The sequence below is a fragment of the Pedobacter miscanthi genome (genome assembly GCF_032678605.1).
Lineage (GTDB): Bacteria > Bacteroidota > Bacteroidia > Sphingobacteriales > Sphingobacteriaceae > Pedobacter > Pedobacter miscanthi_A.
The window spans coordinates 288,357-519,042 of record NZ_JAVTSU010000002.1; the positions used below are offsets into that span (position 1 = coordinate 288,357).

General features: G+C 38.6%; 201 protein-coding genes and 1 tRNA gene (2 of these 202 only partly in view). 137 read left to right on the plus strand and 65 right to left on the minus strand.

The genetic code is table 11. The annotated features are described in order from the left end of the window. The 8 genes from R2R28_RS04080 to R2R28_RS04115 all read left to right on the plus strand — a co-directional run. Window positions 1-85, plus strand: the 3' portion of a protein-coding gene (locus R2R28_RS04080) for a hypothetical protein (RefSeq protein WP_316824432.1). 74 nt of this gene lie to the left of the window's left edge; only the last 85 of its 159 coding nucleotides appear in the window; its start codon lies beyond the left edge, outside the window; it ends in the stop codon at window positions 83-85. A 349-nt stretch (window positions 86-434) separates the two neighbouring features. Continuing rightward, window positions 435-3,686, plus strand: coding sequence for a TonB-dependent receptor (locus R2R28_RS04085; protein ID WP_316824433.1), 3,252 nt, complete (start codon window positions 435-437; stop codon window positions 3,684-3,686). Window positions 3,687-4,020: 334 nt separating this feature from the next. Beyond that, the gene (locus tag R2R28_RS04090) at window positions 4,021-4,179 is read left to right on the plus strand and encodes a hypothetical protein (RefSeq protein ID WP_316824434.1); all 159 of its coding nucleotides are present in this window, start codon (window positions 4,021-4,023) and stop codon (window positions 4,177-4,179) included. 274 nt (window positions 4,180-4,453) lie between these two features. After that, window positions 4,454-5,023 (plus strand): XRE family transcriptional regulator, encoded by a 570-nt coding sequence (locus R2R28_RS04095; RefSeq protein ID WP_316824435.1) that lies wholly within the window; start codon window positions 4,454-4,456, stop codon window positions 5,021-5,023. A gap of 91 nt (window positions 5,024-5,114) precedes the next feature. Beyond that, complete coding sequence (locus tag R2R28_RS04100) at window positions 5,115-6,005, plus strand: alkaline phosphatase (RefSeq protein ID WP_316824436.1); 891 nt, start codon at window positions 5,115-5,117, stop codon at window positions 6,003-6,005. A gap of 179 nt (window positions 6,006-6,184) precedes the next feature. Continuing rightward, window positions 6,185-7,504, plus strand: coding sequence for a DUF5690 family protein (locus R2R28_RS04105; RefSeq protein ID WP_316824437.1), 1,320 nt, complete (start codon window positions 6,185-6,187; stop codon window positions 7,502-7,504). 335 nt (window positions 7,505-7,839) lie between these two features. Continuing rightward, a complete protein-coding gene (locus tag R2R28_RS04110; RefSeq protein WP_316824438.1) occupies window positions 7,840-9,000 on the plus strand; it encodes a TIGR03364 family FAD-dependent oxidoreductase in 1,161 nt (386 codons plus the stop codon). A 491-nt stretch (window positions 9,001-9,491) separates the two neighbouring features. Then, window positions 9,492-9,568 (plus strand) — tRNA-Asn (locus R2R28_RS04115). Between the two features lie 133 nt (window positions 9,569-9,701). Here R2R28_RS04115 and R2R28_RS04120 read toward each other — a convergent pair. The 4 genes from R2R28_RS04120 to R2R28_RS04135 all read right to left on the minus strand — a co-directional run bounded on the left by R2R28_RS04120 (window position 9,702) and on the right by R2R28_RS04135 (window position 13,073). After that, window positions 9,702-9,956, minus strand: a complete 255-nt coding sequence (locus R2R28_RS04120; RefSeq protein WP_316824439.1) for a hypothetical protein — start codon at window positions 9,954-9,956, stop codon at window positions 9,702-9,704. 135 nt (window positions 9,957-10,091) lie between these two features. Then, window positions 10,092-10,733, minus strand: a complete 642-nt coding sequence (locus R2R28_RS04125; RefSeq protein WP_316824440.1) for a DUF2971 domain-containing protein — start codon at window positions 10,731-10,733, stop codon at window positions 10,092-10,094. A gap of 35 nt (window positions 10,734-10,768) precedes the next feature. After that, entirely contained in the window at window positions 10,769-11,098 is a 330-nt protein-coding gene (locus tag R2R28_RS04130) for a hypothetical protein (RefSeq protein WP_316824441.1), read from the minus strand. After that, window positions 11,058-13,073: a PHP domain-containing protein gene (locus R2R28_RS04135; protein WP_316824442.1), complete on the minus strand. Its 2,016-nt coding sequence runs from the start codon at window positions 13,071-13,073 to the stop codon at window positions 11,058-11,060. Before R2R28_RS04135 ends, R2R28_RS04130 begins: the two co-directional genes overlap by 41 nt. Before the next feature lie 274 nt (window positions 13,074-13,347). Here R2R28_RS04135 and R2R28_RS04140 point away from each other — a divergent pair, with 274 nt between their 5' ends. The 4 genes from R2R28_RS04140 (at window position 13,348) to R2R28_RS04155 (ending at window position 17,009) form a co-directional block, all read left to right on the plus strand. Then, window positions 13,348-13,938 carry a hypothetical protein gene (locus R2R28_RS04140; RefSeq protein ID WP_316824443.1) on the plus strand — a complete coding sequence of 197 codons (591 nt, stop codon included), beginning with the start codon at window positions 13,348-13,350 and terminating at the stop codon, window positions 13,936-13,938. A 484-nt stretch (window positions 13,939-14,422) separates the two neighbouring features. Beyond that, complete coding sequence (locus R2R28_RS04145) at window positions 14,423-14,866, plus strand: DUF6932 family protein (protein WP_316824444.1); 444 nt, start codon at window positions 14,423-14,425, stop codon at window positions 14,864-14,866. After that, window positions 14,863-15,393, plus strand: coding sequence for a hypothetical protein (locus R2R28_RS04150; protein ID WP_316824445.1), 531 nt, complete (start codon window positions 14,863-14,865; stop codon window positions 15,391-15,393). Before R2R28_RS04145 ends, R2R28_RS04150 begins: the two co-directional genes overlap by 4 nt. Further along, entirely contained in the window at window positions 15,393-17,009 is a 1,617-nt protein-coding gene (locus tag R2R28_RS04155) for a KGGVGR-motif variant AAA ATPase (protein WP_316824446.1), read from the plus strand. The genes R2R28_RS04150 and R2R28_RS04155 overlap by 1 nt, the downstream gene beginning before the upstream one ends. Before the next feature lie 17 nt (window positions 17,010-17,026). On the opposite strand, the gene R2R28_RS04160 is transcribed toward R2R28_RS04155, so the two are convergent. Together R2R28_RS04160 and R2R28_RS04165 are read right to left on the minus strand one after the other, a co-directional pair. Further along, window positions 17,027-17,797, minus strand: coding sequence for a metallophosphoesterase (locus R2R28_RS04160; protein ID WP_316824447.1), 771 nt, complete (start codon window positions 17,795-17,797; stop codon window positions 17,027-17,029). A gap of 737 nt (window positions 17,798-18,534) precedes the next feature. Further along, window positions 18,535-19,782: a hypothetical protein gene (locus tag R2R28_RS04165; RefSeq protein ID WP_316824448.1), complete on the minus strand. Its 1,248-nt coding sequence runs from the start codon at window positions 19,780-19,782 to the stop codon at window positions 18,535-18,537. Between the two features lie 148 nt (window positions 19,783-19,930). Here R2R28_RS04165 and R2R28_RS04170 point away from each other — a divergent pair, with 148 nt between their 5' ends. The 3 genes from R2R28_RS04170 (at window position 19,931) to R2R28_RS04180 (ending at window position 21,343) form a co-directional block, all read left to right on the plus strand. Further along, window positions 19,931-20,800, plus strand: a complete 870-nt coding sequence (locus R2R28_RS04170; protein ID WP_316824449.1) for a carboxypeptidase-like regulatory domain-containing protein — start codon at window positions 19,931-19,933, stop codon at window positions 20,798-20,800. A 90-nt stretch (window positions 20,801-20,890) separates the two neighbouring features. Continuing rightward, entirely contained in the window at window positions 20,891-21,058 is a 168-nt protein-coding gene (locus tag R2R28_RS04175) for a hypothetical protein (protein ID WP_316824450.1), read from the plus strand. Window positions 21,059-21,136: 78 nt separating this feature from the next. Further along, the gene (locus R2R28_RS04180) at window positions 21,137-21,343 is read left to right on the plus strand and encodes a DUF2059 domain-containing protein (protein WP_410479156.1); all 207 of its coding nucleotides are present in this window, start codon (window positions 21,137-21,139) and stop codon (window positions 21,341-21,343) included. A gap of 101 nt (window positions 21,344-21,444) precedes the next feature. On the opposite strand, the gene R2R28_RS04185 is transcribed toward R2R28_RS04180, so the two are convergent. Then, window positions 21,445-21,858: a VOC family protein gene (locus tag R2R28_RS04185; RefSeq protein WP_316824451.1), complete on the minus strand. Its 414-nt coding sequence runs from the start codon at window positions 21,856-21,858 to the stop codon at window positions 21,445-21,447. 395 nt (window positions 21,859-22,253) lie between these two features. On the opposite strand from R2R28_RS04185, the gene R2R28_RS04190 reads away from it, so the two are divergent. The 6 genes from R2R28_RS04190 to R2R28_RS04215 all read left to right on the plus strand — a co-directional run bounded on the left by R2R28_RS04190 (window position 22,254) and on the right by R2R28_RS04215 (window position 30,208). After that, complete coding sequence (locus R2R28_RS04190) at window positions 22,254-23,372, plus strand: sensor histidine kinase (RefSeq protein WP_316824452.1); 1,119 nt, start codon at window positions 22,254-22,256, stop codon at window positions 23,370-23,372. 15 nt (window positions 23,373-23,387) lie between these two features. After that, complete coding sequence (locus R2R28_RS04195; RefSeq protein ID WP_316824453.1) at window positions 23,388-23,828, plus strand: response regulator; 441 nt, start codon at window positions 23,388-23,390, stop codon at window positions 23,826-23,828. Continuing rightward, complete coding sequence (locus R2R28_RS04200; RefSeq protein WP_316824454.1) at window positions 23,829-25,568, plus strand: ATP-binding protein; 1,740 nt, start codon at window positions 23,829-23,831, stop codon at window positions 25,566-25,568. A gap of 448 nt (window positions 25,569-26,016) precedes the next feature. Next, window positions 26,017-27,768, plus strand: a complete 1,752-nt coding sequence (locus R2R28_RS04205; RefSeq protein WP_316824455.1) for an RICIN domain-containing protein — start codon at window positions 26,017-26,019, stop codon at window positions 27,766-27,768. A 655-nt stretch (window positions 27,769-28,423) separates the two neighbouring features. Further along, window positions 28,424-29,242, plus strand: a complete 819-nt coding sequence (locus tag R2R28_RS04210; protein ID WP_316824456.1) for an SDR family NAD(P)-dependent oxidoreductase — start codon at window positions 28,424-28,426, stop codon at window positions 29,240-29,242. 75 nt (window positions 29,243-29,317) lie between these two features. Beyond that, entirely contained in the window at window positions 29,318-30,208 is an 891-nt protein-coding gene (locus tag R2R28_RS04215) for a helix-turn-helix domain-containing protein (protein ID WP_316824457.1), read from the plus strand. Window positions 30,209-30,275: 67 nt separating this feature from the next. Here R2R28_RS04215 and R2R28_RS04220 read toward each other — a convergent pair whose 3' ends face one another. Then, the gene (locus R2R28_RS04220; protein ID WP_316824458.1) at window positions 30,276-30,839 is read right to left on the minus strand and encodes a Crp/Fnr family transcriptional regulator; all 564 of its coding nucleotides are present in this window, start codon (window positions 30,837-30,839) and stop codon (window positions 30,276-30,278) included. 462 nt (window positions 30,840-31,301) lie between these two features. Here R2R28_RS04220 and R2R28_RS04225 point away from each other — a divergent pair, with 462 nt between their 5' ends. From R2R28_RS04225 to R2R28_RS04285, 13 genes are all read left to right on the plus strand, one after another. Next, the gene (locus R2R28_RS04225) at window positions 31,302-32,837 is read left to right on the plus strand and encodes a SulP family inorganic anion transporter (protein ID WP_316824459.1); all 1,536 of its coding nucleotides are present in this window, start codon (window positions 31,302-31,304) and stop codon (window positions 32,835-32,837) included. Between the two features lie 652 nt (window positions 32,838-33,489). Beyond that, entirely contained in the window at window positions 33,490-36,396 is a 2,907-nt protein-coding gene (locus R2R28_RS04230; protein WP_316824460.1) for a SusC/RagA family TonB-linked outer membrane protein, read from the plus strand. Window position 36,397: 1 nt separating this feature from the next. Next, window positions 36,398-37,942, plus strand: a complete 1,545-nt coding sequence (locus R2R28_RS04235) for a RagB/SusD family nutrient uptake outer membrane protein (protein WP_316824461.1) — start codon at window positions 36,398-36,400, stop codon at window positions 37,940-37,942. 97 nt (window positions 37,943-38,039) lie between these two features. Next, entirely contained in the window at window positions 38,040-39,149 is a 1,110-nt protein-coding gene (locus tag R2R28_RS04240) for a fasciclin domain-containing protein (protein ID WP_316824462.1), read from the plus strand. 3 nt (window positions 39,150-39,152) lie between these two features. Next, window positions 39,153-40,283: a DUF5007 domain-containing protein gene (locus R2R28_RS04245; protein WP_316824463.1), complete on the plus strand. Its 1,131-nt coding sequence runs from the start codon at window positions 39,153-39,155 to the stop codon at window positions 40,281-40,283. A gap of 22 nt (window positions 40,284-40,305) precedes the next feature. After that, window positions 40,306-43,455 (plus strand): SusC/RagA family TonB-linked outer membrane protein, encoded by a 3,150-nt coding sequence (locus R2R28_RS04250; protein WP_316824464.1) that lies wholly within the window; start codon window positions 40,306-40,308, stop codon window positions 43,453-43,455. Between the two features lie 11 nt (window positions 43,456-43,466). Next, entirely contained in the window at window positions 43,467-44,987 is a 1,521-nt protein-coding gene (locus R2R28_RS04255; RefSeq protein ID WP_316824465.1) for a RagB/SusD family nutrient uptake outer membrane protein, read from the plus strand. 25 nt (window positions 44,988-45,012) lie between these two features. Continuing rightward, entirely contained in the window at window positions 45,013-45,762 is a 750-nt protein-coding gene (locus R2R28_RS04260; protein ID WP_316824466.1) for a hypothetical protein, read from the plus strand. A 29-nt stretch (window positions 45,763-45,791) separates the two neighbouring features. Continuing rightward, window positions 45,792-47,414, plus strand: coding sequence for a DUF5008 domain-containing protein (locus R2R28_RS04265; RefSeq protein ID WP_316824467.1), 1,623 nt, complete (start codon window positions 45,792-45,794; stop codon window positions 47,412-47,414). 31 nt (window positions 47,415-47,445) lie between these two features. Further along, entirely contained in the window at window positions 47,446-49,143 is a 1,698-nt protein-coding gene (locus R2R28_RS04270; RefSeq protein WP_316824468.1) for a DUF4983 domain-containing protein, read from the plus strand. A 31-nt stretch (window positions 49,144-49,174) separates the two neighbouring features. Beyond that, window positions 49,175-50,620: a PA14 domain-containing protein gene (locus R2R28_RS04275; RefSeq protein WP_316824469.1), complete on the plus strand. Its 1,446-nt coding sequence runs from the start codon at window positions 49,175-49,177 to the stop codon at window positions 50,618-50,620. A gap of 12 nt (window positions 50,621-50,632) precedes the next feature. Further along, window positions 50,633-51,478 carry a PKD domain-containing protein gene (locus R2R28_RS04280; RefSeq protein WP_316824470.1) on the plus strand — a complete coding sequence of 282 codons (846 nt, stop codon included), beginning with the start codon at window positions 50,633-50,635 and terminating at the stop codon, window positions 51,476-51,478. 205 nt (window positions 51,479-51,683) lie between these two features. Next, entirely contained in the window at window positions 51,684-54,158 is a 2,475-nt protein-coding gene (locus R2R28_RS04285) for a glutaminase family protein (RefSeq protein WP_316824471.1), read from the plus strand. 853 nt (window positions 54,159-55,011) lie between these two features. Here R2R28_RS04285 and dinB read toward each other — a convergent pair. Continuing rightward, window positions 55,012-56,112 carry a DNA polymerase IV gene (dinB, locus tag R2R28_RS04290; RefSeq protein ID WP_316824472.1) on the minus strand — a complete coding sequence of 367 codons (1,101 nt, stop codon included), beginning with the start codon at window positions 56,110-56,112 and terminating at the stop codon, window positions 55,012-55,014. A 66-nt stretch (window positions 56,113-56,178) separates the two neighbouring features. Here dinB and R2R28_RS04295 point away from each other — a divergent pair, with 66 nt between their 5' ends. Then, the gene (locus tag R2R28_RS04295; protein WP_316824473.1) at window positions 56,179-56,532 is read left to right on the plus strand and encodes a DUF6717 family protein; all 354 of its coding nucleotides are present in this window, start codon (window positions 56,179-56,181) and stop codon (window positions 56,530-56,532) included. 254 nt (window positions 56,533-56,786) lie between these two features. Here the strand turns inward: R2R28_RS04295 and R2R28_RS04300 are convergent, their stop codons facing one another. Continuing rightward, on the minus strand, window positions 56,787-57,146 hold the full coding sequence (locus R2R28_RS04300) for a response regulator transcription factor (protein ID WP_316824474.1): 360 nt from the start codon (window positions 57,144-57,146) through the stop codon (window positions 56,787-56,789). Between the two features lie 286 nt (window positions 57,147-57,432). Here R2R28_RS04300 and R2R28_RS04305 point away from each other — a divergent pair, with 286 nt between their 5' ends. From R2R28_RS04305 to R2R28_RS04350, 10 genes are all read left to right on the plus strand, one after another. Then, on the plus strand, window positions 57,433-58,446 hold the full coding sequence (locus R2R28_RS04305) for a LacI family DNA-binding transcriptional regulator (protein WP_316824475.1): 1,014 nt from the start codon (window positions 57,433-57,435) through the stop codon (window positions 58,444-58,446). Window positions 58,447-58,880: 434 nt separating this feature from the next. Beyond that, window positions 58,881-61,841 (plus strand): TonB-dependent receptor, encoded by a 2,961-nt coding sequence (locus tag R2R28_RS04310; protein WP_316824476.1) that lies wholly within the window; start codon window positions 58,881-58,883, stop codon window positions 61,839-61,841. A gap of 86 nt (window positions 61,842-61,927) precedes the next feature. Next, window positions 61,928-63,517, plus strand: a complete 1,590-nt coding sequence (locus R2R28_RS04315) for a RagB/SusD family nutrient uptake outer membrane protein (RefSeq protein ID WP_316824477.1) — start codon at window positions 61,928-61,930, stop codon at window positions 63,515-63,517. An 18-nt stretch (window positions 63,518-63,535) separates the two neighbouring features. Beyond that, window positions 63,536-64,552, plus strand: coding sequence for a SusF/SusE family outer membrane protein (locus R2R28_RS04320; RefSeq protein ID WP_316824478.1), 1,017 nt, complete (start codon window positions 63,536-63,538; stop codon window positions 64,550-64,552). A 140-nt stretch (window positions 64,553-64,692) separates the two neighbouring features. Then, on the plus strand, window positions 64,693-66,606 hold the full coding sequence (locus tag R2R28_RS04325) for a glycoside hydrolase family 13 protein (RefSeq protein WP_316824479.1): 1,914 nt from the start codon (window positions 64,693-64,695) through the stop codon (window positions 66,604-66,606). Between the two features lie 107 nt (window positions 66,607-66,713). Then, a complete protein-coding gene (gene pgmB / locus R2R28_RS04330) occupies window positions 66,714-67,412 on the plus strand; it encodes a beta-phosphoglucomutase (RefSeq protein ID WP_316824480.1) in 699 nt (232 codons plus the stop codon). A gap of 94 nt (window positions 67,413-67,506) precedes the next feature. After that, window positions 67,507-69,825 (plus strand): glycoside hydrolase family 65 protein, encoded by a 2,319-nt coding sequence (locus R2R28_RS04335; RefSeq protein ID WP_316824481.1) that lies wholly within the window; start codon window positions 67,507-67,509, stop codon window positions 69,823-69,825. Window positions 69,826-70,007: 182 nt separating this feature from the next. Further along, on the plus strand, window positions 70,008-71,687 hold the full coding sequence (locus R2R28_RS04340) for an alpha-amylase family protein (protein ID WP_316824482.1): 1,680 nt from the start codon (window positions 70,008-70,010) through the stop codon (window positions 71,685-71,687). 182 nt (window positions 71,688-71,869) lie between these two features. Next, window positions 71,870-73,246: an MFS transporter gene (locus tag R2R28_RS04345; RefSeq protein WP_316824483.1), complete on the plus strand. Its 1,377-nt coding sequence runs from the start codon at window positions 71,870-71,872 to the stop codon at window positions 73,244-73,246. 170 nt (window positions 73,247-73,416) lie between these two features. Further along, the gene (locus tag R2R28_RS04350) at window positions 73,417-75,348 is read left to right on the plus strand and encodes an alpha-amylase family glycosyl hydrolase (RefSeq protein WP_316824484.1); all 1,932 of its coding nucleotides are present in this window, start codon (window positions 73,417-73,419) and stop codon (window positions 75,346-75,348) included. A 136-nt stretch (window positions 75,349-75,484) separates the two neighbouring features. On the opposite strand, the gene R2R28_RS04355 is transcribed toward R2R28_RS04350, so the two are convergent. Next, window positions 75,485-76,090, minus strand: coding sequence for a hypothetical protein (locus tag R2R28_RS04355; protein WP_316824485.1), 606 nt, complete (start codon window positions 76,088-76,090; stop codon window positions 75,485-75,487). A 1-nt stretch (window position 76,091) separates the two neighbouring features. Next, entirely contained in the window at window positions 76,092-76,592 is a 501-nt protein-coding gene (locus R2R28_RS04360; RefSeq protein ID WP_316824486.1) for a sigma-70 family RNA polymerase sigma factor, read from the minus strand. 156 nt (window positions 76,593-76,748) lie between these two features. Here R2R28_RS04360 and R2R28_RS04365 point away from each other — a divergent pair, with 156 nt between their 5' ends. From R2R28_RS04365 to R2R28_RS04400, 8 genes are all read left to right on the plus strand, one after another. After that, window positions 76,749-77,303 (plus strand): RNA polymerase sigma factor, encoded by a 555-nt coding sequence (locus R2R28_RS04365; RefSeq protein WP_316824487.1) that lies wholly within the window; start codon window positions 76,749-76,751, stop codon window positions 77,301-77,303. 1,009 nt (window positions 77,304-78,312) lie between these two features. Next, window positions 78,313-79,392, plus strand: a complete 1,080-nt coding sequence (locus R2R28_RS04370) for a FecR family protein (RefSeq protein WP_316824488.1) — start codon at window positions 78,313-78,315, stop codon at window positions 79,390-79,392. Between the two features lie 181 nt (window positions 79,393-79,573). Further along, window positions 79,574-82,870 (plus strand): SusC/RagA family TonB-linked outer membrane protein, encoded by a 3,297-nt coding sequence (locus R2R28_RS04375; protein WP_316824489.1) that lies wholly within the window; start codon window positions 79,574-79,576, stop codon window positions 82,868-82,870. A 17-nt stretch (window positions 82,871-82,887) separates the two neighbouring features. Continuing rightward, window positions 82,888-84,483, plus strand: coding sequence for a SusD/RagB family nutrient-binding outer membrane lipoprotein (locus tag R2R28_RS04380; protein WP_316824490.1), 1,596 nt, complete (start codon window positions 82,888-82,890; stop codon window positions 84,481-84,483). Window positions 84,484-84,765: 282 nt separating this feature from the next. After that, window positions 84,766-87,105 (plus strand): family 20 glycosylhydrolase, encoded by a 2,340-nt coding sequence (locus tag R2R28_RS04385; protein ID WP_316824491.1) that lies wholly within the window; start codon window positions 84,766-84,768, stop codon window positions 87,103-87,105. A 247-nt stretch (window positions 87,106-87,352) separates the two neighbouring features. Next, window positions 87,353-87,754, plus strand: coding sequence for a hypothetical protein (locus R2R28_RS04390; protein ID WP_316824492.1), 402 nt, complete (start codon window positions 87,353-87,355; stop codon window positions 87,752-87,754). A 159-nt stretch (window positions 87,755-87,913) separates the two neighbouring features. Then, the gene (locus R2R28_RS04395) at window positions 87,914-89,473 is read left to right on the plus strand and encodes a S10 family serine carboxypeptidase-like protein (RefSeq protein WP_316824493.1); all 1,560 of its coding nucleotides are present in this window, start codon (window positions 87,914-87,916) and stop codon (window positions 89,471-89,473) included. 1,141 nt (window positions 89,474-90,614) lie between these two features. After that, window positions 90,615-91,577 (plus strand): acetyl-CoA carboxylase carboxyltransferase subunit alpha, encoded by a 963-nt coding sequence (locus tag R2R28_RS04400; RefSeq protein WP_316824494.1) that lies wholly within the window; start codon window positions 90,615-90,617, stop codon window positions 91,575-91,577. A 288-nt stretch (window positions 91,578-91,865) separates the two neighbouring features. Here the strand turns inward: R2R28_RS04400 and R2R28_RS04405 are convergent, their stop codons facing one another. The 3 genes from R2R28_RS04405 to R2R28_RS04415 form a co-directional block, all read right to left on the minus strand. Next, on the minus strand, window positions 91,866-92,420 hold the full coding sequence (locus R2R28_RS04405) for an REP-associated tyrosine transposase (protein ID WP_316824495.1): 555 nt from the start codon (window positions 92,418-92,420) through the stop codon (window positions 91,866-91,868). A gap of 522 nt (window positions 92,421-92,942) precedes the next feature. Continuing rightward, the gene (locus R2R28_RS04410; RefSeq protein WP_316824496.1) at window positions 92,943-95,987 is read right to left on the minus strand and encodes a DUF2723 domain-containing protein; all 3,045 of its coding nucleotides are present in this window, start codon (window positions 95,985-95,987) and stop codon (window positions 92,943-92,945) included. Between the two features lie 216 nt (window positions 95,988-96,203). Next, entirely contained in the window at window positions 96,204-99,230 is a 3,027-nt protein-coding gene (locus R2R28_RS04415) for a DUF2723 domain-containing protein (RefSeq protein ID WP_316824497.1), read from the minus strand. 369 nt (window positions 99,231-99,599) lie between these two features. On the opposite strand from R2R28_RS04415, the gene R2R28_RS04420 reads away from it, so the two are divergent. From R2R28_RS04420 to pth, 3 genes are all read left to right on the plus strand, one after another. Beyond that, window positions 99,600-100,541 carry a ribose-phosphate pyrophosphokinase gene (locus tag R2R28_RS04420; RefSeq protein WP_316824498.1) on the plus strand — a complete coding sequence of 314 codons (942 nt, stop codon included), beginning with the start codon at window positions 99,600-99,602 and terminating at the stop codon, window positions 100,539-100,541. Between the two features lie 87 nt (window positions 100,542-100,628). Beyond that, window positions 100,629-101,213, plus strand: coding sequence for a 50S ribosomal protein L25/general stress protein Ctc (locus R2R28_RS04425; RefSeq protein WP_316824499.1), 585 nt, complete (start codon window positions 100,629-100,631; stop codon window positions 101,211-101,213). A 208-nt stretch (window positions 101,214-101,421) separates the two neighbouring features. Then, entirely contained in the window at window positions 101,422-101,982 is a 561-nt protein-coding gene (gene pth, locus R2R28_RS04430) for an aminoacyl-tRNA hydrolase (RefSeq protein WP_316824500.1), read from the plus strand. Between the two features lie 678 nt (window positions 101,983-102,660). On the opposite strand, the gene R2R28_RS04435 is transcribed toward pth, so the two are convergent. Together R2R28_RS04435 and R2R28_RS04440 are read right to left on the minus strand one after the other, a co-directional pair. Continuing rightward, a complete protein-coding gene (locus R2R28_RS04435) occupies window positions 102,661-103,326 on the minus strand; it encodes a tetratricopeptide repeat protein (protein ID WP_316824501.1) in 666 nt (221 codons plus the stop codon). 123 nt (window positions 103,327-103,449) lie between these two features. Then, a complete protein-coding gene (locus tag R2R28_RS04440; protein WP_316824502.1) occupies window positions 103,450-103,857 on the minus strand; it encodes a hypothetical protein in 408 nt (135 codons plus the stop codon). 108 nt (window positions 103,858-103,965) lie between these two features. On the opposite strand from R2R28_RS04440, the gene recF reads away from it, so the two are divergent. After that, window positions 103,966-105,069, plus strand: a complete 1,104-nt coding sequence (recF, locus tag R2R28_RS04445; RefSeq protein ID WP_316824503.1) for a DNA replication/repair protein RecF — start codon at window positions 103,966-103,968, stop codon at window positions 105,067-105,069. Then, window positions 105,062-105,352 (plus strand): DUF721 domain-containing protein, encoded by a 291-nt coding sequence (locus R2R28_RS04450; protein ID WP_316824504.1) that lies wholly within the window; start codon window positions 105,062-105,064, stop codon window positions 105,350-105,352. The genes recF and R2R28_RS04450 overlap by 8 nt, the downstream gene beginning before the upstream one ends. A gap of 116 nt (window positions 105,353-105,468) precedes the next feature. Here R2R28_RS04450 and R2R28_RS04455 read toward each other — a convergent pair whose 3' ends face one another. From R2R28_RS04455 to R2R28_RS04465, 3 genes are all read right to left on the minus strand, one after another. Continuing rightward, the gene (locus R2R28_RS04455; RefSeq protein WP_315424920.1) at window positions 105,469-105,645 is read right to left on the minus strand and encodes a hypothetical protein; all 177 of its coding nucleotides are present in this window, start codon (window positions 105,643-105,645) and stop codon (window positions 105,469-105,471) included. 292 nt (window positions 105,646-105,937) lie between these two features. Then, window positions 105,938-106,711, minus strand: coding sequence for an FKBP-type peptidyl-prolyl cis-trans isomerase (locus tag R2R28_RS04460; protein WP_316824505.1), 774 nt, complete (start codon window positions 106,709-106,711; stop codon window positions 105,938-105,940). A 108-nt stretch (window positions 106,712-106,819) separates the two neighbouring features. Beyond that, a complete protein-coding gene (locus R2R28_RS04465) occupies window positions 106,820-107,239 on the minus strand; it encodes a nucleoside-diphosphate kinase (RefSeq protein ID WP_010601951.1) in 420 nt (139 codons plus the stop codon). Between the two features lie 331 nt (window positions 107,240-107,570). Between R2R28_RS04465 and R2R28_RS04470 the strand changes: the two genes are divergently transcribed. The 3 genes from R2R28_RS04470 (at window position 107,571) to R2R28_RS04480 (ending at window position 110,789) form a co-directional block, all read left to right on the plus strand. Next, window positions 107,571-108,581 (plus strand): DHH family phosphoesterase, encoded by a 1,011-nt coding sequence (locus R2R28_RS04470; RefSeq protein WP_316824506.1) that lies wholly within the window; start codon window positions 107,571-107,573, stop codon window positions 108,579-108,581. A gap of 43 nt (window positions 108,582-108,624) precedes the next feature. Then, window positions 108,625-109,626 carry an FKBP-type peptidyl-prolyl cis-trans isomerase gene (locus tag R2R28_RS04475; RefSeq protein ID WP_316824507.1) on the plus strand — a complete coding sequence of 334 codons (1,002 nt, stop codon included), beginning with the start codon at window positions 108,625-108,627 and terminating at the stop codon, window positions 109,624-109,626. Window positions 109,627-109,820: 194 nt separating this feature from the next. Beyond that, window positions 109,821-110,789 (plus strand): FKBP-type peptidyl-prolyl cis-trans isomerase, encoded by a 969-nt coding sequence (locus tag R2R28_RS04480; RefSeq protein ID WP_316824508.1) that lies wholly within the window; start codon window positions 109,821-109,823, stop codon window positions 110,787-110,789. Window positions 110,790-110,860: 71 nt separating this feature from the next. Here the strand turns inward: R2R28_RS04480 and R2R28_RS04485 are convergent, their stop codons facing one another. The 8 genes from R2R28_RS04485 to yiaA all read right to left on the minus strand — a co-directional run bounded on the left by R2R28_RS04485 (window position 110,861) and on the right by yiaA (window position 116,894). Beyond that, window positions 110,861-111,283, minus strand: a complete 423-nt coding sequence (locus tag R2R28_RS04485) for an SH3 domain-containing protein (protein ID WP_316824509.1) — start codon at window positions 111,281-111,283, stop codon at window positions 110,861-110,863. 8 nt (window positions 111,284-111,291) lie between these two features. Next, window positions 111,292-111,756 carry a BON domain-containing protein gene (locus tag R2R28_RS04490; protein ID WP_316824510.1) on the minus strand — a complete coding sequence of 155 codons (465 nt, stop codon included), beginning with the start codon at window positions 111,754-111,756 and terminating at the stop codon, window positions 111,292-111,294. A gap of 367 nt (window positions 111,757-112,123) precedes the next feature. Beyond that, a complete protein-coding gene (locus R2R28_RS04495) occupies window positions 112,124-112,594 on the minus strand; it encodes a CYTH domain-containing protein (RefSeq protein WP_316824511.1) in 471 nt (156 codons plus the stop codon). Continuing rightward, window positions 112,594-112,986, minus strand: a complete 393-nt coding sequence (locus tag R2R28_RS04500; RefSeq protein WP_316824512.1) for an ACT domain-containing protein — start codon at window positions 112,984-112,986, stop codon at window positions 112,594-112,596. Before R2R28_RS04500 ends, R2R28_RS04495 begins: the two co-directional genes overlap by 1 nt. Before the next feature lies 1 nt (window position 112,987). Then, a complete protein-coding gene (locus tag R2R28_RS04505) occupies window positions 112,988-114,937 on the minus strand; it encodes a beta-N-acetylhexosaminidase (RefSeq protein ID WP_316824513.1) in 1,950 nt (649 codons plus the stop codon). 269 nt (window positions 114,938-115,206) lie between these two features. Next, window positions 115,207-115,596: an STAS/SEC14 domain-containing protein gene (locus R2R28_RS04510; protein ID WP_316824514.1), complete on the minus strand. Its 390-nt coding sequence runs from the start codon at window positions 115,594-115,596 to the stop codon at window positions 115,207-115,209. Between the two features lie 3 nt (window positions 115,597-115,599). Further along, window positions 115,600-116,313: a gamma-glutamyl-gamma-aminobutyrate hydrolase family protein gene (locus tag R2R28_RS04515; protein WP_316824515.1), complete on the minus strand. Its 714-nt coding sequence runs from the start codon at window positions 116,311-116,313 to the stop codon at window positions 115,600-115,602. 173 nt (window positions 116,314-116,486) lie between these two features. Next, window positions 116,487-116,894, minus strand: a complete 408-nt coding sequence (yiaA, locus tag R2R28_RS04520; protein ID WP_316824516.1) for an inner membrane protein YiaA — start codon at window positions 116,892-116,894, stop codon at window positions 116,487-116,489. Between the two features lie 167 nt (window positions 116,895-117,061). Here yiaA and R2R28_RS04525 point away from each other — a divergent pair, with 167 nt between their 5' ends. After that, a complete protein-coding gene (locus R2R28_RS04525) occupies window positions 117,062-118,558 on the plus strand; it encodes an NAD(P)H-hydrate dehydratase (protein ID WP_316824517.1) in 1,497 nt (498 codons plus the stop codon). 117 nt (window positions 118,559-118,675) lie between these two features. Next, window positions 118,676-119,377, plus strand: a complete 702-nt coding sequence (locus R2R28_RS04530; protein WP_316824518.1) for an AIM24 family protein — start codon at window positions 118,676-118,678, stop codon at window positions 119,375-119,377. Window positions 119,378-119,928: 551 nt separating this feature from the next. Here the strand turns inward: R2R28_RS04530 and R2R28_RS04535 are convergent. Further along, window positions 119,929-120,786 carry an anti-sigma factor gene (locus R2R28_RS04535; protein ID WP_316824519.1) on the minus strand — a complete coding sequence of 286 codons (858 nt, stop codon included), beginning with the start codon at window positions 120,784-120,786 and terminating at the stop codon, window positions 119,929-119,931. A 2-nt stretch (window positions 120,787-120,788) separates the two neighbouring features. Beyond that, window positions 120,789-121,340 carry an RNA polymerase sigma factor gene (locus R2R28_RS04540; protein WP_138819933.1) on the minus strand — a complete coding sequence of 184 codons (552 nt, stop codon included), beginning with the start codon at window positions 121,338-121,340 and terminating at the stop codon, window positions 120,789-120,791. 230 nt (window positions 121,341-121,570) lie between these two features. Between R2R28_RS04540 and R2R28_RS04545 the strand changes: the two genes are divergently transcribed. Next, window positions 121,571-123,130, plus strand: a complete 1,560-nt coding sequence (locus R2R28_RS04545; RefSeq protein ID WP_316824520.1) for a TlpA disulfide reductase family protein — start codon at window positions 121,571-121,573, stop codon at window positions 123,128-123,130. A gap of 50 nt (window positions 123,131-123,180) precedes the next feature. Here R2R28_RS04545 and lipA read toward each other — a convergent pair whose 3' ends face one another. Beyond that, window positions 123,181-124,074: a lipoyl synthase gene (gene lipA / locus R2R28_RS04550; RefSeq protein ID WP_316824521.1), complete on the minus strand. Its 894-nt coding sequence runs from the start codon at window positions 124,072-124,074 to the stop codon at window positions 123,181-123,183. Window positions 124,075-124,279: 205 nt separating this feature from the next. Next, on the minus strand, window positions 124,280-124,711 hold the full coding sequence (locus R2R28_RS04555) for a GNAT family N-acetyltransferase (RefSeq protein ID WP_316824522.1): 432 nt from the start codon (window positions 124,709-124,711) through the stop codon (window positions 124,280-124,282). Between the two features lie 510 nt (window positions 124,712-125,221). On the opposite strand from R2R28_RS04555, the gene cysS reads away from it, so the two are divergent. From cysS to R2R28_RS04570, 3 genes are all read left to right on the plus strand, one after another. Further along, window positions 125,222-126,682 carry a cysteine--tRNA ligase gene (gene cysS / locus R2R28_RS04560; protein WP_316824523.1) on the plus strand — a complete coding sequence of 487 codons (1,461 nt, stop codon included), beginning with the start codon at window positions 125,222-125,224 and terminating at the stop codon, window positions 126,680-126,682. Window positions 126,683-126,704: 22 nt separating this feature from the next. Continuing rightward, window positions 126,705-127,385 (plus strand): aspartate/glutamate racemase family protein, encoded by a 681-nt coding sequence (locus R2R28_RS04565; RefSeq protein WP_316824524.1) that lies wholly within the window; start codon window positions 126,705-126,707, stop codon window positions 127,383-127,385. A gap of 530 nt (window positions 127,386-127,915) precedes the next feature. After that, window positions 127,916-128,104 carry a hypothetical protein gene (locus R2R28_RS04570; RefSeq protein WP_316824525.1) on the plus strand — a complete coding sequence of 63 codons (189 nt, stop codon included), beginning with the start codon at window positions 127,916-127,918 and terminating at the stop codon, window positions 128,102-128,104. Window positions 128,105-128,160: 56 nt separating this feature from the next. Here R2R28_RS04570 and R2R28_RS04575 read toward each other — a convergent pair whose 3' ends face one another. The 4 genes from R2R28_RS04575 to tilS form a co-directional block, all read right to left on the minus strand. Then, on the minus strand, window positions 128,161-128,607 hold the full coding sequence (locus tag R2R28_RS04575) for a KTSC domain-containing protein (RefSeq protein WP_025144180.1): 447 nt from the start codon (window positions 128,605-128,607) through the stop codon (window positions 128,161-128,163). A 221-nt stretch (window positions 128,608-128,828) separates the two neighbouring features. Beyond that, window positions 128,829-129,971 (minus strand): N-acetyl-alpha-D-glucosaminyl L-malate synthase BshA, encoded by a 1,143-nt coding sequence (gene bshA / locus R2R28_RS04580; RefSeq protein WP_316824526.1) that lies wholly within the window; start codon window positions 129,969-129,971, stop codon window positions 128,829-128,831. 118 nt (window positions 129,972-130,089) lie between these two features. Further along, window positions 130,090-130,578: a hypothetical protein gene (locus tag R2R28_RS04585; RefSeq protein WP_316824527.1), complete on the minus strand. Its 489-nt coding sequence runs from the start codon at window positions 130,576-130,578 to the stop codon at window positions 130,090-130,092. Continuing rightward, window positions 130,579-131,910 (minus strand): tRNA lysidine(34) synthetase TilS, encoded by a 1,332-nt coding sequence (gene tilS / locus R2R28_RS04590; protein ID WP_316824528.1) that lies wholly within the window; start codon window positions 131,908-131,910, stop codon window positions 130,579-130,581. 65 nt (window positions 131,911-131,975) lie between these two features. Here tilS and R2R28_RS04595 point away from each other — a divergent pair, with 65 nt between their 5' ends. After that, complete coding sequence (locus R2R28_RS04595) at window positions 131,976-134,417, plus strand: OstA-like protein (protein ID WP_316824529.1); 2,442 nt, start codon at window positions 131,976-131,978, stop codon at window positions 134,415-134,417. Window positions 134,418-134,541: 124 nt separating this feature from the next. Here the strand turns inward: R2R28_RS04595 and R2R28_RS04600 are convergent, their stop codons facing one another. Both R2R28_RS04600 and R2R28_RS04605 read right to left on the minus strand, forming a co-directional pair. Next, window positions 134,542-135,123, minus strand: a complete 582-nt coding sequence (locus R2R28_RS04600) for a non-canonical purine NTP diphosphatase (protein ID WP_316824530.1) — start codon at window positions 135,121-135,123, stop codon at window positions 134,542-134,544. A 96-nt stretch (window positions 135,124-135,219) separates the two neighbouring features. After that, window positions 135,220-135,873 (minus strand): hypothetical protein, encoded by a 654-nt coding sequence (locus tag R2R28_RS04605; protein ID WP_316824531.1) that lies wholly within the window; start codon window positions 135,871-135,873, stop codon window positions 135,220-135,222. 104 nt (window positions 135,874-135,977) lie between these two features. Between R2R28_RS04605 and R2R28_RS04610 the strand changes: the two genes are divergently transcribed. The 6 genes from R2R28_RS04610 to R2R28_RS04635 all read left to right on the plus strand — a co-directional run bounded on the left by R2R28_RS04610 (window position 135,978) and on the right by R2R28_RS04635 (window position 140,684). Further along, window positions 135,978-136,565, plus strand: a complete 588-nt coding sequence (locus R2R28_RS04610; RefSeq protein WP_316824532.1) for a hypothetical protein — start codon at window positions 135,978-135,980, stop codon at window positions 136,563-136,565. A gap of 54 nt (window positions 136,566-136,619) precedes the next feature. After that, window positions 136,620-137,978 (plus strand): peptidylprolyl isomerase, encoded by a 1,359-nt coding sequence (locus R2R28_RS04615; protein WP_316824533.1) that lies wholly within the window; start codon window positions 136,620-136,622, stop codon window positions 137,976-137,978. 5 nt (window positions 137,979-137,983) lie between these two features. Next, the gene (locus R2R28_RS04620) at window positions 137,984-138,946 is read left to right on the plus strand and encodes an AAA family ATPase (RefSeq protein ID WP_316824534.1); all 963 of its coding nucleotides are present in this window, start codon (window positions 137,984-137,986) and stop codon (window positions 138,944-138,946) included. A gap of 154 nt (window positions 138,947-139,100) precedes the next feature. Beyond that, window positions 139,101-139,586: a DinB family protein gene (locus tag R2R28_RS04625; protein WP_316824535.1), complete on the plus strand. Its 486-nt coding sequence runs from the start codon at window positions 139,101-139,103 to the stop codon at window positions 139,584-139,586. 256 nt (window positions 139,587-139,842) lie between these two features. After that, entirely contained in the window at window positions 139,843-140,364 is a 522-nt protein-coding gene (locus tag R2R28_RS04630) for a tetratricopeptide repeat protein (protein ID WP_316824536.1), read from the plus strand. A 125-nt stretch (window positions 140,365-140,489) separates the two neighbouring features. Then, window positions 140,490-140,684, plus strand: coding sequence for a hypothetical protein (locus R2R28_RS04635; protein WP_316824537.1), 195 nt, complete (start codon window positions 140,490-140,492; stop codon window positions 140,682-140,684). A 201-nt stretch (window positions 140,685-140,885) separates the two neighbouring features. On the opposite strand, the gene R2R28_RS04640 is transcribed toward R2R28_RS04635, so the two are convergent. The 7 genes from R2R28_RS04640 to R2R28_RS04670 all read right to left on the minus strand — a co-directional run bounded on the left by R2R28_RS04640 (window position 140,886) and on the right by R2R28_RS04670 (window position 148,144). Further along, complete coding sequence (locus R2R28_RS04640) at window positions 140,886-141,773, minus strand: glycerophosphodiester phosphodiesterase family protein (protein ID WP_316824538.1); 888 nt, start codon at window positions 141,771-141,773, stop codon at window positions 140,886-140,888. A gap of 193 nt (window positions 141,774-141,966) precedes the next feature. Further along, a complete protein-coding gene (locus R2R28_RS04645; protein ID WP_316824539.1) occupies window positions 141,967-142,824 on the minus strand; it encodes a nuclear transport factor 2 family protein in 858 nt (285 codons plus the stop codon). 90 nt (window positions 142,825-142,914) lie between these two features. After that, a complete protein-coding gene (locus R2R28_RS04650) occupies window positions 142,915-143,898 on the minus strand; it encodes a M28 family peptidase (RefSeq protein WP_316824540.1) in 984 nt (327 codons plus the stop codon). Window positions 143,899-143,944: 46 nt separating this feature from the next. Further along, window positions 143,945-144,682, minus strand: coding sequence for a phytanoyl-CoA dioxygenase family protein (locus tag R2R28_RS04655; protein ID WP_316824541.1), 738 nt, complete (start codon window positions 144,680-144,682; stop codon window positions 143,945-143,947). A gap of 2 nt (window positions 144,683-144,684) precedes the next feature. Beyond that, window positions 144,685-145,179 (minus strand): SRPBCC domain-containing protein, encoded by a 495-nt coding sequence (locus R2R28_RS04660; RefSeq protein ID WP_316824542.1) that lies wholly within the window; start codon window positions 145,177-145,179, stop codon window positions 144,685-144,687. 10 nt (window positions 145,180-145,189) lie between these two features. Then, the gene (locus R2R28_RS04665; RefSeq protein WP_316824543.1) at window positions 145,190-146,299 is read right to left on the minus strand and encodes a lactonase family protein; all 1,110 of its coding nucleotides are present in this window, start codon (window positions 146,297-146,299) and stop codon (window positions 145,190-145,192) included. 261 nt (window positions 146,300-146,560) lie between these two features. Further along, entirely contained in the window at window positions 146,561-148,144 is a 1,584-nt protein-coding gene (locus R2R28_RS04670; RefSeq protein ID WP_316824544.1) for a pseudouridine synthase, read from the minus strand. A gap of 263 nt (window positions 148,145-148,407) precedes the next feature. Here R2R28_RS04670 and R2R28_RS04675 point away from each other — a divergent pair, with 263 nt between their 5' ends. From R2R28_RS04675 to R2R28_RS04710, 8 genes are all read left to right on the plus strand, one after another. Then, window positions 148,408-149,190 (plus strand): lytic transglycosylase domain-containing protein, encoded by a 783-nt coding sequence (locus tag R2R28_RS04675; protein ID WP_316824545.1) that lies wholly within the window; start codon window positions 148,408-148,410, stop codon window positions 149,188-149,190. Between the two features lie 352 nt (window positions 149,191-149,542). Further along, window positions 149,543-150,586, plus strand: a complete 1,044-nt coding sequence (locus R2R28_RS04680) for an iron-sulfur cluster-binding domain-containing protein (protein ID WP_316824546.1) — start codon at window positions 149,543-149,545, stop codon at window positions 150,584-150,586. Between the two features lie 292 nt (window positions 150,587-150,878). After that, window positions 150,879-151,838 (plus strand): hypothetical protein, encoded by a 960-nt coding sequence (locus R2R28_RS04685; RefSeq protein WP_316824547.1) that lies wholly within the window; start codon window positions 150,879-150,881, stop codon window positions 151,836-151,838. 112 nt (window positions 151,839-151,950) lie between these two features. Then, window positions 151,951-154,869 carry an excinuclease ABC subunit UvrA gene (uvrA, locus tag R2R28_RS04690; RefSeq protein WP_316824548.1) on the plus strand — a complete coding sequence of 973 codons (2,919 nt, stop codon included), beginning with the start codon at window positions 151,951-151,953 and terminating at the stop codon, window positions 154,867-154,869. 250 nt (window positions 154,870-155,119) lie between these two features. Beyond that, window positions 155,120-155,887, plus strand: a complete 768-nt coding sequence (locus R2R28_RS04695; RefSeq protein ID WP_316824549.1) for a TatD family hydrolase — start codon at window positions 155,120-155,122, stop codon at window positions 155,885-155,887. A gap of 305 nt (window positions 155,888-156,192) precedes the next feature. Further along, window positions 156,193-157,212 (plus strand): type I asparaginase, encoded by a 1,020-nt coding sequence (locus R2R28_RS04700; RefSeq protein ID WP_316824550.1) that lies wholly within the window; start codon window positions 156,193-156,195, stop codon window positions 157,210-157,212. 385 nt (window positions 157,213-157,597) lie between these two features. Then, on the plus strand, window positions 157,598-159,013 hold the full coding sequence (locus R2R28_RS04705) for an MBL fold metallo-hydrolase (RefSeq protein WP_316824551.1): 1,416 nt from the start codon (window positions 157,598-157,600) through the stop codon (window positions 159,011-159,013). A gap of 57 nt (window positions 159,014-159,070) precedes the next feature. Beyond that, window positions 159,071-160,039 carry a YpdA family putative bacillithiol disulfide reductase gene (locus tag R2R28_RS04710; protein WP_316824552.1) on the plus strand — a complete coding sequence of 323 codons (969 nt, stop codon included), beginning with the start codon at window positions 159,071-159,073 and terminating at the stop codon, window positions 160,037-160,039. A gap of 446 nt (window positions 160,040-160,485) precedes the next feature. Here R2R28_RS04710 and R2R28_RS04715 read toward each other — a convergent pair whose 3' ends face one another. Next, window positions 160,486-161,001 (minus strand): hypothetical protein, encoded by a 516-nt coding sequence (locus tag R2R28_RS04715; RefSeq protein WP_316824553.1) that lies wholly within the window; start codon window positions 160,999-161,001, stop codon window positions 160,486-160,488. Between the two features lie 275 nt (window positions 161,002-161,276). After that, window positions 161,277-162,269 carry an alpha/beta hydrolase gene (locus R2R28_RS04720; protein ID WP_316824554.1) on the minus strand — a complete coding sequence of 331 codons (993 nt, stop codon included), beginning with the start codon at window positions 162,267-162,269 and terminating at the stop codon, window positions 161,277-161,279. A gap of 291 nt (window positions 162,270-162,560) precedes the next feature. Between R2R28_RS04720 and R2R28_RS04725 the strand changes: the two genes are divergently transcribed. From R2R28_RS04725 to R2R28_RS04745, 5 genes are all read left to right on the plus strand, one after another. Continuing rightward, the gene (locus tag R2R28_RS04725; RefSeq protein WP_316824633.1) at window positions 162,561-163,532 is read left to right on the plus strand and encodes a polyprenyl synthetase family protein; all 972 of its coding nucleotides are present in this window, start codon (window positions 162,561-162,563) and stop codon (window positions 163,530-163,532) included. After that, complete coding sequence (locus R2R28_RS04730) at window positions 163,532-164,587, plus strand: TerC family protein (protein WP_316824555.1); 1,056 nt, start codon at window positions 163,532-163,534, stop codon at window positions 164,585-164,587. Before R2R28_RS04725 ends, R2R28_RS04730 begins: the two co-directional genes overlap by 1 nt. A gap of 165 nt (window positions 164,588-164,752) precedes the next feature. After that, the gene (locus tag R2R28_RS04735; protein WP_316824556.1) at window positions 164,753-166,201 is read left to right on the plus strand and encodes a M20/M25/M40 family metallo-hydrolase; all 1,449 of its coding nucleotides are present in this window, start codon (window positions 164,753-164,755) and stop codon (window positions 166,199-166,201) included. A gap of 271 nt (window positions 166,202-166,472) precedes the next feature. Continuing rightward, on the plus strand, window positions 166,473-167,309 hold the full coding sequence (locus R2R28_RS04740; RefSeq protein WP_316824557.1) for a M23 family metallopeptidase: 837 nt from the start codon (window positions 166,473-166,475) through the stop codon (window positions 167,307-167,309). Window positions 167,310-167,313: 4 nt separating this feature from the next. Continuing rightward, on the plus strand, window positions 167,314-167,703 hold the full coding sequence (locus R2R28_RS04745; protein ID WP_316824558.1) for a polymer-forming cytoskeletal protein: 390 nt from the start codon (window positions 167,314-167,316) through the stop codon (window positions 167,701-167,703). Window positions 167,704-167,734: 31 nt separating this feature from the next. On the opposite strand, the gene R2R28_RS04750 is transcribed toward R2R28_RS04745, so the two are convergent. Together R2R28_RS04750 and R2R28_RS04755 are read right to left on the minus strand one after the other, a co-directional pair. Beyond that, window positions 167,735-168,163, minus strand: a complete 429-nt coding sequence (locus R2R28_RS04750) for a CBS domain-containing protein (protein WP_316824559.1) — start codon at window positions 168,161-168,163, stop codon at window positions 167,735-167,737. 227 nt (window positions 168,164-168,390) lie between these two features. Beyond that, window positions 168,391-169,068, minus strand: a complete 678-nt coding sequence (locus tag R2R28_RS04755; RefSeq protein WP_316824560.1) for a hypothetical protein — start codon at window positions 169,066-169,068, stop codon at window positions 168,391-168,393. 60 nt (window positions 169,069-169,128) lie between these two features. Between R2R28_RS04755 and R2R28_RS04760 the strand changes: the two genes are divergently transcribed. The 3 genes from R2R28_RS04760 (at window position 169,129) to R2R28_RS04770 (ending at window position 171,287) form a co-directional block, all read left to right on the plus strand. Beyond that, window positions 169,129-169,263 carry a hypothetical protein gene (locus R2R28_RS04760; RefSeq protein ID WP_316824561.1) on the plus strand — a complete coding sequence of 45 codons (135 nt, stop codon included), beginning with the start codon at window positions 169,129-169,131 and terminating at the stop codon, window positions 169,261-169,263. Between the two features lie 12 nt (window positions 169,264-169,275). Further along, a complete protein-coding gene (gene ahcY / locus R2R28_RS04765) occupies window positions 169,276-170,592 on the plus strand; it encodes an adenosylhomocysteinase (protein WP_316824562.1) in 1,317 nt (438 codons plus the stop codon). A gap of 353 nt (window positions 170,593-170,945) precedes the next feature. Next, on the plus strand, window positions 170,946-171,287 hold the full coding sequence (locus tag R2R28_RS04770) for a DUF6370 family protein (RefSeq protein WP_316824563.1): 342 nt from the start codon (window positions 170,946-170,948) through the stop codon (window positions 171,285-171,287). A gap of 149 nt (window positions 171,288-171,436) precedes the next feature. Here R2R28_RS04770 and R2R28_RS04775 read toward each other — a convergent pair whose 3' ends face one another. Beyond that, window positions 171,437-172,468 (minus strand): polysaccharide deacetylase, encoded by a 1,032-nt coding sequence (locus R2R28_RS04775; protein WP_316824564.1) that lies wholly within the window; start codon window positions 172,466-172,468, stop codon window positions 171,437-171,439. Window positions 172,469-172,529: 61 nt separating this feature from the next. Here R2R28_RS04775 and R2R28_RS04780 point away from each other — a divergent pair, with 61 nt between their 5' ends. Further along, window positions 172,530-172,652, plus strand: coding sequence for a hypothetical protein (locus R2R28_RS04780; protein WP_316824565.1), 123 nt, complete (start codon window positions 172,530-172,532; stop codon window positions 172,650-172,652). Between the two features lie 99 nt (window positions 172,653-172,751). Here the strand turns inward: R2R28_RS04780 and R2R28_RS04785 are convergent, their stop codons facing one another. After that, window positions 172,752-173,132, minus strand: a complete 381-nt coding sequence (locus R2R28_RS04785) for a GtrA family protein (protein WP_316824566.1) — start codon at window positions 173,130-173,132, stop codon at window positions 172,752-172,754. A 1-nt stretch (window position 173,133) separates the two neighbouring features. Further along, entirely contained in the window at window positions 173,134-174,768 is a 1,635-nt protein-coding gene (locus R2R28_RS04790; protein ID WP_316824567.1) for an ArnT family glycosyltransferase, read from the minus strand. Between the two features lie 83 nt (window positions 174,769-174,851). On the opposite strand from R2R28_RS04790, the gene R2R28_RS04795 reads away from it, so the two are divergent. From R2R28_RS04795 to gcvP, 6 genes are all read left to right on the plus strand, one after another. Next, on the plus strand, window positions 174,852-175,568 hold the full coding sequence (locus R2R28_RS04795; protein WP_316824568.1) for a pyridoxine 5'-phosphate synthase: 717 nt from the start codon (window positions 174,852-174,854) through the stop codon (window positions 175,566-175,568). Window positions 175,569-175,661: 93 nt separating this feature from the next. Beyond that, window positions 175,662-176,567, plus strand: coding sequence for a DMT family transporter (locus R2R28_RS04800; protein WP_316824569.1), 906 nt, complete (start codon window positions 175,662-175,664; stop codon window positions 176,565-176,567). Window positions 176,568-176,673: 106 nt separating this feature from the next. Continuing rightward, complete coding sequence (locus tag R2R28_RS04805) at window positions 176,674-177,237, plus strand: hypothetical protein (RefSeq protein ID WP_316824570.1); 564 nt, start codon at window positions 176,674-176,676, stop codon at window positions 177,235-177,237. 168 nt (window positions 177,238-177,405) lie between these two features. After that, on the plus strand, window positions 177,406-178,317 hold the full coding sequence (locus tag R2R28_RS04810; RefSeq protein ID WP_316824571.1) for a hypothetical protein: 912 nt from the start codon (window positions 177,406-177,408) through the stop codon (window positions 178,315-178,317). Window positions 178,318-178,518: 201 nt separating this feature from the next. Further along, window positions 178,519-181,071, plus strand: coding sequence for a TlpA disulfide reductase family protein (locus tag R2R28_RS04815; protein WP_316824572.1), 2,553 nt, complete (start codon window positions 178,519-178,521; stop codon window positions 181,069-181,071). Between the two features lie 425 nt (window positions 181,072-181,496). Further along, on the plus strand, window positions 181,497-184,373 hold the full coding sequence (gene gcvP, locus R2R28_RS04820; protein ID WP_316824573.1) for an aminomethyl-transferring glycine dehydrogenase: 2,877 nt from the start codon (window positions 181,497-181,499) through the stop codon (window positions 184,371-184,373). Window positions 184,374-184,798: 425 nt separating this feature from the next. Here the strand turns inward: gcvP and R2R28_RS04825 are convergent, their stop codons facing one another. The 3 genes from R2R28_RS04825 to R2R28_RS04835 form a co-directional block, all read right to left on the minus strand. Next, a complete protein-coding gene (locus R2R28_RS04825) occupies window positions 184,799-185,119 on the minus strand; it encodes a DUF4157 domain-containing protein (protein WP_316824574.1) in 321 nt (106 codons plus the stop codon). A gap of 78 nt (window positions 185,120-185,197) precedes the next feature. Further along, on the minus strand, window positions 185,198-185,659 hold the full coding sequence (locus R2R28_RS04830) for a hypothetical protein (RefSeq protein WP_316824575.1): 462 nt from the start codon (window positions 185,657-185,659) through the stop codon (window positions 185,198-185,200). A gap of 32 nt (window positions 185,660-185,691) precedes the next feature. Then, entirely contained in the window at window positions 185,692-186,261 is a 570-nt protein-coding gene (locus R2R28_RS04835; RefSeq protein WP_316824576.1) for a hypothetical protein, read from the minus strand. 256 nt (window positions 186,262-186,517) lie between these two features. On the opposite strand from R2R28_RS04835, the gene R2R28_RS04840 reads away from it, so the two are divergent. After that, on the plus strand, window positions 186,518-187,105 hold the full coding sequence (locus R2R28_RS04840) for a YceI family protein (RefSeq protein ID WP_316824577.1): 588 nt from the start codon (window positions 186,518-186,520) through the stop codon (window positions 187,103-187,105). A 19-nt stretch (window positions 187,106-187,124) separates the two neighbouring features. Beyond that, window positions 187,125-187,295, plus strand: coding sequence for a hypothetical protein (locus R2R28_RS04845; protein ID WP_316824578.1), 171 nt, complete (start codon window positions 187,125-187,127; stop codon window positions 187,293-187,295). Window positions 187,296-187,594: 299 nt separating this feature from the next. Here the strand turns inward: R2R28_RS04845 and R2R28_RS04850 are convergent, their stop codons facing one another. Beyond that, on the minus strand, window positions 187,595-188,362 hold the full coding sequence (locus tag R2R28_RS04850) for an MBL fold metallo-hydrolase (RefSeq protein WP_316824579.1): 768 nt from the start codon (window positions 188,360-188,362) through the stop codon (window positions 187,595-187,597). Between the two features lie 112 nt (window positions 188,363-188,474). Here R2R28_RS04850 and R2R28_RS04855 point away from each other — a divergent pair, with 112 nt between their 5' ends. From R2R28_RS04855 to R2R28_RS04905, 11 genes are all read left to right on the plus strand, one after another. After that, a complete protein-coding gene (locus tag R2R28_RS04855) occupies window positions 188,475-189,800 on the plus strand; it encodes a sulfatase-like hydrolase/transferase (protein WP_316824580.1) in 1,326 nt (441 codons plus the stop codon). A 102-nt stretch (window positions 189,801-189,902) separates the two neighbouring features. Beyond that, window positions 189,903-191,603, plus strand: a complete 1,701-nt coding sequence (gene recJ, locus R2R28_RS04860) for a single-stranded-DNA-specific exonuclease RecJ (protein WP_316824581.1) — start codon at window positions 189,903-189,905, stop codon at window positions 191,601-191,603. Window positions 191,604-191,686: 83 nt separating this feature from the next. Then, window positions 191,687-192,427 carry an LPS export ABC transporter ATP-binding protein gene (gene lptB / locus R2R28_RS04865; protein ID WP_316824582.1) on the plus strand — a complete coding sequence of 247 codons (741 nt, stop codon included), beginning with the start codon at window positions 191,687-191,689 and terminating at the stop codon, window positions 192,425-192,427. 152 nt (window positions 192,428-192,579) lie between these two features. Beyond that, on the plus strand, window positions 192,580-194,097 hold the full coding sequence (locus R2R28_RS04870) for a GH3 auxin-responsive promoter family protein (protein WP_316824583.1): 1,518 nt from the start codon (window positions 192,580-192,582) through the stop codon (window positions 194,095-194,097). A 105-nt stretch (window positions 194,098-194,202) separates the two neighbouring features. Beyond that, window positions 194,203-194,610 carry a hypothetical protein gene (locus R2R28_RS04875; protein WP_316824584.1) on the plus strand — a complete coding sequence of 136 codons (408 nt, stop codon included), beginning with the start codon at window positions 194,203-194,205 and terminating at the stop codon, window positions 194,608-194,610. Further along, on the plus strand, window positions 194,611-195,237 hold the full coding sequence (locus R2R28_RS04880) for a DUF2306 domain-containing protein (RefSeq protein WP_316824585.1): 627 nt from the start codon (window positions 194,611-194,613) through the stop codon (window positions 195,235-195,237). 21 nt (window positions 195,238-195,258) lie between these two features. Further along, the gene (locus R2R28_RS04885; RefSeq protein WP_316824586.1) at window positions 195,259-196,143 is read left to right on the plus strand and encodes a YARHG domain-containing protein; all 885 of its coding nucleotides are present in this window, start codon (window positions 195,259-195,261) and stop codon (window positions 196,141-196,143) included. A gap of 20 nt (window positions 196,144-196,163) precedes the next feature. Beyond that, window positions 196,164-196,598: a YkvA family protein gene (locus tag R2R28_RS04890; RefSeq protein WP_316824587.1), complete on the plus strand. Its 435-nt coding sequence runs from the start codon at window positions 196,164-196,166 to the stop codon at window positions 196,596-196,598. Further along, window positions 196,579-196,899 carry a DUF2752 domain-containing protein gene (locus tag R2R28_RS04895; protein WP_316824588.1) on the plus strand — a complete coding sequence of 107 codons (321 nt, stop codon included), beginning with the start codon at window positions 196,579-196,581 and terminating at the stop codon, window positions 196,897-196,899. Before R2R28_RS04890 ends, R2R28_RS04895 begins: the two co-directional genes overlap by 20 nt. A 7-nt stretch (window positions 196,900-196,906) precedes the next feature. Next, window positions 196,907-197,398 carry a CCC motif membrane protein gene (locus tag R2R28_RS04900; RefSeq protein WP_316824589.1) on the plus strand — a complete coding sequence of 164 codons (492 nt, stop codon included), beginning with the start codon at window positions 196,907-196,909 and terminating at the stop codon, window positions 197,396-197,398. Between the two features lie 106 nt (window positions 197,399-197,504). Then, the gene (locus R2R28_RS04905; RefSeq protein WP_025145566.1) at window positions 197,505-197,915 is read left to right on the plus strand and encodes a BrxA/BrxB family bacilliredoxin; all 411 of its coding nucleotides are present in this window, start codon (window positions 197,505-197,507) and stop codon (window positions 197,913-197,915) included. Between the two features lie 378 nt (window positions 197,916-198,293). Here the strand turns inward: R2R28_RS04905 and cdaA are convergent, their stop codons facing one another. Together cdaA and folP are read right to left on the minus strand one after the other, a co-directional pair. Next, on the minus strand, window positions 198,294-199,085 hold the full coding sequence (gene cdaA, locus R2R28_RS04910) for a diadenylate cyclase CdaA (RefSeq protein WP_025145565.1): 792 nt from the start codon (window positions 199,083-199,085) through the stop codon (window positions 198,294-198,296). A gap of 280 nt (window positions 199,086-199,365) precedes the next feature. After that, window positions 199,366-200,217 carry a dihydropteroate synthase gene (gene folP / locus R2R28_RS04915; RefSeq protein ID WP_316824590.1) on the minus strand — a complete coding sequence of 284 codons (852 nt, stop codon included), beginning with the start codon at window positions 200,215-200,217 and terminating at the stop codon, window positions 199,366-199,368. Window positions 200,218-200,317: 100 nt separating this feature from the next. Between folP and R2R28_RS04920 the strand changes: the two genes are divergently transcribed. Genes R2R28_RS04920 through R2R28_RS04940 form a run of 5 tightly spaced genes read left to right on the plus strand, consistent with a single transcriptional unit; the run spans window position 200,318 to window position 204,084 of the window. Beyond that, the gene (locus tag R2R28_RS04920) at window positions 200,318-200,863 is read left to right on the plus strand and encodes a DUF1599 domain-containing protein (protein WP_316824591.1); all 546 of its coding nucleotides are present in this window, start codon (window positions 200,318-200,320) and stop codon (window positions 200,861-200,863) included. A 37-nt stretch (window positions 200,864-200,900) separates the two neighbouring features. After that, entirely contained in the window at window positions 200,901-202,052 is a 1,152-nt protein-coding gene (locus R2R28_RS04925; RefSeq protein WP_316824592.1) for a BT_3928 family protein, read from the plus strand. A gap of 2 nt (window positions 202,053-202,054) precedes the next feature. After that, window positions 202,055-203,110, plus strand: coding sequence for an ABC transporter permease (locus tag R2R28_RS04930; RefSeq protein ID WP_316824593.1), 1,056 nt, complete (start codon window positions 202,055-202,057; stop codon window positions 203,108-203,110). A 3-nt stretch (window positions 203,111-203,113) separates the two neighbouring features. Beyond that, the gene (locus tag R2R28_RS04935) at window positions 203,114-203,560 is read left to right on the plus strand and encodes a DinB family protein (RefSeq protein WP_316824594.1); all 447 of its coding nucleotides are present in this window, start codon (window positions 203,114-203,116) and stop codon (window positions 203,558-203,560) included. A 20-nt stretch (window positions 203,561-203,580) separates the two neighbouring features. Continuing rightward, complete coding sequence (locus R2R28_RS04940) at window positions 203,581-204,084, plus strand: shikimate kinase (RefSeq protein WP_316824595.1); 504 nt, start codon at window positions 203,581-203,583, stop codon at window positions 204,082-204,084. 325 nt (window positions 204,085-204,409) lie between these two features. Here R2R28_RS04940 and crtD read toward each other — a convergent pair whose 3' ends face one another. Then, window positions 204,410-205,897 carry a 1-hydroxycarotenoid 3,4-desaturase CrtD gene (crtD, locus tag R2R28_RS04945; protein ID WP_316824596.1) on the minus strand — a complete coding sequence of 496 codons (1,488 nt, stop codon included), beginning with the start codon at window positions 205,895-205,897 and terminating at the stop codon, window positions 204,410-204,412. Between the two features lie 39 nt (window positions 205,898-205,936). On the opposite strand from crtD, the gene R2R28_RS04950 reads away from it, so the two are divergent. Then, a complete protein-coding gene (locus R2R28_RS04950; RefSeq protein ID WP_316824597.1) occupies window positions 205,937-206,926 on the plus strand; it encodes a virulence protein RhuM/Fic/DOC family protein in 990 nt (329 codons plus the stop codon). 1 nt (window position 206,927) lies between these two features. Here R2R28_RS04950 and R2R28_RS04955 read toward each other — a convergent pair whose 3' ends face one another. Together R2R28_RS04955 and R2R28_RS04960 are read right to left on the minus strand one after the other, a co-directional pair. After that, on the minus strand, window positions 206,928-208,631 hold the full coding sequence (locus R2R28_RS04955) for a M28 family peptidase (protein WP_316824598.1): 1,704 nt from the start codon (window positions 208,629-208,631) through the stop codon (window positions 206,928-206,930). 45 nt (window positions 208,632-208,676) lie between these two features. Then, window positions 208,677-209,135: a DoxX family protein gene (locus tag R2R28_RS04960; protein WP_316824599.1), complete on the minus strand. Its 459-nt coding sequence runs from the start codon at window positions 209,133-209,135 to the stop codon at window positions 208,677-208,679. Window positions 209,136-209,349: 214 nt separating this feature from the next. On the opposite strand from R2R28_RS04960, the gene R2R28_RS04965 reads away from it, so the two are divergent. The 3 genes from R2R28_RS04965 (at window position 209,350) to R2R28_RS04975 (ending at window position 211,605) form a co-directional block, all read left to right on the plus strand. Then, on the plus strand, window positions 209,350-209,460 hold the full coding sequence (locus R2R28_RS04965) for a hypothetical protein (protein ID WP_039843133.1): 111 nt from the start codon (window positions 209,350-209,352) through the stop codon (window positions 209,458-209,460). Window positions 209,461-209,682: 222 nt separating this feature from the next. Continuing rightward, entirely contained in the window at window positions 209,683-211,092 is a 1,410-nt protein-coding gene (rlmD, locus tag R2R28_RS04970; protein ID WP_316824600.1) for a 23S rRNA (uracil(1939)-C(5))-methyltransferase RlmD, read from the plus strand. Window positions 211,093-211,191: 99 nt separating this feature from the next. After that, entirely contained in the window at window positions 211,192-211,605 is a 414-nt protein-coding gene (locus R2R28_RS04975) for a hypothetical protein (protein ID WP_316824601.1), read from the plus strand. 154 nt (window positions 211,606-211,759) lie between these two features. Here R2R28_RS04975 and R2R28_RS04980 read toward each other — a convergent pair whose 3' ends face one another. Further along, a complete protein-coding gene (locus tag R2R28_RS04980; protein WP_316824602.1) occupies window positions 211,760-212,464 on the minus strand; it encodes a head GIN domain-containing protein in 705 nt (234 codons plus the stop codon). Window positions 212,465-212,658: 194 nt separating this feature from the next. On the opposite strand from R2R28_RS04980, the gene R2R28_RS04985 reads away from it, so the two are divergent. From R2R28_RS04985 to R2R28_RS05030, 10 genes are all read left to right on the plus strand, one after another. Beyond that, window positions 212,659-213,165: a phosphoribosyltransferase family protein gene (locus R2R28_RS04985; protein ID WP_090502125.1), complete on the plus strand. Its 507-nt coding sequence runs from the start codon at window positions 212,659-212,661 to the stop codon at window positions 213,163-213,165. A 222-nt stretch (window positions 213,166-213,387) separates the two neighbouring features. Next, window positions 213,388-213,987: a 1-acyl-sn-glycerol-3-phosphate acyltransferase gene (locus tag R2R28_RS04990; protein WP_316824603.1), complete on the plus strand. Its 600-nt coding sequence runs from the start codon at window positions 213,388-213,390 to the stop codon at window positions 213,985-213,987. Continuing rightward, entirely contained in the window at window positions 213,984-215,081 is a 1,098-nt protein-coding gene (locus R2R28_RS04995; RefSeq protein ID WP_316824604.1) for a glycosyltransferase family 2 protein, read from the plus strand. The genes R2R28_RS04990 and R2R28_RS04995 overlap by 4 nt, the downstream gene beginning before the upstream one ends. Next, window positions 215,051-215,725: a carotenoid biosynthesis protein gene (locus R2R28_RS05000; RefSeq protein WP_316824605.1), complete on the plus strand. Its 675-nt coding sequence runs from the start codon at window positions 215,051-215,053 to the stop codon at window positions 215,723-215,725. The genes R2R28_RS04995 and R2R28_RS05000 overlap by 31 nt, the downstream gene beginning before the upstream one ends. A gap of 32 nt (window positions 215,726-215,757) precedes the next feature. Continuing rightward, window positions 215,758-215,964, plus strand: a complete 207-nt coding sequence (locus R2R28_RS05005; RefSeq protein WP_316824606.1) for a DUF2683 family protein — start codon at window positions 215,758-215,760, stop codon at window positions 215,962-215,964. After that, window positions 215,946-216,227, plus strand: a complete 282-nt coding sequence (locus R2R28_RS05010; RefSeq protein ID WP_316824607.1) for a Txe/YoeB family addiction module toxin — start codon at window positions 215,946-215,948, stop codon at window positions 216,225-216,227. Before R2R28_RS05005 ends, R2R28_RS05010 begins: the two co-directional genes overlap by 19 nt. A gap of 17 nt (window positions 216,228-216,244) precedes the next feature. Continuing rightward, window positions 216,245-217,096 (plus strand): 4-hydroxy-3-methylbut-2-enyl diphosphate reductase, encoded by an 852-nt coding sequence (locus tag R2R28_RS05015; RefSeq protein ID WP_316824608.1) that lies wholly within the window; start codon window positions 216,245-216,247, stop codon window positions 217,094-217,096. A gap of 158 nt (window positions 217,097-217,254) precedes the next feature. Continuing rightward, entirely contained in the window at window positions 217,255-217,929 is a 675-nt protein-coding gene (locus tag R2R28_RS05020) for a fatty acid desaturase (protein WP_316824609.1), read from the plus strand. A gap of 215 nt (window positions 217,930-218,144) precedes the next feature. Beyond that, a complete protein-coding gene (hemH, locus tag R2R28_RS05025; RefSeq protein WP_316824610.1) occupies window positions 218,145-219,155 on the plus strand; it encodes a ferrochelatase in 1,011 nt (336 codons plus the stop codon). Between the two features lie 14 nt (window positions 219,156-219,169). Continuing rightward, window positions 219,170-219,676 (plus strand): gluconokinase, encoded by a 507-nt coding sequence (locus R2R28_RS05030; RefSeq protein ID WP_316824611.1) that lies wholly within the window; start codon window positions 219,170-219,172, stop codon window positions 219,674-219,676. On the opposite strand, the gene R2R28_RS05035 is transcribed toward R2R28_RS05030, so the two are convergent. Then, on the minus strand, window positions 219,654-220,880 hold the full coding sequence (locus R2R28_RS05035) for a 3-deoxy-D-manno-octulosonic acid transferase (protein WP_316824612.1): 1,227 nt from the start codon (window positions 220,878-220,880) through the stop codon (window positions 219,654-219,656). The genes R2R28_RS05030 and R2R28_RS05035 overlap by 23 nt on opposite strands. A gap of 136 nt (window positions 220,881-221,016) precedes the next feature. On the opposite strand from R2R28_RS05035, the gene R2R28_RS05040 reads away from it, so the two are divergent. The 5 genes from R2R28_RS05040 to R2R28_RS05060 are packed head-to-tail and all read left to right on the plus strand — an operon-like array spanning window position 221,017 to window position 225,655. After that, window positions 221,017-222,327, plus strand: coding sequence for a UDP-glucose/GDP-mannose dehydrogenase family protein (locus R2R28_RS05040; RefSeq protein WP_316824613.1), 1,311 nt, complete (start codon window positions 221,017-221,019; stop codon window positions 222,325-222,327). Window position 222,328: 1 nt separating this feature from the next. Beyond that, window positions 222,329-223,318, plus strand: coding sequence for a UDP-glucuronic acid decarboxylase family protein (locus tag R2R28_RS05045; RefSeq protein WP_316824614.1), 990 nt, complete (start codon window positions 222,329-222,331; stop codon window positions 223,316-223,318). Window position 223,319: 1 nt separating this feature from the next. After that, a complete protein-coding gene (gene galE, locus R2R28_RS05050) occupies window positions 223,320-224,342 on the plus strand; it encodes a UDP-glucose 4-epimerase GalE (protein WP_316824615.1) in 1,023 nt (340 codons plus the stop codon). Further along, window positions 224,343-224,900, plus strand: coding sequence for a hypothetical protein (locus R2R28_RS05055; RefSeq protein WP_316824616.1), 558 nt, complete (start codon window positions 224,343-224,345; stop codon window positions 224,898-224,900). It abuts the gene before it with no gap. 17 nt (window positions 224,901-224,917) lie between these two features. After that, window positions 224,918-225,655, plus strand: a complete 738-nt coding sequence (locus tag R2R28_RS05060; RefSeq protein ID WP_316824617.1) for a tyrosine-protein phosphatase — start codon at window positions 224,918-224,920, stop codon at window positions 225,653-225,655. A 237-nt stretch (window positions 225,656-225,892) separates the two neighbouring features. Here the strand turns inward: R2R28_RS05060 and R2R28_RS05065 are convergent, their stop codons facing one another. Together R2R28_RS05065 and R2R28_RS05070 are read right to left on the minus strand one after the other, a co-directional pair. Next, the gene (locus R2R28_RS05065) at window positions 225,893-227,122 is read right to left on the minus strand and encodes an ABC transporter permease (RefSeq protein ID WP_316824618.1); all 1,230 of its coding nucleotides are present in this window, start codon (window positions 227,120-227,122) and stop codon (window positions 225,893-225,895) included. 153 nt (window positions 227,123-227,275) lie between these two features. Further along, window positions 227,276-227,629 carry a HesB/IscA family protein gene (locus R2R28_RS05070; protein ID WP_025145533.1) on the minus strand — a complete coding sequence of 118 codons (354 nt, stop codon included), beginning with the start codon at window positions 227,627-227,629 and terminating at the stop codon, window positions 227,276-227,278. A 92-nt stretch (window positions 227,630-227,721) separates the two neighbouring features. Between R2R28_RS05070 and R2R28_RS05075 the strand changes: the two genes are divergently transcribed. The 3 genes from R2R28_RS05075 to dnaA all read left to right on the plus strand — a co-directional run. Beyond that, entirely contained in the window at window positions 227,722-228,252 is a 531-nt protein-coding gene (locus R2R28_RS05075) for a hypothetical protein (protein ID WP_316824619.1), read from the plus strand. Window positions 228,253-228,426: 174 nt separating this feature from the next. Beyond that, entirely contained in the window at window positions 228,427-229,965 is a 1,539-nt protein-coding gene (locus tag R2R28_RS05080; RefSeq protein ID WP_316824620.1) for a methylmalonyl-CoA mutase, read from the plus strand. Between the two features lie 528 nt (window positions 229,966-230,493). Then, window positions 230,494-230,686 carry the start of a chromosomal replication initiator protein DnaA gene (gene dnaA / locus R2R28_RS05085; RefSeq protein WP_025145530.1) on the plus strand. It continues 1,238 nt past the right edge of the window, so only the first 193 of its 1,431 coding nucleotides appear in the window; the start codon lies at window positions 230,494-230,496; its stop codon lies off the right edge, out of view.

The following is a 230,686-nucleotide window of genomic DNA, read 5'->3' on the forward strand; positions in this document are numbered from 1 at the left end:
CGCTGGTCTTTTTGGCAGCAAAAAGAAAGAGCCCATCGGCGGCGGCGAGCCGGGGAAAAACTGTGCGGATGGACAACGTCACTAGTATTCATTTTTATACAATAAATTATCCCTCAGGGTGACATTTCGCGTGTAAAATCGGTTAACTTATTAATCGTGTAACCGAATCCCAACTCTAAACCCCCAACTAGTCTAAGTACTTCCGGCTAAATACTCCGGACTATCTAAATCTTCATCAAATCTTCATCTTTCAGTTTGATATTTGAGCATATCGCTCTTCATCTTGTTCCGGCTTAAAAAAGGCTGTTAAGGAATTGTTTTGCCATTATTTAATTCGCATTTTCATACTGTTAATTCAAGGTTAAACTTAATCTGTTGTTAATATTGAATTAACATTAAGGCTGTTGTTTTGTACCAAAATAAAATAACAGAAAATGAAATCACGTATACTATCCCTAGTAAGTATTCTTGTGCTCCTGGTCACACTTGCACAGGCACAGGTTACAACATCTAGTATTAATGGAAAGATTAAGGATAACAAGGGTATCATCCCGGGTGCAACCGTTGTTATGGTGCATGTTCCTACAGGTACAGTATCTAAAGGTTCATCAAATGAAAACGGCCTTTACCGCATCGGTAACTTAAACCCAGGCGGACCGTACAAAATCACGGTAACCTTTGTTGGTTATAGTCCGGTGGTAAAAGAAAACATTTATTTAACCCTGGGTTCTGATGTAAAACTAGACATCGATCTTCAGGAACAAGGCAACCAATTGGCCGAAGTAAGTGTTAAAGGTCAAAAAGGCGGAACAAAATCTGGTGCAGGTACAAGCATTGGCGAAGGTCAGATTAAAACCTTACCAACCATGAACCGCAGTTTGCAGGATGTTACCCGTGTAACGCCTCAGGGCAGTAAAGATAATACCTTTGGTGGTACCAACTTCAGGTACAATAACGTAACCATTGATGGTGCGATTAATAACGATGCCATTGGTTTCAGTCCTTCATTAGGTGGCCAGAGCGGAAGTTCGGGTATGCCGGGAAGCAGTACACGTACCAACCCGGTTTCGCTTGATGCTATCCAGGATGTTACCGTGTTACTTTCTCCTTACGATGTTAAAGTGGGTAACTTTTTAGGTGGTAGTATTAACGCGGTTACACGTGGTGGTACCAACGAAGTAGTAGGATCGGTTTATGGTTATGGCCGTAACGCTTCGTTAATAGGCAAAAACAAAATTGGCGATAACAGTAAAGAGCCTTCAGCTTTTCACGATTATCAAACTGGTTTTCGTGTAGGTTTCCCGATTATTAAAGATAAATTATTCTTCTTTACCAATGAAGAGATTACCCGCCGTCAGGATCCGGTAATTTTAGGTGCAGGATCATCTGATATGAAATTGCTTACATTAGCAGAAGCACAACAAATTTCTGACCGCATGAAAACCGCTTATGGTGTAGATGCAGGTTCGTTTGGTGATTATAACATTTATTCGCAATCTAATAAATTCTTTAACCGTTTAGATTGGAATATCAACGAAAACAACCAGTTAACGATCAGGAATAACACCATTATTTCTAAAGCAACAAACTTAGAAAGAGATCAGTCTAACTTCAGGTTTGGCGGTATCGATTTTAAACAAAACAACAACCAAACTTCAACCGTTGCCGATCTGAAAACCCGTTTTGGAAATTCGGCTACCAATAACTTAATTGTAGGTTACTCTACCGTTCACGATTTCCGTGATCCGCTTTCTAATCCGGCTCTGCCGCAGATTGAAATTGCTTCAAACGGTGGAACATTGTTTTTAGGTACCGACCGTGAGGCCAGTATCTTCAACATGAAACAGAACACTTTCGAATTTACCGATAACTTTACTTACAGCACCGGTAACCATACTTTTACCGTTGGTACACACAACGAATTTTATAAAATCAACTACGGTTTTGTAAACTCATGGAATGGCCGTGTGGCTTATAGTAGCGTTGCCGATTTCCTGGCTAACCAGCCAAACAGGGTACGTACCAGTTATAACTATGATGATAACAGCCGCGATAACATTATTGCCAACCCAACTGCAGAATTTAATGTGAACATGTACAGTGTTTACGGTCAGGACGAAATCCGTATTGGCGACCGTTTTAAATTAACACCGGGTTTACGTTTTGATATGGCAAACTTGCCAGATATGCCATCATTGAGTTCAAAAACAACCAACTCTCCTGTTGATCCCAACTACGGTACAACTTATACCTACACGCAGCCATCATCAATTACCGGAAAATTCCTGAACAAAATACAGATTTCTCCTCGTGTTGGTTTTAACTTCGATGTATTGGGTAACCAAAGTTTGGTTATGCGTGGTGGTACCGGTTTATTTACCAGTCGTGTTCCTTTTGCATGGATCGGTTATGCTTATTACAACAACGGTGTAAACTACGGTGCTTTTGATAAATCGTATGTTTATACAAGTACAGATCCGACTAAAATCGTGAAACCGGCTGCGGGTTCCGATCCGATTAAAGATGCTTTAACCGGTAATGGCGAAGCAGGTTATGTAACTAACCAGGGCGTAAATGTTAAAGATGCCAATGGCGCTACACAGGTAGATTTAGTTGATAATAACTTTAAAATGCCAAAAGCATGGAGAAGTAATTTAGCTTTCGATTATAAAACAGATGATCAGTGGAAATTTACAGTTGAGGGAATTTTTAGCCAGGTGATCAAAGATGTGCAGTTTCAACAGATCAACTATGTAGATAATCCAAAATACATGGTTTATGATACACAGAAACAGATGCCGATTTATTCAGGTACCAAAATTAATCCTTTATATACCAATGCCTACCTTTTATCAAATACAGATAAAGGATACAAATACAGTTTAACAGCACAGGTAAGTAAATCACTTCCTATGGGCTTAGATATGATGGTGGCTTATACCTACGGAAGGTCGAAAGATATTGCCAATGGTATCCGCAACTCGATGGAGTCTAACTGGCAGTTAAACCAGGCGCTTAATCCAAATAATCCAGGTTTGGCTTATTCTAACTTCGATATCCGTAACAGGATTATCTCTACCATCAATTACAGGTTAGATTGGTTTAGAAACAATAAATATGTATCTAACTTCTCATTGTTCTTCAGCGGTCAGTCGGGTTCACCATACTCATTGGGCTTAGTGAACACAAGGATCAATGGAACGGGACAAACCGTAAGTTTAATGTATGTGCCGGCTGTAGGCGAAACACAGAAATTCTTTGCCAATACACCGGATGGAATTGCACAGGCTGCAGCGTTTGATAATTACATTAATGGTGATAAATACCTAAGTACCCGTCGTGGCGATTTTACTGAGCGTAACGGTGCACGTACCCCTTGGAATGTTCAGGCCGATTTCCGTTTCTCGCAGGATATTCAGGTGGCAAAAGGAAAACACCCACATGTGCTAACTTTAACTTACGATATTGTTAACCTAACCAACCTGGTAAATAAAGATTGGGGGATTCAGTATTTTTCTCCTAATACTTATAACTCTATGGCAAGTGTGGGTGTTAAAGTACAAACAGCAGGTACACCAACCGCATATCCGGTTTATACCTTTGCTCAAAAAGATGTAACCTCTTATTCAAAAGATTTCTTTGCCTCACGTTACCAGATGCAATTGGGATTGAGATATAGCTTCTAATCTTTTTTAATAAATATATATAACGGTCTGACCTCAAAAAGGTCAGGCCGTTTTTTGTTTAACGCACGACGGATTTATATAGAAAGGTCGTCATTTCGACCGTAGTGGAGAAATCTATCCAGATAGATTTTTCATTTCACAAACTGTTATCCTGAGCGGATTCGAAGGATATTTCGCCGAACCATTAAGCCACGGATGCACGGAAACGCGGAGATGTTTTAATTGAAATAATTATTGCAGGCAATTAAACAATTAAACTTTCTTAATCCCCACCTGTCCAAATTAAACACACAGCGTAAAGCTTGATTTATTTTTTTACTTAAAAGGTTAGGTTATGAAAAAGATTGTAAATGCGTTGCTCTTATTGGTTTTGGCGTTAAATTTTAGTGCATGCGTAGTAAGTGCACGTGCGCCACGTGCCCACTGGGTACCCGGTTATTATGTTGTTGGTCCACACGGTGGCCGCCACTGGGTGCCTGGTCATTACCGTTAAAATTTCTATCGGCCGGTGTTTCACCGGTCGATTTTATGATTGTTATTTCTCTTCGTATATCTTCTTGAATCTGCGGGAGGATTTTCCGCTTTGGTTCCTGCCGATCAAGCAGATCACCGCAGAATTTTGATCTCTGTGTACTCCATGGTTTCTCTTTGTTTTCTCTGTGGTTAAAACCATTGTTTGTTATCACAATTGGGTGTAACTAATGTGATGTTTCATTTATATTACAGGAATAAATTATACATTAGCGTTATTAATATCTATTTTAACAATGCAGGAAGAAATCCTTTTACAGATAAGCGGAAAAATTAAAGAAAGACGTAAAGAACTTGGCATTACCGTTCAGGAACTTGCAGATAAAGCAGAAGTAAGCAAAGGCTTAATTTCACAGATCGAAAACAGCAGAACCATTCCATCCCTTATGGTGCTGATGGATATTATTAAAAGCCTGGAGATTGATTTAAACAGCTTTTTTAAAGACATTAACTTTCATAAAAAGGATGCCCCGGTACTGGTAAAACGAAAGGATAATTACCAGAAATTTGAAAAAGAACAGGCTGTTGGTTTTAACTATTCCCGTATTTTAACCAAAAATATTAAGTTTTCTACTGCCGATTTTGTGCTGCTCGAGCTCGAAGTAAATGCACACCGGCCGATGGTAAAAACCGAAGCGTTCGAATTTAAATACATGATAGAAGGTAAGGTAGAATACCAGTTTGCGAAAAAGAAAGTTACGCTCGAAAAAGGCGATTCGATGCTTTTTGACGGCAGGCTTTCGCATACCCCTGTTAACATTGGTAATACCAAGGCATTAATGCTGGTTGTTTATTTTTTCGAGTAACAATTTAGTAAACAAAGTTTATTAATACTTAACGAATATTTATCTTCATCTTCATAAATCGATCCTAGTTTTGGGTGATAAAATTATGAATATGAAAAAATTTCTAAAAAGCACTGTTTTGTTGCTTTGCATAACGGTGCTGGCGCAGGCACAACCAAAAAAAGTTAAACATGTGGTCCTCATCGGTTGCGATGGCTTTGGTGGATATGCTTTGCAGGAGGCCAATATGCCAAACCTTAAAGCTTTAATGGCTAAGGGCTCGTGGACTGATAAAGCGCGTTGTGTGCTGCCCTCGTCAAGTGCCGTTAACTGGGCTTCTTTATTGATGGGCGCTGGCCCAACCGAGCATGGTTATACCGAATGGAATAGTAAAGTGCCCGAAATCCCTTCAGTAACTAAAACTTCTTACGGTATATTCCCCACCATCTTCAGTGTAATCAGAGATCAGAAAAAAACCGCCAAAACCGCTATTGTTTACAGCTGGAATGGTATCGGTTACCTCTTCGAAAAAGAAGCGATAAATATTATCGTTGATGGGAAAGAAAAAGATGATTTCTGTACCGATACGGCAGCTGCAATTATCAGGAAAGAAAAACCTTATTTCACTTTTCTGCATTTAGATGAACCTGATGGTACCGGCCATTCAATCGGTCACCGTACACCAGAATATTATAAACAGCTCGAACTGGTAGATCAGCGCATCGGAAAAATTGTAAAAGCAATACAGGATGCTGGCATTGCGGATGAAACCATTATCCTCGTTACTGCCGATCATGGCGGAACCGGTAAAGGCCACGGCGGTAAATCGCTTGATGAAGTGCAGATTCCCTGGATTATTTCCGGTCCGGGCGTACATAAAAACCACGAATTAAAAGAGGTGATCATTACTTATGATACCGCAGCTACCCTTGCCTGGTTAATGGGTTTGCAACAACCGCAAAGCTGGAGGGGAAAGCCGGTGTTAGAGGCTTTTAGTAAATAATTTTTAACTGTTATGCAGATTTAACAATTTGATAACTTACCATTTGTTTACAAATAATAAACATTGTTTACTATTGTGTTTTAATGTGATTATGATGGAAATTAAGTTAATCTTGTTGGATAAAGGGGTAGCCAAAGCAAAAATAACCTGGGTATTAAAGTATATCAATCAATAACGTGATGAGCCTGCTTCATATTGCCCGTAAAAAAGCGCACCAATGGCCTTATTGGCTGGTTACTGTTATTGGTGGTGTGGCCGCCTTTGGTTGTTATACCAGTATGTATGCCTTTAGGAAAGCCTTTGCCTCGGCTACTTTTGAGCATCAGGAATTTCTGCACATTGATTATAAGGTTTGGCTGGTTATTGCCCAGATGTTGGGTTATACCCTGAGTAAGTTTTACGGGATCCGTTTTATTTCCGAATCGGGGAAAAGCAACCGTGCCAGGAGCATTATTTTCCTGATCCTTTTTTCGTGGCTGGCCCTGCTTGGTTTTGCGCTGATACCTGCACCCTACAATATTGTATGTCTCTTTCTCAACGGCTTTCCGCTGGGTATGATCTGGGGTTTGGTGTTCAGTTACCTCGAAGGAAGAAAAACAACCGAATTTATGGGCGCATTAATGTCTATCAGTTTAATTTTTGCTTCTGGTTTTGTTAAAACAGTGGCCCGTACGCTCATGTCATTTGCTTCAGTAAGCGATTATTGGATGCCTTTTCTTACCGGTTTGGTTTTTTTACCTGCCTTGTTCCTGTTTGTTTTTTGTTTGGAAGTAATTCCGCCACCTTCAAACGAGGATCAGGAACTACGTACCAAACGGGTACCTATGGATGCAAAACAGCGACGAAAGTTTATCGCTACATTTTTGCCGGGCATTATCCTTACCATTATCATATATGTATTGCTAACCTGTATGCGCGATATGCGCGATAATTTTGAGGTAGAAATCTGGAATGGTTTAGGGATTCATAACAACCATATTTACACGCAGGTTGATACGCTGATTTCGGTGGTGGTACTGGTTATGATGGGGCTTTTAATCCTGATTAAAGATAATTTAAAAGCTTTTACTGTTATCCATATCATGATTATTGCCGGTTGTTTATTGATCGGCGTAAGCACTTTCTTTTTCGACCGGGGATTTATGGGGCCAGTTACCTGGATGGCTTTGTTGGGGATGGGCTTGTATATGGCCTATATCCCTTATAATGCCATTTTCTTTGAACGAATGATTGCCAATTTCCATTATAAAAGCAATATTGGCTTTATTATGTATGTGGCCGATTCTATTGGTTATGTAGGGAGTTTTTCGGTGCTGATGGTGCACGAATTTGGCGAAACCAATATCAGCTGGATGCATTTTTTTAAACAATGTTTGTTTGCTGTTCCGATGATTGGTGGGCTATGCAGCGTACTTTCGCTGATTTATTTCAGAAGGAAAACACTGGCAGTTAATAAAAAGATGAAGATAACAGAGCAGATGGTTTTAACAGGGAAATAAGTGAGGATTTATAATTGGTGCAATTTTTTACCATTTATCGTCATTATAAGAAGGCTTTTTCAGCTGACGAAGCAATCTTAATAGTGGCCGTAAAGCATGAAAGATTGCTTCGTCGTTCCTCCTCGCAATGACGACTTTTCTATTTGGAATTTGTTAATGGTAACGGAGCGCAGCGAAGTCGAGGCGGCTTTTATAAACAGTATCGTCATTCCTAACCCGATAGCTATCGGATCGAGATGACGACCCTTCTTCTCATTGGAATGACGGAAACGTGATTAAAAATAATATTAATGCAGATGCCTTTTAAACGCATCTCACACAAAAAATAAATAAACATGAATAAACATTTCGATCTTATTGTAATTGGTGGAGGCATATTGGGTACTTTCCACGCCTACCATGCCTTACTTTTAGGTAAATCGGTATTGCAGCTCGAAAAAGATAATTTTCCTGTAGGCGCTACCGTACGCAACTTCGGCCAGGTGGTGCCATCGGGTATGGAGGCGGAGTGGTTTGAGTATGGTGTGGCCGGTTTAGAAATTTATAAATCCATCCAGCGCGAATTTGATATTTCCGTACAACAGAACGGTAGTGTGTACATTGCATCAGACGATGACGAGCAAACCTTGATTCATGAGCTGAAAGCACATTATGATACCATTGGTTACGAAACAGCATTGCTTAACCAGGCTGCGATTTTAAAAAAATACCCGGCCATTAAATCATCCTACGCCAAAGAGGCTATATTTTTTCCACAGGAAATCAGTGTGGCGCCAGATCAGATGATTCATCGCTTGCATCAGTTTATGCAAACGAAATTCGAAAAGTATACCCTGACATATAATAGTCCGGTTACTGCCTGCGAAAGTAAAGGTACTGGCGTAGAAGTAGGGCTGAAAAACAATGCTGAACTTTTTACGGCCGAAAAAGCGATCATCTGCAACGGTTATGAATTTAAATTACTCTATCCCGAACTGTTTAGCGAGAGTGGCATTGTGGTAAGTAAATTACAAATGATGCGCAGTATCCCCATGCCTGATGTAGCTTTGGAAGGTAATATTTTAACCGGTTTAACCACCAGACGTTACGAAAGTTTTGAGCATTATTGCCCTTCGTTTAAAAGTATTAAAACGCCAGCGCATTATGATGAATTAAAGAAGTGGGGCATCCATATCCTGTTTAAAAAAGCGGCAGATAATACCATCATTATTGGTGATTCGCATGTGTATGCTGATGTAAATCATTTCGACGACCTGGGTTTCGATTTAAGTCACCACATTAACGAACTGATGCTGGAAGAAGCAGCCCGCATTGTCGATTTTGATGTGCGTAAGCTGCAGACTACCTGGGCAGGATTTTATCCGCAGCATCCAACCAAACACATTGTAACCTACGATTTAGACGACCGTATCCACATCCGTACAGCTATTGGCGGCAAAGGAATGACGGCAAGCGCAGGTTATGCCGCAGAAAGCATTAAGAAAATATTAGGTTAGTCATGCTGAATAATTAAGTGTTTTGTTGGCTAAGAACTGGTAGGAGACTAAACAGGGTTTCTAAGAGTTTTCAGTACGGCCCTTTGAAAGAACAATTAACGGTAGTAACCTTAATTGGCAGGGCAGCATTAGATATAACAGTGTTGATGATGTTAATCTGTTGCTTAAGCTTGTTAAGTAAAAAATGCTAACAGGCTGAATTTCAGTTTAAAAAAGAAGGAATGTTCCTTCGTTGCAAACGAAGGAACATTTTCTTAAATAATAATTGATTTATTTTTTGCATAAATAATTTAAAAGCGCTAATATTGCACTCCCAAAACGAACAAGTGTAAAGGTACTTCAAGTATCACAAGCCTCGTTTTAGGGAACAACCAGCACTCTTTCTTAGCTCAGCTGGTTGAGTCCCGCAGGTGCGGGATTAATCAGAGGTAAGAAACGATCAAAGGATTTTGATCAGTATTAATGAAAACACAACCAGAATAAATAAATATTCCTTCTTAGCTCAGCTGGTTAGAGCATCTGACTGTTAATCAGAGGGTCGCTGGTTCGAGCCCAGCAGAGGGAGCCAATGCCCTTCACGATATCGTGAAGGGCATTTCTGTTTTTAGCTGATTTTCAAATCATTGCATAGTGCAAATAGAGGGCGATTTTTGGTTCGAGCCCAGTGTCCGCACCCATACTGTGCAAAGCTTATAAAAAACTCAAACTTGCTTCACTAATACCTTCTTAGCGAATAGATTATAATTTATATTCTCTGGTTTTTTTGGTTCGATGCTGCTAAATTCTATAGGATTGCAGGTTTTGTTAGCATTATATAGTTTAAACGCCTGTTCTGAGAAAAAATAAACGAGGTCAATATATTTTTCTGCTTCTTCTTCTGAAAGAATTTTGCCTTTGGCTTTAAAGTCTTCGATTACCTTTTTAGTGGTAAGAGATCTTGTTAGTTGATTTTCCATTATGGTTGGTTTTGATGAACAATGCCATAATAGTTTGTTGGGCTTTAATTAAGTTAGTGAAATACTATGATTTTTTAGTTAAAAATTATTACATGCGGTACAAGTTTATTGTTGGAAGAATTAAATATAATTTGGCTATTTGTTAAATCGATTTATCCACCGTTTGTTTTCGTAAAGGGTCGATCTATTTATCCTGCTTTCCGGATTACCTCGTAAACCTGTCAAATATTTCTTTATGGTATTATAAATGGGCTCAGGCATCCTTTGGCTGATTGTAATTTTACGAATCGATTCAAGAGGTATATCAATATCAAAAAATGTAATATCATCATTTGATTCTACTAGTATTCTATATTCTTCCTCACAACGATAAGGCCAGCGTTTCGTGAATGGCATTTTGCTTATTTCTATTTCAATGTCTTTTTTCTCAACCTCCGCAAGTTTCTTATAAGTTACTTTTCCATGTTTTAAGCCAGGTGTATTCTTAATTGAATTTAACAGTTTTTCTGCATCAAACTCAATTAAACAACCACTAGTGCCATCTGCAAAAGTTTTCCAGTGATGAACAGTCTCATCGCCATGTGAGAAACAAACCGCAAATAAGTTTTTAATTTTCATTTTAGCCTTATAGGCTAAGATTACCTCAGTGTCATTTTTGTCATCCCATAATTTAGGATCTAGAAGTGTTATTTTTCTTCTTTCTAAAAGATCTAACAAAACAGGTAATGACGTAAATCGATTAAGTTTTTTAATACTTGAGTTTGATTTTGGTGCCATATTTTTAAAAAAGATTTATGTAGACCATCATTAACTTATTCTGTCGATTTATATTTTTCCAATGCACCTTTGTATAAGCTCTCACTTTCATCCTTAAATCTTGTCTTATTTAAAAGCAAATCTGAAAATTTTTCGTGCAAATTTTTATAAATAATCTGGTGAGCTTTGTTTGATAATATATCTTCCTTAAATTCTTCTATTTCAAAGTCTTCGGAAACAGCTTTGCTAAGAAGGAAGAAAAGGTCATCTTTTGTAATCAGATCAATTTGAATCCAATCCGTTGTACCCTGTTCATTTTCCTTAATAAAAAAGCCTTTGTTATCTTCAATTTTTAAGTATTTCATAGCTTGTTGTTCTCCTATCATCGTATGCTTGTTTACCTGCTTCTAAGCAGCTTAATAAAATATCATAGTTATCAATAGACTCACCATCAGCACTTTTTAGTTGTTTATCTGAAGGATAGCCGTAGAATAATTGGTACTTAACCTCATCGCCAGCGATTTTTTTCTTGGTATAAACAATAAAATCTGGCCTTATGGATGCACCAACGGTACTGTTATGCGTCACAATCACTACTGGTATTTCCTTTGAAATTTCTTTTAGCAACTCATTCACATCATTTTTAAGGAATAAATTATCAAAAGATGATTCGGGCTCATCAATCAACAATAGGTCATATTGAAGTGCATCCCCAATTTCATGAAGCAAATTAAACTCTGAACGCTCTCCACCTGAAACACTAAAGCCGTGTTTATTTAGCGTCTTATATTCTATATCAACAAAAAACTTATGGTATTCCGTTTCCTCAAGTCCAATTTCTTTCAAGGAGTTTAAAAATGAATATGGGTTGCCATATTTAGTGAATGGTATGGTAAAGGCGATCTGCTTTCCACTTTTAGTCTTCATTTGTTGTGCACCAGTATATTTTTTAGTCCTTGCAACAACCTTAAATCCCCTAATTTCTTTCTTGTCAATTTCCCGTTCATTTTGAATAGCAGCTATGACTTGATTGAATTTTTTAACTTTTTCATTCTCAAGGACAATGCGATAAAAATCGATTTCAGCTGGAGGAGTTGTTGCAGTTCTAGATTTAAGCTCATCCTTGGTTTTGGTGATTAAATCGTTAAGCCAACGCCTTTTTAGGTTCGTTTCGTTTAGCTCAATATGTTTAGTTATTAAATCAATAGCTAAATTTTTAAGTGATTCTTGACTTAAATGCTTGTTAATCAAATCTTGGTATTCGGCGTTTTCAATTAGCAATTCTGTGGCGTCAATTAACTTTTCCAGACTTTTAAGATCAAATTCAGGAAATAAAGTCTCACTGAACAATTTTGCTTTGGAATAACTATCTAATTTCTCACTTTCCGAAGCAAACTTGATAAGAGTGCTAAGATATTTTTCCGCATCAATTTTATTGGCTTTTAGATCAATATTCACAGTATCACTAACAACTTCTTTCAATTCCTTTAAAAACTGCTCGTTAACTGTGCTGTGTCTAGTGGACAATAAGGATTTAAATTTTTCCTCGTCATTTTGTAAAAGCGCAAATTGCTTTATGTATTTGACATTTTCAAAAGATTTTGTTATTCTCTCTAATGTATGAGTTTTACCTGTTGATCTTTCACCGAGCATAACATTTAGCCCTGTCGAAAGAAACAAACCATCATCCGTAACCTGAAAGTATTTATTACCATCGCTACTAGAAAGGCAAACCTTGGCTTTATCGGCAAGGCAAGATTTTATGCCTCGAAGTGTAACCTCGGCTAAATCAATGAAGGTTTGTCTTGTTGGGAAAGACTGAATTCCGTTTACAATTCTTACGTCACTAAAAATTACTGGCGTTAATTTGCTGCTATCTTTTGAACATGCCTTAAATTTTCGAGTACTAGTAACCTCTCCAGCCAAAATGTTGGGACTTAGCTTAAGAATTGTGTCTGCTGAAATATTTGGTTTCTTTTCATAATGGGGAATCAATAAATATCGACTTAAGTCAGGAAAAATTGCATTTAATGTTTCAACAGTTATACTGTCACCCTTGGAAACTATATGCATAGTAACCTGCTTGCACTTTGTATCAAAGTCAACCAGTTCAGTATTTTCAGATATTAAAAGCAAGTGTCCTTCTTCTAAATTAATTTCAATTCCAGGAAGTACTTTGATATTTAGCTCCTCTACAATTAAATTGAATTGCTCCAAGTTGAATAAATTGTGATTTGTAATTGCAATACAATCTATATTTAATTTACTTACATATTCTTTTAATGTGTCGAGACAAAATTCAAATTGTGAATCACTTAATGGTGATGGACAGGTATGAACATGTAGGTCTATTTTTTTCAATTTATTGAGCGTTAGTTATTTTTGATTAAATAAAGTTAATCATTTGTAAACCAGACTGGCTTAATAAATTACAATAACCAAAGTGTTAATATGGCAGAGGTATGAGTTTTAAAATTAAAACTCGATTATAACTAATCTATCGAATTTTCTTTATCTTTTATCGATCTAAGTTTAGCTCATCAAAGAATCAATTTCAGTAAAAACGCCACAATGTCATAGAAAAAAATATGGATACAAAGTTGATAGCCTTATAGCTTAACATAAAGAAATTTACATGAAAATATTTAGACAAAAAGGATCGATATTAAATTTGTTCCAAATTAACGACAAAAAAATCGTTGCGGAAATCAATGATTTAACGGAGCAAAGTCTACTTAATACTGAGTTGGAAACATTAACAAATAGAGTGTATGATAAATTTGAAATTAGCTCTGATTTACTGTTCTCTACAGCCGATGCTAAATCTGAGGTGAAGATGATCCCAATACCTCAAAGGCGTGGATTATATTCTGCTTCAGTTGATTATACTTTTAATATAAAAGGCAATGTTGAATTGCTCAATTACCAACCAGTAAAACAAAGCAGAATTGCCTACATAGAAGGTGGTCTAACGAATAGCAACCTTGTTGTTACTGTTTTTACCCAGTGGTCAACTCCCGATCTAAGTGACAAAATAAAAAATGAGGTTAAGAAGACCATTGTTTTGTATGTTGAAGACATAGAAAGTAATATTTTACGTCTTAAAGAAGAGGTGGAAGATTATAATAGCAGTAGAAAAATCGAAATTCTAAATCTCATTACCAAGCGTAAAACAGCCGTAGAGGATAAAAAGAAACTAAATGATAGTCTTAATCCATTTAAATAACTTTTTATCACAATCAAGTCTTGTACATTGACACAAATGATACCCTTACGATATCGTGAAGGGTATTTTTGTTTTTAGCTGATTTCCAAATCGTCGCGTAGTGCAAATAGCGGCCGATTTTTGGTTCAAGCTTTACCGTACCCCATACCGTGCAAAGCCTCTAAAAATTTAAAATTGCTTCACTAAATCTTCTTAGCGAATAGACAATAATTTATATTTTCTTTTTTTGGTTCGATGCTGTCAATTCGATAGGATTCCAAGTTTTGCTACCATTATAGAGTTTAAAAGCCTGTTCTGAGAAGAAATAAGGTAAGTAAATATATTTTTCTGGATAAAGATAATTTTCGCTGATTGAGCGTCGACATTTGAAGGCTTTTTATAGTCGAGAACAGATAGTTGTTAAAAAATGAGAAATCTTAAGATTATTTAAATAAAGACAACAAATTTGTTGTCTAATTGTTATATTTGACGAAATCCAATAATCTTGATACCCAATTTCGATAACACAGGCTACCTGCCAGAAGGCATCTATGATGCAACAATCGCTGAATATGAGCAGCGGTTCGTTTACAATGTTGTTAGAAAAGAAATCCATGCTGGGCTGTTAAGACTGCTTAAAGAACTTAAAACAATTGGCTGCAAATCTGTCTTTATAGATGGGAGCTTTGTTACTTTGAAGGAACATCCCAAGGATGTTGACGTCTGTTGGGATAACAGAGGCGTTGATCTGGCCGAGGCTGAAAAAAAGTTACCAATTCTTTGGGATATGACCCATCCACGGCTAGCGCAACAAACCCTTTTTAGGGCAGATGTTTTTCCCGCATTTGCTCTCGAAGTTGGTTCAAAAAAGATGTTCCTAGATTTCTTTCAGCAAATCAAACATGAGGAACACATAAAAAAAGGAATCATTAAAATTGATATATTATGATTAAGAACGCAAAACAAGCAAAGACCACTCAAAATAAACTTAATCAATTGATTCGTGAACGGGATGAAATGTTGGCTATGCAAGGTCAACCAGATTCTCCAGGTTCAAGGCTAGTGCTGAACGGATTTAATGGACTAATTTCAGATTTACAACACCAGTTAGATGAATATCAAAACCTAACCAGTGGTAAATTTAGTTGTGTTGACCCTAAGGATATCAGCGGACTACCAAGAGCATTGATAGCCGCTAGGATAGCCCAGCGCATTACACAAGGCCAGCTTGCTGCGCTGTTGAATATACATACTCAACAAGTACAGCGAGATGAGGCGACTGAGTATGAAGGTGCTTCTCATACAAGAATCGTGGAGGTGGCACGCATACTCAAAGTGGACTGCAGAATTGGAAAGACCTATTTAATGGATGTCACCCAACCGATGCACTTCGTACTGCCCCAGGGGGTGAGCCAGCAGACCGTTGAAGATATGATAAGCGCTGTTCGCCAAAATGGTTCAATTCTGATTGACTAATGAAAACGATAACTTTCTATTCGTATAAGGGCGGCGTTGGCCGTTCTCTCGCATTGAGCAGGATTGCCATCAGGCTTTCTGAGCTTGGTAAAAAAGTATGTGTACTAGATTTTGACCTTGATGCGCCCGGGCTTAGGTTCAAGTTTGTTAACTATGTTCCATCCAGGGATATTACAAGGGGCATTGTCGACCATATCTATGACTTTTCCAAAAAGGGGAAAATTGGACTTGAGATTCAGGATTTGGTTGTCGAACTCAATCCTTCTAATGCTACTCATGCCCCGATCAGTTTCATATCGGCAGGGGACATCAACAGCAGTGATTATTGGAAAAAGTTGTCGATGATAAACTGGGCGGAAATGTTCTATGGAGAGCATCCGCATGGGGTCGAGTTTTTTTTAGACCTGAAATCAAAGATAGAAACAGATATTTCACCCGATTATTTCCTGATTGATTCAAGGACAGGCATTACCGATATCTCCGGCATTACCCTCAGGCTACTTGCCGATCAAGTGGTGGTGATGGCAGTGCACAATACCGAGAATTTGTTCGGTTCCAAGAAGATCATAAAGAACCTGCTTTCAAGGTCATTCCCGGGAATGCCACCTAAGATTAATTTTGTGCTTTCAAGGCTGCCCTATACCCCAGCGGAGATAGATATGGAAAACAAGGTCATCGAGGATGTTAGGGAGGAGTTTGAAGAACTCTTTGAACTGGCCGATTTTCCGATTTCGGTGATTCATTCCGATGAGCAAATTCAGATCGACGAGGCTGCAGTTGGAAGCAGAGAATCTGATAAAAAAAAACCTTCCTCAACGACCAAGGACTATCTAGATCTTTTTGATAGCATCACAAAAGACAGCCTGAATTCAAATGAATTTATTGAGAAGGCCCGCGAGGCCGAAAGCGATCATTCAAGGTATATGATGGAGAAAGATCCGGCCGCTAGGATGAGATATATCTCCAGGGCCATTTCCCTTAATCCAAATAAATATGAGTACTGGGCTTATCGTGGAATAGAATATTTCAAGCTAAAGGAATTTGATAAGGCCATTACCGACTACTTAAGAGCGATTGAACTGAACCCAAACGATCCGGTGTTGAGGTTGAACTTGGGTGTTTTCTATCAGTGGATAAAGGATTATGACCGTGCACTATATTTTCTCGACCAGGCCGATCCCGATAATGAACGTACTCATATTGCCAAGAGCAAGGTTTATGAGGCTATGGGAGAACTGGACAAAGCGATAAGCTCCCTTCATACAGCGATTGAGCTGGACCCTATGAATGACCAAGCGCTGAACTCAAGGGCGCACCAGTTGCGTTTAAGGGGGGATTATGAAGAAGCATTTGTCGATGTATCAAGGGCGATCGAGATTAATTCAGGGGTGGCGCATTACTTTGCAACCCTAGCTGAGATCTATGCCATGCAGGGGAAGCTCAGCGAGTTCTATCTGAATATTTCTATCGCACTTTCGAAGGGGGTCACTGCAGCAGGACTGAAAAGTGCTAGCGATGTATATGAAAAATTTAGAGGCGATCCACGTTTTGAAGAACTGTTGAGGAAGAATAATCTTTTTATAGAAGATATCTTTGAGGGGGAGACCGAAGAATAACGCTTTATAGCAAAATGTTAATGAGCCATAGGCAGTTCGATGCATTGTGATGTATTGAACTGTCCATGCTCGTTGTGGGAAACGTAGCCGAGCTGATTGGTAATCAGGGTCGTTTCCCCTATCTTAAAACCTGATACCTTTTGGTGGTGATGGCCATAGATCCAGTAATCCGCACGAGAAGTCTTGACCAATTCGTCAAGATCTGTGGCAAAGGCCTCATTTAGGGCGCTCCCCAGATACTGGGGTGGATAATGCCGGAAGGTAGGCAAATGGTGACTGATGACAACAGTATTTCCAACATATTCCTGCTCAATTATATTTTCGATATAGGATACGCTCTGACTGTGGAGGGCATTGTATTTTTTTACACTTAGGCTGTTCCCATCATCCTGGATTAGGTGGAAGTCGCTCATCCCGCGACGAATGTATTTTTCCTTCCCCTGGCTGATATTCGACCAGAGTGTAGAGAAGATCAATCTTGTATTACCGATTTCTACGGTCGAATTGTTGAGCAGGGTTACGTTGCGCTGTATGCTTTCGATAAATTTGCCTGATCGGTGGCTGATGTTAGAACAATAATATTCATGGTTTCCCGGCACCCAGTAACTTGCCGAAAAATGATCGCTGATGTAATTGAAAAAGTCTTTGTGCTTTTCGATCTGGTCAAACTGCACGATGTCCCCTGCAAGCAGTAGTATATCTCCCTTCGGAATGATTGGGTTGGATTTTAGGAATTTTGCATTTTGAGAAAACTCAAGGTGCAAATCGGAACAGTACTGAAATTTCATAAGCTATTATATTGAACAATATAGTTAAAAGAATTGCTGGAGGCAAGGGACGCTTACCTTTAAGTTGCAATGGTTGAGAAGCATTTTGCTTTTAATCATTCTATGCCAATTGTTACTTGACTATTTCCAAGTATTTTTTTGATTTTGTTAAAATATCAAAAACATCATTGTATTATTCTAAATCATTTTCATCAATTTTTGAAATTCTAGTCAAGTCGTCTAACAAATTTCTTGAAAAGTACACAGTCTCGGGAGCAAAAGCCCGCAGCGAAAGTTGTGGGCTTTTTTTGTATTATTGAGTGATGTACTATTTTTATGTTCTCTATTCAACCACTTCTGTCAATATTATGTTGGATATAGTCATGATCCTGTAGACGCTTGCAAGAACATAATTTTTCTGAAAGGATTACCTAATACTTCAAAACATCGTCCATGGGCATTAAAGGCGGTATTTTCCTGTAGAGAAGTAGAAACAGATGCTATGCAGATTGAAAATTTTGTCAAAAAACAAAAAAGCAGAAAACTGATTGAGAGGCTTATCGCGGGAAATATATTTACAGTTGTGCTTGCTCAGCTGGTTAGCGTCGCGCACGTGCGGGATTAATCTTTGGTTCTTTTCCAGATACGATTGTCAAACTGTGAGTATTTTTACCCTTTAAGCAATATAAGGCCATTTAAGCTGATATGCTAATACACTTTTATGGTTAAGTATAAATATCTAAACGCTATTTCTAAAACTATTTCTCTCCAGTTATAAAGTCGATGAGGTAAGGCTTGATTCCTACACCATTTAAATCCCTGAAACTTTCTCCAAGCACTAGCTGATATTGTTTGTTGGGTTTTAACTGAACTTCAAATTCTGCAGTAATGCCATCTGCCGAAAATCCAATAAAATTTTTAATAAACATGGCGTTCTCCTTACCCAAAGGCCCAAAATCAAAGTTCCTGTAACGTTTATTCATGGGTTTTGAAAAGACAACTTTAAATTTGTAGTTCAAAGTATCGCCTGAATCTGCTAATCTTTCGGGTATCGCACTCAGCACAACAGGGCGGTTCTTTTCATATTCATCCTTTAACTGCCTAACCTTTTGATCGAAATAACCCGATTGATCTACATAGGTTGATAAGGCTTCCATATTGTTGTAATCGAGCTGAATCATCTTAGCAATTGCTCCGGCTTTATCTGTTGCTTGTGTATAGTATAGTTCGGCAATGGCATAACCCACATAATATCCCAGGTCTCTCACGCCAAATTGATTTTCCACATTGCTGTATAACCAAAAGCCGTTTCCGGAATTAAACATATGTAAGGAAAATGCCTTTTTAATACTTTCGGTATGCGTTTTGCCATAGGCCAGCGCAGGAGTTGTGGAAGGACTGGCCATCACCTTTTCAGAAATAAACTCAGCAACCCCTTCCATTACACATTGTGCCAGTAAATTGTCGCCCATGTTTGTTTTTTGTTGGGTATGTACATATTCATGAAGATTGGTGAAGACCAGATTATTCAAGTGTTCACCGGTCATGGCAATCTCACTCCCAATCAATACCATCTTCCCCGTGGTGGTTCCTCCACTTCTAAAGGCACCTACCGTAAAGTAGATTTCTGCAGGTTCTAAAGCCGGGTAAAGTTGTTTAAACTTGTCAATCTTAACGGCAATGGCTTTTGCATAATCTTTCGCTTTTAGCGTATTGGAACGGATGGAATTAAAATAAGTTTGTTTTTGGGTAATCATATCCAGGTATTCTTTCGGGGTATAATTCCTTGCCCGTATCATCGCTTTTTGACCGGGTGTTGCTTTCTCCAGAAATAATTGGTTGAGATACATATATTGTGCAGTCGTATCTTTTGTAGCATTGATTTTATCGTAAGCCTGCCAGAAATGATCCAGGTCCGTGGTTATCAGGTTTACGGTTTGTTGCGCCCAAAGACTTTGAGTAATGGAAGCGCATAAAAGGGTTGCAAAAAGTATGGCTTTATTCATATTAATAAAAGACACAGAAAAAAACTTTGTGTGACAGTTGGGATGTTTTTAGCATAAAAAGGGGTTAATTAATCTTTAAGGTTTGTTATATGAAGTGTTTCTATTATGGAATAACATTCTTTAGTGCATCATTTCTAAAACCTAAAGCATGAAAAGTCTACAATTGGTATTAACCAACCCTTGTACGCAGCAGTGGAGCGACATTGAACGCGCAGATGGAAACCACCATTGTAGCCGTTGCGAAAAAAATATTCTGGATCTTACAACCAAATCAGACAAGGAATTAATTCTTTTCTTTCAAAATAAAAGTGATAATGTGTGCGGACGGGTATTGGCCAGTCAGTTAAACCGGGATCTTGTTTTGCCTTCATCAAAGCTGAACTGGCATTGGTTGGTGCCTTTCGCTTTAGGCGCATTTATAGTGAGTCCGGTGCAGGCACAAAATTTAAAACCTGTTGTAGTGCCCAGCGAGCAACATCCTAAATCTTCCTTAACACCTGTTGAATTGTCACATAACCTGCCGCCTTTAAATACCAAGATCGCCGGAAAAGTCGTGGATAATTTAAAAGGTAATCCCTTAAGTGGTGTGCAGGTCAGGAAAAAAGGAGATGAAAAGGTGCTGGCCATAACAGACTCAAATGGCAGGTTCGAACTTAATATAACCGATAAGGATAGACTAAGTAGGTTCACTTTTAGTTTAGTAGGTTTTTCGAAGATGGAAACCGACATCAATGACAAAATTATTGTGAAGTTAATTGTTGAAAAGAGCACTATGTTGGGAGGCATCTCAACAATTTCGCTGGATCAAAAACCACTTTACTATGTTTATGCTGGCAAAAAAGGCTGTATACTTAATGCTTCAGGGATGAATGAACTATCGCCTGATTGGATCGAGAAAATAGAAGTGTTAAAAGATGCAAAAGCAACAGCAATATATGGCGCTAGAGGCGCCAATGGTGTGATACTGATTGAAATTAAAAAAGCCTACATAAAGAAATTTAAATTCTCGCAAAAATAGGATTAATCAGAATTGTTGGAGGGAATCAGCGTATTAAAGATAAATCTTCTATAATTTAGGTGAAAACCTTTAACTTTACCTAAAAAAAACATGAAAATATCTATTTTAACGTTGCTGCTCGCGTTTGTTACAACGGTTTCTTTTAGTCAGGAGAATAGTAGTTACAAATCATCATTAACAAAACTAATAAAAGTATCAGGTTCAGAAGCTGCTTACAAAGGTGCTTTAAATCAAATGGTTTCTATGTTTAAGCAATAGCAATCAAATGTTCCTAAGGAGTTTTGGGATGAGTTTACCATTGAAATTAATAAAAATGGAATAAATCAGCTTGTTAATCTGATTTTGCCAATATATCAGAAGCATTTAACAGAGGCAGACCTTCTAGGTGTAATTGCTTTTTATGAGACACCTGCCGGTAAAAAATTCGCTGAAAAAACCCCTCTGATTACTCAAGAATCCATGCTTGCAGGTCAGGAGTGGGGTAAGCAAATAGGTCAAAGGATTGTAGATAAGCTTAAGGAAAAGGGGTATGTGAAAGAATAAATGCTACCCATACCTGGCATATATCGAATAATCCCAAACATAAAAGGGCAAGCACGAAAAATCGTCGCTTGCCCTTTTATTTTAGCAGAGTATGGTAGTAATTACCCCTGATGCTCTGGCATGCCATTCGGGTCCATCCATACATATTCCCAGTGGTGGCCATCAAGGTCATCAAAACTGTGCTGATACATAAAACCATAATCAGTAGCAGGATTAGGTATCGTAGCACCTGCAGCCACGGCTTTATCTACCATTTCGTTCACGGCCTCTTTACTGTCTGCCGATAGGGCAATAGAAGTTTCAATTGCTTTGTGCGCATCAATAATTTCTTTTGATGTAAAAGTCTGGAAAAAGGTTCTGGTGAGCAGCATGACATAAATGGTATCGCTAATGATCATGCAGGTTGCTTTTTCGTCGGTAAATTTAGGGTTAAAAGTATAGCCAAGTTTAGTGAAAAACTCAACTGACTTGTTGAGGTCGCTAACGGATAGGTTTACAAAAATTTGAGTTGCCATATTGTTTTTTTTGATTTGGTATATCCAAAGATACAGCCAATAATTATAGGTGTTAACGTGCAAAAACGACAAGTTAAGGGGTTAAACGCGACTGAGATGCAGATGGCGTAGAATTTTCGTGTATCAATGGCAACTTTAATTTTAACCACAAAGAACATATTGAGCAAGGCGCAGCGTGCATAGAGCTGGGTGCTTATTCCATCATCCAGCTTACATTTTCAACCATCCATTCTCCTGACCTCCGTTCCCCAACTTTCGGCCTCCTTTCGATTTATTAAAGAATTAACCGGTTTCTACAATAGTTATGTTAGCTTTATAAACTTTACAGAAAAGGTGATTCGCAAACCTTAACCATCCTGTACTTATTTACATCTAACAGATTAAAGGTTTAGGATATGAAAAAAACAGATGCGGATGAACTATCAATCGCTAACAAAGAAATCGCATTTCAACACCAGCAGAAAGAAGACCGCGCAGCTGAACTGATTATCGCCAATAAAGAGCTTGCTTTTCAGAATACGGAAAAAGAAAAACGTGCAGCCGAACTGATTGTTGCCAATAAAGAGCTTGTTTTCCAAAATGAAGAGAAAGAAAATCGCGCAGCTGAACTGATTATCGCCAATAAAGAGCTTGCTTTTCAGAATACGGAAAAAGAACACCGAGCGGCAGAATTGATCATTGCGAATAAGGAATTGGCCTTCCAGAATGAAGAAAAGGAAAAAAGGGCACAGGAATTAATCATCGCTAACAGGGAGTTAAAAAATGCCGAGGATGATATCCGTAAGTTAAATGAAGAGTTAGAACGGAAAGTAATTGAACGTACTGCCGAATTAGAAACCGCTAACAAGGAGCTCGAGTCATTTTCGTATTCTGTATCTCATGATCTCCGTGCGCCCATCAGGGCCATTAATGGCTACACACGTATTATGGCCGAAGATTACGGCAGCAAATTAGATGAGGATGGTAACAAAATCCTTCAGTCGATTATTAACAATTCGAAAAAGATGGGTGTGCTGATTGATGATCTTTTGGCTTTCTCCAAACTGGGTAGAAAGCAGGTAACACTTTCCGAAGTATCGATGAGCGATTTGGTGAGCTCGGTAAATAACGAACTGATGTTTGAAGAAGGTGAAAATATCCCTGTTTTCGACATTGAGCATCTTCCTCCCGCCAAAGGCGATAAGTCGCTTATCAGGCAGGTTTGGATCAATCTGATCGCTAACGCCATTAAATATTCGAGAAATAAGCCCACTACTACCATCGGAATCGGTTCTTTTGAGCAGGGAAACCTGATGGTTTATTTTGTGAAAGATAAAGGGGCAGGGTTTGATATGCAATATTACGATAAGCTTTTCGGCGTTTTTCAACGCTTACATTCTCAGGAAGAATTTGAGGGTACCGGAATAGGCCTTGCCATTGTACAGAAAATTGTAGACAGGCATAAGGGCAGTGTTTGGGCCGAATCGGTTTTAAATCAAGGCGCAAGCTTTTACTTCAGTTTACCAAAAATTTAGCCATTAAACAGAGATATGAATTACGATAACGTTGAAATATTATTTGTAGAAGATAGTGCAGATGATGCTTTATTTACTATAAGGGCACTTACCAAAAGTGGCTTTGCAAATAAACTCCATCATGTGGTGGACGGTGCGGCAGCCCTTGATTTTTTATATTGCAGAGGTATATATACCGGGAGAGATGCCACACAACGACCTAAACTGGTTTTGCTTGACCTTAAAATGCCAAAAGTTTCTGGCCTGCAGGTATTGGAAACGATAAAATCAGACACCAGTCTCAAAAGCATTCCGGTAGTGATGCTTACCTCATCCAACGAAGGACCGGATATTGAAAAATGCTTTCAACTGGGTGCCAACAGTTATATTGTAAAACCTGTAGATAGCGACAATTTTTTTCACGCCATAAAAGAAATTGGGATGTACTGGATGGTATTAAGTCAGGCCGTAAATTAAATGTTTAGTGCTTTGCATTTGCCAGCTGAGGATGGAAAAACAACATGCAAATTAAGCCGGGCGCCGGCATTACAAAAACCAGACATGATCGTCAATCCAAAAGTTCTTATTCTTGAAGACAATGAGCATGATGCTGATCTGCTTTGCCGTGAACTAAAAAAATCGGGATTAAATTTCGTTTCAAAAATTGCCCAGAATCGCCCCGAGTATGAGTATGCACTCGAAAATTTTCGTCCTGATATTATTCTTTCCGATTATTCTCTTCCATCTTTCGATGCAGTAAGTGCCTTTCATATTAAACAAAGTCTGTATCCATTAATTCCCTTCATCATTGTTTCGGGTATTATCGGAGAAGAAAATGCAGTGGCGTTAATTAATAGCGGCGTTACCGATTACGCTTCAAAGGATAAGCTTTTTACGGTTCCTGCCAAAATAAACAGGGCATTAAAGGATACCGAAATCAGGCGGGAAAAATTAATCGCCGATGAAACCTTAAAAATCCAGGCCGCCGAACTGATGATTGCCAACCATGGTTTGCTCATTCAAAACAGAGAGAAAGAGCAACATGCACAAGAATTGCGTTTGGCCAATGAGCTGCTTACCGAACAAAAGGAAAAAGTTAAATCCATTAACCAGGAGTTGTCTCAATTAAACGCAGAACTCGAAAACCGTGTAACCAAACGAACGAAAGCTTTGGCAGAAAGTGAAAACCGTTTCCGTAACATGATGGAAACCATTCCGCAAATTGCCTGGACCAATACCGTTAAAGGTAAGGTAGATTATTATAACCAGAGGTGGTACGATTATACAGGATTAAGCCAGGACCAAACACAAATAGGTGATTTAGTTAGCGTAGTGCATCCAGACGACCTGAAAGAAATTCAATACCGCTTTAGTTTCCTTCGCAAACGCATTGATGGCGGCGAATTTCAGGTTCGGGCTAAACGCGCAGATGGTCTTTTCAGGTGGCACCTTATCCGGTTAATGCCCATTAAAAATGTTGATGGCATGCTGCAGCAATGGGTGGGCACCGCTACTGATATTCATGAACTTAGAATACTGCAACAGCATAAAGATGATTTTATCAGTATTGCCAGTCATGAGCTAAAAACTCCTATTACCAGTTTAAAAGGATCGTTACAATTGCTGGATCGGATGAAAGATAATCCTTCGCCTGCGGTGTTGCCTAAACTCATCACACAGGCAAATAAGAGCCTCGAAAAAGTTTACCTGCTAATCGAAGATCTTTTAAATACAAGTAAGGCCAATGAAGATCAGCTTCAGATTAAGACTGAAAAATTCAATTTATTAAAAGTAATCAGCGAGTGTTGCGATAACCTGCCAGCACACAATCCTTTCAATATTAATGTTAAAGGCGACGAAACGCTTGAGGTTGATGCCGATATTTCGCGTACCGAACAAGTTGTGATCAATTTTGTAAACAATGCCATGAAATATGCCCCGGATTCTAAAAATGTAGAAGTACTGGTAGAGAAATTGGGCAGAATGGCCAAAGTATCGGTAATTGATAAAGGTGCAGGCATTCCCCAGCAAAATCTCCGTTTTCTTTTCGATCGTTATTACAGAATTAACCACGGAGGGAGCGAATACACGGGCCTGGGCCTTGGCCTTTATATTTGCGCCGAAATTATTAAAAAACATCATGGTACCATTGGTGCCGATAGTGAGGTAGGGCTAGGTAGTACCTTCTGGTTTACGCTGCCTGTATCTTCACCCTAACAATTAGGAGGTGTTGTAGCGCCTTCAGGTTTAATATCCGCTCTTTTTAACCGCAAAGAATGCAGAGAAAAAGTCACGGATGGCACAGCGCTGGGTGGCTATCTTGATTTATTCCTGTCATCCATTTTCCATCCGCTCTTTTTAACCGCAGATAACGCAGAGAAAAAGGCACGGAGGGCACAGAGCTGAGCGGCTATCTTGATTTATTCCTGTCATCCATTTTCCATCCGCTCTTTTTAACCGCAAAGAGCTCAGAGAAAAAGGCACGGAGGGCACAGGGTTGGGTGGCTATCTTGATTTATTCCTGTCATCCATTTTCCATTTCACCTCTTCCATCATACGATCTTCCAACCCCGGTCCTTGCACTATTTCGCATTTACTCATTAATGATGATTTCTGCCAAAAATTAATTAAATACATTTAAGCAAATTTTAAAACCTCCTATCCCATGTCGTTTAAACCCATAGCCAATCAGAGCTACTACCTGATTGCGAAGCATAGTGCAAAAGCACTTGGCTTTGCCAATACTAATCTCGGAACCTCACTAATCCAGATGAAATTCGATCCTGATAATAAACAACAGCAATTTCGGTTTGATTTTGGAAATAATTTTCATTGGATTTTAATGGCGCCTTATAAAGAGCGTTTTTTAGCCATACATAATAGTTCAAAAGATGACGGGACACGTCCTATTTCCTGGCATTGGGAACCCAACAAGGCCAACCTACATTTCAGATTTATACCCGCCGGGGATGGATACTACCGCATTATGAACCTCAACAGTGGGAAATACCTCGATGTGTATGGCTTAAGTAAAGCTGATCATGCCGAGGTGGTGCAACATCGTTTAACCACTACCGATAACCAGTTGTTTAAGCCCGTACCCGTATACGATCAGCCGGCTAACGACAATCCGGCATCCTTTGTAGAGATTAACGAAACTGCCCGCGCAGCGGCATTGGGACTTATTGGCCTGGCGCCCGAAATTGGTGGCGGACTTAAATTCATTGTTGGACATTTTTGGAGTGAGCGGAACAAAATGGCCGATCTTTGGGAACAGATGAAGGTTTATGTGGATGTTCGTATCAGAGAGCTGATTAAAGAAGCACAGCTGAAACAACTCCGGGAAGTGTTGGAAGGACAGTTAAAAAAATTAGCAGATATTAAAAAAACAGCTGGTTTTAAAGGACCTTCTATTGATGCTGTAATTTTAGGTATTGTTGGCGAAGAGCCCCATTTCCTGAGGCAATCTAAAGAGGTATTGCCATACCTGGTAGGTTTAGGTAATATTATGATTATTTTGAGGCACACGATGGTGGTACAGTATAAAGAACTTTTTGGTGTTGATGCGACTCCCGAAGTGATGGCCAGCAACCTGCAGAAATTAAAAGACAGCATAAAAGAATATACCGATGAGGTAGAGAAAAGTAGAAAGGCCGTAATGGATTTCAGGATGGAACAGGTAAAAGACAGGCACGATTACACCATTGAAGGAAAAGGAACATTTCCGAGGGACACCCATATTTCTGAAGCGGTTGATACCTATGATGGCTGGAGAATGGCCTGGCAGCTTACTTCTGATAACAAGGGACACAAAAATTATAAAGAACTTGCCGGAAATGCTGCAGAGCAACGTAAAAAACAAGTAAGAGCTCAATATGCCACAGAACTTGATGAATTTTTACTTCCGGCTACACTCTGGAAGTATTTTGATCCGGAACATGAAGCATATAAGGAAACCATTAACAGTAAAACAACAGGATCGTTCGGCGGGCCCCATAAATCAACAGAATTTAAGGGTAGGGAAGACAGCACAATTAGTAAAGTAAAAATATATGCTGAAGGTGGTGTATTGTGCGGCCTCGAAGTATTTTACGCTGGAAGTGAAACTTCTGATGGGTTAAAGGGTAAAGCCGGCAGTTCAGTCGAAACCTTAACCCTTAGCACCGGAGAATATATTAACCACGTAATCGGTTATGCTAACCATCATGTAGATGGCCTTTGGTTAAGTACTCAAAAAGCCAGTACGGCCGGTGGTGGCAGCGCAGGCAGTACTTATTTCTCGGCTGACCTTAGCGATGGATTTAACCCTAAGCTGGTAAATATTTCGGGATACCACAGTGCACAAATGATAGAGCAGTTAAATTTCCACTGGCAGTATAAAGATTTTCCATTGGCAATATATCCGCCCAAAGCATAAATGATTTATAAAGCACTTTGAATCAGGTCGCTATGATTTAATATCATAGCGGCCTTTTTTTATGAATATAAAATGTTGGGCTTCCTTAGCTATCCTTACTACATTACAAATGTGGACCTCACGAATCCGCATTGGAAACGCGGACGATAATAGTGAGACTTTCTATTTGAATTTGTCAATCCTGAGGGGGGTATTTATTGTATGAAAACCTATATAAGTGACAGAGGAACTCTATGATGGCAATCTCTCGATAAATCGTCATTGCTTCGTCGTTCCTCCTCCCAATGATGACCATTATTTATGCCTTATCAATGGTAGGGCAACGAAGGATCTACAAGGCTAACGATCAGTTAAGTTTATATTTCACTTTGTAAAATAGCCCTGATGGAAGTGAAATCCCTTTTGGTAAAAAGACGATTTTTTCTCCTGAGCAAGCTTCCCAAAAGGATTGAACGAACAGCAGGACAGAACCCAGCCTGCAAGAACAAGAATTGCCGCTCCAAAAAAAAGTCTAATGCTTTTAAACCTGGAGCTGATAATTGAATAATACCTTTATTATTACCTCCCTTAAAATGTGCTAATACTTCCGTGTTTTGTATAAATTGCTTTCAGGCGTGGCCAATACCTTTGTTATCAGTATTTAAACAAAGAAAAAATGTCGAAAATAATTTTAATTACCGGTGCCTCACGTGGCTTTGGTAAAATCTGGGCTAAAGCTCTTTTAGAACGTGGCGATAAAGTTGCTGCAACCGCTAGAAATACAAATGATTTAAAAGAACTGGTTGAAACTTATGGTGATGCCGTACTTCCACTCCAATTGGATGTGAATAACAGGGATGCTGTTTTTGCAACCGTTAATAAAGTTAAGCAACACTTTGGCCGTATCGATGTACTAATCAATAATGCTGGTTTTGGCTTATTTGGTGCGATAGAAGAAACCACCGAACAACAGGCCCGTGCACAAATGGAAACTAACTTTTTCGGATTGCTTTGGGTAACACAGGCCGTAGTTCCGGTAATGCGTGAGCAAAAATCCGGTCACATTATTCAGGTATCGAGCTTTTTAGGTTTGGTAACATTACCTGTTTTAGGTTTGTACAATGCTTCTAAATATGCAGTAAATGGCTTAAGCGAAACGCTTGCCACCGAAGTAAAAGGCTTTGGCATTAAGGTGAGTTTAATAGAACCTAATGGTTTTTCTACCGATTGGTCGGGCGCTTCGGCTTTCCAGACAGAACCTTTAGAAGTTTATGCACCCATTAAACAGGCCTTTTTTGAATCTGCCACACCAGATAGCTGGGGTAAACCAGAAGCCACAGTACCAGCGGTATTGGCTTTAATTGACAGTGAAAACCCACCTTTACATTTTCTGTTGGGTAAAGTTGCCTATCCAGGGGTGAAAAAAGTTTATGATGAACGATTGGCCGAATTTGAAGAATGGGCAACCATATCTGCTGATGCGCACGGTCATTAATCCATCATATTAAAGTGTTAAACTACAAGCTATGCAGGTAATTGTGTAGCTTGTTTTTACTATTATGTTAAAGTTATGAAACATTATAAAAGTTTAGTTGAATTGCATCGGGAAAATGCGCTTCCAGCACCAGAAAACCCTTTGTTTAGCGTTTACCATTGTGACCGGATGTGCTCCATGGGGGATCGTGAATTTACCAGCGACTTCTATATGATAGGCTTTAAAAAGATTATTGCCGGGCAGATCCTTTATGGGCGTACAAAATACGATCATGAGAGTGGCTCGATGATGTTTTTTAGGCCAAACCAGGTAATAGAAATGAAAAACCTTGAATTTGAAGAGGATGGTTTTTTAATTTTTATCCATGAAGACTTTCTGAACGGGCATAATTTACACGATGCCATTAAAAAATACCATTACTTCGATTACGAAACCAACGAAGCATTGCACCTCTCGCCAAGCGAAGAAACAACAGTGTGGGAGCTTTTTCACAAAATTGAAACCGAATACCGCAATAACCAGGACGAATATAGCCGCGAACTAATTTTAGCCAATGTAGATACCATGTTGAAATACAGTCAGCGGTTTTACAAAAGGCAGTTCCTTAACCGCACAGAAGTTTCGGGCAAAACCGTAACCAGATTTAACGAAGAAATTAACAGGTATATCAACAACGGATTGTTAACTGCTAAAGGTTTGCCTTCTGTACAATATATGGCCGAACGTTTAAATATTTCTGCCGGTTATTTATCTGATGTGTTAAAACAGGAAAGTGGAAAAACGGCACTCGAGCATATTCATATTTACTTAATATCCGAAGCCAAAAACCGGCTGATAGGAGAGGATAGATCGGTTTCGGAGATTGCTTATGCTTTAGGATTCGAGAATCTCTCTTATTTTTCGCGTTTGTTTAAAAAAGAGGTGGGGATTAGCCCGAATGTGTTTAAAAAGCAATTGTTGAATTAATTGGATACGTTTCCTAAGCGTTTCGTCATATTGAACTTGTTTAGGTAGGCGTTACGGTGTGGTTATTTTAAACCGAAAACCTGCTTAAAGTTTCCCGCGAAACCCCCAGATAGGAGGCCAGTAGCGATTTTGGCACCCTTTGGAATAAAGCAGGATATTGTTTAAGCAATTGTTCGTAGCGTTGTTGTGCATTAGAGGTGAGTAAAGATAAAATTCGGCGCTGCGATCCGATATGGCCAAAATTGGCTTTTTGCAGAAAAAAGTGCTCCATTTTTTGAAGACCTTTACATAACTTCTGGTAATCATCTAATGTAAAGCAACACACTTCGGTATCTTCCAGGCATTCTAAACTCATGGTTGCTTTACTTTGCGTAAAATAAGCCAGGTAATCGCTTTCCCACCAATCTTCCATAGCAAAAGAAACAATGTGCTGTTTTCCCGAGTCTTCAATATGTACTAACTTTAAAAGTCCCGAAACCACAAAATATGAATACTTTACACTTTCTCCCTCCTGGATAAGGAATTGATGCTTTTTGAATTTTTTAGTGATAAAATGTTCCTCTACGAATGCAAATTCATCATCTGTTAATGGAACTATTTTTTCTATATGTGTTCTTAATTCGTGCTGCATGGTTGTATTGGTAAAGGTAAGGGCTATTGTTGGGTGGTACAAGTGGGTAAAGCGCAGACTTTTTAACTATTTCTTAACCTATTAACCACAAAGACACGAAGGCACAAAGGGATTTTGCTTTTAGGGGGATAGACTGAAGACTATAGACTCAGGACTGTGGGCTTCGGACTCCCGACCTCCGACCCCAGACTATTTTAACCACAAAGACACGAAGGCACAAAGAAATTTGCTTTTTGGGGGTTAGACTGAAGACTATAAATTCAGGACTTAAGACTGTGGGCTTCGGACTCCCGACTCCCGACCCCGGACTATTTTAACCACGAAGGCACGATGGAGGTTTGTTTTGACTCTGGACTCAAGACTCTGGACTTAAGACTCTGGACTCAAGACTGCGGACTCCCAACTATTCCACCTATATATTATTATAAAATCGGATATTTGCACGTTAACATTCTATTGTACATGAAACCCTACCTGCAGCTTTTCGATTTTTCGAAGAAAATAAATTATAGAACAGAAATTCTTGCGGGCCTAACGGTTGCGATGACGATGATTCCTGAATCGTTATCATTTGCTATTCTGGCTGGTTTCCCACCGCTAACAGGTTTATACGCAGCTTTTATTATGGGTTTGGTTACCGCTGTTTTAGGCGGCCGGCCGGGTCTTGTATCCGGAGGGGCAGGTGCAACGGTAATTGTGCTTATTGCCTTAATGAAAACACAGGGCTTAGAATATGTTTTCGCTGCGGTGGCATTGGCTGGTTTAATCCAGATATTGGTTGGCCTGTTTAAACTGGGTAAATTTGTGAGGCTTGTTCCGCAGCCGGTTATGTTTGGTTTTGTTAATGGTTTGGCGGTTATTATTTTTATGTCGCAGTTAGAACAGTTCAAAACCCTCATTAATGGCAGGGTAGAATGGTTGAGCGGTACACCTTTATATATTATGCTGGCGCTGGTGCTGCTCACAGTGGCAATAGTAATTATTCTCCCTAAAATAACCAAGGCCATTCCCGCTTCATTGGTGGCCATTATTGTGGTTTTTCTGGTGGTATTGTGTTTTGGAATTGATACCAAACTCGTGCGCAACATTGCTTCAGTAAGTGGTGGATTTCCTCCCTTTCATATTCCGAAAGTGCCCTTTAATCTCGATATGCTCAAAATCATTTTGCCTTACTCTCTTATTATGGCAGGTGTAGGTTTAACGGAAGGACTATTGACTTTAAACCTGGTTGATGAAATTACTGAAACCAGGGGGAACCGCAACCGGGAGAGTATTGCACAAGGAATTGCCAATTTATTAAACGGTTTTTTTACCGGTATGGGCGGTTGCCCAATGATTGCGCAAACGCTGGTTAACCTTTCTGCAGGTGCAAGGGCCAGGCTATCCGGAATAATTGCGGCATTAACCATATTGGTTATTATTTTGGTTGGTGCTCCTGTAATCGATCGTGTGCCTATGGCTGCATTGGTTGGCGTGATGATGATGGTTGCCATTGGTACCTTCGAATGGATGAGTTTTAAGGTCATTAACAAAATGCCGAAGCAGGATATTATGATAGGTATTTCGGTAGCTGTAATTACGGTTTGGCTGCATAACCTTGCCCTTGCGGTATTAATTGGTGTTATTATTTCGGCATTGGTTTTTGCATGGCAGAGCTCGAAACGAATAAGGGCCAGCGAACATATTGATACAGACGGCATAAAACATTATGAAATATTTGGTCCTTTGTTTTTCGGGTCGGTAGCCAATTTTAACGAACTGTTTGATGTAGCCGGAGATCCTTCCATGGTTACTGTTGATTTTAAACACAGCAGGGTTTTCGATATGTCGGGTATTGATGCGCTGAACAAACTCACCGAAAGATACCGGTCGGTTAATAAAAAGCTCATGTTAAAACACCTTAGCCATGATTGCAGGCACCTGCTTAAAAATGCAGATGAAATTATCCAGGTAAATATTATCGAAGATCCAACCTACCGTATTGCTACAGAAAGATAGTGATAATTAAATAGTTAATAATTAGTGTTTTAAAATTAGGGGATATGTGCTAAAAGTATATCTGTAATATTAATTACATGTTAACTGCAATTTACGAAGATTGTTTTCTGTCTTTTAAAATTACGTGTTTAAAACCTGCGTCTAATGATTTAGGTAAAACGTTTAACTAGATTTATTTTTCACAACATAAAATGCCCTGATTTATTGTATTCGGAGTGCAAAAACATTGCTATACGCTGTTTTATAGCATGTTAAAATTTTAAATTTTTTTAATAATATTTGATTTTTTTATATGTCTGATTGACAATTATTATAAATAATCGAATATTATTATCTGTTTTAATAAAAATTTCATAAAAATGACAATTTGTTGTTAAAACGATTTAGTATATATATATTTGATTTAACCAAATGCTAAATTTTATGAGAATCCCTAACTATTACTCCAAAAGTACCTATATCCCTAATCAAGGACATTTCTTGCCGTTTCCGAAAAAATAACTTTTAGAAATCATTTTTTTTACCAATTAAAGATCCATTAACTATGCGATACTTATGGGCATGCCTTGTCTTTTTTGCAGCGTTTACATTAAACGTTTTACCGACTTTTGCAGCGGGCAGAAAACTTCATAAAGGCCTAACAATTAATTACTTGCTCTTTCAGGATACGACTAAAATTAAGTTCGTACCACTAAAAGATTCATTACGGAAAGATAGTTTAAACCAGATCAGGCAAAAAACAATCTACAACAGGCTGTCTGGTGGTGTTCAGAAAGATACCAAAGAATTATCTCTTTTTCCGGCCATCTCCTTACAGCAAAACCTGAAAGGTAATTTTGCTGGTTTGTATGTTCAGGAGCCATCAGGCGAACCTGGTACCATACAGAATATGTTTTTAAGGGGGGCACCAATGCCTTTGCTTTCTAAAAAAGATGTTTATGCCTCTCAGCCACTGGTGGTGCTGGATGGTGTTCCTTTAATAGGAGAGCATCCCTTTGCCTTTGATATTCAGCAATATGATTTTAACAGGATAGGGCCAGCCACCAATTTATTAACCACCATTGATATCAATAACATTGCATCTGTAGAGGTACTCAGCGATTTAGCTTCCACAGCGGTTTATGGTCCGAGAGGGGTTAACGGGGTGATTTTAATCAAAACAAAAGCACCTGATGGTGTTTCAAGAGGCATCAGTTTTAATTCTTATATCGGTATGGTACAAAAACCTACCGTAAATACCATTAATGGTAAATATGAGAACGAATTCAGACAGCGTTTTTACGATATCTATACCACAAACGGCAGGTACTCGGATGATGAGGCCTATCCGGTATATTTAAGCGATTCGCTTAATAATGTATATAGCGGTAAATCCAACTGGACAGATTTATATTACAAGAATGCGCTTATTTATGGTATTAACCTGGGTTTAACAGGCGGCTCAGACCGGGCGAGTTTCAGGTTCTCTTTAGGGAACACAAAAAGTCAGGGTGTTGCCGATGAAACTGGTTTAGACCGTTACAGCGCCATGTTTAACATTAATATGAAGCCTGTAAAATGGTTGTTGTTCTCTGCCATGATTAACGGTAACCGTTTAAATCGTGATCGAAACAAAACCTTAAGAGACAGATTTGCACAGATTAATTACTTCCCTGATTTGAGTGCTCCGCTGGCGCCAAATAAAGATTATTATGCCAGTTATTTAAATTCATACAGCAAAGGTTTTGATGATAATAAAACCAATAGCATACAGGGATTTGCCAGGTTGGTGGCCACTTTGGGTAAAATTAAATTAAGCTCTTCATTTAATGTTGATTATAATGAGGGCTACCGCGATATTTTTTATGCCAAAACCTTATTGCAGGGCAATAGTTATGCCTCTAATTATTATGGTTTTAACCAGCGTTTAATGCTGGATAATAAAGCCAGTTACGATTTAAAGCTAAAAGATGTTCACGATTTCCATTTCGAACTTGGCCAATCGATGATGTGGGATATTTATAAGTATAGCAATGCTTATGCTTATAAAGGTGCCAATGATTATATTAAAATCAATTTACTGGATTCGAAACCCAAACTAGATAATGGGGAAGACAATCCAAACTACCTGGTGCCAACGGCCTTCCCAAGAGAGTTAACCTATCGTTTCCTGGATAAAACTGCTGATAACCTTTTATCGGTATATGGTAAGGTAAATTATTCGTACAGCGATAAATATTTTTTATCAGGAATTTTAAGGCTTGATGGTTCATCGAATGCACAACCCACTAAGCGCTGGTTTTATTCACCAACACTTTCAGCTGCATGGAATATTAAAAACGAATTGTTAAAAGATGAAAAATTTATCGACGATCTGGTATTACGTGCCAGTGCAGGTAGAATGGGCCGGGCTTTTACTTTCGACAATTATGCACAAGGACCACAATATACCGCATCCGTTGGTTATACCGGAAATTTAACCGTTCCGGGTTACAATGCCATTGGTGTATTAACCAGGCCATATTCTTTCGGTTGGGTAGGTTATAATGTGCCATGGTCTTATTCCGATCAGTTAAATATCGGTGCGGATGTGGCCATGCTTAAAAACCGCTTACATATATCGGTTGATTTTTATAGCAAAGCAGAGAAAAACCAATTACTGGGGATCCCTTCATATGCCGAATATGGTTATAAACAATCTATCGAAAGTGGATTGAATATGAACAATACCGGAGTAGATTTAAGCATTAGTGCTTTGGTTATTGCCCGCAGCAAATTCTCGTGGAATTCTTCATTAAACCTTAACCACAACAGCAATAAATTAAAAGCTTTACCAAGAGGGTTAAACCAGATTATTATCGGTGACCGCTTTTTAAAAGTGGGTGAGCCTGTAGATCAATACTGGTTGCTCGAAAATGAAGGAATTTATACTTCAAACAGTCAGGTGCCTGTGGTAAACGGACAACCTTTAAAATATAATGGTACGCCGTTAAAAGCAGGCGATCCGAAATGGAAAGACCAAAATGGCGATAACATTATCGATGAAAAAGATAAAGTATTAAAAGGCCATTCTTTACCGGTTTTGGCCGGAGGTTTTGATAACTCCTTTAAATATGGCAACTGGACTTTAAATACCAACCTGTATTTTAACCTGGGCAGAAAAATTATTAATGAAGAAATGGCCGCCCGTTTTGATTTTGTAAACCACGAAGGTAATACAGATGTATCATCGGTTAAAGAAATCACTTTCTGGGAAAAAAGAGGCGATTATAGCAAATATCCTTTATACAATCCATGGAGTACTGTAATTCCTTACCGTACCGATCAGGATCTATTCCTTGAAAACGGATCCTTCTTAAAGCTGAGATCGGTTTCTGTTGGTTACGATTTCGGTAGCTTCTTAAAGCGCAAAAACATCAAGATCAATAAAATCTTTTTATACGGTTCGGTAAACAATGTGTTCGTCATTACCAAATACACTGGTCAGGATCCTGAGTTGGTGGGCTATGATGGTATTGATACAGGTTATGGTCAACCGATCCCAAGAACATATACGTTGGGTGTTAAAATGGAATTATAATATGGAAAGAAATACGAACAAAACATCAACAATGATGAGGAATATATTATACTCATTTCTGCTTTCAGTAATGGTGTTATCGGGCTGTAATAAGGCTTTAGAAACCGATTCTACCCGCGTGGTGGGCGAAAAAAACATGTGGAATACCGTAGAGGATGCACGTGCCGGTATTATGGGGGTTTACGCCTTAACACGTGCTGCACTCTCTGATAACAACAGCCACTGGATTTACGGCGATGTAAGAACAGGTGAATTTACCAGCCCGAAACGCCAGGATTTAAAAGCCATTATCAGCAATAACTTAAATGCATCGTACCCGGTGGTAGAATCGCTTTCTGATTGGACCAGGTTTTATGCCATTGTTAACGGAGCCAATGTTTTTCTGGAAAATGTTGCCCATGTTAAAGCTACTGATAAACGTTACTCGGATAACAACATGACCGTTGATATTGCACAGGCCAGATTTTTAAGGGCTTTTGCATACTTCTACATGGTGCGCATCTGGGGCGATGTTCCTTTCATTATCTCTTCTAACGAAGGTGTGTTTGAGAACAAACCAAGAGAAAGACAGGCAAAAATATTAGCCTGGGTAGAAAGCGAAATGTTAAGGGCGGCTGCCGATTTGCCATACATTTATAGTGCAGGTGATATACAACAGCCAAGTAATTATTATAATGAAGATAGGACCCGTTGGGGAGGTGCATTGGCAACCAAGGTTACGGTTTATGCAGTTTTGGCTCATGTTGCAGCCTGGAACGCCGATTATTCTAATGTAGCTAAATATGCCAAATTTGTAGAAGATAATTATGGCCGAAGTGGTGGTGGTTATACATCAACAACCGATCTTACCAATTCAAACGGCTTTTTCTATAATAAGAATTTCAGGCAGATGTTTGGCTTTAATTCCGATTACGGCCACATTGATGGTTCGGCAACCGGCCATATTGAAGAACTGACCCTGGCAGAACCTATTATAACCAAAGCCATACCGGATATTTATTTGCCAAAAGATTCGATCCTAAAGTTTTTTAATTTACCAAAAGACGATAGATTTTCGGTTGATACCCTGGGTCAGTCTAAGTTCGACAGGTATTTCACCAATTTAAATGGTAAATACCCAATCTTTAGCAAAATCAAGGTGATCCAGGCTGGCGGTAACGATCCAAACTTCAGGTACTTTACCAGCGCATTGATTTTTACCCGTTTAGAAGATGTGGTACTCTTACGTGCTGAAGCATTATCGGTACTGGGCGATCAGTTTGGTGCCATAAATGAATTGGTACAGGTAATGAGCAGGCGGGTAAGTTCTACCGAACTCAGTTTTGACCTCAGCAAGGATGATATTCTTAAAATGATTTTCGAAGAAAGGCACCGCGAACTGATGGGCGAAGGGCAGAGGTGGTACGATATGATCCGTTTTAATAAGATCAGGCAAAACGATCCTAAGTTTATGAACCTGATTAATTCGGGCGGTATTTATTGGCCGATTTCACGTAAACTTTTATCGCAGAATAGCTTACTGGTTCAAAATCCTTACTGGCGCTAAATCATAAATATATGAAACCCTTATGGCCTTTAAAACGGGCAATCAATGTGGTTAAACCATAATCGTTTCATTACCATTAAAATATAATTATAAGCAGATGAAAAATTTTGTAAAATATATAGGGGCTGTAGCTATGCTTTTATTGCTAACCCTGGTGTATTCGGCCTGTAGCAAAAACGGAGGCTATTATGATGCTCCCGATGGAACTGCCCCGTTTGCCGGAAATACATACGAATATTTAAAAAGTAAACCAGGTGTTTACGATTCGCTGATTGTTGCCATTGACAGGATGGGTTTGAAAAAAACACTTACAGATAGCAGTGTAACCTTGTTTGCCGTAAGTAACCCCAGTTTTCAACTGGCCCTGCGGAACCTGAACACCTTGCGGAAACAATCGGATAAAGATCCTTTGTTCTTATCAAACATTGATGGCGTGCAGTTAGATACAATGGTATCGTACTACATTATTAGGGGGATAAAACCAACAGATTCGTTAAAACTTCAGGATGGTTTAGACTTAACCAGTGTAAAAGTGGGCTACCCGATGCACGCAAAATCGGTTAAAGGTTCTGCTTCTGGCGAGGTGGGTGCTGGTCCGGAAGTAATCGAATTCAGCAATACCAAAAAAAGTAAGTTTATCAGAAACTGGTCTACCAGTGTTACCGGATCTAATAACATTAAAACAAAAAATGGAATTGTTCACGTCATCAGTCCTGATCATATTTTCGGTTTTGATGGTTTTGTTACCCGATTAACCTTTGTACCACCTCCACCAAATTTAATGGTTACAGTAGGCGGCACTTTCTCTACCAACCGCGAAAATGGGGGCGGTCCAACCAGTGGCGAAAACTCGAAAAAAGTAATTGATGGTGATGACCATACCAAGTTTTTATGCGATCTGCAAGGATTTTTAATCATGCAGTTTAAGCTTAAAACACCAGAAGTTTCGTCGGTTTATACTTTAATATCGGCAAATGATGAGTCGGGAAGAGACCCGAAAGCCTGGACCTATGAAGGCTCGCAGGATGGGCTTAACTGGACGGAATTACACAGGGTTTCGAACTTCTTTTTCGAGGAGCGGTATCAACAGAAAGTTTTCAGGTGCACCAACACGGTTGCCTACCAGTATTACCGGATTAATATTACAGAATTAAGGAGTGGTGGTACATTCCAGTTAGCAGAATGGACAATTAACAAATCGAAATAGGTGATGGATTACGGAAAAAATAAATTAGAAAAACTTATAAAATCAGTAATAAAAAAGGATTTCCTTTTAATATTGCTTGTGCCGGTTGTTTTAAGCGGATGTAAAAAGCTGTACAATTTGCCCGATGAAAAGGATTATTTAAGTAATAATATAAACTATAGCAATAAAATTCTCGAACCAACATTAGGAAGAAATAACCTTTTTGGCGGTTTCAATGCTGATAATTCTACCGCACCCTTCACTTTCGAAGTTGTAAATGCACGTTTTGGTGATGGAAGGCCGGTGACAGATATTTTTCAAACCGCGCCAACTTATGTTTGGATTGCACCTTATACCGGTTTAGAGAAAAGTTTGGCAGAGATAGAAGCCAAAAGAAAAATAGAAAACCATAAGCTTTTCGAAATGCGTTCGTCGGGCGAGTTTATTTTCTGGGCCTCTACTAACAACCAATTAATTACACCAAGGCCAACTGACAGTACCAATTTTGCCCAGGATACCCGTTTTTTTGATTTGAAGGTGAAAAATACAGGAGGAGAGCGATTGATTAAGGATTTTCAGATCAGGCCATGGCGTGAGCGCCCTTACGAGCCTTCTGACGATGTGAACCTGTATTCTGGTTTGCCTGCACCAGATCCGAACTTTCCGTTTGATAAACGTTACAAAAACTACATCAGGCCATTTTTAACCGATGTAATTGGAGCTACAACCAACGAAGACATTAATAAAGAAAATAAAAATGCAAAGGTAAATAATGCGGTAATCTATATCAGGCCATTTACCGGTGGTAATGGACATTCGTTAAGGATTAAAGTTTTAAATAAAGATTCTGTAGAAATAAATCCTGCTGCATTTAACGAAACGGTTTGGGAAAAAATGATCCATGGTTTTAACATGCAAAAAACCGATAAGTATGTACAGTATGATGTTGCTTATCCGATTCCTTTGGTAGAAATCCCAACGTCTTATGCACCAGGTGCAACCAGGGCGAGAATAAACCTCAGCTATTCGAGAGGGGCATTTGGAGGTGGAAGAACTTTTGCCAGTTTTGGTGTTGAGTTTGCCATTTACAGGGCCGGCGATTGGGAAATCGTTTTTCATTTCAGAAATGAGAATCCAAAATTCGCGAGCGAGTAGGTAACCATTTAAAGCTATTATAATGAGAAGAAATATACTTTTTTATGCATTACTTATTGTATGTGTAATTTGTGGCACGAGTGCTTATTCGCAAGAGAAATACATCATTGTGAATGGTACCGTTGTTGATAAAGAAACAAAACAGGGTGTTCCGGGCGTATCCGTAGTTCTGGAGCAAACCAATAAAGGTTTAACCCAAACCAATGGTAAAGGCCAGTTTACTGTAAATGTGCCCGTTGGCGGAACATTACTATTTAAATTTTTAGGTTTTAACACCCAAAAAACAAAAATTACCGGAGCAACCAATATTACCGTAACCATCACTGAAGACAAAAAAGAATTAGATGATGTAATTATTGTAGCTTACCAAAAAAGAAGTAAAGAAACCACAACAGGTTCTGCCGTTTTAATACAGGCAAAAGAAGTTCAGGATATTCCGGTATCCAACGTAGAGCAGCTTTTACAAGGTAAAGTACCGGGCTTAAATATCCAGAACAATACCGGTGCCCCGGGTTTTAGGGGTTCGGTACAGGTGCGTGGCCTTTCTAGCTTAAGCATTTCGGGTAGTGGTAACGAATCGTTTTTACAGCCAACATCACCCTTATATATTATAGATGGGGTGCCTTTAGATGCAGATAAGGCTGCCGAGTTTGGTTTTCAAACTCAAGGCCCGGGTGTAAGTCCGCTTTCCCTAATCCCGCAGGAAGATGTTGAAAATATCCAGATCCTTAAAGATGCACAGGCTACATCCATGTACGGCTCAAGGGGAGCTTATGGTGTAATTATTATCACCACAAAAAGGGGAAATTCAAAAGTGCCCAGAATCAGGTATGTAACCAATGCCTTTGTTAACGCACCCCCTAAACTGCGCGAAACATTGGGCGGAAACTCCGAACGTTCATTAAAAATACAACAGATTATCCTTAACGCACAAAATGTTAACGATATACGGGCCATTTCCCGTACGCCTTTTCTGGCCGATAGTTTAAATGCCTATTGGAACAACTCTACCGATTGGCAAAGTGTGTTTTACCAAACCACGTATAACCAGAGTCATAATTTGGCTTTAGATGGTGGTGATCCAAAGTTTAACTATAAAGCCAACGTGGGCTATTTTACAGAAAAAGGAGTAATTAAAAACACAGGTTATGATCGTTACAACCTCAACATGAATATGGAGTTTAAGCCAAATGATAAATTCAGGTTTTTTGGTTTCATTAATGGTTCGGTAGGTAAGCAAAATAAAGGTAATGGTGTTGGTTTGCTACAATCAGGTGTGGCAGAAAACGGACAGGCCTCAACCTTATTACCGCCGCCATCTTTTTACCAGGCATCAGGTGGTGTTTTGTCGGCTTTGCAAACCACCAATGATAATAATTCCAGAAACTTACGTACCAATGTAGAAGCACGGTACGAATTTATTCCGGGTTTGGCAGTATCATCAACCTTAAGTTATGATTACACTTCCGATACCGAATCAACTTTTACACCAGCTGCGGCAAACGCTCAGTTTGCCAAACTTTACGATTATGTAGGCCGCAATTTTCAGTTGTACAACCGTAACGGTATTACTTACGCTAAATCTTTTGGCGAAAAGCACAATATTTTTATAAATACCTTTAACGAAATCTATAAACAAGGTGCCCAGGCAGGAATTACCCGCCAGGAAAGGTTACCGAACGATCAGTTACAGGGGCCGATAGGTTATGATGATTATAACTCGAGGGGTGGTGGTGTGTTGAGCAATTACCGCAATGCAACCATTGCTTCGTTTGCAGGTTCACTATCTTACGATTATGATAAAAAGTATGTTGCTGAATTTTCTTACCGTTTGGATGGAACTTCATCAAGTGGTTTAGAAAATCCATACTCTAAAAACCCGTCAATAGGTTTAAGGTGGAATTTTAATAAAGAAAACTGGCTGGTTGATAAAAAATGGCTGTCGTACGGTAGTTTAAGGTTAACCTGGGGGCAGAACATTGTTCCAACCGGAAATCTGCAGAGTATTTACGGTTATTATAACCTGAATGGTAATTTCAATAACAATCCAACCATTGGTATCGATTATGATCTGATTCCAAATCCGAATTTAAAACCAACCACCACCTCGCAGTACAACCTCGGTTTGGATTTGGGCTTATTTAACGATCGGATATCCTTAAACTTCGATACTTATTTCAAAAAAGTTGATAACCTGCTTTTCGATAGAAATTTGTCAAATACCACGGGCTTTAACAAGCTGGCCAGTAACGATCTGGGTATTGCCAATTACGGTACCGAGTTAATGATAACATTCAGGCCGGTGGTAAGCAAAGATTTAGATATATCAGTATCCCTTAACGGTGCCATTAACCGCGATATATTGTTAAAACTTCCGGCCGAATACAATGGCCAGTTTATTAAGTTTGATGATTCCCGCTATTTACAGCACATTGTTTACCGTGTAGGCAGAAATACATTATCCAATTATTTAAGAATTAACCAGGGGGTTTATAAAAACGATGCCGATGTGCCTGTCGATCCGGTTACCGGAAAAAGATACCAGAGTGGTGGTCAGTTTTTCTTAGGAGGCGATCCGATTCTGAAAGACGTAAACGGCGATTATATCTTAGATGGCAGGGATTACGAAGTTACCGGTAATTCGCAACCATTGGCAACAGGTGGTATATCAACCAATATCAGGTATAAAAACTGGGGATTGAATATTTATGCCGTTTATACTGCAGACAGAACCATTTTGAATAACGCCCTTGCCGATAGGATTGCCATCATGCGTGACCCTTTTTCACTCGCATCAGTAGTTCCTTTAAACGACCTCGACATTTGGAGGGCACCCGGTGATGTGGCCAAATATCCATACCCGTACGATTATGCCCGTTACGGAAGCATACAGCCTTTAAGGCCCGATCAAACGTTGTGGCAGGAAAGCGGAAGTTATTTAAAAATTAACAATGTAACCCTTTCTTACATGTTCAATAAAAAGATGATCAGCAGATATGGATTGAGCAATTTAAGGATTTACGCCTCAACAAATAACCTGGTTACTTTTTCTAAATACAGCGGACCAAATCCAGAAAACGTAACCTCATTAGGTCGCGATATTTCAACCGGATATCCGGTTCCGCGTACTTTTAACATTGGTTTAAACTTAGAACTTAATACAGGCAACTAATTGATATTGTGATGAAAAAAGTAATTATTTATACGCTAATTCTGGCAGCAACTTTCTGTTTGCCTGCCTGCAAAAAGTTTTTGGATATTCAGCCTTTGGATAAATTAACGGGAAATAACTTCTTCAAATCCAAAGAAGATGTGGTGGCCAATATCTATAATTTATCCAGGATGGTTTTCGGTAAGTATAACGAAACACATTTTATCGGTGCAACCGGCGAATACCGCTCAGGAGAAGTGTTATACGAAAGCCAGTCAGACAACGCACCTTCACGCGAGTTTGTAGAGTACCTGGGCAAAAATAACCTCCTGTATTTAATTTCGAGGGGAAGACCATGGGATTATTATAATTTCGACAGGATTACCGATTGGACCGCATACTACCAAACCATACAGGGAGCCAATATTTTAATTGCCAAACTTGATGAAGGTATCCCCGGTATATCCGAAGCAGAAAAAAACTCCTTCAAAGCTGAAGCTGCATTTATCCGTGCTTTTAGCTATTTCACCATGGTTCGTTTATACGGTAACGTGGTATATTATACCGATCCTTTTCATTCGGCCGCACTGCCGAGAGAAAACTTTGTTTCTGTACTGAACAAATGTATAGCTGATCTTAAAACCTATAAAAACTCCATCGCCTGGACCTATACCGACCCCTCTTTAAGAGGTGTGCGTGCAGGCAGGGGCAGTATTGTGGCCTTAATGATGGAAATGAACATGTGGAATGCCGGTTTTGATCAGGGCAACGCCAAAAAGTATTATCAGGAAACTGCCGATTTAGGCCGCGAAATGATTGCAAGTAATGCCTTCAGGTTGTTGCCGATTAACGAGTGGGCAACGGTAGTAAAAGGACGTTCGGAAGAAAGTTTGTTTGAATTTTATCGCAGTATCAATTATGGTGATGCGAACTTAAATGTTGCGCCAATTGCCGATATGTTTTTGCATTACCCGTATAAACGCCCCGAATATACCCACCGCGTAAGTTTTGCTTATTACCGAGGGGAGTATATGCAGAAACTTTTTCAGGATGGAGGTGATAAACGCATCACCACCTGGTTTAATGAAGATATTTTTGCCGATAACGGAAAGTTTATGATGCTGAAGTTTGCACAAAACTCATTTTCTACCGGCGAAGAAGATGCCAACCCTGATAATACCTTTATGATTTTCAGATATGGAGGCGAAATTCTTTTGGCAGCAGAAGCGCTTGCCAATATAGATGAAGATACCGAAGCCATAAAACTGTTAAATATGGTCAGAAATCGTGCCGGTGCATCTCCTTATACGCCTTCAAACGGAAACCTTAAAGATTTTATTTTTTATGAGCGTTCAAGGGAGCTGATCGGCGAAGGGCATCATTATTTCGATCTGGTACGTACCAAAAGAATTTTAAGCAGCCAGTGGTCGTATAACCCGCTCACATCCGATAAGTTTAACCGGGGCGGATGGACCTGGCCATTAAATTCAAATGCACTAAATAACAATCCATACATGGTATTGAACGAATACTGGGTTAATGGTGGTAATTAATTTTATTAAGCGATCAAAGAAAGATATGAAAAAGCTAATGATGATATGCGCAGCCTGTTTACTCGTATTTAGTGCGTGTAAGCGTGATGAGTATTATATAGATGGTGGCAAAGCAAATCCCGATTACCCGGGTAATATGTACCAGTATTTACAGGCAAAAAAAGTTCCATTTGATAGTGTGGCCTTAATTATAAAACTGGCCGGTATGGACGAACAGTTTAGTAAAGAGGATTTTACCTTTTTTGCCTTTGATGATGAAGTAATTAAAAAAACCATCGGGGATATCCATACCAATGATTTTGGCCGGCAGCCAAGGGTTAATTCTTTAAACCAGATGCTTTATAGCGCAGGCAGGGATACCATTAAAACACTCGATCAGGTTAACCCGGCAATATGGCGGAAATATATCCAGCGTTATATGTTTAAGGGTATAAACAGGTTAAAAGATTATCCACAGATTGATTTAGGCCTGAAAAGTATTTACCCTGGTTCGCTGCATTACGATTACAATAATGACGTATCCAATATAGGGGTGATATTTAATGATGCGAATGGCGTAAAATACATCGGATACAGGCAATTGGTGCTTACTTATATTCCTGACATTTCTAAACCTAACGACAATTTGAATCCCAGCCTCATAGCATCATCAGATGTGAAGCCTGCCAACGGGCTTGTACATACCCTGCGTTACGATAGCAACTATCTGGGCTTCAGTATTTATGAAATTTTTAGTGATGTGTACAGCACCGGGTTATTACCAGGCAGTAAGTAATAAGAGGGAATTAATTGTAAAAAAACTGAATGATGAAAAGAATCATATACATGTTAAGCATATTTTTCTTATTTGCCTTGGTAATTCAGGGCTGTAAGAAAGAAGAAGAATTAGGCGAAGAGCCTTATGGAGTGGGAAAAGAACCACTTGGCGTCGGAATTAGTCAAACGTTATTGCCCGTTCCTTCAGAAGGTATTGTGGGCACAACAGTTGTGGTAAAAGCCACAGGCCTGATGCCTTATAAAGACCAGTTGACCTTTATGTTCAATGGGGAGAAAGCACAGGTGGTAAGTGTAACCGAAAGCGATATTACCGTAAAAGTGCCGGAGGCCGGAAGTACAGGTATTACCTCCATTGCCATTGGCGATCAGCTCATTTTGGGGCCTTCGTTTACCGTTACCGGAATTATCAAAAACGACATTACCTGGAAAGCAATTGCAGGCACAAATGGTTACGTAAACCAGTTTTACCAATTGGCCGATGGAAGGGCCCTGGTACTCGGTACTTTTAATAATTACGATAACAAAGGACTGATTGTACCGATTAACAGGATTGCCAGGACATCGCTGGACGGCGATTACGACCGTACTTTCAGAACAGGCAGGGGTGCAAATGGCGCACTTTCTACAGCGATTGAAGTTGGTGGCAGGTTAATTATATCTGGTGGTTTTAGCGGTTACAACCAACGTACTGAAAACATCAGTAACATTACCAGTTTATACCCGAACGGAGCCATCGATACCGTTAAAATACAAACCAAAAAGAGGCCTACCCTGACCGATACGGTTACCCAGAAATGGTTTCCTAAATTTAATGGAGGAACAAACGATTATATCAGGCGCATTTACCCGCAACAGGGCAAAATTTTGGCTACAGGTAATTTTAGGTACTATGTAAAACGCACTTACGATAAAGATAACTACGATTTTACCCGCGATACCGTTATTTTAGACAGTACCGATATCCGTCAGATTCTGAGGTTTAACCTCGATGGTTCTCTGGATAAAACCTATCGTTTTAATACTGCAACGAATAAAGGTAATGTGAGTGCCAATGGCCCTATTGATACCTACATGCATACCGATGCCCCAAATATGGAAAAACTGATGGTTTTCGGGAACTTTATCACTTTCGATGGTCAGCCGGCTGTACGTATTTTAAGATTAGCGGTTAATGGCACCGTAGATCCGGGTTTTAATCCCGGCAGTGGGGCAGATAACGGCATCAATTCTTTAACCTATAACGCCACCACCAGAAAATACCTGATTACCGGAATTTTTACCAAATATAATGGCAAACCTGCAAATGGTATAGCCTTAATTAACGAAGATGGAAGTTTAGACGAATCGTTCACTGCCAGATCTTTCGAAGGTGGTTACCCTACTTTTGCCCGTCAGCTTTCAGGAGGTCTGGTTGTAGTAAGCGGTTATTTCAGAAAATACAATAGTGTAACCAGAAATGGCTTTATGGTGCTTACTCCTGCCGGTTTACTGGCTCCGGGTTACAATGCCACAGGTCCTTTCTCAGGAGATTTAACCGATATAGTAGAAACAAAATCTGCAGATGGTAAAAAAGCCTTACTGCTGATCGGTGGTTTTTACCGTTTCGACAACCTGCCGGTAAACAACATTATTAGAGTAACCATTGAATAAGAAGCCCAACCAAAGATAAATTAAGATGAGCATGATGAAAAAATATAAGTTATTGATTGGCCTGATGGCCACAATAATTACAACGGCCATATTTTCTTGTAACAAGGATTTCGATAGAAAACTTACCGATAAAGATGGTACCGATACCACAAAAGTAAGGTACGGTAGCCGTAAGGTGTTATACCTTATTGTTGATGGCGCAAGAGGCCAATCAGTAGCTGCGGCTAATATTCCGAATATTAACGGCTTACTGCCACATGCTATTTACAGCTGGGTAGCCTTAAACGAACCCGATGCTACACAAAACCCAAATAACTGGGCCAACATGTTAACGGGGGTAAAAAAGGAGAAACATTTGGTAATGGATGATAACCTGAGCAATAACAACCTGCAAAATTACCCGATTATTTTTAAGCGGATAAAAGAAACCAGGCCACAAACCAAAATTGCCGCATACACCTCATCTGCCGTATTTAAATCATTAACCACTGGTGCTGATATCAGCGATCTGGTAGCTGGCGATGACCAGGTTAAAGCAGCGGTAATTAACCAGCTCAATACCGATACCGCATCAGTAGTGGTAGGCCATTTTACCGATGTGGATAAAGCAGGCATTACTTCTGGTTATGATAATTCATTCCCTGCCTATAAAGCCGCGATAGAAAAATTCGATGCCAGTGTTGGCGATATTTTAGCGGCATTAAAAAAGCGAAGTAACTTCATTAACGAAGATTGGTTGGTAATCATAGCTTCAAGCGATGGTGGTGCATTTACACTTCCGCCAAATGCCGATGATCAAACCATTTTTAGCAAACCCGCCCATAATGCTTTTATCGTATATTATAGCCCAACATATACCAAAAGAATTCTGGTAAAACCCTTTACCGGAAACAGGTACCTGGGTAAAACCGTAAAAATGCAGGGTACAGAAGTGCGGGCCGAAATTGCCGGCGAAGATGCAAACGCCTATAATATAGACGATACCACCAAAATGACCATTGAATTAAAGGTAAAAAAGAATACAGAACAGATTTTTTACCCAAGTGTTTTAGGTAAACGTAACGAATGGTCGAGTGGCCACCCGAGTGTAGGGTGGGTAATTTATTTAGAAGACCGTTACTGGTATTTTGAGTGGAGAGGTACCAAAGATGGCGATTACCGCCAATGCAGGGGTGCCGATTTAGTGAAGGGCAGATGGGAAACTCTTTCGGTAAAATTAGAAAAACGTGGCGATCAGCGGTTTATCCGCACCTATACCAATGGTAATTTTAACAACGAACTCGAAATTACGGGTTCAGGCTCTTTAGCCAATTCAAATGCACTAAAACTGGGCTTTTTAAACGGGCAGGGCCATGGCGAACCCGATTACTATGTTTCCGACATCAGGTTCTTTAAACTTCCGGTACCCGATGGCGTTATCGGCCAATATGCCTGCGAAACCTCTATCGATCAAAATCACCCTTCTTATAACTTCTTGGTGGGCTATTGGCCTGCAACTGATGGAAATGGCGATAAAATGGTAGATCTTTCTTCTCAGGCACACGATTTTAATCTTAAGGGGCCGTATACATGGGAAAATTTTAACGATTTAATTTGCCCGCCACCTACCGAGTTATTGGCCATGTTGGTTCCTCAAACAACTGATATACCCAGCCAAATGCTCAACTGGTTAAAAGTAGCAAATAAACAAATCTGGTCGCTTGATGGCAGGGTTTGGTTAGATCAATAATAAAAGTTTCGGATCATTTAAAATATCGAAAATGAAAAAAATTATATATTCAGTACTAATGGGGTTGGCCATTTTGGTTGGTGCCTATTCTTGTAAAGAATCGAAAGTTGAGGATCTCAAACTACCAGATGCTCCAACAACGAGTATTACCGGCGAAGGGATTGTGGTGGGCAATGTAACCATCGATAACCAGTTTGTAAGGGTACCTTTTAAAATTTCACTTAATGGTATGGCCGCAGAGGCTTTTCAGGTGGGCTTAACCTTAAATAACGATACGGTAACCCAGTTAATCACCAATGGCTCTTTAACCAATGCCGTACTGATGCCATCAGATGCAGTAGAATACCCAACGGTGATTAATGTAGCTTATGGAACCGATAATGCCGAAGGTATTGCCATTGTACGCAGGGCTACATTAGAGCGTTATCTTGGTAAAAAGGTCGTTTTCGCCCTCAAGCTGGCTTCTCCGGGTAAAGGCAATAAAATTGCCAATGGTAAATCGAACATTTTAGTGGTAATCAATACCGACGAATTGCTTAAACCTGCCGATGTTCATTACCTGAGCTGGCAGGCTGGTGGTACCTATAATGTAGTTTATCAGGGTAATTACATTATTGGTCCGGCTGGTATTACCATTCCATTGATTATTAGCTTGGCTAATACACCCACAACTGCATTTAACGTAAAAATTAAAGATAATATCGATACCATTGCTACTTTGGTTGCCAACGGGGGATTACCGGCCAATGCCATTCACCTGGGAGCCAAAGATTTTACCATTGATACATTGGTCAGGTTTAATACAGGTGCAAGCAGTGCCACGGTTCGTTTATCTATTCCATGGCCCGTATTCGATGCGAATATTATTGCAAATAAAAAGTTCGCTTTTGCATTGAGCCTAAAAGATAATACCAATCATGTCATCCATCCTACAAATGGAAAAATAATCGTAATTATCGATCCCAATATAAACCTGGATAACAATTCGCCAATTATCGGTAACGGAACCGGCTTGTTTGCCAGATATTATACCAATACCCAATTGGCGCCTGATGACGGACGTGCTCCTTTTTTTACCCGGGTTGACGAAACCATTGAATTTTCTGGTGATGGCTGGCCTGATGGAGTTAAAACTCCCGCTGGAGAAACATTAAGCAGGGATAACTTTGCCACAAGATGGACTGGTGAGTTTCTGGCACCGGTAAGGGGTGATTATATTTTCTATCAAACCAGTTGGGATGACGGAGCCAGATTATTTATCAACGGAAAAGCGATTATCGACGATTATACCACCCAATGGGATAAGCCGGAAAGAAATGCTACCATACATTTAGAACGGGGTATCAGGTATAAAATTGAGGTTCATCACCGCGAAAATGTGGGTGGTCAGCAGGCATATCTCCAGTACGAAGTTCCATCAGCTGGTATTACAGGTAAACGTGCAGTACCAAGAACACAATTATTCCCAACTCCTTAAACATAAATAGATATGAAAAGTAATATGAAAAGGTTATTGAGCATTTGCTCGCTTTTACTGCTTATCGTTGTGTTAACGGTAAAATGTAAAAAAGATAAAACCGAAGAAGTTATTCCGGTGGTTGAAGAACCAAAACCATTGGTTGCATTTGATTACACCATTCCAAACCCGGTAAAATTCCAGGAGGTTCAGTTTACAGCTGCCTTACAGAATTATAAAAGTTTGTTATGGCAGTTTGGCGATGACAGCACTTCGGTTGAGGTATCTCCAAAACATGTATACCGGTTTCCTGGCACCTATAGGGTAGTGCTTACCATCAGGAATGGCCAGGGGTATTTTGCAACAAAAGAGATTAATTTAAAAGTAGTCGATCCTAATTTCGATCCCACCAAATATGGTGAAAATTATATGGTAACCGTTGGAGGTACCTTTTCGGTAAACCTCGAAGCCGGGGCCGGAGCTGATTCTGCCGAAGGATCTAAAAAACTGGTCGATCAGGATGTGAATACCAAATTCCTGCAGGCAGGTTTCGATGGGACACAAAAATGTACTTTCGAACTTAAAACCCCACAGATAGTAGGCGCATATACTTTAACTTCGGGTAATGATGCGGCAGACCGCGATCCGAGGTATTGGATTTTGCAGGGATCGCTGGATGGTATTCAGTATACCGATTTGCATACCGTTACCGCTTGTCCGTGGGAGAATACAAATGACGGCCCAAGTAGAAAACAAACCAAACTTTTCCATTTTGATAATTACATTGCGTATAAATTCTACCGTCTTTATATTAAATCGAACAGGGGAAGCCGTGTGTTTCAACTTGGCGAATGGACAATCAATAAAAAACAACCCTAAATTATAGGCTCCACACCACTTGAAGAATACATGAGGCTTAAAACTTCATGTATTTTTTTTGAGGCCTCATGTTTAAATGTCATTTAGACAATTAAAAACCAAATTCTCTTGTCATAAATAATTATATTTTATACTTTAGTAAAACGTTTAACCCGCGTTAAATCTAACCAGAATATACTATCAGATTTCAATACACACACAAATTATGAACAAAACCAACACTTTAAAATTTTTAGGCATACTTGGCTGCATGTTAGTGGGCGGGTTGGTAAAAGCACAGGAGCGAAAAGCACCGGCTTATCCCTTAATTACACACAATACTTATTTCAGCATCTGGTCTACCACTGATCAACTAAATGAATCTTCTACCCAGCACTGGACAGGAGCAGACCATTCGCTTTTAGGAATGATTAATGTTGATGGTGGCATTTATCGCTTTTTAGGTAAAGAAACCATTACCTACAAAACTGTGGTACCTGCTTCTGATGAAAAACCTTTCGAGGTAAAATATACCGAAAGCGAACCACGGGGCGATTGGAAAGCCGAAAATTATAACGCCAGCAACTGGCAAACCGGTGTTGCACCAATTGGTGATGATGCTAAAAATGTAAAAACCCTTTGGAAATCGCACGATATCTGGGTAAGAAGAACCATTAACGTAGCCAATCCTGCCTCGATAAATGAGCTCTTCCTGAAAATCAACCATGATGATAATATCGAGGTTTACCTAAATGGTAAAAAAATCTATACCAAAGAGGGCTGGACAAACAGTTTCCAATACATTGCCTTAAGCAACAGCGATAAAAGTGCTTTAAAAGCTGGTAACAACGTAATCGCGATTCACTTAATTAACACTGCCGGCGGCCGTTTCCTTGATTTTGGCTTGGTTGATAAACTAAAAGATAATGCCGAAAAAGTACAACTGGCAAAACAAAAAAGTGTTGATGTTAATGCGACACAAACTATTTATAATTTTACCTGTGGTAAGGTTGACCTGAAATTAACCTTTACTTCGCCATTGTTAATGAACGATTTGGGCTTGTTTGCACGTCCGGTTTCTTATGTTTCCTATCAGGTAAAAGCCAACGACGGTAAAACGCACCAGGTAAAAGTTTATTTAAGTGCTTCATCTAACATTGCGGTTTACAGGCCAACGCAAGAAGTTGTAGCAACTAAATACTCAACACCAAAATTATCGGTATTAAAAACAGGAACAGTAGAACAGCCGGTTTTGCAAAAGGCGAGTGATGACATGCGTATTGACTGGGGTTACTTTTATGTAGCGGCACCAAAAACCAGCAATGCCATCCAATTTGTAACAGCCGAAAAAGATGCTGCTGATGCCTTTAGAAAAGGTAGTTCAGCTTCAACCATCAAACAAGGCAAAATGCTTGCGCTTAACACCGTTATTCCATTTGGTGCGGTAGGTAAAGCTGCTGTAGAGAAATATGTAGAACTGGGGTATGATGAAATTTATTCCGTTCAATATTTCAATAAAAATTTAAGGCCATGGTGGAACACTTCTGGTAAAGAAACCATCGAAAATCAACTCACTGCTGCGGCTGATGAGTACAAAACTGTAATTCAAAAATGTGAGACTTTTAATAAAAGCTTATATGCCGATGCCTTAAAATCAGGTGGTAAAGAATATGCAGATCTTTGCGTTTTAGGTTACCGCCAGAGTATTGCGGCGCACACTTTAGTTAAAAGTCAGCAAGGTGAAATTTTATGGTTATCAAAAGAGAACAATAGCGGTGGTTTCATTAATACCGTTGATGTAACTTATCCATCGGCACCACTTTACCTGATTTATAAGCCTGAATTACTACAGGGCATGTTAAATGGTATTTTCTATTTCAGTGAAAGTGGAAAATATCCACACCCATGGGCTGCACACGATTTAGGTACTTACCCACTGGCCAACGGACAAACCTATGGTGAGCCAATGCCTGTTGAAGAATCGGGTAATATGATTATTTTAACAGCGGCTATCGCAAAAGCACAAGGCAATGCCGAATATGCAAAAGCACATTGGAAAACATTAACCACCTGGGTAGATTATTTAACAAAAGAAGGTTTAGATCCGAAAACGCAGTTATGTACCGATGATTTTGCCGGTCACCTGGCCCGTAATGCCAATTTATCGGTAAAAGCCATTGTTGGTATTGCCTGTTATGCCCAAATGGCGAAAACATTGGGTTATGATGATGTAGCTAAAAAATACAGGGATATTGCGGAGAGCATGGTTCCAAAATGGATAGAAATGGCTGATGCCGGCGATCATTACGCCTTAACTTTTGATAATAAAGATACCTGGAGTCAGAAATATAATCTGGTTTGGGATAAAGTTTTAACCTTAAACCTGTTCCCTCAAAAAATATACGATACCGAAACCAAATATTACCTGACCAAACAAAACAGGTACGGTATTCCGTTAGACAGCAGAAAAGCCTATACCAAAAACGACTGGATTTTGTGGACGGCTACTTTTGCACCAACCCAAAAAGATTTTGAGGCTTTGGTTCATCCGGTATACAAACATGCCATCGAAACTGAATCGAGAGTACCTTTGAATGATTTTTATGATTCAAATACCGGTATCCGCGATAACTTTAAAGCCCGTAGTGTTGTTGGTGGTTTTTATATGAAAATGCTTGCCGATAAATTAAACAACAAATAAGATTTACCCCTTTAAATTAACAATCAAAGGTTCTGCATTAATTTGTAGGACCTTTTTTTATTCCCCTGGTTCCTCTCATTCCCCTCTTTCAGAGAGCCTGCTCCGGTTCAGTCCTATCTTGTGGACACATCTTTTTTAAATTTTTGTGGCGTTATGCTAGCTTGCTTTGAAATAACCCAGCCCAAACCGAAGAACTCCGTCAATCCCAAGTGGCGGAAGGATCAAAAAAAACAGTTTCACAATAAGACAACTTGCACTACCAAACCTGAAACGCAGTGGTTTTGTGAAAATATCACTCAAACTTTCATTGAGCAGAAACGAGCAAAACAATTGCCGCTGTTTTTTTGATGAGCGTGGGATGGTGAGAAGCCACATTGCCGGATTGACAAAGCGCTTTGGGTAATTGGCGTCCCAAAATGCGCAGCATTCTTGAACACCATTAAAAACAACATTAACTGTGAAAAACTACCTTGCCCCCGCGGCATAGCGCGGGAAAAGAATCTTTATAATTAATTGTGTCCACACGATAGGGTTCAGTCGGAGGGTATCCGCAGGACGGGGTGTTTTGTTCCTGCCATGGTGCGTATCTTCATGCACCATCAGCCAGGTCCAGCGAATTTTAAACAAATTATTTTTCGAAAATGCCTTATAGGGTTAAAGAGCTACAATAGTTATTACTTACGATAAAACGTCCTTTTGACTGCAGTGGAGAAATCTATGAAAGTGATTTAAATAAAATTCATGGATTTCTCCACTACGCTGCCGAAGAAAAATCGGCACACTCCAGTCGAAATGACGATATTTCTAGTCTTCAATCTATAGCCATAATACCTGTTTCCACGTACCATTAACACTAAAACTCAAATTCCAATTGATTATTTTCTGTTTTTTCGATTTCAACATCCTCGTAAAACCGCGATAACGTAATGCCTAAAAGCCTTACCTGGCTTAATCCAATCGCAGCTTCTTCCAAAAGTTTTATCGCTTCCGCATAAATTACCTCAGCTTTATTAATGGAAGTAGCAAAAGAGCGGCTCCGGGTAATGATCTTAAAATCGGCAAATTTGATTTTTAAAGTCACGGTTTTTCCGAGCAATTGATGTTTTTCTAACCGGTTCGCCACAATTTCACTAATCTGTTTCAGCAGGTCGTGCATCACCGAATCCTCATTGGTATCTTCTGCAAAAGTATCTTCTGCGCCAACCGATTTCGCTTCGCGGTTCGCCCTCACTGGCCGGTCATCAATACCCCGTACAATTTTATAATAAAACAATCCCGATTTCCCGAACTGTGCAACAAGTTGTGCTTCCGTTAATTTTTTCAGATCAGCCCCTGTATTAATCTGCATGGCCTTCATTTTGGCTGCTGTAACCTTGCCCACACCAAAAAACTTCTCCACCGGAAGTTTTTCCATAAAGGCCTTAATTTTAGACGGACCAATAAATGTTAAACCATCAGGTTTGTTCATATCCGAAGCAACTTTGGCTACAAATTTATTGGTAGATACCCCAGCCGATGCCGTTAAATTCAGCTCGTTTTTGATCGCATCTTTAATCGATTGAGCAATATCAATAGCCGAACCTATCCCCAGTTTGTCTTCTGTTACATCAAGATAGGCTTCATCCAACGATAATGGCTCGATAAGATCAGTATAGCGGCTAAAAATCTCCCTAATCGCTTTAGATGCTGTTGTGTAAGCGTCGAAACGCGGATACACAAAAATGGCCGATGGACAAAGCTGGTAGGCCTTACTCGAGGGCATCGCCGAACGGATTCCGTATTGACGGGCTTCATAACTTGCTGTTGATACCACTCCACGGCTATCAGGCTTACCACCAACCACAAGTGGCTTTCCACGATATTCCGGAAAATCGCGTTGCTCAACCGACGCATAAAAAGCATCCATATCAATATGGATAATCTTTCTTAAAGCTATTGTGTTTTCGTGAGACATTGGGAATAGCTAAATTTCGCTATTTTTTTTAGTAATATTGAACAAGAATTTTTTTCTTTACAAAATATGGAAAGAGCAATCCGCTTTTATAAAAATGCAAAACACGAATGGTACGCCGATATCCCCGAATGGGGTGGTGCTATTGAAGACCTGCAAATGGTAGAGGGTGCCGACGATTTACTGAATTGGATTGCCACAAACGATAGTGAATGTAAACTGTTAATGGCTGATGAACAGATGCAAAATGCCGAAATTTTAGACCTGGTTTATGTACGTGAAGAAAATTTAGGTGGGGGCGGCGATTATGTCTTAGAAAAATTTAGGGGCAAACTGATCAACCATAAACTTTGGCTTTGTAACGTAACCGAGTTTGTTTTTAAACAATTGCCCGAGCGGATTTATTTTAGAGAAGTTGAGTAATTTCTCTCGCGCTCATCATTTCGAGCGGAGTGTAACGCAGTCGGGATGACGATTTTTCTCGGTGATTGGTAAAAACAGCGCATGGCTGTACCATTAAGTTATGACCATTAAGGCTAATCAAACTTAATGGTCTCAAGTTTCTCAGGGGATTAAAAAACTGTAATGGACTTTGCCATTAAAAAGGGAATAACATTAAGTTTTTTGTAGTGGTGCTGAAACCTTCAACCTTATACCCTACACCTTTAACCCTACTTTTAATTCAACAAAACTTCTACCTTATTCAGCAACGAATCCATCTCAAATGGTTTTTCCATAAAATCATTTGCGCCTGCATCCAATGCCGATTGTCTGATATCCCTGCTTGCAGAAATCATTAAAATGGGAATTTCCTTAAATTCGGGATCATTTTTAAGCTGTTTGCAAATATCGCGCCCGTCATGGCCGCTCATCCAGATATCCAGTAGAATCAAATCTGGCCTGTTTTTAACCGCATCTATTACCGCCCCGCCGTCATACGTATAATCAACATCATAACCCATTACTTCCAAAATCATCGTTACAGCGTCAACAATGCCCTCGTCGTCATCTGCAATGAGTATTTTTTTATTTCCCATTTTGTAATTTTATTTCCATATAGTTTTGTTTCGCAATAGGTAAATGAGAAGATGATTAATAGCGTATAATAATTAATGTTGTAAAGATGCTTTTTGTTTTAAAAAAAATGAATATTTATTTCAAGAATTTTATGTGTGTTTTGAGAGAAGATATTGAGCAAAATCAACTTATTTAGTTTCATTGTGGGAAATTAAATGATAATTTATCAGGCATATCCAATATTCGTTCATTAATATTTTATATTTACAGCGTTAATTCAAATGGAATTAGGTTTAATGGCCAAAAATGGATAGTATTAATATTAAGAAGTTAGCAGAAGCTTTAAATCTATCTACTTCTACAATTTCGAGGGCCTTTAGGGATAATAGCGACATTAGTGGGGCTACTAAAGCACTCATATTGGCTAAGGCAAAAGAATTAAACTACCAGCCCAACCACTACGCCAGCAATTTAAGAGAACAAAAGAGTAAAACCATTGCCGTAATTGTGCCTGAGCTGGCCAATAATTATTTTTCGCAGGCCATTCATGGCATTGAACGGGTAGCAAGAGAAAATGGTTACCATATTTTGATCTATGTAACCGATGATGATTATCAAAAAGAGGTAACTTTTATCCGCCACTTACATAATGGCAGGGCCGATGGCATTATCATGTCGGTTTCGGGCGAGGCCAACGATCATAATTACCTCAATAAATTTGGCGCAAAAAGATTGCCACTGGTGTTTTTCGATAGGATTTACGAAGACATTGAAACGCCAAGGGTAATTACCAACGATTACAACAGCAGTTTCCTGGCGACAGAACATTTAATAGAGCAGGGCTGTAAAAGAATTGCGTACCTGGTGGTAAACAAAAGTTTATCAATTGGTAAAACCCGCATGCAGGGGTATATTGATGCACTTGCCAAACACCAGCTGCCCTTTGAAGAAAACCTCATTGTAGATTGCAGCAACAGTTACGAAGAAAACAACATCATTATCAAAGAAGCTTTAACCCAGTTAAAACCCGATGGTGTTTTTACCTCGGTAGAACGTTTGGCTTTTGCTACTTACTATGCCTGTTACGACCTCAGGATTAACATCCCTGAAGATTTAAAAGTGATCAGTTTTTCCAGTCTTGAAATTGCTCCATTGTTAAACCCTTCACTTACCACCATCACCCAGCCAGCCACCGAAATAGGAGAGCAGGCCGCAAAATTATTGTTTACCATTTTAGACGATCATGCCGATAAAAACAGATCAAATGAGGTGGTTTTGGAATCAATAATTATTAAGCGGAATTCGACCGCAAAAGGGTAGAAAAAAGCCTTAAAAAAAACCCTTTTTCTGAGCTGTATTTTTTCAATAAATTTCTTCACTTAGTGTAAAATAAGCAGAATTTTGACCAATTATCGGGAACGTTCCCGAAAGATGACTAAATTTTGATCTATATTTTTCGGGAACGTTCCCGAAAAATACACCAAAAATGACTTAGTGTAAAAAATACACATTAAATTAAAATTTAACATTTATAATTATCTTATAATCAATATATTAACTAATTAATAATTATTTAATGTGATTTTTTAGGCTCGTCTAAAAGGTGGTTTTTTAGTTAGATTTTATCCGTCGGTTTTACCCTGAAATATATTTTTTAAATAAATTTTGAAATCTCATTAACAGCTGTAAATTAGGCCTATGTGTAAATCACTATAATATTTAACCAAATTTTTATACTTAAACGAGCTTCAAATATGAGAGTATTTTACCTGTTAAAACAGGGGCTTTTGGTGCTGTTGGTTTTTTCAGCATTAATGGTAAAAGCACAAACCGGATCAGTATCTGGTAAAGTGCTTGACGAAACCGGTTTGCCATTGCCCGGTGCTTCTGTTATTGTAAAAGGTACCACAAGAAGTACATCTACGGATGGCAGTGGTAACTTTAAACTGGCTGGCTTGCCAGATGGTTCAGTTACCCTATCTGCAAGTTTTATTGGTTATCAAACCCTTGATAAAACTGTTAGCGTTTCAGCAAATGCTAGTGCAAATTTTCAACTGGTGCCTGATGCCCAAAAACTAAACGAAGTGGTGGTAATTGGATATGGTACCGCAGAAAAGAAAAACTTAACGGGATCTATCACTACAGTTAATGCCAAAGATTTTCAGAAAGGTACCATTACCACACCTGAGCAATTAATCCAGGGTAAGGTAGCGGGTGTTAATATTATATCAGGAGGTGGTTCTCCAGGCGGTGGTAGTACCATCCGTATTCGCGGAGGCGCTTCTTTAAATGCAAGTAACGATCCTTTAATTGTTGTGGATGGTGTGCCGTTTAGCGGAAACAGTATTGGTAATGCACCAAGTCCGCTTTCGTTAATCAATCCTAACGATATAGAAACCTTTACCGTATTAAAAGATGCAAACGCGACAGCTATTTATGGTTCGAGAGCATCAAACGGGGTAATTTTAATTACCACAAAAAAAGGCGGAACGGGTGCACCTCAAATTAATTTCAGTACCAATTACTCAATCGGAACGGTTGCAAAAAAAGTTGAGGTGCTTTCTGCAGATCAGGTTCGTGCTTTTGTTAACGCAAATGGCAACGCTACGCAAAAGGCCTTATTGGGTACAGCAAGTACCGACTGGCAGGATGAGATTTATCAAAATGCTTATTCTAGTGATAATAATTTAAGCATTTCCGGCTCATTTAAAGGTGTGCCATATCGTGTTTCGGCAGGTTACTTAGATCAGGATGGGGTTGTAATTACCAGTAAGTTGAAAAGAGCAACCGGTGCTTTTTCCATTTCTCCTAAATTATTCCAGGATCATTTAAAAATCGAATTAAATTTAAAAGGATCATTAACCGATTCGCAGTATCCAAATGATGGAGCAATTGGTGCTGCTATTCAGTTTGATCCAACTCAACCTGTATATGCCACAAATAAATTCGGAAATTATTTCGAATGGATTACTTCAGCTGGTGTTCCAAACCCTAATGCGCCGCGGAACCCACTTGCACTCATTAAACAGCAAGATAATCATGGCAATGCAGCAAGAAGTTTTGGTAACGTAAAACTGGATTATTCTTTCCATTTCTTACCAGAGTTACATGCAGTGGTTAATGTTGGTTACGATTATTCAAAAGGATATGGACGTACGGCTGTTCCGGCTTATGCGGCACAAAGTTATTCTACTGATGGTTCATTCTCAAGAAGATTAAACACAGAAATGAATAAGTTCTCTGAAGCTTATTTAACCTACGCAAAAACAATAGGTAAAAGCAGATTTGATGTAACTGGTGGTTACGGATATTATGATGATGCGGTTACCAATTACAATTTTGCTACTTACAGGGCTACCGGCGTATTACAAACCACACCAGTGTTCCCTTTCGCGATTGATCAAAATAAATTGCTTTCGTATTATGGCCGGTTCAATTATACTTTAGCTGATAAATATATCTTATCGGGAACGATGAGAGCTGATGCTTCTTCAAAGTTTGCTGAAAATAATCGTTGGGGTTATTTCCCATCAGTTGGTTTTACCTGGAGGGTAATTGGCGAAGATTTCTTAAAGGATAGTAAAGTGCTTTCTGATTTGAAATTGAGGTTAACATATGGCGAAACCGGAAATAAAGATGGTATTGGTAACTACGATTACTTATCTAAATACTATGCTAATACCAATCAGGGTCAATACCAGATAGGCGATACCTTCTATAACTATTACAGCCCGGCAGGTTACGATCCTGATTTGAGATGGGAAACCACAACAACTTATAACGCTGGTTTAGATTACGGATTTTTGAAAGGCAGGTTATACGGAAGTATCGACGTTTATTACAAAAAAACCAAAGATTTATTAAGTAAGGTTACCATTCCTGTGGGTACAAACTTTAGTAACGAGTTAACCACCAACGTAGGTAACATGGAAGTTAAAGGTGCAGAGGTTAGTTTAAACTATGTTGCCATAAAAACTGAAAATACAACCTGGGATATTGGCGTTAATGCGGCTTATAACAAAAGAAAAGTAACTAACTTAACGTTAAATCCAAACTCTGGTTTCAAAATTGATGCAGGTGATATTACCGGCGGTACAGGTATTCACTTAAAATACAATGCAGTTAATGAGTTACCAAATGCATTTTATGTGTATAAACAAGTTTACAACGCAGATGGAAAACCATTGGAAGGTGTTTACCAGGATTTAAATGGTGATGGCTCGATTAGTGCTGCCGATCAATATTTTTATAAATCTCCAGACCCAGTTGTTACTTTAGGTTTTAATACATCTTTCACTTATAAAAGATGGACAGCCAGTACTGTTTTAAGAGCAAATATTGGCAACTACATTTACGATAATATTTCTTCAAACTTTGGCATCAGAAACAATGTTTTAAGTACACAGGGAATTTTGAATAACTCAACAACCGATTTATATAACACCAATTTTTCAGGATCATCAGGTGTTCAATATTTAAGTGATTATTACATTAGAAATGCATCATTCTTAAAAATGGATAATGTTGGTCTGTCATATAATGTTGGTAAGCTATCGAAAAATGGTACCGCATCAATGCGTATCTCCGCAAACTGCCAAAATGTATTCGTTGTATCCAAGTATAAAGGAATAGATCCTGAGTCAGTAAGTGGTATCGATTATAACTTATACCCTCGTCCGAGAACATATACTTTGGGTTTAAATGTTGGATTTTAATTAGTAATAGCGATGATTACCGGCAAGCTGCGCAAGCAAATTCATGCAAGCTGGTCATCAGAACCTATAAAATAAGATATAAGAAAATGAAAAATTCATTTAAAACGATATTGGCATCAGGTATGTTACTGCTGTCATTAAATTCATGCAAAAAAGAGGCATTTAATTTAACACCAACAAATGATGTAACCGCTGCTTCAGTTTATGCTACACCTGCAGGTTACAAAAATAGCCTGGTAAAACTGTATGCTACTTTTGGATTAACAAGTCCGCAGGGTGCCGATGGAAGTGATGTTGGTGGTTTAAACTCAGGTTTCGCAGATTTTTTAAGGTTATTCTGGATGACTCAGGAATTAACCACTGATGAGGCCATTTGTGCATGGGGAGATGTTGGAGTTCCGGAGTTAGATTATGGTACACCAACACCAGACAATCAATTTTTACGTGGTTTATACTCAAGAAGCATTCTTCAAATTACTTTCTGTAATGAGTTTCTTCGCGAAAGCACAGCAGATAAACTGGCAAGCAGGAACATTACAGGTGCAGATGCAACTGCAATTACCCGTTACCGTGCCGAAGCCCGTTTTTTACGTGCTTATCAATACTGGGTATTGTTAGATGCCTTTGGTAATCCTCCGTTTGTTACCGAAGACGATGCTATTGGTAAAGTAAATCCAAAACAAATTCAAAGGGCTGCTTTATTCGGTTATGTAGAATCGGAGTTGAAAGCTATTGAAGGTGATTTAGCTGACCCTCGTACAAACGATTACGGTCGTGCTGATAAAGGTGCAGATTGGGCATTGTTAGCCAGGTTATATTTAAATGCGCAAGTATATACCGGCACTGCAAAATATACTGAAGCCATTACCTATTCAAGTAAAGTAATTGCAGCAAGTTATTCGTTAAAAAATAAATACATGGATTTGTTTAGGTCAGATAATGATGTAAACAACACCGAAAACATTTTAACCATTAATTATGATGGCATCAATGGAACCAATAACGGTGGAACAACCTATTTAATTAATGCAGGCATTAATGCCGATATGAACCCTACATCTTACGGTGTACCAGGTGGTGGTTGGGGCGGTAATAGAACCCGTCAAAACTTGCCGGCTTTATTCCCTGATGCTAATGGAACACTTGATAAACGCGGAGTTTTCTTTGGAACAAAAAGTGCTGTAGATGCTGTTGGCGAATTTACCGATGGTCTTCGTGTAACTAAATTCAAAAACATTACTTCAAATGATTTGCCAGGCAGGTCGTTAAACGGAACATTTAGCTCGCTCGATTTTGCTATATTCCGTTTAGCCGAACAATACCTGATTTATGGAGAAGCGGTTGCCCGCGGTGGAGCAGGTGGCAGTGCCGGACAAGCTTTAACTTATGTAAACTTATTGCGTAGGCGTGCTTATGGCAATACATCAGGTGATGTAAGCCCCGTTGCACTAACCACTGATTTTTATTTAGATGAGCGTGGTCGCGAGTTATATTGGGAAGGACACCGCCGTACGGATTTAATCCGTTTTGGAAAATTCACAGGTTCAACATACCTGTGGGCATTTAAAGGAGGTGTACAAGCTGGTGCCAGTTTACCAACTTTCCGTAATCTTTATCCGCTTCCATTAGCAGATTTAATTGCCAATCCGAATTTGGTTCAAAATACAGGTTACTAATCTTAACGTTTTATAAAGATGAAATCAATATTTTTAAAATCCCTGGCAATCTGCTTTATAGCACTGTCGCTTTGGTCATGTAAAAAAGACGAAACCCAAACGGTTTCTAACATTACACCAGCAGGAACACTTACGGCATCAACAACTGCATTAAGTTTAGTGCAATCAAATGGAGCGCTTCCTGCATTAACGCTAAGTTATCCCTTAGCAACTTCTTCTGGTTATGTTGTTCCGGTTACCAGTACATTACAGTTTGGTTTAAGAGGAACTAATTTCTCGCCGGTTAGAGAGATTGTTGTAAGCAGTAAAACTTATGCACCAACTATAACAGAGATGAATAATATGATTCTTGCTTTAGGTGGGGCAGTTGATAAACCTGCGCAATTAGAAGTTCGTTTAAAATCAGGTGCCGCCGTTAACGATTTAACTTATTCAAATACCATTACACTATCGGCAACTCCTTACCTGGCTTCGGCCTGGATTTATGCTCCCGGAGCTTATCAGGGATGGGATCCGGCAACAGCTGATAGTTTAATTTCGGCATCAAGTAATGGTGTTTATACTGGTATGATTGCTTTTACAGCCGGAAACCTGGAGTTTAAAATTACGCCTGCAAAAAAATGGGATGTAGCTTATGGCGATGCAGGTGCTGGCAAAATCAGTTCTTCAGCCGGAGATAACTTAAAATCTCCTGATGCAATGGTTAAACAAGTTACCGTTGATTTGAATCAAAATACCATTACTTATGGTACACCAATGGAGTGGTCGATTATTGGCGATGCAACACTTGGTGGATGGGGAACAGATACCGATATGAAAGGTGTAAACGATGGCAAATCAAATAACTACTCCATTAAAACTACCTTAACAGCCGGTGCCCTTAAGTTCCGTTTCCAACATAAATGGGATGTTAACTTAGGTGGAAGTTTGGCGGCGCTAACCAACAATGGCGATAACATTACCATAACCACTGCCGGAACGTATACCATCACTTTAGATGTTGCAGCTAAAAAAGCTACACTGGTTAAAAACTAATTATTATTGTTTAAGGCTGTATCATAATATAAAATTGTCATAAAATAGAATTGTTATCCTGAGCCTGTAGAAGGAATTGATAGCTAAGTGATCTTTACAATTTATGATACAGCCTCTTTTTAAATCTTTAAAGTTTTAGCATGAACAGATTTCATACCCATCCAAACTATCCGTTACCATTTAATGCTCATCCTAACGCTTATTTTTTTAAAAAAGCAATTTTTACTGTCCTGATTATCTTTTTATCAGGCATCAATGTGTTTGCCCAAAAATTAGAGCGCATTGAGCCGATGTTCTGGTTTACAAACATGCACAACCCAAAATTGCAATTACTGGTGCATGGCGAAAACATCGCTTTAAGTGCGGTTTCATTAACTTACCCGGGGGTAAAACTGGTAAAGGTTAACAAAGTTGAAAATCCAAATTACCTCTTTCTCGATTTAACAATTGCCCCGGCAGCCAAAGCCGGAAAATTCCCGATTAACTTCGCCGTTAACGGAAAAAAGATATTCACGTACACGTACGAACTGAAAAACCGCGATAAAAAGGCGGACAGAATTCAAGGCGTAACCAACAAAGATTTTATTTACCTTTTAATGCCCGATCGTTTTTCAAACGGCGATAAAAGCAATGATGTGGTAAAGGGTTTAACCGAAACCGAATTAAACCGCGACAGCATGTATTACCGTCATGGTGGCGATATTCAGGGCGTGATTAATCACCTTGATTATTTAAAAGATTTAGGTGTTACCACTGTTTGGATGACACCAGAGATAGAAAATGACATGCCACATGCCTCTTACCATGGTTATGCCGTAACAGATCACTATAAAATAGACCCACGTTATGGTAGTAACGAACTTTATAAACAATATGTAGACGCTTGTCATGCAAAAGGTTTAAAAGTAATTAAAGATATTGTACACAATCACATTGGTACCCAACATTGGTTTTATAAAGATTTGCCAATGAAAAGCTGGTTAAACCAATGGCCAAAATATACACAAACCAGCTACCGCGATCAACCGGTAATGGACCCACATGCAGCTGCTGCTGATAAGAAACAAATGCTGGATGGTTGGTTTGTACCTTCAATGCCCGATTTAAATCAAACCAATCCTTATGTTCAAAATTATTTAACCCAAAACCATATTTGGTGGATCGAATATGCAGGTATTGACGGATTACGTTTAGATACTTATCCATATAATGATGCGGCTTACATGGCCGACTGGGCTATAAAAATCCATGCAGAGTTTCCAAACTTATCTGTTTTTGGCGAAACTTTGGTTTCATCAGTTGCTAGTCAGGCTTTTTTTACTGGCGGCAATACTGTAAACAGGGGTTTTGATACTCACCTGCAAGGTATAACAGATGCTGTTTTAAAAGATGCTATTTATGAAGGTTTAAATGGTAAATCGGGCTGGACAGATGGCATTAATCGTTTGTATGCAACTTTGGCACAAGATTTTCTTTACAAAAACCCAAATACCAACTGTATTTTTCTGGATAACCACGATATGAGCCGTTTTTACTCCATGGTTGGAGAAGATTTTGATAAATACAAGGAAGGAATGGCAGTTTTGTTAACTATGCGTGGCATTCCGCAAATGTACTATGGAACAGAAATCCTGATGAAAAATTTCTCCAATCCTGATGGTTTGATCCGTTCTGATTTTCCAGGGGGATGGGAAGGTGATAAAAAAGATAAATTCATTGCTGATGGGCGTACAAGTAAAGAAAACGAAGCTTTTAATTTTGTGAAAACCCTGGCTAATTTCCGAAAAAACAGTCCGGTTTTACAAACAGGCAAACTGATGCAGTTTGTGCCACAGGATGATATATATGTTTATTTCCGCTACAATGCAGAACCAAAAGGTACTGTAATGGTTATTGTAAACAGCACAGAAAAAGAGAAAACATTAAATACCGATCGTTTCGCCGAAAGAACAAGAGGCATTACAACTGCAAAAAATGTAATTACGGGCGGAAACATGGCTTTTGATAATATTAAAATACCAGCTAAGACCACATTAGTGCTTGAGCTAAGATAAAAAGTAAAAGGATTTAAGATACACAACATATATCTCGATACTTGATACTCACTACTTGATACTAAAAACGTGATACTCACTACTCGATACTAAAAAATACAAGAAAGATGCAAGATAATACTCATTCCGAGCCTTCCGCCTTCAACCTTCAACCTTCAACCTCAATAAAGGCCTGTCTTTTCGACCTTGACGGTGTATTGGTAGATACTGCGGTTTATCACTATAAAGCCTGGAAACGTTTGGCCAATACCATGGGTTTCGATTTTACCGAAGAGCAGAACGAACAATTAAAAGGTGTTAGCAGGGTAGAAAGTTTGAATAAGATTTTGGCCTGGGGCGGAGTTGATAAAACCGATACTGAAAAAGAGGACCTGGCTACCTTAAAAAATAGCTGGTATGTAGAGATGATTACTAAAATGACGCCTGCAGAGGTTTTGCCGGGAACGGTAGATTTCTTAACCGAAATACACAAGGCCGGTTACAAACTGGCTTTAGGTTCGGCAAGTAAAAATTCGGGTATCATTTTAGAAAAAACAAACCTAACCCATTTTTTCGATGAAATTGTAGATGGAAATATGGTAACCAAATCAAAACCAGACCCCGAGGTATTTTTAAAAGGAGCCGAACTTTTGGGGTTCAAACCCGATGAATGTGTGGTGTTCGAAGATGCCGTTGCCGGAGTAGAAGCTGCAAAAAGAGGCGGAATGAAAGCCATTGGTATAGGCGAAAAAAGTGTGCTTACGCAGGCAGATGTGGTAGTAAGCGGATTAGACAAATTAACAGTTAAAGATTTAGAAGAGTTGTAAAGGATTAGCAAGTATTAAGTAGCAAGTATCAAGTTGTGGATTTATCTTGATACCTAATACTAATTACTTGATACTAACTACCTGATACTAGAATATGAAAAATTACATTAAAGCAGATGAGTGGAATATTATCGAAGAAGGCTTTGATCCACATTTAAATAAAATTTCAGAAAGTATTTTTAGTCTGGGCAACGGCCGAATGGGGCAGCGTGCCAATTTTGAAGAAACCTATAGCGGAGAAACCTTACCGGGGAATTATGTTGCCGGTGTTTATTATCCTGATAAAACCCGTGTAGGCTGGTGGAAAAACGGCTATCCCGAATATTTTGCAAAAGTTTTAAATGCGGCCAACTGGGTTGGTATCGAAGTAAAAATTGATGACGAGATCCTGGATCTGGCAACTGCCGAAGTGAGCGATTTTAAACGTGTATTGAATATGCATGCCGGATACCTGGAGCGTACCTTTACAGCAAAATTAAAAAGCGGTAAAACTTTAAAAGTAAAATCTACCCGTTTTTGCAGCATTGCCGATGATGAGGTTGGAGCCATCCGTTACAGCATTAGTCCGCTGGATTTTGATGGAAAATTAACTTTAATGCCATTTATTGATGGTGATGTAAAAAATCAGGACAGTAACTACGATGAAAAATTCTGGGATAAAGTATCTGATGAAATTACTGGCACTGAAGCTTATATCAAGCTAAGGACCAAGAAAACCGAATTTGAGGTTTGCACCGGCAGTAACACCGGATTATATAAAAACGGACAGAAATTAAACATCAATCATGAAGCGGTACGCAAAGAGAAATTTGTAGGACAAACCTTTACTGTAGATGTTAAAGCAAACGAAGAAATTACGTTGGTTAAAATCGCTGCCAATTTATCTTCCGAAAATTATGCTAAAGAATCACTTTTAAAAGAAACCAAATCGGTAATTACCAAAGCATCTGCCAAAGGTTTCGATACTTTATTGGCAGAACAGGCCGAAGCCTGGGCAACCAAATGGGAAGAAAGTGATATCATGATTGAAGGTGATGTTTCTGCCCAGCAGGCAATCCGTTTCAATATTTTTCAGCTTTTTCAAACCTACACCGGTAAAGATGACCGTCTGAATATCGGGCCGAAAGGTTTTACCGGCGAAAAATACGGTGGTTCTACCTATTGGGATACCGAGGCTTATTGTGTGCCTTTTTACCTGGCCACTGCTCCACAGGAAGTAAGTAAAAACTTGTTGATATATCGCCATAAACAATTAGGTAAAGCGATAGAAAATGCTGCTAAACTTGGTTTTAAAGATGGTGCGGCACTTTATCCGATGGTAACCATGAATGGTGAAGAATGCCACAACGAGTGGGAAATTACTTTTGAAGAAATCCACCGTAACGGAGCCATTGCTTTTGCCATTTTTAACTACATCCGTTATACAGGAGACGAAAGTTACCTTTCTGATTTCGGTTTAGAAGTTTTAATCGGTATTGCCCGTTTCTGGAAACAACGTGTTAACTGGAGCAGCGATAAACAGCAATATGTAATGCTTGGTGTTACCGGGCCAAACGAATACGAAAATAACGTAAATAACAACTGGTACACCAATATTTTGGCTACCTGGTGTTTAAAATATGCAACTCAAGCCGCTAAAATTGTTGAAACACAACAACCGGAAAAATATAAAAGTTTATTAAAAAGCTTAAATTTCGATCAAAAGGAATTTGCCGATTGGGCCGGTATCATCGAAAAAATGTACTACCCACAAGATGAAAAACTTGGCATTTTCTTACAACAGGATGGTTATTTAGATAAAGAACAGGTTCTAGTTAAAGATTTACCTGCCAGTGAAAGACCGATTAATCAGAAATGGAGCTGGGACAGGATTTTACGTTCGAACTTTATTAAACAGGCAGATGTTTTACAGGGATTATATTTTTTCGAAGAAGATTACGATCTGGATACTCTAAAACGTAACTTCGATTTTTACGAACCTCGTACCGTACACGAAAGCTCTTTATCGCCCTGTGTACACAGTATTTTAGCTGCTAAATTAAATGATGAGGCCCGTGCTTACGAATTTTACTTACGTACCGCCCGCCTGGATCTCGATGATTATAACAACGATACAGAAGACGGCTTACACATAACCTCAATGGCGGGTACGTGGATGAGCGTAGTAGAGGGTTTTGCAGGGATGCGTGTACGCGATGGTAAACTGCAGTTTAATCCGTTTTTACCGGACAAATGGAGGTCATTTTCATTCACCATTGGTTTTAGGGGCGCTACTTTAAAAATCAACATCACCGAAAACGGCATCAGCATTAAAAACCATGCAGCCATTGATTTAGAGATCGGGATTAGAAATCAGCTTTATAAATTGGCCGGAAATACCGAAATTGAAGTAAATAATGCCGAGTTGGTATGAGAAAGATAAAGGGTGTAAAGGTTGAAGGTAGAGGGTTAAAATCTAAAACTTTATCTGATAGAGGATGTTATTCTGCTCAAAGCTTATCTATTATTGGAAGCAACAAGGGATGGCTACTTGCACTTTTTTTTACTTTTACAATGCTCTCTATTTCATCCTTTGCACAAAAAAAGCGTACAAAAATGAACGATAAACAAATCGTTATTTACCAGTTGTTACCCCGTTTGTTCGGGAATAAAAATACCGCTAATATTCCTTATGGTACCATTGAGCAAAATGGTTCGGGCAAGTTTAACGATATTACCGATAAGGCCCTTGATGGCATAAAAGAGCTCCATGTAAACTATGTTTGGTATACCGGCGCCATTGCCCATGCCAGCTTAACCGATTATTCGGCATACGGAATTAAAGTTGATGATGCTGACGTGGTAAAAGGCAGGGCTGGTTCGCCCTATGCCATCCGCGATTATTACGATGTGGATCCCGATTTAGCTGTTGATGTTAAAAACAGGATGAAAGAGTTTGAGTCTTTGGTGAAAAGAACACATGCCAAAAACTTAAAGGTTTTGATCGATTTTGTACCCAACCATGTCGCCAGAAGTTACCATTCTTTTGCAAAACCAAATGGGGTAATCGATTTTGGGGCACAAGATGATATAAACAAAGCTTTTAGCCCTAAAAATGATTTTTACTATATTCCAGGCCAGGCTTTAATAGTTCCTACAAATGGACAAAAAACGCCACTTTCTGCTTTACAGAATAGTAAGTTTGAAGAAAACCCTGCAAAAGCCACCGGAAATAATGTGTTTTCAGCCCAGCCCAAATACGACGACTGGTACGAAACCATCAAGTTAAATTACGGGGTAGATTATCAAAACGGTGAAAAACCTTATTTCGATCCTATTCCACCGGTTTGGCTTAAAATGCGGGATATTTTAACCTATTGGACAAAAAAGGGAATAGACGGTTTTAGGTGCGATATGGCCGAAATGGTGCCTATTGCTTTCTGGAACTGGGTAATTCCACAGGTTAAAAAAGTAAATCCTGACCTGATTTTTCTTGGAGAAGCCTATAATCCACAGGTTTACAAACAATATTTAGATGAAGGTAAATTTGATTACCTCTACGATAAAGTGGGCTTATATGATGGCCTTAAAAAATTAATCAGAAATGAACCAACTGCAGATGTAGCAGCGATTAAACACGTATGGCAGGTAGAAAGTGCTGGTTTTGGCAAACAGATGTTGCGCTTTTTAGAAAACCACGATGAAGAACGTATTGCATCGGCAGGATTTGCAGGTAAAGCTGAACTGGCTTTACCTGCAATGGTTGTTTCGGCAACACTGGGCGCTGGTCCGATAATGCTTTATTTCGGACAGGAAGTTGGCGAACCCGGCAAAGGTCAGGAAGGTTTTGGCGGTGACGATAACCGCACCACTATTTTTGATTATTGGGGTGTTCCGAACCACCAGAAATGGATGAACGGCGGATTGTTTGATGGCCATAAATTAAATGCTTCACAACAACATTTAAGGGCTTACTATAAACAGTTATTAAAAGTAACTTCAACAAGTGATGCTGTTGTTAATGGTGGAATTTACGAAGTGCCTGTTACCGGCAATATGAATAACCGCATGTATGCTTTTATCCGTTACACTGGCAAACAGCGTTTATTGGTAGTGGCCAATTTCGACAGAACGCAAACCTTAACCGCTAATATCGAAATCCCTGATCAGATTTTAAAAGTTAAAAATTCATCGCCTGTTACAGATTTGTTGACCGATAAAAAATTAAACATCCCTGCCGGAACAAGCATACCGGTAAACGTGGCGCCGGTGAGTGCACAGGTGATAGAGTTTTAAAACAATTAACCACAGCGCACACAAGGTAAAGGCACAGAGAAACACAAAGAATATTTTACCTCAGCACACTCTGTGTACAACTCGGTGCCCTCTGTGGTATAAAGAATAGAGCGGGGTTGGCGCAGAATTTATTAAAGCAAAAGAAATATAACGCCATGCGCTAAGCGCTTAAACTAAACAAAATGACCTTAAAAACAATATTCGAGAACCCCAAGTTAACACTCGCACAGATCATTAACATGAGTGTGGGGTTTTTCGGGATCCAGTTCGGTTGGGATTTACAACGGGCCAATATGGGGCGTATTTACGAAAACCTGGGTGCCAATCCCGATCAGGTTCCATTATTGTTTTTAGCAGCACCTTTAACCGGATTGCTGGTTCAGCCGATAATCGGTTATCTGAGCGATCGTACCTGGCACCCAAAATGGGGCAGAAGAAGACCTTATTTTATGATCGGTGCCATTGTGAGCAGTATCGCACTGATTTTTATGCCACACAGCAGTGTATTATGGATGGCCGCCGGTTTACTCTGGGTTTTAGATGTTTTCGGCAATATTGCCATGGAGCCTTTCCGTGCTTTTGTGACCGATAAATTACCCGATAGCCAGGTTAACCGGGGTTTTATTATGCAGAGCATGATGATTGGTTTAGGTGGCAGCGTAGCTTCGGCATTGCCATGGATTATGAATAATGTTTTCCATTTAACCAATACAGCAACGCAGGGCAATATTCCCGAAAATGTAAAGTTCTCTTTTTATATCGGTGCATTTTTCTTTTTCGCTGCTGTACTGTGGACGGTTTTTACCACAAAAGAATATCCGCCACAAGATGTAGATTTTAAAGAAAAGGTGAAAGAAAGCAATAAAGGTGTTGGAGGCGGTGCCCGCGAAATTTTTCATGCTTTAAGCAACATGCCCAAAAGAATGCAGGTAGTTTCTTTAGTGCAGTTTTTTACCTGGCCGGGTCTGTTTTTAATGTGGTTTTACTACACCACAGCTGTTGCAGTAAATGTTTTTGGTGGCAAAGATGCTGCCGATCCGGTTTATGCGCATGGAGCCGATTTTGGAAGTTTAACCCTTGCTTATTATAGTGTAATCACCTTTCTGTTTGCGCTGGTTTTACCAAAAATTGCCGATGCATTGGGTCGTAAAACCACACATGCACTGTGTTTAATCTGTGGTGCAATTGGCTTAATCAGTGTGGCCTGGGTGCACGATAAAAATATGTTGTATTTATGTATGACGGGGGTTGGTATTGCCTGGGCCAGTATTCTTTCTATGCCCTATGCCATGTTGAGCGGATCGTTACCTAAAGATAAAATCGGGATTTACATGGGGATTTTCAACTTCTTTATTGTATTGCCAGAAATTATTGCTTCGCTGGGGTTTGGTTGGTTAATGCGCAATGTGCTTAATAACGACAGGCTTTTAGCGGTACAATTAGGTGGTGGATTGATGGTTTTGGCCTCGATAATCTGTTATGTATTGATCCGCGAACCAAAGAAAACTGATGAAGTTTTAGCATCAAAACTCGAAGTAGAAGAAAATAGATCTGTATAGAATTTAAGTTTCCAGATCTGTGGGGATACAGACCTGGGAAATGGCAAGAAAAAATTAACCACAGCGTACATAGAGAAAATGCACATAGAACACAGAGTTGATATGTGGTATTATTTTCTCTGTGAAAAACTCGGCGACCTCTGTGGTAAAACCAATAATCATCTAACCAAATGAAAAAAAATATTAACCGCCCTGGTTCATGTCTGCACGAAACAAAAAGAGCCAAAACGATCATTTACCTGTTGTTATTGTTAGTAGCATGCAGTACTGCCTGTAAAAAAGCATCAGATGCTGGTATCGGGCCTACACCAACCAACCAAAAAACTGATCTTCCGGCTGGAGCAAAAGATGGTGTGGTGTTTATCAATAACGGAACATCGGCCATTGTATCCTTATATGCGCCGAACAAAAAATCGGTTTCGCTGATCGGCGAATTTAACAATTGGTCTGCAACTGCCACCCCGATGAAAAATACAACCGATGGCAATTACTGGTGGGTGCAGATCGATAATTTAAATCCTGGTACAGAATATGCCTATCAGTTTTATGTGGATGGAAACTTAAAAGTTGCCGATCCTTATTGCGAAAAAGTGCTCGATCCCGATAACGACCAATATATTACTGCTGCAACTTATCCGAATTTAAAAACTTATCCAACAGGTAAAACCACTGGTATAGTAAGTATAATGCAGGCCAATCAGCCCGTTTATGGCTGGAAAAATAGCAATTTTACCCGTCCGGATAGAAATAACCTGGTGATTTACGAATTGCTGATCCGTGATTTTACCAGCGATCATAATTACGCTTCAACATTGGCCAAACTTGATTATTTAACTGGTTTGGGGATCAACGCCATCGAATTAATGCCTGTAAACGAGTTTGAAGGGAATTTAAGCTGGGGTTATAATCCATCATTTTATTTTGCCCCCGATAAGTATTACGGTACCAAAACCGCCTTACAAAATTTTATCGATGAATGCCATGGCCGCGGCATTGCTGTGATTATGGATATGGTTTTAAATCACTCTTTCGGACAATCGCCGATGGTACAATTGTATTTTGATGGTTCAAAACCCACTACAAATAGCCCATGGTTTAATGTTGATGCCAAACACCCTTTTAACGTAGGTTACGATTTTAACCACGAAAGTTTGGCTACCAAAAAGTTCTCAAAAGATGTAATGAAATTCTGGATGCAGCAATATAAAATTGACGGTTTCCGTTTCGATCTTTCGAAAGGATTTACACAGAAAGCTTCTACAGACGATTCGCAGTTCAGGTTATATGATGCCAGCCGTATTGCCATATGGAAAGATTATAATGCTTACATCAAAAGCCTGGATCCCAATTTTTATGTGATTTTAGAGCATTTTGCCGAAGAATCAGAAGAAAAAGTATTGGCCGATGATGGTATGATGCTTTGGAACAACCTGAATGTAAACATGAACGAAGCTACAATGGGCTGGCTGGGCAATTCTAATTTTCAATGGGGCTTTTATGCCAGCCACGGTTTTACCAGGCCGGATGGTTTGGTTACCTATGGCGAAAGTCACGATGAGGAACGCCTGAACTATAAGAACATCACCTATGGAAATGCTTCCGGTAGTTATACAATTATAGGAAACCTGGCTACTTCCTTAAAAAGAGAAGAACTTGCCGCGGCATTCTTATTCAGCATCCCCGGACCAAAAATGATTTGGCAATTTGGCGAACTGGGTTACGATATCAACATCGACTTTAATGGCAGAACAGGAGAAAAACCGATTAAATGGGATTATTATAGCGACCCGAACCGCAAGGCGCTGTACGATGCTTATGCCAAATTTATCAGGTTAAAAAAGAATAACAGTATTTTTAATTCAGGCACTTCTACCTATAACCTGGCAGGGGGTATCAAATACATTAAGTTAACCGAAGGAAGCAATACCGTTGTGGTGGTTGGTAATTTCGATGTGGTAAGCCAAACCGCTAATATTGATTTCGGAACAGCTGGCAGCTGGGTAGATGCGGTTGGAAACAATGTTAATCTTGCAACCAGCACTTACGCACAAACTTTAGCGCCTGGAGAATACCATATTTTTAGTAGAATAGCTTTAAAATAAATTAATTACAGACCTCGCAGGTTTAATTTATGGCTTATATTGGCCTCATTGAGGGCTATGCCGTTTAAAAACCTTCGAGGTCTAAACTAAACTCCCTGGCCTCGGTTCGTGTCACCACGAACCGAAACTTAGTTGATTATTCCATCTCCGCTAACAACCCTTTTAGCCGGTTTAGGTATTGGCCAAAATACAGGTTAAAAGTATACCTGCTTAATACATAATGTACGCCAATTACACCTGCATATATCAATAAACGTAAAGGCAACATCATCGATTTAATAGCCTCTATTCCGGGTATTAAACGCATCCTGTTATTTTGGATTAATAGTTCTGTTACAACAACAAGGATCAAAATCAGGCCCCTTATAACATTAAGGTAAAGGTTATTATTGCTAATTAACTGCTTTACTTTTCTTTGGATGTCATTTTTTACCGGGCCATTATTTTCTTCCAGATTATTGATCAGTTTGAGGTTTAAATAATAGTAAACAGAAGTTAGCGGCAACACCATAAATGCCATCCATATCAATAAACTATGTTTCATCTCCGGCGAAATGGTGGTCATCACTACCAGAAAAGCAAAAAGTATTGGTAAAATAACCACCTGTTTTCTGAATGCCTTTTTTAGTTCGGATAAAGGTGATTCCATTTCTTTTTTGGTGGCGGTTATAATATCAAACTTTTGGTGGTTTAAATCTACCGAAACACTGTTCCAGCTATCTTTTAAATTATCTAGTTCCATCTTATTTATTGTTGGTAAAGGTTCTTAATTTGTCTTTTATGCGGTTCATTTTTACCCGCAGGGTGGCATTACTGATACCTAAAATTTCTTCCATTTCATCGTACGATTTATCTTCCAGATAGAGCATTACGATTGATTTTTCTACATCGTTTAACTGCTGGATGGCAGTATATAATTGTTGATGCTGTTCCTCCTTCAACCCAATATCTTCCTCATAAGGAATCTGGATGTTCTGCAGTTCCACATCGCTGGTTTGGATGTTGCGCTTCTGCTTGCGGAAATTGGTAAGCGCAGTATTAATGGCAATGCGGTACAACCAGGTGCTAAATTTAGCTTCGCCCCTAAATTTGGGGTACGATTTCCAAAGCTGGATAATAATGTCCTGGTATAAATCCTGAATATCGTCATGGTTGTTTGCGTACATGCGGCAAACTTTATAAATCAAAAGTTTATAGTCTTTTAATTTTATTTCGAATTCTATTTCTAAGTCTGTCTTTTTCAAAATCTATTTTTTGCCTGATGAGTATATACTTTAGAAAAAAAGTTACAGCGATGAATTTTTTTTATACAAATAGGTGGAGAAATTTACACACATCAAAATCTGTAGGTAATAATCTTGTTGTTTTTAGTTAATATTGTGATAACAACTAACAACTTAATGGATAACAAATTAGCGCATCACTTATTATGGGAACGATTACGAACTGGCGATAAAGATGCGTTTTTTGATCTCTATTCAGCACTTTATTATCCTTTGGTTAATTTCGGGATCAGGGTTTGTGCCGATGCCGACACGGCCAGCGAAGCTACCGACCTGGTTTTTACCACCATTTGGGAGAAACATGAAAGTTTAACCCGGGTTGACAATGTAGAAGCTTACCTGCGTACTTTCTTAAAGCGAAAGTTACTCCGCATTCTTGAAAGGAAACGCAAAATTAACGATGCGCTTTTTAATGCCGGGGCCGATGGCGATTGGATGGAAATGAGTTACGAAGAGTTTATTGTTAAAGTACAGAGCGATGAACTGGTGCAGCACCAGCTTAAAAATGCACTCGAAAAATTAACCTTTCGTCAGAAACAGCTGATCCATTTAAAATTTTTTGAAGGTTTAAGTTACGAACAGATTGCCGAACAGAGCAATCAAACCATCAAAACAGCTTATAATACCATTTACGATGCACTTAAAATACTGAGAAAAGAATTTAATGCATAAATCTTTGCGTTTCGTCATTTCCACCGCAGTGGAGAAATCTAACAAACAGAACAAAATTTGTGAATCTTTCCTGCCAAAACGTAGTTTTCGCTCATATTAGGGATATCTTTGTTTTGAAAACGAATATTCTCTGTTACCGAAATGCTTCTGCAATTGCTTTCCAAAAATAAGTAGTTATCTAGATTATTCAGGCATGATCTGAAAACGAACAGATCCATCTCCGTGGCCCCTTTAGCCCCGTTATACACTCCAATCTTTTTATTGCAAATTCAACCCATCAGGCAATATGTTTAGTCGAATCTATTTTAGGCAATAAAAAGGATTTCCGTTGCTACCGGGTTTAGGAATAATGGGTTTGTGCTTCTTGGGGGCGCCCGTTTTCCATCCTGCACCCTCAATAACAAAACAGCCTGCGCCACCTAAACCTGATAGCAGCGGTACGAAGTATAGCGGATAGCAGGACTACCGTTACCAAAATGCTTCTGCAATTGCTTTCCAAAAAAAAATATGTAGTTATCTAGATTATTCAGGCATGATCTGAAACCTGCAATCTATTTTTCATTGGTGCTGTAGTCCTCGTTCCGCCTTGCTTCACTGTGGGGCTACCCGCTCTGTTTATTTAACAACAGTCTGTTCCTGCTAATAAAATTACTAAAACTTCCGAAATCTTCCCTGCGCTCAAACCCTTTTAAACTTTCGGAAGGTACGCCCAAGCTTCGCGTTAACAATAGTAGCGGCATCCTTTTGGTGTCATCCTGAGCGTAGTCGAAGGATAACCAAAAGATACAGCGGATAGCGTGTTAAAACGCCCAAATAAAAATTTACTTAAAACTTCCGAAGTTTTTCCCGTATTCAGCCCCCTTTAAACTTCGGAAATTGAGTTTACGCAAATTAAATTTCTTTATTTAAACCTATTACAGCGCACATATTCGGTAATGTTAAAAAAAAGTTAAAATTTCCTTAGGAAAAAGTAAAGCTTTTGGGCACTGATATATAAAAGGCAAAAAGAATGGTTGATAGAAGTAAGTTCAATGCAGAAGACTTTCTCGTCGATAGCACTTTCCAGCAATATTGCGCCGGAACAGATAAGCTATGCATTGGATATTGGGAGAAGTACATTAATGTACATCCTGAACAGGTTGAGGTAATTGCAGAAGCAAAAAAACTTTATGCAATATTAAGTGGGAACAAACGTCCGCTGGTTACACAGGTAGAAAATTTTAAGGAAAATATGTTTCCTGTTGAAGAAGAGAAGGTTGTTAAACTACAGCGCTATTTGTGGCTTAAAATTGCTGCAGCAGTAGTTTTGGTGCTGGGATCGGTACTGTTGTATAACCTGTACCACCATTATAACGGAACGAAAAATGTAGCACAAATGGTTTATACTTTTGCTACAAAAAGCGGCGAACGTAAAAAAATTATTTTGCCAGATGGTACTTCTGTTTTGTTAAATGCCAGAAGTATTTTAGCTATCGCTAAAAACTTTAACGATAAATGCAGGGAAGTTAGCCTAACTGGTGAAGCTTTTTTTGATGTTAAACACAATAAGGATAAACCTTTTAAAGTACATACTTCCGATTTTAACATCAACGTATTGGGTACTGCCTTTAATGTAAAAGCCTACCCGGATGAAATAAGCTCGGAAGCCACTTTAATCCGTGGTTTAATTACCATGGAGGGAGTAAACGGAAATGGCGGTGTAATTACCCTAAAACCAAGTCAGAAGGTTACGTTTTACAAAACTGTCATCCCTCAGCAAAAAAATAAACTGGTTAAGCCTACTAGCCCGCAACCCGAAATTACCATTAACCATTATACCAAGATTAAAGACAGCACGATTGTAGAAACGGCATGGACACAAAACCGCATCGAAATTTACGACCAGGATTTTGATGAAATAAAAAATGTACTCGAAAAATGGTACAACGTAGAGATCAGTTTCACCGATCCGGCATTGGAGAAATACCGTTTTACCGCAACCATTACTAATGAGAGTATAGAAGAAGTATTACACGCACTAAAAGCAACCGAAAATAATTTTAAATATGAGATAAAGGGAAAACGGGTGATTATCTCAAAACAGGAATAAAAAAAGGACGGTGTTGGAGCACCGCCCTCTGAAATTTCTCTTTTGATCAATTAATGGCAGTTTATGCGCAAACAGATTGCTGCCAAGAACTTATGCAACCAAAAAAAACAAAAATATGATTTATTATTACTTACTGCAAGGGCGCCCAAAATATAAAGCGCTCCTAAAATTCATTATGCTAATGAAACTAGCCTGTATTATGGTTTTCATTACCTGCCTTAATGTTTCCGCATCGGTTTTTTCTCAGGAAAAAATTTCATTAGATGTTAAGAAAACAAAACTGGCCAGGGTTTTACAGATTATTGAGCAGCAAAGCAGTTACCATTTTGTTTACAGCTCTTCTTACGTTCCTGTTAATAAGGATGTAAGCATTACTGTAACCAATACGTTGGTTACCGATGTTTTGGCAGCCATTTTAAACAGAACGAACCTGAAATATTCTGTTTCTGATGGAGGTTTAATCGTTATTAGCAAAAATAAAGAAGTGCTGATTACCGGCGTAGTGAAAGACGCGAAAGGTTATCCGTTACCAGGGGCAAGCCTGCGTATAAAGGGCAGTAATATTGGTACAGCTGCTGATAATAGTGGTAAGTTTAGTTTAAAAGTTCCGGAAAACAGTGTCCTTATTGTTTCTTACGCGGGTTTCGAAAATAAAGAAATAGCCATCGGTAGTGAAACCAATTTTGAAATTGTTTTATTAGAAGATAACAAACAACTAAATGAGGTAGTCGTTACCGCTTTGGGCATTAAACGTGAGCGCCGATCGCTGGGTTATGCGGTTAGTGAAGTAAAGGGCGAAGACTTAACTAAAGCCAGAGAAAATAATATCGCCAATAGTTTGGTGGGGAAAGTGCCCGGGTTAGATATCAGTTCTACTTCTGGTGGTGCAGGTGCTGCTACAAGTGTGGTTATTCGCGGCGCATCCAGTTTAAGTCAAACCAACCAGCCATTATATGTAATTAATGGCGTACCAATGGAAAATAAACCAACCGGACTTAATAACATCAACCCGAACGGAAATTCGGGCGGGCAATACGATAATGCTCCTGATTTGGGTGATGCTATCGGGAATCTAAATCCTGATGACATCGAAAGTATCTCTGTTTTAAAAGGTGCTGCAGCCTCGGCTTTGTATGGTTACCGTGCTAAGGCGGGCGTAATATTAATCACTACAAAAAGTGGTAAAGGTAATTCTGTTGAGTACAGCACCAACTATGTGGCCGAGCAAGTGATGGATAGAACGAATTGGCAATATGTTTATGGGCAAGGTGCACTTGGCCTTAAGCCTACAACAGCTACTGGTGCTGCGCAGGTTGGTGGCTCTAGCTGGGGCGCAAAGTTGGATGGATCGAATGTGGTTCAGTTTGACGGGGTAAGCAGACCTTATTCGGCCCAAAAGGATAATATCGAAAATTTTTATCGCACAGGCGGAACCTGGACCAATACTTTGGCTTTAAACAAAAGTTTTGAAGGGGGAAATGTTCGTTTATCTGCAAATAACGTAGCAAACAATTCGGTAGTACCTAATTCGGGTCTCGATCGTCAAAATTTTAATTTATCTGGTAATTTTTCGCCTGTTAAGCGGTTAACTATCGATGCGCGGATGAACTATATCCTGGAGCAGGTAAAAAACCGCCCGTTTGTTTCTGATGGAGCGGGTAATGCCAATTATAATGCTGCATTTTTACCTACCAGTATCAATATTGAAGATTTAAAGCCGTGGAAAGATGGCACTGGTAAGGAAATTCCTTATAACTCTGGAAATGTATTTGCTACAAATCCTTGGTTTGCCGCAAACGAATTTGTAAATGATACCAAAAGAAACCGCCTTTTAAGTTCAATTATTGCAAAATATACATTTGATAATGGCTTGTTTTTACAAGGCCGGGCAGGTAGAGATGCTTATGATGATTCGTATAAAAACGTAGTGCCTTCAGGTACAGCTTATTATGCAGCTGGTAAAATTGCGCAACAAGAAACCAAATTTGCTGATTTGAATGCAGATGTACTTTTGGGCAAAACGTTTTCTATAAGCGACTTTACTTTAACGCCAAATTTGGGCGCCAGTTACAGGCGTACAAGCATTGTTCAAACTACAAATAGTGGTTCCGATTTTGCAGTATTTGGTGTGTACAATATTTTAAATGCCAGAAATAAATCAGTAGCTTATTCAGAAAGTTTAGCCGAAACACAATCTGTTTACGGAACCCTCGAGTTTGCATATAAAGATTTATTTTATTTAACAGGAAGTTTACGTACCGATTGGTTTTCAACATTGGCCAATCCGCTTAAAGACAATAAATTATACGTAACCTATCCATCAATTAGTGGCTCTTTTGTTTTCTCCGAACTTTGGAAACCTTCATTCCTTGATTTTGGTAAAATAAGGGCTGGTTACGCCATGGTTGGGCAGTCAACAGACCCTTACCAAACCATATTAACCTATTCTTTTAGAAGCGAAACGTTAAATGGCTCACCTTTGGGCATCATCAGCAATAATAACATTCCAAATGGCTCTTTAAAAGCATCAACGGCCTCTGAGTTGGAATTTGGTACAGAGATGCGATTCCTTAAAAACCGCTTGAGCCTTGATTTTACCTGGTACAATAAAAAATCAAAAGACGAAATCTCTTTTGTTAATACAACAGGGGCCAGTGGCTATTTAGCAGCGGTATTAAATGCCGGCGAAATTAGAAATAGAGGAGTTGAAATGTTGGTATCAGGCGATGTTGTTAAAAATAAAGATTTTGTTTGGACCTCTTCTATTAATGCTTCATACAATGATAACAAGTTGGTTTCATTAGCCAATGGGGTTGATGAGCAATTGATAGCTACCTCGAGATCGGGAGTAGGCTTTCTTAAAAATATTGTAGGCAAGCCAATAGGTCAGGTGATGGCTTTCGATTATCAGTACGATAAAAATGGGAATGTAATGAATGATCCTTCAGGTACTCCATTAAAACAATTGAACGCCTACGGTTCGGCTTATAACAAATGGTTTGCAGGCTGGAATAATGAATTTAATTACAAAGGAGTAAGCTTATCCTTATTGATTGATGGTAAATGGGGCGGTAAAGTTTTTTCTGCTACAGATTATATGGGTTATATATTTGGTTTACATCAGGAAACTTTACCCAACAGGGAAGTTTATGATGCACCAAATGGCACAACACCCCCAATTACGGCAGCTAAATATTACGAAAATTTAGCCAACAACAACTCATTTAAGTTTGTGCAGGATGCGAGTTTTATCAAGTTAAGGCAAATTGTTTTGGGTTATAACTTTCCAGCCAAAATGTTCAATAATAAAATAGGCGGCTTAAATTTAAGTTTTGTTGCCCGTAACCTGGCCATTTTGATGAAGAAAACCGATAATATCGATCCTGAATCTAGTTATAATGCAACATTCCCTGGTTTAGAGCTAGGTGGAGTACCCCCTGTTAGAACTTTTGGTTTTAACCTAAATGTTAAGTTTTAATCTATAAACCAAAAACAATGAAAACGAACATATTTAAAACATATAGCTTTCTTTTAACCGTAGGCATTATTATGCTTGCAGGTTGCACCAAAGATTTTAAAGAAATTAATACCAATCCGGTGGCTTACGGGCCATCCAGTTTTGATCCTAATTATACCTTTACCACGGCACAGCTTACCTATACCGGCAGTACCGATTTTGCATATGATACCTGGCGTGGCAATCTTATCTATTCCTCAACAATGATGCAAGGCTTTTCTACGGTAATGAGCTATTGGGCAGGTGATAAATATTTGCTTAATGAGGGTTATACTTCCGCTTATTGGGGCACATCAACAGTAGGTGCTTACATAGAGCAGGTTAGGCCAATTGTAGATGTTGTAGAGTTTAGCAGGGGTAATGCAAAATATAACAACATTTATCAGGTTGCCCGCATTTGGAAAGCCTTAATTTTTGAAAGGATTACTGATTTGTATGGCGATGCACCTTACTCTGAAGCAGGCCAGGGTTATTATAAAGCTATCCTTACCCCAAAATACGATAAACAGCAAGCTATTTATGCCGATTTATTGAAAGAAGTAGATGAAGCTACAAACGCCATCAATTTATCAGGAGATAAAGTTACCGGTGATGTAATTTTTAAGGGCGATTTGCAGAAATGGCAACGTTTCGGTAACTCGTTAATGTTGCGTTTGGCGATGCGTTTGGTAAAAGTAGATGAAACCACAGCCAAAGCTTATGCTGCTAAGGCTATTGGTAAAACCATGCTCGATAATAGCGATAACGCAATTTTAACCCACGATGTTGTTGGAGGCCGCGTAACCCAAAATAGAAACAATCAGATATTACTGGGCGATGGCGGACCTGAAAATTATTACGTAAAATGGTCTAAAACATTTATAGATCAGTTAAAAGGAACAGCAGATCCGCGTTTGGCCAAAGTGGCAGTAACCAAACTTTATTTATCAGAAGGCTCGAAAGATCAAAACCCTGGTTTTGATGCCAATCCTGCAGTACAAAAAGGGATGCCAAATGGTAAAGATCTAAGTGGCGTAGCGGCAACCGACATCAGGCAAGATGCCACATTTACAACTTTTCCAGATTATTCATCACCCAACCCGGGTATGTTAAAAAGAAATGGAGCTACCTATATTTTAACCTATGGTCAAACAGAATTATTATTGGCCGAGGCAGCACAAAAATGGGGCATAGGAGGTACTGCAGCTTCACATTATAACAATGGCGTAAAGGCTGCTATAACCTGTTTAGATGCTTACGATGCAACTTTGTCAATTCCTGCTGCTAGTGCCGATGCCTATTTATTGGCTAATGCCTACAACCCGGCAATTGGTTTACAACAAATTAATACACAATATTGGGTGCTAAGCAATACCATGATGGATTTTTACGAAACATGGTGTAATTGGCGCAGAAGTGGTTTTCCGAACTTAACCCCGGTAGTTTTCTCAGGTAATGCTACAAATGGCACCATTCCACGCCGTTTTCCTTACCCGGTATCAGAAGCAGCTATTAACGGTGTTAATTATAAAGCAGCATCTGCGGCCGTAACCGGAGGCGATAACCTTACAGGTAGGGTTTGGTGGGATAAATAGAAATATAAATCATCCCGGTTTATAATCTGGCCGACAATACTTGATGTATTGTCGGTTTTTTTGTTTTAGTCTTTTGAATTATATTTTAGGCATTTAGCCATATTATAATCATCCAATAGTTCATGTTTTTATGCCTGTCAAACGTTTGCGCATAACTTGCTTAAGCGTATGGAAAAGTTTGGTTTATCTTTAACTTATATCAGTATGCTTTTCAACATGGAGGCTGTGCAATTTCTTCAAAATAAAATACTAAACATAATTTATACTAATTCAACGATTTACATGAGACGCATTCTATTTACTGTTGGTTTATTGATCATCACTCAGGGTTTTTTATTCGCTCAAACCGATAGTACAATTGTTCAATCAATACCCAATATTAAAGAAATAAAGACTGGCGATAAGAAAGTTATATTTCCTGAAAGCCCTAGGGGTTATTCATTGGTATTTAAAGGGAGTAATCGTACACCGGTTGTTAATTCATCTGGCGGTATTACGACTCCCCTGGTTGCCACAAAAGTAAACCTGTATTTCGAGCTGGTTAGCAAGCTAAGTGATTCGATAAAGTTTGATGTATCAAAAGAAATTCTTGTTCCGGGCAAATTTTCAGATGAAGGCACTAACCCCCAACCTTTTGTTATTCCCGCTTTACGCGAATGGCATGGCGGTAACGGCGATTTCTCTTTAACAACCTCCAGCAGGATCGTGTTGGATGCCGCAAATGAAAAACAATTAAAAAATGCGGCCAATATTTTAAAACAGGAGTTAAAAGATCAGTTAGGATTTAACTTATTAATTGCGAAAGGTAAAGCCAGGAAAGGAGATATTTTTTTAACGCTTAATGCAACAGACAAAAGCATAGGTGAAGAAGGTTATTACTTTAATACAGCGGATTATATTACCATTAGTGCCATAAAATATCAGGGCTTATTTTGGGGCACGCGGACTTTATTGCAATTACTGGAACAGAAAAATACCATTCCGCATGGGATAGCGAGAGATTATCCTGAATTTAAGGTTCGTGGCTTTGTGCTGGATGTAGGGCGTAAGTTTTTTAGCCTGCAGTTTTTAAGAGATTATGTGAAATTTATGTCTTACTATAAATTGAACGATTTTCAGATCCACTTAAATGACAATGGCTTTAAAAAATATTTCAATGATAATTGGGCTGATACCTACTCGGCTTTCCGTTTAGAAAATACAACCTACCCGGGGTTAACGGCGAAAGATGGTTCTTATACCAAAAAAGAATTTATCGCTTTGCAACAGTTGGCCAATGATTACGGAGTGCGCATTATTCCAGAAATTGATGCACCGGCACATGCGCTGGCCTTTACCAAAGTAGTTCCCGAAATTGGTAGTAAAGCCTATGGTATGGATCATCTTGATCTCCATAACCCACTTAGTTATACGGTTATGGAAAATGTATTTAAAGAATATATTTCTGGTAGTTCGCCTGTATTTATGGGCAAAGCGGTACATATTGGTACAGATGAATATGCCAAAAAAGATGCTGAAGTTTTCAGGGCTTTTACCGATCACATGATTAAATATGTAGAAGGTTATGGAAAAGATGTAAGGCTTTGGGGAGCCTTAACACACGCTAAAGGCACTACACTAGTAAAGGTAGAAAACGTAGTGATGAATACCTGGTATAACGGTTACGCCAATCCTGTTGAAATGAAGAAATTGGGCTATAAGCAAATCAGTACACCCGATGGCTGGCTATATATTGTACCTGCAGCGGGCTACTATTACGATTACCTGAATATTAAAAACCTGTATAATAAATGGACGCCTTCGATGATTGGCGACGTTCAGTTTCCTGCCGGCGATCCAACGATATTAGGTGGCTCCTTTGCCGTATGGAATGATATTGTTGGCAACGGCATTACAGAAAAAGATGTGCACGACAGGGTATTCCCGGCCATGCAGGTATTAGCACAAAAAATGTGGGGTGGAAGCAATACAGTTTTAACGTTCGACGATTTTAATGTTTTGAGCAAAAAGATAGGAGAGGGACCATCATTAAACATTGGCGGAAAGCTTTCCGAAAGTGATGCACCATTTACAGCCCAATTTAATTTTGATAAAAAAGACAATCGAATTAAAACCATAGGCGCCGTTTATACCCCGGGCTACTCAAAAAATGCTTTATCGTTTTCAGGAGAAAATAGTTACGCCAGCTTGCCTTACACTGAAATTGGATATAATTACACCGTTTCCTTTTGGGTAAACCCTGCGGGCAATAATGAAGATAATGCCATGTTATTCAAATCTCCCAACGCCGTTGTAAAATTAAAACAGCATGGTAATGGTAAACTGGGCTTTTCGAGAGAGGGTTACAATATTGATTTTGGCTATGCTTTACCTGAAAATAGCTGGACACATGTAGTAATAACGGGAACAAATAAAGGCACCAGTCTTTATATAAATGGCAAACTCGAAAAGAAATTGTACGATAACTGGATCGTATTTACAGACAAGGACAAAACAAAGATGCGTAAATCCGAAACCCTGTTTTTTCCACTTCAAACCGTAGGCGGATTCAAAGGTAAATTAGATGAATTACAAATTTGGAACAAGGTATTGTCTGAAGAAGAAATTTCAAGCTTAAAATAATAAAAAACACATTTCTAAAATTCGATTAATCAGGAGCCAGCATTGCAATAAGTAATTGTTGGCTTTTTTATGCGCTGAAATCAAGAACTCAATTTTATCAAACGTTTGCGCGGTTATTAATGGAAATATCTTATTATGAAAGCATTATCTTTAAATAACGGGCATTTTTTTAATCTGTAGTATCCCGTATAACTCATAAACGATTTTATTAAACATCCTAGTGCTAACCCTATTTAAACCTAAGAAAATGAAAAAATCAATTACTTTATTGGTGGCAACGCTTGCTTTTACCGTTTGCCTGTTTAGTAGCTTTACGCCAGCTAAAATTACCATTCCGTGTAAAAAAATGCTGCCTCCGGGCGTAATTACCGTTACAAAAAATTTTACCACAAGTAATGGCCTGCCTGCAGTGGCAACACTTCAGTATACTTCCGGCCAGGTGTATTCTAGCATTACCGTAACCATACAGGGAGAAGGAAATGTTCCGTTAACTTCGGTTTCTCACTCAACCGGTACCATTTATGCTGATCGTTTTAAAGGCTATAAAGCCGGATCTTATTACGAATATTTTGCAGATGTTTTGGTAACCGGAAATCCTACCATAGGCTGGCAAATTGCAGAGGCAAGCGCCGAAGCTGTTGTTATTTAAATAATCAATCAGGATAAAGACCTACTGCTTCATCGAAGCGGTTTTTTGCAGAGCCGGCATTGTTAAAAGCAATGCCGCTTTTTTTATGGTAACATTTCTACTGCGGGTTTTGAATAACGAAGCATTAGTTTGATATTTAAGCATCAAACCAAACTTTAAATGAAATCCAGCTTTATACTCACTGTATTTTTGTGTGCAGGTTTTTTTGTACAGGCACAACAAAATCCAAAAAAAAATCAATCAAAAGAGACAGTAACCACCACGCAGGTTACCGTTAAAGATGAACCTAAATCTTCGTTAAACGAAAGAACCATTAAAGTAGAGAGCTCGGTGGTAACCAACCATTCGGTAACTATTGATGGGAAAGCTGTTCCGTATAAAGCTACTACAGGTACACTTCCGGTTTGGGATGAAGACGGAAAAGCCATTGCAGGTTTGTTTTATACTTATTACGAACGCAGCGATGTGCAAAACCGTGATAAAAGGCCTTTGGTGATTTCTTTTAACGGTGGCCCAGGCTCCGCTTCAGTTTGGATGCACATTGCTTATACCGGTCCGGTTGTGCTTAATATCGATGATGAAGGTTATCCCGTTCAACCTTACGGCTATAAAGAAAACCCTTATTCTATTTTGGATGTTGCCGATGTAGTTTATATCGATCCGGTTAACACGGGCTATTCAAGAGCAGTAAGCAAAGATATCCCGACCAATAAGTTCTTCGGCGTACGTGCTGATATTAAATACCTGGCCGAGTGGATCAATACTTTTGTAACCCGTAATAACCGTTGGGCCTCGCCAAAGTTTTTAATCGGCGAAAGTTATGGCACCACGCGTGTTTCGGGTTTGGCTTTGGAACTGCAGAACAACCAGTGGATGTATTTAAATGGGGTAGTGCTGGTATCACCAACTGAATTGGGTATTGAGCGTAGTGGCCCCGTTGATGCAGCCTTGCGTTTACCTTATTTTGCGGCTACAGCGTGGTATCACAAGGCTTTAGCTGCTGATTTACAGGCTAAAGACTTAACAGCCATGTTACCCGAAGTAGAAAATTTCACCATTAATGAGCTCATTCCGGCCATTTCGCAGGGGGGAATGCTGAGTGCTGATAAAAAGAAAGCTGTTGCAGTAAAAATGGCCCGTTACTCAGGCCTTTCAGAAAAAGTGATTTTAGATTATAACCTCAATGTACCTGCCGATTTCTTTTGGAAAGAACTCCTGAGGGATAAAGGTTTTACTGTTGGCAGGTTAGATTCGCGTTACCGTGGTATCGATAAAATGGGTGCGGGTGATGGACCTGATTATAATGCAGAACTTACCTCCTGGCTGCATTCTTTTACGCCGGCCATTAATATGTATATCCGCAACGAGCTGAATTACAAAACTGATTTAAAATATAATATGTTTGGTTCTGTTTACCCTTGGGATAAAACCGGCGACCAAACCGGCGATAACCTCCGTCAGGCCATGGCACAAAACCCTTACCTGCATTTATTGGTACAGTCGGGTTATTACGATGGCGCCTGCGATTATTTTAACGCCAAATATAGCATGTGGCAGTTAGATGCTGCGGGTAAATTGCAAGACCGTATGCGCTGGGAAGGTTACCGTAGCGGACACATGATGTATCTCCGTAAAGATGACCTGAAAACAGCCAATAATCATATACGCGAGTTTATCAAAAAAGCATTGCCAAAAGCAGGTGAAGCCGCTAAATTTTAGTTTATCCGGTTGTCATTTCGACTGGAGTACAACGGAATGCAGAAATCTGATTGCAGGGGTTCGTGTATTCACGAACCTTTTTTGCAAACGTCATCTCCTGTAGCACAGCAAAACGAAGATCTCTGTTTCTTTATTTTTTTTGGAGCGTGGAGGCAGTGTAATGATTATGGTTAGTCCTGCTTTACACTCCGATCTTTTTTATTGTTCATGTCATGCTGAGGCACGAAGCATCTCGCCCCGATGAAACAGATGCTTCGTGCCTCAGCATGACAGCATATTTAAGTTGGTGCTATAAAAAAGGATCTCCGCTTCAATCAGGGCTAGGTAGGTTGGGGCAGTGGAAAAGAAACCCCTCATGGTTGCAGAGACTTATATCATAGCAACTTCTGGTCCCTCGCCGGGGTTCGTGTCTCCACGAACCTTTTTTAACGTAGTTGCCCTTAGGTGGTCAAAAACAAAAAACGTAAGGTGCTGAACCAATTGAAAAGATTAAATACTTGCATAGAAGGTGTTTCATAGTGGCGAGATGCTTCGTGCCTCAGCATGACAGCGTATTTGAGGGTGGTGCATAAAAAAGCTGGTAGGTTGGGCATTGGTACGGAAACCCCTCATAGTTGCAGAGATTTATATCATAGCAACTTCTGGTCCCTCGCCAGGGTTCGTGTCTCCACGAACCTTTTTAACTTAGTTGCCCTTAGGTGGCTCAGGTGGTCAAAAACAAAAAACGTAAGGTGCTGAACCAATTGAAAAGATTAAATACTTGCATAGAAGGTGTTTCATAGTGGCGAGATGCTTCGTGCCTCAGCATGACAGCATATTTAAGTTGGTGCTATAAAAAAGGATCTCCGCTTCAATCAGGGCTAGGTGGGTTGGGGCAGTGGAAAAGAAACCCCTCATAGTTGCACAAACAGGTGTAAAATAAAGCTGATCGGACGGATGCCGCCCTTCGTGGCAGGAGGGAGAGCAGGACGAAACCCCGTGCAAATACCATTGCAATTGCTTTTCAAATTATAAAGAATCATAAAAGGTTATTTGCGATACTAAATTTGACCCTGCGCTAAAGCGATTTCCGCCCAAAAAAACCAAACGAAAAACTGTTGGTTACAAACTAAAAATAATTACTTATTTTTGTGGTTCAATTATGCAGCAGATAAAAACATCATTCGATTTTGAAAAACCTATTGCCGATTTAGTTCAGCAGATAGAAAAGGTTAAGCAAGTTGCCGAAAAAACAAAGGTAGATATGTCTGCCACGTTAGACGAGCTTGATGGTAAATTAGATGAAACTACCAAGAACTTATATAAAAATTTAACTGGTTGGAACAAGGTTCAGATGAGCCGCCACCCTGATCGTCCACAAACCCTTGATTATATTAACATGATCTGCGATGATTTCATCGAGATGCACGGCGATAGAACGGTTAAAGATGATAAGGCAATTATTGGTGGTTTTGCGACCATTAACGGTCAAACTGTTATGGTTATCGGGCACCAAAAAGGTAAAAATACCAAAGAGCGTCAGTTCCGTAATTTTGGTATGGCTAACCCCGAAGGTTACCGTAAAGCTTTACGTTTAATGCGTTTGGCAGAGAAGTTTAACAAACCAGTGGTTTCTTTTATCGATACGATGGGAGCTTACCCGGGTTTAGAGGCTGAAGAACGTGGACAAGGTGAGGCAATTGCGAGAAACTTGTTAGAAATGTCGGTTCTGCGTGTACCTATTATCTGTATTGTTGTAGGTGAAGGTGCATCTGGAGGTGCTTTGGGCATCGGTATCGGCGATAAGGTTTATATGCTGGAGCATACCTGGTATTCGGTAATCTCTCCTGAATCTTGCTCATCTATTTTATGGAGAAGCTGGGATTTTAAAGAAAAAGCTGCTGAATGTTTGAAATTGACTTCTGACGATATGTTTGGTAACAAACTAATCGATGGAATTATCCCTGAGCCGCTTGGTGGTGCACACCAGGATCCGGAGTTGATGGGAAGAACTTTGAAAGATTACCTTATTAAGGATTTAGCCGCTTTGGGTAAATTAAAAACCGATAAACTGATTGAGCAAAGGATTGAGAAATTCTGTGCGATGGGCGTTGTAAACGAATAATCATTAACTTAAAATACATTTAAATCCTGTTTGGTAATGCTGAACAGGATTTTTTTTGCTCACGCTCGTTTCTAACGAGCGTGGAAATAGCTTATCGTTTCTAACGATGTCGAGATGTTTTATTACGATAAAATCGTAAAACTATCGCTGCACTCGTTAGAAACGAGCGCAAACATTTCTCATAGCTGCTCACGCTCGTTTCTAACGGGCGTGTAAATAATACATCGTAATATAAGATGTGCGAAATGCTTTAAAGTCATAAACAATTTAAATATTAAAGTATACCTATTAATCCACATCCAGCCACTCAACCTCTATCGGCCCTCCTAATCCATAATAATTAGATGCAGAACTATAAGTGTAATGCTCGGCGTCAGTTACAATTCCGGCCCTAACTGGATTTTGATGAATATAATTTAATTTTTGAAATGTAAACTCCGGACTGATCAATTCAACTGCATGATACCCATCTTGCCAAACTTTGTAGTTTTCAATACGGGTAATATATTTTGCGGCAAATTCGAACTTATTTAATAACCATTTTTTACGACTTTCATTACCTGAATTAATCTCTTCTATTATTGCCCTGTTTGTGAATTTTTTAAAATCTCTGACGATTTCAAAAAGCTTTACATTACCATTAGCAGATGCAATAAGATGTATATGATTGGTCATTAAGCAATAAGCATAAAGCATTAATCCTTTTTTGGATTGACAATGTTTTAGCGAATTGATAATGATTTCTTTATAGGATAAACGTGTGAATATATCAACCCAATCCACAATAGTGAAAGTTAGGAAATAAATTCCTTCTGGCTCCCCGGCTTGATATTGATCAGACATATATTAAATTTATATATTTATTCGGAAAGATTAATTCTTTTACGATAAAATCGTAAAGCTATCGCTGCACTCGTTAGAAACGAGCGCAAACATTTCTCATAGTTGCTTAGGCTCATTTGTAACGAGGATGTAAATAAGAAGCTGTATTTTACGGTGTTGGTCGCGTATTTTACTTGTTTTTACAATAAAATACTACGTTAGAAACGAGCGCAAACATTCCTCATAGTTGCTCAGGCTCATTTGTAACGAGGGTGTAAATAAGAAGCTGTATTTTACGGCGTTGGTCGGGTATATTTACTTGTTTTACGATAAAATCGTAAAGCTATCGCTGCACTCGTTAGAAACGAGGGCAAACATTTCTCACAGTTGCTCACGCTCGTTTCTAACGAGCGTGTAAATAGCATACCGTATTTTACGGTATTAGTTATATTACTAATCTTTATAAACCTGCGAGGTTTGAATGCAAAAAAAAGCAGCTACAAATTAATGCAGCTGCTTTGTATGCTATTTTTTAGCTTCCGCTTATTGTTGCGGAGCTTGTTGAGGGAAGAAGGCCGACAAGCGACTTTCTAAGCCATTAAATGTTTTCTGAAGTTTATCGCTCAACTTATCCTGACCAGCAGCTTTACTGGTTTTAATCATTCTGTCCAGATAGTATAAACCCGTTTGAATATTCTGTGATCCTGTTAAACCTTTTGATTGTGAAATATCGGCCAGGTAACTTAATTCCTTGTTGATATAATCTCCTGATTTATCCAGGATATCATTTGCCCTTGCGGTTTCACCTAATTTATACAGGTTTTCGGCAACGTAGAATTTTACTACAACCGTACGGATACCGAAGAATTTATCTGTTGGCATTACTGCGAAGTATTTATCTACTACTTTCTTCGCTTCATCTATCTTGCCATCTTTAATCAGACTGCCTGTTAAACTACTGAAGATATTAGTGAAAATAAACGTATCATCCGATGACTGTGGATCTAAATATTTAGCGGTTTTCATATTGCCCCATTTAAATTTAGTCATCACATTATTGTACATGGCAGGCGTATTTAATTGCTCTGGTTTATCATCAGATGCCGTAGTATCAGCTTTTAGCGGTAATAAACGTAAAGCCAATCCTTCGCTGTACAAATACTTGTCTAAGCCATTGTATTGTTCAGAAGGTACCGTAGAAGCGAAGTAAATAGGACGTTTCCAGTTGTTGTGTGCAAGGATATCGAACATGGCCAATGTACCTTTGGTTACATAACCTTTGTTAAATTTCCAGTCCATTTCTGTAGTAATTTTCGCCGCATCAGTAGCCAGAACAGTTCCGGTACTTACTACCTGTTGTGGATCTACCGTGATTTTAAGGTTTTTAGTAGGAAGGAAGTTAGATTTAGATCCATCCTGCATTGGTACTTTATCGCTCTCATCATTCGATAACAATAAATCAACCACGTTTTTAAGTTCTATACTGCCGGCGATTTTATAGTCGTCGTATGGCATTACATCTCTTTCACCCTGCACATATTGCTCAGGTTTCATAGTGATTGGCAATGGTGCCGATTCATTTTGTTTCTGTCTTAAACCGTTGATGTACCAATCCGTATCAAACAAGCTTAAGTTTACTATGCGTACATCCGGACGCACATTTTCCACCTCCTGGATATACCAAAGCGGATAAGTGTCGTTGTCGCCATAAGTAAATAAGATGGCGTTTGGCGCACACGATTGCAGGTAATCCAAAGCAATATCATGCGGAACCAACTTGGTAGAACGATCATGGTCATCCCATCCCTGCTCAGCCATAATTACCGGTGCAGCCAATAAACCAATTACCGTTGCCCCAATGGCACCGGTTGTTGGGGTTAGTTTTTTAAACAGCCATTCTTTAATCGCGAGCGCCCCGAGGCCTATCCATATCGCAAAGGCATAAAACGATCCTACATAAGCGTAATCCCTTTCACGTGGTTCTAATGGCTTTTGATTTAAATATAATACGATGGCGATACCTGTAAAGAAAAACAATAAAGCTACAACGCCGGCATCTTTCTGGTTGCGTTTAAAGTGCCAAAGCGCACCGATTATACCCATAATCAATGGCAAGAAGAAGAAACGGTTATACGCTTTATTATCAACGGTTGACGGCGGTAAATGACTTTGATTACCTCTCAACATAGCGTCAATTGGTTTAATACCACTAATCCATTCTCCTTCAAAACCGCTGCCCTGGCCTTGTTCATCATTCTGGCGACCAACAAAGTTCCAGAAGAAATAACGCATATACATATAACCAATCTGGTAACTGGCCAAAAAGCCAACATTATCAACCAGGTTGGGGTTTTTTGAATCATCCAGGTGCATCCACTCTTTGTAAAAAGCAGCATGTCTGGCATCATCGCTATACATACGTGGTAATAAGGTGTTGTTGTTATATTCGTAGTCGGTTTTTTTGCCTGCCACTTCATATTTATCTTTACCTTTTCTCCAGATCGTTTTTCCTTCAGTTACACCAGTTCTTTCAGAGTTATAATTAGGACCGTAACCTAATGGCCTGTCGCCATATTGCTCACGGTTTAGGTAGCTTAAGAATGAGAAAGCATCTTTAGGCGCACTGTTATTTAAATTTGGATCTGCCTTAGCCCTGATGATAATCATCGAGAAGGAAGCATAACCGAAAATAATCAACACCACAGAAAGTAAACCTAAGTTTAATAATTTCTTTTGGTGTTGGATAGAATAACGGATTCCCCAAACCACTGCTCCGATTAATAAAATGGCGAAGAATAAAACGCCGGTACCAAAACCTAGTCCTAATGTGTTTACGAAAAACAAATCGAAATAAGCGCCGAACGAAACCAGGTATTGGATAATACCATATTGGATTACCGCTAAAATTAAGATACCAACGATAAGTGTTTTGAAAATACCCGCTGTGGTTGCTTTGTCTGTTCTTTTAAAATAATAAATAAAGGCAAGCGCGGGGATGGTTAATAAGTTTAATAAGTGGATACCGATTGATAAACCCATGATATAGGCAATAAACAATAACCAGCGATCGGCACGTGGCTCATCGGCATGTGCTTCCCATTTAAGGATGGCCCAGAATACGATTGCCGTAAATAACGAAGATTGCGCATAAACCTCTGATTCTACAGCCGAGAACCAGAAACTATCAGAAAAAGTATAAGCCAAAGCGCCCACGGCACCTGCACCCATAATACTGATTAGTTTACCAGTAGTTAATTCTTCACCAGCATTTAATACTGTTTTTTTAGCCAATGCGGTGATGGTCCAAAATAAGAATAAGATAGTTGCCCCGCTTGATACAGCCGAACCTACGTTCATCCAGTAAGCAATTTTGGTTAAATCTCCGGCTGCGAAGATAGAGAAGAAACGTTGAAGCATTAAAAATAAAGGCGCTCCCGGTTGGTGAACAACCTGCATCCTAAATGCTGATGCGATAAATTCGCCGCAATCCCAAAAACTTGCAGAAGGCTCTAAGGTTAAAACGTAAGTTATTGTAGCAATTAAAAAGCAGATCCAGCCTACTATATTATTAACTTTTGAATAATTCATTGGTTTGTTTAATGATATTAAAAATGGTTTTCACATAAAAATGCTGCCGAAATTAACTATTCTAGTCGATAAAACAGGTAAAATTTCAGATTGATTTAACAATTTTTAACGGCCTAAGCCTATTAACATCAGCGATTTTAATCTGTTTGAAAAGAAAAACCCGTAAGCAGAAATATTAAAATCTGCCTATGGGTTAAAATTTAGAATGTTTTTATGCTAACCGGCTGCATAGGGAGTAAAACGGGTAATCAGATCGTTGTACTGTTTTTCGAGGTTTTTACTTAACCCATCTTGTTTAAATGCACTGGTTAATTTTACCATTTGCCCTAAATAGCCCAGGTAAAAACGTACATCCTGTTCTGCCGTTAACTGATTTTTACTTTCCGAAACATCAGCAAGATAATTCAGTTCCTTATTTACATAATCAGCAGTTGTTTTAATCATCGCATTGGCGCGGTTCAGGTCGTTTAAGCGGTATAAACTTTCTGTAAAATAATAAGTGCTCATAACCTGGCGCATGCTGTAAAATTTAACAGGAATTACTTTAAGGAATTTATCAGCCATTTTTTTGCTTTCTGCAATTTTACCTTGATTGATCATGTCGTTTAATGCACTGTTAAACATGTTTGAAATCCTGGTTACATCATCAGCTGATTGTCTGTCCAAATGATTTGCGTTTTTGATATTTCCATAAGCATAAACGTTCATCAGGTTATTGTACAAAGGTTTGATGTTGATGCGCTCATAATCTTCTGTAATCGCCGTATCGGGTTTCAATGGAAGTAATCTTTTGTTCAGTCCTTCCGAATAAAGGTATTTGTTCAAACCAACATACTGCTCATCAGGCATGGCCCCGGTAAAATAAATCGGGCGTTTCCAATTGTTATGTACCAGGATATCAAATAAAGCTAATGTGCCCTTGGTTACGTAGTTTTGGTTAAAGGTCCACTCCATACTGCTTGCAATTTTACCGGCATCTTCTTTTGGTACCGTACCGGTATCTAAAACCTGTTGTGGACTCACTGCCAATTTCAGGTTTTTGGTCGGCAGTACATTATATTTCGATCCGTCGTTCATAGTCACTTTATCCTCATCATGATCGGAGAGGAGAATATCCAAAATCTGCTGTAGTTCGATATGCTGCGCAACTTTATAATCCTGGTAGTACATAATATCCCTGGTACCTTCAACATATTGCCCTGGTTTTAAGGTAATGGGCAAAGGAGCCGATTCGTTCTGCTTTCTCCGCATGCCATCGATATACCAATCAGCAGTAAATAAACTCAGGTTTACCACACGCACATCCGGACGTATATTTTCTACTTCCTGTGCATACCAAACCGGATAGGTATCATTATCGCCATAAGTAAACAGAATGGCGTTGGGGGCGCACGATTTAAGGTAATTTACCGACATATCCCTCGCTTCGTGACTATCAGAACGGTCATGGTCATCCCAACCCTGGTTAGCCATAATAACCGGCGCACCAAACAAAGCAATAACCGAAGCAAAAATACCAGCCCGCGCAGGCGTTAATTTTTTAAATACCCATTCCTTTAGTCCAAATACACCTAAACCTATCCAAATGGCAAATGCATAAAATGAGCCTACATAAGCATAATCCCTTTCGCGTGGCTCTATAGGCACAGAGTTGAGGTACACCACAATGGCAATCCCGGTAAAAACAAATAATAAACCGATCACGCCTGCATCTTTTTGGTTGCGCTTAAAATGCCAAACCGCACCGATAAGGCCGATAATTAAAGGCAAAAAGAAAAATCGGTTGTAGGCCTTATTTTCTATAATGGATGGAGGAAGATTTTTTTGACTGCCCAGCCTCATCGCATCCACAGGTTTAATGCCGCTAAGCCAGGTGCCGTCTGTGCCGCCAAACTGGCCATCTTCGTTGTTTTTTCTGCCTACAAAATTCCACATAAAATAACGCATGTACATTTGCCCCGTCTGGAAAGAGAACATGTATTTTAAGTTTTCTACAAACGTTGGTTTATGCTGGTCATCGAAACCCATATAGTTTTTATAAAACCGAACATGTTCAGGTTTATCGCTGTACATTCGTGGCATTAAAGTTTTATCGGCGAAAACATAGGCTGATTTTGTTCCGGCAGGTTCGTATTTCTTATCCCCTTTGCGGAAAATTTTACCCGTTTCCTTAATGTCTATTTTTTCTGAATTATAATTTTCTCCATAAAGTAAAGGCCTGTCGCCATATTGATCGCGGCCTAAATACCTCGAAAGTGAGAATACGTTATCTACATTGTAATTGTTTAAATTGGGTTTAGCCTGTGCCCTGATCACCAATAACGCATAAGAACTATAGCCAAATAACAGAAGCACAGTAAACAACATCACCAGGTTTAAAGCCCTTTTGTTTTTACGGATGGAATAATGGATGCCATAAACCAATCCTCCAATTAATAAGGCTGCAAAAAATAAGATACCAGTGCCGAAGCCTAAACCCATCGTATTTACAAAAAAGTAATCGAAACTTGCTGCAAGCGATACGATGTATTGGATCAGGCCAAATTGTACCACAGCCAACACCACAATGGAAACAAAAAATATTTTTACAATATTTTGCCAGGTAGGTTTTGGGTTCTTTTTAAAATAATAAACAAAAATTAATGCCGGGATGGTTAACAGGTTTAAAATGTGTACCCCGATAGAAAGTCCCATAATATAGGCTACAAAAAGCAACCACCGGTCTGATTTGGGTTCATCAGCCTGCGATTCCCATTTTAAGATCCCCCAAAATACAATAGCGCTGCAAAGCGACGACATGGCATAAACCTCAGCCTCTACCGCCGAAAACCAGAAACTATCAGAAAATGCATAGGCTAGAGCACCTACCAAACCTGCGCCTATAATGCCGGTGATTTGTTGTTGGCTGATTTCTTCACCTTTTTTAACCACGGTTTTCTTTGCTAAAGCGGTAATCGTCCAGAATAAAAACATGATGGTGCCTGCGCTGGCTAGGGCCGATGCGATATTAATAAAATAGGCTACTTTGGTTTTATCACCAAAAGCCAGGGTAGAGAATAACCTTTGGATCATAGAAACGATTGGGGCGCCAGGCTGGTGTACCACCTCCATTCTAAAGGCTGAGGAGATGAATTCGCCACAGTCCCAGAAACTTACAGACTGATCTAAAGTTAAAATGTACGTGAGTGCGGCAATGGTAAAACATAGCCAGCCTCCAATGGTGTTGATCCTTGAGTAATTCATAGTTAAAATTTAGTCTTTGATAATAAATGATTTAAGTGGTTCGCACTAAAAAAAGTCGTAGAAAAAAAGAAAATGTTGCATGGGATATAATCATTTTTTTATCTTTGCATCGCAAACAAAGAACAGCACGAAAGAAATTAAAAATATTTTAAAATCACTCTTGCATATTTAAAATAAGGTTCCTACATTTGCATTCCCTTTCGAGGAGAATATCCTTGAGAATTTTTGTCCGATAGTATAAGGGTAGTACAACGGTTTTTGGTACCGTTTGTCTTGGTTCGAATCCAGGTCGGACAACTAAAATTTAACGTCGGATCATGTTTAAACAGACATGATCCGATTTTTTTTAACCGTAAACTACACGAACCCATGCCATTGCAGTTTAACCCGGTAAAGCTTTTTTCCGGAACAGGTTCTAAGGGATTATCACTTAAGATTGCCGAACATTACGGCAAGCCACTTGGTAGCGTAACCATCCACAAATTCAGTGATGGCGAGTTTCAGCCTTCTTTTGATGAATCAGTTCGTGGTAGTGATGTTTTTCTCATCCAGTCTACTTATCAGCCCAGCGATAACTTAATGGAGCTTTTGCTTATGGTTGATGCCGCTAAAAGAGCATCAGCACATTACATTACAGCAGTTGTTCCTTATTATGGTTTGGCCCGTCAGGATAGAAAAGACAAACCTCGTGTAGCAATCGGCGCCAAATTGGTGGCTAATTTATTAAAATCGGCAGGTATCCACCGCATCATGACGATGGATTTACATGCTGCACAGATACAGGGTTTCTTCGATATTCCGGTTGATCACTTAGATGGATCGGTAATCTTTGTTCCTTATATCAAAAGCTTAGGCTTAAAAAACTTAACCATTGCATCGCCTGATATGGGCGGCTCGTACAGGGCACGTACTTTTGCCAAGTTTTTTAATGCTGAGGTGATTATTTGCGATAAACGTCGTAAACGTGCCAACGAAATCGAATCAATGTCGATTATTGGTGATGTTACCGGACAGGATGTAGTGTTGATCGATGATATTTGCGATACCGCCGGAACCTTATCAAAAGCTGCGGCTTTAATTATGGAAAATGGTGCAGCAAGTGTAAGAGCGGTTTGTACACATGCTGTATTATCAGGCAAAGCGATAGAAACTGTAGAAAATTCGGTATTAACTGAGCTGATTGTTACGGATACCATTCCGTTAAAACAGGAGAGTTCAAAAATCAGGGTATTAAGTACAGCAAGTTTATTTGCAAGGGCAATTGCCAATGTAAACGAACATGGATCGATTAGCGATCTGTTTAAAGTATAAATTAAGGTGGAAGGTAGAGGGTTGAAGGCTTAAGGTCTTGATACTCGATACTTATACTTGTTACTAATAAATATAAATAAATAAAAAATGAAAACAATCGCAATTAGCGGTTCTCCAAGAGAGAACGTAGGGAAACGCGATGCCAAGGAACTTCGTTACGAAGGTAAAGTTCCGGCGGTATTGTATGGTGGAAAAGAGCAACAACACTTAGCAGTAGTTATTGCTGATTTAAGAGATGTTATTTATACCCCGGAAGTTAACTTTGTGGAAATTGATGTAAACGGTGCTAAAACTAAAGCTATCGTTAAAGATACTCAATATCACCCACTTACCGACGTATTAATGCACATCGATTTTCTTCAGTTATTCGATGAGAAAGAAATCGTTATGGAGATCCCGGTTAAATTAACAGGAACTTCTCCAGGTGTTAAAATGGGTGGTAAATTAATCCAGAAATTACGTAAACTACGTGTTAAAGCATTACCAGCTGATATGCCACAAAACGTAGAAGTAAGCTTAGATAAATTAGAAGTAGGTAGTTTATTCCGTGTTCGTGATCTTAAAGGTCAAAAATATGTAATTACTAACACTCCTGAAGATACTATCGTTTCTGTTGCAATGTCAAGAGCATTAAAACAAGCAGAAACTGAAGCTGCTAAAGGTAAAAAATAGTAAACTGATATCACAGATTGATGTGATTACACAGATACTGATAAGCGGTAGAGAAGAAATTCTTTACCGCTTTTTTATTTACACAAGCTTAAGCCGCCACCCGCTCCGCTATTTATTAAAGAACCATTTGAAAATAAATTAGTTAGATTAGTGGAACAGACTCCCGACTTCGGACTCCTGACTTCGGACTTTTTTTTATCTTTGCCCCATGAAATATCTTATCGTTGGCTTAGGGAATATCGGCCCGGATTATGCACATACCAGACATAACATTGGTTTTGATATTGCTAATGAACTGGTTAAAGGCTTAAATGGCAGTTTTGATAATATCCGGCTGGCATATTATTCAGAAGTGAGCTTTAAAGGCAAAAAACTGCATGTTATTAAACCAACCACCTTTATGAACCTGAGCGGTAAAGCGGTTAACTATTGGATGAAGGAATTGAAAATAGCACCGGAGAACGTATTGGTAATCGTTGATGACCTTGCGCTACCATTGGGTAAATTAAGATTAAAATTACAGGGTTCCAGCGCTGGCCACAATGGCTTAAAAAGTATAGAAGAGGTTTGCGGCGGACAAAACTATGCACGTTTGCGTTTTGGTATTGGCAGCGATTATCCAAAAGGCAGGCAGGTTGATTTTGTTTTGGGTTTATTTGATAAAAATGAACAATTGGAACTGCCTGCGCTGATTGATAAAAGTGTAGAACTGATTAAAAGTTATGTTACCGTTGGGCCTGCCCATACCATGACAGCTTTTAATAAGTAGATGGGTTAATTGATTAGATTGATCGTCATGCTGAATTTTCAGCATCTATACTGTAATATGCTTTGATCATGTTAGGATAGCTTTTTGAAGAGCAATTGCAGTAGCTCTTTTTAATGTTTGCCCTGCTTTTTGCTTGTAGTCCCGATTAGAAGGAAATCGGGAGCTACCGCGTCAATCAGGTCTAGAAAGCAATGTCTTTGCTACTATTAAGGGTTGAATGATAAAGGCCTATATAAATTTCCTTTCCTAACATATGGTCTGTGTCCTCACAGATCATCTGACTTGACACAAATCAAGTAGAGCCGAATCCTCTTGCCCTGTACTACGCAACCCCAAATAATATTGCTGGCCGCACCACCTAAACCCGATCGCAGTGGTTCCGATTCTTCATCGGAAAGAACGGAGCGGGACTATGCAAACCTAAAGGTATCTGCAACTGATTTCCAGAAAAAATATCTATCACTGAAAGCATTTGGTTAAAGGATGCTACTGTTTCGTGATCCATCAAACACAGAATGGAAGTTGAGGTGAAATCTAGGCAGTTCCTCATTCCCAACTTGATTGAGAATCGTAATGCAATAGCTTTAAAATTCCCACTTTCGCGGGAATGACGACCATTCTTAAACAAAAAAAGACCATCTCGCGATGGTCTTTCAATTAAATATAGTTAGTTAATGATTATTTAACTTTCTCTTGAGCCCTTGCAATATAAGCATCAATTAATTGCGCTTCAGCACTCTCAGGATATTGTGTTTTTACTTTAGTGTAAGCATCAACTGCACCTTTAAAATCGTTTAAGTTTTCGTTAACCAATCCTAATTTCTTTAAAAACATTGGAGAGGTAAATTTACTTGCTTTATCAGCTGCTTTTTTATAGTAAGTAGCTGCTTGTTTAAAGTCTTTCAACTCGCTGTAAGCATCACCTAATAAACCCAAAGCCAATGGATCTGCAACCGGACTGCCGGTAGCGCTATATTTGCTTAACGATTCAATTGCTTGTTTGTATTCACCCTTACGCAAATAAATCCCACCTAAATAAAGATTGGCTAAGTTTGCCGATTTTGTATTATCGTATTCTTTTGCAATTTGCTCCAGGCCTGGATAACCGCCTTCGCCTTTAACCGCTTTATTTGATAATGAATCTACACCAACAAATTGCTCTGCTTTGTACATTTTGCTTGCGGCTTCTTCAGCACGGCCTTTTAAATACACGCCTTGATACCAAAGATATATTAACACCAATAATACTACAGCGCCTGCTATAAAAAGTAAGCTCTTATTATTCTCCTGTAAAAATGAACCTTTTTTGGTTGATTGAATTGTCTGGTTATCTGTTGTAGACATGTTTGTTTAAAAAATTTAAGATTGCAAAAATACATTTTTCAATCAAAGTATCAATCTTTATTTTGAAGTATTTAATTAATCATTAGTTATTTAGGCGTGCAGATTGCAAAATAGCGGTAACAATTAGCGTAGCAAGCTAATTAAAGTGTTAAACCAGGTTTGGTTGTCGCTAAAAATACCTGTGTGGTTAATAACCAGGTATACGGTTTGGCTTTCCGAACGGCTTATGGTCGACCTGATTCTGATGGGTTGCCAGAACAAACCAAGATTTTTAACCGATGAAGCTGGAAAAACTTCGTCGAAACCCATGTAAACTTCTTCTATATTGGATAATGGGAGTTCCAGTTGCTCATCTCCGGTAATGAAAAGACCGTTTGATGCCAACAGGATATTACCTTCATGATTATGAAGCGGTTTTAAAAAAGAGAATAAGCCGGCGATTTTTTTGATCCAGCTTGAACTTTTTTCATTGGTCAGTTCGTGGTCGTAAGACCATAGAACATTTCCCTCTAACATTTTTTGTGCTACCATCTAAATTTTTTCCTTGCTATGAAAGTACAATTTTTTTAAATGTTATTAACGTTAATTTTAAACAATGGATGTTAAGAGGTTAAAAAACGGTAAATTTGTGACATATTTATGTGGTTAAAAAACATTACCCTTCTAAATTTTAAAAACTATAGCGATGCAGATCTCCATTTCTCGGAAACTGTGAACGTTTTTACGGGTAACAACGGTTCGGGCAAAACCAATATGCTCGATGCCATCCACTACCTCTGTCTATGTAAAAGTTACTTTAACCCAATCGATAGTCAGCAGATTAAAACCAGCGAAGAAGTTTTTATGATTCAGGGTGATTTTGACCGCAATGAAAAAAATGAAAAAATTTCCTGCGGGGTAAAACGTAACCAGAAAAAACAGTTTAAGCGCAATAAAAAAGAATACGATAAACTGGCTGATCATATCGGGCTTTTTCCGGTGGTAATGGTTTCACCTTATGATGTGAACCTGATTATGGAAGGCAGCGAAGAGCGGAGAAAGTTTATCGATAACGTAATTTCGCAAACGGATAGCCATTATCTTGATCAGCTGATTACCTATAACCGTATTTTATTAAACCGTAACGCTTTATTAAAACAGATTGCCATAACCCGAAAATACGATCCAACCTTGCTCGAAATTTTGGATGAGCAGTTGGTTTTTGCAGGCAATAAGATTTTTGCAATCCGCAAAGCCTTTATGGATGAGTTTATTCCATTGTTTAACCAATATTATACTTACCTTACCGAAAACAAGGAAACGGTTGAACTCAATTATCAATCACAATTGAATGATGCTACTTTCGAAGAACTATTAAAAAAATCGGTAGAGAAAGACCGGGTGTTAGAACGCACTACAACTGGGATCCATAAAGATGAACTCGCTTTTGTCATCTCTGGTATGCCTTTAAAGAAGTTTGGCTCTCAGGGCCAGCAAAAATCTTTCTTAATTGCCTTAAAAATTGCCCAGTACGCTTACCTCGCTAAAAACAAGGGATTTAAACCGCTGCTTTTATTGGATGATATTTTTGATAAGCTGGATGATCACCGCGTTCAAAAGTTGATGCAAATGGTTTCCCACCATGATTTTGGGCAAATATTTATTACAGATACCGGAAAAGAAAGGGTAAAATCAATTTTCGAAAAAATAGAAGTTGATGTAACTTTGTTTGAAGTTGATAACGGAATGATACAAAATGCGTAAACCCAATGATGTTACCGTAAAAGATGCCATCAGCAAAATGCTGGATGTGTACCGCCTACGCCGTAAATTTGATGAAACTTCAATCCTTTCTATCTGGCCGGAAATTATGGGGACAGCAATTGCCAACCGGACGAAACAGATTTATATCCACGATAAAAAACTGTTTTTACGTATAGAATCATCTGTAATTAAAAACGAACTGATTATGGTGCGACAAGGCATTATCCAAAAATTAAATGAACATGCCGGTACCCAGGTAATCACCGAAATGATATTTTTATAGGTAAAATAAAAGGGCAAAAGTTAAAAACTCTTGCCCTTTATATTTCATAGGGAATTAAGACTCCCGACCGTAAATGGTGGGCTTTGGACTCCGAACTAAAAACTCTTAACTCCAAACTAACTTCTTCCTCCACCGAATATCTTGGATAAAATCCAGATCACCAGTGCTACCACTACTACAACTACAATTACGCCCACCCAAACGCCGGCTTTAAATATACCTTCTACTAGTTCACAACTGCTTAAGGTAGTGCATAAAAATGCGATCAGTGCTAAAGGGAATGCTTTTTTCATATTTATGTTAATTTGTAATAGCTAACATCAAATATTTAAGAAAGTTTTAGTAATGGGGTTATTTAGCTCGATTCTAAAGAATTTTTCATGGTGTTGGGTGTTACCATCTCATTGACTCAGTAGATTTCTCGGCTTCGTTGCGCTCCGTTCGAAATGACGGACTAAGGATTGTTCTAAAAAAAATCGTCATCTCTATCCGAAGGCTATCGGACCAAAATGACGACTTTAATTAATTTATTTAAGATGGTTATCTTACATTTTCCATTTCACATCCTCCATCTTACATTTTAATCTATTTTCCGTTTACCTTCAGCAATTCAACCTCGAAGATTAAAGCGCTATAAGGAGGAATATCTGCACCAGCGCCACGTTCGCCGTAAGCCAGGTTGTAAGGGATAAAGAATTTATATTTCGAACCAGCAGGCATTAATTGCACACCTTCTGTCCAGCCTTTAATTACCTGGTTTAATGGGAAAGAAATCGGCTCGCCTCTGTCGTAAGAGCTGTCGAACTGTTTTCCGTTTAATAATGTTCCTTTATAGTGAACCAATACCGAATCGGTAGCCAATGGTTTAACGCCTGTTCCGGCAGTTAAAACCTCGTATTGTAAACCACTTGCAGTTGTTTGTACACCTGCGCGTTTTTTGTTCTGTTCTAAGAAATCTTGTCCTTCTTTCATAATGGGTGCGTATTTAATTTTATTTGCTTCAGCTTCTGCTTTGTTTTTTACCGATGATGCTTTAGATAATGCCTCGTTAATACACTGTTGTGCCTGTTGTTGCGTTAAAATTACCTTGCCACCTGTAAAAGCGTCTTTTAAGCCTTTTAGCAAAACCTCGTAATTTAAGGTTGATAAACCTGTCGTTTTTAAACCGGCACCGATAGAGGTACCGAAGGCATAACTGGTAGAATCTAAGGTAGATTGTAAGCCAGCAGCTTTAACCGTTGATGCTTTAGTGGCCGTAGTGGGTTTTTTAGCAGCAGGTTTTTTTGCTGCCGTTTTGGTTTGTGCGTAAGATGCAACAGCGATACCGGATAAACATACCGCTAAGAAAATTCTTTTCATTATTTATTTTATAGTGTTGATTATTTTTAAGGCCGAAAGATACAAAATAGATAAAACAATAAAACCCCGAATTTTCGGGGTTTTAAATAAATATGGTGTGCTTTAAAATTAGAAACGTTCGTCTGCTTTGAAGAAGAAGTTACCTTCAATTTCTGCATTTTCGTCTGAATCTGAACCATGAACAGCGTTTGCATCGATGGATTTTGCATATTTCTGACGGATTGTACCTTCAGCAGCTTCTGCCGGATTGGTAGCGCCAATCAATTTTCTGAAATCTTCAATTGCATTGTCTTTTTCTAAAATAGCGGCAACAATTGGTCCTGAAGACATGAAGCTTACTAAATCTTTGTAGAAAGGACGCTCAGCATGTACTGCATAAAACTGACCAGCAGTTTCGTCAGTAAGTTTAGTATATTTTAATGCAACGATTTTAAAACCTGCATTGGTAATGTCGTTAATGATTGATCCGATATGGCCGTTTGCTACTGCATCTGGCTTAATCATGGTAAAAGTTCTGTTAGTGCTCATTGTGCTTTGATATCAATTTTTTTGCAAAAATACGTTTTAATTGATGAATAATCAATAAGCATTATTTTAAGATGATGAAATGCATTAAACAGCTAATTTGGCTCAATAATTTAAGTTTTCAACCACAAATGCACGCAGATAAAAATTTGTTTGCATCCTTTTTATCTGTGGTTAAATATGCCTAATTGCTTAACTTAATAGTGTTGCCCCCGTAATCCTACAAATCCCAAAATCTTTTAATCCTGTTTTATATGATCCTGTTAATCCTAAAATCTTAAAATCCTGATCAATCCTATTCTAAATTTACTTAGCTTTGCAGCTCGAAAAATATATGCTTACACTAACTGAATTAAAAACATTATTGGCTACGCCACAACGGATTGTGATCACTACGCATCATAAACCAGATGGCGATGCGATGGGTTCATCGCTGGGATTATATGGATATTTAATTCAGAAAGGCCACCATGTAAAGGTAATTACCCCAACAGATTATCCTACTTTTTTGCATTGGATGCCCAACAATGGCGATGTCATTATTTTTACAGAGCAGCAAGAACAGGCCGCTAAACTGGTAGATGAAGCTTCAATCATTTTTTGCCTTGATTTTAATACTTTAAGCCGTATTAACGAATTGGGCGAACTGGTAAGGGCAGCGGGTGCTAAAAAAGTGATGATCGATCATCACCTCGAACCGGAGGATTTTGACGATTACCGCCATTGGGATATCAATGCTTGTGCAGCCGCTCAACTGGTTTACGACTTTATTGTAAATCAGCTGGAAGATAAAGCAGGCATCAATAAAGATGTAGCATCTTGTTTGTATACAGGCATCATGACTGATTCAGGATCTTTCCGTTTCGAATCTGCAACATCTGAAGTTTACCGCATTGCTGCTAACCTGATTGATTTAGGAGCTGAGCATTGGAAAATCCATCAGCTGGTATATGATAATGCCAGTGAGAACCGTTTACGTTTCTTAGGTTATTGCCTTTCGAACAAGTTAGAGGTTTTAAGAGAATACAATACGGCAATTATTTCGGTTACGAAAGAGGAACTGGCCCAATATCATAGTGCAACAGGCGATACCGAAGGCGTGGTAAACTACGCGTTATCCATTAACGGAATCCGTTTAGCGGCTTTGATTATAGAGCGTAGCGATAAAGTTAAATTATCGGTAAGGTCTACCGGCGATTTCCCCGCAAACGAAATCTGCAAGAAATATTTTAATGGTGGCGGACATAGAAATGCAGCTGGCGGTGCTGCAGAAAAACCATTAGCTGATGTAGTTAACGAATTTAAATCGATATTAGCAGAATATAAAGAACAATTGATCGCCTAAGGGCAAGAAATAAACACTAAAACTTAAAAAGTCAAATTAATAAATGAAAAAGGGAATTATTATTCTAGCGGCAGCTACTTTAGGCTTAGCGGCATGTAAACAAGAAAAAAAGGGAGCTGGTGGCTTATTATATACCATCCACCACTCGGCAGGTAACGAAAAAATCAAAGAAGGTGATATCGTTAAAATGAATTTTATCCAGAAAAACGGTAAAGATTCTGTTTTATCAAACACTTTTGATAGCGAAACCCCTGCAGTATTTCCTGCACAGAAAAAAATGTACGCTGGTGATATGAACGATGTATTAACCTTGTTCGGAGAAGGCGATAGCGCTACTTTTAAAATTGACCTGGATACTATGGCTTTCCATAGCAAACAACCAAAACCAGAACAGTTTAAAAATGATAAATACCTTACTTTCACTGTAAAAATTGAAAAAGTATTTAAGAAAAAAACTGGCGAAGCTGATTCTACTTTCAATAAAAGAGCTACAGAATTTTTCCAGGCTGACTATAAAGCTACTTCAGAAAAAAAGAAAGCTGCAGAGCCTGCTAAACTTAAAGCTTATTTAGAAGATACTAAATTAGCAACTAAAACTACTGCAAGTGGCTTACACTACATCATTGAAACTCCAGGTAGTGCAGAAAAACCAGCTTTAGGCGATACGGTATTAATTGATTATACTGGCAGAGTAACTAAAAAAGGTAAAGATGGTAAATACAAAATCTTCGATACAAGTGATGAGAAATTAGCTAAAGCAGAAAACGAATTTAAAGCAGGTAAACCTTACGGTCCTCAAAAAATGCCGGTTGGTGGTACAATCCCAGGATTTACCGAAGCTTTACAATTAATTGGTAAAGGCGGTAAAATCAAAGTGGTTATCCCATCTAACTTAGGTTATGGCGAGCAAGGTGCACCACAAGTTGGTATCATGCCTTTCAGTCCGATTGCTTTTGATCTTGAAATTAAAGACATTATCAAAGGAAAACCAGGTGCAGCAGTTCCGGCTCCTCCGGTTCAAATGCCAGCCCCGGTTAAAAAATAATTTTAAAATATATTGTAAATCCTGCTTATTCAGTTAAGCAGGATTTTTTTTTGCCTAATTTTTTTGACGCGGAAGCAAGAAATAAAACATTCCAAAGATTTATAAAAACTTATTATAGCCTATCTTTGTATCATCTAATAAAATAGCCCATATCCCGAAATGGATTAAAGGCTGATTTTTAATTAATATACTAAATGAAAAAAGGAATAATTATTCTCTTGGCAGCAGCATTAGGACTATCTGCCTGCAACAAATTCGAAAAGGGTGAAGGAGATATGACTTACAAGATCTATAAAAGTGATGGTAAGCCAAAAATTCAGGATGGCGATTATGTAAAGCTAAACGGCGTGCAAACCGTAGAAACCAATACGAATCCTGATTCGGTAATGGTAAACACTTATGATAATGAGCGACCTGCCTTTTTTGCCATCAGTAAATCAATGTTTAAAGGTGATTTGGCTTCAGGATTAAAATTGCTTGGCGAGGGCGATAGTGCAGTTTTTAAACTCAATCTCGATTCGATGGAAAAATATTCCGGTCAGCCGAAACCAAAAGGTTTAAAATCGAACATTGCTTCATTTACCATTAAAATTGAGAAGGTTTTACACAAAGGAAAAGATGCAGATTCTGTTTTTGAGGCGAAAAAACGACTTTTCTTCGAATCAGAATACAAAGCTTTAAACGAGAAAAACAAAACGGTAGAGCCCGCTAAAATCGCAAAATACGTGGCTGATAACAGTTTAACGGTAACTACAGCACCATCTGGTTTGCAGTATGTAATTTCTGCGCCAGGCAATTCGGAAAGGGCAACTTTAACCGATACCGTATTAATGGATTATACTGGTCAGTTTACCAATAAAAAATCGAACGGGACATTAAATGTTTTCGATACTTCGGATGCAAAAATCGCGAAAGAAGCAGGGATTTTCTCAGAGAGCGTACAATATGTGCCACGCAGTTTACCATTAGGGCAATTGCCACAAGGTGTTATCCAGGGTATTCAGCTTATTGGGGTAGGTGGTAAAATTAAAATGATTTTACCTTCGAAATTAGGTTTTGGCGAAAACGGTGGCGGACCGATTAATCCTTTTACGCCATTGGTATTTGATGTAGAATTAAAGGGCATTATTAAGCCAAATGCTGGTTTACCTTTAGCTAAATAATTTATACAGACCTTATAGGTTTAAAAACCTATAAGGTCTTAAAAGTGTTTTTATTAAACCGCGCAGTTTTTTTACGCCTGCGCTTCCAGGTATTGTGCATAACAATATCCTTCTTCACCATCCTTGGTTCGTACCAGCCACCATAAATCATTGCTTCGGTTAACCAACGTAATCACTTCGCCATGCGCCGCTTTACCTACAATAGGCTGATCGGTACCAGGACCTTTACGGATATTTAAATTACTACTTTCTGTAACTACCTTTGCATGTGTAACAGCAGCATCAATGGCTACATTTACATTCAGCACCAAATCGCCAGAGGTAAAGTTTGGATCAATCTGGTTGTAAACTTCCCAAAGGTGGTCTTTTGTTGCACCATCGGCCGCAGTTCCGTCTACATATAAAACGCCATCTTGTTCCCTTACGGCTAAATCAGTTATACCTGCTACACTTGCTGCATCGGTTAATGCTTTATATTTATCTGTTAATGCCATAACTGAACTTATTTAATGGTTAATTTATTTTCTATTTTTTTAGGTTTTAATGCACTTAAATGTTGCATTAAGGTAATCAGAGATGCTTTTTTGATCTCTCCCGTTAATAAAATTACACCATCTTTAACCTCAGTTTTTACCGTCGGAAAATCCTTTGCAGCATCGGCAACATTTTTAATTAAAGCCGCGTCATCTGCAATTACAACAGGTAAATCTGTCGGTTTAATTATTAAATTGTTAATTACAGACTTTACACCTTTTTCGGCTTTTGCAATTTCTTCGGCCTTGGCTTTAATGGCCTCATCGTCAACTATCCCTGTTAAGGTAACATCGCCCTTGGTAACTGCCACCGTAATGCCTGCCGCCTCTTTGGCTTGAATTGCAGCCTGAATAGCCGCGTCTTTTGGTTTACAGCCCGAAAAAAATAACGTGACTGCAATAACCGCACTCATTAAAAATTTACTTGTTTTCATCCTTTTGGTTTTATAATTGATATTATTTGAATTTGCAAACCATAGAAATTGGGATTATTTCTTTTTTGCTATCGATAGGATGAATTCGACAGGGCTAATATAGGAAATGAGTTTAATTAGGAAAGAAAATACGGTATAAAAATTAAATAAATTTTAAATGAAGGTCTACAAAAGAACTGATTACTGAAAATTGTAAACTGATTTGGGCGTTCCCCAATCCCGTGAAGTACGGATTGGGGCGGGCTTTTCAGGGCTGCGCTTCGCTCCGGTACCGATGAAGAATCGGTACTGAACCCTTACAATCCCTAACGCAAAACCAACTATTATGAAACAAATCCGTGGGGTTAAATCTGCCGGTTAATGAAGACTAAACCCAGTTTTTAAAAGGTTTAACGGTGAGGTTAGAATTGTAATATTTTTCTTCTTCGGTAACTTCATTGCTTACCCAATCCGGTAAATCGAAATTTTCATCTTCGCTTTCCAGTTCAATTTCGGCAACAATTAAACCTTCATTTTCACCTGAAAATACATCTACTTCCCAAAGTTTGCCACCCATAGTAATTTCATATCTTGTTTTCGAAAGTTCAGAAATAGCGAAATTGTCTAATAATTCTGTCGCTTCCGGTAGGGGGATTTCATATTCAAACTCCATCCTTGTAGCACCAATGGTTTTACCTTTTATGGTTAAAAACCCTTTGCTTTCGGTTGCCCTTACCCGGATGGTTTTATCTTTATCGGTTAACAGATAACCCTGCCTGAAAAGTTTTCCTTCCGGTTTATTCAGGTTATCCCACTTTTGCTGATCGATTAAAAATTTGCGCTCTATTTCTTTTCCCATTATTCGGAGAGTTGTTTTAAAATGGTCATGGCTGCTTCAGTATCTTCTACACCCACAAATATATGATCGTGATAATAGGCTGCAATAACGTTACAGCTAATGCCTTTTGCTGATAGTGCAGTTGAAAATGCTGCTGTTAAGCCTACGGCTTCTAATGATGAATGTACCGTTAATGTAATCCACGAGGCAATAAACGTATATTCTAAACCCAATTGATCTGCAATTTCTTTTTTTAAAATTACAGTGGTTGCTTCCTGTTCTCTGAACATACAAATTACCTGTTCGAAATTTATTGTATTCGGATTTTCAACCTTACAAAATACAAATTCGCCAGGATGATGTGCTGGTTTCATTGTTTTTAACAGCTTTGCCAAGCTTTTTTCGCCTGTCATTTTATCTCGCCCTTTTTTGTAAATCTGCTACAGGCATGCTGATCAATCTACCGATTGGCTGTTTACCGCGATAGGTAATTACACGTAATATGCTCGCATCTTTAGGTACTTGCAATGCGGCCGTATATTTCGGGTAAAAGCGGTCAGGAGTAGAGTTATCAAAACTGTAATAAATGTCCAAACCATCAATCTCTGGAGTTAGCTCTACCATTAATTGTTTATCGGCACTGCGTTTTACTGCGAAAATCGGATCGTATATGGCGGGTGAATATTTAATTTCTGCTAAATCCAAACGTTTAAAATGTTGCTGCGTTCGATCAACAAAGTTTGTCCAGTTTTTCTTTTCAATCGGACTCCAGATCGATTCTGCAATGGCAAATGCTCGTGGATAAACCATGTATTCTACCTGGCGGAAGGTGAAAATCTGCTCCGTCCAAAGGTTTGCTTGTCCACCAATAACATATTGCGCATTTACCCCTGCCGGTACGGGATTAAACTGATAGGCTTTATTTAACCTTAATGAAGCATAAACCTTAGGTTCGGTAATTACATCAGCCTGCATGTAATCCAGGTAGGCAAATTCGGTTGGGCTCATCACTACATTGTGTTTTTCGTTAGCTGCCTGGATACCATATTTCATACCTCTCCAGCTCATTACTGCTGCTGTTGGCGATACGCCTCCATCTAAAATCTCGTCCCAACCCATAAATTTCTTTCCTTTGGCTACCACGATCTGTTCTACACGTTTCTCAAAATAAGCCTGAACCTGTGGAATGGTTTTTAAACCTTCGCGAAGCATTAAGGCCTTCACCTGGTCGTTTTTCTCCCAAAAATTATGCGAAGCCTCATCACCACCCATGTGGATATATTCGAAAGGGAAAAGTTGCGCAATTTGGGTAATTACGGTATCTAAAAAGCTATAAACTTTTTCGTTTGCCGGGCAAAGCGTATTATCAACCAAAGCGATTGGTGGGGCACCTCGGCTCCAATCCATAATTTTTTCGCCCGAACGTACTTTATAATTCACCGCATCCGGTGTGCACGATAATTCGGGATAAGAAGAAATAATGGCTAAACTATGCCCCGGAACATCAATTTCTGGTAATATGTTTACAAAACGTTCCTGCGCATACTGAACCAGCTCTTTAATATCTTCCTGGGTATAAAAACCGCCATAAGTACGGGGTTCATCAGCCGTTGGTGGAATAAAATCGCCAAAGGTTCCTGTTTTTTTAACACTCCATGCACCAACTTCGGTTAATTTAGGCAAACCTTTAATTTCGATCCTCCAGCCTTCATCATCTGCAAGGTGTAAGTGCAGTAAATTAAATTTATAGCGCACCATGTCATCTATAAATTGCTTTACTTCCTGTTTGGTAAAAAAGTGACGGGCAACATCAAACATTAAACCTCTCCAGCCTAGTTTTGGATAATCAACCACATCTACACAGGGCGCTTTCCATTTAATATCGTTTACCAGTTCTTTGCTCTCTATTTCGGCAGGAAAAAGTTGCAGTAAAGATTGAACGCCATAAAAAATACCTGCAGGCTTATTTGCAGTAATTACAATCTGGGTAGGGTTAACATTTAATTTGTAACCTTCTTTACCCAGTTGAGTATCGTCCTGTGTATTTAAAATCAGTTTAATGGTAGGGTGGTTTGAATTGCTTACAGTGCTTACAAACTTGCCCGTAGCGGTGGTAATCCGATCGGATAGGTAAGTAACAGATTGTTTTAACTCTCCACTTCTAACGGCCTGTATAATTACATTTTCTGGAAGGGTAAAAGTCCCCGCTTTTTTCATTAAAGAAACCGGCTCTGGAATAATGGCAATCGGTGTTTGTGCAACAGCACTTTCAGCATCGCCGATTTCAGTTTCTGTAACGATATTTTGAGCGAAAGTATTGGCTGTAAAGAAACAGCAGGAGATAATCAGAAATAATTTTTTCATTAAAATAATTAAAGCGGTTTAACCGGATAAGTATAATCCGCAATTTATTAAAAAAGATTTTAATTGGAGGTATTTGGGCAGAGGGAAATGAGCAAGAAGCAAAGCGCTGAGCGAATAGCGTTTAGTATTGGGATAAAACTTGTGATTGAATTTAGGAAATTAGAGATTTGTCAGTCTGAGGGGTAATTTATTGTATAAAAATCTGTACCAGATTCTTCATTACATTCAGATTGACATCATGATAGGGAATTATTGCATTAAAGCTTAATTTACAAAAACTGCTTCAGCCATTCCCTGGCTTTCTCCTCATCAGTAAACGATTTAATGGGAATAGGAGGGTTTTGAAACTTAAAAAGTATCTTCATAATTAATTGCGCCAAACCCGGTTTCGAAACCATGGCCATGGCGGTATAAATTTGTGGTAATTGTTCAGTCGAAAATTTTCTTGTTGCTTTATCCGGAACGGGAGAATTTTTTAAATAAATCAATAACGGAACTTTTTTATTATTGGTGATTTTTTTTACCAGTGCAACATTGGCTGAAATGTTTTCAACGGTGCGTAAAATACTTTTGCTGTACGAAATCAGGATTCCATTATCGGTTAACAAATAATCGGCAATTTCTCCTTCAATAAGCTGGTTATCGCGTTCGTTTTCCATGTATTACCTTAGTTTTTCGCTAATAATTGCATTTATAAAAGCACTATGTATATTCTTACTAAAAGGCCCATGCTGATCTTTTAACCTTTCAGGATGCCATTGCACAAATAACAAAAAAGATTTTCCTTCAGGTTCGAGCCTTTCAATGGCTTCAGCAATACCATCCGGAGAAATGGCGCTTACCACCAGTGCCTTTCCTACTTTGTCTGTACTTTGGTGATGGTTGCTGTTTACCAAACCTTTATCTGTATTCACAATCCGGTTTAACCATGAGGATGGATTTATGGTAATTTCGTGATAACGGTCTGATTTATCGGGCATTTTAGAATGATCAAATTTCCCCCAGCTGGCAATATCAGGAATTAAAGTACCACCAAAAAATACATTTCCAATCTGTATCCCGCGACAAATACCCAAAACAGGAATAGCATTGGTTTCGGTATATGCTAAAACCTTAAATTCAAATTCATCACGTTTTTCATCAATATCATCTTCGTAACAATAGGGATAATATTCGGGCTGGTTATAAAACCTCGGATGAACATCCTCCCCACCCGTTAAAACAATCCCATGGCATTTTTTTATTTCTTCGAAGTTATCGAATTTATAACCCAGCTGGATTACTTCTACCTGCTCATTAAAGGATAAAACCCAATTGCGATAAATATCGAATTTGCTGCAATCAGTAACTCCAATGATTATTTTATCTGATTTCATTTTCTTCTGTTTTTACCCGAGCTATTTTAATGGTAATAAAATAGGCTGTATCATTAACATATTGTCATCCTGGGCCTATAGAAGGACCTGTCATAATACCTCTAAGGCATTTTGAAAGGCTCAATGTGACAAACTTTTAGAGAAAATGTTTTACGATACAGCCTCTTTAATTCTTACTCCAAATCGCGGTTTTTATTCACGATCTGGCTGTCTCTCGTATTTTTCTGTACCGTAATGGCACCAAATAGCGAGAGTAAAAAGGCAAAGGCATAAAATCCCTTTTCGCTCGGTAGCAAGGTTGCATTCCACAAACCAATTACCAGCAGGGTAATGGTTAACAGGGTAGAGAACCAGCTAAGGCCGTAATAAATTTCCGTAACCGGAATTCCTTCCAGTTTATCGCGTACAGCTTTTTGTAAAGAGATTACCGCAAAAAGACCAAACATTAATACGGTAAAATAATATCCTTTTTCATTAAGAAGCATATCAGAACGCCACAGGCCTACAATAAAGCCGATCATTCCGATACCCAACGCAATCCAGGCCGCAGCCACGAATGCATTCGATGGTTTTTGATTCATTGTTTTGAGATTTAATTTAATTCAATAGGAAACGCTAAAGATTGGCAAAAGGTATAACAATTAAAAGAGACTGGTCTGTTTTTTTGAAATAAGGTTGGTTACCCTAAAAAAAAATCAAACAAAATTCAATCTTTCGCATTATAGCTGTATAACCTTACCTTAGTTATATGCGAACCTTGCTTACTTCTGCGCAAATGCGCAGTGCCGATCAGTTTACCATTGCCCATAAACCCATTGCCTCTATCGATTTGATGGAAAAAGCGGCAAGGGCTTTTGTGCAGAGTTTTTTAAGAGATGAGTTTGATACCACAAAAAGTGTAGCCATTTTTTGCGGAAAAGGTAATAATGGTGGCGACGGACTGGCCATAGCGCATTTATTGCTCACTAACGGTTATGTTAACATAAAAATTTATATCGTTAATTTCAGTAGCAGGCAAAGCGATGATTTTGCCATCAACTTACAGCGGATTGATGAATCGCGATGCAAAAAAGTGGAAATCAACCAGCCTTCGGAGCTGAAAAACTTAAAAGCAGATCTCATCATCGATGCCATTTTAGGATCGGGCTTAAACAAAACTTTAACTGGCCATTACGAAGAACTGGTTCAGGCTATCAATAAACTCAACAAAAAAGTGTACGCCGTTGATGCACCTACAGGTTTTTTTGCTGAAGGAAAGTTACCTAAAGTGTACAATGGCATAAAAGCCTATAAAACCATCTCGTTTCAACGCCCGAAAATTAATTTTTTCTTTCCAGAATCTGCAGAAGCTACTGAAAAGTTCGAAGTTGTAGAAATCGATCTGGACGAATCCTTTATCCAAAAACAGGATACCGGCTTTTATTTAATTGAAGAAACAGATATTGAGAAATTGCTTCATCCCCGTAAATTATTTAGCCATAAAGGAACTTATGGTCATGCACTAATTATTGCGGGAAATACGAATACCATGGGGGCTGCCCTGCTTTCATCAATGGCTTGTTTACATGCAGGTGCCGGTTTAACCACCGCGTGTATTCCGGCAATTGGATTAACAGCTTTAAATACAACCCTGCCTGAAGTGATGGCCTTGCCAAGGGATGAATATACAAGGATTGAGAATCCTAAAAAGTACCAGTGTATTGCCATCGGTCCGGGTTTAGGGACGGATGCAGAAAATGAAAAATTGCTGGAAAGTCTGATTCAGGCCAAACAGCCTTTGATCATTGATGCCGACGCTTTAAATATTTTGGGAGAAAAACCTGATCTGATCGAAAAACTTGCCCCAAATAGTATCCTCACGCCACATGTAAAAGAGTTTGATCGCTTATTCGGTGAACATGAAAGCTGGTGGGATCGGGTACAATCAGCCAGAGAACAGGCAAAAAAACTCAAAATTGTAATTGTCCTTAAAAACCAATATACCTTTATCTGCCTGCCAACAGGGAAGGTGCTTATTAATCCAACCGGTAACCCGGCAATGGCTCAGGGTGGCATGGGCGACATCCTAACCGGAATTATTGCTGGTTTTGTGGCACAGCAGCATTCAGCAACTAATGCTGCTATTTTAGCCTGTTATATCCATGGTAAAGCTGGTGACCATCTGGCGCACAATCATTTTGTGGTTACGGCATCTCAGGTTGCAATAAGAATATCAGAAGAGATTAAAATACTCATATCCAAATAGTTTTAAATTTTTGTTGTGGAAAAAAAAACAAAAATATTCTACTATGTTTCTAGTTAATAATTTATAGTTTAAGGGAATATTTAAATCAGATATCTTAAAAACGGAAAAACAATTATTATGGGACAAAAAGAGTACACATTAAACGAACTCATTAAGGAATCGGCTGAAAATCCTGCCGAAAACGATTTTTTTGAACTGGAAAAACCAGCCTTGCTGGAGGTAAACCTGAAAAACCAGAAAATTATGGCTAAAGCAGGTTCAATGGTGGCTTATATCGGAAATATTGATTTTAAGAGAGAGGGTTTATTAAGTAAAGGTTTAGGCGGATTATTAAAAAAAGCCATTTCTGGTGAAGGCACCTCACTGATGCACGCTGCCGGAACCGGTAAATTGTACCTGGCTGACGAAGGCAAAAAGGTTAAAATCATCAAACTTCAAAATGAATCTGTTTTTGTAAACGGAAATGATGTTCTCGCTTTAGAAGACAGTATCAAAAACGAAATTAAAATGTTGAAAAGCATTGCCGGGATGATGAGCGGGGGGTTGTTTCAGGTGAAGCTTTCTGGAAGCGGCTACATTGCCATTACTACGCATGGCGAACCGATTTTATTAAGGGTTACGGCCAACCAACCGGTTTATACCGATCCAAACGCTACTGTTGCCTGGTCTGAAAACCTCACACCGAACATCAAAACCAATTTAACTTTTGGTTCTTTTATCGGCAGAGGGAGTGGAGAATCCTTTCAGCTGGAGTTTTTTGGCGAAGGATGGGTATTGGTGCAGCCTTACGAAGAGGTGAAATACGCAGCAAAATCTTAATTATCGAATCGTCATCCCGACCGCAGTGGAGAAACTTTATCAATAAGTTTTCTCCCTGCATGCTTTATTGGGGGCAACAAGTTATGCTCAACAGAGTATTTCCTTGCACATTTATCCATTTTTTTTGTAAAGCAAATGGAGGAGCATTTAGGCAACGATAGTCCTGCCATCCGCTTTACCTCTCTGCATTCGGTGTTCGCTGCTGTCAGGTTTAGGCGGCGCGGCCATTCATCCTATTTATGGCTGCAGGGCGCAAAACAATTGCCTACAAAGGGCAGTCGAAAGGTCAAAACCCACAGCCCCATGGTTCCTAAACCCGGTAACAACGGAAATCCTTTTTATTGCTTAACATGGATTAGACTAAAACGTATTGCCTGACGTATTGAATTTGCAATAAAAAGATTGGAGTGTATAACGGGGCTGCAGCACCTACGGAGTTGGAACTGTTCGTTTTCTAATATAAACATCAACGAGAAATTAATATTATGAAAACAAAAAATCCCGGCATTGAAAAATACCGGGATTTAATATATTGACTAAATAATTTCTACTTAAACACCACCCATTACGGTTAGTTTATCCATTGTTGGATTAACACTGCCGCCCATAGGCTCTAAAGTTACTGCAAATGCCTGTGCCTCTTGTATGGTTTGCATTTTTACCAGCGCTTCATTATTGGTTGAGTCACTTTTCCCGAATACACCTAAACTTACTGGTTTACCATTTACCAGGGCCCATAACTGATATTCGTGTTCGGCATCTGCTTTTGGTAAATCCATCGCCACATAATTAATCAGCACACTTTTGTCTTTTTTGTTCCAGTAAACCTTCATTTTAGAAGTTGGACTAAAAGCCTGTCCTGCCATTCTGATGGTTGCCCATTCTTTGCTATCAGCCATTTCGGCCATATTATTTAAGCCCTGGTTATCAAATTCCAGTTTACTTACTACACCGGCAAATTTTTGTTTGTCGAGGCTTAAACTTGCAATTTGGTCGTGCGCTGCATTCAGCTTATTATAAGTAATAAACAGGGCCGCCGTACTTACTACCAATAAGGCTACACAAGCAACTAAGGCATAACGTAAAGTTCTCACTTTAGCATCACTTCCATCCAAACGTATAATTCTTGGTTCTTCTGTGAAAATTGGTTCGGGTTGAACATTCACATTCTCTTCAACTTCACTTAACCCCAACTTTTCGAATAATCTTGTTTCTACATCTGCAGATGGTTCTACAGCATTTTGCATAGCATATTGCTCCATAGCTTGCTCAATGGCAGCTATTTCATCTCTTACCTCAGGGTTTTGAGATGCCATTTCCTCAACCTGCAACGTTTCTTCAGGTGATAAATCACCTAAAACGTACAGCTCGAGTACTCCAGATTCGATATATGCTTTTAAATTTTCCACGCTCAATTAAAATTCCTTCTCAATTCAATAATAGCCAACCGGATCCGGGTTTTCACCGTACCTAATGGCAGATCTAACTTTTCTGCGGCTTCCACATGTGTGAAACCCTTGTAATAAACTAAATCAAGAACTGCTTGTAAATCCGGTTTAAGGTTCTCTACAAGTTGCTTAACTCCAAGAACATCAGGATTAAACGTAACCTTGTTTTGTTCATCAACGAAACTTACGTTATTTTCTATATCTTGGTTTTTGAGTGAATTCTTAAAATCTTTAGAACGAAGTTTGTCGATCGATAAATTGCGGGCAATGTTCATCATCCACGTAAACAAACGTCCTTTAGTATGATCATAGTGTGCAGCCGATTGCCAAATTTTTACAAAAGTTTCTTGTAACACATCTTCAGCAAGCTCGGTATGGGTAATAATGCGTGAAATAACGCCGTAAAGGGCCGACGAATACATGCTGTACAGTGTTTTTAGTACCGCTGGATCTTTCGATTGCAGTGCTTGAACAAGTTCAGGCTCAGTTAGGGTTAATTTTTTTAATGCAGTCACTATCGGTTACTAAGATACAATACAGAACAGTAAAAGCAAAAAAATGTTTTATAAATCCATTCCGACAAGGAGTGCGATTAATTAACTTATTTAAAATTAAGCGCTAACGAATGAGTCTTTTTTCTTACACAGAACGAAAGTTGAAGCATAAAGCCTGAAAAAAATAATGATTTTTAACAGGATATTCACATCAAATAGCGCTACTTTAGTTTAACTAAATATAACGCTTAATGAATGCAGCTCTTAAATATGCTATACTGTTGGTTACCCTACTCTTTAGTACCGCGGTATTTGCCCAAAACAACAACAGTACAAAAAGCGAAGATGATTTGTTAACCAGTTTTGGTAAAGAAGGAACTTTCGTATTAAAAGGTAAAGCGAAAAATTTAAAAGATAAATTTTTCGAATTTGCCATGACTAGTTATTTGCAAAATAACGACAGCTATTCTGTAGATTTTAATAAAGATGGATCATTTGAAAAATCGTTTCCAATTATTAACAGCCAGCAGCTTTATCTTTATTTAAATGATGATGCTATAACTGTAACGGTAGCCGAAGGCGATACCGTATTGCTAAACTGGGATGAAAAGAGTTTTGAAAAATCGTTTAGTTTAAATGCCATTAATGCTGATAGAGCTAAAACCCTAAAAACGGAATGGGGGATTTATCAAAATTTTAGAAAGCCTGAATCGGAATTGAGGGACCAATTGTATAAGGAGGGTGAAACTTTGTCTGCACAAGCAAAATTTGATTTGGTGAATAATATGTACAGCAAAAAAGTAAAGTTCATTTTGTCGAAAGATGGAATTCATACCAATTCATCTACGGCATACTTACTCTCAAACAATTATTTTTCGTATGCATCCTGGCTTAGAAGTGCTAAGCTTTTGGATCGGTTTTCCCTTAAAGTAACAGAAGATAGTATTTTTAAGCTACCAATGATTGAGGGGCAAATAGATGGAAAAACCTCTAAATTTTTACTGTATAGTATTCTGGATGGCAGCGATAATTATAAAAGTTGTAATGAAAGATATTTAATAGACCTGCCTGAGTACAGGGAATTTATGTTCAATTATATCCGGTTCGCCTCTCCAATTAACCGATACGTAGAAGAAACCCAAAAAAATAGCCCAACAAATTTTAGTTTTAAAGATTATTATATGGCCAAAGCAGCTTTTCGATCAACATTAGTTGAAGATTGGTTTATTACCAAATGTATTACATCCGGCTTTGATTATTACCCATTTAAGGATGTAGAAGAAGTGTACAATTTTTATCTTCCACAGGCAAAAACACCCTATTTTAAAAATGCTTTACAAGAAAAATACAATTTGGCCAAAAATTTAAAACCTGGTTTAAAGGCACCTGATTTTTCATTGCCTGATGATAAAGGAAAAACCGTTTCGCTAGGCGATTTTAAAGGTAAAGTGGTGTATATCGATTTTTGGGGAGTTGGTTGCGGACCTTGTATTTATGATATTGAAAACTTTGAAACCAAATTACATGGGCATTATAAAGATAAGGAGGTAGTATTTATAAATGTTTGTGTAGACAGCGGAGAGAAAGCCTGGAAAAACGCCATAAAAGAATACAAGCTAACAGGCGTAAACTTAATTGCCGAAGGGTGGACTAAAAACGCGGCTTGTAAAACGTATGGGGTTAATGGAATTCCGCATTATGTCATTATCAATAAAGATGGTACCATGGCGAATAATAATGCACCACGTATGGATGAGTTATCAGGAAGTATGGGTAATAACGAACTCGACGCTGCACTTAAAAAAAACTAAGGAGATTTTAATTCAGTTAAATGAATTAAAATCTCCTTAAATACTTTAAATTATGCAATTCCTTCAATAGGGAAAAGATGTTTTTCAGCATGGTAAGATGAGCGTACCAACGGGCCACTTTCTACATATTTTAAGCCCTTTGCCAAACCTGCTTCTTTGTACATGGCAAAAGTATCAGGATGGATCCAATCAACCACAGGGTGGTGGTTGCGGGTTGGCTGTAAATATTGACCTAAGGTTAGGATGTGAACGCCGTTTTCAACTAAATCGTCCATGGCTTCGAAAATATCTTCTTCGGTTTCGCCTAAACCAAGCATAATGCCTGTTTTTGTTCTTAAACCAAATTCTGAAATTCTTTTTAAAGCCTCTAAACTTCTGTCGTATTTTGCCTGGATACGCACTTGTTTGGTTAAGCGCTTAACCGTTTCCATGTTGTGTGAAACTACTTCTGGTCTTTCTTCTAAAACACGGTATAAGTTATCCCACTGACCTTTAAAATCGGGGATTAAAGTTTCTAAAGTGGTAATCGGGCTTTCCCTGCGGATGGCCTGTAAAGTTTCTGCCCAGATAATGGAACCCCCATCTTTTAAATCATCACGGTCTACCGATGTAATTACGCAATGTTTTACACCCATTAACCTTACTGAATCGGCAATGCGGTTTGGTTCATCTACATCAACCGCTAAAGGGCGACCTGTAGCAACCGCACAAAAAGAACAGCTACGCGTACAGATATTACCTAAAATCATGAAAGTTGCCGTACCTGCACCCCAGCACTCGCCCATGTTAGGGCAATTACCGCTTTCGCAAATGGTATGGAGCTTGTGCGTGTCTACTAAACTGCGAACTTGTGCATATTCTTTACCAACGGGCAATTTTACGCGTAACCAATCTGGTTTGCGTTTAACTTCAGTTACAGCAGGTACTACCGGTAAATCAATCATGCTACAAAGTTAATGAATAGGATTGAATTGTTACAATGCCGAAATGTTAGAGGGTTGTAATAATCGTTCTGTAACTGGTTAATTGTTTAAATCGGTTAACTGTGGCCCCAACTTGTAAAGTCTGGCCGTGTAGGGCTGGGGTTAGACTTTGCAAGTTTAACAGGGCTTAATTGTGGTGTCAGATATTTCTATCTGACACAAAAAATCAACGCGCATCTTTTTCAAATGCAATTTGCCGTTTGTTTTCCTTAAAGCCAACCCGTTCGTAAAATTGATGGCTTTCGGTTCGTTTAGTATTACACCTTACCTTTAATTTTTTTACCTGGTGCTTTTTTGCCCAGAGATTTACGCTTTCAATTAGCTGCTGCCCGATTTTGAGGTTACGGTAATTTTCGTCTACCACCAATCCTCCAATTTCAACAAAAGCGTCTGATTCGATTCTTAAGGTATAAAAACAGTGTATCCAACCCACTACTTTATTATCGATTACTGCTACATAAGCGCAATTTTCGTTACTGCTGCCGATCTGCCTGATCCTCGACAGTGTTTGTTCGATATTACTTTTGTAACCCAATTGCGTGGATAGCTCCGCCACAATTTCTGCATCTTTTTCGGTTATTGCCCTGATTTCGACCATTATTAATAAGGTTATTCTGTTAAACTAAATTAAGATTAAAAAATTGTTCTAACGTTAGATGGTAACATCTGAGGGCACGGAAGCTGTGTGCTTGGCCAACTTCGCAAGTTTAACCTCCAAAAGCACCAGGCCACGCCACTTAAACCCTATTGAAGCGGCAGCTCCCGATTTTTTCAATCGGGACTACAGCGGAAAGAGGACTGCTGTTCCCGATGAGCTGTAACGGAATTTTTCAAATAACCTTTAAAGAGTAAATTATTGATTTACAATCAGCTGGTAGCGTCTGATGGCACGCATCCCTAGCGCTTGCCAACTTCCGAAGTCGCATAGGACCGGTGTGTTAGAGCTGACTTCGGAAGTTTAGCTTCAGTCTAACGCTAATAAATAATTCTTTGGGTGAAAGCCCGGGGTAAGGAGTAAGTTCCTTTTCAAATGTTAGCTAGAAATCATAAGCTTAACATTACAGCATTAAATTATTTTAACTTTCTAACTTAATATTACATTTGCAATATGGATACTGGCTTACAGCTTTACAATACACTTTCACGCAAAAAAGAACTTTTTCAACCCTTAAATGCACCCAATGTTGGGATGTATGTTTGCGGCCCTACTGTTTATAGCGATGTACATTTAGGCAACTGCCGCACTTTTATATCTTTTGATTTAATTTTCAGGTACCTTAAATATGCCGGTTATAAGGTTCGTTATGTGCGCAATATTACAGATGCAGGGCATTTAGAGGGCGATAGGGATGAGGGTGAGGATAAATTTGCGAAACGTGCAAAGTTAGAACAGCTGGAGCCTATGGAGATTGTACAAAAATATACACTGGGTTTTCATGATGTATTACGCATGTTTAATACCCAGCCGCCTAGTATCGAGCCTACTGCTACCGGCCACATTATTGAGCAGATTGAAATGATTAAGGTGATTATAGCCAATGGTTATGGTTATGAAGTAGATGGCAATGTATATTTTGACGTAGAGAAATACAGTAAAGAATATAATTATACGATTTTAACCAACCGCAACCTCGAAGATATGCTGAACAATACCCGCGAACTGGGTGGACAGGATGAGAAACGTGGAAGGTTGGATTTTGCGCTTTGGATAAAAGCAAAACCTGAAACCTTAATGCAATGGCAATCGCCGTGGGGCATGGGCTTCCCGGGCTGGCATATTGAATGTTCTGCCATGAGTGCCAAATATTTGGGTGCCGAATTTGATATTCATGGTGGTGGAATGGATTTAGCGGCAACGCACCATACCAACGAAATTGCACAATCTGAAGCTTGCAGCCATAAACAGCCTGCGCGCTATTGGATGCACACCAATATGCTTACGGTGAACGGTACGCGGATGTCTAAATCGGCAGGAAATGGTTTTCTTCCTTTAGAGTTGTTCACCGGCGACCACCCTTTGCTGAAAAAAGGTTATAGTCCGATGACGGTGAAGTTTTTCATGTTGCAGGCGCATTACCGCAGCACTTTAGATTTCTCTAATGACGCCTTGGATGCCTCGGAAAAAGGATTCCGTCGTTTAATGTCGGCAATTGGCCTTTTAGATAAACTATCGGTTTCTGAGCAAAACGACTTCGATATTGATGCGTTGAAAGAAAAATGCATTAATGCCATGAACGATGACTTTAACAGCCCGATTCTGGTTGCCGAGTTGTTTGAAGCAGTACGCATGATCAATACCGTTTATGATGGAAAGGGAAAAATCTCTGCCGAAGCTTTAGAGAAATTAAAACAACTGATTAACGATTTCGTATTCGATATTTTAGGTTTAAAAGATGAAGATGCAGGAGGAAACGATTTAAACGGCGTTTTGGATATGGTGATAAACTTAAGGACAGAAGCCAAGGCCAATAAGGATTACGCTACTTCCGACCGTATCCGTATCGGTTTGCAGGAATTGGGTATTCAGCTTAAAGATGGCAAAGAAGGAACAACCTGGAGTAAGGCTTAGGTAGTTCGGAGTCGATTTAACGATGAGGAAAATTGGTTTAGTAGGTGGCATTAGCTGGGTATCTACAATAGATTATTACCGTTTTATAAATGAGGGCGTAAATGAGCGGTTGGGTGGATTAAATTTTGCCGAATGTATTATTTACTCCCTTAATTTTGGTGATGTTCAGGATCAAACCTGGGAAGGTTCATTTGATCTTCTGCTCGGTGCCTGCCAAAGTTTAAAGAATAGCGGTGTAGAAGCTATTGTACTCTGCGCCAACACAGCACATCTTTTTTCTGATCAAATTCAACAGGAAATTGCTTTGCCGATTATTCATATCGGTACCGAAACCGCTAAAGCCATAAATGCTACCGGAATTAAAAAGGTAGGTTTATTGGGAACTACATTTACCATGGAGAAAGATTTTTATATTAAAAAACTTCAAGACCATGGATTAGAGGTTTTGGTGCCGGCCAAAAAAGAAACCCGCGATTATATACAGCTTACGCTTAAGGAGGAACTGGGTAGGGGACTAATGTTAGCAGAAACCAAAACGCAGTATCTCAAAATAATTAACGAGCTGATTGCAGACGGTGCTGAAGGGATCATTTTGGGATGTACAGAAATCCCCATGCTCATCAATCAGGATGATGTTGACGTTCCCGTATTCGATACGGCTAAAACCCATTGCCAGGCCATTGTAGATTATATTCTTTCTTAACTGAACCATTTAGATAAAAACCGTTGTTTTTGTTTTGCACTAATAATGCTACCTTTAATAAAGGAAATGGACTGTAAATCAATATACTTCGGTAAAATGTATTCGAAATGGGTAACTGTAGTTGCCCTGTTTTTGAGTCTGATAACTTTTTCGAACAATAATGTAAGCTCAATACTTTTTCAACACAATCCATCTTTTCAAACAGAATGGGTTTACGAAAGGCGAAAAGCTGCCCTTTCTCCAGTTTTCAGGAAAACAAACAGAAAACCGTGTGCCTCAATAAGTAACTTCCTTTTGCGAATTTTCACCTTAAATAGGCTGTTAATCGTCAAATTAGCGAAACTTGCCGAAACACATTTGTCCATATCCGCCATTTCGTGTCTGTTTGTTAGGGAATCGATTTCTCTATATCCAATAGAAGCAGATCTATTAACTAATTGAGATTTTAACCTGATATCCAGTCAGGCCATTCAATTATTGTTTTACAGATCAACTGATTTATTCAATCAGAAAATCACCATTTCATTTAAATGAAACATTTTAAAAAAGCCATGAGGCTAATGGGATTGGTATTACTGATTTTTTTAGCTTCTATCGGACTTGGGAGTGGCATTCCTATTCCTCCATCCAACAGAAAAGAAAACCACATCGAAATAAAAGCAGCCTTGAAAGATGCAGAAGAAGGTGAAAAATTAACTTTATCTGACGTTAAGGAATAAAAAAAAGGTCCCGATTTTCGTCGGGACCTTTCCAAATATTTTAATTTATTGATTTTTTATGCTGGCTCTGCAACCCTTGCTACATTACGGTAAGGGAATTCGTTAAAAATGTGTCTGCGGGCAAAACGGCCTGGAGAATCGGCGTTTACCAGTTTTACATAAATTGCTTTTGGCACATCGAAATATTCATAAGCACTTCCATCAAAAAACTGGATATTTAAAACCTGTTGTTTGTATTCGAAATCCTGAATATTAGATAAGGTGGTGGTTTGCGTGTAAGTTTCGATGTTCTGCTCGCGTGTTTCTGGCGCAATGCTCACTAAGAAATGGTAAGCTTCGATAATTTCTTTACTTCTTGCTTCTGCATCCAATTTCTCTTCTTCCTGCTGAAATTTATCAGGGTGACAATCTTTCATCAGTGTACGGTACACCGATTTAAGCTCTTTTAACTCAGCATTTTTATCTACGTTCAAAAGCTTTCTGTAATCAACTATTTTTTTCATTTGGGCTAACCTCTTTTTAATTTTGGTGAAACGACTTTAGAAATTTCTATCCGCCAAATCGTTTCAAGGCCGCAAAGATACGATTTATAATCATTTGATTTTGAGAAAGTTTTGTTTTTGCAAATATTAACAATTACCTAACCTAAAGGTAAAATTGGGCAAAAAAAAGTTTTGTAGCATTTACACTGCAAAACTTCATATTAATAAAGGGCAATAAGCCTTTAATATTTAGCCTGTAACGAGTTTTCTATTACTTCTTTATAATAATTGATATACTCTGGAAGAATCTTTTTCAGATCAAAATCCTGCGCCCTTGTAAAAGCATTTTCTTTAAAACGGTTCAGGGTTTCGTCATCTTTCAAAATTTCGATGGCGTGGGCTGCCATGGCTTCAACATCGCCAACATTGCTCATGTAACCACAAAATCCATCTACATTAAGTTCTGGTAAACCACCGGCGTTTGTAGTAATTATCGGTACTTTACAAGCCATGGCCTCTAATGCTGCTAAGCCGAAGCTCTCAGATTCAGAAGGCATCAGGAAAAGATCAGAAACTGATAAAATTTCTTCTACTGCATCTTGCTTGCCTAAAAAGCGTACATTTTCGCAAATATTCAGCGACCGGCAAAGTTGCTCATTGTATACACGCTCTGGTCCATCGCCCACCATTAACAGTTTTGAAGGAATTACTGTCTGCACTTTTTCGAAAATCTTGATTACGTCTTCCGTACGTTTTACCTTTCTGAAGTTGCTAGTATGGATTAAAATCCGCTCGTTATTGGGTGCAATTGCTTTTTTAAAGTGATCTTTTGCCTGTAAACTAAAACGGCTAAAATCTATAAAATTAGGGATAACTTTAATTTCTTTTGTGATTTCGAAGTGGCGATAGGTATCTTCTTTTAAATCTTCCGAAACCGTAGTTACACCGTCGCTTTGGTTAATAGAGAAAGTTACTACCGGTTTGTAGGTTGGATCTTTACCCACTAACGTAATATCGGTACCGTGTAAAGTGGTTACTACCGGAATATGGATACCATAACTGGCTAAAATCTGTTTCGCCATAAAAGCAGCAGAAGCATGTGGAATGGCATAATGAACGTGCAATACATCCAGCTGCTCAAAACGGACAACATCTACCAGTTTACTGGCCAATGCCGATTCGTAAGGGGCATAATCAAAAAGAGGATAATTTCTTACCGAAACCTCGTGATAAAACAGGTTGGCCGAAAAGAAATCGAGCCTTGCAGGCTGACTATAAGTGATAAAGTGAACCTGATGACCCTCGTTAGCAAGTGCCTTACCAAGTTCTGTTGCAACTACTCCACTACCGCCAAAAGTGGGGTAGCAAACAATTCCTATCTTCATTATAAACGTATTGTTGTTACCGCAAATGTACCCGATTTTAATCTATAATGCGTGTCGGCCTATTGCAATAATAAAGACTAGATATTGACTAGATATTTTATTGAAGAAAATGAAATGATTATTTGAGGTTACGCATTTCCTCTTTTATCACCAAAAAGAGTTCATTTGGTCTTTGCGTACCAATAAAATATTCTAAACCATCACGGTCGGTTAATACAACAGCATCTTTGCCCGATGAGTAAAAACGAATGGTACCTTTGGTATGAAGGTTATATACTGGGTTATTGAAAAAATAGCGGCTATAGGTTGCTTTACGCACATCGATAATGCTATTTAAGTCTATTTTAACCCTTTTTGTTGTCCAGAGTCCATCCAGTACCATGCTGCCATTATCTACAATAATTTTGTACTGAATCAGAAATAGCAGGAGCATAGAAACGCCAATAATCCCGAAACCTACTACCAGGAACAAATCTTGCGTATTATCGCGGTCGCGTTCGTAAACATAAGCAGCAAAACAGAAAGCAGCCATAATCAACCGAATAAAAATGCGGACATAATCGCGGCCGATGTATTGTTTTTCGATATAGGCGTATCTGCTTTCCACTTATTTAATTTTGAGTTCGAATATAGCAACTTTTTTTGTTGCAGTAGTTAATTTATATCGGTTATCCTGTCGCATGCCGGCAATCCAAACCATTTCACCATTTCCATTTACCAGGATTGGTGTGGTATTTTTCAAATGTAGCGGAACTTTTTCATCAATAAAATAATCGCTTACTTTTTTCAGACTGCGCATACCCAGAGGAATAAATTTATCTCCATTTTGCCAGTTTCTCAGTACCAGAGGGAAAATTAATTTATCTGCATTCACAAAAGCTTTGTTAGGGTCAGTTTCGAATTTTATTTCTTCTGTAAACTTTAATGAAATTTCGTGATCTGCAAAAATGGTGCTTTCGGTAGCTGGATGAATAAATTGGTTGGCTGTAACCGAAACATTTTTTTCAACGATTACCAGATCGTTCCTGTTGATAATGGCCTGATGGGTAGAGCTGAAAAAATGTGTGCCACTTAAGGCCTTTAAACTGTCTAAAATTTCCTGTATCACATTTTCAACAAAACCAAAAGGTTTAAGCAATTCATACAGTAATAACTTTTGAGGCTTTAGTTGAATAATTTCCTGCAATGGGATGTAGATGCCATCACTTCTTTTATCTAAAATTTTATCTGCCAGTTTTTGCACTTGTACAGCTAAAAAAGTTTCTAGTTCAGCAAAACGGGCTATATTTTCGGCAAAGGTTTTTTCGAGGTTGGGGTTAATCTCCTGCAAATGCGGCACAACCTGTAACCTGATCTTATTCCGGGTATAATAGGTGCTGGAGTTCGAGCTGTCTTCAACAAAATCGATGTTGTTGGCTGCTACCAATTCCTCAATCTGCAGCCGGTTTAAAAATAACAAGGGTCTGATCAAATGATTGCGTTTAGGCAAAATTCCATGCAATCCGCTTATCCCTGTGCCACGTGTAAGGTTAATTAACACCGTTTCAACCGCATCATTTTGGTGTTGCGCTAAGGCAATGTAATCGTAACTTTCTTTAAGTCTAATTTCTTCAAACCAGTGATACCGGAGATCACGGGCAGCCATCTGCGTCGAAATTTTATTTTCAGCAGCATATTTTTTAGTGTCAAAATGCGTTACATAAAAAGGTAACCCTAAATTTTTGGCCAGTAAAGCAACAAAACTTTCGTCGCGTTGTGCCTCATCGGCCCTTAAATTAAAATTACAGTGTGCTACACCAATATCAATGCCTATTGCTTTAAACAAGTGCAACATTAATACCGAATCTTTTCCGCCGCTTACGGCTAAAAGAATCCTGTTAACCTGAACAAACAGCTGTTGTTGTTCAATAAAATCCTGAAATTGGTCTAAGGGTAACATCCACCAAAAATATTTAATTTTAACTGGTATTCCGAACGTTCGGAACAAAAAACTAACTTTGTAGTGTGCAAAAACTATTTGTCTTTTTATTTCTTCTAATCAGTCCAGTATTTTTATTCGGTCAGCAACCCGCTTCGAAGATTAAAATTGTTTCTTTTTCTAAAATAACAGGTGATGTTAAAAACAAAGTCAGTTATTTAAGGAATCCTGTTTTCCAACAAGACAATGCTACTTTAACCTGTGATAGCGCTGTGTTTTATAGCGAACGGAACTATTTTGAAGCTTACAAAAATGTACACATTAACCAGCTTACTACCGATATTTATTCAGATCAACTGGAATATGATGGAAATAAAAAACAAGCGCATTTGACGGGAAATGTAAGAATGGTTGACCCAAATTCTGTGTTAACCACCAATATTTTAGATTACAATACACTCACCAAAATAGGAACTTATACCAGCGGGGGTAAGATTGTAAACAAGGAAGTAACGGTAACAAGTAAAAACGGCTATTATTTTAGTGAGGGCTACAGCCGCGAAGGCAGCGACGCGTATTTTAGATATGATGTAGTGGTGGTTACGCCGCAATCGACCATTAAATCGGATACGATGAGCTACAACACTAAAAACAAATGGACCTACTTTTACGGACCAACCAATATTAAAGGGAAAGATGATAACCTGTATACCGAAAATGGCCAGTACAACACCATGACGGAAGATGCTTTTTTTGGCAAGAAAAATCTTTACACGCAGGGTACACGATCTTTAAAGGGAGATAGTTTATATTATTTTGGTAAGCAGGGAGTTGGTAAAGCGGTTAAAAACATTGTTTTTTCTGATACGAAAGATAAGATGAAAATGTTTGGCGATTTGGGCTATTATTATAAGCTGGATCAACGCACACTCGTAACCAGGAATGCTTACCTCGGCATTGGTACCGAAGATTCGGTAATGGTGAAAAATAAAAAAAGACCAGATAGTTTATGGATGGGTGCCGATACCCTGGAAACACAAATGGTATTGCAAAAAACCTTAAAACTGATTCCTAAAATTTCGATCAAAGCCGATAATCAGGTTGGTGAGGATGATGAAGACGGCGGTGGGAAGAAAGAAAAAGGGGAGCAAAAAGTGAAGCCAGACACCCCGCCTACGCAAAAAGATGACAGGAGTAAACGGAGGGCCGATAAAAAGAAAAAAAATAAAGGTGATGCAGCAACAGAGGATTTACTAAACCTGAAAGATAAAAGTACCGATAGTTTAAAATTGAAGGTAGATTCGCTCAGCAAAGGATTACCCGGTCTTAATCCCGATAGTTTGCTGAAAAATAATGTTTTGAAAGGTAAAGCCGATTCTATTATTAAAAATCTCCCTAAACTCAAAACCGATAGTTTGCAAAAAAGGCTAATCGATAAGGCTGGTCCAATTGTAAAAGATCTTTCAAAAACGAAGATTGATAGCCTGCAGAAAAAGATAACTGATAAAGTAACTCCAATGGTTAAAGATCTTTCAAAAACAAAGATTGATAGCCTGCAAAAAAAGGTGACTAAACCTGGTGTTAAAGATAGTTTAACAAAGATTATAGGGAATTTAAAACTTGGCAAAACAAACGATACAGCGAAGTTTAACCCTGCCGATACCGTTCAGGCACGTATTATTAAGGCTTACCATGGCGTTAAAATCTATAAAACGAATATTCAGGCCAAAACTGATAGTCTTTTTTACACCAGTGCCGATTCTACTTTACGTTGTTACAGTAACCCAATTCTCTGGTCGGAAGGTTCACAACAGGTTGGCGATACCATTTATGTTCAGTTTAAGAATAAAAAGCTGAATAATTTACAAGCCATCAAAAATGCATTTTTGGTAAATACCCCTGCCGATTCGCTAAGGTTTAACCAGATAAAAGGCCGGTTAATGACGGGTTTCTTTTATGACGGAAAATTGAAGAATTTGTACGTTGATGGTAATGCAGAAAGTATCTATTACACCCAGGATGATAGTACAAAGGTTTATAAAGAAATGAACCAGACATTGAGTAGCAGGATCAAATTCATTTTTAAGAATAAGGAAAATGCCATTGAGGATATTGTATATATTAAAGGAGTTGAGGGGGCGCTAAACCCTGAAAATACCATTGCAAAAGATCATGCTTTAAAAGGTTTTTCATGGAAGCCCAGCGAGCGGCCAAAGTCGAAAAAAGACGCCATAGGCTCTTCAGGTAAGGCTAAGCCCAAAGCAAAAGCAAAAACAGTGGCAGGTAAACCTGTTGCTGTAACAGCGGCAAAAACAATAACTCCGGTAGTTAAACCAATAACAACTGAATCTGTTACCAAACCGAAAATTGCACTTGGAAAAGACAGTGTAAGCCTGGATAAAAAACTGCCACAAACCAAACCAGCAGATACCGCCAACTTTGGTATCAAACCTATTTTACCCAAAAAAGATAGCGTTCAGGTGAAAAAAGATACTTCACAGGTGAAAAAAGTGGCTGGTAAAATGTAATTTGTATAGTCGTCATTTCGACTGGAACGCCGTGCAATGGAGAAATCTAAAGATAGATTTAAGTTATAGATTTCTCCGCTACGGTCGAAATGATGACCTCTCGAAATTTTTTAATCTATTTAAATTATAACTTTTTCTCCCTTAAAAAATCAATCATCTTCTTCAGGGCAATAGCCCTATGGCTGATTTTATTCTTCTCTGCCATATCCATTTCGGCAAAGGTGATATCGTAGCCATCAGGTTGAAAGATCGGGTCGTAACCAAAACCCTTTGAACCAGCTAATTCGGTTCTGATTGTTCCATTAATTACACCTTCAAAAATGTGGTTATCACCATGCTGCATTAAAGATATTACCGTTTTAAATCTGGCTTTTCTGTCGCTCTTTCCTTCAAGTTTTTTTAAAACGAGCTGAATGTTTTCTGCACTATCGCGACTTCCCGAATACCTTGCAGAATATACACCAGGTTCGTTATTTAAGGCTGCTACCTCTAAACCGCTATCATCAGCAAAACAATCTAAATTAAAATGTTCTACCACGTAGCCGCTTTTCAAACTTGCATTACCTTCAAAAGTATCAGCAGTTTCAGGGATATCAACCAAACAACCAATATCCTCTAAATTTAGCACTTCATATTTGCCTTCAAGCGCCGATCGTATTTCTTCTGTTTTATGTTCATTATTGGTGGCAAAAACGAGTTTTTTCATTTTAAGGAAGGTAAAAGGTAAAGGGTTTAAGGTGTATGGTTTAAGCGAATCAATCTCGATACGTAATACTCAATATTTGATACACTTGCTAAGCCGCTATTTAATTTTCTGAAGATGCCCCCAAAGTGTTTTCTTTGCCGTTAAATCACTATCTAAATGATGGAGATTTGGTGCAAAAATGATTTTAGTGTTTTCGTGCATGATGATTTCGTTCTGCCAGGTCAGGTTTAGCTTTAGCGCTGCTATTTCTACCCCGAAAGATAACATGATAACAGGTTTGAAAAATTGGTGCAGTTCTGCGTAATCTGTTCCTTTATGGTTTGCGTAGTTTAATAAGGCAAAATCGGGTGTGCCCAAATCAACCGCTTTAACAATTTTACGCAACAGCTCTCTGCCCTGTTCAGTGCTTACATCATGCTGCTGATCATTTACTAAAATCAGTACTGATTTTTTATTTCCACCCAAAAATTTAAATGTTTTTTCGGGCAGCAGTTCGGCCACAATAGACGGAATTTCAGGTGCCTGGGGATAAACTTTGGGTATATTTGTAGCATTAATTTCAGGAATTTGCGCTATTTCTGCTTTAATAACCGTTTCTTTTTCTTCAGTAACAGAAACATTTTGAGCAGCAAAAACAGGCTCTGGGTTACGTAAAGGCAGAATTTCTACAGTTTCATCTTTCACCACGAAAACTTCGTCGGTAAAAAATAAACGTAAAGCGTTCGCATTGTTGGTAACCTGGTTTTCCATTCGTATTTTTGTTGGATAATAATTTCTGTTAAAATTAGTTAAATATCTTATAATAGCGTCGCTAATTGTTACTTTTATCCCTTAAAATTTATAGAGTGCTCTGTGTGAGGAAAGCTTACTGCCTATTTGTTTTTAGCTTTATTTATAGCGTTTCGTTTGCGCAAAACGTAGCTGTGGTAAATGGTAAATCGATCAGTGCCAGGGAGTTTATGTGGGCGTATAAAAAAAGCCACAATGGAAACATCAGTGCCGCTTACGATACCTTACAAGCTTATTTAAACCTGTATATAAATTTTAAACTCAAGGTTTTGGATGCCCGGGATATGGGGCTGGATAAAAGTGCCGGCTACCAGGAAGAAATCAAAACTTACGAGGATGCATTAACAACGCATAAAAAAGTTGGTGGCGGGAGTAAAGACCGCGATTTTTTATTGAACGAATACCGCGAAGGTGTTTTGATGTTTAATGTTTCGGAACAAAAAATCTGGAATAAAGCGCAGGAAGATGAAGCGGCAATAAATGATTTTTACACGAAAAACCAACAAAAATATAATAAACCCCTAAACGAAGTGAGGGGAGAGGTAATTGCCGATTATCAGCTGAGTTTAGAAGATAAATGGCTTAAAAGCCTTAAACAGAAATACCAGGTGAGGGTTAACGAAAACGAGCTTAAAAAGCTTGCCAGGTTATAACTAAGCTGATAAAGAGTGACCATAAATATTAAATTGCAAAATATAACAAATAGAATGAAGAAAGTTTTTTTAGTAGCAACCGCTTTAATTTGCCTGTTTTTAAACAGTTATGCGCAAAAGCATACTGTAGATAAAGTTGCTGCTGTTGTAGGAAATAATATTATCCTGCTATCAGATTTAAACCAACAATACACTCAATATCTTTATCAGGGTAACCCGGCCAATGATGAGATTAAATGTAAAATTTTACAACAAACCTTAACCCAGAAACTGCTTAAACAACAGGCCGAAATCGATTCGGTAATGGTTGAGGATGGTGCCGTTGATGATGAAGTAAATAAACGTATGCGTTTCAGTATGCAGCGTGCGGGTGGGCAAGAGCGTTTAGAGCAGTTCCTGAACAAATCGGTTCTTCAGTATAAAGATGAGATCAGGCCATCGGTAAAAGATGAGTTGATTGCGCAGAAAATGCAGCAAAAAATCACCGAGAACATCAACGTTACCCCAATGGAGGTTGAAAAGTATTTCAAATCTTTAGGTGATAGTATTCCTGAGTTTAACACAGAAGTAGAAGTTGGTGAAGTGATTTTAAACCCACAGTTAACCAGGGCTGAAAAACAAAAATTCCGCGATAAAATCGAAGCACTTCGTTTAAGGGTTAAAGCAGGCGAAGATATGGGCGTATTGGCTAAAACCTATTCAGAAGATCCGGGTTCTGCAGCTGATGGTGGTGATTATGGTTTTATCGACAGAAACACCATGGTTAAAGAATTTACTGCCTGGGCTTTTAAATTAAAAGCAGGAGAAATTTCACCGGTTTTCGAAACAGATTATGGTTTCCACTTTTTACAGGTATTAGAGCGTAGAGGTGAGCAGGTACACGTTAGGCACATTTTAATTATGCCTAAAACTACTCCCGAAAGTTTAACCCGTTTAAAACTTCATGCTGATAGTATTTACCACAACATTATCGGAAAAAAAGTAAGCTTTGCCGCTGCTGCAAACTTGTATTCTGATAATAAAGAAACTAAATATAACGGTGGTATGATGCTTAATGCCGAAAATGTGCAGGCAAGAAGTACTTTCATCCCGGTTGATAAATTAGATCCATCGGTATTTTTAGTAATCGATAGCATGAAAATTGGTGGCGTTTCTAAACCTGATTTATTTACTGCACCTGATGGAAAACAAGGTTACCGCATTTTATATTTAAAATCGAAAATACCTCCACACAAAGCAAATCTGAAACAGGATTTTCCAAAAATCAGGGATGCTGCACAAAGTGATAAAATTAATCGTACTTTAAGCGAATGGTTTCAAAAACGTCGCGAAAGCACTTACATTAAAATCGACGACGAATTTAATACCTGTGATGAATTAAAAATCTGGACTAAAACCACAGCCGCAAAATAACACCAATGCAGTATAAGAACGAAGTAGAAGCTGTTGATGCACTTCATCAATCTTTCAACAACATTAAAGCCGAAATAAGTAAGGTAGTAGTTGGACAGGATGACATCATAAAATCTGTTTTAATCGCCATTTTCAGTAACGGACACTGTCTGCTGGTTGGCGTACCCGGATTAGCTAAAACTTTACTTGTACAAACCGTAGCTTCTGTTTTAGACCTCGATTTTAACAGGATCCAGTTTACACCAGATTTAATGCCAAGCGATATTATTGGCGCAGAGATTTTAGGAGAAGACAGGCACTTTAAATTTATAAAAGGGCCTGTTTTTTCTAATATTATCCTGGCTGATGAGATTAACCGTACCCCTCCAAAAACCCAGGCCGCTCTATTAGAGGCCATGCAGGAGAAATCGGTTACGGCAGCTGGTCAAACCCATACTTTACCAAAACCATTTTTCGTTTTGGCCACGCAGAATCCGATTGAGCAAGAAGGAACTTATCCCTTACCCGAAGCACAGTTAGATCGCTTTATGTTCAATATTCAATTAAATTATCCTGCTTTTGCAGATGAACTGAACATTGTTAAAAATACCACCAGCAATAAAACCATTCAACTGCAGAAAATTATTCATGCAGATGATATCCAATATTTTCAGAAACTAATCCGCGATATTCCCATTACAGACAATGTTTTGGAATATGCCGTAAAATTAGCTTCCAAAACCCGTCCGAATAGTGAATTTGCTACCGAGGCGGTAAACAAATACATTAGCTGGGGTGCTGGTCCGCGTGCTTCGCAGTTTCTGGTTTTAGGTGCAAAATGCCACGCAGCAGTAACTGGTAAATATGCTCCAGATATTGAAGATGTGAAAGCAGTGGCTGAGCCTATCTTACGCCACCGTATTGTACGTAACTACCGCGCCGAAGCCGAAGGTTTATCGATCGAAAAAATTATCAAAGATTTATTGTAATTGCTAGTCGGGATTAGAAGCTGGTCGGGATTTAATCCCGTCTCAAAGTTTTTGATCCTCCTATTGGTGGATTAAAAATCCACCGTGCGCTTGGCCCAGATTACAAATCCCGAAAACATAAAATCCCAGGCAAACCATTATATTTGTTTTAACGATGGAAGCCATTAACCTTACCGGTGCAATTGCTGCACTAATGGACGAATATAAAAAAGCAGTTGATGAGCTGATTGAAGTAATTAAGCCAATCAACCAGCAACAGTTGCTTCAAACCATCGAACCAAAAAGTGTTAATCCCGATTGTATCTCAATCCAGATCATTTTAACGCATGTAAGCGCCTCAATGTTTAGCTATGCGGTTTATATCGAAAACTCTATCGGATTGGAAACAACCAGGCCAGAACGTGTGCTATTTGGTCAGGTAAGCCCCTATATTTCAAGCATCCGGGAAGCATTTAAATACAATGAGGATCTTTTTATCAGAAACCCTAATATTAAGCTGGAAGAATTTGATCAACCGAAAAAGATCAATACAAGGTGGGGGCAACAATACGATGTAGAACAAATGCTCGAACATGCCATCGTTCATATTTTAAGGCACAGGCGGCAAATTAAAAATGCACTGGTCAAGATGAAAAGCTGATCAATCGAAAAAAAATAATTTGCAATTCGCTGAAAATAAATATCTTTGCATTAAATTTACAGAAATGCTACGTCAACTACATATCCAAAAAATGCACTTTAGCCCGTCTTGTGGCATAAAGGGTTTGGGTATTGATTTAAATTTCCTTCCCAATCCTTAGCGTTTTTGCCATCATAGCATAACCAAAATTTAAAAATTAATTTAATTACCCATTTGCTAAGCAAAATACGGCTTAACAAAATTAATGATATCCATTATGGACATTTATACAACTGTAGAAGAAAAATATCTGCAGGCCATTGAAGAATTGCATTGGGGCGAATTGCCCAAAGCACTTCAATATTTTAACGAACTTATTGTCTTTGATCCTGATTATGCAAGAGCTTATTTTCAGCTTGGAGATATTTACCATAATCATTTTAAGGATTACAAAACTGCGGGTTATTATTACAAGCGCTGCACGGAGCTTGATGCCGATTTTCCGGAGGTGTACGAGCCTTATTTGAAACTGGTAATTACGCTTAAAATGCATAAACTGGTTAAACAGATTGCCGATAAAGCTTTAAGTGTTGCAGGCGTTTGCGAAGCGCATATTTACGAAAGTTTAGGTTTACATGCAGAGCAGCAACAAAATTTTGCTGAAGCGGCGAACTATTTTAAAAAAGCAGAACTTTTTAATGCCATTCAGGATGAACACAATGCTTTGCTTGAACATCAGAGCCGAATCAAAAACAAAATGAACAGTACCAAAAAAATGATTTACGATTTACAGGGATAGAACTATACTTTTATCCCTGTGCTTTTACAGATACAAATCGCCTTTTAATCTTTTTATTTTAATTTTGTTATTATCTTTACCACACAATTACAAAGCATAAATTCTTAAAATTAAAAATATTCGATATGTCAGCTCACGATTCACACGCGCCAGTTCAGCAAACTAAAGGCATTTGGGCACTACCATTAACGGCTTGGATTATTGTTTTAATCCTGCTTGTGGCTTTCACAAGACCAATTTTCCACCATGGTGAAGAAGCTTCTTCTTCTCACGAGAAAACTGAAGCACAACACACAGAAGCTCCTGAATCGCACCACTAGGCATTAGTAAAACTCAAACAAAAAAAGCGCTGATATTCAGCGCTTTTTTTATGTCTCATTCTATTGGTTGGTGTCACACCAACCAACTTAAATCTTATTCGGTCGGGTGAGACACCAACCGATAGGTCAAAGCGATAAAAATCGCCTGCTATTTATGCGCTCGTTAAAAACGAGCGCAAGCCGCAAAGATTAAACAGCAAATTAGTTATTCAACTGCCCCATAATATTAGGGTAATCGGTAAGCACGCCATCTACACCTAAATCCATAAAATATTTAAGCTCCTTAACCGTGTTTACCGTCCAGGGAATAATTTTAATCCCCATGGCGTGGCATCGGTCTACCAAACCTTTACCAACCAAAACCGAATAAGGGCTATAAATGGTAGGCTTAAATCCTAATTTCTCGATATAATCTTCAAAAGGCTCTTTCTCGTCAATCAATAATGAAGTTTGTATTTTAGGGTATTTCTCATGCAGGTACTGAAGCGTACGCATATCAAACGATTCGATAATTACCCTTTTACTTAACTTTTTGGCATTTATGACCTCCATAATCAGGTCTACAAATTCTGCAGGTTCCGGGTGGAATTCATTGTCGCCATTTTTAATCGTTTTCGTTTCAATACTGTACATCGGCTTGGCCAGTTTATGTTCTTTCACATAGGCCTCAACCGCATCTATCGTTTCCGTAAGTAATGGTTTATAAGCTTTAAATTTCATCTGCCCTGGGAAACGGCTATGTACTTTACTGCCTACATCAAATTTTTTAATTTCCTCATAATCCATTTTGTAGATGTTGAAATTCTTTTGGTCTTTTAAGGTTATAGGCTTCCCGTTAGGCTGGAGCGAAATTTCATTGTTAAAGTATGGTTCCTGAGAAAGCACCACTTGTTTATCTTTCGAAATCACAGCATCCATTTCTAAGGTGGTTACACCTAAATCTAAAGCTTTTAACATACCCTCGATGGTATTTTCGGGCATAATGCCACGTGCGCCGGCTTTACCTTGAATGTCGAATTTCTTTTTCTGTGCCGAAACAGTAAAACACCATAATGCGAGAACGGAGAATAGAAGTAATTTTTTATGCATGAGTTTTAAACGTAAAATAAGCTATTTTATTAGTGAGTTGATAACTTTAATAAGCGTTTGGGAAGAAAGTTGTCAACGCTCAAATTGGAGTAACGTGAACTAAATCTGAATGTAATTACAAAAAAAGATAAATCTCTAAAATAAAAAAAGGGCCTCTTTTTATGGATAGCCCTCTTTAATTCACCTGGTTATTTTATCTCTCTGCAGGTACAAAAGCCTGTACAATTAAGTTCCAGCTTGCATCTGCTGCTTTTTCGTAAACAAAAACATAGTTAAAACTTTCGCGCAGATCGGCTTTATAATCTATTGTTGCCACACCATAAGTATATGCTAAATCGCTACCAATCGCTTTATCTACTCCTGTAGTTTTTAAATTGATTTTGCTGATCATACCATTATAAAAAGAAATGATTTTTCCTTTTCCATCAATGGCTTCGTTACCCGGAAAAAGTAAACGTGCATCGTTGGTTAAAAAGCCACCAAACGCAGCAATTCCATGCGTTTTTAATAAAGTGTTTAATGTTTTCTCGGTTGTTAAGATAATTTCTTTACCAGCTTTAATCTCTCTTTCATTTAGGAATTTTGGTGCAACATGGTCTTTCGGCTCTACAAAAGAAGGCGTAACATTAGCCAAAGGTTTGTTACTTTCTGTACCCAAATCAATCGCTAATTTCCATCTGCCATTTTCTGATTTCCAGATTGATAGGTATTGACCGTATTTTTTTTCTGATGTTCCGATTTCGTAGGGGCCGGTAGTGAAACCTAAATCACCACTGCGCGATACCTTTGCCAGGTTTGCAGTCCAGGTTACATCATTTTCCGCATTTGCCTTACCGGTATAAAAAGTTTTAGCATTAACCGGGTTCGGTCTGAATACTAATGTATTAGCTGATGAATAATCAAGAAACGCTTCTTTATCTCCGTTTTTGGCAACCGATTTAGCGAAATCCTTTTCAGCATTTACTAAAGATTTGGTTGTCCCGTCACTCTTTTGGGCAAAGGCGCCTAAGGCTAAAAGCGAAGCTATTGCAGTTGAAAATAATTGTTTCATTATTAGTTTAGATAATTTTGTTTGGCGAATATAAAAGTTTCTTTGATGTATGGTCTTAAAAATAATTAACAATTGCACATTTGTTACCATTTATTTTTCTCTGTAAATGGTTTCTAAAATGGTTTGACCTGTTGCTTTCAGTGTGTTTTTGTCAATGTTCGCTAAATTATCCAATTGGGTGTGCCAGTTGATATAAAAACCACTGTTATCGTTGTAATGGATAATATCAACGGAAGGAACACCTGCTTTGTTCATCCAGAAATGATCGTCTACCAGTTTTCCGCTCGGAATTTTGGTGAAATAGGAAGAGTAGCCAATCTCGTTCCCGATATCCCATATCTTATTAGATACATCTGGAGCAGCCTGACGTGAAATTTCATCCTGTGTAAATTGTGCATTACCACCACCTACCATATCCAGGTTAATGCCGTATAAGGCCTTGTATCCTGAAGCAATTGCCTTTTTAGCCCAATATTGAGAGCCTAAACACCAGGTGGTTTCATCCGGTGTTTCATCATTTGCCTTGCCATAATCTTCTAAATCCCATAATACGAAATCTACGCCTACGTTGGGTTGTTCCTGTTGAATTTGGCGTGCCATTTCTAAAATTACTGCTACGCCGCTAGCACCGTCATTAGCTGCATCAAAAGGTTTTGTATGATTTGCAGGGTCAGTATCCTGATCGGAAAAGGGACGGGCATCCCAATGGGCCGTAATTAAAACCCTGTTCTTTTTAGCTGGATTAAAAGCGGCAACAATATTTTTCAATTGAAAACTTTTGCCATCATAAGTCTGCGTTTTCTCACCTTGTACACTTACATGAGCACCGAACGATTTTAATTTGGCAACCAGATAATCTGCGCATTTTTGATGTGCTGATGTGCCCGGAATCCGTGGGCCAAAATCTACCTGTGCTTTTGTATAGGCGTAAGCGCTATCTGCATTAAAATCGGGGGAAGATAAATTTAATATAGCTTGTTCTCCATTCTCATCGGCGTTTTGCTTTGTTTTATTTTGGCATGCCTCCAATCCGATTAGAGCCAGTAAAGGGATTATTAATATTTTTTTATTCATTATTAATCTAACGGAAAATGATTTAAAGTAGTGTAATATTACGATGTTAATTTGTCTGTGTTTTCTGTTCAAAATTTAGATATTCTGACCATTGTATTGCTTTGGGTAATAGCTGGTTGCTAAATTCTAAATGGATTACCCTTCTTTTTTTGTTGTTGGTTGTCCGGCTTGAACGGTGCAGGAGCATTGGTTTCATAATCATTACAGCTCCTCTGGCTACATTGCAGCTCACTTCCTGCTCAATATCCCAATTAATGGTTTCCGGGCGGTAAATTCCTTTGCTGTGCGAATTCGGAATTACCTTTAGTGCGCCATTTTCTTCGTTGGTATCGTCAAGGTGGATGCGGATAGTAAAGCTGCTTTCAAGAATACTTAATGGTGGCTGAACGGCAAATTGATTATGTTTATTGGTGTAAGGACCGAATCCGGCTATTTCAACCTTTTGATCAACAGAAATAGTTAAATCCTGATGATAGGAAACAAACCAGTTTGAAGTTTCTGGTTTATCAAAATAGATTGATTTAACGAGGAAATAATCTTCTCCAAAGAGCTCATTTATAATGTTTTTCAGCTTTTCGTTAAAAACAATGTTGATCGCATCCGGAACTTCTTTTAAAAATTGACGGATTGCAAAAAGATCATCTGATTTTCTAAAGGTTTCGTTTTTTGGATCAGTATTGCTAATTGCAGTTAGGATTGCCTCAATCTCTGGATCGGTAAATACATGTTCTATAACCGAAAAACCAATTTCCCGGGTTTCTCGCCCTTTTACCGCTAAACTCATCCTTAATTATTCAGCATCGGTTTAAAACGGTTATCCTTATTCCTTAAATCTAAACCACCTTCGTAAACTGATTTTAAATTAATCAGGTAAAAACTCCAGCCGTTGTGGCAGCCTAAACGGATGTTTCGCTTCGAATGATCATCTGTAGGAATATGCTTTTGAGTAAGTTCTACTACGGTATATTCAAATTCTTCGCGGAGGTTGATATCCACTAAACAATCTCCTGCAAAGGTGAACTGGAAATAATCCGTGCCATTTGCTTCGGTTACCATTCCGTTTTCGATATCATCATACAGGTACCAGATCCATTTATATTGGTCACCTTTAAGCGCGTTTTGCGTTTTGTTAAGCAATACCTGATTTTCATCGCTGAAGGATGCATCACTCAAAAACCATTTTTCAATTTCGCTGGCCTTCGTCCAGGCGTTGTAGACCTCCTCAAGCTTTGCTTTAACGGCAATCCTGATCGTGAATTTTGTCCAATCGAAGTTTTCCATTGGCTTTCGATTAATTAAAAACCAAACAAACTGGGGAGCCAACGTCGATCCTTTTACCACTATCGGTTAATTTACCCGTTGTTTTGTTGCGGTTAAAAATAATAATGTTGTTGCTGTATTGATGTCCGATCAATAAGAATTTTCCGGTCGGATCAATCGTGAAATTTCTTGGCCCTTTGCCCAGTGTACTTACCGTTTCAATAAATTTCAATTTTCCGGTAGGTAAAACAGAGAATGTTGAAATGCTATTGGCATCGCCGCGGTTGGTTTCGTAAAGGAATTTTCCATCGGCCGAAACATGAATATCAGCTCCATCAATTTTGCCCGTAAAATCTTTTGGAGTAGTACCTATTTCCTGAATTTTGGTTAAGGTTCCATTTGCGTAAGCAAAAGCAGTAATGCTGCCGTTAAATTCGTGTGCCAGATAAGCAAACTTACCATTTGGACTAAAAGTGATGTGTCTTGGGCCAGTACCTGCATTGGTTTTGAGTACCGATTTTACCGTTAATATTTTTTCTTTCGAGGTTGGGTTATATTTGTAAATATATGTTTGATCTTCGCCTAAATCGTTTACAATTAGGTATTTATGGTCTGGTGTAAATAATGTCATGTGAACATGGGCACTTTGTTGCCTGCCTTTCGGATCAATGCTTTTTCCGGTATGTTTAATTACCTGCGCAGCTTCTGTTAGGGAACCATCTGCTTTGCGCGGAAATACAGCTAAGCTGCCGCCGCTATAATTGGCTACGATTACATTTTTTGCATCTGTAGTAATAAAACAAGGATCGGCGCCATGGCTGTCAACTTTGTTTAAAAAAGTTAAATCACCTGTTTTAGCATCATATTTAAAGGCACTTACCGTGCTGGTTGCTCCGGTTTCGTTAACAGCATAAATAAACTTCTGATCGGGTGAAATGGCTACGTAACTTGGGTTATCTGTATTTTTTGCGATGCTTTTTACGGTGGTGGCTGCCGTTGCAGCGTCAAAATTATAAGTATAAATCCCTTCGCTTTTTCCCGGTGCAGTATAAGTACCTACAATCAGGTTATAATTGCTTTTTTGAGCAAAAGCAAGGCTTGATAATATGGTGAGCACAAGTAATGAACTAAATTTTTTCATGAAAAGATGATATTGATTTTAACAAATATGGGAAAATTTTAATGTAAAAAGAATGGTTGTTGTTCTGAACGCAGTGAAGTCTGCAAGGAAAGATATATCGTTCTCGTTGTAAGCGAAAACGATGGTGGAAAATGCCACAGATACAAAAAAACACGCAGGATGTTTTACTGGAAACCAACTCTCTGGTATTTGTGCTTTTTCTCCAGGTTCCTTGTAGTAAGAAAGTAACAAAAAAGGCAGCCGATTGGCTGCCTTTATATACTATTTAATTAAATGTTTAATCTGAACCAGTTCATGTTCTTCCAAATAACGCCATCTACCGCGTGGTAAATCTTTCTTGGTTAAATTGCCATAAACTACACGGTCTAATTTTTCTACATTGTAACCTAAATGTTCGAAAATACGGCGAACAATCCTGTTTTTACCACTGTGAATCTGGATACCGATTTCTTTCTTGGTTCCGCCTGTAACATAAGAAATGTTATCAGGTTTAATCAAGCCATCTTCTAACTCTAAACCAAAAGCAATTTTGTTTAAATCGCCCTGTGATAAAGATTTATCCAGTTCAACATTGTAAATTTTAGTGATACCGTTTTTAGGATGTGATAATTTATCTGCTAAATCACCATCGTTGGTCATTAACAACAAACCTGTTGTATTGCGATCTAAGCGACCAACAGGGTAAATACGCTCACGGCTGGCTTTATCAACCAATTGCATTACCGTACGGCGTTCCTGAGGATCGTCTGTAGTGGTGATATAATCTTTAGGTTTATTTAATAAAACGTAAACTTTTTTCTCGCGTTTTAATAATTCTCCGTTGTAACGAACCAAATCCTTTGCAGGGTCAACTTTATGGCCAAGTTCGGTAACAGCTTCGCCATTTACGGTAATAATACCGGCAATAATCAGTTCATCGGCTTTACGACGAGAGCAGATGCCTGCATTTGAAATATATCTGTTTAGGCGAATTAAGCCCTTATCTTCATTTGTTTTACGGCCTTGGGTAATTACAGTGCGCTCCGGGCGGTTAAATTCTGTATCTCTTGGCTGTGCATCCTCGCGTTTTCTAAACGGACGGGTGTCGCCTTCCCTTGGCTCTCTGGGTTTTACATCTCTTGAACTTCCAGCACTTGGCTTGAAATCGTCTGATTTACCTCTTGATTTGAAATCTTTATATCCACCCTCTCTAGGTTTGAAATCCCTTGATCCGCCATCTTTCGATTTAAAATCACGTTCACCTGTTCTTGGTTTGTAATCTCTCGATCCGCCTTCTCTAGGTTTAAAGTCGCGGTCGCCAGTTCTCGGTTTAAAATCTCTCGAATCTCCATCCTTAGATTTGAAATCACGGTCTCCTGTTCTTGGCTTATAATCTCTTGCACCACCTTCTCTTGGTTTAAAATCCCTGTCTCCTGTTCTAGGTTTATAATCTCTTGATCCACCCTCTCTCGATTTGAAATCACGATCACCGGTTCTTGGCTTGAAATCTCTCGATCCACCTGATCTTGATTTAGGACCGCGGTCTTCTGATCCTGCATCTTTTGATTTAAACTCGCGATCTCCGAATTTGAAACTCTGTGGTTCCGAATCTTTCGATTTGAAATCACGTCCGCCTGATCTTGGTTTGAAATCTTTTTTGTCTCCGAAAGATTTTGATTTGAAATCTTTACCGTCTGCGCTTCTGGGTCTGAAGCCTTCTTTTGAATCGGATGATTTTTTGTATTTGCTGTCTTTGTCGTCTGATCTTTTTCTGTCAGACCCGGCCGAACTACTTCTGCCTTCTGTTCTCCGACTGCCTGGTTTGGACTTGTCATCCCGACTGTTCCTGTTGTTTTTATTTATCATGATACGCTTTTAACCGCATTAAAAATGCGGGCTGCAAATTTATGAAAAAATGATGAACATAACAATTTTAAGAGCTGAAAAATCAGATAAAAAAATAGCCTCTAAAATAGGAAAAATTGCCTGAAAATCAAAATTTAAAATCCACGTTTAAAGTACTTTAAAGGCTGGTTTTGGCGCTTTTTCTTGTAACTGTTTGATAATGTGCTTATTATTTTTTACCTTTGCCAACGTTTTTATATAAGTTCACCAAAAAAAGGAGGAAAATGTTAAAGAAACACATCGTACCATTTGCGGTAGTGGCAACACTATTTATCTTGGCAAAAGTGTTCGCTTACCAAATGCCCTTAGCACAAAAAAGTCTTTTAAAAGAAGAAAAATTAAACACTACAATACCCAAATCTGATAGCCTTGAAGTGGAAAATGAGGAAGCCCCTCAATCTTTAATGGCACAGTTGAATTTTGCAGAAGAAACCCTGCCACTAGGCGATAAAAAGGTAGAACGCAAAATGAAAAAAATTCTTGCAGCACACACTTACGGAAATACCCAAACCAATCGCCTGCATGCAAAAGCAGCAAAATGGTTTCCCGTAATTGAACCCATTCTCGCTGCTTATGGAATCCCTAATGATTTTAAGTATTTGGCATTAGTCGAATCTGGAATGACAGAAGGTGTTTCTCCAAAAGGTGCAGCCGGAATCTGGCAGTTTATGCCTGGCACTGCCCGTACCTATGGATTAAGGGTAAATGGGAATGTTGATGATCGCTATAATTTGCGAAAATCAACCATCGCAGCCTGTAAATACATTAAAGAAATGTATAAAGGTTTAGAAAGCTGGACATTGGTAGCTGCGGCCTACAATGTTGGCGACGGACGCTTACGCAAGCAGATCGATAATCAAAATCAGGATAATTACTACAAAATGAGGCTCAACCGCGAAACCGGTGGCTATGTTTATAAAGTAATTTCTATGAAACAGATTATGGAACATCCGAAACGTTACGGTTACACAAAACCGCGCGTATTATTGGCCTATAACGCCGAGTAATATAATTAAGATAAAGACAAGCATTTGGTAAGGCGTCCCGGTTTTTAATCGGGACGCTTTTTTTGGTAGATGATTAAACAGATTTAGAGATTACACCGGTTAATACAGGCCTTTTATGCAGTATGCAAAGCCTGATTGAGGTTGAGTGTTTCGAGTCCTTGTTTGATTAACCAATATATTAATGAATTTTTAGCTACGAAAGCACGCATTAACATGGAGGTGTTTTCTACATCATGTTAATCAATAGATAATGATAAGTTTTCAGTTTACGGTGTGCAAGTTTCTGCATCATGCTAACCAATGAACTAATGACTATTGAACCAATGAACCATTAATTTCCTTTCTTTGCATTATGTTCAAGTTGCGCATCAATAAAATAATCAATCAGCCGGGTGATAATATTACTTTTCAATTTGAGGAGGTAGGGGAGCGATACCCGAAATATTTGGCCGGACAGTTTCTTTCGTTGGTTTTTCATGGAAAGCATAAGGAAATAAGAAGATCGTATTCTTTTAACAGTTCACCTGATGTGGATGAGCCTTTAGCCATTACGGTGAAAAGGGTGGAAAATGGGGAGATATCGAGATTTCTGCACCATAAAACTTCAGTGAACGATATTCTTTTTGCACAGGAGCCGCAGGGGCTGTTTAGTTATTTGCCTGAAGAAAATTTAGAACGCGATCTTTTTCTTTTTGCAGCCGGGGTTGGTATTACGCCATTATTTTCGATTTTGAAAACGGCACTGGTGCGAGAGGGAAGATCGCTGATTACATTGGTATATAGCAATAGGTCAAAAGAGGAAACTTTGTTTTATAATGAACTGTTGGAATGGCAGGGTAAATATCCTAATAGGTTAAAAATTGTTTGGGTTTTTAGCAACAGTAAAAACTTAATGACGGCCAGGTTAAATAAGTTTTATATTGAGAAATTACTTCAGGAACATTTGCATTTCGATCGTAATAATGCACTGTTTTACAGCTGTGGACCAGTGATTTATATGGATTTGTGTCGCATTACCCTGTTGGGTATGGGTTTTGATATTAAACAGATCAAAAGAGAAACTTTTGTGCTGCCTGATGATGAGCTTGATGAAGATGATAGTTCTGAAAAAGTAGTTGATAAAAATACTTACTCGGTTGTCTTGAATTTTAAAGGTGAAACGCATCATCTGGACATACCCTGGCCAAAGCGCATTTTAGATGTTGCGCTCGAAAATAAAATTAAACTTCCTTATAGTTGTCGTGGAGGAGTATGCAGCACCTGTGTAGCCAATTGTACCAAAGGTGGGGTAAGGATGGATTATAACGAAGTGCTTACCGACGATGAAATTGAAAGGGGACGTGTTTTGGTTTGTACAGGGCACCCGACTGAGAATGGAACGACGATAGTGTGGTAGGTTAGTTCAATCGTTAATTGGTCATTTGTTCATTAGTCATTGGTTCAATCGTTCACAGGTTCATTGGGTTAACGTGGCGTTCATAGTAGCATCGTCCTCGAGCGGAGAGTAACGGAGCCGAGAGATCTTTTAATTGTGCTTAATTATGGTAGCAGCCGGAACCTCCATCCGTTCCAGTATTGGCTGTAATAGAAGTGTCATGCCCTATTTAAGTTTCTGTATCATTTGATGAGCGATCGTTATTTTCTCTAAAAATACAAAACCGTTGCCTAATTATCAGCGTTTATTAGGTATGACGAGATTTTTTTTTACACTCATAATCTGCCTCTTCTATTTACAATCGTTTGCCCAAGATTCTGTTGCTGTAAAAAGAGAGTTTGCCAATAGAGAGTATATTCATCTTTATAAAGAAAATGCCGATTTAGCTTATACTTCTCCTGGTGGCGAATTGGGCGCCCCTTCTAAATATGTAATCAACGGGCGGCTTACCACTACCTATATGCTATTGGGTAGTTACAAATCGCCTATTGCCCTTGCCATTATCCCTGATTTTACGGTACGTGTGCGGAACGAATTTTCGGCAGGTGTTCGCACACCGAGTTATCGTTTGGGTTTTGCTGTATTTGCGAGATTAAATCCCGATCCGGCGCATTATAAATATACTGAACTGGCTTTTACGCACCATTCTAACGGTCAGGATCAGAGTGCATTTAATCCTGATGGTACAATTAATACCCGTACAGGAAATTTTAATGCGAATTATTTAACACTTTCTTATCGTTTTGGCGATTTTACTTCCATTAACGCCGATGAAAGCTATTACTCCTTCAATCATCGGGTGGGTTTGCAATGGTATAAGTTTTTTCGCTACGAACCAGCACTTAATGAAGGTTTTGGATTTACACGCGTTTTATATAATTTCTCCTGGCGCCGGTATGATGAGATAGAAAAAAATGCAAAGAACAGGCGCAAAGTTAAAACCGAAAAAGAAACCTGGCGTTTAAATACAGAGTTATCTTATGCGGTAAACAAAATTCCATCGAAAAATTTTGCCAATATCCAGAAGCGGCTTAATGCCGAAATTAATTTTAATTACAGCTTCCCGTTTATGCATAATGTGTTTTTAATGGCTGCGGCAGGCTATTATGGTGAAGATAATTACAATATCTATTTCCAGGATCATTATGCTTATGTCCGCTTTGGCTTATCATCTGGTTTCCTTAGAAATAGAAGCCGACATTATGACAATTAATCGGTAATACAGATTGGTTTTGGCTTTCTTTTTGATAAAATTTTTAGCATTTTTGCGGATTGAAATCCGGTCTTTTTCAAAGCCGGTTTTTGGCCCCAACTTTAAATAAAATATGAGCAATAAATCTATCGACCTCGGCGAGCAAAAAGATGTAGAAGTATATGGTGCGAGGGTACATAATTTAAAGAATATAGACGTTAGTTTTCCGCGAAACGAACTTGTGGTAATCACGGGTTTAAGTGGTAGCGGTAAATCTTCATTGGCTTTTGATACCATTTATGCGGAAGGGCAACGCCGTTATATGGAAACATTCAGCGCTTACAGCCGCCAGTTTATGGGGGGGATGGAGCGGCCTGATGTAGATAAGGTTTCGGGATTAAGCCCGGTAATTGCCATTGAGCAAAAAACCACCAGCAAAAATCCACGTTCTACCGTAGGTACCATTACCGAGATTTACGATTTTATGCGTTTGCTCTACGCCCGTGTTGCCGATGCTTACTCATATAATACCGGTGAGAAAATGGAGCGCATGAGCGAAGACCAGATCCTGCAGAATATCTTTAATAAATTTGATGGGGTTGCTGTAAATATCTTAGCTCCGGTAGTTAAAGGTAGAAAAGGACATTACCGCGAACTTTTTGAGCAAATCCGTAAACAGGGTTATGTAAAAGTGCGTGTAGATGGAGAAATAAAGGATATTACTGCTAAAATGCAGGTAGACCGTTATAAAATCCATGATATTGAAGTCGTAATCGACCGGTTGATTGTTGATGTGAAAGATAAAAAACGCCTACTCGATTCCTTGCAGATTGCAATGAAAATGGGCAAAGGTGTAATCAAAATCAGCGATAAAGATAATAATGTAGCACATTTTAGTAAGTTTTTGATGTGCCCAACCACGGGTATTTCTTACGACGAACCCCAACCGAACAGTTTTTCGTTTAACTCGCCCTACGGTGCCTGCGAGCGTTGCGATGGTTTGGGTTATATTTTTGTGGTGGATAAGGAATCGGTTATCCCGAACCCAAAACTGAGTATTTTAAACGGTGGTTTAGCGCCTCTGGGCGAATACCGCGACATCTGGATGTTTCAGGTGTTAAAAGCTTTGGCCAAAAAATACAGTTTTTCGCTTTCTACACCGATCGAAAAATTAAGTGATGAGGTGGTTAACATGATCTTAAACGGTTCGCCTGATCTGATCAAGGTTGAAGTAGAATATAATAAATGGAACGTTCAGAATTATAACATCACTTTCGATGGTATCATTAAAATGCTCGAAGAGCAGAACGAAAAAAGAAGCGAATCTGCATCAGATGATATGGACGAATTCAGGAAACTGAAAACCTGTCCCGAGTGCCATGGTGCCCGTTTGAAAAAAGAAAGCCTGCACTTCAAAGTGGATGGCAAAAATATATTCGAGCTTTCATCGATGGATATCAACAACCTTCATCAGTGGTTCGATAAAGTTGATGAACGTTTGTCTGACCGCCAGAATATTATTGCCAAAGAAATTTTAAAAGAGATTAAAGCGAGGATTGGGTTTTTAACCGATGTAGGTTTAACCTATTTAACTTTAGATCGTACCGCCCGTACACTTTCGGGTGGTGAGGCACAACGTATCCGTTTGGCTACACAGATTGGTTCGCAGTTGATGAATGTAATGTACATCCTTGATGAGCCGAGTATCGGTTTACACCAGCGTGATAACGAACGTTTAATCAATGCGCTGAAAAATCTCCGCGATCTGGGAAATACCGTTTTGGTGGTAGAACACGATAAAGATATGATTCTGGAGGCCGATTGGGTAATTGATGTTGGTCCTGGAGCAGGTATCCATGGTGGCACAGTGGTGGCCGAAGGAACTGCCGCACAGATCCTAAAATCGAACACCTTAACTGCCGATTATTTAAATGGCAAAAGGAAGATTGAAATGCCAAAAACCCGGAGAAAGGGCAATGGACATAAGTTATCGATTGTTAAAGCAACTGGACATAATTTAAAAGAGGTTTCAGTCGATTTTCCTTTGGGTAAATTTATTGCCGTAACCGGAGTTTCTGGTAGTGGAAAATCAAGTTTAATTACCGAAACTTTATACCCGATTTTAAACCACCATTTCTTCAGGGCCAAAAAAACACCTTTGCCTTACGAAAAAATCAATGGTTTAAAAGAAATTGATAAGGTGATCGAGATTGATCAGGCGCCGATTGGCAGAACGCCGCGTTCAAATCCTTCTACCTATACCGGGGTTTTCTCCGATATCAGAAATTTATTTGTTCAGCTGCCCGAAGCAAAAATTCGAGGTTACAAACCTGGTCGTTTCTCCTTTAATGTAAAAGGTGGGCGTTGCGAAACTTGTCAGGGTGCAGGTTTAAAAGTAATCGAAATGAATTTTTTACCTGATGTACAAGTGCCTTGTGAGGAGTGTGGTGGAAAAAGATACAACAGGGAAACTTTAGAAGTGCGTTTCCGTGGAAAATCCATCAGTGATGTGTTGGATATGAGTATCGAAGATGCCTGCAATTTTTTCGAAAATATTCCAATCATCTACAGAAAAATCAAAACTTTAAAAGATGTTGGCTTAGGTTACATCACTTTGGGGCAATCGTCGGTTACTTTATCGGGAGGGGAGGCGCAGCGTGTTAAACTCGCTACCGAGCTTTCTAAAAAAGATACCGGAAAAACCTTCTATATTTTGGATGAACCTACCACAGGGCTTCATTTCGAAGATATTAATGTGCTTTTAGGTGTATTACAATCGCTGGTTGATAAAGGAAATACCATTTTGGTAATCGAACACAATTTAGATGTGGTTAAGGTTGCCGATTGGGTGATTGATTTAGGTGAAGAAGGTGGTGCTGGCGGCGGAAGAATCTTATTTGAAGGTACACCAGAAGGGTTGATCCAGAATCCGATCAGTTTAACAGGCAAATTTTTGAAAAAGGAAATGGAGTGGATTCCACAGGCCGAAGTAGGAAGTCCGGAGGCCAAAGTCAAAACTCCAAAGAAAAGTAAAGCTGAAAAGAAGAAGTAGTCTGTGAGGCATCGTCTTTCCCAACTTGATTGGGAATCTTAATGCAATAAGCTTTAAGATCCCCGCCTGCGCGGGAATGACGATTACGGTAATGGAATTTGTTAATGGTAGCCTATCGAAGAACCTGTTTAAAATTATGTGTTTCGACGAGCTCCAACTTACTTATCAAATTGAAATTAACTTTGAAAATACATTTAACAAACTCCTAACCCCTCATCCGTTTTACATTACCCATTTTACATAACAAAACATGCTTTTTACCGATACCCATACCCATTTATATTACGAGCAGGATGCTGAAAAACAAGCGCAGTTAGTAGCGCGTTGTTTTGAAAACGATGTGAACCGTTTGTTTTTGCCCAATGTTGACGTGAAATCGATCGCGATGATTGATGACCTGGTGGCGAAATATCCTGAAAACTGTTTTGCAATGGCCGGTTTGCATCCATGCGATGTGAAGGAAGATTACCTGGCGCTGCTGGACGAGATCTACAAAAGTATTGACGGGCGGAAAATTTATGCCATTGGCGAAATCGGGATCGATCTGTATTGGGATAAAACCACACTGGCCATTCAGCAGGATGCTTTTCGTAAACAAATTGGCTGGGCCAAAGATTTAGGTTTACCGATCATAATCCATTGTCGTGAGGCTTTTAACGAAGTTTTTGAAGTATTGAAAAGCGAACGTGATGAAAAATTACGCGGTATTTTTCATTGTTTTACCGGTAATGTGGCGCAAGCCAAACAAGCCATTGATTTAAATTTTTATTTAGGTATTGGTGGCGTAGTAACCTATAAAAAAGCTGGACTGGATGCGGTACTGTCAGAAATTCCGCTGGCAAACCTCGTTTTAGAAACCGATTCGCCTTATTTGGCCCCGGTTCCTTTCCGTGGAAAACCCAATGAGAGCAGTTATTTGATTTATATAGCGCAAAAACTGGCTGATATTTATAGCGTTCCTATTGAAGAAATTGCAAATGTAACTACCGAAAATTCGAAGAAGGTTTTTGGAGTATAATCAATTCGTCATTGCGAGAAGGCTTTTTCAGCCGACGAAGCAATCTATTTAGTAGGTTTAGACGGCGGTCATTTCGATCCGATAGCTATCGGATGGAGCGTAACCTAAGGGAGAAATCTGCTGAGGTATCTATAATGCAGGATAATGATATTATTGATTTCTTATATTGCAAAATATCGACTATAATTTTATTATTTTGTTAAAATATTAACGTTTTTTAGCTTTTTTGTTGCTAATTTAAAAATCACGCCCGATCATTTGTAATTTTTTAGTTTCTTTGCGGTGAGCAACCTTCACTAAACCAAATGACCAAAATACTTATAATCTATACCGGTGGTACCATTGGTATGGTTAACGATCCTATAAACGGGATGCTAATTCCGTTTGATTTTGAGCAGATCAAAGAAAACGTACCCGAATTGGGCCGTTTAGATTACCAGTTAGACGTACATTCTTTTAACCCGGTTTTGGATTCATCAAACATGGATCCAGAAATCTGGAAAACGCTGGCTGAACTCATTTACAACAAATATGATCAGTATGATGGTTTTGTGATCCTTCATGGATCGGATACCATGGCTTTTACCGCTTCTGCATTGAGCTTTATGCTCGAGAATTTAGATAAACCGGTTGTTTTAACCGGATCGCAACTGCCAATTGGGGAGATCAGGACGGATGCCAAAGAAAATTTAATTACCGCATTAGAGATTGCCGCAACCAAAGAAGATGGCAAAGCATTGTTTCCGGAAGTTTGCATTTATTTTGATGCACAACTATTCAGGGGCAACCGTTCTATAAAATATAACAGCGAAAAATTTGAGGCTTTCCGTTCACCAAACTACCCAATACTTGCCGAGGCAGGTGTGCATTTGCAGTTCCATAGAAATTATATTCTTAAAGCAACAGCAGGTGAATTGAAATTACATACCAATTTTAATTCGAACATTGGGGTGTTAAAATTATATCCGGGTATAACGCCACAGGCTGTTCAGGCCATTACAGATTCAAAGGTTGATGCCATTATTTTAGAAACTTTTGGCTCTGGTAATACCAGCACCGCTGAGTGGTTTTTAGATAGTTTGCGTCAGGCGATTTTAAAAGGGAAAATCATCATTGATATTTCTCAGTGTAAAAAAGGTTCCGTACAGTTAGGACGTTACGAAACCAGTAGAGAACTACTTAAAATGGGTGTTTTAAGCGGTTACGATTTAACTTTCGAAGCCACTGTAACCAAACTCATGTTTGTAATGGGCTTAGGCTTATCGGTAGAAGAAAGCCGTAAATTAATGGACGAATCCTTGCGGGGAGAATTAACTAAAGATTAAACGTTGGTGGGAATTTGTAATCCGTCTAAAGAAACCTCTTAGGTTTCAAAAACCTAAGAGCTTTGATTAAAACTATGGATTTTGCGTTAGGGATTGTAAGGGTTCAGAAGCGCAGCCCTGAAAAGTCCGACCCTTGGGGAACGCCCAAATCAGTTTGCAGTTGGCAATTTATAGTTTTCAGTTCGAAGCTTTTTCTAGACCTCGCAGGTTTCACAAACCTGCGAGGGATGTACTACAATAAGTAAAACTTCTGCAATTATGAGCAACATCATTTCGGTTATCACTATTTAGCCCTATTTTTGCTATGGAAAGGTGTAAGGCGAAAGGTTTAAGGCATAAGCTTATGTCTTGATACTTGATACTCATGTCTTGATACTTATTAATCATGAAAATAGAACAAATATATACAGGTTGCCTGGCAGAAGCCGCTTATTACATCGAAAGCGACGGCGAAGCTGCGATTATTGATCCGCTAAGAGAAGTTGGCACTTATTTAAAGAAAGCTGAAAAAGCCGGAGCAGCCATTAAATATATTTTCGAGACACATTTTCATGCGGATTTTGTTTCTGGCCACGTAGATCTGGCAGAAAAATCGGGTGCCGAAATTATCTACGGACCAACTGCAAAAACTGAATTTAAATCGCACATGGCCAAAGATGGTGAGCAATTTAAAATCGGTAAGTTAACCATAACGGCATTACACACACCCGGACACACGTTAGAATCGACCACTTACCTGTTGGCCGACGAAAATGGCAAAGACCACTGCATTTTTAGTGGCGATACCTTGTTTATTGGTGACGTAGGTAGACCGGATTTAGCGCAAAAAGGACATTTAACAATGGAAGATTTAGCTGGAATGCTCTACGATTCGTTAAATGAAAAGATTAAACCTTTAGCTGATGATGTGATCGTTTACCCCGCACATGGCGCAGGTTCTGCCTGTGGTAAAAGCATGAGTAAAGAAACTTTTGATACTTTAGGGCATCAGAAACAGGTTAATTATGCCTTAAAAGCAGAAACAAAAGAACAGTTTATTGCTGAAGTAACGGACGGTATTATGCCTCCGCCACAATATTTTGCTAAAAATGCCGCCATTAATAAAGGTGGTGTAGAAAGTATTGATGAAGTTTACGAAAAAGGCCTGAACGCCTTAACGCCACAGCAGTTTGAAGATACGGCCAACCAAACGGGTGCGATTATGCTTGATACCCGCGACCCGCAGGTTTTTGCACAAGGTTTTATTCCAAATGCTATTAACATTGGTTTAAACGGACAGTTTGCGCCGTGGGTAGGCGCTTTGATCACCGATTTACAACAGCCTATTTTATTAATTACCGACCAAGGTAAAGAAGAAGAAACCATTACGCGCTTAACCCGCGTAGGTTACGATAGTACCATTGGTTATTTAGACGGTGGTTTCGAAAACTGGACTGCAACCGGAAAGGAAATTGATACGATCGAATCTATCTCGGCCGAAGTTTTTGAAGATGCTGCCTCAGATGGTACAATTACAGCGCTTGATGTGCGTAAACCCGGCGAATATGAATCAGAACACCTGGAATTTACACTGAGCCGTCCGTTAGATTTTATTAACGACTGGATGGGCGAGATCAACCCGAAATCTACTTATTATATCCATTGTGCAGGTGGTTACCGCTCGATGATTGCGGCTTCAATTTTAAAATCGCGTGGTGTAGAAAATGTAATTGATGTAGCAGGTGGTTATGGTGCCATAAAAAATACAGGTTTGAAAAGAACCGATTTCGCCTGTCCAAGTAAAGCAATGAAAGTCTTATAATTCGTCATTGCGAGGAGGAACGACGAAGCAATCTTAAAGCGAACAATAAACACCTGGATGTCTGAAAATCAAAATCATTACGACGTATTAATTATAGGTGCAGGACCAATAGGAATGGCCTGTGCAATTGAAGCCCAGAAAGCAAACCTAAGTTATGTAATTATAGAAAAAGGTGCTTTAGTGAATAGTTTATTTAACTATCCGGTATTTATGACTTTCTTTTCTACTTCTCAAAAATTAGAAATAGGAGGTGTGCCTTTTGTAACCATCAGTCCGAAACCTAACCGCAATGAAGCCGTAGAATATTATCGCCGTGTTGCCGAAAAATTCGATTTAAACATCAACCTTTTCGAAAGGGTACAACAGGTGGTTAAAAACGATCAGAATGTTTTTGAAATCAAGACATCAAAAACTGATTATACTGCTGGCAATGTAATTGTGGCAACAGGTTTTTATGATGTGCCTTTATTGATGAATGTTGCGGGAGAAGATTTGCCAAAAGTGACGCATTATTATAAAGATCCACACTTATATGCCTTTCAAAATGTAGTGGTGGTTGGTGCCAATAATTCGGGCGTTGATGCCGCATTAGAGACTTACCGCAAAGGTGCTAATGTAACCATGGTAGTGAGGAGTGGCGAACTTGGACCACATGTTAAATACTGGGTTCGTCCAGATATACAGAACAGGATTAAAGAAGGTGAAGTTACTGCCCTTTTCAATTCGGAGCTCGTTGAAATAAGAGAAGGTGAAGTAGATATTAAAACACCAGAAGGCATTAAAACCATTCCAAACGATTTTGTAATCGCCATGACGGGTTATCAACCAGATTTTTCAATGTTGAGGAAATTCGGTATAGACTTGCCTGAAACGTTATGTCCGGTTTATAACGAAGAAACCATGGAAACCAACGTAAAAGGTCTGTACCTGGCCGGAGTGGTTTGCGGTGGTTTAGATACACATAAACTTTTTATCGAAAATTCGAGGGTACACGCCGAAATCATCGTTAAGAATATTTTAGGTTAACCGCAACGATTATCTTAAGAGGTTTCGTAGGGGCAGTGCGGGGCAGAACCACGTAAGTCTGAGTTTCCGTCATTTCAAGCTGTAGGATGGGAATCTTAATGCTATTGATGGGCGCACGTTGTCGTCATTATAAGGCACTAAGCAATCTTACAACTGTGGGTGGGTAAAAAAGTATTAATTTATTTGGCACCTAGCGATCGTTGTAAGATTGCTTCCTCGGCTGAAAAAGCCTCCTCGCAATGACGACTTTTCTTATGGATCTGTTAATGGTAGCGCAGTGCAACCTGGTCGAGAACTACGTCAGGGCTCAACAAAGCTAAATCTATCTCGTGGTAAATCTCTCCCAAATATCGTCACCCTGAACTTGTTTCAGGGTCTTTCATTAAAGATAGATCTCTCCAATTCACTGCGTTCCAGTCGAGATGACGATCGTTTTATTGAAATTTCTATAGTAAAATTCTACGTTTCCCATATTTATAAGCCGCAAATAACATTAACGCGATAACTATAACCTGAAATAAGACTAGGAAATTGATCGGTGTTAAAAAAGTAGAAATAAATCCTTCCTCGGGCAGTATATCTGGGGTTGATTTTGCCTGGAGTGATAATGGGGGGTAAACTGTCCAGCCACTGCGTGATGGCGAATTAAGAAAAGCCAATAATGGAGTTGCTCTAATTATTAATGCTGAGAAGCCTAAACCTAAAATTAAAAATATACTGAGTGGTAATTTTCGATTGAAAGCGTGCCTGTTTTCTTTAATGAAATAGAGTATAAATGAGAAAACAATAAAAAACCAGAGTAAAAAGTGCTGGTTCGCAACAACAAAATAGGTGTCGTGTAGATTTAGATCAATTGATTCGCTAAAGATGGCTTTTCCAAATAAAGCTAAACCGGTAAGTATCGTAAATAACATACAGCCTATAAGCCATAAAGTTTCTTGTAATATTGGTTTGATCTTCATAGCGCGGGGCTTAGATTGGTTTGTATATTTAAGTTATTTAGATCGATCGTCATTCCCAACTCGATTGGGAATCGTAATGCCAGGTGCTTTAAGATTCCCGCCTGCGCGGGAAAGACGACCTAGCTATTAAAGTCTGTTAATGGCATATAAATTACCAATGATAGATTTTATATATAGAAGGGTCGTTATTGCAATGACGATCTTGTGCGCCATGTAATCTCAATTTCAATATTTTTTGGATTAAAATTGATTTCTTGGCACTACACTTCTATAAATCAATAAACAGGAACCTTTAGCGTACGCTCCAAAAAACTTTCAATCGCCTTTTCCACACCAGGCAAATCTTTAGAGGTAATATACGATCCCATTACATGGTTGCCTGCATTTGGGATAGCTGCTTTTTGTTTTAAATGATCTGGTGTACCCAGTTCATCGTACATTTTAAGCATGGCATCTACCCGAACCACCGGATCTTGTTCCAGTTCATTTTTATAATAATAAAGTAGTAATACAGGTTGTTTTACCTTTTGAAAGGTTGGTTTGATCATACTGGTTTCTGTAAATTCTTCCAGCTCCACCAGCGATTCGAGCCGGTAATGCGTGTACCAGTATTTTTTGTATTCATCGGTACGGTCGTCTACTTTGCGTTCATCACCACCAACCACCTTACGGGCTATCTGTAAACCCCATGGATTATTTAAAAGCCAGGCATTTTTATCGTTAATGGCCACATTTGGCGACATTAAAATCAAGCTGTTGATTTCGGGATAGGTTGCCGCTAATTTTAAAGCAACTGTTCCACCGGTAGAAGTGCCCACCAAAATTACTTTTTTGCCCAGTCTTTTACCTATGGCATAAGCCTGTTTACTGGTTTCCCAAAGGCGGTCGGCAGTAAAATATTGCATGGGTGCCAGGGTATCGATACCATGATCGGCCAGGCGGGCCAGGTATAAATTGGCATGCAGCTCTTTCGCTAAATTTAAATGTACAGGATTGCCTTCCATTTTTGATGCGGAAAAACCATGTAGATAAACAATGGCATATTCGGTTTGCTGATGAAGGCTGTCGGCCCAGATAATTTCGGCCTCGTTACCGGGTTTTATCTTGTGCATGGATTCGATACTGGCTATATAGCGGTCTAGGTCTTCCAGATCGGGTACTTTTGTCAGGTCCTCATTAAATACCGGTTTTTTGGGTTTTGGACCCAATAAGTAACCCGCGATAATTAATGCTGAAAGGCCAATGATTACTTTGTAGCGTTTTTTCATTACAGACAGAATATTGGTTTAAATGTAAAATTTGAAATTTAATAAAGCTAATATTTCTGACGAATTAATTATCGTATTGAGGGGTTTTTACCTGCACCAACCGATAATATTAAACCTGATAGCGCCAGATAGCCCACAGCCCGAAGCATGAGGGCGCGGACTACAGGCAATAGCAGGAGGGAAGATGTGGGATATAACCACCTAATGCTTTCCAAATCCTTAATATTACGCTTACAGATTACCGATTTATGGGAAATTAGCTTAAGTTTGCAATCAAAATTTTTCGACTTAATGCCGGGAATCGAACAGATAAAAACACCTATAGCTGCTGATATTAAAGCGTTTGAAAAAACCTTTAAGGAATCGATGCATAGCGACGCACCGTTGCTGGATAGGATTACCCATTATATTGTAAAGCAAAAAGGCAAACAAATGCGACCGATGTTCGTATTTTTTGCGGCTAAACTGTGCGGTGGAATTACCGAATCGACCCATCGAGGTGCGGCTTTGGTAGAACTTTTACATACGGCCACTTTGGTGCATGATGATGTGGTGGATAATGCTTACGAACGCCGTGGCTTTTTCTCCATCAATGCGTTATGGAAAAACAAAATTGCCGTTTTGGTTGGCGATTACCTGCTGGCCAAGGGATTGTTGCTTTCGGTAAACAATAACGAACACCGTTTGTTACAGATTGTATCGGAAGCGGTAAAACAGATGAGTGAAGGTGAGCTGTTGCAGGTAGAAAAGGTGCGGAGGATGGATATTTCTGAGGAATTGTATTTTGATGTAATCCGCCAGAAAACTGCTTCGTTAATTGCTTCCTGCTGTGCTGCAGGTGCTGCTTCGGCAGGTGCTGATGATGCTACGATAGAAAAAATGCGTTTGTTTGGTGAAAAAGTGGGGATTGCCTTTCAGATTAAAGATGATACCTTCGACTTTGGAACAGATGATGTTGGTAAGCCTGTTGGGATTGATATTAAAGAGAAAAAGGTAACGCTGCCATTAATTTATGCCTTAAACAGGGCCGAAAAAACGGAACGCAAAAAAATGATTAACCTGGTTAAAAACCATCAGGATGATCCGGTTAAAATTCAGCAGATTATTGATTTCGTAAATGCCCATGAAGGTGTTTATTATGCAAACCAGAAAATGGTAGAGTACCAGGATGAAGCATTTGAGATTCTGCACAGTTTTGATGCAGGCGAAGCCAGAACTGGTTTGGAACAGCTTGTACTGTATACCACTGAACGTAAAAAATAATGAGTAACGAATTACTTTTTAGCTTAGGTTTTTTGCTTTTTATTACATTGATCCTTGCTTTAGACTTAGGTCTTTTTAGCAGGAAAGAACATGTGGTGAGTTTAAAACAGGCTGGGGTAATGAGTTTAGTGATGGTAGCTTTGGCCATCGGTTTTTATTTTATCCTGTTAACGGAAGGCCACCAGCTTCACGGAATTAAGGATTTTGCCCATCTTAAAGAAGTAGTAAGCAAACATCAGGAGCATCTTAAGCTAATACCGGGCGATTTTGAAGGAAGTTTAGCCATTTACAAACAAAACCTCGGACTTGAATTTTTAACTGGTTACGTAATCGAATACGCGCTTTCGGTAGATAATATCTTTGTAATTGTACTTGTTTTCTCTGCTTTTGCAGTTGAAGAAAAATATTACCACCGCGTATTGTTCTGGGGGATATTGGGTGCAATCATCATGCGTTTCATCTTCATCTTTGTTGGCGCGGCGCTGATTACCAAATTCTCTTGGATACTTTATATTTTTGGCGCATTCCTTGTATTTACAGGCATCAGGATGTTTTTTAGTAAGGAAGATGATGATAAAATTGATCCTGAAAACCACCCTGTGGTAAAATGGGCTTCCAAAATATTTTCCATACATCCGAAATACGAGGGTAAAAACTTCTTCGTTAAAATTAACCATAAAACATTGGTTACTCCATTGTTTTTGGTGTTATTGATTGTAGAATTTACTGATCTGTTGTTTGCGGTTGATTCTATCCCGGCTATTTTTGCGGTCACCAAAGATCCTTACATTGTATTTTTCTCTAATATTTTTGCCATCATGGGCTTACGTTCCATGTTTTTTTTACTGGTAAATATCATCCATAAATTCCATTACTTAAAAACGGGTTTAGCCTTTTTACTGGCTTTTATCGGCATAAAAATGCTAGGCCATACCTATCTTGAAAAGTGGGGTTTCACCACCGAGCATTCACTGATTGTGATTTTAAGTATTCTGGTAATTAGTATAGTCGCTTCTTTGGTTTTTCCGAAGAAAAAGGCGAATGTACAATCTTAGTTTATCGTTTGTCATTCTGAGCGCAGCGAAGAATCCCCTGCCTATGAAACAGATGCTTCGTGCCTCAGCATGACAGCAAATTGTGCGTTACTCTAAAGCAAAATATACGTTACAGCTACTATTATATGCCTAAAATTTGTATTTTCAACAGATAAACTAAACCTAATGAAATACCTTTTCTCTACAGCGCTTCTTTTTACAGTTTTATTTGCCAATGCACAGGATAAATTCGGTGATGTTTTTGCAAAAATCAATACGGATGTACAGCAAAATTCTAAAGCATACCAAACCCTTAAATACGAAACAGAAACCATCGGATACCGTTTAACAGGTTCAGCAAATGGTGCAAAAGCAGAGCAATATGCATTTGATTTATTGAAATCTTATGGCTGCGACGTAAAATTTCAACCTTTTGAGGTCGAAAGCTGGGCCCGGAAAACCATCAGCGTAGAAATTGGTGCGGATAAAAATAGCCTGGTTAAAATTAAAGCTGTTACGCTGGCGCATTCGCCGGTAAACGCAGATGTTACAGGTGAAATTGTGGATGCGGGCAATGGATTGGAAGCAGATTATCAGGCCAGTCCGGAAAAATTTAAAGGTAAAATCGCATTGATTTATCTTGGGGTATTACCAGGCTCGCCGACAGGAACAAAATCATTGCACCGTTCTGAGAAAACTGCTATTGCTACAAAATATGGTGCCACTGGCGTAATCATTATCAATACCGTAAAAGATGGTGTACTGTTAACCGGAACCGCTTCGGTAACCGGTAAATTAATCCCGATCCCGGCTGTTTGTATCGGTTTGGAAGACGGGATGGCACTTAAAGAGAAGATTAAAACGCAGACACAAACGGCACATATCGCCATGACAAATTTCTCTGGATTGATCAAAGCCCGCAATGTAGTGGCTACTTTTAAGGGAACAGAATTGCCGAAAGATAAAATTGTTGTCGGCGGGCATTTAGACAGCTGGGATTTGGCAACAGGTGCTATCGATAATGGAATCGGTTCTTTCGCAATTATGGATATGGCCCGTACTTTCAAAAAGCTGAATTTAAAAACCAAACGAACGGTAGAATTTGTATTGTTTATGGGCGAAGAACAGGGTTTGTTGGGATCAAAAGCTTACATCGAACAAGCAAAGAAAGACAAAACCTTAAATCAGGTGAAGTTTATGCTGAATTACGATATGACCAATGATCCAAAAGGATTTTCTACTTCAAGAAGTGAAATGAAAGCACTTTTTACTTCCTGGGGAGCAGATATTGTTAAAATTGATACCGGTTTTAAAAACCTGTTTAATGCAGGTGCAGGTTTGCATAGCGATCATCAACCGTTTATGTTAGCAGGTATCCCTACGGGCGGTGGTTTTGGCGGTAAACTACCTAATAACTCTGGCCCTTTTTATCATTCAGATGGCGATAGTTTTAAACTGGTTGATGAACAACAACTTAAAAATACGGTGCGTTATAGTGCCATGTTAACTTATGCGCTGGCAAATACACCGAAAATTCCGGTGGGTGTTCAGGGTGAAGAAGAGTTGAGGGCTTTCTTAGAATCGCAAAACTTAAAAGAACCTTTAACGATTGCAGGGGAGTGGAGGTGGAAATAGCCTGTGGATTGATTTCTTGATTTTCGCTTCGCGGATGATTGCACAGATTTTGGGATTACACAGATTTTAAAGCGATCCGTCATTTCGACCTTAGTGGAGAAATCTATAAGTTCGATTTAGTTCTGGTTTCACGGTTCAATCTTATTGTTAATTTAACGTTACAATACCTTAATCTTTTATTCCTGTTAGTGTTAAACTTGAACTTTGTTTTTGCTTATGTGGTTGTAAATCATATATTTGTTTTCGTGCCAAACAAAAAAACCGAGTAAAAATGAACAGAAAACGGAACAAAACAACCGTAATTTTTGTAAATAAAAATCAAAATTCGAGCAAACCAATCCAAGTTCCAACAGCATACGTTATACATTGGAAAAAGTATATTTTAGGTCTTCTGGGCTTATTTTTAATCCTTGTTGCGAGCATATTCTACCTGATCCGCAGCAATTCTAATGTCGAATTAGCAAAGGCAAAACTCGAAGTCGCACTTCTAAAAAGTAAAGATAAATTATCGGTTATTGATACTTCTTCTCTTAAAAAACATTATCAGTCCATAGATAAAAAACTGCTCACTATTAATAAGTATCTGAAAGCCCGCGGACTAAAGCCAATTTTAACGGGAAACGAAGGTGGAGAACAAAGTGATGATGTACTATCGGGTGAAGAAATAAGTGAATTTTACGATAACTACCTGAGTAAAATTGCTTACAATGTAGCCTACACCCCAATGGGTTACCCGCATTTGGGTACCATTACATCTGGTTACGGTCACCGTGAGAATCCTTTTACCGGAGAAAATGTAGAAACACACAAAGGATTGGATATCAGGGCTAATTATGGAGATCTGGTTAAATGTACCGCCAATGGCAAGGTTATTTTTGCAGGTAAACGTGGTGGCTACGGCAATTGCATCGTAATTAAACATGGCAATGGTTTCGAAACCTATTATGGTCACCTTTCTAAAATTTTGGTTGAAGAAGGCGACAATGTGATTGCCGGCAATAATATTGGCAAAGCTGGTTCAACCGGACGCTCAACAGGGCCTCATTTACATTACGAAGTACACCAAAACGGTAAAGTTATCAATCCAAGATCCTTTTTAACCCTGTAAAAACATGTTCAAGAAAAACAACCAGATTAAAGACTTAAATCAGCAGGAAATCTCAACCATCATCGGACTAGGTTTTACCATTACCGGCGAATTAAAAGGGAAAGCGGTAATCAGAATAGATGGAATCGTAGTTGGTAATGTAAATGTTGAAGGCGGTATTGTTTTAGGCGAAAAGGGCATGATTAAAGGTGATATCCAAACCGATTCTGCTATTATATATGGTACTGTTAAGGGAAATGTAAAAGCACAGAACCTGGAAATTAAAAAGACAGGCAGGGTAAACGGCGATATTAAAACAGATGCACTGGAAATTGAGATGGGCGCACAATACAATGGAAAACTCGAAATGCAACAGTCCGGTAAAATCGAAGAGCAGGTTACGGTAAAAGCTTAAGCTTTATCTATTGGTTGGTATTTCACTACTCCTACCCGCTAATATAGCTTTCCAATTGCGAAATGGTCTGTTTTTGATCGGCAATAATAAATTTTACCACGTCGCCGATGGATACCATACCTTTTACCTCGCCGCTTTCTACAATTGGTAAATGGCGGATGTGTTTATCCGTCATCAGTTCCATGCAAAGGTCGATACTGTCGCTCAGCTTGATGCTGATGGGATTGGCTGTCATCGCTTCTTTAATCAAAGTATCTTTTGATGATTTGCCTTGCAGGATGATTTTTCGGGCATAATCGCGTTCCGTAAAAATGCCCCGAAGCTGCCCGTCTTCCATCACCAATACGGCGCTGATATTTTTTTCTGTCATTACTTTTAAGGCATCTAAAACAGAAATATGCTCTGATACCGAAATAATGATGGCCTGTTTGGTATCCAGTAGATGTTTTACGCTTTTCATAAATGTTAATTTGGTTATAACAATTTAAGAAATAATTAGCTGTAAATCAAAGTTTTATTTTTAAGGTTTTTAAAAGAAGTCAAGTTTTAATATGCATTGTGCCATGTTAAAACTTGACTTCTTTGGGTTTTTAATGCAGGTCTGTTAAGCTAAATCTAACGGTTTCTGCTGTTCAATAAAGCTAATTATAAACAATAAAAAAGCCACTCAGTAAGTGGCTTGAAATATTAAATTGTGAACCCTGCTTGAAACCATTCGTAGGGAAAGAAATTTTGAAGCGTGCTATCGCTTTGCTTCGCGTACGCAAGCGCTTTCAAAAAATAAGTTCGGGGGTTAGGATAAAAAGCATTACCGCCAAAGACATAATAATCGTTAAAATATCCATTTTCTTTTAACTCATAAAGCGTGGTGAATAAATTATATTCGGCATCTTTTGTAGCATCATAGCTTTGATTAAAATATGTAACCGCTGATCCGTAGTACGCATTGAATTTAGAAATCTGTACGTTTACTGGGTCATTTGGATCTATTCCCGCATATTGCGTCAATTCGCTGAATTCGCGAAGTAACATAAAATCATCAAGAGGGGCACCTGCTGGGGCTTCTAGATTTGGTTTTCTTCCAATGTCTCTTTTGCCATATCCTAAATTACTCAAACACTTATTGTAATCTTTGCCAGCTGTTGTATTTGCTAAATTATCGATTAATTGTATGTAACAACCAATCGGATTACTTGGAGTGTCTTCTCCTGATACCAGGACTTTATTAGAAATAGTTAAGCTGTTTCTGTCAGCTTGTAATTCGCTTGATTCTTTAAGTTCAAGTTGTTCTTTTACACATGATGTAAAAAGAAAAGTTGTCATCATAATAGTGATGATTTTGAGAACGATAATTTTTTTTGTCATAGTTATTATTTAATGTGTTTTCAAATATACAATTATCAGGAACAGGTTTAATACCCAATAATGAGTAAATATAAAATGGCGATCACCGCAAAAAATATAAGAAATGATATCACTATTTTACAATCCTCCAACCGCTTTGCGCTTTTAATTATTTGGCTTTCACAAAGGGATGCCGTAACTTTGCATCACATTTAAAAACAAATAATTATGTCATCAGTAGAGACAACTTACATTCCTTACAAAGTTAAGGACATTTCACTGGCAGAATGGGGCCGTAAAGAAATCGGATTAGCCGAAGCAGAGATGCCGGGTTTAATGAGTTTACGTAAAGAATTCGGTCCATCACAACCGTTAAAAGGTGCGCGTATTGCAGGCTGTCTGCACATGACGATCCAAACGGCTGTTTTAATCGAAACATTGGTGGCCCTGGGTGCTGAAGTTACCTGGTCATCTTGCAATATTTTTTCTACACAAGATCATGCTGCTGCTGCAATTGCTGCTGCGGGTATTCAGGTTTATGCCTGGAAAGGTTTAAACGAAGAAGAATTCGACTGGTGTATTGAGCAAACGCTTCACTTCGGTCCGGAGCAACAACCGTTAAACATGATTTTAGACGATGGTGGTGATTTAACCAATATGGTTTTCGACCGTTTCCCTGAATTAATCGCAGCTATTAAAGGTTTATCAGAAGAAACTACCACTGGTGTTCACCGTTTGTACGAAAGAATGAAAAACGGAACATTGCATACTCCTGCAATTAACGTTAACGATTCGGTTACTAAATCTAAATTTGATAATAAATACGGATGTCGCGAGTCATTGGTTGATGCGATCCGTCGTGCTACTGATGTAATGATGGCTGGTAAAGTGGCTGTGGTTTGTGGTTATGGCGATGTGGGTAAAGGTTCAGCAGAATCGTTAAGTTCGCAAGGTGTGCGTGTTATTGTTACCGAAATTGATCCGATCTGTGCTTTACAGGCTGCAATGGAAGGTTACGAAGTTAAAAAATTAGCTACTGCAATTAAAGAAGCAGATATCGTGGTAACCACTACTGGAAACTGTGATATCGTTCGCGAGCAACATTTCAGGGCATTAAAAGATAAAGCAATTGTTTGTAACATCGGTCACTTCGATAACGAAATCGATATGGCCTGGTTAAACGGTGCTTATGGCGATACTAAAGTGGAAATTAAACCACAGGTTGATAAATATACCATTGATGGTAAAGATGTAATCATCTTAGCCGAAGGTCGTTTAGTTAACTTAGGTTGTGCAACTGGTCACCCAAGTTTTGTAATGAGTAACTCATTTACCAACCAAACTTTAGCTCAATTAGAACTTTGGACAAACACTGGTGCTTACGAAAACAAAGTGTACACTTTACCTAAGCATTTAGATGAAAAAGTAGCCCGTTTACACTTAGAAAAAATTGGTGTAGAATTAGATGTTTTAGATCAACACCAGGCTGATTATATCGGTGTACCGGTAGAAGGTCCGTTTAAAGCAGATACATACAGGTATTAATCCTGAGTCTTCAGTCGAGAGTCTGGAGTCGATATTTTTAAGAGGGATGTGCAAATTGCATATCCCTTTTTTATGCACAAACCTCGCAGGTTTTTCAGGGCGTAACGTCATCCTGAATTTATTTCAGGATCTATTTAGTAATAATTTAAATTTATGTCAATTTGGGCGTTACCCTTATCCCGATGAATAATCGGGAAAGGGTCGGGCTTTTCAGGGCTACGCTGCGCTTCAGTACCGATGAAGAATCGGTACTGAACCCTTACAATCCCTAACGCAAAACTCACCGTTTTAGATCAAACCCCGCAGATTTTAAAAACCTGCGGGGTTTCGTTATATTTGAAAAAACACAAACGATGAAAAAGTTAATATTTGCGCTGATACTAGGTTTATTTTCAGTTTCTGCAAATGCCCAAACTGCACCTCAAAAAACTGCAGCAGCAAAAGTAATTACCAAACAGGTGGTAGATACTGCCTGTGGCGAATGCCAGTTTAAAATGAAAGGTAAAGATTGCGAATTAGCCGTTAAAATAGATGGTAAACCTTATTTCGTAGATGGAAAAGGCATCGATGATTTTGGCGATGCACATGGCGAACATGGCTTTTGTAACGCCGTAAGTAAAGCAGAAGTTACCGGCGAAATTGTAAATAACCGTTTTAAAGCTAAAGAAATAAAGCTATTGCCGGTTAAGAAGTAGTAATATGCTTGACCACTAAGACACAAAGGCACGAAGAAACTATAAAATCTTTTTGTCTTAGTGTCTTTATGGTCAGTTTGCTTACTGGATAGCTATTATCTCTGTGCGCTCCGTGCCTTTCTTAGTGCTCTCTGTGGTTAAAAATGCGATTATTCAAATTCCTTTTCTAATCCAACTCTCAAATCGAAGAGCAACCACTGTTTGTTTTTAACATCAGCCTGTTTGGTTTTCAATAGCTGGATAAAATCTTTCACACCAATTTCTTCATTTCCATTACCGTGGATTAGTACAATACTACCTGCGTTGGGCTGTTGTCCTTTGGCTAGCCAGGCATCGCTTCCTACAGGAATTAATCCGTAAGCTTCAATCTTTTCTACAATGGTTTTATCAGATACCAATCCCGGAAAACGGAAAAATACCGATGGCGTTAAACCGTTTTTTAACATCAGTTTTTCGTTCTCCAATACTTCTACATCTAAATTGGTTCCAGGCGCCAGCAGAAAGTTTTCGGCCAGGGGCAATTTATTTACCTCATGATTGTAGGTATGGTTTACCCATGTAATATTCAGTTCCTTTTTCTCGACGAGACTTTTCAGCCAATTCAGGTCATCCTGGTGTTTGAGCATCCATTTGCCAGAAACCGAAACCGCAAGTGGCGCAGGCTGCTCTATCTTTTTAAATTCGTCAAAAACAGATTGAAAGATAATCCTGTCTAAAGCTTTATGCGATGGACAAAGATCGATGGTTAGGGTAATCCCCTTTTCATTCGGGATGGCGTGATCGATACCTGCATTTTGCAATTGAAGATCTTTTGCTGCCGCGGCTTCTATTGATTTAATGTAGGCTGTGCTTTTAAAAATGGCGAGTACATTCGGATATTGCAAACTGCTCAAGGCGTATTTACTGGCAAGATCTACTTTGGTATCTAAACTGTTTGGGTTAACCAGTAACAGATATTTTTGATTGTTTGCTGTAAAGCTTCTGATCGCTAAAAATGCATCTATTCCTTCAATATTGTTAGGGTCGAGGCTAATATTTTTTACTAGTGTTTTACTGCTGATCCTCGCCAATGCATAATTCACCTTGTATTTTTTAATGTCATCAAAATTTTGCGCGGGGGCTGCGACTCTTAATATGCATAGAGAAAATACAGTGAGGAGCAAAGACTTAGATAACTTCATATTTCCTTATTTAAAATCTTTCTAATTTAGCGCAAATCATTTATCTTTACAAAACATCCCCATGAATAAAGAAAAAGTAAAATTATGGTTTAAACGGGTAGGACTGGTTGGGTTTTTATTCTTCCTGATTAAAGGATTAATATGGCTTGTTGTATTTTACTTTATCGGCAAAAACGTTTCTTAAGTAGTTCATTTGTTCACTGGTCATTAGTTCATTGGGCCGTGCCAATCGTATAACATATCCAGACTTTTCTTAATGTCCTTAATTTCTTGATGGTCAGATTTACCTAAATGTAAACAGCATATTCGCCAGGAAATTCCACACAAACACAATTACAATGGCAAAAAACTTAGCTACGTAAAAGTTCGTTCCGTTTTTACGCTGGTGAAACAGGTAAATGATAAAGGTGTTTAAGCCCAGGCCTACTAAACTCACGACCAAAAATTTACCGAATTCAGTCGCCCAATGCGTGTTGGTGCTCTCGAATGTCCATACCCGGTTAATGAGGTAGTTATTGGTTACTGCCAAGGTAAAGCCAATGGCATTAGCAACGTATTTATTAATTTTAACCTTCTCTTTGCATAACCAGGTTGCGCCGAAATCAATCGCCATGCCAAGGAAACCTGTGAGTCCAAATTTTAAGATGCGGAAGAATAAATCCATACTAATGTACTTTAACCAAATAAAATTGTTCTAAAACCTGGGGGCGTGTTTTGGCATTGATGAATTTACCTGTTAATTTGGTAATGTGATAGTATTCAAATGATTTTAACACTTCGGCATGGAATTCGGTTTTTAATCTTTCGAGTTCAGATGCCGGTGTATAAATAATCAGGTTTTTTTTATCTTTCCATTGATCCAGTTCTTCATAACTCCAGAAATATTTCGGTTCACCAATGACATAAAAATCAAATGAATAAGCATCCGGATACATGAATACGGATGCTTTAGCTTTGGGATAATTTTCTTTTAACCATTTTCCTGCCTGCATGCCCGATTCGTATTTTAACGCAGAAGGGTAGAAAGCTAAGGATAAGAAAATCATTAAAAATGCTGATGTTAATACACTGCGACAAACTACGGCTTTAAGTGCAGGGCCATTTAAAAAAGTGACTGCCAAAATCAGTAAAAACATACAGATTCTGAATGAAAGACTATCAAATTTAGAATAATACGCAATCGCTATGATCAGGAATGCTACTATAATAAAAATGAATGTTTGTACGTACCAGAACACTTTTAAGCTTTTTCCTTCCAGTTTTTGCAGGTACAATGCTGTGATGATGGCAAATTGCGGAAGAATAATCAGAATATAATGAGGTAGCTGGAATTTCGAAAGCGAAAAAAGCAGAAAAGTAATTGCCGCACTCGTCCAGATCATGACACTTTCCGCAGGTAAATCAACCCTGTTTTTCTGTTTGAAAAGATTTACTACAGCCGTATAAAATAATATCGACCAGGGCAAAAATGCCCAAAGCGTGGTATGTAAAAAGAACGACATATCACCCTTGCCTTTTATTGGTCCGTTGTTAAAAAAACGACCGAACTGACTGTCCCAAAAGAAGAATTTTAAACCGGAAACACCTGTTTTCCCAAATACCAGTTTCTCCGGATGTAAATCAAACTGAATGTATAACGTATATAATTCTGGAATGATAAAAATGAAAATCAGTACAATGGCCAACCACCATTTTGGTTTTAGTAGCTGTTTAAACTGTTTGGTTAACAGCCAGTAGATAATGAAACCTCCAAAAACGGGGATTAATACAAATATGCCTTTAATCATGATGGCACAGGCCGCGAAAAAGGAACCTGCAACAATGTGCCAGAAAGAACCTTGATGCGCTTTGTAATAATGATAAATGGAAGCTAAGGTAAATGTGGTGATATAAACCTCGGCACGTACATCAAAAGTAGAAATGAGGATGTGCAGCGAACTTAAAAAAATAAGGGCACTAATTAAACCTGTTTTTTCGCTGTAAATATCCTTAGCGAGCTTGTAAATATACCAGGCACCAAGTAAACCAAACAAAAAAGAAGGAAGTTTATAAGCAAAAGCGCTAATGCCAAAAACTTTAAAAGATGCTGCAGCCAGCCAAAAGGTTAAATGCGGTTTATCTAACCAATCTAAGCCCCTTACGTAAATATTAGCCCAATCATTCCGCAAAACCATGTTTTTAGCAATGGAGGCATAAAGCGCAGAATCGGGCTCCATTACCCCACCAAAAAGTGCCAATGCGCTAACTGCTATAATCAGGGCAATTAGAATTTTATATAGGGTGGTGTCTCTTAAATTCATTTACAGGAAGCAAATATCAGCAAAAAAAAGTCAAATTTTTTTAAGGTTTAAGATTAACAGGAGCAAAGCCTTATCTTTGCCGCATGACAAAGTTATCGGTTAATATCAATAAAATTGCTACACTTCGTAATAGTCGCGGAGGTAATAATCCTGATTTGGTTAAAGTTGCATTAGATTGCGAACGTTTCGGTGCACAAGGAATTACAGTACATCCCCGGCCTGATGAGCGTCATATCCGTTATCAGGATGTGTACGATTTGAAAGCTGTTATTGCTACCGAATTTAATATTGAAGGAAATTGTAAAGAAGATAAATTTGTTGATCTGGTATTGGCCAACAAACCAGCCCAGGTTACTTTGGTGCCCGATGCCGAAGGTCAGATTACTTCTAACCATGGCTGGGATACCATCAAACATAAAGACTACCTGAAAGAAATGGTCGCCGTTTTTCAAAAAGAAGGCATCCGTGTTTCAATTTTTGTAGATCCTGTTGTCGAAATGGTTGAGGGAGCAGTAGAAACCGGAACGGACCGTATTGAGTTGTATACTGAAGCCTATGCACATAATTATTTTGCCGACCGCGAAAAAGCGATTGTGAATTATATTGCTGCAGCTCACCATGCCAATACTTTAGGATTAGGCCTTAACGCTGGTCACGATCTTGATCTGCATAACCTGCATTACTTTGCACAAAGCATTCCCGGTTTATTGGAAGTTTCCATCGGTCATGCCTTAATCAGCGATGCACTTTATTTAGGCTTGGAAACAACCATTCAAAAATATTTACAAAAACTGGCTTAGTTTTAACCGCCATTACACAAAGGATGCACAGAGAAACAGAGCCTCTGTGCGCGCTGTGGAAACTCTTATTTCTCTGTGGTTAAAAAGTAATTTATGTTAAAAGGAATCCTCCTTGTTTTTTTTGGCGCCTGTAGTTTTGGTATCCTCTCTACTTTTGTTAAACTGGCCTATCACGAAGGTTATACCCTGGGCGATGTTACCGGAGCCCAGGCTTTCTTTGGGGCCGTAATTTTATGGATATTATTTTTCTTTCAAAGCAGAACGGCCAGTTATAAAGCGAAAGCTGCGCCTGCTAAAACGCCCTGGTGGAAAATGGTAATTGCGGGTACCTGTACCGGTTTGGTAAGTATTTTTTACTATCAATGTGTAAAATTGGTGCCAAATTCTGTCGCGATTATTTTGTTGATGCAATTTATCTGGATGAGTATTTTAATGGAATACCTCATTTTTAAAAAGAAACCTACGGGTTTGCAGCTGGCAGCCATCCTGTTGGTTTTGGGCGGAACAGTTTTGGCCAGCGGAATGATAGAAACCAGTATCGGAAGCATGAATTTAAAGGGAATTGTTTTTGGTTTGTTGGCTGCCCTTTGTTATGCTGGCTTTTTATTGTTAAGCGGTAGGATCGGCAATGAATACGCACCTTTAAAGAAAAGTGCCTTGATGATTACCGGTGCATGTATCTTAATCTTTATTATTTTTCCCCCAACATTTTTATTTAATGGAGCTTTGGGCGGAAGTTTATTAAAGTGGGGCTTGATCATCTCTGTTTTTGGTACCGTAATCCCTCCATTGTTTTATGCTGAAGGGGTGCCAAAGATTGGTACCGCCATTAGCTCTATTTTAAGTGCTGCAGAATTACCAGTTGCCGTAATGATGGCTGGTTTTGTATTGCAGGAACAGGTTTCGTTTTTAAGATGGCTTGGCGTTATGGTAATTTTATCGGCAATGGTTTTGCCAAACCTGAAATACCTTAAAAAAGATAGAAGGCAGGAAGGTTGAAGGTATAAGGTTGAAGTACGCGATAAATAATCTTCCGGCTTTCCGACTCCCGGCCTCCGACTTACAAAAAAAATAAATATCTTTAAAAAGCATAAAACATTTACACATGAAAAAATTGACCATTTATATATTATCCTTTATTGTTCTCGGTTTAGCTGCATGTAAAACCAAAACCACCATCAATCAGGATGAAGCGGCCGAAGTAATTACCAGTTATTTAAAAGCCAATCCTGAATATAAAACCACCAGGTTTAAATTTGGAGAAATGAAATTTAACAGTACTAACGATATGTTTGAGCTGGGGAAATATAAATCTTTGGCGGGCAAAGGATTGGTAACCTTAAGTTTAAAAGAAGCCAAAAAGAAATTCCTTTCAAAAGATAGCAGTTTTGTTTACCAGATTACCTTAACCGATAAAGCGAGTCCGTTGGTATTGAAACAGGATGGCGACAGGGCAACGGTAAGGGTGGTAGAATATGTGCTATCAGACGAAAAACCAGTTGATTTTGCACAGGTAAACTCTAGCACAGCCAAAGTAACCGTATCGTTAAAAATGGCAACAACCGATTTCGAACCTTTTGATAAAGACGCCAATAAAAACAGCAATTTTATTACTAAAACCTATAAACTGAAGTTAAGCAAGGATGAAGGTTGGAAAGTACAGAAGTAAGGTTAAATACTAAAGCTGAAAGACTAATTTATGCCTATCCTGGGTATTGCTTTATAATAATCAAATTTAAATAAGATGAAAAAGGCTGTTTTGGTAATATTACTATCGGGAATATTGTATTCAGCTTTCGCACAATCCACTTACGAAAAAAACCGGCTTGATCATACTTTGCTAAAAGTTAAAAATGTACTCGAAAAGTATTTGGCCGGTACTAATATAAGGAGTTTAAAAAGTACTTTTAAGATACAATCTAATCAAGAGTTTAATCGTTATGAGTTAATAAGCGACATTAATAAAATGTTGCCTAAAACTAAAGTAAGCTTGCTCAATGATCAATTGAATAAGTCGTTAAAAGGACAAAAAGCGCTTAAATTGGAAGGAGATATCTTCTTTGATGATTGTTTAGATAGTGCCCTGGTTTATGTTAAATATTTCCATCCAGATACGGTTTATCAATTTATTTCTTTGGCACATCCCCCACAGCCTAGAGAAGGTTATGAGAAATTTTCAAAAGACCTCCATGAGGTAATTAAAGCTAAAATTAAAACTGGAAAAATTTCAATAAACGGTTTAACCAATATTAATTATATCCGGTTTAATGTTGACAGAGGCGGGATGTTTAAAAGAGATAACCAGAATAGTTTAAACAAGGAGCTGGATAGTTTTTTCGCAGCAAAAAAAAGCTTCGCAAACGGGCTATTCAGCGGGAGGTTGATTGAAATTAAAGTGGCTTTTGTACTGTTTAAAAACTATTTATTTAATAATGGACCATGGCCAGAGCGATCAATAAATAATCCCGGTTATGTTGATCATGGTGTGCAATGGGCACATGTACAGTTAATTACACCGTTTGACGTTTGTGAAGAGACTTTCTACAGCAACATACTGCCATACCAAAGCACTAGGTTACGTGCAGTAGTATCAATGGTTTTTGACGGTGTTTTACAAAAATATATTAGACCTGTAATACACTTCGGTGATATCAAAGAAACCGATCAATTAGTTGAAGATCTAAAATCCGTGCATCGTGGTGATACAGGATATATTGACAACAGGGTTTATTTCTATCGCGAAAAATAACAGCACCGATATAAAATTCTATCTCGAAACCTGGACAAGCGCTCCTCCCTTACAAGAACTGCAAAAGGCTCAAAAATAGAACAAACGTTTGTTTTCGATTATCCAGGGCTTAAAAAGTGGAACTGCTTGATTTTTAACATTTTTTAAGAAATTTTAGATTTAAAACTTGATACCTTCATCAATCTAATCTAAATAGTAACCATGAAAAATCTAGCTCATCTCCTCACCCTTATTTTCTTTTTTTATTTAATCCCTGCACAGGCAAAACCTGTTTTACCCAAAAATCTCCAGGGCTTTTGGAGTTATAAAGTAACCAAAGTTGGGAACTGGAACGGCACCTTAATCGGCGATAACTATGTTGAATATAATTATCGGATGTACATGGTCGACAGTATAAAAAATATCAACGGGATCACCAAAATCTGGTTGAACACAAAAAGCAAAGATCTTTTAACCTTAGAAATTAAAACGCCTGCAGATGGCAAAGCCCTGTTGAAATTTAATAAATGGGAAAAAGAGATTTTATGCGCCTGGAGCGCTTCCGATCCTGACATTAAAGTTTACGGCAAAGGCGAAATCCCTTCTTACTATTTTAATAAATGGATGAGTACACCGTCCAATTCCATCTTTTACATCACAACTAAGTTCAAAATGAGCTATCAAAATAAGGAGTGGGATATTGTATGGGCTGGAAATTACATGGATAAGGAAGAACGTTTTTTGTTGAAGGATAAAGACAGCTGTAGAATGCTTTATGTACATAAGCTGGTTAAAGCTTTAAAGGTAAACAGTCTTGAAGGTTTAAAAGTCTATACCCCCATTGCTAAAAATCCGCTCGTTTACCAGGTTTTGGGCAATTGGATAAACAGTGATACCAACGCATGGCAGTATGGTTTTTTCGAAAATTTTGCCATCTATAACCAGAAAGTTTATCCCTATAAAGGCATCGAAAAAAAAGGAAAAAATTTAAAGATCACACTTCTTGATGATGGCAAGGAGAAAAATATTCAATTTACAGCAGAAAACGATAGTGTTGCCCGGTTAATTGATGAGCAGGGTACGAGCAATGTATATCTGCTAAAGAAGGGATTTAAATCCAATAAAACGAAAGATACATCAGTATTTAAAGATAGCCATTTCGCAAAGGTAGATACGGCTGTTATTACAGGCTATTTAAGAAACCCAACAACTTATAAACCTTTTTCTGTTGGTTTTACTGATTATTTAAAAGATGAACAGGTTAATTACTATGGCGATTTGGATAGTAACGGGCTTTTTACGGTCAAAATACCGCTGTTAAATACTACTCAGGTTTTTTTAGATTGGGAAAGGAATGGTGTTATTGATGTGATTGAACCGGGTGAACATTATCTTTATTTTGAAGATTCCAATACAATGGTGAGGAGTGCAATGGGCGATAATGCTGGCTTTCATAACGAACTGCTCAACTACAAATATTACGGTCCCTATTTAGAAATTAAGGAGCATGATTATAATGCCAAAAGAAAAGCAGATCTGCTGACTTTCTTAGCCATTGGCAAAAATGAATATCGTAATGGACTTGCATATTTAGATAAACACTTAACAAAGTATCCCAATGCAAGTAATCGTTTCAGGTATTTCGTATCAGAAGGTTATAAATATGAATTGGCTTGGGGTTTGATGCAGAAAAGGTTTAATCTGAAAAGAACGGAGAAATTTCCTGAACCATTTATAAAGTTTGTTGATGATAGTTTATATAACAACAGGCCACCCAAACCTTTTACCTTAATCAGGGATTTTTCAACATTTAGCAGGGATTATTTTGCCTACCAGACACCAGAGAATGATATTTCAGTTAGTTGGGATGATGTATTAGCTGAAATGATTAATTCGGGCCAAATGAAAGTATCGGTGAAAGAAAAAGAGGCGGTTTTAGATCAGATAGCGCTAAATAGTAGCGGATCTGATAAAGACTCAACACAATATTTAAAACTTTCTAAAAATTTCTCCAAGGAAAAAGGAAAAATAGCAGACGGTATTAGAGCAACCTATCGGGAAGCCATTATGGCCGCTGCAAATCAAAAGATGTTTTTAAAAATGTTTAATAGGGATATTGATGTTGCCAATAACATTGGAAATGCAGATTTACGGCAAGGTAACATAGCAAGGAACTTTTATAAGTATTTCAAAGATATGCACACTGCAATGCCAGATACGGCATTTGCAGGCTTTATAGGTAACTTAAAAAATGATTATTATCGGAATGAGATTAAAAAATTACAGCTTACTTACCAAAACATATCAAAGGTAGATCCTGAATATAAGCAGAGTTTAAAAAGAACAGATCATTTAAAAAATGCCAAAAATGCAGATTCTCTTTTTGCAGAATTGATTAAGCCTTATAAAGGAAAAGTAATTTATGTTGATTTCTGGGGCACATGGTGTGCTCCCTGCAAAGGTGAAATGCCTTTTGTAAAACAGGTTAAAGAAGCTTTAAAAGGAAAAGATGTGGTATTTATGTATTTCGCAAACCGATCTCCAGAGGAAGCCTGGAAAAACATCATCAAAGAATACGAACTCACCAGCGAAAATGCGGTGCATTACCGTTTGCCGGATTTACAACAAAATATGATTGAGACCAGGTTCTCGATAAACGGTTTTCCTACCTATATTTTAATTGATAAAGAAGGAAATGTAAATACCATGAAAGCACCCCGGCCAAGTAATAAAGAAGATCTTGTTACTGCCGTGAATACCCTGCTTGCCAAATAATGCTTTCCTTACGGCTGGCTTTAGCCGGCCGCAAGGATTAATTTAACATTTGCACCTTACAACCCTAGTTTTTAGCAATTCCTTTTATTGTTAAACCCGACAGGAGCGAAAATCCTTTTTGCTTGCAGTAACCCCGAATAAGCTATCCCGACTTTCGGGAAAGGCAATGCCTCAGCATTGACAGAGGGTAGCAAAAAGATTGCAGCGTAAGGCGGGAACAAACTTAAATTTTAGCGCAACTGCTGCTTTCCAAATAATCAAAATTTCTGCTGAAAATTGAACAAACGTTTGTCTTTAATTTTCTTCATAAAATCTACCATTTTTGTCGCTTTTAAATGTAAATAAGATGCTTTTTTACACTGATATATAGCAAAATACAGCGTCGTTTTTGCTACCTTTGCACGCAAATTTATTATTCATACCGCATGAGCTTAAATATCCATTACAAGGAAGATTTTCAAAATCGTCATATTGCGCCAAATGAGGCAGATACAGCCGAAATGTTGCAAACTGTTGGCGTAAATTCTATCGATGAGCTGATTGAACAAACTGTTCCGACGGCAATCAGGTTAAAACAACCTTTAAATTTGCCTGCAGCGAAATCAGAAACTGAATATCTTGGTGCTTTAAAACAAACTTCATTGTTGAATAAAGTTTTCAAAAGCTTTATCGGTCAGGGTTATTATGATACCATTACCCCGGGTGTAATTTTACGTAACGTATTCGAAAACCCAGGATGGTACACCCAATATACGCCTTACCAGGCAGAGATTGCTCAGGGCCGTTTGCAGGCTTTGTTAAATTTCCAAACGATGGTTATCGATTTAACCGGAATGGAAATTGCCAATGCATCTTTGTTGGATGAAGGTACAGCTGCTGCTGAAGCCATGTTTATGCAATACAGCTTGCGTAAAAACCAGGCAGCTAAAAAGTTCTTCGTTTCGGAACTTGTTTTTCCTCAAACGATCGATATTCTAAAAACACGTGCAAATCCTTACGGCATTGAACTGGTTATCGGAAGTCATTTAGATTTCGTGGCTACTGAAGATTTCTTCGGTGCAATTGTTCAGTATCCTGCAGGAAACGGTGAAGTTTTCGATTACAAAAACTTCGCATTGGCATTGCACAACCAAAATATTAAATTAACGGTGGTTGCCGATATTTTGAGCTTAACCTTATTAACGCCTCCGGGCGAGTGGGGAGCAGATGTAGTAGTGGGTACCACACAACGTTTAGGTATCCCAATGGGTTTTGGTGGACCACATGCCGCATTTTTTGCCACTAAAGAAGAATATAAACGTAATATCCCAGGTCGTATTATTGGTGTAACCATCGATAGTCATGGCGATTATGCTTTACGTATGGCTTTGCAAACCCGCGAGCAGCACATCCGTAGAGATAAAGCAACATCAAATATTTGTACCGCACAGGCATTATTGGCTATTATGGCTGGTTTTTATGCCGCTTACCACGGTCCGAAAGGGTTAAAAGCCATTGCAGAACGTACACATGGTTTGGCCATCAGCTTAGCATCTACTTTAAAAGGTTTAGGCTTTGAGCAGTTAAATTCAGCATATTTTGATACCATCCGTTTCGATTTAGGCGATTTAAAAGGTGGTATCCACTCAGGATGTATCGATAACGAAATCAACTTAAACTACGTTGGTAACGTTGCCACTATTTCTTTTGATGAAACCAGCACTTTCGAAGAGGTAGCTTTAATTGCTAAAATCTTTGCTAAAGTAAAAGCCATCGCTGCTGATCAGGTTGAAGTGATAGAGAATGTAGAAACCGTTATTCCAACTGCTTTACAACGTACTTCGGCTTATTTAACTCACCCGATTTTTAATTCGCACCACTCAGAGCATGAGATGTTGCGTTATATTAAATCATTAGAGGCAAAAGATTTATCGCTTTGCCACTCGATGATTGCTTTGGGTAGCTGCACCATGAAATTAAATGCTACGGCAGAGATGATTCCGGTTACCTGGTCTCACTTTGGTCGTGTGCACCCATTTGCCCCTGCCGATCAGGTATTGGGTTATTATTCTGTTTTTAACGAACTGGATAAATGGTTAAGTGAAATTACCGGTTTTGCAGCCATGAGTTTACAGCCAAATGCTGGTGCTCAGGGTGAGTACGCTGGTTTAATGGTTATCCGTGCTTATCATCACGATAGAGGCGATTTCCACCGTAACGTAGCCTTAATTCCTGCTTCGGCACACGGAACCAACCCTGCTTCTGCTGCAATGGCCGATATGAAAATTGTGGTGGTTAAATCTTTAGAAAACGGTAATATCGATGTTGAAGATTTAAAAGCAAAAGCAGAATTACATAAAGACAACTTATCGTGTTTAATGGTAACTTATCCATCTACTCACGGGGTGTTCGAAGAGAGCATTATCGAAATCTGCGAAACTATCCACGCTAACGGTGGACAGGTTTATATGGATGGCGCAAATATGAACGCACAGGTTGGCTTAACAAGCCCGGCCAATATCGGTGCCGATGTTTGTCACTTAAACTTACACAAAACATTCTGTATCCCTCACGGTGGTGGTGGTCCTGGTATGGGCCCAATCGGTGTAGCGAAACACCTGGTTCCTTATCTTCCAGGTCATGCTGTGGTTGATATCGACAAAGGAAAATCTATTTCTGCAGTTTCATCTGCACCTTGGGGTTCGGCTTCAATCCTGATCATCTCTCATGCTTATATTGCCATGATGGGTGCTGATGGTTTAACCAACGCCACTAAATACGCTATTTTAAACGCAAACTATATGAAAGCGCGTTTAGAGCAACACTATCCGGTGCTTTATTCAGGTGCTCAGGGTCGTTGTGCACACGAAATGATTTTAGATTGCCGTTCGTTTAAAGCTTTCGGAATCGAAGTTACCGACATTGCCAAACGTTTAATGGATTATGGTTTCCATGCACCAACGGTTTCGTTCCCGGTTGCCGGTACTTTAATGGTTGAGCCTACAGAATCAGAGCCTAAACATGAATTAGATCGTTTCTGTGATGCTTTAATCGCGATTAAAAACGAAATTACCGCGGTAGAAAACGGTACTTTAGATAAAGTAGATAACCCGTTAAAAAATGCACCGCATACGGTTTCGGTAATTACTGCTAACGAATGGGATCATACTTATAGCCGTCAAACCGCTGCGTTCCCACTTCCTTATGTGTTAGAACGTAAGTTCTGGCCTTCAGTTGGTCGTGTTAACGATAGCCATGGTGATAGGGCGTTAATCTGTGCTTGCCCGCCGATTGAGAGTTATTTAGAAGAGATCGTACCTTAAGGTTCCCTTTTCGTCCTTGCGAGGAGGAACGACGTGGCAATCTATTTAGAAAAATTTTGAGCTTAGTTTCGTTTCCTCACGAACATATTCATCTGCAAGTTTTATGGATTCATTTCATAAAGCTTGCAGATTTTTTTTTGGAAACATGAGGCAGTTTTTCATAGTGGAGTGCAGCCCTGCCATTTGCTTCAATCTTTTTGTGGGACTGTCATGCTGAGGCACGAAGCATCTGTTTCATCGGTTGCAGATGCTTCGTGCCTCAGCATGACAGCATATTCAAGGTTGCTGCAAAACAAAAAGGATTTTCGCTGCTGTCAGGTTTAGGAGCGAGGAGACTGTGGTGTTAACCAATACGAAAAGAATGGCATTTAACCTAACCGGTGCGATAATTTAAAATGCAGGGGCGATAATATAATCGCGGGTTCTTATTCTAATTTGGCTGCCTTCAATCCCATTTCATCGGCTTCTTTTTCTAAGCCAGCATCATCATTAACAATTATGTTGGTTTTTAATTGTGTTGTTGGTTTAACTCTGCCTTGTTTTTGTTGTACTACATGCCATGCTTCGTGCGGTAAATGCGCTTCTTGGCCTGGGGCTAAATGAATATCTGTACCCTTGGCATAGGCTAAAGTATTTAATTGTGCAGGTTTATCCGCATTCAAGTGTACTTTCACATCATTCAGCGAAATGCCTGATAAAGCTTCAATGCCATTTTTTAAATTATCGGGTAAGTTTTTCTTGGCCATGATTAAATTTAGAAGATAAAACGGTACCTATTGGCGATAAGAACGGGAATATACGTGATTAAATTGAATTAACAGATTCTAGTTCGTTTGTATCAATAAGATATCACCTACTTGGCCAAAACAAGATTGAATGCCTAAGCTATCAACTTTTAAATGTTGAATGTTTTTGATACTATTATTTTCAATTTTCTTCTTGTTGAAGTTATCAGTTGAAAATGGAATACCATTTATAACAACCATCTTAATCTCTTTTGTGGAATTTACATTGGTAACCATTCCGGCAAGTTCTACATACTTCGTAGCAGTATCCTTTTGGTGAATCAGAACACTTCTCTGGTGTTTTATAAGGACTGTATTTTTAATATTTCCCTTATCCAAGAAATAAAACTCAGGATTAATAACACTGCCATTTAATTTTATTGTGTAACCCAATTTGTTAAAGTGATGGATCCGTTTTTCCTTGAATAAAATTGTCCTTTTACTGCAAGCTGTCAAAAGTAAGGTTAGGATAAGAAAAAGATAAATCTGGTTGTTGTTCATCTTGAAATGTCTGGCTCTATTTGACTTACTATTTATTCTAAGTGTAACTCACATTCCCAATCTTCAAGATTGCTTTTAAAATCTTTTAGGTAATAAGAATTTATATATTGCTCAACGCGTTCAATAGCAAAATCAAAATTAGCAATCTGATTATTATTTATAACAACAACATTTGCCCAGATTGCAAAACACTGCTCAATATATGATGCGCCATTTTCGATGTAATTACGATATGAATAATCTTTATCTGTTATTTTTTCAACAAACCATTTCGAAAAACGCTTGAAATCACTTGAAAGATCGGGTTCATTATAAGTGAAATCTAACTCCCACTCTTCAAATTGTTCGGTTTTAAGATCGCGATGATGTAGATGGCAGATAAATTGTCCCAGTTTCAGCGTATCAGGCCAGCTAGGGTTAAGGTTAAATTCTTGATTGATAAAAACGCAGGCTGTTTTGTAGAAATAATCGGGTTTCGTTTTTAAAATTTCAAAATATTTTCCTCCAAAAGTTAATTCAATTAACTCGAAATTAAGGGAACCATTAACTAAATAGTAAATAAAATGTCGGATGTTTGACTTTTGTCTTGTAGAAAGCATCATATAAAGTTTAGAATTACTCTTCAATGCAAGATAAATTAATTTAATGATCAATGAAAATTGGGGCTTTGATACAATTCTGGCATATTCTTCGCTAATTTCACATTAAAAAGTAAACAAATTAAACTTACCCATAATTGTGAAGTCAATAGAATGATTTTAAATAAATCCGATTATTTTTGAAAAAACTTAACATAGGTCAACAACAAGAGATCGGTAGTTCATCTATATTTGTATCAAAATTTTAAAAAACCAGAAAATGAAATTAAAAATTAGCTCAATTTTTTTATTAGTGGCAGTAGTCGCATTGTCAGCTTTTAAAAACCCTACTAAACCGGTAACTTATACTGTTGATGCAGCAAAATCAACCATTACCTGGGTTGGTAAAAAAGTAACAGGTTCTCACAACGGAACAATCGCTTTACAATCAGGTACTTTAGCCGTTAATGGTAAAAGTGTAACTGGTGGTACTTTCGTTATCGATATGGCTTCAATCAAAGATGCTGATGGCAGCGCTAAATTAGAAGGTCACTTAAAAGCAGACGATTTCTTCGGTACAACTAAATTCCCAACTTCAACTTTCGTAATTACTAAAGTTGCTGGTTCTGGTACTAACGTAACGGTAACTGGTAATTTAACTATTAAAGGTATTACTAAACCATTAAGTTTCCCTGCAACGGTAACAGTTAATGCTGACGGTACTGCTTCAGCTTTAGCGGGTAAAATCGTTGTTGACAGAACTAAATATGACATTAAATATGGTTCTAAATCATTCTTCGATAGCATTGGCGACAAAGCAATTGATGATAACTTCGAATTAGCCGTTAAGTTAGTAGCTAAAAAATAATTATTTCCGTCTCGGAAAAATGGAAGCTCAGACATTTGTCTGGGCTTTTTTTTGTGGGTATATTTTTAGCCACGGAAACACGGAAGGCACGGAAAAACTTGTTCAATTTTATCAAGGTGGTGAAAAAGAAAGAGATATTTGCAAAAAAAAAAGCATTTTATCATTTAGAAAAGCAGGTTCTGAACGATAATTGACGGAGTTCCCGCTCTCCGCTAAATCTTTTGGCTATTCTTCGCTGCGCTCAACATCTCAGCCAAAAGGATATCGCTTCAATCGGGTTTAAAGAGTCTGAACTGTGTAAGAAACAAAGGTTGCAGAGAGCAGCAAAGTTCAAAGATCTCTCCACTGCGGTCGAGATGACGGAAAATATTTGGTTTTGTGGCGATAAAAAAACTGAGTGATTTTTTATATTTCAATTCATACTAAATCCATTATAAGGCTGTTTCCCCTAAACCCTAAACCCTAAACCCTAAACCCTAAACCCTAAACCTATCTTATCCTAAATCCACCTTCAACAGCATCAACAAAACCGGTTGCCGCACTTTTACCATGATAAAACAAACATTCCCAGTTTTCTTCAGCGGCTCTTTTACCAAATTCTTTACGTAATTCCATTGCCTTGCGGCCATCGAAATCGTATTTAGCAATAAAGTTTTTAACCAGTTCTTCAGGTTCAGGCAAAACATCCCCGCCAAAAAATACTTTTTGATTGCCTTCTGTTAAAAGGAAAACCTGATGGTTAGGACAGTGTGCGCCGGTAAATTCGTAAGCAATGGTTTCATCCAATGCACCGTCTCCTTCAACAAATTTAAATTGTGCATTACGTTGTACAAAATCGAAAATGTCTGTATGATAAGAAGATGAAGTGCTGCTAAATGCGGTTTCCCACTCGCCGCGGTTAATTACATATTCTGCATCCGGGAAACTCAACTCCATTTTGTCGTTGCCCTGTTTATGAATCATGCCACCAGAATGGTCGTAATGTAAGTGCGACATTAAAACCTTGGTTACATCAGTAGGGTCGAAGCCTGCATTGCGGATGTTTTTATGTAAAATCAGTTCGCCATGGTCATCGCTAAAACCTAAACCCGTATCAAAAAGAACAAGGTCGTTTTTAAGTTCAACCAAAAATGGCTGAACATTAATGAATAATGAAGCCGGACGGTCTTTAAATGTATGTATAGCAGGGTCGAAAGGCACAAATTTCTTTGTTGCATCAACAGAATAGGTGCCTTCGAATAGGGTGTGAACTTGCAAAATGTAAATTTTTAATGTTTATACAAAGGTAACAAACTAAACCTGAGTATTTGTTTTGGTAAAAGCTTGGATACTTCCTTTTTTTGTAAAATATCATGCTTAAATTTCAGGCATGAATCTTCGAGTTTTAATTTTTTTGCTAGCCATCAGTTTTTCGCTTCAGTTAAAGGCACAGCAAAAACCAAATGTAATTATTGTACTGGCCGATGATATGGGCTATGCCGATATCTCTTGTTATGGAAGTCCGTTGATTAAGACACCGTTTTTAGATGGAATGGCTGCCAAAGGCATAAAAGCAACCAACTTTGTTACTACCTCACCAACTTGTACGCCATCAAGGGCATCATTACTTACCGGACGTTATTGCAGCAGGATGGATTTGCCCTGGCCAATTGGTCCCGGAGATAAACGCGGAATCCCCGAAGATGAAATTACCATTGCACAGATGCTCAAACAATCCGGTTATGCCACTGCTTTGGTAGGTAAATGGCATTTGGGCGATTATGGCGTTTCGTTGCCGAACAAAAAAGGATTTGATGAGTTTTATGGCCTTTTATACAGTCATGATTATAGGGCGCCTTACGTTAAAACCGATACCACGATCAAGATTTTCAGGAATACCAAGCCGGAGATTTATAAACCTCATGACAGTATTTTAACGAGTTCTTATACCCGCGAATCGATTAAATTCATTAAAAAAAGTGCTGCGGCTAAAAAACCGTTTTTCCTTTACCTGGCCCAAAATATGCCACATTTGCCAGTAGCTTTTGCAGCACAAAAAAGCAGAAAAAATCCTTCGGCAGGTGGTGAACTGGGCGATGTAATCGAAGATATGGACGCTGGTTTGGCAGAAATCTGGAAACAGGTAGTTGCCTCCGGACAGGCAGATAACACCATTTTTATCTTCACCAGTGATAATGGCCCCTGGATTAATGCCCCACAACGCATGTACGATGATGGTTTTACCAAATTTTACCATGTTGGTTCAGCAGGGATTTTTAGGGGTTCGAAGGGTATATCTTACGAAGGCGGCCACCGTGTACCATTTATTGTGTACTGGAAAGGGCATACGCTTAACGATACCCAATTAACCAAACCCATTTCTAATCTGGATGTTTTTCCTACACTTGCCGAGTGGACCAAAAGCAAACTACCCGCTAAAGTATATGATGGAGAATCCATCGCAGGTTTGCTTACCAATAAGGGCTATAATAAAACCCACCGTCCTATTTACTACCATAATTATGTTTTGGAAGGGGTTAAAGATGGTGATTGGAAATTGCGGATCACTAAAAAGGACAATAAAGAACTTACTGAATTGTACAATTTATCATGGGATCCGGCAGAGCGCGTAAACCTGATTGATGATGCAAAATATACAGATCAAAAAGCGCATTTGATGAAACTTTACGCGGCATATCCTGGAAATTCAAAGTAAAACATAACTTTTTGTTATTAAGGAGGTTGTTCGTCAGCTCATTAGAGATTACCTCCATCATATCCAATTAAAATGTATATTTACTGTTCGGAGACAGAATAAATGGAAAAAAGATGGGTGCTGGCATCGGATTGTAATGATGCCACGATAACAAAAATAGCAGAACAACTCAATATAGACCGCTCACTTGCACAAATATTGGTGCAGCGGAATATTTGCGATTTTGATCAGGCCAAAGATTTTTTTAGGCCAGATCTGGATCACCTTCACGATCCTTTTATTATGAAGGATATGGATGTAGCAATTGCCCGTATCGAAACTGCATTAGCCGCCCACGAAAAAATATTGATTTATGGCGATTACGATGTAGATGGTACAACTTCGGTTGCGCTGGCTTTCAGTTTCTTTTCACAACTTACTAAAAACATTGAATATTATATTCCAGACCGTTATCTGGAAGGGTATGGGATTTCTACCGCAGGGATAGATTATGCACATGAAAACGGCTTCTCTTTAATTATCGCTTTGGATTGTGGCATAAAATCTATTGATAAAATTGATTACGCCAATACTTTGGGCATCGATTTTATTATCTGTGATCACCATTTGCCTGGAGATGAATTACCTCAGGCTATTGCGGTTTTAGATCCAAAACGTGCCGATTGTCCTTACCCTTTTAAAGAACTGGCCGGTTGTGGTATTGGTTTTAAACTGGCACAGGCTTACGCCCAAAAACACGAACTCCCAAAAGAAACTTACCTGCAATATTTAGATTTAGTAATGGTAAGTATTGCTGCCGATATTGTTCCGGTAGTTGGCGAAAACAGAATTCTGGCTTATTACGGTTTAAGAAAATTAAATTCCAATCCATGCGAAGGTTTACGGGCCTTGATGGAGGTTTCGGGTAAAACCGAAAATTACAGCATTACTGATGTGGTTTTTACCTTAGGTCCGCGGATTAATGCTGCCGGAAGGATAGACCACGCTAAACATGCTGTTGCCATGTTGCTTTGCCAGGTGGATAGTAACTCGTTGGAACAAAGTGAACTGATTAATCTTAAAAATACCGAACGTAAAACATACGATCAGGATATTACCCGCGAAGCTTTGGCTTTAATCGGCAATAGTGAAATCCTGATCAACAGAAAAACCACGGTGGTATTTAACGAAAGCTGGCACAAAGGGGTAATTGGGATCGTGGCTTCACGTTTAACCGAAAAATATTACCGTCCAACGATAGTACTAGCTAAATCTAACGGACATGTAGCTGGATCATGCCGTTCGGTGGTAGGTTTTGATTTATACGAAGCATTAAGCGGCTGCGCCCATTTATTGGATCAGTACGGCGGGCACAAATTTGCTGCCGGTTTAACCATGCAGGAGCATAATATCGATGCTTTTGCTGATAAATTTGAAGAAATCGTGTCGGCAAGTATTACAGAAGAACTACTTACGCCGATGATACGGATTGATGCAGAAATTGAACTGGCACAAATAGATGGCAAGTTTTACCGTGTATTATCACAAATGGGACCATTCGGGCCAGAAAACATGTCGCCAATTTTTGTTACCCACAATGTATATTTGGCCCAACATGCCATGGCTGTTGGCCAAAATCATTTAAAAATTAATATAAAACAACAAAATTCGACTATTTTTGAAGGCATTGCATTCGGGTTGGCAGAATTTCAAAATCTTTTACAACCAAAAGTACCGTTTTCGGTCTGTTATACGTTAGAAGAGAATGTATGGCGCGATAAAAAACGTTTGCAATTAAACATTAAAGGAATAAAAGTTAATTAATTATTTCCAAAGGTGTCATCCTGAGCCCCTCGAAGGACATTTCGACAAGCTCAATGTGACAACCGAAGGATATCGATCGATATATGATATTAAAAGCCGAAAATCTGGTTAAAAAATACAAACAGCGTACTGTTGTAAACAATGTTTCTTTTAATGTAAGCCAGGGTGAAATTGTTGGCCTTTTAGGTCCGAATGGTGCCGGGAAAACAACTTCCTTTTACATGATTGTAGGCTTGATTAAACCAAATGAGGGCCGTATTTTCTTAGAGGAAGAAGATATTACCGAAGATCCGATGTACCGCAGGGCGCAAAAGGGTATTGGTTATCTGGCCCAGGAGGCATCGGTTTTTAGAAAACTTACCGTTGAAGATAATATCCTTGCCATTTTGGAAATGAGCAAATTAAGCAAGGAAGAACAGCGCGATAAACTCGAAGAATTAATCAATGAGTTTAGTTTACATAAAGTACGTAAAAACCGTGGCGATCTGTTATCGGGTGGCGAGCGCCGCCGTACCGAAATTGCCCGTGCCCTGGCCGCCAACCCAAACTTCATTTTGTTGGATGAGCCTTTTGCCGGGGTAGATCCAATTGCTGTGGAAGAAATCCAGAGCATTGTAGCCAAACTAAAACATAAAAATATAGGCATTTTAATTACCGACCACAACGTACAGGAAACGCTTTCGATTACCGATAGGGCTTATTTGTTATTTGAAGGGAAAATTTTGGAGCAGGGTGTACCAGAGGTTTTGGCGGAGAACGAAATGGTAAGAAAAGTATACCTGGGATCGAATTTTGTGCTGAAACGTAAGAAATTTGATGTTTAATCACATAACCAACAAACAAATTCTAACCTGGTCTGTTGCCTAATCGCGATGTTAAAACAAATCCCTATAAATCTACTTGCTGTGCATAAAAATCTGTCTTTTTCTGTGAAAATCTGTGGCAAAATAAAGCTCATTAATTTTAACATTTAAAAATGGCATTTGTAAATTCAATTTTTACCTGGTTAATGAAAAAGCGGATCCACCAGATCGAGCTTTTTATGAAATATCCACACGATGTTCAGGAAGAATGGTTTCATACGTTGATCGATAGTGCAGAAAATACCGAATGGGGCAAAAAATACGATTACAAATCAATTTTAACTGTACAACAATACCAGGAACGCGTTCCTGTTCAAAATTACGATACGCTAAAGCCATATATTGAACGTATGCTCAATGGCGAACAGAATATTCTTTGGCCATCTGATATCAAGTGGTTTGCAAAATCATCGGGTACTACGAGCGACAGAAGTAAGTTTATTCCTGTTTCTCAGGAATCATTAGAAGAATGCCACTTTAAAGGGGGGAAGGATATGCTTTCTATTTATTGCAATAACCGTCCCGATAACCAGATGTTTACCGGCAAAGGTTTGGTTTTAGGAGGCAGTCACCAGGTGAACCAATTAAACGAAGATTGCTTTTACGGCGATTTATCTGCTGTTTTAATTAAAAATTTACCCATTTGGGCCGAATATTACCGCACCCCCGATATGTCTATCGCTTTGATGGATAATTACGAGATCAAGATGGATAGAATGGCCGAAGCCACCATCAATGAAAACGTAACCAGTATTTCAGGTGTGCCCACCTGGACCATTGTACTGGCAAAAAAGGTGCTCGAACTTACCGGAAAACAGAACTTACTGGAAGTTTGGCCAAATTTAGAGTTATACATCCATGGAGCAGTAAATTTTGCACCTTATCGTGAGCAGTTTAAGCAGCTGATCCCATCCGATGAAATGTATTATCTAGAAACTTATAATGCATCAGAAGGGTTTTTCGGTATCCAGGATCAGGATCATTCGGAAGAAATGTTGCTAATGCTCGATTATGGTATCTTTTATGAGTTTATCCCAATGGAAAACATTGGAGAAGAAAACCCTAAGGCGTTACTATTGGGCGAAGTAGAATTACATAAAAATTATGCTATCGTGATTTCTACTAACGGTGGTTTATGGCGCTATATGATCGGCGATACCATCCAGTTTACCTCGCTTTCTCCTTATCGCATTAAAATTACCGGACGTACCAAACATTTCATCAATGCTTTTGGCGAAGAAGTAATTATTGATAACGCCGAACAGGCCTTAACCAAAGCCTGCCAGGAAACGGGTGCCGAAATAAAAGATTATACCGCGGGACCGATTTACTTTAAAGATGAAAAAGCTGGTGGACACGAATGGATTATCGAATTTGATAAACAACCAAACGATTTTGAAAAGTTTGTCGACATCATGGACAATACACTACGCGAAGTGAATTCTGATTATGATGCCAAGCGTTTTAAAGATATGGCACTTGCCCGACCAAAAGTACACAATGCACCTGCGAACACATTTTACAATTGGTTAAAAGCTAAAGATAAACTGGGTGGACAGCATAAAGTACCCCGTTTAGCCAATGAGCGTAAATACGTTGATGATATTTTGGAGATGATGAAATCATCTTAAATTTAATAAATCATTGAGGTATGTCAGTCTGAGCCTGTCGAAGATGTTATAAAGCATTTCGGCAAACTCAGTGTGACTTTAGTATATTTAATAACGCTATTCATCATGAAAAACATCCTATTTCTTCTCTTTATTCTGGGATTATCCATTTACCAATCAAAGGCTCAGGTTAAAGAAAGCCATAAAGCAAAGATTGCCTATAAAATCGTAGAAACCTCTCCCCGCTGCAAGCAACTTACCAAAGGTCTCTATGAAAGGATTGTTAAAAATGGTGGCACCTCTTACGGCGTGATGCTCGAAAGTAGTCCAAACCCTAAAACAGATCCTTCGCAAGAGTACTCTAAAACTTATAATTTTAACCTGCACGAAAGTTACGCGGATAGGATGCCTGTTATTGCCCGTTTTGTATTCGATCCGAAAAAGCAACAGCTTTACGAGGATGATGTGGTAAATGCACAACTGGTTGCCATACCCTTCGATAAAAAATTACTTCTGCTCTTTAATAGAAAATAAATGAGAAGCATCAGCTATAAACGTGTGGCCTGGCTCTTGTTTTTTGCCTACTTTTTTGCGCTAATGCTGCAAATTACCCTACGTTATATCCCACTGAGCAGTGAGGTCTCTTTTCTGCAGATTAAACAGACCGAAGTATCAGGGATCAAAGCCTATCTTCCCATATTTTACATACACGTTTACAGCGCCATATTTGTACTACTGGCTGGCTTTACACAGTTTAATCCTAAAATTTTAGCTAAATATCCTAAAGTACACAAATGGTTGGGCTATTTGTATGTTGGCTTTGTATTGTTGCTTGCTTCACCATCTGGGGTATTTATCGGCTGGTTCGCCAATGGTGGTTTAATGGCTAAGACCTCCTTTATTATTCTTGGAATTTTGTGGTTCTGGTTTACCCTAAAAGCAGTTCAGCTCATCTTAAAAAGAAAAATAGTAGCCCATAAAAAAATGATGTACCGCAGTTTTGCACTGGCAGCTTCGGCCATCACGTTAAGATTATGGAAAGTTATTTTAGTATATTTATTCCACCCGGCACCAATGGATGTATATCAGATTATTGCCTGGCTGGGCTGGATACCCAATTTATTAATCGCTGAATGGCTGATTAAAAAGAAAATCGTTTGACCTATAAAAGAAACATATACCATGAAAAAAATCTTATTACTCGCTCTTGTTCCGCTTTTTGTGCTATCATGCAGAGATACCAAAAAAACGAATACCGTAAAATCTAAAGCAGTTGCTCAAGCTGAAATCCACAAAGAACTTTACGGTTTTTGGGTTGGCGATTTTTACACAACAGATGAGTTAGAATACGAAGGAGACATGTCGGATGCTATTAAAAAACTGAATATTAATATTAAAAAAATCACTAAAGATACTGTAATTGCACAAAGTGTCGTTTCTGGAAACAGCCGTCCATTATTAGGTAAATTGTCAGAAGATGGAAGTAAAATTACCTTTATTTTAGATGAACCCGGCACCGAAAAATACGATGGAAAATTTGAAATCTCGCTTATTGGGGATACATTGATCGGTAAATGGAATGCCTATAAAAAAGAGCTTAAATGGCCTGAAAAAGAATTTAAATTGCTGAAAAAGACATTCGAATATAATGCAAGCCTAATGTTGCCTACAGAAGCGAGTTATGTAGATTGGAGCGATCATAAAATGATAAAAAACTTGGATACCCTGGAAGATGGAACAGTAGATACCTTAGGTGTTAACCCGTTTTTCAGAAGCGCATCCGATCAGATTTTTAAATTGAATGCCTCTACAACTACGCTCAAAGAAGAAGATGTAAAGAATTTAAGAAAACTTGATCTTCAGATTATTAAAAATACCATTTTTGCCAGACATGGTTATGCTTTTAAAAAGCAAACTTTCAGAAATTTTTTCGATCCGGTAGAATGGTACGTTCCGGTTAAAAACAACGTTGATAACGATTTAACAACAATTGAAAATAAGAATATCAAGCTGTTAGATCGTTTTACCAGGTACGCTGAAGACAATTATGATGCTTTTGGCCGTTAATTTGTAATACACAATTAACTATGAAATTAAACAGGGAGAAAATACTGGGTTTCTTTAAAAAATCAGAAAGTAAGGCTTCGGTAATCTTAAGTGATAAAACGAAAGCCAGCAATACGATTAAAGATGCCTTAGGAAAAGCGGTAACCAATAAAGGTGACCTGGAAGGCGTTTGGTCGAAACTGGTACTGTTGTTTGCCGTATCAAAAGATTATGTTAACGGCGATTATACCGAAATTCCAAAGAGATCGATCATTGCCATTTTAGGCGGATTGATTTATTTCTTATCTCCAATCGATGTGATTCCGGATTTTGTACCTGTTTTAGGCTTTGTTGATGATATCTACATTTTAAACCTCGTATACAGGCAAGTGCTTAAAGATTTGGAAAAATACAAGGCCTGGAAAGATGCGCAGGTAAAATTTATAGGTAATATTGATGGCTCAACTGCATCGTAGCTTTCCTGATTGGGTAGCAAATCATCTTTTTAGCTGCCCTTTTAAAGCCAATTTTGGATTAGATTGCCCTGGCTGCGGTTTACAGCGTTCTATTCTGGCGTTGTGCCGTGGCGATTTAATCGCGTCATTTAAATTTTATCCTGCAACAATTCCACTCATTTTTGTGGTGTTGTTTACCATCATTCACCTAAAAGTTGATTTTAAGTTTGGAGCGCAACTCATTAAAATGGTTTTTACAGGAGTTGCAGTAATTATCTTAATCAATTACATTTACAAAATATATACTCACCAATTGATCTAAATATAACATGTCTGAAGAACAGGAAAATCCCCAGGAAAATAAACCCATTGATCTTTCAAAGAATCAAAATTCCGAGCCTACACCTTTTCAACCCCTTGATCAGGAGCCGGTAACACCACCGCCTTTTCAACAACCGCCACCTTTTCAGCAACCACCGCCGTTTGGCCAGTTTGGAGGAGGAGGTTTTGGTCAGCAAAATTTACCCAATGCTACAGCCGCTCTTGTTTTAGGTATTATTGCACTGCCAGCTTGTTGTTTTTATGGCATATTTGGATTAATATTCGGCATAATTGCCTGGATATTAGGTGCAGGTGATATGAAAAAATATCAGCTTAACCCAGGGTTATATACGGAATCATCGTACAAAAATGCAAAGGCAGGTAAAATCTGTGGGATGATTGCAGCGATTTTAAGTATCTTAATGATCTTGTTTTTTGTATTGGTTATCATTGGTGCCATCGCTAATCCCGATATGTACAATAAATTCTTCAAGTCGTAATTAAACCCATTGATTAATTTTACCTTAAAAATATAAATCGAATGGTGCATGCCATTCGATTTTCTTATTTTTGTATCATTGAAATTGTAAATAAAAAACTAAGATAATGTATCCAGAATATTTAGTGGAGCCAATGCGTAAGGAATTAACTAACGTTGGTTTTCAGGAATTAAAAAACGCAGCAGACGTAGATCAGGCCATTAAAGGCGAAGGTACGGTATTGGTGGTGGTAAACTCAGTTTGCGGTTGTGCAGCAGCAAATGCACGTCCGGCAGCAAGGGCAGCGGCAGCACACGAAAAACACCCGGATAAATTGGTTACCGTTTTTGCAGGTATGGAAAAAGAAGCAGTAGATCAGGCTAGAAATTACATGATGCCTTTCCCTCCGTCTTCACCAGCAATGGCTTTATTTAAAGATGGTAAACTGGTACACATGATTGAGCGCCACCAGATTGAGGGTCGTCCCGCACAAATGATCGCTGATAACCTGATCGGTGCTTTTGAACAATATTGCTAGAAAATGATTATACCGATTATTGGATTATACCGATAAGAAGGTGATTTAAATGATAATGAGATGGTGAATGGAAACATTCGCCATTTTGCGTTTTATAATCTCCGTCATCTCCAGTAATAATTTATTACGAAAATCAATATGGATTACAGGGGGTTGAAAAAACGCGGGAAGTCGTCATTGAGAGGTACGAAGCAATCCTAATGCGATCGCCAGGTGTGAAATTTATGATCCCCACCCATAGTAGTAAGATTGATTCCTTGTGCCTCCTCGCAATGACGAACTTTTTTATGGATATGTTAATGCGAAGGTGTGCAAGGTGGAAATGATGGTTTTAGCTTTTTAATGGGTGTAATCACCTTAAATCCCTTAATCTGTACCTTAAAAATCTTTGTTCAGCAGTTTTTCCAGTTCACCAAATGAAACATTCATCCTTACCCTGCCTTGTTTTGCGTAGGAGATTTCTCCTGTTTCTTCTGAGATGATTACGGCAACGGCATCAGTAGTTTCAGAAACCCCGATACCGGCACGGTGCCTTAATCCAAATTGTGAAGGCAATTGATCGTTATCCGTTAAGGGCAAAATACAACTGGCGCTTTTAATTTTATTTTCAGAAATCACCACGGCACCATCATGCAGCGGACTGTTCTTTTGAAAGATACTTTCCAGCAAACGTTTAGATATTTTGGCATCTACAATTTCGCAGCTATTGGCAAAAAATTGTTCATCGTAAAATTTAACAAAAACCATTAATGCGCCCGTGCGGGTTTTTTTCATGGTTTTACAAGCGTCAATAATGGGTTTTATGCGGGTTAAGTTATTCCTTTCAATCTCTTTCCTGCCAAATAGGTAGCCCCACCAGGCCTTGTTCTTCTGTAAAAAGGCATTCTTTCCAATTAGTAAAAGAAAACGCCTGATTTCAGGGTGAAAAATTACAATCAATGCAATAATCCCCACACTCATAAACTTATCTATGATTGCGGTTAATAATTCCATGTGTAAAGCCTTCACTATCCAGTAAAAAACGGTGATAATAAACATGCCCACAAGCAGGTTAACGGCCAGCGTATTACGGATTAGGGTATAAACATAGTAAATTAATAAGGCCACCAAAATGATATCAACGATATCAGTTGGCGATACTTTAAGGAAGTCAAAATCAAAACCTTTCATTTAGTGGCAAGATAGCAAAACGGTTGTCAGTTTACAAGATCAGTTAATTGTTTAGAAAAGATCTTCAACATGAATTTATTTCTGAGGTCATTAGCCGAAAAATAGATGCTGAAACAAGTTCAGCAAGAGGAATTTAGTAGGGGAGTCGTCTTTCAGACAAATCAATTTTGGCAAAATTTGTCCGGATGGAGGGCCTTGATTAGCCGTCATTTCGCTATGCTTCAGTGGAAATGACGCACATTTTTAGTAATCCATTTCTGGATCTAAATAACCAGACCGTTCAACCCAAACTTGCTACCAACCTCACGCACTCCACCGCTTCCTTCACATCATGTACCCTTAAAATTCCTGCTCCTTTTTGCAGGGCGATGGTATTCAGCACAGTTGTTCCGTTCAATGCTTCTGCAGCCGAGGTGCCAAGTGTTTTATAGATCATGCCTTTTCGCGAGAAACCAACCAAAATTGGGAGTTTAAATATTTTGAAGGCTTCCATCTGGTTCAATAATTCATAATTGTGTTCGGTCGTTTTTCCAAAACCAAAACCCGGATCAATAATTACGTCGTGGATGTGGAGGGCCTTAAGTGCTGCAATTTTTTCTGCCAGGTAATCAATCACTTCTAGGAGCACATTCTTGTACACCGGATTTTGTTGCATATTTTGTGGTGTGCCCTGCATATGCATGATCATATAGGGTACTTGCAGTTTGGCCACAGTTTCGAACATTTTATCATCCATATCGCCGCTGGCAATATCGTTAATGATATGCGCACCTGCTAAAATGGTTTCTTCGGCTACTTTTGCCCTGAAAGTATCAATAGAAATAATCGCCCCGGGAAATGCTGTAGTTAAACTTTCTACAACAGGTACCAAACGGTCTATTTCTTCATTTGTAGAAATATCTTTAGCGCCTGGTCTTGATGAATAACCACCGATATCAATAAAAGTAGCGCCTTCGTTTAAAAACTGATTAGCTTTTGTTAAAGCTTCATCTATGGTTTTTGTACGGCTGTTGCTATAAAAGGAATCAGGAGTGATATTTAAAATTCCCATCACTTTTGGCGTGCTCAAATCAATAAGTTTACCTTTTATATTCAAGCTTTGTTTGGGCTCAAAAAAGTTTTTTTCTGCCATAATAAACCCTTTCGGGGATTTGGGTTTCGCTTTAAAAATGTATCTTTAGCTTTTGTTTTTTCAGGACAAAAATACACTAAAAACTAAATAATTATTGGCTTTGGCACAAACAAATACCTCTACCGAATTTGATGAAGTGATTGCGGTTTGCAGATCATTATTTTTAAAAAAGACTAAAGATTATGGCACTGCATGGCGGATTTTAAGACCAAGTTCAATCACCGATCAAATTTTTATCAAGGCACAACGTATCCGTACTTTGGAAGAAAAAAAAATAAGTAAAGTAGGAGAGGGTGTAATATCTGAATACATTGGCATTGTAAATTATTGTGTAATTGCGATGATGCAGCTCGAACTGACCGAAAACGATCCAAACGAAATGGCATATGCTGAAGTTGAAAAGCTCTTTGAAGGGAAAGTAACTGAAACCAAGGATTTAATGTTCGCAAAAAATCACGATTATGGTGAAGCCTGGCGTGATATGCGCATCAGCTCACTCACCGATCTGATTTTGATGAAAATTTTCAGGGTTAAACAGATCGAGGATAACGAAGGACAAACCCTGGCTTCAGAAGGTGTAAAAGCGAATTATCAGGATATGCTGAACTATTCAGTTTTTGCTTTGATTAAGTTAGGTGTTAAATAAATGAAATTGCCCCATCACCATTAGAAAAAATATACCGATGCAAAATGTACTTTTAAGATTTTCCCGATTTTTTGTTGGTGCTTTATTCATATTTTCAGGACTAATTAAAGCAAACGATCCGCTTGGTTTTGGTTATAAACTACAAGAATATTTCGAAGTTTTTCATATAAATTTTCTTAGTGGGATGGCTACGGGTATAGCCATTTTGCTTTGTACTTTAGAAATTGTGCTGGGCGCCTTGTTGCTCTTAGGTTTCTGGAGTAAAAAAGTAGCCTGGGGATTATTGTTGCTCATTATCTTCTTTACGCTGTTAACGTTTATCTCTGCAACATTTAAAGTGGTTACCAGTTGTGGTTGTTTTGGCGATGCCATTCCGCTTACCCCATGGCAATCGTTCAGTAAAGACCTGATTCTTTTGGTGCTGATTATTGTGATTTTCTTAAAGAAAGGCCTGATTCAGCCATTGTTTAAAAAAGAAGCCACGCAAAGAAATATTGCGATTGCTGTAACGGCCATTTCTTTAGGTTTTGGACTTTATACCTATAATGTATTACCGATTCTCGATTTCCTGCCTTACAAAGTTGGTGCGCATATTCCTTCATTAATGGTAATCCCTCCTGGAGAAAAACCTGATGAATTTGAAATCATGTACCACCTTAAAAACAAGAAAACCAAAGAGGAGAAAGACATGAGCGATAAAGCCTATCTTAAAACGGAAATCTGGAAGGATAGCAACTGGGAAATTATAGGCGAACCCACAAAAAACCTGGTGAAAAAGGGCTTTGAGCCTAAAATAAAGGATTTAAATATTACTGATGCCTCTGGTACCGATTATACCAAAGAACTGATCGAAAATCCTTACTATAATCTCATTTTTGTGGCTTACGATCTTCATAGTACAAATGAAGCAGCCATTGGTAAATTAAATGCACTGGCTATAAATGCTACGCAGCAGTTTAACATTCGAACCGTATTGCTTACTTCTAATTCTGCCCAGGATGCACAAGCATTTATCAAAAAAAACAACCTGTTTTCGGAAGTATTTTATGCAGATGCTGTACCTTTAAAAAGTATGGTAAGGGCAAATCCGGGTGTTTTGTTGATGAAAAACGGCGTGGTGATTAATAAGTGGCATTTCCACAATGTACCTACTTTCGATCAGTTAAGCAGGAAATATTTCGATAAATAAACATGATCGGATACGCGCTAAAAAAACTAATGTACGGACTACTGGTAATGGGTGGTGTGATATTGGTTGTTTTTGTGCTCTTTAATATTTTGCCCGGCGATCCGGCGCGGATGACGATGGGGCAGCGGGCAGATGTGCAATCGCTTGAGGCTGTACGTAAAGAGTTTGGTTTAGATCGCTCCAAGCCTGTCCAGTTTGTTTTATATATTAATGATCTATCGCCAATTAGTATTTTGGATAACGATAGCACCAGTCAGCAGAAATACCACTACGCAAGGTTGATTACTTTTGATCAAAAAGTGCTGGCGTTAAAATGGCCTTACCTGCGTAGTTCATACCAAACCAAACGCGATGTAACAGCAATTCTTTCTGAAACAGTACCAAATACCTTTATCCTGGCTTTAACCGCGATGATTTTTGCGACTATAATTGGTGTGTTTTTGGGCGTTTTATCCGCAGTTTATAAAGATTCATGGATTGATAAATCGGCCAATGCATTTGCCATTTTTGGTATCTCAGCACCCTCCTTTTTTGCAGGTATCATTATCGCCTGGTTATTTGGCTTTGTACTCAGCAATTACACCGGTTTGAAAATGAGCGGCAGTTTATATTCTTATGATCCTTTTTATGGTGAGGTATTAACCCTGAGAAATTTGTGGTTACCCATGATCACCTTAGGCCTAAGACCCCTGGCCATTATTGTACAGCTTACCAGAAGTGCGATGCTGGATGTTTTAGCACAGGATTACATCAGAACCGCACGCGCTAAAGGATTAAGCAGAAATGCGATTATTTACAAACACGCCTTAAAAAATGCTATGAATCCGGTAATTACTGCCATTTCAGGATGGTTTGCCTCTTTATTGGCAGGTTCTTTTTTTGTAGAATATATTTTTGGCTATAACGGATTGGGAAGAACAACAGTAACCGCATTAGAAATGTCTGATTTCCCGGTGGTAATGGGTTCTATCCTTTTTATCGCATTCGTATTTGTGGTGATCAATATTCTCGTTGATATTTTATATGCTTATGTCGATCCAAGGGTTAAATTAAGTTAAGTGATGCAAGAAGAAGAAATTATAAATTATACCGAGCTGGCAGATGGCCGGATCATCGAAATATTTAAAATAGCAACGATTGATTTGCCTGATGCAGAACGTTTGTTCAGTCACGTACTTAATGCACAGCATATTTGGGCTCAACGTATTTCGGGCAAAAAGCCACTTTATGGCGTTTGGTATATTCATCCGAAAGAAAATTTTGAAAGCCTTTCTGCTGATAATTTTAAGTTGATCAGAGAAACCTTGAAAAATAATGCCTTAGATAAAAAGGTTTTGTATCACAATTCGAGAGGAGACCAATATGAAAACCGGATAGATGAAATTTTATTTCATTTATTTAATCATTCTACTTATCATCGCGGACAGGTTGTTACTTTATTAAAAAAGGCCGGTTATACGCCACCTGTAACCGATTATATTATGTTAAAACGCGATCATTTATTATAGATCGGATATAAGAAACACAGATGAAAATTTTCCTTATCGGATATATGGGCTGCGGTAAAAGTACCAAAGCAAAACAGTTGGCGCACCGTTTAGCGTGCCCGGTGATTGATCTTGATGCCGAAATCGTTACAAAAACAGGTAAAACCATTGCCGAATATTTTGCCGAATTTGGAGAAAGTGGTTTTAGGGACTATGAAAGCGAAATGTTAAAAACATTCCATTATCCTGAAACCTGTGTGGTGGCCACCGGTGGTGGATTACCATGTTTCTTTGATAATATGCAATGGATGAATGCGCATGGTGAAACAGTTTACCTACAAATGGAGCCTGCAGCATTGGTATCGCGTTTACATAACCGTCAAAAACGCCCCCTTATTAAAGATTTAGATGATGAGCAACTTTTAGAATTTATTAAAGATAAACTCAAAGAACGTGACCCATTTTATACCCAAGCTAAGTTAATTGTTGATGCATTTGATCTCGATGGAGAGAAGTTAGAAGAAGCAATTAAGAGGGGAATTTAAGTGCGTTTGGAGCTTGGAGTCGGGAGGCAATTAACCGCTTAACCCAATAAGCTATCTATCAACCATTAAACTATTAACCAATCGAACCAATGACCAATACACTAATGAGCTATCAACCATGAACCATTAGATTATTGACCAATGACCATTGAACTAATGAGCTATCAACCATGAGCCATTAGATTATTGACCAATGACCATTGAACTAATGAGCTATCAACTATGAACCATTAGACTATTGACCAATGACCATTGAACTAATGAGCTATCAACTATGAACTATTAGACTATTGACCAATGAACGAATGAACCAATGAACCAATAGCTAATGAACCCCTGAACTAATATTATCATCAATTATCTTCGCCGATAACAGTGCAAGGGGGATTCCGCCGCCTGGATGTACACTACCCCCACAGAAGTATAAATTTTTAACTTTTGTGCTGAAGTTAGAGTGTCGTAAAAACGCAGAAAACTGGTTATTTGAGCTGTTTCCATATAAAGAACCCTGGTATGATCCTGTTTTGCTTTCAATGCTCCTAGGATCGAGGATTTGTTCGCAAATGATATCTTTTTCAATGTTCCGGTTTAAAATCCGGCTGATTTTTTTAATAATATTGTTTCTCGATTCCTTAATCAACTGATCCCAATTTTGCCCGTTATTGGCTGGTACATTAATCATTACAAACCAATTTTCACCGTCTGCAGGGGCATCACCTCTAATGTGTTTAGCGCTGATGCTAATGTAAACGGTAGGATCGTTGCAGACGGATTTATCTTTCCATATGGCATTAAATTCCTTTTGATAATCTTCAGTAAAGAAAATGTTGTGTAGGCCTAAGTCGCTATAATTGCCATCCATTCCCCAGTAAAAAATCAAAGCCGAACTGCTACGTTCCTGGTTTAATAACTTTTTAGACTCAGGAATACCTTTGAGCAGGTTTTTATAAGTGAACCAGATATCAAGGTTGGAGATCACAATATCCGCTTTGTAGGTTTTATCGTTAACTTTTACCCCTTTTATTTTAGGTTTGCCTTCATTGGCATATAAAATTTCCTCTACTTTTTGGTTGTAATGGAATCTGATACCCAATTCTTCAGCCAGTTTTAACAAAGCTGCAACTATGCCGTACATCCCGTTTTTAGGAAGAAAGGCTCCGAAATGATACTCAAAATGTGGAATCACATTTAATGTAGCAGGAGCCTGGTATGGATCGGAGCCATTATAAGTGGCATAGCGATTGAAAAGCTGCGTTATCCTCTCGTCTTTAAAAAATGATTTGTTTGCCCTGGCCTGTGTTCTAAAGGCATCTATCTGACCGAAACGAAATATCGATTTTAGCGTATCCCAATGCAGGTAACTTTTGAGCTTATGCAAACTTCTTTCTAAAAAAACGCGATGGGTAACTTCGTAGATTGTTTCGCTTTTTTTTAAGAATTGCTGAACTTCTGCTGCTGTTGAATTGGTTTTTTCTTCTATTTCCTTTGCAAATTTATCAAGATCGGAACTGGCGTTTAGTCTTAAGCCGTCTTCGTAAAAGTAACGGCAAACTTCTTTTAGTTTAATGTATTTAAAATAGTCTTCAGGGTTTTTACCTGCCAGTTTAAAAAGTTCATTCACATATTGTGGCATGGTAAACAGGCTTGGCCCGGCATCAAACCTAAAGCCATTTATTTTTATTTCACCCAGTTTTCCCCCTGCTTTCGAGTTGGCTTCAAAAACATCAACTTCATAACCCTTTATGGAAAGGCGAATGGCAGATGCAATTCCTGCTATTCCGGCACCGATAACTATTGCTTTTGGTTTAGGCATAATGCGAAAATAGGTTAAATATTTTACTAACTTAAAGCGATGGTTAAGGACGAAATTATAATTTATAAAACAGAAGAGGGGCTGCCTGCAATAGAAGTAGCAATTAAGAATGAAACACTATGGTTAACGCAAAAACAAATTGCTGAAATTTTTGGAATTCAGGTTCCGGCGATTAATAAGCATATAAAAAATATATTTCAGAGTAGAGAACTTAATGAGGCAACTATTTCCAAAATGGAAATGGTTCGTGTTGAAGGTGCTAGACGTGTGAAAAGAACTGTTGATAGTTATAATCTAGATATGATTTTATCAATCGGCTATAGAGTAAATTCACTTAAAGCAACACAATTTCGTATATGGGCCAACCAGATTTTAAAAGATTATCTAATAAATGGGTATGCCTTAAATCATAAAAAATTACAAGAGCAAAGCCAGCAACTCATAGAATTAAAGCAGGCCATTAAATTGGTTGGTGCTGTTCAAAGTAACCAATTGCTTAATAATGATGAGCTAAAGGATACTTTTAAAATTCTTACAGATTATGTTTATGCCTTAGATGTTCTTGATCGTTACGACCATCAGCAGCTAGAAAATGAAGTTTCTGGCCATAAGGGCGATTTTAAAATCGATTATGATTCTGCACTTGAAGCCATAGATGATTTGAGGGTGAAATTTGGTGGAAGCAAACTTTTTGGCAATGAAAAAGACCAATCATTTAAAAGTTCATTGTATACCATTTATCAAACATTTGATGGAGAAGAACTTTATCCGAGTATGGAAGAAAAGGCAGCCAATCTATTATATTTCGTAGTAAAAAACCATTCATTTTCTGATGGAAATAAACGGATCGCCGCCTTTTTATTTGTTTGGTTTCTGGATAAAAATAAAATGCTCTATCGCGAAGATGGTACAAAAAGAATTGCTGATAATGCGCTTGTTGCGCTTACCTTACTCATCGCAGAAAGTGATCCTAAAGAAAAAGAAATGATGGTTAAAGTCGTTACTAATTTGATCAACTATAAAAATTAGCCTACTTCAACTCTTCTAAATAGATTTTTGTTTGTTTTTCGATCTCGTTGGTGGCAAATTTTATAGCCGAACCAACTCTTGTCGTTTCTGCTCTAACGGGCATTTTATTGATCGTTGCAAGTGCATCTACGTACCATTTGCACCAAACTTCGATAATATGCTTTTCATCTGTTGCCGCTTTTCCATCAGCAATTGCTTTTTTGCTTAACTCAAACTCGGTTTTCAGACGGATCAAAGCATCTGTTTTAAGCTGTTCAACGGTAGCTGTAGCGGTGTTCTCATCCGCAGAAATTAAAGTGTAAGCTGCAGTTAAACCACTTATGCCAACGTTTTTCATTTCAGTTGGCGAAACTTTATCAATCCGATCGTTATCAGTATGGTAAAACACATCGGTAAAATGCCACATCAATAACCCCGGGATTTTATTTTGTAAAAATGGAGTATGGTCACTGCCACCTTCAAAAGGGTTATAATTAACCGTCCAATTAGCGAATTTTCCCTGGGTTTTACAGATGTCGAATATAAAATCGTTAAAATAGTGAGGGAAAAGATCTTTTTCTCCTACATCTCCAGCGCCCCATTCAGTATGTTTATCTGTTCCTCTGGTCCAGATGGCAGATGGATCGGGCATTTTTTCGATCAGGAAAGAACCTCCTGTTTTTTTAGTGTCTTCACCTACCATATCCAAACTCATTCCCCACATAATACCTTTGGCCCGGGCCGTATCTTCAGTAATATATCTTCTGGTTGATATAATTTCGTCGCCCCATAAAAATGTAAGGGTACGCTTTGGACTGATTTTTTTTGCCTGATACAGTTCTGCGGTTAACCTGGCCATTTCTGCTAATGTGCCAACACCACTGGCATTATCATTTGCACCCGGTTCCTGCACGTGCGCGCTAAATACAAAACGTTCTGTAGGATTTATGCTTCCCCTAACGTTTGCCACAATCGTTAATTCTTCCGAAGGATAAATTTTGGTCTGGATATTTACCTTCAATTTCGTTTCGCCTTTTAAACAGGCTGATTTGAGTTTTTCTTTAGCGGCATAAGATAAGAGCAAAGTCCATACTTCGTTATTGGCTTTCATACTGCCAAACTGGATGGAAGTTTGATGTACTTCGGGCTGGGTATATTTTGGCATAGAATAGCCTAAAACACCGATTGCTCCCGTTTTTGTAGCAATTTGAAGTAAGCGTGATGGGTTGTTCTCTGAAAACAGGATTTTCCCTTTCAGGTCCATTTTTTCAATTTCGGACGGAACAATTTTTTCGATATAAACTATATTGGCCACAACACCTCCAACAGGAGTAGAGACACAGTTGATCGGAATCATGTTTCGGTTGGTTTTGTAAGAAATAAGCGGTTGTGCCTCTCCTATAATATCGATATTGGCATCAACAGGTTCCCAGGTATTGTCTTTCATCGCCCTTTTTTCGATGCGGTATGTTAAAGGGGCTTCGAACTCGTTTTTTTTCTCTTCTACAAAACCTGCCTTTTTAAGGATGGTTTCTACATAATAGATACTCGCATTAAAACCGGTATTGCCATGGAAACGAAAATATTGCTCAACAAAAGCAGTGGTTTCATAAGCATTTTTTTCTTTAAAACCGGCCCTTGTTAGTTTGAAATAATCTTCTGTTGGGTTTTGAGCGTAACCCGACAATCCCGCAAAAAACAGTACAAAAAGTATCTTCGTTTTCATGATTCATCTATAAAAACGAAAGATACTAAGAATATTTAATGTTGGTTAAGCGTACCGCTTACCTGTTTTGTTTTTTAATCCTTCATCAACTGATAGCGGACCAGAACCCACCACCCAAAACATAATGAGCAGGAATAACACCAGCACCGAAAACCAAAGTTCCGAATTTGGCGTAGAGAAACCCGGGGTAAGGTTAATGAAAAACACGGCAAACAGTAAGATCGGGATCTGGATAACAACGGCAAAGCGGGTAACCAGGCCTAATGTAATCAAAATACCGCCAACCAAATGTGCAAAGGCAACAACGTGAATAGCTACACTGATCAGTACGCCTGAAAAACCAAATACATTGTTTTGTGTGATCATATTTTGAAGTACGGATGTGTCGCTAATAAAAGAAACACCTTTTCCAAAAATGATCAGGCCAAGGACAATGCGAAGATAATCCAGCCATTTCGAATGATGAACATCTCCCCAATGCTCAATTTTACGGATAACGTTCATAACGAACCTCCATTTTTATGTGAATGATATATTAAGTTACGGAATTATATTCATTTGTCAAATAGATTGCTGAAAATCAGTTAGATTGTAACTTGAATTCAACATAATGAATTTATTTAACCACTTGATGTAAAATTAACATAAAGTTAATTTGTACCGTTTTGGTTTTTGGTATATAATTTGTATTATTGCTTAAATAGATAGGTTTTTTATCATGAGCAAAGAAATATTAGAGTTTTCTGTACAGGTGGATGAAAAATTTGACTTAAAATTTAACTGGCTGGATGGTTTCTGGGGAGCTGCATTTAAATTTTTTGTAAAATAATTTTTAAAATCAAAAATATATCGGATCAGTTATTCTATACTGCAAGGAAAAGTATTGCCTAATCTTTCTTGTAGATTATCTATAACGTTTGCTCTGCTTGGGGCTTTATCCTTATAGCTTTTTCTTTCAATTATTTATATTCATTCCAACTTTAGTTTTCAGCTTTAGTGTTTACCCTTTGGTCTTTCCTCTTTCAGCCTTTTGCCTTATCTTTGCAAAATAATGAGTAGAAGAAAACCTGGTACGGTAACGATAGTTCCAAACGTACATATCATCGATATCGCTGAAGAAGGAAAAGGTGTTGGCAAGGCCGACGAGTTGGTCATTTTTGTTGACAAAGCCGTTCCCGGCGATGTGGTAGACGTACGGCTGACGAAAAAGAAAAAGAATTTTGCTGAAGCAATTATTGAACAGTTGCATGAAAAATCAGCATTGCGTACCGATCCTTTTTGCCCTCATTTTGGAACCTGTGGTGGTTGCAAATGGCAGCACATGGGTTACGATGCTCAATTGAAATTTAAGCAAAAAAATGTCGAGGCAGCTTTACAACGTTTAGGTAAAATAGATACTTCAGGTAGCGAGCCTATTTTAGGTTCAGCAAAAAACAGGTACTACCGCAATAAACTGGAATTTACTTTTTCGAATAAACGTTGGTTGGAAAAAACCGATGTAGAACGCGATGAAGATTTCGATATGAATGCATTGGGCTTTCACGTACCCTTGCGTTTCGATAAAATTTTAGATATCGAACATTGCTATCTACAGGATGAGCCTTCTAACTCAATCAGAAATGCCGTGCGTAAATATGCATTAGAAAACGACCTTTCATTTTACGATCTGCGTAACCATGAAGGTGTATTGCGTAATCTGATTATCCGTACTTCTACTACTGGCGAAGTAATGGTGGCTGTGGTATTTGCTTATCCTGAACAAGAACAGGTAGATGGTTTGATGGAATTTCTTAAAAATGAATTTCCGCAGATTACTTCACTCTTGTATATCGTTAACCAAAAGAAAAACGATACCATTTTCGATCAGGATGTGGTATTATTTTCTGGCCGCGACCACATTTTTGAGGAAATGGATGGTATCCGCTTTAAAATCGGGGTGAAATCTTTTTACCAGACCAATTCGGAGCAAGCTTTCGAACTGTATAAAATTACAAGGGACTTTGCCGGTTTTAAAGGTGACGAACTGGTTTACGATTTATATACCGGAGCTGGAACAATTGCAAATTTCATTGCCAAAAATGTAAAACAGGTGGTAGGGGTAGAGTATGTACCCACTGCCATTGAAGATGCAAAGTTCAACTCTGAGTTAAACGGGATTGATAACACCATCTTTTATGCCGGAGATATGAAAGATATCCTTACTGCTGAATTTATTCTGGCACACGGTAAGCCTGATGTGGTAATTACTGATCCACCACGTGCGGGGATGCATGCTGATGTGGTGCAGCGCTTACTGGAGATGGAATCGGAAAAAATCGTTTATGTAAGCTGTAATGCGGCTACACAGGCGCGTGATTTGGAATTGTTAAAAGAAAAATACGATGTAGTGCGCATTAAGCCGGTAGATATGTTTCCGCACACACAGCACGTAGAAAATGTAGTATTGTTAAGGTTGAAATAAGAAATGATTGAATGAGAAAATGATTGAATTAGAGAACGGGCTAACCGCTTGTAAACATTCAACCATTTTCTCATTCAAAATTCAATTATTAATTAAGGTATGGACAGAGAAGAATTATTAAGCGCTACACCAGAGGATGGTGGCGAACCACAAAAGAAACAGGAAAGTCCGCTGGTAAGTTTAGAAAAAGACCTGGAGTTTTACGCTGATGCGATTAAAGAAGTAGCCATCGAAATTATGGTAGAAGGTATTTCTGCTCACCCAATTTTTATTGCACACCAGCATGAGGTAAACATTGGTGAACTTATTTTAAACAAAGAAGAACTCAACACCGATTGGAGTATACAGGCTTCTACTTTAGAAGAATTTGTAGAAAAAGGAATCATCAATAAGGAAAGAAAAGAACCCTTTTTAAAGGTTTATAAAAAACCGGAAGATTTTATGTGTGTATTCGTAATTGTTCCTGAAGGAGCTAACTTTATTTATTATCCGTATAAAAAAGGTAAAAGGTAGGCTTTAGCCTCAAGTCGGATAGTCCTGAGGGCGAAGTTTGGACATATAAAGATTACTATCTGAGTAATCTATCAATCTGTGCAATCACCTTCTAAAAGACAACGCCGTTTTGCATCCACAAAACGGCGAGTTATCATTAACTAAACTAAAGTCTTTAATTTACATGGTGTACATCACCACTTTTAGAATTTGATGTTTTCTTAAGAGCGGCATTTCCTTTGTAACTCACATCGCCACCACCGCTTGCTGCAGCTTCGAGGCCTTTATTTACATAAATATTTACATCAGAACCACCAGAAGCCTGAACTTTTGCGTAATCTGAAATCAGTTCGTAAGCATGAACATCACTGCCGCCGCTTGATTGGATGGTCATGTTTTCTGTTTTACCCTTTAGGCTGAGGTCGCTACCACCGCTTGATTGAATGGATAAATCACTGCAAGCCACTGTTAATTTTAAATCAGAACCGCCCGAAGAACGGATGGCAAGTTTATCGGTTTTGATCTGGTTTTGAGTAAAAACATCCGATCCGCCTGATGCAGCAAGTGTATTTAATGTTTTAAAATTTACATAAGCTTTAATCACACGGTTTTTAAACACGCCGCTCCATTTAATGCCGTCTCTGAATTTGATGGTTACGTTATCGCCGTTTTGCTCAACAATAATGTCCTTCAAGGTTTCTGAGTCGGATTTTATGCTTACACTTTCGCTGTTACCTTGTGTCAGGTATAAATCTATTCCGCTACTTACACCAATGCTGCTGAAGTTTTTTACAGGGTAATTTTTTGTATCCTGTGCTTTGGCCATGTAGCTGGTAACCACTATAAATAGAACGAGGGATGATTGAATAAGGATTTTCATAATTGTATTTCGTTAAATGATTCTGAAGCTATCTTTTCGCAAATGATTGCGGAATGATGTTTCATGATTTTGTGTTTTGGTTATTCATTAGACGCATCTCTGGTTAAAACGTTGCAAACAATCGAAATTATTTTTCAAATAGTTTGAATTTCATCCTTAAAATCGTTCTTTTTGTATTCAATCCTTTTTATACAATGGCATCGCAATTACTTATTCTTAACAAGAAACAGATTCAGCAGAAAATAGACCGTATCGCTTATCAGATTTTGGAAGATAACCTGAATGAGAAAGAAATTGTGCTCGCTGGTATTTGGGATCGTGGTTACAAACTGGCACTGAGACTAGAAAAAGTGCTTAAAAAGATCTCTGGATTTAAGCTGACCTTGCTGCGCATCGATCTGCAAAAGGAAAGCAGTAAACTGGTGGCTTCAACTGATCTGGATGAAAGTCACTGGAAAAATAAAGTGATTATTATTGTAGATGATGTATTAAACAGTGGCAAAACCCTTGCTTATGGGTTAGGCGTTTTCTTAAATACCCCGCATAAAAAAATCCGTACCGTAGTTTTGGTAGACCGTAGCCATAAAATTTTCCCCATTGCCACCGATTTTGTTGGATTAGAACTGGCCACCATCTTAAAAGAACATGTAGATGTAGTAATGGATGTGGAGGGAGAAGAAGATCGGGTTTATCTGAGCTAAGAGTAATGTAAAATGGAAGATTTAGGATGGGATAATAAAATACTTTAATCGAAGTCAACCATTCGTATAATACGTCATTTCGACCGAAGTGGAGAAATCTTTGAACAGGATATTAAAAAATCAATATTCCTTATACTAACGAGGACTATAACTGTTGTAAAATTTGTAATTCAGCTCAATTTTTTGCAATTTCCCCACATGTATCATCCCAGAAAAAATAATTTGATTTTCAACTTTTTTTCCTGGTACATCCGGTTTATCATCAAAAAAGATTTTTCCGCGTTCCATTATGATCAATTAGCAACCAAATCAGATGCTTCTGTACTGGTTTTGGCCAATCATTTTAGTTGGTGGGACGGCTTTTTCCTCTTTTATATCAATAAACGAGTATTTAAAAAGCAATTTCATGTTTTAGTGAATGCCGAAAATTATAATAAAGTGGGCTTTCTGAAATACCTTGGTGCTTTCGCCGCCGAAAATAGAGGCAAAGATGTGTTGGCCACATTAGATTATGCAGGTAAATTATTAGATGATCCTGAAAACCTTGTACTCGTATTTCCTCAGGGCAAATTGTATTCCAACCATTTAAAGGGCATCAACTTTGAGAAAGGTGTGATGCAGATGATCAATGCCAGCCAAAAAAAAATCAATATTATCTTCGCAACCACTTTTATAGATTATTTCGCAAAGAGAAAACCATCGGCTTATACTTATCTTCAGCACTGGGAGAATGAAGAATATGTAAGTTTACAATTGCTAAAAAGCGCCTATAATAAACATTACGATCAATCGCTTGTTAAACAAAATCAGATTATCGAATGACAATTTTTATTTACGCAGTTTTAATTTTCCTGGTCATAAGATTTTCGGTTACCGTTTTCAATTTTCTTTCCAATCCAAAATTGCCTAGGGTGATAAAACACTATCATGATAAGGTTTCGATTTTAATTCCCGCCAGAAATGAGGCTGATAATATACTGGAATTACTGGTTTCGATAAAAAATCAGGATTATGCCAATTATGAAGTTATTGTTTTAGACGATAACAGCAGCGACAATACATTTAATGTTGTTAGTGATTTCTGTGCTACAAATCCACAATTTAGCTTAATAAAAGGGAAAGAACTGCCTGAAAATTGGCTCGGTAAAAATTATGCCTGTTACCAGCTTGCCGAAGTGGCCACAGGAAAATACCTGTTATTTGTAGATGCTGATGAAGCTATAAAAAGAGGATTGATTAACAGTTTAATCGCCAGGATGGAGATCGGGAACCTAACTTTGTTGAGTGTTTTTACCAATCAAACCATGAAAACAATAGGTGAGCACTTAACCGTGCCGTTGATGCATTTTATTCTACTGAATTTATTGCCACTGCGCTTGGTTAAACTTTCAAAAAATCCGGCTTTTGCAGCGGCCAGCGGGCAATGTATGTTTTTTAATGCTCATAACTATAAAGAAAATCAATGGCATGAGAAGGTAAAAAAACAAGTTGTAGAAGATGTGGAAATTATGAAACTGGTAAAACAGGAAAAATTTAATGCTGAAGCACTTTTGGCCAACGGACTGATTTATTGCAGGATGTATAAAAACTTAAGCGAAAGCCTGAATGGCTTTGGTAAAAATTTACTTGCAGGTTTTGGTAATAACATCATAATATTATTACTTTACCAGCTTTTGGTAACTATAGGGCCAGTAATTTTAATCTTAAATTTTAATCTTGCTTTACTTGTATTACCATTAACTTTAATAGTATTAAGCAGAATCATGATCTCTTATTTATCGGGACAAAACGTTTTGATAAATTTGATCTTACATCCATTACAGATGTTGTTTTTCTTAATCATTTCAATCATCTCTATAACAAGGCATATTTTTAAAACAGGTACATGGAAGGGCAGAACGATCAGAACGATTTAAAGGTTAAAAAAATTGCGGTTGCAGTCATTATCGTTTTTCATTTGGTAGGTTTGCTTGGCTTTCTCATACCTGCTGCTCAGCCTTATTTTATTAAACTGGTTCCCTTTCATTTATTGTTAATGTTTGCGGTAATTGTTTTTGCCTATAATGCAGATGTAAAGCGACTTTTGTTGTTCGTTTCAGGTGTTTTTCTTTGTGGCTATCTGGTGGAATTGTTGGGCGTAAATACCGGAAAAATATTTGGCAGCTATTATTATGGCGATACACTGGGTTATAAAATTGCTGCGGTTCCGATATTGATGGGTGTAAACTGGGTAATCCTGATTTTTAGTGTGGGACAGATGATGAAAAGTATGAAAATCAGAAACAGCATTTTAGCATCGGTTATTGGCGCTTTTGTATTGGTAGGTTTCGATTTCTTTTTAGAGCCTGTAGCCATGAAATTTGATTACTGGCATTGGGACTGGCACGAAATTCCTGTTCAAAATTATATAGCCTGGTTTATTGTTTCAGTGATTTTGTTGAAATTTTATTATGCTTTAGACTTAAAACAACAAAAATATATCGGTACAGCCATGTTCGCTTCGCAGCTAATCTTTTTTGTTGTCTTATACATGACAACCGGAACAAATATTTTTGCTTAATTTTGTTATGTTATTTTAATTAACTTTATAAGATGGAAACACTAATCGTACAGCCTAAAAATAAGAAACAACTTTTGGCAGTTGAGGCTGTGTTACAAGCGCTGAATGTAACTTTTAAAAAAGAAAAAAGCTACAGTCCAGGATTTATAAATGAAATAGCTCAAGGGGAAGATGATATAAAAAATGGACGTTTAACCAGGGTTAAAGATGTTCAGCATATATGGGAAAGTATTTTGTAGATATTACTGATCAGGCTAAAAAACAATTAGCTGCCATCCTTAAATCTGGAGATCAGGCTTCCATAAAAAAACTCCAGCAAATTTTTATAGAATTAAGTATTCATCCAGCATCGGGGGTTGGTAAACCTGAAAAACTAAAATTTGAATTTTCTGGCTATTGGTCAAGGCAAATAAATAAAAAAGATAGGTTAGTCTATAGAATCGATGAAGAAATTATTACAGTATTTGTAATTTCTGCAAAGGGACATTATGACGATAAATAACTAATCCTAAAAAACAAATGAGCAATTTAAACTTACAAGTCAACATCGATAAATCATCAGGCTTTTGCTTCGGCGTAGTATATGCCATAGAAATGGCCGAAGATATTTTGGATAACGAAGGGTATTTATATTGCCTTGGCGATATTGTTCATAATGATGAAGAGGTAGAACGTTTAACCAAACGCGGCTTAAAAATCATCGATCATGAAGTATTAAAAAACTTACGCGACGAAAAGGTTTTAATCAGGGCACATGGCGAGGCCCCTTCAACTTACCAACTGGCTTTAGAAAACAACCTTACCCTGATTGATGCATCGTGCCCTGTTGTGCTAAAACTGCAAAACAGAATTAAAAATTCGCATGATGATGATGAGCAGGTGCTTATTTTTGGTAAACATGGTCATGCCGAGGTAATTGGTTTACAAGGGCAAACCGATGGAAAAGCCATTGTTTTTCAAGATTTAGCTGAACTGGATAACGTTGAACTTCCTGCTAAATTTACCTTATATAGTCAAACCACTAAAAGCACCGATAAATTCTACCACATTAAAGACGAATTATTGAGTCGTGGTTACGAGGTTAAGGCTAATGACACCATTTGCAGACAGGTATCTAACCGCTACGAAGAACTGGAAGATTTTGTAAGTCATTATGATCGGATTATTTTCGTTTCGGGCAAAAAATCATCTAACGGAAAAGTGCTTTACGATGTTTGTAAAAAGCACAACGATAATGCTTACTTCATATCTAATGTTGAAGAGTTGGATAAAACCTGGTTTAACGAGAACGATAAAGTTGGCATTTGCGGTGCTACATCAACACCAATGTGGTTAATGGAAAAGGTTAAAACTGCTTTAGAACAATATTAGATTTTAATAAGATCTGAAAAGTATTAATGATTGATTTATATAATAGAATCGTCATCTCGACTGGAACGTAGTGGAATGGAGAGATCTGATCTTATAGATCTCTCAACTTCGTTGCACTTCGCTCGAGATGACGGTCATATATAGTATTATCATATAAATTGAAAAAGATAAACTCAAATACCGGAATCCTGGTTGCGTTAACCGTAATGGCCTGCTGGTTTGTTTCACTTTATCTTTTACTTACCTGGAATTTCACCTGGAATAATCCTTTAGTTTACCTGATGGTTTTTGTTCAGATGCATTTATATACGGGTTTGTTTATCACTGCCCATGATGCCATGCATGGTACAATCTCACCAAACAAAAAAGCAAATAATTTTATCGGTTATCTTTCCGTTTTTCTATATGCAGGTTTTTTCTATAACCGCTTATATACCAAACATCATCAGCACCACCGTCATGTACATACCGAAAAAGATCCTGATTTTGCACCTAATGGTTTTTGGAAATGGTATTTCCGTTTCATGCTAAATTACGTTACCGTAATCCAATTGGTAATTATGGCCGTGGCTTATAATGTGCTCAAAATTTGGGTTGATGAAAGAAACCTGTTGTTGTTTTGGGTGCTCCCATCTTTATTAAGCACTTTCCAACTTTTCTATTTCGGAACCTATTTGCCGCACAAGGGCGAGCATAATAACGAATATCATGCCTCAACCTTAAAGAAAAACCATTTTGTTGCCTTTATTACCTGTTACTTTTTTGGGTATCATTTAGAACATCATCAGAAACCGGGCATGCCCTGGTGGCAACTGCATAAAATGAAGCAATAGGGATGGCTGTGGTGTCAGATGTTACCATCTGACACTATCATGAGTTTTTTCGTAAAACTTCCGAAGTCTCCCCTGTGCTCGTTATACCATTTAAACTTCGGAATTGACCTAACGCGGTATTTTTTGACTAAAAAATGTCGGCCATCACATTTTTAACATAGGTAAAAAGCAATAAAAAGGCGATATTTGGAGCACGAAACATATTCTTGTATTAAATGAGCAAAAAGGGAATTTTACTGGTAAACTTAGGAACACCTGATAGTCCGGCAACGGCCGACGTTAAAAAATACTTAGATCAGTTTTTAATGGACGAAAGGGTAATTGATATTCCAAAGTTAAACAGAACATTATTGGTTAAAGGCATTATTGTACCTTTCCGTAGCCCTAAAACAGCCAAATTATACAAAGAAATATGGAATGAAAACGGTTCGCCCCTATTATATTACAGCAGGTTGCAGGCTAAAATGTTGCAGGAAAGGTTGGGTGATGATTACCATGTAGAACTGGCGATGCGTTATCAAAGCCCTTCTATAGCATCGGCACTAGCTAACTTAAAGGCTGGTTTGGTAGAAAGCATCCAGGTTATCCCGATGTTTCCGCAATACGCTTCGGCGAGTACCGGTTCGGTAATGCAACTGGTAATGGAGCTGGTAAGCAAGTGGCAAACCGTTCCGCCAATCTCATTTGTGAACTCTTTTCACGATAACGAACTGATGATTAAAGTTTTTGCTGAAAATGCGAAAAAGCATCACGTAGAAAGTTATGATCATGTTTTGTTCAGTTTCCACGGCTTGCCAGAGCGTCAATTGTTAAAGTGCGACCATACCGGAAGTTATTGTTTAAAAAGTGCCGATTGCTGTCAGACGTTAAACGATACCAATAAATTCTGTTATTCTGCTCAAGGCCATGATACCGCCAGGTTAATTGCCAAAGAATTAAACTTATCGAGAGATCAATACACGGTGTGTTTTCAGTCCCGTTTAGGTAAAGAGCCTTGGGTACAGCCTTATACAACTGACGTTTTGAAGAAACTAGCAGCAGAAGGTAAAAAACGATTGTTGGTTTTTAGTCCGGCTTTTGTTGCCGATTGTTTAGAAACCCTTTACGAAATCACAGTAGAGTACCATGAAGAATTTAAAACTTTAGGTGGCGAACATGTTCAGTTGGTAGAAAGTTTAAATGATAGCCCTGTATTTATTGAGGCGCTTGCCGGAATGGTTAAATAGTTATAGATTTAGAGATGGCGAATTTTATCATTTTAATGGGGGTTTCTGGAAGTGGTAAAACGGTTATCGGAAAAGCTTTGGCACCAAGAATCAATGCCGAATTTATAGATGGCGATAATCTCCACTCGCAACGGAATGTAGATAAAATGGCTGCGGGAATTCCGTTAACTGATGCAGACCGTTTAGAGTGGCTTCAGTTGATTGCCAAAGTAGGTCGCGAGCATGCCGCCCATGGCACCACCTGTATTATTGCCTGTTCTGCATTAAAAAAATCATACCGCGATCTGTTAAGGGCTGATAATGAATCTATTTGCTTTGTTTATTTAAAAGGAAGTTTTGATTTAATCCACGGTCGGATTACCAAGCGTTCGCACCAATATATGCCTTCGAGCTTGTTAGAAAGCCAATTTGAAACACTGGAGGAACCGAAAGCTGATGAAAAAGATGTATTTACGGTTTCCATCGATCAAAGTATCCCCGAAATTGTTGAAGAAATTGCTAAAGCTGATCTGATTTCGTAATCATCGAAATAATTTGGTCCGTTGCCCCTTTTTTATCGGTTACGTATTTTCTGGCGAGTTCTGCTGCATTTTTATTTTCAGCAAAGTTTTCAAAAGCACTGATTAATTCTTCTGTTGAACCAATACTTTTTGCTGCACCAAGGGCAATTAAATCTTTTGCTTCCTGAAATTTATCATATTTAGGACCGAAAATTACAGGTAACCCAAATGCTGCGGCTTCTAAAGTATTATGGATTCCTGCTCCAAAACCACCACCAATATAAGCTACTTTTCCATATTGATAGAGCGAAGAAAGCATACCAATGTTATCGATTATTAAGATTTGAGATTTGAGATCTGAGATTTGAGAACTGAAAACTGAAAACCTCATACTGCCAACTGAAAACTGTTTCTCAATACTTTCAATATGGCTTTCATGGATTTCGTGCGGAGCAATGATAAACTTCCAGTCGGGGTATTTTTCGGGCAAGGCCGATAATATTTTTTCATCTTCCGGCCAGGTACTGCCGCAAACCAAAGTAGGGGAGTTGCCAATAAAGCTTTCGATAAGAGGGAGCTGTTTGGGCGATTGCGCATTTTCATAAACGCGGTCAAAACGGGTATCTCCATTGATGGTAACGTTATTTAAGCCGATCGATTTTAATAGATTTTTACTTTCTTCATTTTGAACAAAGAAATAGGTTACAGACTTTAAAATATTGCGGTAAAAACTACCATACCATTTAAAAAATGCCTGGCTTTCTCTAAAAATCCCTGAAATCACATATAAAGGAATACCTTGCGTTTTTAATTCTTTAAAATAGAAATGCCAGAATTCATATTTGGTAAAAATGGCCATTTCAGGATTAATACTGGCTATAAAACGTTTTGCATTAGTGGCCGTATCAATGGGGAGGTAAAAAACATCTGCCAAAGCATAATTTTTTCTGATTTCATATCCTGAAGGTGAAAAAAAAGTAACTACAATTTTTTTACCCGGATAAAGTGTTTTCAGTTTTTCTAAAACCGGCCGTCCCTGCTCAAACTCTCCTAAGGATGCAAAATGAAACCATATATGTTTTTCTTCTGGATTAATTTTCTGGGCAATTAAAGTGTAGATATTTTTGCGGCCATTTATAAATAATTTAGCCTTAGGATTAAATAATGAAAATATCCTGATGAGTAAAGTATAGGCCTGAATTCCGATGATGTAAAGTAATTTCATATCTTCGTGCCAAGATAAAACGAATATATTTAAAAAGCTTAAAAATATATGGATCCTTCACAATTTTGACTAGTATTCAACTGAATAAATAGAACCGTTGATGATCGCTCCATAGCCGCTAAAAAGAAATTAACAGATGAAGATAGCCGTTATTGGTACCGGATACGTAGGTTTAGTTACCGGAACCTGTTTAGCCGAAACAGGAAATGATGTAATATGTGTTGATATTAACGAAGCAAAAGTCAAGCAGATGCAGAACGGCGAAGTGCCGATTTACGAACCTGGTTTAGATCTTTTGTTCCACCGTAATATCGAGCAGGAACGCTTAACTTTTACCACAAACCTTGCCGATGCGGTAAAAGAATCGCAGATTATTTTTATGGCTTTGCCAACCCCTCCGGGTGGTGATGGTGCGGCTGATCTCTCTTATATTTTAGGCGCTGCAAAAGATATTTCTAAACTGATTACAGAGTATAAAGTAATCGTAAATAAATCAACTGTTCCGGTAGGTACAGCAGACAAGGTAAAAGCTGTTTTTGCAGAAAATACTTCCATTGAAGTGGATGTGGTTTCGAACCCTGAATTCTTAAGGGAAGGTGTAGCTGTTGATGACTTTATGAAGCCAGACCGTGTGGTTTTGGGGACTAAAAGCGAAAAAGCTAAAAAATTAATGACCGAGCTTTATGGTCCTTACGTACGCCAGGGAAACCCGATTCTTTTTATGGACGAACGTTCTTCTGAACTGACCAAATACGCAGCAAATTCTTTCCTGGCAACAAAAATCACCTTTATGAACGAGGTGGCAAACCTTTGTGAGTTGGTAGGGGCCGATGTAGATGCCGTAAGAAAAGGAATAGGTTCTGACGAGCGTATTGGTAAACGTTTCCTTTTTCCGGGCGTAGGTTATGGCGGTTCATGTTTCCCGAAAGATGTGCAGGCTTTGGTAAAATCATCTGACGATCATGCTTACGATTTCCAGATCCTGAAATCGGTAATGGAGGTGAATGAAAGACAAAAAACTATTCTGGTAGATAAAGTACTTAAATATTATAAAGGCGATATCAAAGGCAAACACTTTGCGCTTTGGGGATTAGCCTTTAAGCCCGAAACCGACGATATCCGCGAAGCACCAGCTTTATATATTATTGATGCTTTGGTTAAAAATGGTGCTACCGTTACCGTATTCGATCCGGAGGCAATGGGCAACGTGAAAAATCTGATTGGCGATCAGGTAAATTATGCCAAAAATCAATACGAAGCTTTAGAAGGTGCTGATGCCCTGTTAATTGCAACAGAATGGTCGGTTTTCCGTAACCCTGATTTTGATAAAATCGATCATATCTTAAAAAATAAAGTAGTTTTTGATGGACGGAATTTATACGATCTGCAAAAAATGATCGACCTTGGCTATTATTATAACAGCATCGGCAGAAAACTGATAGATTAACATGGGGAAGAAAAGAATATTGATTACAGGTGCGGCCGGATTTTTAGGTTCGCACCTTTGCGATCGTTTTATAAAAGAAGGTTATCATGTTATCGGGATGGATAACCTAATTACTGGCGATATGGCAAATATCGAACACCTGTTTAAACTGGATAATTTTGAATTTTACAACCACGACGTTTCTAAGTTTGTACACGTTCCTGGCACACTCGATTATATCCTGCATTTTGCTTCACCGGCAAGCCCGATCGATTACCTTAAAATCCCGATCCAAACCCTTAAAGTGGGTTCTTTGGGTACACATAACCTTTTAGGTTTGGCCCGCAGTAAAAAAGCAAGGATGCTGATTGCTTCAACTTCTGAAGTATATGGCGATCCGAGTGTAAACCCACAACCTGAAGAATACTGGGGCAACGTAAATCCGGTTGGGCCGCGTGGTGTTTACGATGAAGCTAAACGTTTCCAGGAAGCCATTACCATGGCATACCATACTTTCCATGGGGTAGAGACGAGGATTGTAAGGATTTTTAACACTTACGGGCCAAGAATGCGCCTGAATGATGGCCGTGTTTTACCCGCTTTTATCGGACAGGCCTTAAGGGGAGAAGATTTAACTATATTTGGTGATGGAAGCCAGACCCGTTCTTTCTGTTACGTTGATGACCTGATTGAAGGGATTTACCGTTTATTGATGAGCGATTATGCCCAGCCGGTAAACATTGGTAACCCTGATGAAATTACCATTAAACAGTTTTGCGAGGAAATTATCAAACTTACGGGGACCACACAAAAAATTGTGTACAGGGAACTTCCACAGGATGATCCGAAGCAGCGCAGACCTGATATTACCAAAGCAAGGGAAATACTGGGCTGGGAACCAAAAATTGGACGTGCGGAAGGATTAAAAATTACATACGAATATTTTAAATCATTGCCTGCAGAGGCTTTGGAAAAGATAGAACATAAAGATTTTACCACATTTAACCGTTAAAATGGCAAAAATATTAGTTACTGGTGGAACAGGATATATAGGTTCGCACACAGCAGTAGAGTTACACAACGCAGGATACGAGGTTGTAATTATTGATAACCTTTCTAACTCGAATATCAAAATTTTAACCCAGCTGCATGCCATCACCGGCAAGTGGTTCGATTTTCATGAAATTGATCTGCAGGATGACAAAGCGGTGCAGGAATTTGCAGAAAACCATACCGATATAGATGGAATTATCCATTTTGCAGCTTCAAAAGCAGTAGGAGAATCAGTTGAGCAGCCTTTAAAATATTACAAGAATAATTTCTACGGCTTAATCAATTTATTAACCTCTTTTAATAGAAAGATTAATTTCGTGTTTTCTTCATCATGTACTGTTTACGGGCAGCCAGAAACTTTGCCGGTAACCGAAGCCGCACCTGTGCAGAAAGCAGAGTCTCCTTATGGTAATACCAAGCAGATTGCCGAAGAAATATTAGCAGAAACCGCTGCAGTAACCCCTGATTTAAATATCATTGCTTTGCGTTACTTTAATCCGGTTGGTGCGCATGAAACTGCTTTAATCGGCGAATTGCCAAATGGCGTGCCTGCAAACCTGGTTCCTTTTATCACTCAATCAGCCATTGGCAAACGTGGCCCGATTACGGTTTATGGTGATGATTACAATACGCCTGATGGTTCGGCCATACGCGATTATATCCACGTGGTTGATCTTGCAAAAGCACACGTTGCTGCCATTAAAAAATTAGAAAACGGAAACCCGAACGGCAATTACGATGTTTTTAATATTGGTACCGGTAAAGGATCTTCAGTTTTAGAGATCATTGCTGCCTTTGAAAAAGTAAACGGCGAAAAATTGGACTATAAAATCGGTCCGAGAAGGGCTGGAGATATCATTCAGATTTATGGCGATGTACAAAAATCGAATAACGAACTGGGCTGGAAAGCTAACCTCGATATTAATGAGATGATGCGCTCGGCATGGGAGTGGGAAAAATACATTAAAGCTAACCCCTTTTAGATGAAGTTATCGGAGCACAAAGATTTAAAAACTGCCATTACCGAACTGCCTGTTAAAGAAAAAGACAAGCTATTGTTGCGTTTGGTGGCTAAGGATAAAGTGCTCACCGAACACCTTCATTATAAATTATTAGAGGATGAAACCGATCTGGAAGACCGGAAAGAAAGGATTAAAGCCGATGTTGATGAGCAGATTCTGGAACTGAAAAAACTTAATGCGAAAGAAGCATTGGTGAAAGTAAGGAAGATGATCACTGCTGTTAATCACTTTTACAAAGTCACTAAAGACCCAGTAGGTGAGGTAGAACTGAAACTTTTTATCCTCAATGCCATCCCTTTTGATTATAAAAAATCAATTTTTGGTTACCGCGATTTTATGATGCTTTTTAGCATTTATTACCTCAAAACGGTTGCGGTAACCATCAATAAATTTAAAAAACTTCACGAAGACCTGCAGTTCGATTTAAGTGAAGAGGTAAATCAGTTGCTCGATAAAATCTATTCCTCTAAATTAGCGGGTGCAGCAGAAGAAAGTAATTTGCCGAAAGAGATTAATTAAAGCCATAACCCCGCAGTATGTTCGGATTATTTAAAAAGAAAAAAATAGCCCCCGAATTTAATTTCTCCGGCATTAAAACCGATATGCACTCGCATATTATCCCGGGGATTGATGATGGTGCACAAAACCTGAAAGATTCGCTGCTGCTTGCCAGAAGGTTTAAAACTTTAGGGTATCAGAAACTCATCGCCACGCCACATATTATGGCCGACTATTTTCGCAACACACCAGCTACCATTAACCGCGGGCTTGACATTTTGAGAAAGGGCCTCAAAGAAAATGAAATCGATCTGGAAATTGATGCTGCCGCCGAATATTACCTGGATGAAACCCTTGAGAAAAAGATCAGACAAAAAGAGGTTTTAACCTTTGGCGAAAATTACCTGCTGTTCGAACTTTCTTATATCAACCCACCCCAAAACCTGATTGATTTTATAAAAACGATGCAGGATGCTGGTTATAAGCCTGTTTTGGCACATCCGGAAAGGTATCCATATTATTATAACTCTTTTGAAAGCTATCACCAGATCAGGGAAACAGGCTGTTTGCTGCAGCTAAATGCCATTGCTTTAACCAGTTATTATGGTTCAGGAGCAAAAAAAGTAGCTGAAGAAATGGTAGATAACCACATGGTTGATTTTTTGGGCAGCGATATGCATCATTTAAAACATGCCGCCGCACTAGAAGATAGCCTCAGTACGCCTTTAATGCAACAGTTGCTTACGCAACCTCAGTTGAATAATGGATTGTTGTAGGGGGCATTGGTTCATTTGCCATTAGTTCATTGGTATAGCAATATTCCCAATAGCGCAAGTGCTTAATTGACAGATTACCTTTTGTCTCATTTACAAAACGATTAGCGGTTTAAAGATTAACCGATTAAACTCATGAATTTTATGAGTACACTAAACTATTGAACCTTTAGGCTATCAACTATGAACTAATGAACTAATGAACTAATGAACCATTGACCAATGAACTAGTGAACCAATTTACTCATATCTCAACGCCTCCACAGGATCCAGTTTCGAAGCCTTTTTAGCAGGGTAATATCCAGAGAGAATACCAACCAATACGCACAGCACAAAACCACCGATAATAAATAACCATGGAATTAAGAATGAACCACCCATGGCCAGAGAAATAAGGTTGCCCAGAACAATACCAAGGAAAATACCAAATACACCTCCGATTAAACAGATTACTACGGCTTCAATTAAAAACTGGCGACGGATTACTTTTGGGTTTGCGCCAATGGCCTTACGGATCCCGATTTCGCGGGTACGTTCTGTTACCGATACCAGCATGATATTCATTAATCCGATGGAAGCACCGATTAACGTAATAATTCCGATTGCTACACCACCAATGGCTACAAATGCCAGGTTTTCGAATAAAGTTTGTGCAATTGCATCACTTTTTGTGATTTCGAAGTTATTGGTCTCATTTACTTTTACCTTACGGATATTTCTGAATAAGGCAGTAGATTCGCCAATAATATTCTCCTGCATTTCATTGCTTGGTACCATTACGGTGATGGTATAAGATGGATTGGCATTGGCATTAATCTGTTTTGCCTTGATTAACGGTACATAAACAGCCCTATCGCCACTAAAACCCATACTCGATCCCTTTTTTTCCAGTATCCCGATAATTTTAAAACGGTTGTTGCCTACGTTAATGAGTTTATCCAATGGGCCGGCATCTTTGAACAGTTTTTCAACCACTTCACCACCAACAATACAAACGTTACTTCCCAATTGTATTTCAGAAACACTAAAATTTCTTCCCTGTGAGAGGTTTAAACCTTGCGAGGCCAAGCCGTTTTCATCAATCCCCTGAACATTGATATTGGGATTGGTTTTTAAACTTCCGTATTTTACCGTAGACCCACCACTGGCAAAAACACTTACCGCAACAGTGGCTGGTGTATTCAGGCTATCTTTAAATTTAACAGCATCTTCATAGCGGATCGCTTTAAAAGGTTTTGGTCTTTTGCCATTCCCGATCCTGATTCCTGTACCACGGTTCCTGATGGTGAATGAGTTGGCTCCCATACTACTAAAAGCATCTGTCATACTTTTCTTTACAGCATCCAGTGTGGTTAAAATTCCAACTAAAGCCATTAAACCAATGGCAATAATTAAAGCAGTAAGCATGGTACGCAAGCGGTTTGCTTTAATAGATTCTAATGCCAGTCTGACGTTTTCTCTGTAATTCATTATTGTAGTATCGGGTATTATGTATTGAGTATCAAGATCGGCACTAAAGCCTTAAACCCTATACCTGTTACCTTAAACCTCTATGTGTAAAAATAAAAAAAGTCCCGATGTTTAGACAAGGGGACTGCACTATATGTTACAATAATATTTTAATTATGCCGAGAAACTCGTGCCACAGCCACAAGTACTGGTTGCATTAGGGTTAACGAAGGTAAAACCGCGTGAGTTTAATCCGTCTTGCCAATCGATCATCATGCCCATTAAGTACATCTGGTGTGCTTTATTCATAAAAACTTTAATGCCATCAATGAAATATTCCTGATCGCCTTCTTTTCTCTGATCAAAACCTAAGATGTAATTCATACCAGCACAACCACCACCTTCTACGCCAACGCGTAATCCGTAATCTTCACCAATCTCCTGCTGATCCTTTAATTTATATAACTCTTTAGCTGCTCCTTCAGAAAAAGTAACCGGTGCAAATGCTGTATCAACTGTTGTGCTCATGTTATTTAAATTTTATCTGTTACAAATATAAATAATAATGCACATTTTTGCTTTTAACGGGCTGTTAATATTACCGTAATTAAACAATACTTATGAATACCCAACAGATTTTAATTGATATAGTGATCTTATTTGCAGGCATTTTCGCGGCCCTAATGGCCGTTTATTATATTCTAAAGAGCGATATTCAACGTTTTTTTAACCTGAAAAATGTTGAATTGAATAAAGAAAGCCGTGCACACCTTTTACCATTAAGATTACAGGCACACGAACGTTTAATTATTTTTATCGATCGTATTAACCCTGCCAACCTGCTTGTGCGACTGCACCAGCAAGGCATCAGCATAGCTGTTTTACAAGCTGGCATATTAAACGAGGTACGTTCAGAGTATCAGCATAACATTACCCAGCAACTATATGTAGATAGCATTACCTGGAATGTGGTACGCAAATTAAAAGACGATACCATTGCCATGATTAATAACGCGGTTCAGGGTTTGCCTGCTGATGCTAACGGAATTGAACTGAGTAAGGCAATTTTACAACACATGGCTAGCATAGATGAAAATCCTTACGATTTAACCATCGAGCTGATCAAGAAAGATATCCATAAGTTGTTTTAAGAGGGTTAACTGGTTAATCGTTTAAATTGTTTAATTGTCTGAAAGCATTACTCGGCATTATGCCCAGTTACCGATTAATCAATTTATACAGTTAACCTCAATGTGCAGTTAACCAAAATATACGCCATGGCTGAACAAATGAACTAATGACCAATGAACCACTGAACCAAATATATGAAACATACCACCACCTCGGGCATTGAAATTAAGGCATTATATACAACGGCGAAGCCGATGGATGAGCAGCCTGGCGAATTTCCTTTTACCAGGGGAATTCAGAAAGATATGTACCGTGGCCGCTTATGGACGATGAGGCAATATGCAGGTTTTTCTACTGCTGAAGAATCGAACAAACGGTATCATTACTTATTGGCTCAGGGCACTACAGGTTTATCGGTTGCATTTGATCTTCCTACACAGATTGGGTATGATTCTGATCACGAAATGGCCGATGGCGAAGTAGGAAAGGTTGGCGTGGCTATCGACTCGTTAAAAGACATCGAGATTTTGTTTGATGGCATTCAACTGAAAGATATTACCACTTCGATGACCATCAATGCCACGGCTTCCATTTTATTGGCGATGTATATTGCGCTGGCAAAAAAACAGGGAGCAGATTTAAAGCAGATTTCAGGTACCATTCAGAATGATATTCTAAAAGAATATGCTGCCCGCGGGACTTATATTTACCCGCCCAAGCAATCGATGCGTTTAATTACCGATATTTTTGAATTTTGCAGTAAAGAAGTTCCTAAATGGAATACCATTTCTATCTCTGGTTATCATATCCGTGAAGCTGGTTCAACAGCCGTACAAGAACTCGCATTTACCTTAGCTAATGGTAAAACCTATTTAAAGGCGGCATTGGATAAAGGTTTGGATATTAATGTATTTGCTAAGCGTTTGTCGTTTTTCTTTAACTGTCACAATAATTTCTTCGAAGAGATTGCCAAATTCAGAGCCGCCAGGCGAATGTGGGCTAAAATTACCAAAGATTTAGGTGCAACAGATGAAAAAGCCCAGATGTTGCGGTTCCACACGCAGACCGGAGGTTCTACTTTAACTGCCCAACAACCGTTGAATAATGTAATCAGGGTGAGTAACCAGGCTATGGCTGCGGTTTTAGGTGGTACCCAGTCTTTGCACACCAACGGTTACGATGAAGCCCTTTCACTTCCAACAGAATCGGCGGCAAAAATCGCTTTGCGTACCCAGCAGATTATTGCTTTTGAGAGCGGCGTTACCGATACCGTAGATCCATTAGCTGGATCATTCTTTATAGAAAGCTTGACTGATGAAGTTGAAGCCGCTGCGTGGGCTTATATCGACAGGATAGATGCAATGGGCGGTTCAGTGAATGCCATTGAAAGTGATTACATGCAAAATGAAATTGCCAGTGCCTCTTATCAGTATCAAAAAGAAATTGAAAGCGGAGAACGGATTTCTGTCGGTGTAAATAAATTTACCCAGGAAGAGGAAGGTTTAACAGAGGTTTTTAATATAGATGATTCGATCCGTAAACTACAATCTGAAAAACTTGACTACTTAAAATCAATCCGCGATAATGCAGCAGTAGAAAAGGCGCTAAGTAAATTAAACGAAGCAGCCAGGGGCGAAACCAACCTGATGCCTTTAATTATAGATGCAGTAGAAAAATATGCTACACTGGGCGAAATAGCTGATGTATTTAGAGATACTTTTGGGGTTTACTAACTGCTTTAACTCTGTTCATTTTCTTTCCGAATCACGCTAGTCCTGCTATTCTGGTGCATCGTGCTGGTTATTTATTTATAACTCCTGAAAGTGGAATTAAACTGCCATAAAATTCATACACACATACAACCTGTTGCTTATGTCTGTATATTAAGTTAGTAGCTGGCTGAAAAAGATGTGTAATTGTTTTAACTATAGTTTTGATTTTCAGTTGATTCGAAATGATGAGGTATTGAAATATTCGTTTATAGGCTAAAATGGCTTAAAATTTGCTTTTTAAAAGCGATTTGAAATTAAGGGGAGAGAATCGTGTTAAATAATTGTAATGTGGATAACCAGTGTTAATAAATAGTTATCAACATAAAAAATTGAGGTTAAGTAGGCTACTATATTCCTTATCAGTGCGTTACGATTTATTTAAAATTTTTGTTTAAAATGTTGATAATTTTGTCAATATTCGTAGTCCCTAAACGGACCATCCCTTTAATTCGAATAGGTACTGTAAACCAATAAATTATAGAAATCGCAATGGAAAAAACTTGTACAGAAGTGTGGAAGAACTGTCTTCAAATTATTAAGGATAACATTCCGAACCAAAGTTTCAAAACTTGGTTCGAGCCAATAACTGCCCTTAAATTGGAAGGTAAGGTTTTAACCATACAGGTGCCAAGTTTGTTCTTTTACGAATGGCTTGAAGAACATTATGTAGGCTTGCTACGTA

What these genes read in the sequence shown, in the direction of transcription:
- R2R28_RS04085 (WP_316824433.1), top strand. Translation starts at nt 435, where the DNA reads ATGAAATCACGTATACTATCCCTAGTAAGTATTCTTGTGCTCCTGGTC.
- R2R28_RS04090 (WP_316824434.1), top strand. Translation starts at nt 4,021, where the DNA reads ATGAAAAAGATTGTAAATGCGTTGCTCTTATTGGTTTTGGCGTTAAAT.
- R2R28_RS04095 (WP_316824435.1), top strand. Translation starts at nt 4,454, where the DNA reads ATGCAGGAAGAAATCCTTTTACAGATAAGCGGAAAAATTAAAGAAAGA.
- R2R28_RS04100 (WP_316824436.1), top strand. Translation starts at nt 5,115, where the DNA reads ATGAAAAAATTTCTAAAAAGCACTGTTTTGTTGCTTTGCATAACGGTG.
- R2R28_RS04105 (WP_316824437.1), top strand. Translation starts at nt 6,185, where the DNA reads ATGAGCCTGCTTCATATTGCCCGTAAAAAAGCGCACCAATGGCCTTAT.
- R2R28_RS04110 (WP_316824438.1), top strand. Translation starts at nt 7,840, where the DNA reads ATGAATAAACATTTCGATCTTATTGTAATTGGTGGAGGCATATTGGGT.
- R2R28_RS04120 (WP_316824439.1), bottom strand. Translation starts at nt 9,956, where the DNA reads ATGGAAAATCAACTAACAAGATCTCTTACCACTAAAAAGGTAATCGAA.
- R2R28_RS04125 (WP_316824440.1), bottom strand. Translation starts at nt 10,733, where the DNA reads ATGGCACCAAAATCAAACTCAAGTATTAAAAAACTTAATCGATTTACG.
- R2R28_RS04130 (WP_316824441.1), bottom strand. Translation starts at nt 11,098, where the DNA reads ATGATAGGAGAACAACAAGCTATGAAATACTTAAAAATTGAAGATAAC.
- R2R28_RS04140 (WP_316824443.1), top strand. Translation starts at nt 13,348, where the DNA reads ATGAAAATATTTAGACAAAAAGGATCGATATTAAATTTGTTCCAAATT.
- R2R28_RS04150 (WP_316824445.1), top strand. Translation starts at nt 14,863, where the DNA reads ATGATTAAGAACGCAAAACAAGCAAAGACCACTCAAAATAAACTTAAT.
- R2R28_RS04155 (WP_316824446.1), top strand. Translation starts at nt 15,393, where the DNA reads ATGAAAACGATAACTTTCTATTCGTATAAGGGCGGCGTTGGCCGTTCT.
- R2R28_RS04160 (WP_316824447.1), bottom strand. Translation starts at nt 17,797, where the DNA reads ATGAAATTTCAGTACTGTTCCGATTTGCACCTTGAGTTTTCTCAAAAT.
- R2R28_RS04165 (WP_316824448.1), bottom strand. Translation starts at nt 19,782, where the DNA reads ATGAATAAAGCCATACTTTTTGCAACCCTTTTATGCGCTTCCATTACT.
- R2R28_RS04170 (WP_316824449.1), top strand. Translation starts at nt 19,931, where the DNA reads ATGAAAAGTCTACAATTGGTATTAACCAACCCTTGTACGCAGCAGTGG.
- R2R28_RS04175 (WP_316824450.1), top strand. Translation starts at nt 20,891, where the DNA reads ATGAAAATATCTATTTTAACGTTGCTGCTCGCGTTTGTTACAACGGTT.
- R2R28_RS04185 (WP_316824451.1), bottom strand. Translation starts at nt 21,858, where the DNA reads ATGGCAACTCAAATTTTTGTAAACCTATCCGTTAGCGACCTCAACAAG.
- R2R28_RS04190 (WP_316824452.1), top strand. Translation starts at nt 22,254, where the DNA reads ATGAAAAAAACAGATGCGGATGAACTATCAATCGCTAACAAAGAAATC.
- R2R28_RS04195 (WP_316824453.1), top strand. Translation starts at nt 23,388, where the DNA reads ATGAATTACGATAACGTTGAAATATTATTTGTAGAAGATAGTGCAGAT.
- R2R28_RS04200 (WP_316824454.1), top strand. Translation starts at nt 23,829, where the DNA reads ATGTTTAGTGCTTTGCATTTGCCAGCTGAGGATGGAAAAACAACATGC.
- R2R28_RS04205 (WP_316824455.1), top strand. Translation starts at nt 26,017, where the DNA reads ATGTCGTTTAAACCCATAGCCAATCAGAGCTACTACCTGATTGCGAAG.
- R2R28_RS04210 (WP_316824456.1), top strand. Translation starts at nt 28,424, where the DNA reads ATGTCGAAAATAATTTTAATTACCGGTGCCTCACGTGGCTTTGGTAAA.
- R2R28_RS04215 (WP_316824457.1), top strand. Translation starts at nt 29,318, where the DNA reads ATGAAACATTATAAAAGTTTAGTTGAATTGCATCGGGAAAATGCGCTT.
- R2R28_RS04220 (WP_316824458.1), bottom strand. Translation starts at nt 30,839, where the DNA reads ATGCAGCACGAATTAAGAACACATATAGAAAAAATAGTTCCATTAACA.
- R2R28_RS04225 (WP_316824459.1), top strand. Translation starts at nt 31,302, where the DNA reads ATGAAACCCTACCTGCAGCTTTTCGATTTTTCGAAGAAAATAAATTAT.
- R2R28_RS04235 (WP_316824461.1), top strand. Translation starts at nt 36,398, where the DNA reads ATGGAAAGAAATACGAACAAAACATCAACAATGATGAGGAATATATTA.
- R2R28_RS04240 (WP_316824462.1), top strand. Translation starts at nt 38,040, where the DNA reads ATGAAAAATTTTGTAAAATATATAGGGGCTGTAGCTATGCTTTTATTG.
- R2R28_RS04245 (WP_316824463.1), top strand. Translation starts at nt 39,153, where the DNA reads ATGGATTACGGAAAAAATAAATTAGAAAAACTTATAAAATCAGTAATA.
- R2R28_RS04250 (WP_316824464.1), top strand. Translation starts at nt 40,306, where the DNA reads ATGAGAAGAAATATACTTTTTTATGCATTACTTATTGTATGTGTAATT.
- R2R28_RS04255 (WP_316824465.1), top strand. Translation starts at nt 43,467, where the DNA reads ATGAAAAAAGTAATTATTTATACGCTAATTCTGGCAGCAACTTTCTGT.
- R2R28_RS04260 (WP_316824466.1), top strand. Translation starts at nt 45,013, where the DNA reads ATGAAAAAGCTAATGATGATATGCGCAGCCTGTTTACTCGTATTTAGT.
- R2R28_RS04265 (WP_316824467.1), top strand. Translation starts at nt 45,792, where the DNA reads ATGATGAAAAGAATCATATACATGTTAAGCATATTTTTCTTATTTGCC.
- R2R28_RS04270 (WP_316824468.1), top strand. Translation starts at nt 47,446, where the DNA reads ATGATGAAAAAATATAAGTTATTGATTGGCCTGATGGCCACAATAATT.
- R2R28_RS04275 (WP_316824469.1), top strand. Translation starts at nt 49,175, where the DNA reads ATGAAAAAAATTATATATTCAGTACTAATGGGGTTGGCCATTTTGGTT.
- R2R28_RS04280 (WP_316824470.1), top strand. Translation starts at nt 50,633, where the DNA reads ATGAAAAGTAATATGAAAAGGTTATTGAGCATTTGCTCGCTTTTACTG.
- R2R28_RS04285 (WP_316824471.1), top strand. Translation starts at nt 51,684, where the DNA reads ATGAACAAAACCAACACTTTAAAATTTTTAGGCATACTTGGCTGCATG.
- dinB (WP_316824472.1), bottom strand. Translation starts at nt 56,112, where the DNA reads ATGTCTCACGAAAACACAATAGCTTTAAGAAAGATTATCCATATTGAT.
- R2R28_RS04295 (WP_316824473.1), top strand. Translation starts at nt 56,179, where the DNA reads ATGGAAAGAGCAATCCGCTTTTATAAAAATGCAAAACACGAATGGTAC.
- R2R28_RS04300 (WP_316824474.1), bottom strand. Translation starts at nt 57,146, where the DNA reads ATGGGAAATAAAAAAATACTCATTGCAGATGACGACGAGGGCATTGTT.
- R2R28_RS04305 (WP_316824475.1), top strand. Translation starts at nt 57,433, where the DNA reads ATGGATAGTATTAATATTAAGAAGTTAGCAGAAGCTTTAAATCTATCT.
- R2R28_RS04310 (WP_316824476.1), top strand. Translation starts at nt 58,881, where the DNA reads ATGAGAGTATTTTACCTGTTAAAACAGGGGCTTTTGGTGCTGTTGGTT.
- R2R28_RS04315 (WP_316824477.1), top strand. Translation starts at nt 61,928, where the DNA reads ATGAAAAATTCATTTAAAACGATATTGGCATCAGGTATGTTACTGCTG.
- R2R28_RS04320 (WP_316824478.1), top strand. Translation starts at nt 63,536, where the DNA reads ATGAAATCAATATTTTTAAAATCCCTGGCAATCTGCTTTATAGCACTG.
- R2R28_RS04325 (WP_316824479.1), top strand. Translation starts at nt 64,693, where the DNA reads ATGAACAGATTTCATACCCATCCAAACTATCCGTTACCATTTAATGCT.
- pgmB (WP_316824480.1), top strand. Translation starts at nt 66,714, where the DNA reads ATGCAAGATAATACTCATTCCGAGCCTTCCGCCTTCAACCTTCAACCT.
- R2R28_RS04335 (WP_316824481.1), top strand. Translation starts at nt 67,507, where the DNA reads ATGAAAAATTACATTAAAGCAGATGAGTGGAATATTATCGAAGAAGGC.
- R2R28_RS04340 (WP_316824482.1), top strand. Translation starts at nt 70,008, where the DNA reads ATGAACGATAAACAAATCGTTATTTACCAGTTGTTACCCCGTTTGTTC.
- R2R28_RS04345 (WP_316824483.1), top strand. Translation starts at nt 71,870, where the DNA reads ATGACCTTAAAAACAATATTCGAGAACCCCAAGTTAACACTCGCACAG.
- R2R28_RS04350 (WP_316824484.1), top strand. Translation starts at nt 73,417, where the DNA reads ATGAAAAAAAATATTAACCGCCCTGGTTCATGTCTGCACGAAACAAAA.
- R2R28_RS04355 (WP_316824485.1), bottom strand. Translation starts at nt 76,090, where the DNA reads ATGGAACTAGATAATTTAAAAGATAGCTGGAACAGTGTTTCGGTAGAT.
- R2R28_RS04365 (WP_316824487.1), top strand. Translation starts at nt 76,749, where the DNA reads ATGGATAACAAATTAGCGCATCACTTATTATGGGAACGATTACGAACT.
- R2R28_RS04370 (WP_316824488.1), top strand. Translation starts at nt 78,313, where the DNA reads ATGGTTGATAGAAGTAAGTTCAATGCAGAAGACTTTCTCGTCGATAGC.
- R2R28_RS04375 (WP_316824489.1), top strand. Translation starts at nt 79,574, where the DNA reads ATGAAACTAGCCTGTATTATGGTTTTCATTACCTGCCTTAATGTTTCC.
- R2R28_RS04380 (WP_316824490.1), top strand. Translation starts at nt 82,888, where the DNA reads ATGAAAACGAACATATTTAAAACATATAGCTTTCTTTTAACCGTAGGC.
- R2R28_RS04385 (WP_316824491.1), top strand. Translation starts at nt 84,766, where the DNA reads ATGAGACGCATTCTATTTACTGTTGGTTTATTGATCATCACTCAGGGT.
- R2R28_RS04390 (WP_316824492.1), top strand. Translation starts at nt 87,353, where the DNA reads ATGAAAAAATCAATTACTTTATTGGTGGCAACGCTTGCTTTTACCGTT.
- R2R28_RS04395 (WP_316824493.1), top strand. Translation starts at nt 87,914, where the DNA reads ATGAAATCCAGCTTTATACTCACTGTATTTTTGTGTGCAGGTTTTTTT.
- R2R28_RS04400 (WP_316824494.1), top strand. Translation starts at nt 90,615, where the DNA reads ATGCAGCAGATAAAAACATCATTCGATTTTGAAAAACCTATTGCCGAT.
- R2R28_RS04405 (WP_316824495.1), bottom strand. Translation starts at nt 92,420, where the DNA reads ATGTCTGATCAATATCAAGCCGGGGAGCCAGAAGGAATTTATTTCCTA.
- R2R28_RS04410 (WP_316824496.1), bottom strand. Translation starts at nt 95,987, where the DNA reads ATGAATTATTCAAAAGTTAATAATATAGTAGGCTGGATCTGCTTTTTA.
- R2R28_RS04415 (WP_316824497.1), bottom strand. Translation starts at nt 99,230, where the DNA reads ATGAATTACTCAAGGATCAACACCATTGGAGGCTGGCTATGTTTTACC.
- R2R28_RS04420 (WP_316824498.1), top strand. Translation starts at nt 99,600, where the DNA reads ATGCCATTGCAGTTTAACCCGGTAAAGCTTTTTTCCGGAACAGGTTCT.
- R2R28_RS04425 (WP_316824499.1), top strand. Translation starts at nt 100,629, where the DNA reads ATGAAAACAATCGCAATTAGCGGTTCTCCAAGAGAGAACGTAGGGAAA.
- pth (WP_316824500.1), top strand. Translation starts at nt 101,422, where the DNA reads ATGAAATATCTTATCGTTGGCTTAGGGAATATCGGCCCGGATTATGCA.
- R2R28_RS04435 (WP_316824501.1), bottom strand. Translation starts at nt 103,326, where the DNA reads ATGTCTACAACAGATAACCAGACAATTCAATCAACCAAAAAAGGTTCA.
- R2R28_RS04440 (WP_316824502.1), bottom strand. Translation starts at nt 103,857, where the DNA reads ATGGTAGCACAAAAAATGTTAGAGGGAAATGTTCTATGGTCTTACGAC.
- recF (WP_316824503.1), top strand. Translation starts at nt 103,966, where the DNA reads ATGTGGTTAAAAAACATTACCCTTCTAAATTTTAAAAACTATAGCGAT.
- R2R28_RS04450 (WP_316824504.1), top strand. Translation starts at nt 105,062, where the DNA reads ATGCGTAAACCCAATGATGTTACCGTAAAAGATGCCATCAGCAAAATG.
- R2R28_RS04455 (WP_315424920.1), bottom strand. Translation starts at nt 105,645, where the DNA reads ATGAAAAAAGCATTCCCTTTAGCACTGATCGCATTTTTATGCACTACC.
- R2R28_RS04460 (WP_316824505.1), bottom strand. Translation starts at nt 106,711, where the DNA reads ATGAAAAGAATTTTCTTAGCGGTATGTTTATCCGGTATCGCTGTTGCA.
- R2R28_RS04465 (WP_010601951.1), bottom strand. Translation starts at nt 107,239, where the DNA reads ATGAGCACTAACAGAACTTTTACCATGATTAAGCCAGATGCAGTAGCA.
- R2R28_RS04470 (WP_316824506.1), top strand. Translation starts at nt 107,571, where the DNA reads ATGCTTACACTAACTGAATTAAAAACATTATTGGCTACGCCACAACGG.
- R2R28_RS04475 (WP_316824507.1), top strand. Translation starts at nt 108,625, where the DNA reads ATGAAAAAGGGAATTATTATTCTAGCGGCAGCTACTTTAGGCTTAGCG.
- R2R28_RS04480 (WP_316824508.1), top strand. Translation starts at nt 109,821, where the DNA reads ATGAAAAAAGGAATAATTATTCTCTTGGCAGCAGCATTAGGACTATCT.
- R2R28_RS04485 (WP_316824509.1), bottom strand. Translation starts at nt 111,283, where the DNA reads ATGGCATTAACAGATAAATATAAAGCATTAACCGATGCAGCAAGTGTA.
- R2R28_RS04490 (WP_316824510.1), bottom strand. Translation starts at nt 111,756, where the DNA reads ATGAAAACAAGTAAATTTTTAATGAGTGCGGTTATTGCAGTCACGTTA.
- R2R28_RS04495 (WP_316824511.1), bottom strand. Translation starts at nt 112,594, where the DNA reads ATGGGAAAAGAAATAGAGCGCAAATTTTTAATCGATCAGCAAAAGTGG.
- R2R28_RS04500 (WP_316824512.1), bottom strand. Translation starts at nt 112,986, where the DNA reads ATGACAGGCGAAAAAAGCTTGGCAAAGCTGTTAAAAACAATGAAACCA.
- R2R28_RS04505 (WP_316824513.1), bottom strand. Translation starts at nt 114,937, where the DNA reads ATGAAAAAATTATTTCTGATTATCTCCTGCTGTTTCTTTACAGCCAAT.
- R2R28_RS04510 (WP_316824514.1), bottom strand. Translation starts at nt 115,596, where the DNA reads ATGGAAAACGAACGCGATAACCAGCTTATTGAAGGAGAAATTGCCGAT.
- R2R28_RS04515 (WP_316824515.1), bottom strand. Translation starts at nt 116,313, where the DNA reads ATGAAATCAGATAAAATAATCATTGGAGTTACTGATTGCAGCAAATTC.
- yiaA (WP_316824516.1), bottom strand. Translation starts at nt 116,894, where the DNA reads ATGAATCAAAAACCATCGAATGCATTCGTGGCTGCGGCCTGGATTGCG.
- R2R28_RS04525 (WP_316824517.1), top strand. Translation starts at nt 117,062, where the DNA reads ATGCGAACCTTGCTTACTTCTGCGCAAATGCGCAGTGCCGATCAGTTT.
- R2R28_RS04530 (WP_316824518.1), top strand. Translation starts at nt 118,676, where the DNA reads ATGGGACAAAAAGAGTACACATTAAACGAACTCATTAAGGAATCGGCT.
- R2R28_RS04545 (WP_316824520.1), top strand. Translation starts at nt 121,571, where the DNA reads ATGAATGCAGCTCTTAAATATGCTATACTGTTGGTTACCCTACTCTTT.
- lipA (WP_316824521.1), bottom strand. Translation starts at nt 124,074, where the DNA reads ATGATTGATTTACCGGTAGTACCTGCTGTAACTGAAGTTAAACGCAAA.
- R2R28_RS04555 (WP_316824522.1), bottom strand. Translation starts at nt 124,711, where the DNA reads ATGGTCGAAATCAGGGCAATAACCGAAAAAGATGCAGAAATTGTGGCG.
- cysS (WP_316824523.1), top strand. Translation starts at nt 125,222, where the DNA reads ATGGATACTGGCTTACAGCTTTACAATACACTTTCACGCAAAAAAGAA.
- R2R28_RS04565 (WP_316824524.1), top strand. Translation starts at nt 126,705, where the DNA reads ATGAGGAAAATTGGTTTAGTAGGTGGCATTAGCTGGGTATCTACAATA.
- R2R28_RS04570 (WP_316824525.1), top strand. Translation starts at nt 127,916, where the DNA reads ATGAAACATTTTAAAAAAGCCATGAGGCTAATGGGATTGGTATTACTG.
- R2R28_RS04575 (WP_025144180.1), bottom strand. Translation starts at nt 128,607, where the DNA reads ATGAAAAAAATAGTTGATTACAGAAAGCTTTTGAACGTAGATAAAAAT.
- bshA (WP_316824526.1), bottom strand. Translation starts at nt 129,971, where the DNA reads ATGAAGATAGGAATTGTTTGCTACCCCACTTTTGGCGGTAGTGGAGTA.
- tilS (WP_316824528.1), bottom strand. Translation starts at nt 131,910, where the DNA reads ATGTTACCCTTAGACCAATTTCAGGATTTTATTGAACAACAACAGCTG.
- R2R28_RS04600 (WP_316824530.1), bottom strand. Translation starts at nt 135,123, where the DNA reads ATGAAAAAACTCGTTTTTGCCACCAATAATGAACATAAAACAGAAGAA.
- R2R28_RS04605 (WP_316824531.1), bottom strand. Translation starts at nt 135,873, where the DNA reads ATGGAAAACCAGGTTACCAACAATGCGAACGCTTTACGTTTATTTTTT.
- R2R28_RS04615 (WP_316824533.1), top strand. Translation starts at nt 136,620, where the DNA reads ATGAAGAAAGTTTTTTTAGTAGCAACCGCTTTAATTTGCCTGTTTTTA.
- R2R28_RS04620 (WP_316824534.1), top strand. Translation starts at nt 137,984, where the DNA reads ATGCAGTATAAGAACGAAGTAGAAGCTGTTGATGCACTTCATCAATCT.
- R2R28_RS04625 (WP_316824535.1), top strand. Translation starts at nt 139,101, where the DNA reads ATGGAAGCCATTAACCTTACCGGTGCAATTGCTGCACTAATGGACGAA.
- R2R28_RS04630 (WP_316824536.1), top strand. Translation starts at nt 139,843, where the DNA reads ATGGACATTTATACAACTGTAGAAGAAAAATATCTGCAGGCCATTGAA.
- R2R28_RS04635 (WP_316824537.1), top strand. Translation starts at nt 140,490, where the DNA reads ATGTCAGCTCACGATTCACACGCGCCAGTTCAGCAAACTAAAGGCATT.
- R2R28_RS04640 (WP_316824538.1), bottom strand. Translation starts at nt 141,773, where the DNA reads ATGCATAAAAAATTACTTCTATTCTCCGTTCTCGCATTATGGTGTTTT.
- R2R28_RS04645 (WP_316824539.1), bottom strand. Translation starts at nt 142,824, where the DNA reads ATGAAACAATTATTTTCAACTGCAATAGCTTCGCTTTTAGCCTTAGGC.
- R2R28_RS04650 (WP_316824540.1), bottom strand. Translation starts at nt 143,898, where the DNA reads ATGAATAAAAAAATATTAATAATCCCTTTACTGGCTCTAATCGGATTG.
- R2R28_RS04655 (WP_316824541.1), bottom strand. Translation starts at nt 144,682, where the DNA reads ATGAGTTTAGCGGTAAAAGGGCGAGAAACCCGGGAAATTGGTTTTTCG.
- R2R28_RS04660 (WP_316824542.1), bottom strand. Translation starts at nt 145,179, where the DNA reads ATGGAAAACTTCGATTGGACAAAATTCACGATCAGGATTGCCGTTAAA.
- R2R28_RS04665 (WP_316824543.1), bottom strand. Translation starts at nt 146,299, where the DNA reads ATGAAAAAATTTAGTTCATTACTTGTGCTCACCATATTATCAAGCCTT.
- R2R28_RS04670 (WP_316824544.1), bottom strand. Translation starts at nt 148,144, where the DNA reads ATGATAAATAAAAACAACAGGAACAGTCGGGATGACAAGTCCAAACCA.
- R2R28_RS04675 (WP_316824545.1), top strand. Translation starts at nt 148,408, where the DNA reads ATGTTAAAGAAACACATCGTACCATTTGCGGTAGTGGCAACACTATTT.
- R2R28_RS04680 (WP_316824546.1), top strand. Translation starts at nt 149,543, where the DNA reads ATGTTCAAGTTGCGCATCAATAAAATAATCAATCAGCCGGGTGATAAT.
- R2R28_RS04685 (WP_316824547.1), top strand. Translation starts at nt 150,879, where the DNA reads ATGACGAGATTTTTTTTTACACTCATAATCTGCCTCTTCTATTTACAA.
- uvrA (WP_316824548.1), top strand. Translation starts at nt 151,951, where the DNA reads ATGAGCAATAAATCTATCGACCTCGGCGAGCAAAAAGATGTAGAAGTA.
- R2R28_RS04695 (WP_316824549.1), top strand. Translation starts at nt 155,120, where the DNA reads ATGCTTTTTACCGATACCCATACCCATTTATATTACGAGCAGGATGCT.
- R2R28_RS04700 (WP_316824550.1), top strand. Translation starts at nt 156,193, where the DNA reads ATGACCAAAATACTTATAATCTATACCGGTGGTACCATTGGTATGGTT.
- R2R28_RS04705 (WP_316824551.1), top strand. Translation starts at nt 157,598, where the DNA reads ATGAAAATAGAACAAATATATACAGGTTGCCTGGCAGAAGCCGCTTAT.
- R2R28_RS04710 (WP_316824552.1), top strand. Translation starts at nt 159,071, where the DNA reads ATGTCTGAAAATCAAAATCATTACGACGTATTAATTATAGGTGCAGGA.
- R2R28_RS04715 (WP_316824553.1), bottom strand. Translation starts at nt 161,001, where the DNA reads ATGAAGATCAAACCAATATTACAAGAAACTTTATGGCTTATAGGCTGT.
- R2R28_RS04720 (WP_316824554.1), bottom strand. Translation starts at nt 162,269, where the DNA reads ATGAAAAAACGCTACAAAGTAATCATTGGCCTTTCAGCATTAATTATC.
- R2R28_RS04725 (WP_316824633.1), top strand. Translation starts at nt 162,561, where the DNA reads ATGCCGGGAATCGAACAGATAAAAACACCTATAGCTGCTGATATTAAA.
- R2R28_RS04730 (WP_316824555.1), top strand. Translation starts at nt 163,532, where the DNA reads ATGAGTAACGAATTACTTTTTAGCTTAGGTTTTTTGCTTTTTATTACA.
- R2R28_RS04735 (WP_316824556.1), top strand. Translation starts at nt 164,753, where the DNA reads ATGAAATACCTTTTCTCTACAGCGCTTCTTTTTACAGTTTTATTTGCC.
- R2R28_RS04740 (WP_316824557.1), top strand. Translation starts at nt 166,473, where the DNA reads ATGAACAGAAAACGGAACAAAACAACCGTAATTTTTGTAAATAAAAAT.
- R2R28_RS04745 (WP_316824558.1), top strand. Translation starts at nt 167,314, where the DNA reads ATGTTCAAGAAAAACAACCAGATTAAAGACTTAAATCAGCAGGAAATC.
- R2R28_RS04750 (WP_316824559.1), bottom strand. Translation starts at nt 168,163, where the DNA reads ATGAAAAGCGTAAAACATCTACTGGATACCAAACAGGCCATCATTATT.
- R2R28_RS04755 (WP_316824560.1), bottom strand. Translation starts at nt 169,068, where the DNA reads ATGACAAAAAAAATTATCGTTCTCAAAATCATCACTATTATGATGACA.
- R2R28_RS04760 (WP_316824561.1), top strand. Translation starts at nt 169,129, where the DNA reads ATGAGTAAATATAAAATGGCGATCACCGCAAAAAATATAAGAAATGAT.
- ahcY (WP_316824562.1), top strand. Translation starts at nt 169,276, where the DNA reads ATGTCATCAGTAGAGACAACTTACATTCCTTACAAAGTTAAGGACATT.
- R2R28_RS04770 (WP_316824563.1), top strand. Translation starts at nt 170,946, where the DNA reads ATGAAAAAGTTAATATTTGCGCTGATACTAGGTTTATTTTCAGTTTCT.
- R2R28_RS04775 (WP_316824564.1), bottom strand. Translation starts at nt 172,468, where the DNA reads ATGAAGTTATCTAAGTCTTTGCTCCTCACTGTATTTTCTCTATGCATA.
- R2R28_RS04780 (WP_316824565.1), top strand. Translation starts at nt 172,530, where the DNA reads ATGAATAAAGAAAAAGTAAAATTATGGTTTAAACGGGTAGGACTGGTT.
- R2R28_RS04785 (WP_316824566.1), bottom strand. Translation starts at nt 173,132, where the DNA reads ATGGATTTATTCTTCCGCATCTTAAAATTTGGACTCACAGGTTTCCTT.
- R2R28_RS04790 (WP_316824567.1), bottom strand. Translation starts at nt 174,768, where the DNA reads ATGAATTTAAGAGACACCACCCTATATAAAATTCTAATTGCCCTGATT.
- R2R28_RS04795 (WP_316824568.1), top strand. Translation starts at nt 174,852, where the DNA reads ATGACAAAGTTATCGGTTAATATCAATAAAATTGCTACACTTCGTAAT.
- R2R28_RS04800 (WP_316824569.1), top strand. Translation starts at nt 175,662, where the DNA reads ATGTTAAAAGGAATCCTCCTTGTTTTTTTTGGCGCCTGTAGTTTTGGT.
- R2R28_RS04805 (WP_316824570.1), top strand. Translation starts at nt 176,674, where the DNA reads ATGAAAAAATTGACCATTTATATATTATCCTTTATTGTTCTCGGTTTA.
- R2R28_RS04815 (WP_316824572.1), top strand. Translation starts at nt 178,519, where the DNA reads ATGAAAAATCTAGCTCATCTCCTCACCCTTATTTTCTTTTTTTATTTA.
- gcvP (WP_316824573.1), top strand. Translation starts at nt 181,497, where the DNA reads ATGAGCTTAAATATCCATTACAAGGAAGATTTTCAAAATCGTCATATT.
- R2R28_RS04825 (WP_316824574.1), bottom strand. Translation starts at nt 185,119, where the DNA reads ATGGCCAAGAAAAACTTACCCGATAATTTAAAAAATGGCATTGAAGCT.
- R2R28_RS04830 (WP_316824575.1), bottom strand. Translation starts at nt 185,659, where the DNA reads ATGAACAACAACCAGATTTATCTTTTTCTTATCCTAACCTTACTTTTG.
- R2R28_RS04835 (WP_316824576.1), bottom strand. Translation starts at nt 186,261, where the DNA reads ATGATGCTTTCTACAAGACAAAAGTCAAACATCCGACATTTTATTTAC.
- R2R28_RS04840 (WP_316824577.1), top strand. Translation starts at nt 186,518, where the DNA reads ATGAAATTAAAAATTAGCTCAATTTTTTTATTAGTGGCAGTAGTCGCA.
- R2R28_RS04845 (WP_316824578.1), top strand. Translation starts at nt 187,125, where the DNA reads ATGGAAGCTCAGACATTTGTCTGGGCTTTTTTTTGTGGGTATATTTTT.
- R2R28_RS04855 (WP_316824580.1), top strand. Translation starts at nt 188,475, where the DNA reads ATGAATCTTCGAGTTTTAATTTTTTTGCTAGCCATCAGTTTTTCGCTT.
- recJ (WP_316824581.1), top strand. Translation starts at nt 189,903, where the DNA reads ATGGAAAAAAGATGGGTGCTGGCATCGGATTGTAATGATGCCACGATA.
- lptB (WP_316824582.1), top strand. Translation starts at nt 191,687, where the DNA reads ATGATATTAAAAGCCGAAAATCTGGTTAAAAAATACAAACAGCGTACT.
- R2R28_RS04870 (WP_316824583.1), top strand. Translation starts at nt 192,580, where the DNA reads ATGGCATTTGTAAATTCAATTTTTACCTGGTTAATGAAAAAGCGGATC.
- R2R28_RS04875 (WP_316824584.1), top strand. Translation starts at nt 194,203, where the DNA reads ATGAAAAACATCCTATTTCTTCTCTTTATTCTGGGATTATCCATTTAC.
- R2R28_RS04880 (WP_316824585.1), top strand. Translation starts at nt 194,611, where the DNA reads ATGAGAAGCATCAGCTATAAACGTGTGGCCTGGCTCTTGTTTTTTGCC.
- R2R28_RS04885 (WP_316824586.1), top strand. Translation starts at nt 195,259, where the DNA reads ATGAAAAAAATCTTATTACTCGCTCTTGTTCCGCTTTTTGTGCTATCA.
- R2R28_RS04890 (WP_316824587.1), top strand. Translation starts at nt 196,164, where the DNA reads ATGAAATTAAACAGGGAGAAAATACTGGGTTTCTTTAAAAAATCAGAA.
- R2R28_RS04895 (WP_316824588.1), top strand. Translation starts at nt 196,579, where the DNA reads ATGGCTCAACTGCATCGTAGCTTTCCTGATTGGGTAGCAAATCATCTT.
- R2R28_RS04900 (WP_316824589.1), top strand. Translation starts at nt 196,907, where the DNA reads ATGTCTGAAGAACAGGAAAATCCCCAGGAAAATAAACCCATTGATCTT.
- R2R28_RS04905 (WP_025145566.1), top strand. Translation starts at nt 197,505, where the DNA reads ATGTATCCAGAATATTTAGTGGAGCCAATGCGTAAGGAATTAACTAAC.
- cdaA (WP_025145565.1), bottom strand. Translation starts at nt 199,085, where the DNA reads ATGAAAGGTTTTGATTTTGACTTCCTTAAAGTATCGCCAACTGATATC.
- folP (WP_316824590.1), bottom strand. Translation starts at nt 200,217, where the DNA reads ATGGCAGAAAAAAACTTTTTTGAGCCCAAACAAAGCTTGAATATAAAA.
- R2R28_RS04925 (WP_316824592.1), top strand. Translation starts at nt 200,901, where the DNA reads ATGCAAAATGTACTTTTAAGATTTTCCCGATTTTTTGTTGGTGCTTTA.
- R2R28_RS04930 (WP_316824593.1), top strand. Translation starts at nt 202,055, where the DNA reads ATGATCGGATACGCGCTAAAAAAACTAATGTACGGACTACTGGTAATG.
- R2R28_RS04935 (WP_316824594.1), top strand. Translation starts at nt 203,114, where the DNA reads ATGCAAGAAGAAGAAATTATAAATTATACCGAGCTGGCAGATGGCCGG.
- R2R28_RS04940 (WP_316824595.1), top strand. Translation starts at nt 203,581, where the DNA reads ATGAAAATTTTCCTTATCGGATATATGGGCTGCGGTAAAAGTACCAAA.
- crtD (WP_316824596.1), bottom strand. Translation starts at nt 205,897, where the DNA reads ATGCCTAAACCAAAAGCAATAGTTATCGGTGCCGGAATAGCAGGAATT.
- R2R28_RS04950 (WP_316824597.1), top strand. Translation starts at nt 205,937, where the DNA reads ATGGTTAAGGACGAAATTATAATTTATAAAACAGAAGAGGGGCTGCCT.
- R2R28_RS04955 (WP_316824598.1), bottom strand. Translation starts at nt 208,631, where the DNA reads ATGAAAACGAAGATACTTTTTGTACTGTTTTTTGCGGGATTGTCGGGT.
- R2R28_RS04960 (WP_316824599.1), bottom strand. Translation starts at nt 209,135, where the DNA reads ATGAACGTTATCCGTAAAATTGAGCATTGGGGAGATGTTCATCATTCG.
- R2R28_RS04965 (WP_039843133.1), top strand. Translation starts at nt 209,350, where the DNA reads ATGAGCAAAGAAATATTAGAGTTTTCTGTACAGGTGGATGAAAAATTT.
- rlmD (WP_316824600.1), top strand. Translation starts at nt 209,683, where the DNA reads ATGAGTAGAAGAAAACCTGGTACGGTAACGATAGTTCCAAACGTACAT.
- R2R28_RS04975 (WP_316824601.1), top strand. Translation starts at nt 211,192, where the DNA reads ATGGACAGAGAAGAATTATTAAGCGCTACACCAGAGGATGGTGGCGAA.
- R2R28_RS04980 (WP_316824602.1), bottom strand. Translation starts at nt 212,464, where the DNA reads ATGAAAATCCTTATTCAATCATCCCTCGTTCTATTTATAGTGGTTACC.
- R2R28_RS04985 (WP_090502125.1), top strand. Translation starts at nt 212,659, where the DNA reads ATGGCATCGCAATTACTTATTCTTAACAAGAAACAGATTCAGCAGAAA.
- R2R28_RS04995 (WP_316824604.1), top strand. Translation starts at nt 213,984, where the DNA reads ATGACAATTTTTATTTACGCAGTTTTAATTTTCCTGGTCATAAGATTT.
- R2R28_RS05000 (WP_316824605.1), top strand. Translation starts at nt 215,051, where the DNA reads ATGGAAGGGCAGAACGATCAGAACGATTTAAAGGTTAAAAAAATTGCG.
- R2R28_RS05005 (WP_316824606.1), top strand. Translation starts at nt 215,758, where the DNA reads ATGGAAACACTAATCGTACAGCCTAAAAATAAGAAACAACTTTTGGCA.
- R2R28_RS05010 (WP_316824607.1), top strand. Translation starts at nt 215,946, where the DNA reads ATGGGAAAGTATTTTGTAGATATTACTGATCAGGCTAAAAAACAATTA.
- R2R28_RS05015 (WP_316824608.1), top strand. Translation starts at nt 216,245, where the DNA reads ATGAGCAATTTAAACTTACAAGTCAACATCGATAAATCATCAGGCTTT.
- hemH (WP_316824610.1), top strand. Translation starts at nt 218,145, where the DNA reads ATGAGCAAAAAGGGAATTTTACTGGTAAACTTAGGAACACCTGATAGT.
- R2R28_RS05030 (WP_316824611.1), top strand. Translation starts at nt 219,170, where the DNA reads ATGGCGAATTTTATCATTTTAATGGGGGTTTCTGGAAGTGGTAAAACG.
- R2R28_RS05035 (WP_316824612.1), bottom strand. Translation starts at nt 220,880, where the DNA reads ATGAAATTACTTTACATCATCGGAATTCAGGCCTATACTTTACTCATC.
- R2R28_RS05040 (WP_316824613.1), top strand. Translation starts at nt 221,017, where the DNA reads ATGAAGATAGCCGTTATTGGTACCGGATACGTAGGTTTAGTTACCGGA.
- R2R28_RS05045 (WP_316824614.1), top strand. Translation starts at nt 222,329, where the DNA reads ATGGGGAAGAAAAGAATATTGATTACAGGTGCGGCCGGATTTTTAGGT.
- galE (WP_316824615.1), top strand. Translation starts at nt 223,320, where the DNA reads ATGGCAAAAATATTAGTTACTGGTGGAACAGGATATATAGGTTCGCAC.
- R2R28_RS05055 (WP_316824616.1), top strand. Translation starts at nt 224,343, where the DNA reads ATGAAGTTATCGGAGCACAAAGATTTAAAAACTGCCATTACCGAACTG.
- R2R28_RS05060 (WP_316824617.1), top strand. Translation starts at nt 224,918, where the DNA reads ATGTTCGGATTATTTAAAAAGAAAAAAATAGCCCCCGAATTTAATTTC.
- R2R28_RS05065 (WP_316824618.1), bottom strand. Translation starts at nt 227,122, where the DNA reads ATGAATTACAGAGAAAACGTCAGACTGGCATTAGAATCTATTAAAGCA.
- R2R28_RS05070 (WP_025145533.1), bottom strand. Translation starts at nt 227,629, where the DNA reads ATGAGCACAACAGTTGATACAGCATTTGCACCGGTTACTTTTTCTGAA.
- R2R28_RS05075 (WP_316824619.1), top strand. Translation starts at nt 227,722, where the DNA reads ATGAATACCCAACAGATTTTAATTGATATAGTGATCTTATTTGCAGGC.
- R2R28_RS05080 (WP_316824620.1), top strand. Translation starts at nt 228,427, where the DNA reads ATGAAACATACCACCACCTCGGGCATTGAAATTAAGGCATTATATACA.